The organism is Roseivirga sp. (assembly GCF_965216855.1).
GTDB lineage: Bacteria > Bacteroidota > Bacteroidia > Cytophagales > Cyclobacteriaceae > Roseivirga.
In genome coordinates this window covers 1153431-1384116 of record NZ_OZ244204.1, presented here as the reverse complement: position 1 = coordinate 1384116, position 230686 = coordinate 1153431, and the positions used below count along the sequence as shown (strand labels likewise).

Here is a 230686-nt window from a genome sequence, read left to right as displayed (position 1 = left end):
GAGTTTTTCCACCCAATTGAGAATCTCGCCCATATCTTTCAATAGTTGATCTTCTTCTTCCGGCTTGATGTTCAGTCGGGCCAGATGGGCTACTTTCTTTAGTTTTTCCTTATCTACTTCCATAAGTACTCAATGTGTCTTCAATTTTCTGACGAACCGCCTGCTTCAGTGCCACTACAGCTGCATCGTCAGTGCCTTGGGGATGTATTGGCTCGTGCACTATCATCTCTATCCGTCCGGGGTGCATCACCAAAGGCATCTTATCAGGCAAAAGTAAATAGTTGTAGGGAATGGTGACAGGTATGATGGGAATTTGTTCTTCAACGGCTATCCGGAAGCTACCTTCTTTGAATGCTGCCATTTGAGGAGGATTTTTGGTGAGTATTCCTCCTTCGGGGAAAAAGGCTACACTAAATCCTTTCCTGATTTCTTCCTGAGCTTTGAGCCAGCTCTTATGCCTGCTTTTTAAGCTTGCCCGATCTACCAGAATGTGCAGCCTGCTATACATAAAACCCCAGACTGGTACTTTCCGCAATGAAGCCTTGCCAATAAACTTGAACTTATGATGAATCAAACCTAAGGTAGGGATGTCGAGGAAGGAGTTATGGTTAGCACAGAAGATATATCGCTGCCCGCCTCCGGGCTTATATTCATAAGTGACCCTGGTTCGGTTCAGGAAGAGGAAGAAAAAGAAGAACCTTGACCAGAGATAGTTCAGGTGGTAGGCATACTTCTCAAATGGTCGGATAAAGATGACCAATAGGAAGAAGGGAAGCAGCACCAAAAAGATTAATGCAAAAACGATCAGGCCGTAGGCCGAATATACCTTTAGAAGTGCCCTTTTCATGAAAGGGCGAAGATAGGGAAAATGGTTTATGGATTCTTTTTAAGAATTGATCATATGCAAGGCAGCCTGGTAAACATAATCCCAAAAGGCACCTTTATCTTTTTCGTCAAAGGTGGCTTTTTCCAGAGCGGTATGCATATGCTTCAACCAGTGGGTAGCTTCCTGTTCTCCGATTTTCCATTGAAAGTGTCTTCTTCTGAGCATGGGATGCCCTCTTTCGTCAGTGTAGGTTTGTCTTCCTCCTAATGCCTGGATCAGAAAGAGTTTCAGTCTGTTTTTAGCAGGAAGCAGATCGTCAGGATACATGGGACGGATCAACTCGTCCTGCTCAATACCATCATAAAAGTCATCTACGAGTTGAAGAATGTTTTCTTCTCCAATGCGGTCGTACAGAGTTTGGGATTCAGACATATTTTGGAATGGCCTTTGATTTTGGGCTGTAAACTTACCTAGGAATAAACGTTTTTTGGAAGTCTAACCGGTAGATTCTGAAACAAGTTCGTTTCAAGGTTTATTAAATGGAATTAAGTGCCTGATCGAAGTCTTTGATCAGATCCTGTAAGTTCTCAATACCAACAGAAACCCGAATCAGTGCCGGAGTAATGCCGTTTTTCAATCGGTCGGCTTCATCCATATTGGAACTGCTCATGGTAAACGGATGCGATACCAATGTTTCAGTACTGCCCAGCGAGATTGCCAAATGAGCGAGGTTTAATGCATTGAGAAACCTAAAGGCTTCTTGTTGTCCTCCATCTACCTCAAAGGCAATCATGGCTCCACCAGAGGTGTTTTGTTTTTTGAATAGAGGATAAAGAGGATCTGAAGAATCTAAAAGGCCCAGATAGTGAGTAGCTCTTACTTTAGAATGTCCATTGAGAAACTCCGCCAACTGCTGTGCATTGGACGCCTGCTTCTCCATCCGAAGACCTATGGTTTCCATGCTTCTCGATAGTAACCAGGAAGTAAATGGCGAGGCAGTGTTACCGAGGATTGCCCTCTTTTTCTTCACTTCTCTAATTACCTTTTCTGATCCCGAAGCTGCTCCGGCAATGATATCGCTATGACCACCAATATATTTGGTTGCAGAGTAAAGGTTCAGGTCGGCACCATGGGCTAAGGGTTTCTGGAAAACTGGTCCCATATAGGTGTTATCCACCGCAATGATCGCCTCTGGAGCCAATTCATCTCTGAGGTCTTTGATCATTTCAATATCGGTCAATGACAGGGTTGGGTTAGCGGGTGTTTCCAGATAAATCATTTTCAACCTTCCAGCCTTAGGATGTGCTTTGATAAGCTGACGAATGTCTTCGGCACTGGCTCCTGGTTCAAATTCAGCCCATTCAATACCAAACTGGACAGCATGTTTTTTAATGAAAGTATCGGTACCTCCATATAGCGGAGAGGACATAAGAATCAAATCGCCTGCATGACAAAAGGTGAGAATACCGGTTGAAATGGCCGCCATTCCACTTTCAAAAAAGGCTGCATCTTCTGCCCCGTCTAACTGAGCTAACCGAAATTCGGCAGTAATGGCATTGGGGTGATTCAGCCGGGTGTAAATGAGGCTGGCATTTCTCTCTTCTAATGGAGCATCTCCCTTAGCTTTTTCGAAAAAAGCCTTTCCTTCCTCGGCCGTATTGAACTTAAAGGTAGAAGTCTGATAAATAGGTGGTTTAATAGAGTTGTTGGCGCTACCGGGGTCATGTCCACCGGAGATGGCCAGGCTTTCAGGGGAAAAATCTTTATGCTTCATTTTTCTTCGTTCTCACTTGTAATGAAGTTCCCTGCTGGCTGACCACCACAACCTGAGTGCCTTCTTCCACATATTCACCCCGGGTATATGCATCATAGATTTCATCGTTAATTTCGATGCGTCCGCTCGGTCTCAATATGGTTACTGCCTTGCCTTCTTTGCCAACGAGGTCTTCTTTGTAATAGGTGGCAATATAGCCATCATCTTTCTTCTGTGTTGTAACCAAGGCTACACGGTCGAACATTTTAGATTGGGTAATTCGATATCCAAAGACAATGAGCAATAGTATAGAGCCAAAGACACCAAGTCCTACAGCAGTAGCCGCTTTGGTAATCTCTTCTCCGGGCACATAGTCAAAGTTGAAAAGGTCATTACCCAACATCATAAAGATGAGCGACCCTACAGTACAAATGATTCCGGCAATACCTGCTACCCCGAAGCCGGGTATGACAAAAACTTCCAGAGCAATCAGCACAAGCCCGACAAAGAATACAGCGATCTCCCAGTTGGCTGCAAGGCCACTGAGATAGTGGGGTACCAGGTAAAGAATGAGGGCCACTCCGGCAGCAGCCAGCGGAAAGCCAACTCCTGGTGTCTGTAGTTCAAAGAATATTCCTCCGGTAATGACCAGAATCAGCAATCCACTAACGACAGGGTTGAGGAAGAAGGCAATGATTCTTTCTGTTGAGGATAACTCATATTCAATCAACTCAAAGTCTACAATTTCATTTTTCTCCAGGATATCGCGAATACTGGCGACCTCTGCTTCACAGTAGCCATTGGCAATGGCCTCGGAGGTGGTGAAGGTAATAACCTTGCCAGCAACCGTGACCCCTTCAATTTCCACCCGGTCATCAACCATGCCTTCAGCGATTAATGGATCGCGCCCATTCTTCTCTGCAGTGGAACGCATGATACTTCTCATGTAAGACTGATACTTATCTGGAGCAGCCATGCCATCGGTGCCGTTCACTACCGTGGCAGCTCCAATATTGGAGCCTGGAACCATGTAGATACTATCACAGGCAATAGAAATCAGAGCTCCTGCGCTGGCGGCATCATTATTAATATAAACCCAAACGGGTTTTTCATATTCCAGAATGCGGGTTCTAATGTCGTTGGCATCATTCACTGCACCACCATAAGTGTCCATTTCAATAATGACCAAATCGGCAGAGTCTTCAGTGGCTTGCTTGAAGGCCAAATCGACATAGCGATTCATGCGTGGGTCAATGTCACCAATGATTTCCATAACGAAAATACGCATGGTGCCTTCCTGATACTTTACCTGTTCACTGGCCCAGGCTGAGAATGCCAGCAAGGCTACACTTAGTGCAGTAATAATTCGTGTAAAATATTTGATGCCTTTGTTCGCCACTTTATTCACTTAATTTTGTTGAAAATACAAAGAAAGCCTGTGCCTTCGGTTTTAAAGCTCAAATTTTCATATCGTTTTGAAGATCCCGTTTGGGAAATCAAGAGTTCTTCACGCTCATTACTCGTTAATACCCGAAATAGTGAGACGCTCAATTCTCAGTTCTCATTGGTAGATATTTCTGAGCCGGTACTTCTCTGGGAAGGCCTGCAATTTGAAGATGAGTGGTGGGTTAGTGCTTATGCAGTACTGGGGGAATTGGCAGTGTTTCAAAAGTTTGAGGATACTCAGGATATTGAAGCGAGGTCTGTCTTTGTTTTTCACCTGAATGATCATGAAGTACTTTGGTCTGAAGAAGACCTGCAGATCTATGGTTTGACAGATGAAACCATCCAGATAAAGAAAGGGGATAGTGATGAACTGATTCATCTTAGTTTGTTGGATGGAACAGCATATGAACAAAAAGTAGCTTCTAAACGTGTGGATAGAGTAAACTATCCTCTGCATTATGAACCTGATAATGCTCACTTCGAAACGCTGGCCAGGTTTTTGAAAAGTCAGGTGGGAATTACATTGGATGGAAGTTGTGACTACCTGGAGTACGGATCTCTTATTTTTATAGCGGCCAATCATGTCATCAATAGTCAAAAGACGTTAACACTATATGTGTTTGATGAAAAGGGAGCACTTTTATTCGAGGAGTTGCTGGAAACTGGTGTAAAAGGCCTAGTTTCAGGTGCTTTTTTTATAGCAGAAGACGCGCTTATATTTGTTACAGAAAAGAAAGAGTTGAAGATTTACAGCATCAATGAGAAGGTTTAGCTATATCGTTATTTTACTGGTTGGAATTTTAGGAGCTGCTTTTGCCCAAACAGATTCATTGGGTATCGAACGACAAGGCGATAAGGTTTTTGTCATTCATAAGGTGAAGGCCCAGCAGACACTTTATTCTCTTTCCAGAAGATATAAGACCACTGTTTCAGAAATTAATGCCGCCAACCCAATCCTGGCCAATGGTCTTCAGATTGGACAAACACTGAAGATCCCTTACGGAGGAGAGGTGCTCTCTCCAGATGCTGAAATTACTTCTGAAACCAGAGAGCTTACTCATAAAGTGAAAGCAGGAGAGACCTTGTTTTCAATTGCCAGAAGATATGAAGTACAGGTTTCAGATATTAAGACCTGGAATAGCTTGTCATCGAATGCCATTGATCTGGGACAGAATCTTGTGATCAAACAGAAGGTAATGGTAGCTGTGGACAAGCCTCAGGAAGACCAAACCATAGCAACTACTGAAATAGATCGACCTAAGACTATTGAGGTTCCGGATTCCCTGAAAGTTTCCGATGTGCCATTCAATAATGGCTCTGATATTATGGCTGAAGGAGAAGAAGAGCTGGAAGAGGTGAGCTATCCGGGAACTCCATTTCAGCAGATTCAGGTAGAAGGAGTTGCCGAAGTAATTGAAGAAAAGCAGCCTTCAAGTAAGTTTTTTGCACTTCACAGAACGGCTAAGGAAGGAACCGTAATCAAAGTGAAAAATCTGATGAATGACCTGACAGTTTATGTGAGGGTTATTGGTACAATTCCTGAAACTTCTGAAAATGAGAATGTAATCATTAAGCTCAACCAAAGAGCTTATGACCACCTGAAGGCTATTGATAAAAGATTCAGAGTACAACTGAACTACTTCCAGTAGTATTTTTTAAGGCTTTATTTAAGCATGATTACTAATGACAAAAGTTAATTTGTCCTTAGATCTTTTCTTTGTTTCTTTATATACTCAATAAGTTTAGAAAATAATAACACACAATTACCATGGTCCGGACTAGGCTTTTTTCACTTGTTTTTTTGACACTATGTGCTGTTACATTACAAGCTTATCAGGCCCCTTCTAATGATGACTTGTCCAATGCACTAGAGTTGACCTTAGACGCTTCCGGTAATTATTGTAGTAATGGAACTGAGTTTAACAATAATACGGCTACAGCAGATGGAGTAAAGCCCTCGAATTGGCAAAGTGGACCTAATAAAAATTTGTGGTTTAAGTTCAAGCCCAGCAATACCGGAATAGCGAATATTGTAGTACAAAGAGGAAACTCGGGTTATTATATGGTAGCCCTTTACGATGATCAGGGAGTAGAAATTACCAGTGATGGCCATCATGGTGTCTATGGAAGCAGTAAAGTTGTAGCCACAGGGCTTGACTCTACAAAATACTATTACATCTCCATTGATAGTCATATTCAATACGGATATTATGGCGGTTCATTTTCCTTTTGTATCAGGAATGAGTGGACAAATGACTATAAGGATTATGCTCTGGAATTGACACTTGATGGTTCTGGTAATTATTGTAGTAATGGAGCGGAGTTTAATAACTATAGTGCTACTGCAGATGGGACAAAGCCTTCGAATTGGCAAAGTGGACCTAATAAAAATTTGTGGTTTAAGTTCAAGCCGAGCAATACCGGGATAGCTAACATCATAGTACAGAGAGGAAACTCAGGCTACTACATGGTAGCACTTTATGATGACCAGGGAGTAGAAATTGCCAGTGATGGCCATCATGGTGTCTATGGAAGCAGTAGAGTTGTAGCCACAGGGCTTGACTCTACCAAATACTATTACATTTCTATTGATAGTAATCTTCAACATGGATATTATGGCAGCTCATTTTCCTTTTGTATCAGGAATGAGTGGACAAATGACTATAAGGATTATGCTCTGGAATTGACACTTGATGGTTCTGGTAATTATTGTAGTAATGGAGCGGAGTTTAATAACTATAGTGCTACTGCAGATGGGACAAAGCCTTCGAATTGGCAAAGTGGACCTAATAAAAATTTGTGGTTTAAGTTCAAGCCGAGCAATACCGGGATAGCTAACATCATAGTACAGAGAGGAAACTCAGGCTACTACATGGTAGCACTTTATGATGACCAGGGAGTAGAAATTGCCAGTGATGGCCATCATGGTGTCTATGGAAGCAGTAGAGTTGTAGCCACAGGGCTTGACTCTACCAAATACTATTACATTTCTATTGATAGTAATCTTCAACATGGATATTATGGCAGCTCATTTTCCTTTTGTATCAGGAATGAATGGACAAATGACTATAAGGATTATGCTCAGGAATTGACACTTGATGGTTCTGGTAATTATTGTAGTAATGGAGCGGAGTTTAATAACTATAGTGCTACTGCAGATGGGACAAAGCCTTCAAATTGGCAAAGTGGACCGAATAAGAACTTATGGTTCAAATTTATGCCGAATAACACTGGAATAGCTAATATCCTAGTACAGAGAGGAAACTCAGGCTACTATATGGTAGCGCTCTATGATGACCAGGGTGTAGAGGTTGCCAGTGAAAGCCATCAGGGAGTTTATGGAAATAGTGGTATTGTTACCACGGGACTTGATCCTACGAAATACTATTATATTTCTATCGATAGTCACCTTCAACATGGTTATTATGGTGGTGCATTCTCCTTCTGTATTCGAAGTGAATGGACGAATGACTATAAGGATTATGCTCAGGAATTAACGCTTGATGTATCAGGTAATTATTGCAGCAGTACTTCTGAATTTAATAATTATACTGCTACTGCAGATGGATTAAGGCCGGAAAATTGGCAAACCGGACCAAATAAAAATCTTTGGTATAAGTTTCAAACTGATGAACTAGGTATAGCAAACATTACTGTAACCAGAAATAATGGAGGGGGGTATTATATGCTTGCCTTATATGACAGTCAAGGAAATGAAATGGAGAGTATAGGTTACCAGGGTCAGAATGATGTGGCAGAATTAACCTCCAACGCTTTGATGCCTAACAGCTATTATTACATAGCTGTTGATAGTAAGATTGCTTATTCAACTTATGGAGGAGAATTTACTATTTGTATATCAGTAAGCCCTATTTCTTGCTACAGCGGTCTATGGGCTATTAACAGTGGCTCTTGGGATGATCCTGACATTTGGTCTGATACAGAAGGAGGGTTACCAATTTCTTCAGTTCCATGTGCCACTACCAATGTTTATATCAAGGGATTCGGTATTACACTGAATTCTTTGCAACCTATGACAGCAAAATATATTGAATTGATAGGGTCAGGAGACGTAAATTCTGAGTCAGTTTTGGATGTTCAGAGTGGACAGCTGGTAGTGACGGAAAAGATTAAGGTGAGTGGAATAGGGACAAAACTAAAGAGTAGCTCATCATCAATAATTAATGTTTCAGGCTCCGGGAATTAGCATTGAGTTATATGCAAGGTTATCCCTAATATTTAGTTATTTAGAGACTGAATTTTGCAACACACAATGAGATGAAGAAATCATATTATCTGCCCTCCTTCCTATTGTTTTTTCTGTCTTTTAATAATCTTCGGGCATATCAGACACCTCCATCGAATGATGACAGAGTTAATGCTCAGGAGTTAGTCCTAGATTCTTTGGGTAATCTGGAAACGGCCAATAATGCTTATTCGCTGGTTGATGCAACTCCTGATGGTAATACACCACCCAATTGGAGTTATGGTCTTAGTCATAATGTATGGTTTAAGGTGAAGCCAACCAATCCGACCATGAATCTAATTATTAGGGGTGGGCTTTTTAATGATATGATTGCTGTATATGATGAGTCAGATAGCCTATTAGTTAGTAAGACGGGCCCATATAGTGGTCATTTAGGTCTTTTGCTGTTAGATATGGATACGACTCAATACTACACTTTGAATGTTGATGCCAGAAATGTGAGTACGTTTGGTTTTAAGATTACAAGCGAAGTAGGGTTTGATTATCGCGATTATGCAGAGGAGTTAGTCCTAGATTCTTTGGGTAATCTGGAAACGGCCAATAATGCTTATTCGCTGGTTGATGCAACTCCTGATGGTAATACACCACCCAATTGGAGTTATGGTCTTAGTCATAATGTATGGTTTAAGGTGAAGCCAACCAATCCGACCATGAATCTAATTATTAGGGGTGGGCTTTTTAATGATATGATTGCTGTATATGATGAGTCAGATAGCCTATTAGTTAGTAAGACGGGCCCATATAGTGGTCATTTAGGTCTTTTGCTGTTAGATATGGATACGACTCAATACTACACTTTGAATGTTGATGCCAGAAATGTGAGTACGTTTGGTTTTAAGATTACAAGCGAAGTAGGGTTTGATTATCGCGATTATGCTCAGGAGTTAGTCCTAGATTCTTTGGGTAATCTGGAAACGGCCAATAATGCTTATTCGCTGGTTGATGCAACTCCTGATGGTAATACACCACCCAATTGGAGTTACGGTCTTAATCATAACGTATGGTTTAAGGTAAAGCCAACCAATCCGACCATGAAAGTTGTCATGAAAGGCTCCATCTACAATAAAATGCTGTCAATTGAAGATTCTTTGGGGAACGTAGTAAGGAGTGATACAGGTCCTTACACAGGTGACCTAGTTGTTATTTTGGATAATTTGATCCAAGGTGCTTATTATTGGTTAAATGTAGATGGTAGGTTTGTCAACAATTTCGGCCTTGAAATATCACCCACTCCTGGTTGTGGAGCGACACTTTGGGCAATAGCTGATGGTGATTGGGATGACCCGAATACTTGGTCAGATACAGAAGGAGGAGGAACTGTTTTTGCTACACCATGCGAAACAACTAATGTCTATATTAAGGGATTTAATGTGGTTTTTAACTCGTCTGAACCTATGACTGCTAAGTACATTGAGTTAATAGGTATTGGAAATGAGAATGGTACTAGCCTGGATGTTCAAAGTGGAATTTTAAGAGCCATTGAGAAGGTTAAGTTGAGTGGTGTTGGTGTCGGCATCAAAACAACTACTTCTTCCAGTGTCCAGGTAGGTGCTACGGGAGGATAGATGAGATCAGCAAACCTTAAAGACTTTCTTGATGTCAAGGTTGAAGAATATAATCAGCCTGGCTTCATTGCTAATGATCCGGTTTCAATTCCACATGTCTACACCAAACTACAGGATATTGAGATTACTGGTTTCTGGGCCGCGATTTTGGCCTGGGGTCAAAGAGTAACTATCATTAATAAGTGTAAAGAGCTTTTTACTCTTATGGATAATGACCCTCACAACTTTGTGGTCCATCACTCTGAGAATGACCTGGCTTCTCTGCTTAAATTCAAGCATCGCACATTCAATGATGTTGATACCCTCTACTTCATTGAATTTTTCAAAAGGTTTTACACAGAGCATAACTCACTGGAAGATGCTTTTTTAAAGGGACTGAGAGAGACGGATGAAAATATTGAAAACAGTCTGATCAGGTTTCACGAGACCTTTTTTGATATTCCTGATGCGCCCCATAGAACAAGAAAGCATATTGCTACTCCGGCCAGAAAATCAGCTTGTAAGCGCATTAATATGTTTCTCCGATGGATGGTGAGAGATGACAATAAGGGAGTTGACTTTGGACTTTGGAAAGGAATCAATCCGGCCCAGTTAGTTTGCCCTTGTGATTTACATGTAGAAAGAGTTGCCCGTAAGCTTCATCTGATCACCCGAAAACAAACCGATTGGCAAATGGCGCTGGAGCTTACCAGTCACCTGAAGGAATTCGACCCGGCAGACCCTGTTAAGTACGACTTTGCGCTCTTCGGCCTGGGGATAGAGGAGAAGTTTTAGTTCGATTTACGATTTACGATTTACGATTTACGATTTACGATTTACGATTTACGATTTACGATTTACCTTCTTTCTAAAAGGGTGAATTTGAACGAGAACTCTCCTCACTAGAAAGACTTCATCATCTAATCAACCAATCATCAAATCAATCACTGTCTCCAAAGTGCCGGAGCTTTTCTCCATTCTTCCAGAGAGGCTAAATCATCAGCACCTACATAGCCCATTTCAATGGCTTTTTCCAGCATAATGCTGTAGTTACTTAAACAGTGTAAGGTAATGCCGGCTTTTTCGAAGTTTTCATCGGCCAGAGGAAAACCATAAGTGAAGATGGCTAGCATACCAAGAACTTCATATCCTGCTTCGCGAAGGGCCTGAGCAGCTTTAAGTGAACTTCCTCCAGTAGATACCAGGTCTTCTACTACTAAAACCTTCTTTCCGGGATCTACCTTACCTTCAATAAGGTTTTCCATGCCATGTCCTTTGGGTTTTGACCTGACATAGATAAAAGGTACGCCTAATACATCGGCCAATAGGGCTCCCTGTGGAATTCCGGCAGTGGCTACACCTGCTACTGCTTCATAACCCTGGAAGTGTTCTCTGGCCGCTTTAGCTAATTCCTGCTTAATGAATGTTCTGGTTTCAGGATAAGAGAGGGACATTCTGTTGTCACAATAAATTGGCGATTTCCAGCCTGAACTCCAGGTAAAGGGATTGTTGATGTTTAATTTTATGGCCTCGATTGATAGCAGATCGGAGGCTATTTTCAACGCAGTTGCTTTGTTGGCTTCATTCATTTGCATGTCGCGAAGTTACTAGATTTTTTTTCTGAAAATGGCATGAAGTTGATTCGCCTTGTTCAAGATTTTTTTTTGATATTGACCCCGAATACATTCCCTCAATGAGGATCTATATAAAAGACAAACCGCTTAGAATTAAACAACCTGAAAAGGTTAGTGATCTTTCCCAATTCGATCAAATTGTTGAAGAAGATGATCTGCTGATCAATGAGAAGAAATTCCAGGGCAGACTTCTTATTCGTAATGCTCATCACGGTACCATCAAATCCATTCTCTTTATTCTTCATAACAAGAAATTGAAGAATCTGGAATCCGTTACCGTTGAGACAGAAAACTACGATGAAACGGTTGACTACATTAAGAGTAAATTCAAAATATTAAAGGCTGCCGGTGGTGTGGTTGTCGATAAAGACAGGGTGTTAATGATTCATCGATTAGGTAAATGGGATTTGCCGAAAGGAAAGATCGAAAAGGGAGAATCCATGTCCGAAGGGGCTAAGCGTGAGGTTCAGGAAGAATGTAACGTGAAGGTAAAGGTGAAAGATAAGCTGTGTACAACCTGGCACACTTACACCAAAGGGGATAAAAGTATTCTAAAGAAAACAGCCTGGTATATGATGGAGTGTCTCGATGATTCCAAAATGGAACCTCAGGTTGAGGAAGATATTGATGAAGTAAGGTGGATGAACGAGAAAGAGCTCAATGTGGCTATGTATAATACCTACAAGTCCATTACTCACGTCTACCAGAAATACAAGAAGCTCAAGAAAACTCAGAGAGTATAAGGAAGATACTTCTGTACATCGCCACCATAGCGGTGAACTTCCCGAATGATACTGGAATTAACAGCAGCCAATTCAGGTGAGGTAATCAGGAAGATAGTTTCCAGTTTTTCATTCAAGTCGCGGTTGACTTGCGAAATACTATTTTCGTATTCGAAGTCAGTTGTATTTCTTAATCCCCTGAGTATGGCCGATGCACCGATTTTCGAAGCGAGCGATGCAGTAAGCTCATTGTAGACCATTACGGAAACTTCAGGCACGTCACGGAAAGTATCATTAATCTTTTCCTCCATATACTCAATCTCGAAATAACGATTGGCCTTTTGACTGTTGTAGCCCATTCCAATTACTATTTCATCGAAAATCTTTAGTCCCCGGAGTACAATGTCTTCATGACCTTTGGTGAACGGGTCAAATGAACCGGGGAAAATAGCAACTCGCTTCATGCCCTAAATCTAGTGAATAAGTTAGAGGTTGGCTAACACTTCCATATACTCCTGAGCCTCCAGTTCATTGAAGATAGGGTGCATAATAATGCCGTCAGGTCGTTTCCCCAGCTCGATATTTTTGAAGTACTTTTTGAGTACAGGGAGATATAAGTCTGCCTTTTCCTTAATGCCATGTAATACAAGAGGTGTGAGCTGTCCTTCTGTACTGAATTGTTGTAGTGTCAGAAGCATCAGTTTTACCAGTTGATTGACATCAGAAAACTTGAATTGATTATAAATAGCCAGCCTTTGCAGGTTATAGCCGGCAATTTGAACTTCGTTGTTGTTGATTGAAACGTAAAGGCTGGAAGGTGCTTTTGTCTTGATCTGTTCTTGAAGGCCTTTTAGGTAAGCCACTGCCTGATGATTAAAGTAGAGAGATAACTGAGGGTATTTTTCCCTGAACCATACTTTCAGTGATGATGGGTAGCCAAAGGCCACGGCAGCACCAATCTCATCCATTAGTTTGTAATGGAACTCATCTTTTTCAAAGTCTACGCGTTCATTCAGTCTTACGTACTCACTGGCCAGTGTTCTGTCGAAGACAGGAATAGGAACCAGGGCAAACTGGCGGTTCCGCATAAAGACCTGAATCTCTTTCCAGAAGCCCGCTGCAATCAGGATATGATCATTATAAATCTCCTCCAGATTTTTTTCGAGCGATTTAGAAGTGTTGAGCTCATAGTTTTCGAAAAGAAGTAACTGCTTCTTTTTTACATCAAAAACTACAATCTGACACTCTTCGGTAGAAACAAAAAACGAAAGGCGATATTGACTAATCTTGTCAATATCCAGCCTTTCGTCCTTTATAGATATTTTCTTATTAATATCAGCTATTTGCACGGCTTAATTCCAGTTACCAGCAGTGGTAATATCTGTTCTGGAACCAAATCTTAGAGGTCTTCTTTGTTCGATCTCTGCATCCTCAGTTCTTGTTTTATCGAACGGATAGGTATCAACTACTTCAATGTAATCAACACTTACACCACTTCTTACAGAGTCTTTGGCATAAAGAGAGAAATATTTGCCTGGAGCATGAGGCAGCTCAGGAAGTGTTCTCGGATCGAAGTTTCTTGAGAATAGAGAATCTTTCACAGAAACTTCACCAATGGTATCATAGATGAATTCTGATTTTTCAGCACCGTAATCTAACATGGTGATTTTCTCAGTTCTCTGAATGAGGTAGATTTTACCTGTGTCCACATAAGAAACAAGTTTCTCCCAGGTGTCTGCATAATCACCGTAAGTAGACAGATAAGCTTCTTCTGCTGCTCTGATCTTCTCAAGCTTGGCAATCACCCTTTTTTCTACTCTCTCAATCTCTTTGGCTTCTTCGATGGTAGAGTTAATGCCATCGTACAAAAGGTAACCAACGCCAATGGCGATGATAAAGAAGACCACAGTAAGTATTTTAGTTAGGTTCATTTTGGAGGTTGAATTTTCAGTAAAATTAACTAATTTTTTAGGTAATCCATAGTTATTCGAACCGCTATTTTATGGATAATTAATGAAATTTGAAATAACCTTTTAGATTAATCAGGTCACTAAGGCTTTCTGTTTTCTGCAAGACGTAGTGTAAACTCTCCATTTCCTGATCTTTCAGTATTTGAAGATCGAAAAATCCAATTTTTGTTAACAATTGATTTTCATCTGACATCTCCGGGTCGGTTCCTAATTTGGGTTTTCCGGAAACTATATCTACCTGGAAAAACAGTTCAATGCCATGTAACGGAGGGTCGAGGTATTCGTGTACAAAGAGAAATTCCTTCACTTCGATCGTGCAACCTGTCTCTTCAAGAAACTCCCGTTTCAATGCTTCTCTGGCATCTTCACCATATTGCATTCCTCCACCCGGAGGTGCCCAAAGCGATTCTGTCTTACCAAGAGACCTATGATGTACAAGCAAAATTTCGCCACGCTGAATGCAGATTCCACAAACTCTGATGCGTAGCTTTTCACCATATTGTTCTCTGATTTCTTCCTGAATTTGATCTGACATAAAAAAGCTCAATTGGGAACAATATATTTGTAACCGTTGATGTAAAGGTATTCATTCCCACTTAAACCAAAGAAAGCTCTGGCCAGGCCATCAGAAATATTACTCGATAAGTTTCCTTTTGAACCTACAGATGGACAGAAGTACCTGTTTAAGCTGTTTGACTCTTTTCTGCTGGATAAAGAGCTCAAGAAGCCTGTGTTGATCTTAAGAGGCTATGCAGGTACGGGTAAGACCACAGTGGTGAGTGCTATCGTGAAAATGCTGCCTTTTTTCAACTACAAATATGTATTGATGGCACCAACAGGCCGGGCAGCCAAAGTAATGTCAGGCTATAGTAAAAGAGCTGCATTTACTATTCATAAGAAAGTCTTCCAGCAGACTGCCGAGCCGGGGGGAGGCCTGGAGTTTAAAAGACAATCTAATTACCATCAGAATACTCTTTTCATTGTAGATGAGGCTTCCATGATTTCTGATTCGGCAGAATATGGACAGAATGGACTGTTGAGCGACCTGATGGAATATGTGTTTTCAAAAGAGGGGAACAGACTACTGCTAATTGGTGATACAGCTCAATTACCTCCGGTTGGAAATATGGAGAGCCCGGCATTAGAGAAAAACTATTTGCAACGCCATTTCAAGGCTGATGTACAATCAACAGAAATGACTGAGGTGATGAGACAGGATATTGATTCCGGTATCCTGTTTAATGCAACCAACCTTAGGAATGAACTGATGAAGGAAAACTTCAAGGTTTCCTTTGCCACCAGTCGATTCACTGATGTTTTTAAAATGACTGGTGAAAAACTGGAAGATGGTTTACGCTACGCCTATGACAAGTTTGGAGTGGAGAATACCGCGATTATTTGCAGGAGTAATAAGAACGCAGTTCAATATAACCAATACATCAGGAGGGCTATTCAGTACAGAGAAGACGAGATAGAAGCCGGAGACATTCTAATGATAGTCAGAAACAATTATCACTTTCTTCCTGAAAATGCACCGGCAGGCTTTTTGGCTAACGGAGATTTTGTGGAAGTATTAAAGATAAGTCGGTTTGAAGATTTGTACGACCTCCGGTTTGCTAATCTGACCTTGAGGTTACTCGATTATCCTGATCAGGAGCCCTTCGAAGCTAAAGTGATGCTTGACACTATCTATGCTTCAGAAGCTTCTCTAAATGATAAGGCTTACAAGAACTTGTATGATCAGGTAGTGGCCGATTATGCCGATCTGTCTACAAAAAAGGAGAGGATTAAAGCCATTAAGAGTGACCCATATCTCAATGCTTTACAGGTAAAATTTGCCTATGCGCTCACCTGTCATAAGTCTCAAGGGGGGCAATGGGAAGCTGTTTTTGTAGACCAGGGTTATCTAACCGATGAGATGGTGAATCATGAATACCTGCGATGGCTATATACGGCATTAACCCGTGCTACCAGGGAGCTCTATCTCGTTAACTTCAATCCCAAATTTTATTAAGCTGCCTTTGCAGCGCCTAAAGCCAGGAATATCCAGCCGAGAATAAAGGCCAGTCCGCCAATAGGAGTAATTGCTCCCAGCCAGGTAACATTGGTCAAACTGAGTATGTACAGCGAACCGCTAAAAATAAGAGTGCCGATAATAAAAGACCAGGCAGTCCAGAGAAAGTAGTCACTATTGAGGTTCAGCATGAGAATGCCTGTCAGTAACAATGCCAGGCTATGATAGAACTGATGCTTTACTGCCGTTTCATAAGTTTCCAGTCTGCCATTGGCGGTCAAAGTCGCTTCCAGTCCATGTGCGCCAAAGGCTCCAAGTCCAACGGCCAGTGCGCCCATAACAGCCGCAACGATTAATACAATTTTTGCTGTCATATTAGTGATAGTTTCTGCTGCCAAATATAGCACTGCCTACCCGGATCATAGTGCTTCCTTCTTCCAATGCGATCTGATAATCTCCGGTCATACCCATTGATAGTTCCTTCATTTCAACTTTATCAGACTGGTATTCTTGTTTGATTTGCTCGAAGAGGTCTTTTAGGTATTTAAATTCGTTTCTGATTACCTCTAGATTCTCAGTATTGGTGGCCATTCCCATTAAACCGATGATCTTAATGTTCTCCATGGCCTTTAATTCTGCAGAATTGAGCAGCTCATTCAGTTCGTCTTCATCGAGGCCAAACTTGCTTTCTTCTTTTGCAATGTAAACCTGGAGCAGACAGTTAATCACTCTTTCATTCTTCTTTCCCTGTTTATCTATTTCGGCCAAAAGTCTTTTACTGTCTACCGCATGAATGAGGTGAACAAAGGGAGCGATGTACTTAACCTTGTTCCGTTGAAGGTGCCCGATCATGTGCCAACGGATGTCTTTTGGCAGGTCTTCATACTTCTGAGTAAGCTCCTGAACTTTATTTTCACCTAAATCTCTCTGACCTGCTTCATAGGCCTGTAACAAATCGGGGTTTGGCTTAGTCTTACTCACGGCAATGAGTTGCGCATTGAAAGGAGCAGTTTCCTGATTGAATTTTGAGATGTTCTCTGCAATACTCATGTCACACTGTTAAGGTGTCGAATAGATTTCTATTATATTTGATTACCTGAATGGGCCGCAATTTAGCATAAAAGCGCTTGTTTATGCTAGCAGTTCAATAAACCGAAGATAGTATATGCCAATAATCGGATCGATTCTAAAGAAAGGTATAAAACTCCGGGAAACCCTGGAACAAGATTATACCTCTCCATATGATCTACAGAAGAAGGAACTTTCCAAACTCTTAATAAGTGCCCGAAACACTATGTTTGGGCGAGAATATGATTTCATGTCAGTGCTTGAGAAATTCAGAAGCCTGGGACACCATGATTTTTATGAGCAATTCAAAGCCAACGTACCCATTCATGATTACGATTCCATGAATGATCATTGGTGGCACAAAACCAGGGATGGGGAGCCTGATGTAACCTGGCCGGGTAAGACAAAGTATTTTGCTTTAAGTTCCGGTACTTCAGGAGCTTCTTCCAAGTTTATTCCGGTGACTAAAGACATGATCCGTCAGATCAGAAGAACAGGGACCCGGCATATGTATACGCTGGGAAAGTACGATTTGCCAGATAAGTTTTTTCAGTCAGGTATGCTCATGTTGGGAGGAAGTACCTCTCTTAATTTTTCCGGAAGCTTCTATTATGGCGACCTAAGTGGTATCACCACGGGACAATTACCATTATGGATTCAGGGCTTTTCACGCCCGAGTCCTAAAATCAAGAAGCAAAAGGACTGGGAAACCAAACTGGAAGAGATTGTTGAAAAGGGCCCGAAGTGGAATATTGGTATGATGGCAGGAGTGCCGGCCTGGATTACCATCCTGATGGAGCGGCTGATTGATAAGTACGGGGCAGATAATATTCACGACATCTGGCCAAATCTACATGCATATGTACATGGTGGTGTGGCTTTTGAACCCTACAGAAAGGGTTTCGATAAGCTATTGGGTCATCCCATTCACTTCATAGAAACCTATCTGGCTTCAGAGGGCTTTATTGCTTTTCAGGATTCTCCTGGTAAGAAGTCTATGAGGCTCATGCTGAATGGAGGTATCTTCCATGAGTTCGTTCCTTTCAACGAAGAGAATTTTGACGATGACGGTCATATTAAGCCCAATGCGCAGGCATATATGGTTGATCAGGTGGAAGAGAATAAGGAGTATGCCTTACTAATTTCTACTGTATCTGGTGCCTGGAGGTATATGATCGGAGATACTGTTAAGGTGGTGGATAAGCATAATTCTGAGATCATCATCACCGGCAGAACCAAGCATTTCCTGAGCTTATGCGGTGAGCACCTTTCGGTTGACAACATGAATAAGGCCGTTCAAATGGCTGCAACAGACATGGATGTGGTGGTGAAGGAGTTCACTGTGGCAGGAATTCCCGATGGAAGTTTGTTTTCGCACCATTGGTATGTTGGCATAGACGGGCAGGTGGATCAGGAAGTACTGAGAGATAAGATAGATAATTATCTAAAGGAGCTGAATGATGACTATGAGGTGGAGAGAAAACATGCACTAAAGAATGTTTACCTACAGGTACTTCCGAATGAGGTGTTTTATGGCTGGATGAAGTCAATTGGCAAGGAGGGGGGCCAAACCAAATTCCCAAGAGTATTGAAGAAAGAGAAATTAGATAGCTGGCTGACTTATCTGAAGCAAGAGGCCTTATAGTATAGGATGGATATAGTAATCAATGGCGTTTTATATGGCCTGCTACTTTGTGTATTAATTGGGCCTGTATTTTTTGCCTTAATTCAGAATTCAATCGAAAAAGGCTTCTGGTCTGGTTTTTTCATGGCCATAGGAATTGCCCTGAGTGACAGCTTCTACATAGTGGTTACTTACCTCGGAATTTCACAATTGGTTGAGAATCCCAGTTTCAATATGTGGCTTGGAGGTGTTGGAGGAGTTATTATGCTGGGGTTTGGTTTTGTCTATTTGTTGAAGCCTGTGCCTGCCAAAGGAATTAGGCAGAGACATCAGGAAGAAACCAAGTGGTTTCAGCAAATTGTTAAAGGATTCCTGCTCAATGGAATCAATCCCTTTGTGCTTTTCTTCTGGCTGGGGATTATCAGTAAAGTGACGCTCACTTATAAGTATTCAAACAATGAGGCTATTAGCTTCTTTATTGTATTGATTGCTACTGTCTTACTGTCTGATATTCTAAAGTCTTATTTCGCTACGAAGCTGAGTCAGATTGTTACCCCCAGATTCATGAAAATCATGAATAGGGTAGTGGGCATCGCCCTGATCGCTTTTAGTATTAAGCTTTTCAATTTTGTACTTGAAGAGTTCGATATGGCTTTGTTTTAGACTCTTTTATTAGTCTTTCAAACCCTTTGGAGCTTTTGTGGTTAGGTTCATGTCAATTCAAAAGCCATGAACAAGAAACTACTCTTCATCATTATTCTTTTTTGTTTTTTTAGTGTCGATGCTTTGGCCCAACAAAGCCTGGGTGATTTCAATCAGGATAGGCTTCAGCTAAACAAGGTTGGAATGATAGTGCTAAGTAGCTGGGCTGTCGGTAATATGGGGGTGAATGGGGTCTTGCTTCGAAATCCTTCCTCCAATGAACAAGGTCATTTTTATCGGATGAATATTTTCTGGAATGTGGTTAACCTGGGATTGGCCTTACCGGGTCTAAGGTACTCGCTCATTACAGATCCCGGTTCTTTGGGCCTTGCTGAAACAGTAGGTGAATATCATCAGATGGGGAAGGTTTTATTGATGAATGCCGGTCTGGATGTGGCTTATATTACCGGAGGTTTTCTAATGAAAGAAATGGCTAAGACCAGGGAGAAGAAGAGAGATATTCTCAATGGTTACGGTCGATCATTAATCTTGCAGGGAGGCTTCTTGCTGGCCTTCGATGTCATTATGTTCACGGCCTTACAATCTGAGAATAAGTCACTGATTAATATTCTCGAACATGTTCAGGTAAATGCTAACAGTATTGGATTGGTTTGGCGCTTTTAGTCTTCCAGTATATTACTGATGAAGGTAGTCTTGCTCAGCATAAATAACAGGAAGAAAAGAATACCCCACTTCAGGTAAATAGGATAGAAGTCTGTAGTGTTTTTATAGCGTGTTTCTTTGATTTCCGCTTTCTCATACTGATCGATCAGGTCGAATACATTTTGCAATGCCGCATTGTCCGAAACCCTGTAGAATTGTCCCGAACCAATTTTCGCAATCTCTCTCAGGTTCGATTCATCTACAGTGTTTTCCACATAATTGGTTCGGCCAAAGAAATCCTTTCCGTAGGGGACTTTACCCTCTTTACCCACGCAAATCGTATAGATTTTAATATCATAGGCAGCCGCCAGTTCAGCCGCAGTAATAGGGTCAATATTTCCGGCCGTGTTGTCACCATCGGTGAGTAGTATCATTACTTTACTGCTGGCCTCTGATTCTCTCATGCGGTTGGTGCCAACAGCTATGGCACTACCAATCGCAGTACCTCTGTTTTCGATCTTGTTGAAGTCAATTTCTTCATCAATAAACTTGTAGAGTAGTTCATAATCGGTGGTCAAAGGAGAAAGTGAATAAGCATCTCCTGAAAAAATGACCAGACCAATCCTGTCCTGATTTCTTCCCTTGATAAAGTCCCTGGCTGTAGCCTTGGCAGCCTGAAGTCGGTTGGGCTGGAAGTCTTCAATTTGCATGGACTCTGAAATATCAATTAAAAGAGCAATATCAATACCTTCAGACCATTCCTCTACCATTTCATTGGTACGTTGAGGTCTGGCCAGAGCCACAAGCAGCAGAAGCAGGGCCAGGGCCTTCAGAACGTTAGGAATGAGTCTTAAGTAACTCGTCCAGTGTTTTTGGATTTCCTTTTTAGGGAGAGCCACTGGCAGCTTTTGCTTGATTTTAGTGCCTATAAGCCACTTGAGCAGAAATATTAATAGAACAAGCGGTATAGCATAAAAGACGAAGAAGAACTCCCAGTCAAAAGATTTGAAAGCGGAAGGAGTGAACCACTCCAGCGAAAACCAATGGTAAACCGACTCGTCAAGCATTCTTTATCTCCTCTGTTACATGGTTATATCGATCGATTGAGTAATCCTTCAAAAACTCAAAGTCATTTTGCAAGGCGCTTACGGCCAATTTGCTGTAAATGTTTCTGTCAATAGACTTCAGTGTCTCCTCCAAAGAAGAGTTCTTCTGAATCTGCACAATCTCTTTGGTGGTCAGTTTGGTGTAAGGCATCTGTTCCAGTGACTCCATATATGACTTCCAGAATTTCAACAGCGATTCAATTTTTGGTTTCTCAGTATCTGAAGAAATACCTTCAATTTCTCTGTCAAACTCTTCTTTGAATTTCTCAAGTTTCTTCTGCAGTCTGTAAAGCCTGATACGCTTACTGATTTCCTTACCCCAAATAAGGCTAACCACTAAAGCAATGAAGCCCAGTAATACCAGTGCAATCACCCAATATGGATAGTTGAATTGCCTTGAAACAGGCTGGAATGCTCTTGTTTCTGCCAGGTTTACAGAATCCGGCATTTGGGTAACTACCTGATTCAAAACAATAGAGTCTTTAGCACTGTATAGCGGAATACTATCTTTTCCTGTGAAAACAAAAACCGGTAATGACAGACTCTGGACCGTATCAATCTCGAAAGTAGCCAGGTAGTAAACAGCACTGTCAATACTGTTAATGCTATCTGAACGAGTATCAAAATAGGCTTTATCCAATAGCTCGAAAGGGGCAAAATTGTAAAGCGAATCAGGGAATATGACAGGACGATTTTTCCTGTCCTTATAGCTTAAAGAGTAAGCCACAGACTCACCAATCTTTACACTATCTTTCAGGAAATAGCCAGTCGGTTTCAGGTCTTGTGCTAGGCTAAAAGACGTGATGCTTACCAATAAAATCAGAAATGTAGCTATCCTTCTAGTCACGTTTCATCGTTTTGTTTCTGATCTTAAATAATTTGATCAACTGAGGTACATAATTATCCTTGGTATTAATCTCAAGGTAGTTGATCTGGTTCTTACGACAGAACTTTTCCAGCTCCCCCTTATTCAACGTGTAGGTCTTTTCCAGTTTTTTACGGAAGTCTTTTGACGAGGTATTTACCCAAACTGTCTTTTTACTTTCCTGATCATAAACAGGCACAATTCCCAGGTTAGGTAGTTGTGTCTCACGATCATCTTTCAGGTGTAATACTACCAGGTCATGCCTGTTCGCTAAAAGTCTCAGACTTTGCTCATAACCCTCGTCAATGAAATCTGAGATGAGAATGACCACACTTTTTTTATGGATGATCTCCAATGCCTTCTTTATAGCCAGGTCTATGTTTGTTCTGGTCGACTTCGGCTGATGTTCATAGAGCTCATGGATAATGGCATATCCATGCTTAATGCCCTTGCCTGATTTGACAAATTTTTCCTTCTGATCTGAGAAAGTGAGGAGGCCAACCCGGTTTTGTTGCTTAACAGCTGAGAGCGTTAATACTCCGGTGATTTCTTTACCTACATCTACCTTTTGGGCTCCGGGGGTTCCTATTTCCTGGGAAGCACTCACATCCAGTAAGAAGAAAACGGTCTGTTCTTTCTCCTCTTTAAAGGTTTTGACAAAGGTGCCATGTCCTTTGGCAGACACGTTCCAGTCGATCGTTCTGGTATCATCTCCATACTGATATTCACGCACGCCATCGAACTCAAGGCCCGACCCTTTGAAGATAGAGTGAAAATCACCCTGCATTCTAGAGTTAATGGCTTTTCTGATCTGAATCTCGTACTTCCTAAGCTTGGAAATGATATGCTCCATAATGAAGGCCTAAAAATATGATTAATTTGATTTTTGACTGCTTTTCACCCTCTTAATTTTGGTTAATTACAAGCACTCTAATCACATAACCCTTACCTTTGCCAGTCGTTTGTTTAATGAAGCGAAAATAAGAGGCTAATAATATGGCAAAAAAGCTTTTTTTACTGACGGTCATTCTATCGTTGTTCTCTTGCGGGGGCGGTGATGAAGCCATCCCTGAAGGTATACTCAACCAGGAAGAAATGGTTGGTGTAATGATCGATATTCGTATGGCCGAGGGAATGATTAGCTCAGTTAATATGAGTCTTGATTCTTCCCGACAGGTCTACCGGGCTATGGAAAAACGAATATTCGAGAAACATGGTCTGGACTCTGCCGGTTATGTGAAGAGTTATAATTACTACATGTTGCATCCTCAGCTTTTTCTAGACATTACCGATATCGTAATCGACAGTCTTAAAGCGAGAAATTCTAAACAGTACAGCACGAACTATTAAATGCTATATCCTTCTAATCTTGAACTAAAGCTTGGTTTTGATAAAATAAGAGGGCTGCTACAAGAGGCCTGCGAGAGTAACCTCGGAAAAAGCTTTGTAGATAAAATTCGTTTTTCTTCAGATCAAGACAGTATAGATCGCTGGCTTAGCCAAACCGATGAGTTTGTGAGGATTATTACTTCTCAGGAGCTTTTCCCAAACTCTAACTACATAGACCTATCACCGCTTTTCGGTAAAATACGGGTCGATAATTCCTTTTTGAGTGAAGAGGAGTTATATGATGTCATCCTCAGCTTGAAAACACTGAACAAGTGCCTGGACTTTTTTCAGGAGAAAAGAGAAGAGTACCCTGTGCTTTCAGAGCTAACCTATCCGATTGTTTTTGACGAGGATTTACTTTGGTCTATTGCCAGAGTATTTGATGAAAGGGGAAAACTCAAGGACAATGCTTCAGATAGACTCTATGAAATTCGTAAAGGTATACTGGAAGAAAAACAAAGACTCAGAAGAGTTTTAGATAACATCATTTCCAGGACAAAGAAGGAAGGTTATACACCTGATGATGTATCTGTGACCATTAGAAACGGAAGGATGGTTATTCCGGTACTGGCAGAATATAAGAGAAGAGTTAAAGGCTTTATTCATGGGGAATCTGCTACCGGGCAGACGGTTTACCTGGAACCTACAGAAGTGTTTGCCATTAACAATGAAGTGCAGGAACTGGAGTATGCAGAACAACGTGAAGTGGTGCGCATACTCATGGAGCTGACAAGTTATCTGAGGCCCGAGATTGAGAACCTAAAGCAGTATATGCAGTTTCTTGGTCTGGTAGATTTTATCAGGGCCAAAGCACGTTTTGCGCTTAAAATTGATGCCTGTAAACCCCAGTGGTCAGCTAAAAAGGAGTTCAACTGGCAGGTAGCTAAGCATCCACTTTTATTGCTGAAGCATAAGGAAATAGGTAAGGATGTTGTGCCTCTCAATATTTATCTCGAGCCCAATCAACGCGTGTTGATTATTTCCGGTCCCAATGCCGGAGGTAAGAGTGTTTGCCTCAAGACGGTGGGACTGTTGCAGTACATGTTACAGAGTGGTTTGTTAGTCTCGGTGAACGAGTCGTCAACATTCACGCTGTTCAAAGATTTGTTTATCGATATTGGCGATGAACAGTCAATTGAAAACGATCTGAGTACTTATAGTTCACACCTCATCAACATGAAACACCTGTTGGGTCATGTAAACAAGAAGAGTTTATTCCTGATCGATGAATTTGGTACGGGTACTGAACCTCAGTATGGAGGAGCCATAGCCGAAGCCATTCTGATGGAACTGAAGGATAGCAAAGGAATGGGAGTTATCACCACTCACTATGGCAACCTGAAGGAATATGCAGATAAACATGATGGTTTGGTGAACGGAGCCATGCGCTATGACCTTAAGAAGTTACAGCCACTATATGAGTTGGAAATCGGTAAACCGGGGAGCTCATTTGCCTTGGAAATAGCAGGGAAAATAGGTCTGCCAAACCGAACCATAGAAAACGCCAAAAGGAAAATTGGTATTAAACAGGTTTCGTTTGACCAGATGCTTGGTCAATTACAGATTCAGCAAAATGAGTTGGAGGCTTCAGAAAAGAAAGTAAAGACTCGCGAGAGAGAACTGGATGAATTGACGGAACAATACGCTCAACTGAAATCTCACCTGCAGAAACAAGAGAAGAAAATACTCAATGAAGCCAAGCAAAGGGCTAACTCCATCGTGTCTGAAGCGAATAAGGAAGTTGAGCGTGTAATCCGGGAGATAAAAGAAAAGAAAGCTGAAAAGGAGGCCGTTAAGAAGCAACGAGCCCGACTTGAAAAGATCAAGAACGAGACAGAGGTCAAAGAGCAATTCGAGAAGAGCAGTGACAATTCTGATGAGATTAAAATTGGAGATTATGTGCAGTTGAAAGGACAAGACACGGTTGGTCAGGTAGTGAATATCAAAGGAAAGGATGCTGAGCTAAGTATTGGTGAACTGACTTCTTTCGTCCGTTTGAACAGGTTAGAAAAAGTTAATCGCAAGGCCTATAAAGATCAGGGTAAGACCAAAAGCTTCAGTGGTTATGACTATGTAAGCAAGCAATCAGACTTCAATAGCAGAATTGACCTCAGGGGAATGAGGGCTGAGGAGGTGATTCCTAAACTGGGTACCTGGCTGGATGAGGCAATTATGTTGGGTGTTAAGGAATTACAGATCGTCCATGGCAAAGGAAATGGCGTTCTGCGTCAGGTAACCAGAGACCATTTGAAGAACTATAGGGAGATTAGTTCGGTGAGAGACGAACATGCAGATAGAGGAGGGGCAGGAGTGACACTACTCACTATCTCATAACAAAAAGGAGCTTGTCTCGAGTTTGCCAGATCACGTCATTCTGAATTTATTTCAGAATCCATCAAGACCCTGAAATAAGTTCAGGGTGACGCTGAACAGGCTTTTGAGACAACCTCCTTTTTTGGGGAGTATATAAATTTCTTATTGTTGCTGCATATTGAAAACATAAGTTCCATTGGCTCCATTGATACCTGCGGCAACCCCTCCGCTTGCAGTGTAATTCACGGTCATGACCAAAGTGGCCGGAGTAGCATCTGCATTGACTGAGATTGAGTATACGTTACTGGCATCCCCATCGAAGATGAGTTCTCCAATGTTTGTTCCATTAAAATCCCAGGTACCGTTAGCTGAGAATAAAGGGGAACCGTTGCTACTGGCATAAGACTTACTCGTAGCATTTCCTCTGAAGGTTATAGTAAGGTCAGAGAAAAAATCAGAAGTAGCACCATCAAAAGACACTGAAGTAGTTGCCCATGTTACACCTTGAGCAGTTCCAGCTAGATCAACCAGTCTTTGTTCCTCTGGCGTAAGTTCAGGAGTGTCATCACCACCACCGCCACATGATGATAGTAGCGTAATGGTCAATAGGCAGAGGGCAAGAAAGTAGCTGTTAATTTTTTTCATGTTATGTTAGTTGTTATGTCAATTATAAGCAGTTTTTTATAAAAAGGCTTAAATCTTTTTCATTCTTGGCAGTTATTTGAAATCAGGTATATGAATACTTTCCGCGCAAAAGTCATATTCGTGCTTCTGATTCGAGCTAATGAGTACAAGCTTGTCATTCAGTATTTGCTCAACCGAATTTCTATACCATTTAATACCTTCTTGGTCAAGATTAGTGGTGGGCTCATCGAGTAAGCATACCTCGCTTTGAGAAAAGAAGCATAGTCCCAGCTTCAGTCTCTGCTTCATGCCAGAGGAGAAGTTTTTGATTTGTTTCTCCTTGTCATTGTTCAGATACACCAATTCTACAAAGTCACTGATGGTTAACCCTACTTTCAGTTTTTTAAATCTGAAGTGAAAGTTCAGGAATTCCTGCAGAGTAAATTCTTCAATAAGCTCCAGGTACGGAGTGGAAATATCGAAGTGCTTGTAGAAATTCTCTACCTCCAGCACCTTGCCGTTGAACTCATAGTTTAGAGAGCCTTCTGTCAAGGGCATAAAGCCACATAATACCTGAATAAAGGTAGATTTTCCACTACCATTACCTCCTGTTATCGCACAAGGGTTACCGGTTTCAAAGGCAGTCGAAAGATGTCGGAATATCCATTCACGGTTAAACTTCTTACCTAAATCGTTAACCGTAATTTTCATCTTACTTGGCGCTGTAACCTTTCATTACACCTCGGTCAGAATTTCTGAAAAAATTGATGATTTCATCTCTTTCCTTGGAAGGAGTCATTTCCAGTTCAACCAGGTCGAGTGCCTTGGAGTTGTTGAGACCTTTCAGGAAGATGTATCTGTAGATTTCCTGAATCTCAGCAATCTTGTCATTCGAATAACCTCTTCTTCTCAGGCCGATTGAATTAATGCCAGCATAGCTCAGAGGTTCGCGTCCTGCCTTGGTATAAGGAGGTACATCCTTTCTAACTAATGATCCACCCGACACCATGGTATGGGCACCAATATTCACGAATTGATGAACAGCCGCAGCACCTCCAATAATGGCCCAGTCATCGATAGTTACATGACCTGCCAGTTGTACTGCGTTTACAAGAATACAATTGTCCCCTATGATACAGTCGTGAGCTACGTGAGTGTAGGCCATAATCAGGCAGTTCTTGCCAATCACTGTTTTATTAGTAGCATCTGTACCTCTGTTGAGGGTAACACATTCTCTTACTACTGTGTTATCTCCAATTTCGAGGATAGTATCTTCACCCCCAAACTTTAAATCCTGAGGGATAGCCGAAACAACTGCACCTGGAAAGATTTTAACGTTCTTGCCAATGCGTGCACCTTCCATGATGGTGACGTTCGAGCCTATCCAGGTTCCTTCTTCTATTACCACATTTTTACTGATGGTTACAAAAGGTTCTATCACCACATTGCGTGCAATCTTGGCTTCGCGATGTATATAAGCTAAGGGTTGATTCATTGATTCTTTACTATTCTGGCGGTCATAGAGGCTTCACATACTAAAGTATTGCCCACATAGGCGTATCCATTCATTTGTGCAATTCCTCTCTTGATCGGAGAAGTCAGTTCACACTTGAATTTAATGGTATCACCCGGAATAACCATCTTTCTGAATTTACATTTATCAATCCCGAGGAAGTAAGGGGTGTAATTTTCGGGATCTGGTACAGTGTTCAAAACAAGTATACCACCAATTTGAGCCATGGCCTCAATTTGAAGCACCCCAGGCATAACCGGGTTGCCAGGGAAGTGGCCGGTAAAGAAAGGCTCGTTCATAGTTACGTTTTTGATACCCGCAACCATGGTCTCATCAAGGTGGATGATCTTATCTATCAGTAAAAATGGATATCTGTGAGGCAGAATTTGCATAATCTGATTGATATCCATTACCGGTTCTACGGTAGGGTCGTAGTATGGTGCCGAACTCTTGGTGTTCAGCATAGCTTTTTTCAATTTCTTGGCAAAGGCCACATTGGCCGCATGACCTGGTCTGGCTGCGAGGATTTGGGCCTTGATAGGACGTCCAACAAGTGCCAGGTCGCCTACGACATCAAGTAGTTTATGTCTTGCCGGCTCATTTCTATGCCTTAACTCAACATTGTTGAGAATGCCCTCTTTCTTAACTTCAACTTTTGGCTTGTTGAATAAGCCGGCCAGATAGTCGAGCTCTTCGTCTTTTACAACCCTGTCTACCACCACAATGGCATTGTTCAGGTCACCACCTCTAATCAGGTTGTTCTTGTACAGCATTTCCAGCTCATGCAGAAAGCAGAAAGTACGGCTCGATGAAATGTCTTTTTTGAAGTCCTGAATGTTATTCAGTGAAGCATGTTGACTACCCAGAACAGGCGAGTTATAATCAACCATGACAGTTACCCTGAAGTCATCGAGAGGCAAAGCTGCAATTTCTACATCTCTGTCAGGGTCGCGATACATTACACTCTCGGTTACTTCAAGGAAGTTTCTGAGCGCATTTTGCTCTACTGTTCCTACTTTTTCTAATGCCTCAATAAAGATCCGGGAGCTACCATCCAATATTGGAGGCTCCGGCCCGTCAATCTGAATGAGTACATTATCAATCTCAAGACCTACCAAAGCAGCTAAGGTATGCTCTACCGTATTTACACGTGCTCCGTTGTGTTCAATTGTAGTTCCTCTTGATAAATCCACTACGTAGTCTACATCAGCATCAACTATGGGTTGATCAGGAAGATCTATTCTTTGGAACTTAATACCATGATTGGGTCCGGCCGGAGTAAAGGTCATATTGGCTGTTACACCCGTATGTAATCCTACACCAGAAACGGTCACGGCTTCTTTAATTGTATGCTGCTTCGTCTTCATTCTTTCTGCGAAAATGCCGCAAATTTATAACTTTTTTTCCAGTTCCTTCACCCGTTCGATGAGATTGGGCAGGTTCCTTAATATGACACTTACGCGTAGAAAATCGCGATGCTCCATGATAGGTGTACCAAACCAGACCTTACCTTCTTGTGTAATGCTTTTTGGAACTCCGGCCTGAGGGCCGATAATTGTTCTATCCGCCATTTTGAGGTGCCCGGTGATTCCTGCCTGGCCACCAATCTGACAGTTTTCTCCAATCTTGGCACTTCCGGAAAGCCCGGCTTGTGAAGCAATGGCTGTGTTTTTACCCACTTCAACATTATGAGCGATCTGAACCAGATTGTCGATTTTAACACCACTTTTCACAATAGTTGACCCCATAGTGGCACAATCTATTGTGGTATTGGCACCGATATCTACATGGTCTTCAATAATTACGTTGCCAGTTTGCGGAATGGATTTATAGGTACCATCTTCCTGAGGTGCAAATCCAAAGCCATCACTGCCAATTACAACCCCTGAATGGATTACACAGTGGTTTCCGACTTTACAATTCGCGTAAATCTTAACTCCTGGGTGAAGTGTAGTGTTGTCACCAATTTCAACATTGTCACCAATGTATACATTGGGGTAAATCTTAGTGTTGTTTCCAATCTTTGCGTTTTCGCCCAGATAAGAGAAAGCTCCCAGGTATGTATTTTCACCATACTTTGCACTTTCATGCTGAAAGGAAGGCTGCTCAATTCCGGTCTTTACTTTTGCAGTAAGTTTTTGGTACTCTTCGAGCAACTTGGCAAAAGCAGAATAGGGGTCTTCTACTCTAATCAGACTAGAGTTGATTTCTTTTTCAGGCTGAAAATCATCCTTCACAATAACTGCTGTAGCCTGAGTGCTATATATGTGAGGTAGGTATTTTGGGTTCGCTAAAAAGGCAATGCTACCTTCTGTAGCTTCTTCAATTTTCTCCAGTCTGTTTACAGTGGCAGCTCCGTCACCTTCTACCTTGCCTCCAATGAGCATGGCCACTTGTTCAATAGATATTTCCATGTTAAGTAAATCTGGCTGTTACAAATTTATTTCTTTTGGCCAGCATCGATAGTACTTGCGGACTATTTTGCTCATGGCCTTGATGTTAGGCAGATCAGCAGCTTCTACTACATCTCTTACTTCGCCATTCTTAGAGACAATCATAATCTTCTTGTCGTTGGAAAGGTAGGCGTTGTTTTGTACCTGGCCTGTTGAAAAGAAGTATTTAACATCTTTTGGTTTCAGGCCGTAAGTATCGATCACTTTCTGCTGAATGCGTTCTTTTTCTTCCCTGGTGATAGGTTCTGAGCTGAATTGTATGCGGAACAACTCTCTTTTTAATAGCATGGTACATAGTCGCGAAAGAATTGGGTCTTCAGATTTAGCCCAGATTTTAATAGCCCCCCAGACATCATAATCATCCAGTTCCAGAAAATTTTCAAGAGTAGCAGTGTCTTCTGCAAAATGCTCAATGCCAATCTCCCGCTCGAAGAAGAACCTAAGTGCATCACTCATAAATAGATCAGCCTGATTTTTTCGCGTCAGTTTTTTGGCTCGGTTGATAATAGCCACCAACATCTTTTCGGCACTGACTCCTGCTTTGTGCAGGTACACTTGCCAATACATGAGTCTTCTGGCACTGAGAAAGTTTTCAATGCTATATATCCCCTTTTCTTCGACCACTAACTGGTTATCATGAACATCGAGCATTTTAATGATCCGATCTGCTCCGATTGTGCCTTCAGAAACTCCTGAAAAGAAACTATCACGCTTCAGGTAGTCTAACCTATCGATATCCAACTGACTGGAAACAAGTTGATGAAGAAAAGGCTTGGCACAATTTCCATTGAAAATGTCTAATGCCAGGCTCAGGGCTCCATCAAATTCCTGATTGAGTCTGGAAATAATCATCCGGCTGAGGTGTTCATGATGAACATCTTTCAACAGACTGAATTCCAATGCATGAGAAAAAGGCCCATGACCAATATCGTGCAGAAGAATAGCCACTAAAGCACCCTCGTATTCTTCATCAGTAATCTCGATGCCCTTGGTTCTTAGGTTGTCTAAAGTGATGGACATCAGGTGCATAGCACCAAGTGCATGATGGAACCTTGTATGGTGAGCTCCCGGATAAACCAGCTCAGCCAGTCCCATTTGTTTAATGCGCCTTAGTCGCTGAAAATAAGGGTGATTGATGATGTCGAAAATCAGCTCATTTCTGATGGTGATGAACCCATAGACAGGATCATTGATAATCTTCCGTTTGTTCAAGTTTTGTACTTTAATTCTCTTAAATTCGAGCTTCTTCTCAATTTCGATTCATGCAAAGATATAACATTTTATGGGCTGATGACGAGATCGATCTGCTGAAACCTCATATCCTTTTTTTGAATGACAGGGGTTATGATGTTACTCCTGTAACCAGTGGGGCAGATGCGATTGAAGCGGTGGAAAAAAAGCCCTTTGACATAGTGTTCCTCGATGAGAATATGCCTGGAATGACAGGTCTGGAGACACTGAGTTATATCAAAGGCAATAGACCCTCATTACCAGTGGTAATGATTACCAAGAATGAAGAAGAGCATATTATGGAAGAGGCGATCGGGTCTAAGATTGCCGATTACCTGATTAAACCTCTCAACCCCAATCAGATACTTATTTCAGTCAAGAAACTACTCGATAATAAGCGATTGGTGAGTGAGCGTACCAATCTTCAGTATCAACAAGATTTCAGAAATATCAGCATGAAAGTTAATGACCGCATTGACTTTTCAGAGTGGGCTGAGATTTATAAAAAACTAGTCTACTGGGAGTTGGAGATTGACGGTACGGAAAACAAGAGCATGGCGGAAGTCCTTGAAATGCAGAAGGTTGAGGCCAATGCTAACTTCGCCAGATTCATAGAGGATGAGTATAGCTCATGGCTTAATGACCCTGATGAAGAGCGTCCTGTGCTTTCTCATCAACTCATGAGCAAAAAGGTGTTCCCGCACCTTAATGATGAACCCGTTTTTTTCATTCTGATTGATAATCTGAGGTTTGATCAATGGAAGGTAATTGAGAGTGAGGTGCTCAACTATTTCAACATGGTTGAAGAGTCGGCCTATTACTCCATTTTGCCAACAACTACTGCTTATGCCCGGAATGCTATATTTTCCGGAGAACTCCCTCTTGAAATGTCAAGAAAGTATCCTCATCTCTGGGTGCCAGATGATGACAATGAGGAGGGAAAGAATAACCATGAAGAAGAATTCCTGCTGGAGAACCTGAAAAAACACAGGTTGGATATCAAATCCAGCTATCATAAGATCATTCATGCCAACCAAGGCAAGCAGCTCAACGACAACTTTAACAATCTGTTGAATAACCAGCTCAATGTAGTGGTGTACAACTTTGTCGATATGTTGAGCCATGCCCGAACCGATATAAGAATGATAAAGGAACTGGCCGCAGATGAGTCTGCCTACCGGTCTTTGACCAGGTCGTGGTTTTTGCATTCCCCACTTTTCGACCTTTTGAGACTCATTGCCGACAAGGGTTTGAAAGCCATGATCACTACAGATCATGGGACTTATAGAGTTAAAAAACCCTTTAAGATTGCGGGAGACAGAAATGTCAATACCAATCTAAGGTATAAACAAGGTAAGAATCTGGGCTATAAAAGTACTGACGGAATTATTGAAGTGAGAAAACCAGAAGAAATTCATCTACCTAAACCCAATGTGTCTACTTCCTATGTGTTTGCCACGGAAGACACCTTCTTTGCTTATCCCAATAATTTCAACCATTACGTCAAGTATTATCGCGATACTTTCCAGCATGGAGGCGTATCTTTGGAGGAAATGATTATTCCCTTTATTTCATTAAATTCGAAAAGGGCCTAAAGTGAAGTGTCATGGTGATTCAGGTGAATGGTTTAGGTGAGCTGAAGGCTGCTGCCAGGCAAATCATCGAGTTTGCAGGCGAGGAGAAAATTTGGGTATTAAATGGAGAAATGGGGGCAGGGAAAACCACACTTTCTAAAGCGATATGTGCTGAGTTAGAAGTGCTGGATACTGTTCAGAGTCCTACTTTTTCAATAGTTAATGAATACCTGACTTTAAATGATGAGGTGATTTATCACTTTGACTTTTATAGATTAGAGCATCCGGAAGAAGCTTTGGCAATTGGTGTAGAAGAATATTTTGATTCCGGTAACTTATGTTTGATAGAATGGCCGCAGAAGATTGGAAGCCTTCTTCCGGAAAAACATATGGCTATTCAGATCGGAGTTTTGGGAAATGATCAACGGGAACTGACTTTAGAACACCATGGGAAGTAAAGAGAAATCGGGTTTTGAAGCTTTGGCAAAGGAAGGAAGCTTATATCCTCAGGAGCAACTAGTGAAACTGAAGGCAGGTAAGAAGAGCCTGTTAATCTCAGTTCCAAAAGAGGTTTCCTTACAGGAGAACCGCTTGAGTCTTACTCCGGCAGCCGTGGGCATTTTGGTTGCTAATGGACACAGAGTAATGGTTGAGCAGGGTGCCGGGGAGCATGCTTTTTTTACCGATGCTGAGTTCTCTGAAAACGGAGCCGAAATAGTGTACTCAAAAAAGGAAGCTTTTGAGGCCAACCTGGTTGTAAAGGTAGAACCACCTACCACCAAGGAGATCGACATGATGAAGCCCGGTTCTACTGTCATGTCCGCAATTCAGTTAGCGAATACTTCCGAAGCTTACTATGAGGCATTAAACAAGAATAAAATCACTTCTGTCGGTTTTGAATTTCTTCAGGATAAGGCAGGGGGGCTACCGATAGTGAACGCCATGAGTGAACTGGCTGGAAGCCTGGTTATTCCTATGGCTGTAGAATACCTCAGTAGTTCCAGTGGAGGTAAGGGAATTATTCTTGGAGGAATTACAGGTGTTCCTCCTACAAGGGTGATCATATTAGGTGCTGGCACAGTGGCCGAATATGCCGCCAGGGCGGCTTTAGGTCTTGGTGCCGAAGTACGAATCTTCGACAATGAAATTTATAAGCTGAGAAGGATCAAACACAAATTGGCGAACCAAGCCTTTACAGCCGTAATTGATAGTGCCACGCTGGGTCAGTCACTGGTTTCTGCAGATGTGGTCATTGGAGCACTGAGAGCAGAAAAAGGAAGAGCACGTTGTGTGGTCACTGAAGAAATGGTATCAACCATGAAACCCGGTTCAGTTATTATTGATGTGTCAATTGACCAGGGGGGCTGTATCGAGACTTCTGAAATTACTTCACATGACAGACCCACTTTCAGGAAGTTTGATGTGATACATTATTGTGTGCCCAATATTGCTTCAAGAGCTGCGAGGACTGCCACAACAGCATTGAGTAATATTCTTACACCAGTCATTCTCAAGATGGCAGACACCGGAGGGATAGATGATATGATCTATACCTATAATTGGTTCAGTAAAGGGGTTTACACCTATAAAGGATTTGCAACTAATTTGGAGATAGCCAAGCGATTCAACTTGCCCTATAAAGATTTGGGATTGTTAATGGCGGCCCGATTCTAGTGGCTCACCATGTCCTGACTGATGGCCTGAAAAAGTTCCACAGAAATTGAGCTTTCCTCTTCTTCTGTTTCCAGTTCGGTAAATTCAGATACACCGGAATAGTCCCTTAACTCATTGTTGTTGAGTGTTTTAAAGGCCATTGTCCATCTGTCGTAGACTCTCTGGGGAGACTCTTTCATGTGAAGCAAGAGAAACTCGCGGTGTCTGGGGTCACGCTTTATTTTGTCATATAAATCCAGAAGTACCTGAAAATCACCTTCCAGCAATTGTAGAAACTGACCTTCATGGAAGAGGAGGCAGCCTGTAATATTATTTTCAGAATTGAATTGACGTGCTGTTGTAAGAATTGTCTTCAATTCTTCTTCAGTTAATCCGGGTTTAGCGGTGCTCCTGTATATCAGTTCGTATAGCATAGATTAGACACTGGTGTCTTCAAGATAGGAAAATTGCCCTTAGCGAAAAACTACTTCTTCTTTATGGGCTAAACATCTTGTCCTGATAGTTGATAAAAGTGAGGATTCAAGTTGAAAATCATTCGAAACTATTTCATTCCTTTGCAAAATGTTGGAATTGAAAAGGGATGTTTTTCAGATGTGTTCTGAAAAAGTCAATCAAAGAATTGTTGCCCTTGAGCTGGAGTTGCAGAAGTTGGCAGAGTCGGCAGCCAGTGATACAAAAAGCTCCATGGGCGATAAATATGAAACTGCCCGTGAGATGATCAATCTTGAAAAGGAGAAGTTCAGTACGCAGTTGGCTGATGCGCAGAGAATGAAGCAGGTACTCGATGGGTTGGAGATGGAAAATGCCTCAGTCAAAGTGGTTAGCGGTACCCTCGTGAAAACTTCTACCTGTCTTTTCTTTTTAGCCGTTTCGCTAGGGAAGCTTGTAGTCAATGGCAAAGAGATTTTTGTTATCTCTCCGGCATCACCTGTTGGTCAGGAGCTGATGGGTAAGCAGGTCAATAACAGCATTATCTTTGCCGGGAAGCAGGAGCGAATCATTGCGGTTTCATAGAAGATACTTCTGGTTAGTCTAGTCAATAAAGGGCTCATCATCTTCCTGCTCTTCTCTTAGTTCAGTTTTAATGAAGGTATCTTCCATGAATTTACTTTCCTGCTTAATACAATTCGCAATGCCAATCATCCAGGCGACAATCAAAACTTTCAGCAGACTGAAAGCCTTGATTAACAAAATCTTAAAGCGCGATTTAGGCATGACGGGCCTTTGTCAATAGTCATGCCTTTTGTCAAAAAGGCCTAAAGTGCTGACACTTTGCCCTCAAACAGCAGCCAGCAATTAGGATCCAGTACTATTTTGGCAGGTTTTGAGTTCAACTCAGGTGTCCACTTTTGATTTTTCTGTGATACCGGAATGGTCCTGATTTCTGAACTTCCATCAGCATAGACTATTTCCACTTCCAGGTTAAACCGGAAATTCTCAGCTTGCAGTTGGTTGATGTTCATGTTGAGCTTTCCATCATCAAATGACCATGAAGCGTCAATTTCTGGCTGACCTGCCTGCATAATCCATTGATTGAAAAACTGGTCTAATTCCTTACCACTTACCGATTCGAAAACGTTTTTGAGATCTTCAGTCAAAGCATTGCTTAATTGATACTGATCGTAATACTGTCTTATGGCTTCCCAGAATGCCTCGTCACCCACTTCTTTCCTTAGCATATGTAGTACCCAGCCCCCTTTCTGATAGGAGTTGGTATTGAGTAAGTTCATATAGTTTTCTATCGAAGTATTGACAACAGGTACCCTGTTTTCTTTGCTGTAAGCAATTACTTGTTCTCTTTGCTGTTTTTCTCTTTCCACAAAATTGTCTCTGCCATATTTATGCTCCATGTAAAGGTTAGTGAAGTAAGTGGCAAAGCCTTCGCTGAGCCATACATGATGCCAGTTGGCTTCTGAAGCAGAGTTGCCAAACCATTGGTGGGCAATTTCATGAGCGATAAGACCTTCGGCACTACGAGTTCCGTTAACAGAATTTTCAGAATAGAAGATATTAGAGGCATTCTCCATGCCTCCAAACTGAGTCTTCGATTGTACATTGGCTAGCTTGGCGTAAGGATAAGGCCCAACATGATTGATGAACCAGTCAGTTACAGGTAATGCCAGTGCATAGTCGTAAAAGCCCTTTTCTCTATCCTGAGGGTATACCCATGAAGATATTGGGATATCGTAGATTTCACCGGTTACCTGAATGGCAAAACGAGCAGCACCAAATACCATTACTTTGGTAGGGAGTACAACATCCGATTTCCAATGGGTGAGGGTTAGCGATTCATTAATGTTTGTTCTTTCTACAAGCCGGCCATTACCAACCACCTGATAGTGTGCCGGAGCGGTGATGACCCACTCTACAGTCGCTTTGTCAGAAGGATGGTCTACAATGGGGAGCCAGTGTTTACCTCGGTCAGGCCAGTTGTCTCCAAAAAAGGTTCTGTCACCATATTTATTCTTAGAAATAATAAGTCCTGTTTCAGGAATCCCTGAATAGGCGATGAGAAATGTTTTTACCTCATTTTTCAGGGCTGAGTAGTTAATCGTCAATTGATCATTCTGATGAGTGAAAGGGACGCGTTGGTTATTCAGCATAACCGCATTGACCTTCATTCCCTTTTCTGCTCCCTGATTTACCAGGTCTAGTTGAAACTTGTCCTGATTCTTCAAAAAGCGAATACTCACATGGGCAATGCCATTGATCATGTCATTGTCATCATTGAGCTGTAGTTCGAACCTGTAGTGCTGAATGTCTATAGATGCAAGGCGTTCCTGATGCTTTTGAGCTATAGCCTGAAACGAAACAAGACATAGTATGGTAAGGACAAAGTGCTTCATGCTACCAAGCTAAGTAAATTTAGCTGATGATTGAAGTGTGATTACTAGTGCCATTGAGCAACACAACTTTTTTGATCAACAGAGTTTACTAAGACTAGGTACAATAGTAGTTTGTCAAGTACGGTTCATTGAAGTCGCATTTATTTTGAGGGGATGTTTTATCAATGAGATTTTCAGTATGAGTATAATTTTATGTAGATGGTTTGTGCTTATAATTGAATGATGTTATTATTAGAATTCATTTTAAAAAAATAAACATGAAAAAAGTATTTAAAATTGGAATGTTGTGTGTAGGTGTTTTATCATTAATGCTTACCACTAATGTCAAACTCGAAGCACATACAGTAAAGGCTATGGAAGTGATTTTCTATGATGAAAATGGGGATCCGGAGTCCACAGAATGTATTCTCTGTCTAGAGACTGGTAGATGTACAGTACTAAGTTGTACGCCAATTATTGAGTAAATTATATTGAACTTAATAAGGCCTGGAAACAGGCCTTTTGCCTTTAAAATGAGTGTAAGAAATATTTTGATTGCCTTTGCAGGTTTGGTAATAGTTGGTTGTACCAACAGTGAGAAAGAATCAGACAAAAGTCAACTATTTGAGCTTCAGTTAAATATTGAAGGAATGGTGGAGCTTGAGCTGGGTAATAACTACCCATCTTCGTTTGAAATAGCTTTATGGGGTGAGAAAAAAGTTATAATCGGTCAGGATAGAAGAAGAAACGAGGTGTTAATTTTTGATTTGAATGGAAGCCTGCTTCACAGAGTTAGTATTCCTACAATCAATGATCCTCTGGGAATGAATAGGATTTCCGATGTAAAGGTAATTAATCCTGATTCTATTTTGGTTTATGACTCTCAGTTTCTTAGGCTCGGCTTGTTCAATCCGCAAAGTGTAATGATTGATTTCTGGAAGTTACCGGAATTTTGGAATGGTGGTGCGAGCAGTGCTAATGTTGGAATTGTTGATGCTTATGTTCAGGAAGGTGATTTACTTGTTGAGCTGACGGCATTTGAAAATATATACCCAATCTCACAAAAGGAGTTTTATGAAAGCTCTTCTTTACTACACTCCATAAATCTTAGTGAAAGAAAAGTGTTTTCCAGGCTTAAGTATCCGAAGGAGTCTCCCTATCGAGATGAGCTGTTTTATGCTGGCTTTTCACCATCTGTTGTCAAAACAGATAAATCATATGTGGTTTCCTTTCCATTTGATCACGACATTTATGTATATGGAGCAGATTTGGCTTCATATGACGTAATTGTTAGTAGACCTAATGCATTTCCTGATGCTTCCGGAGAGCCCTTCGGAGCACAGCAGAAGAATAATGACATACTCATTACAAGGAAGCTCAATGGGTTTGGGTTGAAAATGAAGAACTCTTTCCAGATGAAATCTGTAGGTGCTTGTGTGATAAGGGTCTACCGTGAAGCACTTGGTAATGATGATCGAATTCCGAATGACAGAGCTTCTTTTTCTTCTAAGGATTTTCCTCCGACTTTCAATCTTGAATTATTTCAGATTAATCAGAGTAACCCGAAAAAGATAGGAGAGATATTGGACATATCAGGTAAGAATTTAGGGAATTTTATTGGTCAGGATGATCAGGGTTATCTGTACTTTTTGGAGTACAATGACTTGGTCGAGGAGCCAAGAATAGTTAAGGTTAGTTTAACTATTCAAAACTAAGTTCGACTTTTTGATCAGGCCAAAAAGAATAAAAAGACAAGTGGGAAGATGGCTCCAACCAGTGCAAACCAGATTCCTCTTTTCTTAAAGCTGTTTTTGCCGCTGGCGATGAACATTCCGGTTACTGAGATAAATACCATGGCAACTCCAAAAATATCAGAGTACCAAACCCAGGCAGGATTCGTGGTTTGGTGAAGGTCAGCCATTTCGGCCAGCACATAGCGTCTCCCAAAAAAGTCTACTTTTCCTTCTCCGGTTTCCAGACTTACTTCGGCCAAAGCATCCTCAAAATAGATGCGCAAGTTGCCTTCCTGAATGCGGAACATTCTGTATTCATTACCCACATTGGTCTGAGGAATCAAAGACTTGACATAGTCATCATCTATGGCATCTGCTGCGCGGGTCAACTCAATCTTTAATGGTTCAGAGTCGAAAGTATACTGACGTGAGTTAAAAGTTCTTCTGTGGTTAAGAGCAATTCCTGAAATGGAGAAGGCAATGATTAACCCAACAAAGAGGTAAGCAATATCTCTGTGATAATTACGGCAGAAATTTTTGAACTTTCGCATCTATATTTATTTAGACTGATTTTAAATAGACTGCAAAAGTAGAACTGAATTTTAAATTTTCAAGGCTTGGTAGATTTATTTTTCCGGGAGAGATTTAATGCATCCCCACTTTCCCTTTCATGGACTCGAAGATCTTTTTAGAGTCGAAGCCGATACCATCTTTGAATACCGTTACAATTTTTCTGATGTTGCTAATGTCTGCCTCTAAATCTCCATCAATCAGTACCAGGTCTGCCTGCTTGCCCATCTCAACGGAACCGACTTTATCGGCTCTTTCGAGATAAGTTGCTCCATTAAGAGAGGAAATTTTAATGGCTTCTACGGTAGAAAAACCTGCTTCAATCAAGAGCTCAATCAACCTCATGTTACCATAGCCGGCAACGGTTCGTCCTGCTCCGGTGGGGTCAGTACCTGCCATGAGATGTCCACCCATGTCGTAGAATTTTCTTTCCCAGGCCATTTGTTTTTTGAAGGAAGCGATGGAGGCAGAATCTCTTCCCTGTCTTCTTTCATGACTTCTTTCCAGGCTTTCTCTGATCTCCGGACTCATAGCTTCTAAGCCACCACCTAAAACTACTTCCCTGTTGGTATAAGGCTCAAAAACAGGAAGAGTTGAGGTGACTGCCACATTCTTCTCTATTAGAAACTTCATAAGTGCCTCCATTTCAGGACTGTCTTCAGGAAGCTCCGATAAGGCCTGTCCTCTTTTAAAAGCAGGACAGAAATTATCCACTTTGTCATCCACGAAATCTGAGCTTTGAAAAAAGCCATGTTCTATGTTGTCGATGCCTATTTCGGCAGCTTCGCGATAAGTTACTGAGCAGATATGTCCGGTTACTTTTTTACCCTGCGCATGTGCAGCATTTACTACAGCCTGTAAGTCTTCTTTTGTTATATTCTGATAAACCTTGAAGGAATTAATTCCTCTCTTGCCCCAATACTCAACCATTTCGATTCCGTCTTCAGGACTTTCAATAATTCCTACCTCAGGTACAGGAGTGCCGGCTCGCTCAATAAAGGGGCCGGTGAGATCCATTTTTGGACCAAGCATTCTGCCTTCTTCGATCCACTTTCTGATGTTTAAATCGGTTTGCGGTTCAATGCTTCCTGCTGTACGAATGGTGGTTACTCCACCTGCCAGATAGAGCCGGGGAAAGGTAAAGGTCATTTGAGCTACGCTAAATACACCATCGAAAGGTTTAGGATAGAATATATGCTCGTGTAGCATGACCAGTCCCGGAATCAAGGTCTTTCCTGTTCCGTCTATGGTAGTGTAGTCAGCAGGGTAGGTGATCTGGCTGGTATTGCCAATTTGGGTGATGACTCCGTTTTCAAAAATGACTGTTTGATTTTCTTTTGCCGGAGCACCGGTACCATCTATTAATTTGACATTGGTGATCGCTATGGCTTTCTCCTGATGAGTCACATAAGGAGCGACAGTTCTGGAAAAATTCTGAGCTATAGCGGTAAGAGATAGGAAAAGTATAGCGAGGGTGAAAAGAGGCTTCTGTTTCATAATCGATTGAGAATAGACTGAAAGTTAAACAATTAGATTCAACCAATTTTTAGCCCTAATTGCAAATATGATGTGTGGCGAATAAATTGAAACATGGAAAGTCTTGTAAATTTCTTTAATAACATCCCCACGGAATTCAGAGCCGGAATTCTTATTGGTGGTATTGTCTTGTTTTGGGTGCTTGAGGGTACTTTGCCATTGTTTAGCTTTCAATACAAGAAAATCAGGCATGCGGGGATTAACCTGTTTTTTACGCTGACTACCATAATCATCGGGTTTGGGTTGGCCAGAGTGTTACTGTATGCCTCGGACCTGGTAGCTGATCATCGTTTCGGGTTACTTTATATCATCGACTTACCACTGTGGGCACAATTGGTGGTAGGTGTTCTTCTGCTCGACCTGATTGGTGCTTATTTCGTTCACTGGACTGAGCACAAAGTTCGCTGGATGTGGAAGTTTCATTTGGTACATCATACCGACACCGCTGTAGATGTTACGACAGGCTTAAGACACCACCCAGGCGAAACGGTCTTCAGAATAGGCTTTACCATTCTGGCGGTTATGATTGTGGGTGCTCCAATGTGGATCATTATGTTCTATCAGAGTATGTCGGTGCTGTTTGCTCACATTACCCATGCTAATATCAATATGCCGAGGTCAGTGGATAGGGCGCTTTCATGGGTATTCATTACACCGTTGATGCACAAGGTACATCACCACTACACTCAACCCTTAACCGATACCAACTACGGTAATATCTTCTCTTTCTGGGATCGTATTTTTGGTACGTTTGCTCAGGTAGATGACACAAGAGAACTGAAATATGGCATCGATACGCATATGGACCCCAAAGAAAATGATGAGATGGCTAACTTGCTCAAGATTCCTTTTCAGCCGTACAGACCTCCGGTAGGTACCAAATTTGGAGAACAAGAGGTTGCGGCCGATGCCAGGGCATTACCATAAGAACGAGCATGCTTTCCATTAATGAAATGAAATCCAGGCTGGCGAAGCCGGGTCGTATTGTTGCTATTACTGTACGACCTGCAAGAAGAATGACGCCCATTGAAATACCTTCTGTCAATGCCATAGCGAAGAGGGGTCTGGAAGGAGACCATTACTCTTCCAACGGGGGAAAGCGACAGGTCACTCTTATCATGTCTGAACATCTGGCAGCTGCTGCTTCCATTCTCGGCTTAGAACAGCTTGATCCACCTTTAGTTCGCAGAAATATTATTACTCAGGGTATCAACCTTCTTTCATTGAAAGATAAAAGGTTTCGAATTGGTGAAGTCTTACTCGAATATACAGGAGAGTGTCACCCGTGCTCACGGATGGAGGAGAACCTGGGAGAAGGAGGCTATAATGCTATGAGAGGACATGGTGGTATTACGGCCAGGATTCTGGAGAGTGGAATGATCCATCAGGGAGATGAGATCACTCTGGCTTAATCACCACCTACTAACCAGGGGCGTTTCCAGATGGATATACCAATTGGCCCAACCCCACCAGGGGAAGGAGACGCTGGTGAGATCAGTATTCGGATCAATGATGTACTGAGGTTCTCTTCCGTTCAACGAGGCCAGCGCTTCGGCATAAACAGCTACATCAACCCCCATGAGGGCAAACTCTTCTTTGAGGAACTGGGCAAAATGCCAGATCATGTAAGGTTTGCCATGCATATCATCAGCCTGCCATTCCTGAAGGTATCCAGCCAGGTCGGGTACTATGCGCTCTCCGTTAGCTTTGTTTTCTAAAAAGAAGGTGGTCTGACCCGATTTACTCCTGAGCTTCATATGCCATGCATATCTGTGTCCTCCTTCGGTCCAATGTACATTACCGGGAATCATCAGGTGTCGAAGTGGAAGGGTAATTTGAAGGAAGACAAAGATGAATAATGCCCAAAAGGTGACTTTTTGGATTAATGGACCCGGGACTTTAAACTGCTCAAACTGTGCCTGACTAATGTCTTTGACTCTATTGGTGATTAACTGCAATGCCTTTCTGGGCCAGTCAGGTGAAAAGAAAATGGTGGTGGCCCCAATCATAAACCAAGGAAAAATACCTATGCTGAAAAGCTGTGAATTCATCAGGTGGAAGGCAGTAATCAATATAAATGCCGGCCAACGTGTCTTTCTCCATAATAAAAGAGGGACGATGAAAAGATCCAGGGCCAGGCCGGCATAAGAGATCAGTAAAATCATCCATTGCTCATCGAAATACTGTCCGATCAGAGGGAAGCCCGGATTCAGCCAAATTGCCAAAGGGTATCCCTGAAGCCAATCCGGATTCAGTTTGGCAATGCCACCAAAGAAATAGGGGACGGCAACAATAAATCGTAGCAGCCAAAGCGACCATTGGGGTGCAAGAGGAGTTTTAATCCTTTTCCAGAGTTGGGCATCAATAGACCAGTTGTGATGTGCGGGAAGAAAAATCATCAGAAAACTCACGAGAACAACCAGGTAGAAGTGGTTCAGGTATCGTGCTTGTTCCAGTAAGAAAGTATAGCTGAAAAGTAGAAAGAAGATGCTGGTAGAAATTCTGTACAAGAAACCCAGTGTAATAAAGATGGCCAGCAAACCTAGCACTCCCCAAAGCCAGTACATATAATCACCCGGAAGAGGTTTCAGGTGGAAAGGGGCATAGCTGAAGTTGTAGTAAGGTTCTATCCAATAACGGTGTATCCACCCATACCGAAAGTATCGGGTCACTTCCCAAAACATGATGCCTCCGAATAGTATTCGAAAGAGTACCAGAAAGGCATTGTCAACCGGTTGAAAAAGCTGATGCTTTATATTCCAATACTTTGTCTCCCTTGTTTCTGATAATGGCATGCCCCTGATCTAAGCTCTTAAAACTATATATTAAAGCTACCAGATGGAAGTATTCCCTTTAGATTCAGGTGATTAATCGTTCAATTTTCTTCGAAAAACTGAACCTTAGTAATCATCTGACGTCACTAGGTCAAATTTTGAATAGAAGAATTAATGTCATCCCGATTATCTCAAGATGAAGAAAGACTAAAGGCACATTTCCTTGTCCTGAGAAGTCAATTGGGAGATAATGAGGCTTTTGCAGAACTCTACAAATCGTTTAGTCAACGTACTTTTCGATTATTGACAGGACTTTTGAAGAACGATTTGGCCAGGGACCTTAATCAGGAGGTGTGGCTTTCGGTTTACAAACGCATCTCTTCTTTGGATGACCCGGGACGTTTCAGGACATGGCTCTTTCAAATTACCCGGAATACGGCTATAGACCACTTCCGAAGTTCTAAAAGACAAGCCGAGCTCTACGATGCCTGGAGTGATGAGATGGCAGACCCTGTTACGGACTTAGATGATTTTGAGGTACCTCCTGGACCTGTGTTGGGCAAGGTACTGGAAGAACTTTCCGCTCGATTGAGAGAAGTGGTTGTACTCAACTTTTATGAGGGTATGGATTATGAAGAAATAGCTTTGATTTTGGGTGTTTCTCTGGGAACCGTAAAGTCGAGACTATTCAACGCCAAAGTGAAAATTAAAGAATTGATAAAACATAAAGTTTAATGCTATGAATAAGACAGACGAAATGAATGATCAGGTTTGGAACATGATCAATAAGGAGAAACAAAAGGATAAATTTTTAAAGACCGTTAGTGCCGTGGCATGGGGTGTTACGTTGCTGGTGCTGATAACCTTCGGTGTTTATACTTGGATGGACTTCAGCAGGACCCTGAGGTTATATAATAACGGAATGATGCGATTCGAGAACGTAATCAGTACTACTATACCCTTTCTGATTATTCTGGGTTCGATTAGTCTATTAATGGCTATTTTGGCTACAATAGGTAGGTTTTTGCGGCTAAGAACAACCAGTCTGCTAGAGTTACAGCAGAGGTTGGCTAACCTGGAAAAATTAATTGTGAATAAGGATTAGTTGCCCTGGCAGTCTGAGATGGCTTTTTCCAGAATATCGATAACCTTGTCAGTGTTCATGCCAATCATGCTGGCAGGAAAGCCCACTTCAAGGTTCTCGATAGTCAGAGTCTGGTTTTCCGGACTGAAAGCATAGTCCAGTGAAATACCGTTTTTACTAAGATACCCTGAATGGCCAGTCATTTCAATGCCCTGGCCTTTCAGTTTGGCGGCCAGGCAATCGAATACGGTCGGACTAATTTGATCAAACTGCTTCGTCATCTTCTTCTTGTTCTACTTCAGCCAAAGGTCTGAAATTTCCTTCCGGTAAGCGTTCTCCCTCTTTGTAGTGATGGAATACTTCGAGAATCGGAGATTCTTTTACTTCCGGCACTACAAAGGTGACCAGCATGTTGTTCAGGCTTTCATGAATACGTTCGAAAGCCATTTTTACATCCATGGCAGTAACCAGCATGATATTAGTTACTTTCTTTTCTTTGCCACTATCGGCATCAGCAACCATGTAGGTGACTTTAGCCTGGTAGAACTGGTCGGCATCTTTGTATTCAAATACATCTATGATTTTACTTTTGGCAATACTGGTTACGGCAAATTCCCCCATCACACGTTGTCCCATCTCTTCATAGATTCTTGCCTCTGCTTCGGTAAAAGAAAGCGCATCGGCCAGGTAAGCTTCAGTTACATTTTTGAGTCGGCCGTGTTCGTCTTCTTTTTGATATTTTACTTTACAGGTAAACCAGGTTTTCATTCGATGTATTTTAAATGGACTGCGAAGTTAAGAGGGAAAGCATGAAAATGAAACGTTTTCGTCAGCTGTAAAGCGAGTTTCTTTGTTATTCTGAAAAAGGTGGCTAGAAAGCGGATTTAACTTTGATAGAAATAGGTCTGGGTTTCGGCACTGCGAAGTACGAAGCAGCCTCCAAGCTTCAGAGATTGCTTCGTCCTACGTCCTCGCAAAGACGTAACCGAGACCTCTCTGCCAGACTCCCGGTTCAGGCGGATTCTTAGAATCACCAATACTGAATCGCATTAAAGAAAAGATCATCCCAATTAGGGTCGAGGTTTTAGATTAAATAGTGGTTTTGTTATCTCGAACCATTCCTTAGACTAGGTATCTCGAATTGCACCGAGTACTTTCCATAAAAGAAGTTTCGGTTTCGTCACTGCGAGGTACGAAGCAGCCTCCAAGGTTTTGAGATTGCTTCGTCCTGCGTCCTCGCAAGGACGTTACCGATACCTCTCTGCTAGACTTCTGGTCCAAGCGGGTTCCGACAACTACCAATACTGAATCGCATTAAAGAAGAGATCATCCCAATTAGGGTTGAGGTTTTAGATTAAATAGTGGTTTTATTATCTCGAACCTTCCCATAGACTAGATATCTCGAATTGCACCGAATATTTTCTACAAAGGAAGTTTCGGTTTCGTCACTGCGAGGCACGAAGCAGTCCCAAGGTTTTGAGATTGCTTCGTCCTACGTCCTCGCAAAGACGTTACCGATGCCTCTGTGCCAGGCTTCCGGGTCAAGCAGATTCTAAGAACTACCAATACTGAATTTCATTAAGGAAGAGGTCATCCCAATTAGGGTTAAGATTCTCGATCAAATCCAGTTTTTGTTGTCTCGAACCTCCTTTGAGTCTTTTCTCTTCTGCTATTGCCGACTCTATATGATTGAAGGAATTATAGTAAACCAATTTGGTACACTTGTACCTGGCTGTAAATGATTTTGGGAAATGATGTTCACGATGCTGAATGACTCTTGAGACCAAATCGGAGGTGACCCCAACGTATAGCGTTGTGTGATACTTATTGGTCATGATATAGACGAATCCTCCCTTTGGCATGGTCATATTAAATATATGGAATTGTACCAAGTATCGTTTACCGATGAGGTTTTGGTTCCGTCACTGCGAGGTACGAAGCAGCCTCCAAGGTTTTGAGATTGCTTCGTCCTGCGTCCTCGCAAAGACGTTACCGAGGCCTCTCTGCCAGACTTCCGGGTCAAGCAGACTCTAAGAACTACCAATACTGAATCTCATTAAGGAAGAGATCATCCCAATTAGGGTTGAGGTTTTAGATTAAATAGTGGTTTTATTATCTCGAACCTTCCCATAGTCTAGATATCTCGAATTGCACGGAGTATTTTCTATAAAGGAAGTTTCGGTTTCGTCACTGCGAGGCACGAAGCAGTCCCCAAGGTTTTGAGATTGCTTCGTCCTGCGTCCTCGCAAGGACGTTACCGATGCCTCTGTGCCAGGCTTCCGGGTCAAGCAGATTCTAAGAACTACCAATACTGAATCTCATTAAGGAAGAGGTCATCCCAATTAGGGTTAAGATTCTCGATCAAATCCAGTTTTTGTTGTCTCGAGCCTCCTTTGAGTCTTTTCTCTTCTGCTATTGCCGACTCTATATGATTGAAGGAATTATAGTAAACCAATTTGGTACACTTGTACCTGGCTGTAAATGATTTTGGGGAATGATGTTCACGATGCTGAATGACTCTTGAAACCAAATCGGAGGTGACCCCAACGTATAGCGTTGTGTGATACTTATTGGTCATGATATAGACGAATCCTCCCTTTGACATGGTTATATTAAATATATGGAATTGTATCAAGTATCGCTTACCGATGAGGTTTTGGTTCCGTCACTGCGAGGAACGAAGCAGTCTCCAAGCTTCAGAGATTGCTTCGTCCTACGTCCGCGCAAAGACGTTACCGAGGTCTCTCTGTCAGACTTCCGGGTCAGGCGGACTTTGGAAATTACCCATGTGGCACACTAGATGGTTCAATAACAGAAGTGTCACCTTCAAAATTTTTTAATCCATCATTTCTTCCGTATTTCGCTTCGATGAGTGCAGTCTTTCCCTATAAATCGGCCATTGTCGTTACCTGCTTTCCCCAACAAAGTCCCTGGGTAGCACAAGAGCTTGAAGCATTAGGCTTCGATATCAAGTCTTCCGCCATTTCAGAAGTAGAAACAGAGGGATACATGGATGATTGCCTACGCTTGAATATGCAGCTCCGTACTGCGAGCAGAGTCCTTTTCCAGATTCAGCGTTTCAAGGCCAATAATGCCGATGAACTCTACAAAAGAATCAAGGCCATTCCATGGGAGAACTACCTGGATAATGACGGCTATTTCAGCATTACCTCTTATGTGAAGAATGATACCATCAGAGATGACCGTTTTGCCAATGTGAGGGTAAAGGATGCGATTGCCGATCGCATGCTGGAGAAAACAGGAAGTCGCCCTAACTCAGGCCCTGACCGGGATAAGACGGTAATTCATATTTATTGGAAAGAAGAAAAGGTCAGGATCTATTTCGACACTTCAGGGGAGACTATTTCCAAGCACGGATACCGCAAAAAACCTTTTAAAGCACCGATGAATGAGGCCCTCGCAGCCTCTACGATTTTGGCTACTGAGTGGGATAAGCAAAGCCCATTTGTGAATCCTATGTGTGGAAGTGGAACACTGGCCATTGAAGCAGCTTTGTTGGCTATCAATAAAGCTCCGGGTTTATTGAGGGATAACTTCGGCTTTATGCATATCAAAGGTTATGACGCTGACTCATGGGCTAATTATGTTCGGCTGGCTGAGTTACAGGTGAAGCAGGCTTCGGCAGGAGTGAAGATCATTGCCTCTGACCTCAACCGAAACGCACTCGAAGCAGCCAGAGACAATGCCCGAAATGCGGGAGTGGAAGACCTAATTACTTTTGAACAGGGAGACTTCAGAGAAACTACAGTACCGGAAGAGGCAGGGACCATTATGCTCAATCCGGAGTATGGAGAAAGACTGGGTGAGGAGGAGCAATTGAAGGAAGTCTATCAGGCTATAGGAGACTTTTTCAAGAATAAATGCCAGGGATATACGGGCTTTATATTTACCGGTAATATGAACCTTGCCAAAACTATAGGTTTGAGGACCTCTGCCAGAATTCCCTTTTACAATGCTAAAATTGAGTGTAGATTACTGAAGTACGAATTGTATAGAGGAACTAAAAAAGCCAAAGCTTGAAAGTCCTGAATGCCTTTTTTAACAGTTTTCCCATCAAGTTACTCTTGGTGCATGTCAAGTATAACCAGTTTCTATTACTCTATTGGTTATTCCTGTTTTCCACTGTTGGAGGAAGTTTCGGTAAGGCACTAGGCATCCCATATCTGTTTCTTGATCCAATTTATCTCGATTCCGTAGGATTCTGGGGGTTTTTCATCGTTGGAATAACCATCGGTGGTTTTGCCATGGCCTTTAATATCACCTCCTATATTCTCGATGGCTTCCGCTTTCCTTTTCTGGGAACCTTACCTCGTCCATTTACTCACTTTTGTCTCAACAATGCGCTGATCCCACTGGCTTTTATGGCCTTCTATATGGTGAAAATTATTGAGTTTCAGCGTGATTATGGTCTTTATAGTACTGCTGAAATCACCGGGTCACTAGCCGGATTGCTGGCTGGCTTTATGGCTATGCTGGCACTTTTGTTTACCTACTTTACGCTGACGAATCGCGATATCAGAGTAGTGATGCAACGTAGAGCACGTAAGCAGATTAAAGCGGGAGTAAGCCAAAAAAGAAACGCATTCAGACAACTCAGAAAGTTGAGAAGGAGTAATGTGCGCTGTACCAGCTACATTTCCTTTAACCTTCGGGCATATTCAACCAAGAGATATGAGAAGTATTACGATAGAGTAGCCATTCTTGGCATCTTTCGGCAGAACCAGCGCAATGCCATTATAGCAGAGTCTTTCCTGTTGATTACCATTTTTGGGTTGGGGCTTTTTCAACAGTCTCCATTATTTCAAATACCCGCGGCAGCTTCCAGTGTTATTCTCCTTACTGTAGTCATATTGGCCTCCGGAGCACTCAGCTTCTGGCTCAGATCATGGGTAGTCTCTGCGGCTATTCTGATTCTCTTACTGGCCAATGTGATTTCTTCAGGTTTCAATATTGGATATGAATATCCGGCCTATGGCTTGGATTACTCGGTAGATGACACTCCCTATAACCTCAATAGTATTCATGCGCTCACAGATGATAATGCAGTAAATGTTTCCAAGGAATATTGGTTGCAAATGCTCGAAAATTGGAAAGCGCAGACGGGAGAGGAGAAACCTGTAATGAATCTGATTGCCGTGAGTGGAGGAGGGCAACGTTCTGCCCTCTGGACGACTAATGTGCTGCAACATATTGACTCCGTACAAAATGGAAGGTTGATGAATAATACCTTCCTGATTACAGGGGCCTCTGGCGGACTAATTGGTGCTGCCTTTTATCGTGAATTGTACTGGAAATCAGAAAACCCAAGGAGAAGCATCCACAGAACGGAGATTGGTAATGAGATTCTCAATCCGTTGATTTTCAAACTACTCATCAACGATATTCTCATCAAGGTTAAAAGCTTTGAATATGCAGGGCAGCGATACAAGGTAGAGCGAGGCTATACCTTCGAACAAAACCTGGCGCAAAACCTTAATGGAGCTTTGGATCATCCTTTGTCTGCCTATCGGGAACCTGAGTTTAGTGGTAGAATTCCAGCTTTGCTTGTTAGTCCTCTGATTACCAATGATGGGCGTAAGTTGTATATCTCTCCGCACCCGGTAAGTTTTCTGAATTATGGCATTGAAGACAATACGGTAGTTCAGGGAGTAGATTTCAGGTCATTGCTAAAGAACCACCAACCCGACAGTTTAAGATTTTTAACAGCGCTCAGAATGAGTGCTACATTCCCCTATGTAGTGCCTACTATAACCTTACCTACTGAACCGCCTATTCAAATTGCCGATGCAGGTATTTCAGATAACTATGGTATTGTCGATGCGCTTACTTTCTTAAATGTCTTTCAGGATTGGATTAAAGAGAATACCAGCAAGGTGACGTTCATTACCATTCGCGATTCGGCTAAGGAAGAGGAGCTTTCCGCCCCTGAGCCTCAAAACATCATGGAGCGGTTTTTCTCTCCTATACAGTCTGTTTACAAGAGTTGGGATAAAGTGCAGACGATTAAGAATGATCAATGGTATGAGTTGACCAAGGAGATCTTTCAGGATCACCTGGAAAGAGTCGAGTTCGAATATACCTATGGAGAAAATGATCGGGCATCACTCAGTTGGAGGCTTACCGAGTTCGAGAAACAGAATATTATTGAATCCATCCACTACCTCGATAACCAAAGAGCCCTTGGTAGGTTAAAGAAATAGGTGAAAAAGCCACTTGCCGGAAATCACTGAAAATCACCACCTAACAACCGTTAGGAAAAAGACGCATTTTGGCTAAATTTGCATCCCTAGAAATGGAAAGTTTATGCAAGAAGTAGCACCTTATAAACCGAAAAATAAAGTCAGAATAGTAACAGCCGCCTCATTGTTTGACGGGCATGATGCCGCCATCAATATTATGCGCAGAATTATTCAGGCTACCGGTTGTGAAGTAATTCACCTGGGTCATGACAGAAGTGTGGAAGAAGTAGTGAATACGGCTATTCAGGAGGATGCGCAGGCTATTGCCATGACCTCTTATCAGGGTGGACATAATGAATACTTCAAATACATGTATGACCTGCTGAATGAAAAAGGTGCAGGACATATCAGAATCTTTGGTGGAGGAGGTGGAGTAATTCTGCCGGAAGAAATCAAGGAACTGATGGATTACGGGATTGCCAGAATCTACTCTCCGGATGACGGTCGTTCAATGGGACTCCAGGGAATGATCAATGACATGGTTCAGCAGTGCGACTTTCCTACAGGTCAGAACCTGAATGGTGAAGTGAAGCATCTGAAAGAGAAGGATGTGAAGTCTATTGCCAGGCTTATTTCTGCTGCTGAAAATTATCCTGAAGAATCTAAGTCAGAACTGGAAAAGGTTCATCAGGAAGCAGACAAGGTAAAGACTCCGGTGCTTGGAATTACAGGAACTGGTGGAGCAGGTAAGTCTTCTTTGGTTGATGAATTGGTCAGAAGGTTCCTGATCGATTTCGAAGACAAGAAGATCGGTATTATTTCAGTAGACCCTTCCAAAAGAAAAACAGGTGGTGCATTGCTGGGGGATAGAATCCGCATGAATTCTATCAATAACCCAAGAGTCTATATGAGGTCTTTGGCCACACGTCAGTCTAACCTGGCACTTTCCAAGCATGTGAGAGAAGCCGTGCAGGTATTAAAAGCGGCACAGTATGACCTCATTATTCTGGAAACTTCTGGTATCGGTCAGTCTGATACGGAGATTCTGGATCATTCAGATGTTTCTCTTTATGTAATGACTCCGGAATATGGAGCTGCTACACAGCTGGAGAAAATTGATATGCTGGATTTCGCGGATATCATTGCCCTGAACAAATTTGATAAACGTGGTGCACTGGATGCTTTGCGTGACGTGAAGAAGCAGTATCAAAGAAACCATGGCTTGTGGGATGCGAAGATGGATGATATGCCTGTCTTTGGAACTATTGCCTCACAGTTCAATGATCCGGGTATGAATTCTCTCTACAAGACCATTATGGATAAGGTGGTAGAGAAAACATCGGCCGATCTTAAATCCACTTTTGAGATCACCAATGAAATGTCGGAGAAGATCTTTGTTATCCCTCCAAAACGAACCCGTTATCTCTCAGAGATTGCAGAGAACAACAGGTCTTATGACGAGAGTGCCTTGTCTCAGGCAGAAGTGGCTGATAAGCTTTACGGACTTCAGAAGTCAATCGACACCCTGAAGGATTCTTCTGTAGCTGACAGAGACCGACTGATTAAAGGTCTGCAAGAATCTTTTGAGCAGGTGAAAATGGACCTCGATCCTTACAACTGGCAGATTATTGAACAGTGGGAGGAGAAGAAAAAGAAATATGCTGATCCTGTCTACAGCTTTAAAGTAAGAGACAAGGAGATTAAAATAAAGACCCATACAGAATCACTTTCTCATACTCAGATTCCGAAAGTGGCTTTGCCGAAATTCAGGAGTTGGGGAGATGTGATCAGGTGGTCGCTGCAGGAAAATGTTCCCGGAGAATTCCCTTATACTGCTGGTATCTATCCATTCAAGAGAGAAGGCGAGGACCCAACCCGTATGTTTGCCGGAGAGGGTGGGCCTGAAAGAACCAACAGACGATTCCACTATGTGAGTTTGGGCATGCCGGCTGCCAGACTTTCTACCGCTTTCGATTCCGTAACTCTTTATGGTAATGACCCGGACTACCGACCCGATATCTATGGAAAGATTGGTAACTCCGGTGTAAGTATTTGCTGTCTTGATGATGCCAAGAAGCTCTATTCCGGATTCAACCTATGTGACCCCACCACTTCTGTGTCCATGACAATTAATGGTCCGGCCCCAATGCTGTTAGGCTTCTTTATGAATGCCGCCATCGATCAGCAATGTGAGGTTTATATCAAGGAGAATGGGCTGGAGAAAGAGGTCAATGCCAAGATTGAAAAGATATATAAGCAGAAAGGTGTAGCCAGACCTGAATATCAGGGTGACTTACCGGAAGGTAACAACGGACTGGGTCTGATGTTGCTCGGGGTAACGGGAGATCAGGTTTTACCGGCTGATGTATATCAGGAGATTAAAGCTAAGACTCTTTCGGTAGTTCGTGGAACGGTTCAGGCAGACATTCTCAAGGAGGATCAGGCACAAAATACCTGTATTTTCTCGACTGAATTTGCCCTTCGTCTGATGGGTGATGTGCAGGAATATTTCATCCAAAAAGCAGTTAGAAACTTCTATTCTGTTTCTATTTCCGGTTATCATATTGCAGAGGCAGGAGCCAATCCTATTACCCAACTGGCCTTTACCCTGGCCAATGGGTTTACCTATGTGGAATACTACCTCAGCAGGGGGATGGACATCAATGCTTTCGGACCGAACCTTTCATTCTTCTTCTCAAACGGCATTGATCCGGAATATGCAGTGATAGGCCGCGTGGCCAGAAGAATATGGGCCAAAGCATTGAAGCAGAAATATGGCGCCAACCCAAGGGCTCAGATGTTGAAGTATCACATTCAGACTTCGGGGCGTTCATTGCATGCTCAGGAGATTGACTTTAACGATATCAGAACCACCTTGCAGGCTCTATATGCTATCTATGATAACTGTAACTCTCTGCATACCAATGCTTATGATGAAGCCATCACAACGCCTACAGAAGAGTCAGTGCGTAGAGCTATGGCCATTCAATTAATCATCAATAAAGAACTTGGATTGGCTAAGAATGAAAACCCTATGCAGGGCTCATTTATCATTGAAGAGTTGACCGACCTGGTAGAAGAGGCTGTACTCACTGAGTTCGACAGAATCACAGAAAGAGGAGGAGTCCTCGGTGCGATGGAAACCATGTACCAGCGAAGCAAAATTCAGGAAGAGTCTCTCTATTACGAGACACTCAAGCATACGGGAGAATTTCCAATCATTGGGGTGAATACCTTCCTGAGTTCAAAAGGTTCTCCAACCGTACTGCCAAAAGAAGTAATCAGGGCAACAGAAACAGAAAAGGAATATCAGATCAATATGCTGGGTAATCTTCACAAGGGTAATGAAGATAAGGCGACTGAGATGTTGAAACGTGTTCAGCATGCTGCAGTTCAAAATGAGAATATGTTCGAAGAGCTGATGGAGGCCTGTAAGTATTGCTCATTAGGTCAGATTACCTCTGCCTTGTTTGAGGTAGGAGGTCAGTATCGTAGGAATATGTAGTATCCTCCGAAGCTTTAGCGAAGGAGGATAGTTATGGTTTCTAATATCGCCATTTCAGCTCAGGCGGGAATCTTTTGATTATCAGGAAGGAATAGGGTTGTTGATGATACGATTTGATACGAAAATATACGATAGTGATACGATTTGTTTGAAGTCATATGTCACTACAAGATTTTGTTATTGAGAAGGAGGCTGTTCACAACAGCCTCCTTATTTAATCAACCCATTCTATCCTGAATTTTACTAATCATTTGCCTGGCATTGCGATTATCAGGATCAAGCTCCAGAACTTTTCTATAATTTTTCAGAGCGCTTTGAAGATCATCAAGGTAAATAAAGGATTCACCGAGGCTATCGTAAGTATTGGCAGATTTGGAATATTTTTCTGCATTTAGCTTTAGCACACTATTGGCCAAGTGGTACTTTCTGTAGCCAATTAATACATAACCCAAACTGTTGAAGAAACCTTCCTTTCTGTCATTTGATAACTTTTGGCTGATCGATTCATAGAGTTTATCCATGGCTATTGGTTTTTCTTGTATCAGCTCCGAGACGGTTTCATCCATAAGAATCTGCTCTTCATTTTTCAACTCTTCATTGAAGAATCCAGCCACTCTGGTGACAATATCATTGTGCACTGAATTGTACTGGAATCCATTCGACATGACCAAAACGGTAAGATTCTGATTGGGGAATACCCGAATGGCGCTGACGCCACCTCCCGTGAAGCCTATAGAGGCGCCTTTGCCGCTGGTATAGATGTTCCATCCAGCTGCGAACCGGTAGTCAGGCATTTCCTCAAAGTGATAAGGTTTCCACATCAGTGCTTTGGTTGATTCGGAGAAGTAAATGTCCACACTCAGCTTTTTAGCCCATTCTATCAGTTTGGGCATATTGATGTTGATGCCATTGCCAGCTAATCCCCTCGATACATGAAGGTCCGTGAGCTTCAAGTAACCACCTGCCTGATGATCGTAGGTGTACTTTGAACTTCGGTTGGCAATGACATCTGCTGAGCCGGAAGAAAAGGCTATACCTCTGGGGTTACCATCAAAAAGCTGGTTGGTGATATAGTCACCCAATTCTTCACCAGAAATCTTTTCTATGATTTGAGCCAGCAGCCAGTAGTTTGTTTGATTGTAATCGTGATAGTGACCAGTAGGAAAAACCATTGGCATTTGGCTAAGGCTATCCAGTACCTGCTGATCAGACCATTCAGCTGGCAGACTGATGAAGTTGGGAATTCCGGAAGCATGCGCCAAAAGGTCAATTACTTTTACCGGTTGCCATTGCCTGGGAAGTTCGTCCAGGTATTGAGAAATAGGTTGGGAGATATCTAACCTGTTTTCATCAACCAGTTTGAAAACAGCCGTATTGATAATCATTTTAGTAGAGCTGTATAGCCTGAATAAAGTTGATTCATTAACGGGGACCTGATACTCCAGAGAGGCCAGACCAAAATAGCCTTCATAGATAACTTCGTCCTGGTCGAGAACTGCCACAGCCAGGCCGGGTACATTGTTCTCTTTAATGACCTGCTGCAGGTACTGATCTACCTCGTCAGTTGGTTTTTGAGCATTTAAAGGGTTGATAATTGAGATTAAGCATAGTATAGCCAGGGCTATAAAAGAATGTTTGTTATTCATGTTGTCTTTGTTTGAGTTGTTGGGGATACTCATGGAACAGACAACAGTTACAATTCAATGGAATATTTCTGAGTGAGAGATTTTGTCTAACAGATAATCTTATTCAGGACATGATTCGAGCAGGAGCTACTTCGTCAAGCCCATGACTAAAGCCTCAGCCAGAGGCTTTAGTCTGGAGATGTACTTAAGTATCCAACTCTTTAGTTTCATGGCTGCTTAACAGAATTGTTGGAAAACTTGAAATTGAGAGCAGACTGCGGTTCGGGTATACCTTCTTTGCAGTCGCTATTGGTGACTAATCTTCCGGGCTGTACATTCAATTCGAGAACACCGGCCCAAATGTCAAGTCCCTGATCAGCAACTTCATCGGCTGCCTCTACCTCTCTTACCTTGGCGGAGGCATCTTCAATATCGATGGCCATTACCAATGTGCTGTCCAGCTCCTTCTGGTTGGGTATCCTGGCTTCTTCCCAGCGATTAGCTATAACACTATCAGTAATGATTTTCAACGCCTCCATTTTCTCCCAATCGTCAGAGATGACCCTGGCCTTTCCGAAAACATTGACTGACCGATAATTTACCGAGTGATGAAAAATGGATCTGGCCAGCACTATACCATCAAGATGAGTGACATTAAGACTGACGGTCTCCTGCTCCAGAAGAGATAACATCATCCGGTTCTTTAATGAACCATGAATGAGTATGGAGTCTTCCTTTCTTCCATAGGCCGTGGGAATAACAATAGCTGTCCCCTCAAACAGATATGGCACGTGGCAGATGAAATGGGAATCCAGTATGCTGTAAATGAGTTCTTTGTCGTATTGGGCTCGCTTCGATCCTCTGACAACTTTGTTCAGTGGTTTTTTTATGAATTCTGACATGACCTGTAATTGTTAGACCAAATTTCTATTTTTGACGGACTACAATAGTCATCCAGTTTGTAATATTCAGATAGTCCGGTTATGATCCCTTTACAAAATCTCATTCCTATCAATCGCAGTCAGGAGCTGGCTGTCTATCTCCAGATCAGCAACGGTATTATACAATTGATTAAGAATGGTCAACTGGCAGGTGGCAGCCGTCTGCCGGGTACCAGAGCCCTGGGTGAACTTTTTGGTGTTCACCGAAAGACGGCAGTTGCAGCTTACGATGAGCTTTTGAGTCAGGGCTGGATTGAAGTTAGACCGTCTCAAGGTACTTATGTCAGTGAACAGCTGCCTACTGTAAGCCCGAGGGAAATAGGTGATGGGTTAGAAATTGGTCAATTAGACCAGGCCGGCTTTCGATTTCATCAGAAGTTACCACTTCATCGCATTTTGTCCCTTATACCGGATGGGCTGACCCTAGATGAAGGTATACCCGATGTGAGGATTGCTCCGGTAGATGATATTATCAGGCATTATAAAAGTATTGTGGCCAGGTCTTACAATCAGAAGCTATTGACCTATGGCTCAGTGTATGGTGATGATATGTTGAGAGAAACACTGGCCACTTACCTTCAGGAGACGAGAGGAATGAAGGTGGAAAAAGCCAATATTATGATCACCCGTGGAAGTCAGATGGGGATGTACCTCTCTTCTCAGTTACTCTTCAGGCAAGGGGAGTTAGCTGTAGTCGGAGAAACCAATTATATCGCTTCTAACCTTACCATGCAGGACGCAGGTGCTACTATCCGTACGATACCCGTAGATGAAAAAGGAATAGATACTTCTGCACTCACACAACTTTGTAAAAAAGAGCAGGTGAGGGCTGTTTTTGTCACCTCACACCATCACCATCCAACAACAGTGACCCTGAGTGCTGACAGAAGAATTGAGCTTTTACAGTTAGCTGAGAAGTACGGTTTTGCCATTCTGGAAGATGATTATGACTACGATTTTCATTATCGAAATGCACCTCTTCTTCCTTTAGCCAGTGCCGACCATACCGGCCAGGTGATTTATATGGGGGCCATCTGCAAAATAGTAGCTCCTGCTTATCGCGTAGGGTATTTGGTAGCTCCCAAAGACTTTATTGAAGAAGCCGGACACCTACGAAGAACAATCGATCGCCAGGGTGATGCTATTCTGGAAAGGGCCATCGCCTTAATGATTCGCCAGGGAGACTTTCAAAGACACACCAAAAAAGCGCTCAAAATTTATAGAGAGAGACGTGATCATTTCTGTGGGCTTCTAAGTAAAGAGTTAAGCTCATTCCTGAGCTTTGAAGTCCCTGAAGGTGGACTGGCTGTATGGGTAAAGCTGAAGCAAGGCCTGGACTGGCTCAAAGTGGCTAAAGAATGTTTGAATCATGGACTCCTTATGCCAAATTATAAGAACTATAACTACAACAACACAGCCGATAATGGAATTAGAATGGGCTTTGCTTCCAGCAGTCCGGAAGAACAAATAAAGATTATATCCATTCTTAAAGAAGTAATGAGTAAGTACTCCAATTGATCTACCGAAGTTTCTGTTAAGAGAGAATCTGAAGGATTAGAAATATTTTTTCTAGATTCTGTCCCGAAAGGTCAACGTATTCGTCAAACCACCGAATCGCGATTTTTAAAACGTATTTTAACTCATAATTTTTAAGCAATGCAAAAGTATTTATATCTGTTTAGAGGAGGCGATGCCCGAATGGCTACCATGTCTCCTGAAGAAGTTCAGGCTCACATGGCTGAGTGGGGAGTCTGGATGCAAGGGTTGGCTGAAAAAGGTCAGCTGATTGATGGTCTGCCCCTGAAAGCAGAAGGTAAGCAAGTCTCAAAAGGTGGTTCAGTGGTTACGGACGGGCCTTTTGCTGAGGGTGCTGAGATTGTTGGCGGTTATCTTATGGTCAATGCCTCTTCTCTGGAAGAAGCTACTGAAATGTCCAAAGGTTGTCCGATTCTCGATGCTGAAGACGGGCATATCGAGATCAGGGAAATTCAAAATATGTAGTTCTTTATTAGGAGGTGTTAGTGCCATCGTTATTCCTTCAGGCATTAGCACCTTCTTATACTTATGTCCTCCACAGTCAGTCAAAAGCTAGATCACCTTTTTAGACATGAATACGGAAAACTGGTTTCCCTATTCACTAACAAGTATTCGACCCATCTGATCGATACGATTGAAGACGCTGTGCAGGAGTCTCTTTACAAGGCAGCCAAACAATGGTCTTTTCAACCCATGCCGGATAATCCCTCGGCCTGGCTGTATAGAGTGGTGAATAATCAACTCATAGATTATTTGCGAAAGGAGAACCGATCGGTTTCTTACGAGCAACATGTACTTCATGACCCTGCCGCAGAAGATGATGTGGTTATGCCTGAAGAAAAGGTGGTTGTCGATGATCAGTTGCGTATGATTTTCGCCTGCTGTCATCCCACCATGAAACCAACAGAGCAATTAATGCTGAGTCTAAAGTTGCTATGCGGTTTGTCGGTCAAAGAAATTGCCAGGGCTCTACTCAAGCAGGAAGAAGCAACCAAAAGAGCGATCACCCGGGCCAAGGTCAAATTCAAGGAGCAAGTGGGAGAACTGAAGGTTCCGGAGGGTGTTGATTTGGAAGAAAGACTCGAAGCCGTTTTGCAGGTAATTTACCTTTTGTTCAATGAAGGCTACAAAGCGACCGAGGGAAGTCAACTCATGAAGCAGGACCTTTGTGAAGAAGCTCTGCGACTGGCCTTTCTGTTGACCAATGAACCCAACTGTGATAAAGGAGAATTAAAGGCGCTTATTTCTATGATGCTCTTCAAGGCTGCCCGTTTCCCTGCCAGAGTAGATAAGGACGGTAACCTACTGACTCTTGAGCATCAGGATCGATCTCAATATGATGAGGCGCATATTCAATGGGGATGGCAATTCCTGCAAGAGTCATCAAAGTTTGAAGGTACTTCTGTCTATCAGATAGAAGCTGCTATTTCATGCTATTACTCTACAGCAGCATCTTATGAAAAGATCAACTGGAAAGCTATCCTCGGACTCTACGATACGCTCATCAAACTGAAGCCAGTACCAGTAGTACAAATGAGTCGTATCTTGGTTTTAAGCAAGGTGAAAGGGGCGGAAATAGCTCTAAAGGAAATGGAGAAACTGGAGGATCAGATTCAGGGGAATCAATCTTTTCTGGCGCTAAAGGCCGATTTATTTGCTCAAACCGAAAATTGGTCAGCTGCACGACTTTATCTGCAGAAGGCTATTGGTCAGGCCTTGAACATCGCTGAAAGGAGATTCCTGGAGAAGAAACTTCAAAGCTGGATAGGGAAGTGATCTTCTGGTCTATTGTGAATCGGCTTCTCCCAGACCCTCACTGCAAATGAAGATGACGTCATTCCCGCGTAGGCGGGGATCTCTATGGATGTTAAACTAAATAAGATTAAGGGCTACTTCCTCACACTCTCCAGCATGGCATCCATTTCGGCCTTGGTATATACCTTCCCTTTCAATACCATCATTCCAATTTCTCTGGTATTACGAATGTCTTCTAAGGGGTTCCCGTTTAGAATAAGCAGATCTGCCATCTTTCCAGTTTTCAGACTACCATACTGGTCATCTACTTCCAGAAATTCAGCCCCATTAATGGTAGCGGCTTTGAGGGCTGCTATTGGGGGTAACCCTGCATCTACCATCGCTTGCAATTCACCATGCAAGGATGTGCCAGGATAAACATAGCTGTTAGAAGCACCACAATCAGAACCGGCCAGGAGTTTCACACCTGCCTTATGTAGCTTGGGCACCAAATTGACGAAGGTATTATTCAGGTTGATACGCATATTGGTGTAGTCTTCTGAGGCTCTCATGGCACTTCTTATTCTGCCTTGATAAGTATCAATAATGCCATCTCCCACATAGTTGAGATATTCATCATTACTATGATCTACCTGCTTTAGGTAAGTGAGTGTATTGCCGATAAAAAGGGTGGGGGTTACATAAGTGTCATTATCCTTTAAAAGGTTGAAGGTGGCTGTTTCGTTGGCTTCTGTAGTCGTGGCCATGAGCCGGTCCATTGAACCCCAGAAATTAGCCTGTCCACTGATAACATCGGCTGTTACAGCTTCTTCTTCCTCAGAAGTGCCTTTGAGTACATAATATAAATGCTCAACAGAACCTAAGCCTGCTTCAACTGCTTCATTCAGCATTACACTAAAGGGCATATGGCCCGAGGTCTTTATTCCTCTTCTTTTAGCTTCTTCCAATATCCATATGTATGCATCTCTTGAAATTCGGCTGTCATAAAGTTTGATGAAATCTACATTCATGTTGATCAATGAGTCGACAGCCTTAACTGCTTCTTCCTGCGTATTGACCGGGATTGAACCTGCCCAGGTGCCACCGGGTCCATCCAGTTTGGGTCCGGAGGTAAATATATGCGGGCCCACCATTTGACCTTGCTCTATTGTCTCTCTCCACTCAAATATGGTTGAAGTCATATCGCCTCCGGCTTCTCTAACACCGGTGATACCATTGGCGGTAAACAATGGAATGAGGTTCTTATTTTCTTCTATTAATTCTTCTCCACCTCTGAAATGAATATGCATATCCCAAAGTCCGGGAATTACATATTGACCATCTGCTTCTATCATTTCATCCGCCTTGTAGTTTCCTGAATAGTCATCGGTAATCAGCGCAACCTTGCCATCCTTAATCCCAATCATATGATCGGTGAGTATCTCTCCACTTTCTACATCAATAACCTCTGCATGTGTAATGAGTATGTCATATGATGACTTTGGGGTACACGAGTAAAGAAATAGGGCCAGTAGAAAAGTGGGGATGTATCGGGTTTTCATAAGGTCTTTTTCTTAAATGTAATTGAATTGTAATTGCTTGTCAGTCTGAATTTTTTGAGTGGTTTTGCTACTTTCAGGTTTCCATTCCGGTTCACAGCCATGCTGAAGATTGTTATTCGTTTCGGGTTAATTATTGCCGCTTTGCTCATTCTGTTTCAATTGAGTAAGGTGTCTCTGTTTATTCCCGACATGTCCCGGGATCTGATTCTCGGTTTAGTTGGAGCCGCCTTCATAGGTCTGGGCATATATCTCGGGCTAAAGTTCAGGAAGGTGGAAGTGGTTGAAGTGGGACCAGATTTTGAAATCGATCAGAAGCAAATAGAACACCTGGGCCTGACCGAGAGAGAAATGGAAGTGTTGCAACTTATTGCCGAGGGATACTCTAATGGAGAAATTGGTGACAGGCTCTTCTTGTCAGAAAATACCATCAAGACTCATGTCTCTAACCTGTTTGTAAAGCTCGATGTGAAACGAAGAACTCAGGCGGTAACACGGGCCAAAGAGTTGAGGATCATCTCTTAAAGCTCATCAGTTTTTCAACCTACCGATATTTGATTCTTATCCGCATGATGGAGATTTAGTAATTTCATACTAAAGTATGAGCGCTGATTGCATCTAAACAGGCTGTTTTGGAGGTATAAACTTTATGTCAATGAAAAAACTCATTATCAAATTCGGATTAATTGGTGCAGTGCTGATGGTAGGCTTGGGCTTCGTGTCTGTGTCATTGGTCGGGTCCGGACCCGATGGTTATTCCACCGGAGAAATTATCGGTTACACCTCAATACTGGTAGCCATGTCACTTATTGTAGTAGCTCAGATCAATTACAGAAAGGAGCAAGAGGGAGTACTTTCTTTCGGGGAAGCCTTCAAAATCGGGTTGGGCATTTCCAGCATTGGTGGCCTGGCCTTCGGACTGTACAATGCAATCTATGTCCTGTGGATTGATCCTGACTTTATGCGCAATTACTTTGCATACAGCGAACAGATTGCTGTCACTGATCCGGGTTTCGAAGCCCGTTTCCGGGCATATATGGATGAACATGGCATATTTGCAACCACATTTGGTCAGTCATTATTGATGTTTTTAACAGTCTTTTTGATCGGCTTTGTAATTACTATCGTTGGAGGTCTTATTTTGCATCGTAAAGGAACATTAAAAACAGCGTAGCCCTTGGGCCGAATTATTCTCATTATATCATGTCTTACCATCCTGAGTTCTTTCGGAATTCAGGACGGTAATTATTTACAAGAAATGAAAGCCTGGCAGGAAGAGCTCAATCATGAGTATCTGGACCCTGACAAGTCACCGCTTTCGGCTCAGGACAGGGCTGGTTTTACCGGCCATGAGTTTTATCCAGTACAGGAAAAGTACAGAGTAAAGGCCCGCTTCGAACCAACTCCTGATTCCAAACCTTTTTTACTTGAGACCAGTAAAGGCACGTCTAAAGTTTACAAGCGTATTGGCATTCTACATTTTCAGATAGATGGTAATGAACATACACTGGAAGCTTATGTGCAGCAAAAGCGATTCAGGTTGCCTGGTGAACCAACCTATGTATTCCTGCCTTTGGTAGACGAGACAACGGGTAATGAAACCTATGGTGCGGGAAGGTATATGCATTACGAAGGTATACCTGAAGGTACAGAGTGGATTGTCGATTTCAACAAACTCTATAATCCATACTGTGCCTATAGCGATAGGTATGAATGTCCGAAAGTTCCTGAGGCTAATTATCTTCCCATAAAAGTGGAGGCAGGAATAAAGGGGTATTAAGGTGATTTGCCTTCTAATGCCAGTGCGATTTTCCGAACGCTTTTTCTTTCAAATATTTTGATAAATCCAGCAATGACTCTCAGTAGCCAACCTGGTTTCATAATGTCTTTTCCAAGCCATGCTATGGAGTGATCACGATCGGCTATCAGCTTTACTCTTTCTGAAGTTGAAGCCTGATGATACGCTTTAGCAAATTCCCATGCGCCATCGCGGGCAATTTGAATGGAGAAGTCAACGAGGCGCTCATCTAATTTGCCTGCCAGGGTATCTAGTACGCCTACTATGGGTGAAATGCGTCCAATCTCCTGCTGCACGTCTTCTACCATGGAGGAAAGCAAAGCGTTGATCTGATTGAAATCATTCTTTAAGGTTTCTATCTCAGGGCCGGCTATCTCGGCAGCGGCTATACCTAAATCGAGGTTAATATGAGCATTGATGCCGCAGAGTAGATGCTGCAAAACGATAGGCCAAAAGGCATATGCTTCATCGAAGGCCTTGATCCAGGAATCAGTAGGTTTTGTGCCTGATTTGAATTGACTATATGCTTCCAGATAACGATTAGCGAAGACAACATCAAGATGTTCCATTCTGGCATTGTCTTCAAACTCTTTTTGCTCTATTCCCGACTTGACGGCTATTGTTACCTTTCGGTAAAGAATAGGGAAGAAGGCGAGTTTAGAATTTTCAGAGAGGCATTCAGCAATAATACCATCCAGGTGCTCAATGACTTCGTCTATATTTTGTGCATGCATCATTGAAAATAGGCAATCTTAAAATATTGTTTAATTAAACTTTCAGAAAATATTGAAAATTAAGAATATTCATTTACCTTAGCATCATGCAATACGACAAAGCCAAAGAACAGTTTATTCAAGCCTGGGGTACTCTTGGTTCAGCCTGGGGGATTAACAAGGCTATGGGGCAGATTCACGCTCTTTTACTAATCACGGAAGAGGCTTTGACCACGGAAGATATTATGGAAGAGCTGAAGATTTCCAGAGGAAATGCCAACATGAATATTCGGTCTTTAATCGATTGGGGTATTGTTCAGAAGGTGTTGAAGCCAGGGGAGAGGAAGGAGTATTTTACAACGGGAAAAGATATTCTTGAACTAGCGAGACAAGTGTCCAGGGAGAGGCGAAGGAGGGAAATTGAACCTGTTATGCGTGTGCTTAATGAAGTGCAGGAAATAGAGGGTAATACTCCGCAGGTAGAGCACTTCAAAAAAGTGACTGGTGATTTGTCCGGTTTTACCAAACAGGTTGATGGAGCACTTGATAAGTTTATTCGCTCAGATAAGAATTGGTTTTTCCAGGTTCTAATGAAAATGATGAGGTAAAAAATTTGATTTGAATTTTCACAAATTATTGAAAATAAAATAAGTATGGGAAATTATAAACTTTATAACACACTGATGCATATAGCTGCATTTTCTCTGGGGCTGTTAATCATATTTAGTCTCTGGGAAGAGGATTCAGGTATTTTGAAGTCCGTAGTCTTAATTCTGATGCCTTTGGGTTTAATACAACTGTTTGTAGGCCTGCATTTCCTCACCTCAATGAGGATAAGGAGTAATAGTATCAAGTCAGGTATTAGAGTCTACTGGTATCTCACTTTGGGGTATTTCCTTATTCTTTATGTGGCTACAAGGTTCGAGGAAATTCATGAGGATTTTTACTGGATTTACCTCCTGGTTGCCCCTTGGTCAATTGCCCTTTATCAGTACTGTCTGATTCAAAAATCCTACAGAGAAAGAAAAGGAGAGGTTTCTAAATACTCTGCACTATGAAAAGGACAGTAGTGATTTTCGGTGGCACCGGTTTTTTGGGACTTTCTCTTGCTGACTATTTATCAGACAGAGGTTTTGAGATAATCTTGGTTGCCCGTCATCATGTGAAAACTATACATCAACAGCTTTTATGGAATGGCTATAGTATTGGTGAGTGGAGACAGTATTTGGAGGGAGCCTATGCAATTGTCAATCTCGCTGGTCGAAGTGTTGATTGTCAGAAGACCCCTGAAAACCGCGATCTGATTTTGAGGTCGAGGGTTGAGTCTGTAAGGACAATATCCAGTGCCATCAATGGATTGAAAGTCGTTCCCAAAGTCTGGGTTCAAATGTCTACCGCTCATATTTATGGAGATCCTCCATTCAGGTTTTGTAATGAAGATTCACCTACAGGTTATGGATTAGCACCAGAAGTTGGTAAGGCTTGGGAAGAGTCGTTTGAAAAAGCAATCATTCCTGGTATCAGGCCGGTGGTTCTAAGAACGGGCTTTGTAATTGGTCGAGGTGGCGGAGCGCTTCAAAGCCTATCCAGGCTGGCGAAATTGGGATTGGGAGGTAAGGTAGGCCATGGACAACAGGGAATGAGTTGGATTCATCAGACCGACTTTAATGAGAGCGTTTTCAGGGCATTGACAGAGCCTCTATACAATGGTGTCTATAATTTGACAGCACCTCAACCAGTGTCAAATCAGGATTTCATGAAGGTACTGAGAAAGGGGTTAAGAATCCCCTTTGGATTGCCAGCTTCAGGTTGGATGACCAGGTTGGGAGCAAAGTATATTTTCAATACTGACCCGGAGTTAGCACTCTATGGTCGATATGTTATTCCCGACAGACTCCAAAAACAAGGCTATACTTTTCAATTTCCTGAGGTTGAAGGAGCCATCAAAGACTTAGTAATGAATTAGTAATTAATCGTCCATTTAAACATTACAATTATGACTTATGCAATCACATCTTATGTTCTGTACTTAGTACTGACTATTGGCCTGACTATTTGGGTGGCCTCTACTTTGTTCAAAAATGGAAAAGTATTTCTGGTTGATATTTTCTCAGGGAATCAGGAGTTCGCCAATAGCGTGAACAGGCTTTTAGTAGTGGGCTTTTACCTGATAAACCTTGGTTTTGCAGTTTCTTCCCTCGATGCCATCGGTTCAGTTGATACACTGGCCGATCTCTTCATCAGAGTTTCCAAGAGGGTAGGTATTATCACGCTGATCTTAGGAGGAATGCACTTTCTTAACCTTTATGTATTCTTTCAAATAAGAAAATCAGGAAGAGTAAATAGGTTCAACCATGCCTAAATTAAATGGCCACCTGGTCGAATCGACCTAGGTGGCCTGCTATAAGTAATCAGACTATGACTGCAAGGAGAAAAGAAAAGGATATGTGCTTTATAATCGGCAGAGGCCTTTCAATTGTCACTGCGGTCATTACTCTTAATCCCTATTTTTGGATTTTCGGCATTCTAATCTGGATAGTATTATCTATTCTGCTTTTTTGTTCTCATCAAAAATTGAAAGAAAAGGTGTTTTGGATTGCTCTTCCTTTTAGTACAAGCTTGGTGATAGTCCTGTTTTTTCAATTGATGAGATTATTCTACTGAAGACTACAACTGCCATTAAAGTCACTCGCATCGAAGAAGGTGTTGGCATTACCCTTCAATGCTCCTTTATTGGCCTCAATAGTCAATTGATTGCTACCACTCCTCTTTGGTGAGCAATACTCCAGTAAATAGTAACTATTAGCCCTGCCATTAATCAGGTCTCCGATTTCCTGGAAACGATCCAGCAACTCACCAATATTCACAGCAGAAACAAAACTTGTTTTTCCAATGGATCGAAGAACAGCTTCATCGATCTCCTGACCGAGGCCAATGGTATAAATGGACATATCTCGATCTGCGTTTTTCACGGCTTCCAGTGCCTGGCCCTTGGTGTTTCGGTTGGCCTGATCTGTACCATCGGTGAAGATCACTACTGCGCTACTGGCAATTTCATCGAGCTCACGAGTCTGTGAAATCTTTTGGGTGGCAATATTGATTCCCTGAATAACAGCTCCATAAAGGTTGGTAGAATTATCAGAGCTCATTTCCGGGGTAATATTGTCGATGGCTGTTTTTAGGGTATTGACATTCGTAGAGGTGCCCTGTAGTTGCTTGATGTTTTCGGAACCATCAAACCACCAGATTTCCATTTTCACAGCCTGAGCATTGACTTCCCCTTCAGCCGGAACTACTTCATCAATAAAACTTTTGGCAGCTGTTTTCAGTCCACTGAGGCTCTCTCCACCCAATACACTACCACTTAGATCGAGCAAGAGGGTAATGTGATAGTCGAATACCTGTTCGTTGGGTTGGATTTTTCTTGTTGCTTCGAATTCGGAAATCTTTGCTCCATTTTCGTAGATGGTGAAGTCACTTTCGGTTAGTCCGGCTACTCCATTGCCGGCTTCATCTTCTACTCTGAAAAAGACAGAAACGTTAGATGGTAGGTTGACAAACTGATCTTCGATGGTTACGGTTAGCCCTGTGTTTTCGGCATCATCGCCAGAACAGGAATAGAGCAGACACAATAGTGCCACTAAAAGTATTTTGAGGTTTGACGTTTTCATGGTTCTTAGGTTAAGCGTATAGGCCAAGAACAGGGAAACTTATTGCGGTATTGTGTGGTTAGGAGTGAAATTGAATTAATTTTGCATCCGCTTATAGATTCAGCAATATGAAGACAACTACCACGTTACTAGGAGATTACGAATTCGAATCCATCAACCCAAATGGCAACAAGGTGCACATAGATATGCGTCCTGCCGATGAGAAAAAGGGTCAATCTCCAACTGAGCTTTTATTGTCAGCACTTGCAGGTTGTGCTTCTGTAGATCTTGTGCAGATGTTGAAGAAGCGTAAGAAAACCGTGAATGGCCTGCGCATTGATGCGGATGGTACCAGACAAGATGATCCGCCTCGCTTCTTTACTCATATCAAACTACACTTCGTGCTTGAATCACCAGACGCTACGATGGAGGAGTTCGAGAAACTCGGTCATTTAGCAGCGACTAAATATTGCTCTGTGGCTGGTACACTGAAGAGTGAGATTGAGCATACTTTTGAGATTATCAGGTAAACGGGCGGCTCTTAAAGGTTTAGCCAGTAGGTTACTTTAATCACCAGCGCCCGATTCTTATTAGTGAAATCATCCGGGAAGTAGTTATCGGTGTAAGCGATAAATACATCAGAAACCGGTTTGAATCTCCATTGAATTCTGGAATTAATATTCAGGTTGTCTATCTGGCTGTTGTACTGTATAAAGGTGGTCCAGAAGAGCTTCTTGGTGAAGGTAATATCGAACCTCGGACCAATCAGAAATAGGTCAGCGTCACCATAAGGTTCAGGGAGTCTGATTCTGTTGTAGTTAAAGTCCATGGTAATCAGTCCGTAGGGTTGGATACGGTAATTCAGACTTCCTCCCAGTCGGGTTCTGGTTCCGTTAAAATATTGACCGGCATTAGCATTCAGATTAATGTAAAATGCATTACGTGTGTCGCCATTGTAACGAACCTGTAGGTTGGTGTAGTTATAATCAGAACCTTCAGGTAATTGTTGATTGCCATCTCTGGTAGGATCGAAGGCACTGAAGAGATAGATGTAGTTTTCGTTTAGAGTGAGGTTGATGCTACTGGTATTTAACATGGAGAATTCGAGTCCTGCTGAAACCTGATAATCCGTAGTGCCCAGATAAGTATTGGCGTACCCCTCATAGCTAAGGGACGGACTGATTCGCTGAATAGATGCCGATTCCGGATAGTAATTCTTCTGAATACTCAGGCTGGACCTGTCATAACTGTTTCTTCGGGCAAAGCCTACTTCAGGATTGTAGTTATCTCCAACAGATTGAATGAGTCCTTCAATCTGCCAGTTAATGGTAGAGTAGAGGATGTTGGCCGATGCGGCATAATTGTCATTCGAATTGACTTTATCAAAACTTTTGTGAAAGAAAAATTTACCATTCCATCTGTTGTTGGGAGAGGCCAGGTTGTAGTCCAGACCAAGCACCCGGTTATACTGATTGAAATTGTTGTTGCTGCCATTTGCTAAATCCTGCTTATTGACGAAAATGAAGCCCAGGTTGGAGCGCGCAAAAACCTTACGCTGCAGTGCCGTGACAGTGTAATTGATTTGCGGTAGGTTGATATCTTCGATTTCCGCAGCCTGCATGTTCAGGACGCCCAGGCGCCAGTTATTATTCAGCTTTCCGCTTAATCTTGCTCCGAATTTGATTTTGTTCTGAACGTTCACCCCTGTGTTTTCGTCACGGCTTACTCCAATTCTTCGGGAGAAGAAGGGACGTAGGCCATCTGATCCGAATTCGCCAAAGAGATCTGCATTTTCAAGGAAGAACTGTCTTCTTTCAGGGAAGAAGATTTCGAACCGGTCCAGATTGGTTACCTGTTGATCAACTTCTACCTGAGAAAAATCCGGGTTAACTGTAATATCAAGGTTCATCGAAGGGCCAACAGCTACTTTGGCATCAAAGCCTGCATCAAAGCTGGAGTTGCTGGTTCTTGGAATATCGGTATTGTCATCATTGTCAAAATAGCCGCCTTCAGCATCCATGCTGGTAGATATATATGGGATGACTGAGATATTGGCTCCCGGTTTCTTGGGTGGTTTATCCCAGATTAGTTGTCCGGTATGGGCTTGAGAGTATAAAGCAAAGTTTCTGGGTACCGGACTCCAAATGGATCTTTCACCGTTGTTAGAGTCGATACGATAGGAGTTAATATTCCAAACCTGATTTCCTTCTTTATAGCGAATACTCTTGAAAGGGATAGCCATTTCAACCATCCAGTATTCTTCAGTTCGTGTTACTTCACCAAACCACTTATTTTCCCAGTCGAGAGAAAGGTTGCCTCTTTGGGCTCCGCCATTGGTTACCAGTCCCTCACGCCTCACACCAAAAGGGTTGATACCAAATTGAAAGGCATTGGTTCTGTCATCAAAGGTGTCGAAAGAGATAGTGAACATATCATTACCGGCACCTCTGAAATCTCTCCTCAGAGAAGGAGTTACATATCCTGCATTTTCAACATTATACAATTTCGCACCGATGTAAATGAATTTATCATCATAGGTGAATTTCATTTCTGTTTGTGTGGAAGCCAGTAAGGTGTCGGTCGGGAAGTTGAGCCAGAAATCGGAGGTGGCCTCTGCACTTTGCCAGCTTTGCTCATTTAATTGGCCATCCAGCACAATCGGGTCGACCGCTTCTTTTATATGAACACTCTTTCTTTCCTGCGATAGACTCAGTACAGGAATGAGGAAGAGGAATACCAGGCTTAGTTGAAGTTTCAAGGCTGAAAAAGTAAACTTCAACTTTAAGATTTAATTACTATTTCTAAAAGTCAAAATGATCGTTTCTGATAAGCGGCATGTTTCTTAATTTCATTTTAGTTTACTTCAAGCCGGAAGATGAGAGTGGTTAAGGAATATTTTGACAAACCTTGTAAGGTGACAGTTTTCTCCTGGAACGGGAAATATATCATTAAGCTGGAACAGGGCCCTTTTGAGCAGACTTTTAAAGTAAGCGAATTCGATATACTAGAGTCAGAACTCGATGAGATCCTTAACCAGGATTTTTTAAATGACGCTTTGGAGAGGTTTCGTCAGATGGGAGACTCTTTAAAAAGTGCTTTGAATGACTAAATTGGCATTCAATTATTTTACCTGACCAAATTATGATCTACGCCCTTGTTGCTTCAGGTGCTATCACGGCCCTATTCGTAGTGCTTTACTTTCGCGAAAGGAAGAAGAGACACGAGGTAACAGAGGAACTCCGAATACTGGATAAACGCAAAAAGGCACTCCGTCAATCGCTGGAAATGCTGATGGATCATTCATCAGACTTCTACTTCCGCTATACCCGAGATGGTATTATTAATTATGCATCGAGCAACATCGAACGTTTATTAGGTTATTCAATTAGGCAGGGACCAATCAAAGCCAGAGATGTTCTTACCAGTAATCCTATCAATGATCATGTCAGTGACCATGTCAATGCCTTATTTCGACTCGATTTTGATGAGATCAGGCCTTATTTTCTGGAGGTAATAGATACCCAGGGTGAAACACATATGCTGGAGATTTTCGAAAGCCCTCACCTGGACACCATGGGCAATGTCGATTATGTGAATGCTATTGCCCGTGATCTCACCGGTGTTTACAAGGCTGAAATGGAGCTGAAGGAAAGTGAGCGCCAGCAACTGCTTATTCTGGAATCCATTCCAGACCCTATGTTCACCATTGATCGTGAATTTCGCTACACTGATTATCAGGTAATGAAAGAAGAACAATTGTGGTTTAAGCCCAGTGAGTTTATAGGTAAAAGGGTAAAGGATGTGGTGCCAGAGCATTTGGGTGAATTCTTCGAAGATTCGCTTGAAAAGGCTTTTGTTTCCGGTAAACTGCAGACATTGGAATACCACTTTGGAGAAGGTGAAGCAAAGGAGTTCTTCGAAGGCCGAATTATTAAACTTGATGAGAATAGGGTCCTGGTGATTGCCCGTGATATTACCGCCCGCAAAAAGCTGGAACAAGAGCTTAGAAAAGCTAAGGAAGCTGCCGAATCTGCTACCCAGGCTAAGAGTAACTTCCTGGCCACAATGAGTCATGAAATCAGAACCCCAATGAATGGGGTGGTGGGGATGATCAGTCTACTGGCAGAAACGGAATTAACCGAAGAGCAAAAGGAATATGTAGAAACCATACAAGCCAGTAGTGATACTCTGCTTCGTATTATTAATGATATACTCGATTACTCGAGAATTGAATCAGGTAAGCTGGCCTTTGAAGAAAGCCTGTTCTATCTCAAAAAGGTAATTGATGATTCTATTGCCCTAATCAAGTTTGAAGCTCAGAAAAAAGGCATTATCGTTAATGCGGTTATTGATGAAAAGGTACCCAACTTCATAAGAACTGACCGAGGTCGTTTGAGACAAATTCTGCTCAACCTGCTGTCCAATGCAGTTAAGTTTACAGAGCACGGTTCCATTATTGTGTCGGTAGATCTTGAAAAGGGAACTGATAAATATGTAACCCTGAACTTTAAGGTCAAGGATACCGGAATAGGTATTCCTAAGAGTAAGCTCAAAGGCCTTTTCAATGAATTTACACAGGTAGATTCTACACATTCCAGAAAATTTGGAGGTACTGGTCTCGGGCTGGCCATTGTGAAAAAGCTGGTCAAAATGCTGAATGGAAAGGTGAATGTTTCCAGTGAGATGGGAGTAGGTTCTACTTTTGCCTTTACAGTAAGAGCTAAAGTAGCCAGTCAGGTTTCCAGTGAGTTTCTGGGAGATGCTAAAGCTTCTGATGATAAGGATGAGTTCATTGGCGAAAAGTATCCGCTGAAGATTCTCATGGCAGAAGATAACTCCGTTAACCGAAAGCTGACTATGCTCTACCTGGAAAGGCTGGGGTATGTACCTGATGTGGCAGTAGATGGTTTCGAAGTCATTCAATCCATTAAGAACAATGACTACGATGTGATTCTCATGGATATTTCTATGCCTAAAATGGATGGTTATCAGGTGACTAAGATCGTTCAGGAGTTGCCACTCGATTTTCAGCCTCAGATTATAGGCGTCTCGGCTAATGCTTTTTTGGGAGATATTGAAAAAGCGAAAGAAGCAGGAATGCATGCTTACCTGGTTAAGCCGATTAAATTCAGCGACCTCAGGGAAAAACTCATAGAGTCTTACAAGGCTATTCAACAAGCAAAGCCTTAATTTGCAGCATGAACTATTTTGTGACAGCTATTGGCACAGATAGCGGGAAGACGCTCGTCTCAGCGATTCTTGCTGAAGCATTGAAGGCCGATTACTGGAAACCCATTCAGGCAGGGCAGCCTGCAGATACAGATGGGGTGAAGAGTCTGGTAAGCAACTCCATCACCAGATTTCACCCCGAAACTCATAGTTTGAAGTTACCGGCCTCGCCCCATGCTGCTGCGCGCTTTGAGCACCTGCAGATAGAACTGGATGACTTTGTGTTGCCGGAGACCAGCAATGAAATTATTGTGGAAGGAGCAGGAGGTATTCTGGTGCCAATTAATCAGGAAAATTTCGTGATTGAGATTGCGAAAAGCCTGAATATGGAAGTCATTTTGGTTGCTAATTTATACCTGGGTAGCATCAATCATACACTGCTCACGGTGGACTACCTCAAGAGAAATAACTATCCCGTGAAAGGAATTATTTTCAACGGTGATAGTAATCCGGAAAGCGAACAAATCATTGAAAAACATAGTGGGTACAGGGTGTTAATGCACCTGCCAAAATTAGGAAAAGTAAGCCCGGAAATAGTTCAGTATTGGGCAGATCAGTTGATGTTGACGTGGTATGAGTAATTGGTTAGAACGAGATCGTGCTGCCATTTGGCATCCCTTCACTCCATTGAAGGGAATGACCGAACCTGAGATGTTGGAAAGGGCAGAAGGAGTAAATTTATACACCAAAGAAGGGAAGAAAATTCTGGATGTAATTTCATCGTGGTGGGTCAACCTTCATGGTCATAGTCATCCATACCTGGCCAAGGCCTTGGCAGATCAGGCGAGGCAGTTAGAACATGTGATTTTTGCCGGGTTTACCCATGAACCTGCTATTCGGCTTGCAGAACGGTTATTAGAGATATTGCCCGATAATCAGTCCAGGATATTCTATTCCGACAATGGCAGTACAGCCGTTGAGGTAGGTATCAAAATGGCCTTTCAGTATTTTCATAATCAGGGAATTGAGCGAAAGAAAATCATCGCCATTGACGGTTCCTATCATGGCGATACTTTCGGAGCTATGTCTGTGGGCGACCGTGGGCCCTTTACTACTCCTTTCGATCCCTATCTCTTTGAAGTCGATTTTATTGATTTTCCTGAACCCGAAAAGGAAGAGGAGGTATGGTCCCACTTTCAGCAACTCATAGGAACCGGAGAGGTAGCTGCCTTTATTTTTGAACCTCTGGTGCAAGGAGCCTCGGGAATGAGGTTCTATTCTGCTGATTTATTGGATAAAATGATTGGTCTGGCGCAATCACAACACGTACTCTGTATTGCCGATGAGGTGATGACAGGTTTCGGAAGGTTGGGGACTCTTTTTGCGGCAGATCAACTGGAGAATAAGCCTGATATTATGTGTCTCTCCAAAGGGTTGACAGGAGGAAGTTTACCTATGGGAGTGACTAGCTGTACGGATGCTATTCAGGCAGCCTACAGAACCAATGACTTGATGAAGACCTTTTTCCATGGTCACTCATTCACCGGTAACCCTATGATCTGTGCAGTGGCCAATGCCTCTATGGACCTGCTGTTGACTGAAGAATGTACGGCCAACAGGGAAAGGATCAATCAAAGACATCAGGCCTTTCTAAAAGAAATCCAGGATCATCCAATGGTACGGAACTGTCGGCAAATTGGAACCATCATGGCTTTTGACCTGAATACCGAAAAGGATACGTCTTATTTCAATGAAGCCAGACACCACCTTTATCCCTATTTCATTGAAAAAGGTTTGCTGCTTCGTCCGCTGGGCAACGTTATTTATCTGATACCGCCCTACATTATTTCCGATGAGGAGCTGGATTATGTATATTCAACGATTTCAGATTTTCTGAATGAATATGACCAAATAGCCAGTCACTGATGATGAAGAGGTTTTTTCTGTTAACCCTTTTTCTGCTGAGCTTTAACCTTTCTGCCCAGCATGGAAATTACATTTATAAAACCGTGGCCATGCGTGCCGCACCCGGTAAGCTTTCCGAATTGATTGAGCTACTGAAAGCTGATATGAAAGATGGGAAAGCTTTCGGGGGAAAGAGAGCGCAACTCATGCGCCATTCTCAGGGAGATCAATGGGATTTACTAATGATTATTCCGGTAGGTCTAAGCATGGAAGAATACTATGCCAATGAACTGATAAAGGCTCGGGAAAAGTCCAATACCCAGGACCAATACTATCGAAGTGACTATTACAATCTGATTTCATGGCAGGAAGAGGGCTTCTATTATGGACCTGCTCTGAGACTTTTTAATAATCGTTTTGGAGCTATGGACTATTACCATGTAGAGATGTTTCAGGCACTGGCGGGGAAGCGTGCTGAGTTATTAGACCAGCGTGAAATGGAGAATGTATACCTTGACGGAATTGACAGAGAGCCCAACTTCATCTTCACAAAAATCATCGGCTCTGAAGTAGATATATTTACTATCGGCTTGTACAGAGATATCAAGCACTTTGCGGAAAGCGCTGATATTCCAATAGAGAAGGAAGATGAAGCAGCTAAAAAGGCTGGTTTTGAATCTGTTTATACCATAGGAACCTATCTCAGGTCTCTATTACTCGAGCACCACGATACTTTGGCTGTTGCGGTTCGGGCAAACTAGACCTACCTGCTGATGGCTCCCAATGGCCTTACCACCACAGTTTGCCATGACTGTCGCACTATAATCACTACCGCGATCAGCGTCATGGTGAGAATGGGTATGATTAAGAGTACAGGATGCAACTGAATTCTATAGGTATAATTTTCCAGCCAGTTTCTTGCGCCAAGCAATATCAGTGGAATTGATATGATACAGCCATAGAAGATCAGTTGTAAAAAGTCATAAATCAGTAAAAAGAGAATGTGACTTACGTTGGCTCCCAGAATTTTTCTCAAACCAATTTCCTTTGTCCTCTTCTGTGCGGTAAAGGCGGAAAGGCTATAAATGCCCATGCAGGCCACAAAGATGGCTATACCGGTAAACAGTATAAACAGCCGCAGCAGGCTTTGTTCAAGAGCAGACTGATTTTCAAAGTTTCTTGTGATGATATAGAAATTGTGAAACTGTGGGTCCCATTTTCTTCTTAGTCCATCGAGAGCAATATTGATTTTCTCTGCTGTATTACCCTCTATTTCTACTGTGATATAAAAATAGGTAGGAAAGCGAAGTCCTGTGACATAGACTTCAGGACCCTCATTGGCAGTTTTGTTTTTAATTACCCCTTTGACCACCAGTGGTCCATTGTATTTTCCGACTCTACTTCCTATGGCTTCTGAAGCACTTTCAAACTTCATGGCTTTTAATGCAGACTCGTTAATGATTACGCCATTGAAATCTTCTCCCACCAGCGAACTGAAATTTTCCCCGCTGATAAATATGGTACTGTCTTCAGCCCAGTAACTGTAGTCGATTAGTGATAGGAGAAATTGACCTTCGTAAGAAGAGCTATCCTTATCCAATTGCCTGAGAGGCTTAATGTATTGTCTTTTTTTGACTTGCCCGTTGAACAGGTTAGAGAGACTGACTGATTTGACCTGTTCATTTTCAAGGGCCTTGTTAATGAAGTTATAGGTGTAGTTTGTGTACACCTCATTCGCACCGGCAAAACCAGGGAATTTCCCTTTTACTTCCAGTTCGAACTGTCTGCTATCATGCTCCTTTACATACTTGAGTTGAGAATAAACCACATATGCCGCTGAGATGAAGATCATACTCATGGTAAGTTGAAAGATGAGTAGCGTCTTCATGGCTCTGGCACCTTTTGAAGATTGCTTAGACTGAAAAACGATGTTTTTACCCTTTAGGGCATCTGTTAGTTTCAGGGAGTTCAACAGGTGAGATGGATAGAAAGCTGTGAAGAAAGTACCGAGTAAGATCAACCCAATGGAGGTTAGGGAAAGAATGAGAATTCTGGTGCCATCTATTGAAGACGGATAACCTATCTCGAGAAACACTCTGGCCGATTTCTGTCCAATGAAAAAGAGTAAAAGGGCCAAAATTCCGGCCGTAAGGTTGGTAAGAAGGCACTCCAGAAAGATGTTCATTCTGAGCTGCCCTGGTGTAACACCCAACAGTTTTCTGATCCCCGTTTCTTTTGCTCTGTCAAGCGCTGTGATAATGGAGTTGTTGATGTAAGTTGTAGCCGAAAGTAATAATACAATGAACCCAATTACGCCAAGAAACAGCAATAAACTGGGGTCTGTCGTTGGTGCAGGAGGGTTTGAAACCTTGTGGCCGAGGTGAATGTCTACTAGAGGATATAGAGAGGTGTTGTGGTAATAGGCTTGATTGTCTGATTTATTGCTGGTTTCTTGCCAAAGGTCTTGATTGATTATGTCATGGTCAGCCCCATTGGTTAGTAGAACATAAGCATAAGTATTATGGTAGCCGGGCATGTCGAGGAGTAGCTCCTGATCGATGTTTGAAAAAAGCACATCGAACTGTATATGAGAATTTTCAGGAAGCGATTTGAAAATGGCCACAATCTCAAAGGCTGAATTGCTCAGGTCAGCCGAACGATTATGTACTATTTCTCCTATGACTGAGTTACCGTTGGATAATTTGTTGGGGAACATTTTGAAGGCCATTTCTTCTGAAATAGATATCTGATTGGGCCTTGTTAAAGGCTGCTCAATTTGTTCCGTTAATTCAATATTTAATATTTCGAAAATGGCCGCATCAGTGTAATAGGCCGCTTCTGTAAATGAGGTTCTTCTGTTATCAGAATCCTCACTGATTAAGAAGGCGGACTGATTCTCAGAAAATGGCGTTAGCCTGAAATAGTTTTCAATGCCCTTATGTTTAGCGGCCAGTTCGGGGGCAGCTCTATAAAGGCTGAAGGCATCTGTACCCGTCTTTTCCTGAATGTGGTAGCTTTCTGTTTCCAGTCTGAAAATACGATCAGACTTTTCATGGAACTTGTCAAAGCTCAGTTCATAGAAAATGAAATTCGAGATGAAGAGGCAGGAGGCAATTCCTAAAGCAAGACCAATCATGTTCAATAAAGTTGAACCGCCTTTACTCCATAAACTCCTCACGGAAATTAAGAGAAAGCTCTTTAGCATTGAGTGTAAGTTTTCTATCCGAAGATGCTAAGGCCAAGCATCGTGCCATGCACAGAAATACGTGATTGAGGCCCTTTTTGAACCTGAATGATGAGAGATTGGCTTGATTCCGAACGATTGACTGTCCAGAAATGCTACAGATTTCAATTGATAATCAGAGGGTTGTGGCCAGACCTGACACTAACTTTTTCTCTTCACTGCGAAAATAGGAACTGCTTCTTTCTTTCCACGCAAAGGAACTTCCCCCATAGGTTTGAACTCAAAATCGGAGGTGTTAATCATTTGTCTGAGACTTTCCGATATCAGCATTTCTTCATTGAACTCATTGCACTTGGCTAAAATTCTGGCGGCTGTATTCAAGGTGTCTCCATGATAGGCAATCTCCCGCTTGTATCTCCCGACTTCCGTGGCGGTAACTGTTCCGCAGTTTAAGGCAGCCTTGAAGAAAGGCAGGCTTCCGTATTTATTCTGATAATACTCCCGTTTAGATTCCAGCGTATCCATGAAGTCGTAGTAGGCTTTCAGGCAATTATCCCTATTAAGTCCTTCCTGTAAGGGCCAGGTCAATACAGCTTCATCTCCCACATATTGATAGATTTCTGCACGATAGGCATTGGTTACTCCCAGGTCGAAAAAGCAATCCTGAATCATCTGGCTGTATTTAATGTGACCAAGGGTTTCAGCCAATGTGGTAGAAGATTGCAAGTCCAAAAACATGAAGATTCTTTCTTCTTCATGTGGTGTATAGAGTTTTCCGGCCAGTAATTTGGTGAGATTGCCTTCACCTAACATGAGATTCACCTGTCGCAGGCGTGTCATGAAAATATCTACACTAATGATATACAGATAGACTGGTGCACTACCCTCGTCAAAAGCAAAAGTGATAAAATCAATATCATGGTGGAAGATTACCCGGGTCATGATGTAGGCGATAACAATCAGGGTAACCAGAAAGATGACAATGAATATCGCTTTAGCAAGTGCCAGTTTCCGGATAGAGGTGCGGCCATAAATCTTTTCTTCCAGCATAAACTGAAAGTAGCCCGATATTACCCCTCCGATAAAACCAAAGACAGCTGCCAGTAGAATGGAAGGTAGCAGTCCCGGATCAAATGATCCTACCTCAATTGTACCAACACTTCTAATGATGGTGAGAAAGACTAAGGCAGGCGGCCAGAAAAGTGCATACTGCCCAATGATCTTTTTCTTTCTTCTTTTAAGCTGGCTGGTCTTGTGAAATTTCATGTCGGCTGGTGGACAGGTTTAAATTAGGCCTTTTCCATTAAAAACCGACATGCTGTATGGTATTCAACCGATATTTTCAGTTTTAGGCTTTTTTCTCCTGGCAATTGAACATCCACTGAATGCCAAAGCGGTCAGTAAGACTTCCGTAATAGTCGCCCCAGAACATGTCCTGAAGCTCCATGGTTACAGTGCCTCCTTCGGCAAGAGCTGTGAAGAGTTGCTCTGTTTCCTTTCTTGTATCCGGTTGAAGGTTAATGTGCACATTATTACCTTGGGTTAATTGAAACCCCATGGATTCGGGAGCATCTGTGCCCATCAATAAATGACCTCCCAGAATGGGTAGAGTAACATGCATGATGAGCGTTTTATCTTCATCGCTCAGCTCAGGCATACCATCTGAAGGAGGGATGTCTCCCATGCGCATGACATCACCCATGAATTCAGTTCCGAATACTTGTTTGTAAAAGTTGAAGGCCTCCTCCGTGTTTCGCGAAAAGTTGATATAAGTACTAACAATCGACATAGTGGTTTTATGAATTGGTTCATAACAAAGGTGCAGAAGATCGCTTGAAGGAGTAGGGTGTGAATTCGACAGTTCAGGGGTTGTTTGCGACAAATGATGTGGAAATTGAATACCAGATTTTTTTGTAACTTCTTGGTTCTTAAACGATAACTATGGATAGAAGAGCCTGGCTAAAAAGAGGAGGAGCTTTGAGCGCACTGAGCCTCCTGGGTGCCCCGGCAATGGTGTCAGAATTGACTGCCAAAGAAATTGCCGAGTTTAACCCTCGTCCTTTGGCAGACCCGGTTGCCCTGAATTTTAATGAGAATCCTTTTGGTCCCTCTGCGAAGGTGAGGCAGGCCATGACCAAAGCATTTGATCTGGGCTGTCGCTATCCGGATGGGTTAATTGAAGAATTGGCGGAAAAACTGGCCAGAAAGGAAGGGGTTTCCAGAGATCATATTGTGATTGGAGGAGGTTCATCCGAATGCCTTAAAATCACCGGGGCTACCTTTACCAAAGGAGGAGGAGAGATCATAGCTGCCCGGCCTACCTTCCTGGCTATGATGACCTTTGCCCGTCAATGGGGTGCCAATATTAAGTGGGTAGACCTGAATGAGCAAAAGGCTCATGACCTGGATGCTATGGAGAGGAATATTTCAGATCAGACCAGGCTAATCTTCCTTTGTAACCCCAATAACCCTACTTCTACTATAGTTGATAAGGATAGGCTGGTAGATTTTTGTGAAACAGCTTCAAGAAGAACGATTGTTTTCAGCGATGAGGCGTATTATGATTTTATCGAAGAGCCTGACTATCCCTCAATGGTAAGTCTGGTCAGAGAAGGAAGAGATGTTATTGTTTCGAGAACCTTTTCAAAGGTATATGGCCTTGCAGGACTTCGGGTAGGTTATGTGATAGCCAGGCCTGAGCTGGCGAATCAGATCAGAAGAAACATACCTGCTAATACCAATGTGTTGGCATTGAAGGCAGCTATGGCTGCCTTGGACGATCAGGAATTCTACAATTTCAGTTTAAATAAGGTTAAGGAAGGCAAGCGTCTGATGTATAAGGCAATGGATGAACTTAAGCTGGAGTATGTGCCTTCCCATACTAATTTCATTTTCTTCAAAACAGGTAGAGATATTCTTCAATTCAATCGACAAATGTTGGCTGAAGGTGTAAGAGTAGGCAGGCCATTTCCTCCTTATCAGGATTGGTGCAGGATCAGTATGGGCACTATTGAAGAAGTGAGAATCTTTAATGAGGCCTTGCAGAAAGTAATGTCTTAAGCAGTAAGCCTGTTTCTTTCCCCTGTTCTGAGCTTGACTTGTTTTTGCTTAAACAAATCTTAGTGTTGCTGCCTTTATTTATACAAGACTTTACCTCATTAACCAGTCTGATATGATATAGATTATATAAATATGATTCGCATGTTTATTGTCATTTTATATCGGATATTTAGATACTGTTGAATTCAAAAACAAACTATCAATATGGAAAATAACAACCCACACGGAGCAGGTGGCGACATTAGCAACTGCCCCTTTTTTGGTGGAACAGCACCTAAGGAAGGCGCTGGAGGAGGAACCCAGAACAAAGACTGGTGGCCGAATCAGCTAAAAGTCAACATCCTCAGACAAAACTCATCACTCTCCAATCCTCTCGGAGAAGACTTCGACTACAAAGAAGCATTTCAGAAGCTCGACTACGATGCATTGAAAAAAGACCTTAACGATCTTATGACAGATTCTCAGGACTGGTGGCCGGCAGATTTTGGTCACTATGGAGGTCTGTTCATTAGAATGGCATGGCATGCTGCCGGAACTTACCGTATTGGTGACGGACGCGGTGGAGCAGGAGCCGGACAACAACGTTTTGCCCCCCTGAATAGCTGGCCGGATAATGCCAATCTGGACAAAGCCAGAAGACTGCTTTGGCCAATCAAGCAAAAGTATGGTAATAAGATCTCATGGGCCGACCTGATGGTATTGGCCGGTAACGTGGCTCTGGAATCAATGGGCTTTAAGACCTTTGGTTTCGGTGGTGGCCGCGCAGATGTCTGGGAGCCTGAGCAAGATGTATATTGGGGTTCAGAGACTTCCTGGTTGGATGATAAAAGGTATTCAGGAGAAAGAGACCTGGAAGATCCTTTGGCAGCAGTTGTGATGGGATTGATTTATGTCGATCCGGAAGGGCCGAATGGAAATGGAGATCCTGTATCAGCAGCAAAAGATATTCGAGAGACCTTCAAGCGTATGGCCATGAATGATGAGGAAACAGTGGCTTTGATTGCCGGTGGACACTCATTTGGTAAAACACACGGTATGGCTGATCCAAGCAAATATGTAGGTCCGGAGCCGGAAGGAGCCCCAATTGAAAACCAGGGTTTTGGATGGATGAGCTCTTACAATAGTGGTTCAGGACCTGATGCCATTACAGGCGGGCCTGAAGTAACCTGGACGCAAACGCCAACGCAGTGGAGTAATAAGTTCTTTGAAAACCTGTTCGCCTACGAGTGGGAAATGACCAAAAGTCCTGCCGGTGCAAAACAATGGGTGGCTAAGGATGCTGAAGCAACTATTCCGGATGCTTTCGATCCGAACAAGAAGCATAAGCCAACCATGCTCACCACTGACCTTTCTTTGAGATTCGATCCTGAATACGAGAAAATATCAAGGAGATTCTTGGAGAATCCTGACCAGTTTGCAGATGCTTTTGCCCGTGCCTGGTATAAGTTGACTCACAGAGATATGGGACCAACTTCAAGATACCTTGGACCAGAAGTGCCGGGTGAAGAATTGATCTGGCAAGACCCGATTCCAGCAGTAAACCATGATTTGATTGATGCAAAGGATATTGAAGGGTTGAAGGCTAATATTTTAGCTTCAGGTCTTCAAGTATCAGAGTTAGTGTCAGCAGCATGGGCTTCGGCCTCTACCTTCAGAGGTTCTGACAAAAGAGGTGGTGCCAATGGTGCAAGGGTGAGACTTGCTCCTCAAAAGGATTGGGAAGTTAATAACCCGAGTCAACTGGCCAGAGTATTAGATACTCTTGAAAGTATTCGGAATGAATTCAACGATACACAGTCTGGTAATAAGAAAGTGTCTCTGGCTGATTTGATTGTACTGGGAGGATGTGCTGCTATAGAAGAAGCTGCTAAGGATGCAGGGCATGATATCAAAGTTCCTTTCACTCCGGGTAGAATGGATGCTTCTGCCGATCAAACTGATGCAGAGTCATTCGCTTACCTTGAGCCATATGCCGATGGCTTCAGAAATTACAGAAAGACCAAGTTTGATGTATCAACAGAAGAGCTGTTGGTAGATAAGGCTCAACTACTTACTTTGACCGCACCGGAAATGACAGTACTGGTAGGTGGTATGAGAATGTTAGGTACTAATTATGATGGCTCTAAGCATGGAGTGTTTACAGATAAGCCAGGTAGATTGACCAACGATTTCTTTGTGAATTTACTGGACATGTCTACTGAGTGGAAGCCTGTTTCTGATGATGCTGAAGTATTCGAAGGCAGAGACAGAAAATCAGGTGCTGTTAAATGGACAGGAACCCGTGCTGATCTCGTCTTCGGTTCCAACTCTGAGTTAAGAGCAGTAGCGGAAGTTTATGCCCAAAGCGATAATCAGGCAAAATTTGTCAATGACTTTGTTGCTGCATGGAACAAAGTAATGAATGCAGATAGATTCGACCTGGACTAGGTCAGTGTATGATCAGAATAAAAAAGAGCAACTCATTCGGGTTGCTCTTTTTATTTAGCCAAAGTGAAGTTTCATGCCTTCGTGACTGGCAACGAAACCAAGCTTTTCATAGAACTTAAGGGCTTCAGGCCTCTGCTTATCTGTGGTGAGTTGAAGCACATGTGCTCCCATAGTGCTGGCCCTTTCTATCGCCCATTCAAACATTTCTCTACCAAGCCCGGAACCTCTAAAATCTTTATGAATGCGGACTGCCTCAATCTGTGCCCTAACACCACCCTGATAAGTCAGGTATGGTATAAAACTCAATTGCATGGTGCCAATCATCTGACCCTGGTCGCTTTCAACGACCATTAACTCCTGGTTCTTGTCGGAGTCAATTCGCTTGAATGCTTCCAGATATGAAGCGGGTAAAGGTTGCCGATAGTTCTCCCTTAGTTTGCCCAACTCATCATCAGCCAGCATGGCCACAATTTGATCGAGGTCTTTGCTTTCCGCCTTTCTGATTTTCATATACCAAATGTACTCAATTGCATATGCAAAATGGGGTAGGGTTTGCCGAGAGAGTCCAGGGCTGATCTTTTATAAACCTCAAACCCTTCATGCTGATAGAAGCCCACGGCCCATGCGTTTTGCTCGTTCACATCTACATATTTTATCTCCATCTGCTCTTTGGCATAGTCCAGCATCAGCTTGCCCAGACCTTGTCCGTGATAGTCAGGGTGAAGAAAGAGCATTTCCAGGTTATTAGATGCGACACCCAGAAACCCAATGATTTTACCTGGTTGAGTACGCATGCATCTCAATTCAACCGCGCCAAGGTATTCGTTCAGAATCAATGGCTTGAAAAAGGCAATATCTTCCTCTTTGAGAAAATGATGAGTCGCTCTTACAGAAGTCTCCCAAACATCTAAAACTGCCGGGTATTCTTCTTTAGCTATCAGGTCGATGCAATAGTTCATAAGTGGGTTGGTTATGGTTAATCAATTAGTTGACAGCCTGCTTCTGTAAGCGCATGTATCTGCGAATAACCCAATAAATGGTAACGACAAAGATATACTCTAAGCCAATTAACCAGAAACCAGGGTCACCGAAGAAGCTGAGGTGATCGCCACCAAGAGGGGCAATCAGTACAGGAACCGTAATTAAAGCATCCAGTATCATAGCTATCAGGAACATAAACGCTCCCAATAGAAATCCATTGGTTTCATGACCTTTGGAGTAGTAGATATGTGCTGCAAAGGCGATAATTGGAATAAGTGCCAGTGATAAAACCAGATTGGCCTGGGCATCGGCATCTTCCCAAATGACAACGTAGTAGGAAGAAACAAAAGCAGTGACACCAAGGGTCCAAACGATAATAGCCGATAGAGCAGCCCTTTTCATATTCAAACGCTTCATGCTTATGAGATTAAATGGAGCTTACCATCTGATTCCAGATACCGGTGTCAGCCGTTCTCTCAATATATTCCCTGAAGCTTGTGGCGTTACGGCCCAGTACTTCTTTGACATCATAAGATATCTCCTGGTTATCGGCATTTCCTAAAACTTCCCTGAACAGGTAGGAGAATAACCATACATAGTCATCAGGTACACCTGCACTTTTCATCATCTCTCCATAGGCTTCAACAGATACAGACTGAAACTGGATTGATCTGTCGGTCACCGAAGCAATCTCTTCCACTACCTGCTTAAATGTTAGCTTCTCGGGACCGGTAACAGTTAGTGTTCTTCCGTTCCACTGGTCTTCGGTCAAGGCCTTAACGGCCACTTCGGCAATATCGTTAGCATCTACAAATGGTATTTGAGCCTCTGCCATGGGCAGAGCCACCTGGCCAGCCTGAATCGGTTCCAGTAAAAAGCTTTCACTGAAGTTCTGGTTGAACCAGGAAGCGCGAACTAAAACATAGTCCAGGCCGGAACGAACCACTATTCTTTCACAGGCCTCGGCTTCTTTTTCGCCTTTTCCTGATAGTAGAACCAGTTTCTTTAGACCGGCCGACTTAGCCGCCAGGGTAAGACGTGTAATGGCTTCTTTGGCTCCGGGAACAGCCAGGTCTGGATAGTAGGTAACATACGCGGCTTCCATGCCTTCCAATGCAGAGCCATAACTTTCAGGTTTGCTCCAGTCGAATGAAGGAGATTCATTTCTGCCTCCAATTCTAACCTGATGACCTTCAGTCTTTAGAATTTGTGCTACGCGGCTTCCGGTTTTACCGGTGCCTCCAATTACTAGAATTTGCTTTTTCATGATGTTGTTTGATTTTGAGTGAACCTTCAGGCTCATGGTTTATGATTTATTTCTTGTATTCAGTGAGTAGTGCGAGTAGGGTAGCACTAAAGGCCAGCACTGAAAATATGGTTCTGATCAGGTGCAGGCGGTTCCACTTGGGTTCGTAATGTGCCCTGGTTTCAACCATCTTTAAACTACTCAGCTCATTGAGGTTAATGGCTTCGAGCCAGTTATTCAGGGGTACATTCCCTGCAGCGGTGACACCAAAAGTGCCTCCTGCATAACATAGCGTGGCTATAAGCATGAGAATGAATGTCGTTCGATCGGCCGTCTGATAACTGAACCAGGTGCTCCAGGCCAGAAATAACAGCGCACCCATAAAGATGAACATGAACCAGGGGTTGATGATAGCCCTGTTGATTTGCTGCATACTTTCCAGGTAACTCTGGTCAGTAACTCTCCTGGTGCCGGGAATGACCGATACCTGCCAGGCATAGAAAAGGCCGGACGAAAGTCCTGTGGTAAGCAGGGTCAGAAAGAATACGATAGTTTTAATAGATATTTCCATTTCGCTTAATTGAGGACTGTGTTAATCCATTTTTTGAGTGTGTCAGTTTCAGCCTGACTCAGTTTGATTTCGGTGCCTTTAGGCATTCTTTTTTTGATGAAAACCTGAGTCTTAATCTTGGTGGCCCGCTTCTCCATATTCCTGAGAGAAAAGACCATGAACGGATTCTTTTTCCGATGGCAGACATTGCACTTGGTATCCAGTATCTCGAAGGCCCTGGCTTTGAGTTCTTCAGACTCCACAATTTGAAGCTCAGCTTCCTTTGACTGATCAAAATATGGAATCAGTGTAGAGCTTAGCAGACCAGCGAGATAGGTTGAGATAAGGATTGATTTCATACTCCTGTTATTTTCAGGAGTAAAATTGGCAGATGCGCTAATTTTAAATTTGATCGGTCGCGCCAAGCTTTTGACACTTTGTGCCAAAAGCAGTTTGTTTAGTGTACTTTACGGAATTCAACGGGCGAAAAGCCGGTCCATCGCTTGAAGGCTCTGTTGAAAGCGCTTTGCTCGGAGAAGCCGGTTCTGAAGGCAATCTCACCTACAGAGTTGGTTGAATTCTTCAGTAGTTCTTCCGAAATCTCTCGCTGAGTTTGATTCACCAGACTTCTAAAGCTATGTCCTGTTTCTGATAGCCTTCTGTGTAGCGACCTTTTGCTTAAGCCCAAATGCTCACAGACCTGTTCAATATTAGGAATACCACTGGGGAGCGCATTTTGAATCAGGCTTTGGACATCGACAATCAGTTTATAGGCACTGATTTCTATGCCTTCAGCCTCTTCATCCATACGCTGCCTTAGAAAACGATTTATGCTTTCATCCGCTTTGGCAGTCCGGGTGTTCAGGTCTTTCGTTCTGTAGGCAATGTAATTATGGGGCTGATTGAAGAGTACGGGGCACTGAAAAGTATCTTCATAGAGTTGGAGGTTTTCATGTGGGGCATGTTGAAAAGACACCTCTACGGGATAAAGAGGTAGGCCGGTAATGGTTTGTAACACGGTAACTGTTGCAGAAAAGGTAGCCTCATTGGACCAGGCTACCCCTGTTCTATAGGGCTCCCGATGAAGGTAAATTGAGGAGATGCCTTCAACATCTTTTACTTCAAATACATAAGTGTTAGTTAACAGATTGAAGTACCTGACACTTCGATCGAATAGGTCGCGTGCAATAGAGCAGGTTTTCCAGGAAAGACCGAGTACGCCATAATCATCCATTTCCATACTGGAGCCAACTCTCAGCCCACATCCTGCCGGTAAATCTCTACCCGCTATTTCATGGAGCTCAAAAAACAAATCTGCTGGTACGGCCTCCGGCCTTTCTGTACTTCCGGCTATCAAAGGAATTGTCGGAATAGATTCCTCTTTCAGGCCTTCTTTCAGAACATGCCTCGCCATTTTATCAAACAGTTTGATAGAAGTGAACTTCATTATGGCGAAAATACAAAATAATGTGTGGTTAGGAGCTCTGTGACCAGACCACAAGGAGTGGCTACTTGCCTTTAATTCCCAACTCTTCCATTCTGAACCTGACCATTTCTTTGATGAGCTCCTTCGGTAGAGGTTCAGTCAGTTTAAATTGAACGGTGCCCTTACTGGTTTCATATGGTTGCAACTGTTTCTGGAAGGCTTCGATCACAGACGGGGTGGGATAGAAGGAGATGTGCTTTTTATAGGCGGCTATCATGACCTGTTGATTGCGTTTCCCTCCCTGAATTAGCGCATAGGCAGGAATGCCATAATTAATCTTTTCTTCAGCCTGGGGAGAGGCATCCAGAATACACTGTCTTAACTCCAATAATCTGGTCAGGATTTCTTCCGGCTGATCATCGAAATAGTCATCAACTGATTGATATGCTCTCATCTTACCCATGAAGTAATTTAAGCAAATAAGATGATTTGATAGTTTTGATAAAAACTAATTACAGTTGGTATTCAATTGCTGGTCACCGGAAAGGGAAACGGTGGGTATCGATTGGTCTTCTGCAATCTTTATACAGCCTAAGGTTGTATTGCCATGCACCCGCAAGTCTACCAATGCCGGGTTCTGACTTACATCAAGACTGTTGAGCAAATTGGATGAAATGTATAAGTGAGACAGTGCCAAATTATGCTGTAAGTCGATCTGCTGAATTTCGTTAGCCGATAAAACTACCGTTTCCAGCGATCTGTTATTTCTAATGTCAATGCTGGTGAGCTTATTGATATTGGCGATAAGGCTCTTGAGTCCGGTGGCCTTGGAGACATCCAGCGAGCTTAACTCATTATAGCTGACAAAGAGTACTTCAACGGATGAGTTGTCGATGGAAATATTTTCGAATTGATTCCAGGAGAGATCTAGCTGTTTCAAACCTGAAATATTTGAAAGTCCGCTGATTGAACTCAACTCGTTGAAATGTATGTCTGCATAGATGAGGTTTACATTTTCACTGAGGTCAATGTGGGTAAGAAGATTGTTAGACAGCTGAAGCGTATCCAGTTGAGTCAGTGATGCTAAACTAATCTCTGCTATTTTCTGATTCGAAGCCCTGAGGAAAGTAAGTTCAGTAAAACCTTCAATACCCGTGAGGTCTTCAATTTCTTCGGTCTGGGTTGAAGTGTTCAGGTCGAGGTGGGTTACCTTCTTAGCATCTGACCTGAGCATTTGTTGATTCACCTGGCCGTCCGTGTCAATTCCCAGTTCAATCAGCTTTGCTTCGAATTGAGGATCGGGAATCTCTAAATAAATATTCGTTGGCTCCTCAACTGTATCATCACCGGAGCATGAAGACAAGAAGGGAAGAAGTACGAAGGCTATGCTTAGAGAGATGTGTTTTAATGAATAGTAATGCTTTTTCTGGTTGTTTTTTGTCATGTGATTTCAATACGGGTTGGGATGTCAAAATTATAGATCAGCCGTTGTTTACTGTTGACCTGTTGTGCCATTGTTTTGACATCTTACGCCATTCTGCTCATTGAGTTTGAGGATATCCCAATAAAGATTGTGACTTCCGGATTGGATCAATTAAAGGACTGCCTGAATTCAGAAGGAGAGAGTTTCACCTTCTTCCTGAACAAGCGACTGAAGGATTGGCTGTGTTCAAAACCCAGTTCATAGGCTATTTCGCTGACAGACAGTTCCGTTGTAGAAAGTCTTTCCTTGGCCTTTTCAATAAGCTTGTTCTGAATAAGCTGTTGGGCACTTTGTCCTGTTTGTACCTTGAGCAGACTGCTTAAGTAATTGGCTGACATATTGAGGTCAGTGGCCATTTCCTGAACGGAAGGCAGTCCTTCCTTCACCAGGTCGCTTTTACCGAAGTAATTGCTAAGCCAGTCTTCTACCTTCGTCAGCACTGCGTGATTGCTGATTTTCCGGGTAATAAACTGCCGTTGGTAGAACCGGTCGGCATAGTTTAATAGCACTTCTACCTGAGAGATAATGATATTTTGACTGAACTGATCGATGTTGGAGTGATATTCTTCCTCAATGCTTTTCATGATTCGGATCATCGATTGTTCTTCTTTGTCGGACAAGAAGAGTGCCTCATTGACCTGATAGCCAAAGAACTGGTACTGTCGGATTTTTCTGGCTAACGGTGTATTCCATAAAAAGTCGGGATGGATAAACAGTAGCCATCCGGTTGGTCTTGTACCCGGTTCATATTTAGATTTTACGCTAATGACCTGTCCTGGAGAAACGAAAGACATCAGCCCTTCATCAAAGTCGTAAGGCTGATGTCCATAGCGCATCTTACCCTGTACTCCATGCTTCATGGCAATGGAGTAGTAGGGAGAAACCATGGTGACTTCTTCTCCTTCAGTCTGATAGTTGACCTGGCTGTAATCTACCAGGCTGATCAGTGGATGTTCGGGCTTGGGAAGTCCGGCCAGTCGGTGATAGTCACTAATGGATTTGATCTGATGCATAAGTTTTTAAATCAAGGTGCCACCAGAAGCTTCAATACGCTGAGCGGTGATCCAGTGAGCCTCTTCGGTACATAGAAAAGCGACTATACTTCCTATATCTTCTGCTTCACCCACCCGGCCTAACGCAGTAAGGCTGGATATGATTCCTCTTCTTTGCTCATCGTCCCGATTTTTACCACCACCAAAGTCGGTAGCTATGGCTCCAGGAGCAACCACATTGGCCCTGATACCTTTGCTTCCCAGTTCTTTGGCCAGGTACCGTGTAAATACTTCTATTCCGCCTTTCATAGAAGCATAGGCAGAGGACCCGGGCAATGTGAATCGGGCCAAACCTGAGGAGATGTTAATGATTCCGCCACCATTATTGAGTAGAGGAAGGGCCTTTTGCGTCAGAAAATAGACTCCTTTGAAGTGGACGTTCATCATTTCATCAAAGTCTTCTTCTGTGGTTTCTGCAAAGGGTTTGTAAATTCCGGTTCCTGCATTATTTACCAGGTAGTCGAAATGTTTACTTCCATATTCAGATTCAAGTAAACTGCTCACCTCGGTATAAAAGGCATCAAAGGAATTCACATTTCTGGTATCGAGTTGAAAGGAGTAACCCTTACTACCTGTCCTGGTAATCTCATTTACCACCTCATCTGCGGCTGACTGATTACTGTGATAAGTAATGATTACATCCAGTCCCTTTTTAGCAATATTGATGGCCATATCACGTCCAAGGCCTCTGCTGCCTCCGGTAACTAAAGTTATTTTTCTCTTTGTCATGCTTCTTGTTTTTGTTGATTACAAAGGTGGTGAATAGGAGTTCTCTTATTGTAACCAAATCTACGCTTGTTGTAACCGGATTGGTGAATTGAATGCTTACTCGATAAACTTCACTAGTTCAGGCCTGATAAGAACTTTCAATTCTTTTCTAGGAAACCTACTATGTTCAATAGTCAGTATAACCCCATTTGGAGTATCGGATAGTGATTTGATAACGGCATTAAAAAGTCTTGATACGCGAAACAGATTGCTTTCATAGCCTAATTCAGTAGGCATAACCAGGATATAGATATTGCTGGTACAGTTCTCTACTTCTATTGGTAAGCCTTCTTCTTCACACAGGACAATTGTTTTTACATGGTAACTTGCTTGCGAAACAGAAGGCCCATAGCCTCTAGAATTATGAGATATCTCCTCAAACTGACGAAAATTCGTAATCATGGAGGCGGCACGATTATCTCTTAATTGTGTTATTGTGGCTTCATGTCTGAAGGTATAAACAACATCAACAGAATCGACCAGTTCTACAGCGTCTATTATCTCAGAATTGCCCGAACCAAGTCTTACAATGTTATACTCAGTGTTCGGCTCGAAGGCATACCAGATATCAGTCTGATGAGGTTCCCGACTTTTGATTTGATCCTTTAGTCGAGCAATTTCCTTGTCTTTGGCAGTAACCTGACTCTCTAAATCGGCAACTCTTTGAATGGATTCCTTTTGGTTGGAGCAACTCATTATCAGACATACCAGTAAACTAATAATAGGAATTTTGTTCATCGTTTTTAATCCAGTTTTACACTGGTCTTCACCAATAACGGTCAGAAAGGATACTACTTATTCGTAACAGTGATTTTACTGGTTAAGGTCATTGGAATCTCCATTCCACCGGGAACATTTGGATTGTCTTTGATTTCGACCTTCCCAGAAATGTCTTGAGTGATTTTGGCTTCTATGGTCCAGTTTGTCTCAGGATCTATTTTATAACTGGATATTACGTCTCCTTTCAAAAGATACTTTGTTGGCATTCCTTGAACATCTACATAAGCCTCTTTGTCTTCAGTAGAGAATTTGGAAGAGCCTTCTATGAGAATATAGTCGGCTTCTATTTGTGAGAGGGTATAGGTATTATCCAGGGTGCCAGACATACCTGATTCTAGTTTGACTTTGGTGTTCCATTTGTCTCCTTTTTCAACCTCGTTTTCAGGGAAAATGGCGGTAACCATTTCAAGATTTCCCTTAAAAGCAGCTTCACCATACGCCTGTTTCATTTGGGATACAATTTGTTCTTTCTGCTCTTCTGAAATTGGTGGGAGTGAATTGAATATGTCTGAATAAAGGTTGTCCAGATCAATAATTTCCTGAATTCTACCATTCTTCTGTAGCATTACGGTAAACACCTTTCCGCGCATGTTTCTTAGAACTGTAGACATAATGTCATCATAACCTTCCTCTGAAGAGGATAATGTTTCTCCAAAAGGCGTTGTCGTTTTTAGACTTAGGTAATCATATTGAACATCAGTGGTATAGACACCATTCTTTTCGGACTTTACCTCAAAGCTAAATTTGCCTGAAATTTCCATCACCATCGTTTGGCTTGTGCCCATAATGTCCTGATCAATATTAGCTTCACTAACCATAGTTTGCGAATAGGTTTCTCCAATTTTCAGCTTGAGACCTAGGTCATGCTTGGCAAAATGAATATTGAGTGAAATAAGGACAATAGAAAGGAAGTATTTCATTGAAGGAAAGTTTTAGTTTAAAGTAGGAAAGATAGGAGATTACTTGATTTCATTTCCCGGCAACTCCAAAAAATCAATAATGGCTTTGGTGCCATCGTGGATTCCCTCGTAATACATTTCTTCTCTGAATTTAGGAATCATGAGGCTATCAATTATTGATTTGGCCTTTTCATCAGTCAGTACTTTTTCAGTGCCATAACCTGTAGTAATACGGGTTTGTCTTTGGGCTTTGCTAAAGATAATAACCACACCATTGTCTTTTTCTTTCTGTCCCACCCCAAGTGTATTCCCTATTCGAATGGAGAAGTCTACAATATTGTCACTTTCACCCCAGTCAGGTGTAGTCATTATGAGGATTTGGTTGGTGGTTTTATCCTCGTGACTGAGTACCATCTGGTTGAGCGTTGCTTCCTCCTTTTCTGAAAGTATATTCTCTTTATCCCAGACGAAGTTCTTTCCCTGTTGTGGTGTGGGGTCTGATAGGAAGGTGAGTATAACCAGTAATGAAATCAGAAGGGCTCTCATGTGTTTGGGGTTTAGTCAATCTAACACAAGGTAAAGCTTTCCTGAATATAAGCTAAATCAGCTCCTTTTATACAGTAGCCAGCTCAGGTTTAGTACCTGTTTTGAATGAAGGGATTGAATGGCAGTATCTTAGACTATTAAAGAACTTGTAGTACATCTGACGCATAAATTCTCTTTTTTCAATCCCTCCGGCCTTAAAGGCTTTTTTGTGTCCAAACCATACTGCATGAATGGTACCGAAGAAAAGCACACCATACCATCCCACGCTCATGGCTTTATTATAGAAGTGTTTCTTGTTGAATATCTGATGAAGCCTTTCATTCTGAAACTTGATGTGATGTGCCTCATCAATCAAAATGTCCTGACATATGGCTTTTAATAATTGACACCGGGTGGCATCATGCAGGGCCTGGTAAAAGATTTGAGCTGCGCTTTCAACGATAATGACCGTGATAGTCCATAACTCCATACTCGTATTGAAGTAGCGTATTTTTCTAAAGAGGGAATCTCCCCAGTCTTTCTTTGTTCGCTCTTCTCCAATCAGGTCGATGTACCTTCCCAGGTTGTTTCCATGTTTTTGCTCTTCTTTGATGAAGAGCTTGACAGCATCAATATAAAGTAGGTCGTTTTCCTTTTTGGCGTGTTTTGTGGCCGCGGCCAGAAGGTGTGAGCCATCGCTGGTTTCTCCTAATTGCCAGGCTTTTAAAGAATAGAGTATAGCCTGTTTTTCGCTATCAGCAATGGTTGGCTTAGTGTTCCAGTCAATACGTTGCTTTTTGAGATTTTCTTGAAAGTGATTTTTCCAGAAGCTTGAAGTGTGCATAGGGCCGATGTTTTAAACAACAACGACTACCATTGGTCCTGGATGTGTTTTTAACATTTATTGTGAGGTGTCGGCTAATAAAACCAGGAGCCGGACCCGATTATTAAGCCAGAGTTCTGCTGATTTCTATTTTCTCAATTTGGTATCGAAAGTTTGCAAAGTCCTTTGTCTTGGATTATAGCTTAATTCAAGGCTTTATGATTTTTCAATACTTCAATCCCGTAGCCATTGGAAGTTGAAATTCGAAGGTTGTTCCAAAATTGGGTTTGCTTACCACTTTTATGGCGGAATCATGAAGCTCGATAATTTTTTTAGCAATGGCCAAACCCAAACCAGCTCCTTCTTTTGCCTTTTTGGGTTCGGATTTCGCTTGTTTATACCTTTCAAATATTTCCTCAATTTCGTTTTCACCAATTCCTGTTCCAGTGTCTTTTATAGCAATGGATACTGATTTTTCGAAGGCCCTCATGTTGATGGAAATGTTACCCTCATCTGGTGTAAACTTCAATGCATTATCGATCAGGTTTTGCAATACCCGCTCTACCAGACTGATGTCTCCAAATACCTGAGGCAGATTGGGTTCAATATTGAGGTGCAGCTTTATTTTCTTCTGTTCTGCCAGTTGTTGATACTTTTCAAAAACATCATGTGCGAGGTCGGATAGCGAGAAGGGTTCTTTTTGAGGTTCAATCTGTTTGGCTTCCAATTTAGAATATTCAAAAAGCTGATCGATTAGCTTCTGTAATTTCCCAATACTGTTATTGACGATGTTCAGGTACTTTTCTACTTCTTCTTCAGAGAGCTGAGATTTTTTGATTTGAAGTGTTTCAATGTACCCTTTGGTGATGGCCAGGGGAGTCCTTAAATCATGCGAAACATTAGCAATTAGTTCTCTGCGAAGCATCTCCACCGATTTGAGATCATTGATATTGGCCACCAGGGTATTGGCCATATCATTGAAAGTCTCGGTTAAAATGGACAGGTCTTTTGTATCTGCATTCTGGATTCGAGCTTCCATGTCGCCTTCCTTGAATCGCCTGACCGTGTCTATTATTTCGCGTAAATTTTTGGTCAAATACCAGATCACAATGACTCCGATAAGGCCTGCAAAGAATAAGGTGGCAATAGAGGCTCCAATGCCAAGTTGCAGGAAATAGCTGCCAACTAATGTATTGGTTGCTTCTTCGAACTTTTGGCCGGCCAGAATCACATAGATAAAGCCTTCCCTGCCATTGATCTCGAATCTATCAGCAGAAAATATTTTTTTCTGCTCGGGATTTCTCGGGTCCTGACCAAGAATATATTTGTTTCCTTTACTGGCAATGAACTCTTCGAGTGGAGCAATATCTACAGTAGCAGAGGTTTTTTTATCACCAGAATGATCAAGTACAACGGAATAAAGCACATCTCCATTTGCTGACAATAAATAAACCTCGATCCCCCGATTGACGGCCATCATATCATTCATGAGATCTCCGAATAAATCCTTATTTACACTTCCATCCGCTAGAAATGGAGATTCATTGATAAACTTTTCATTGATGACATGGGAGGCGACTTCAGCATTAAGCTTTTGAGATGTTTCTTCGAAAAACTTATGGGTGAAATAGTAGGTGATGAATATATAGCTGATGCCTATCAACAGAATCAGTAACAAGAAGGCACCTGTGATTTTCTTGATCAGGCGAATGGAAACAGTGCTGGTTTTCATGCTACTCTAATTCTTCATTGAACTTATAACCAATTCCCCACATGGTGAGAATGTATTTTGGGTTGTCCATGTTTGGTTCAATTTTGGCCCTGAGCCTATTAATATGGCTATTTACTGTATGTTCGTAACCCTCAAAGTCATAACCCCAGATGAGGGAAAGCAGGCTCGATCGATTATAGCTTTTTCCGGGATTTGACGCCAGCAGGACTAAAAGCTCAAATTCCTTTGGAGACAAATCGATTTTCTTCGCTTCCACAGTTACTCTTCTGCGTTCTATATCGATGCGCAAACCTCCATACTCCAGTAATTGGGGATTTTGCTCTTTGAGTATTTTCTCTTCGATGATTTTAGTTCTCCTGAAAACTGCCTTTACCCTTGCCAGGAACTCCCGAATGCTGAAGGGTTTAGTCATATAATCATCAGCGCCTACTTCCAGACCAAGTACACGGTCTATTTCTTCCGATCTGGCAGTAAGCATAATGATAGGAGTCGTTATCTGCAGAGCCCTTACTTTCTGACAGATCTCAATTCCATCCATTCCGGGGAGTTTGATGTCAAGAATGATCAAGTCGGCCTGTTCTTTCAATATGTCATTATATCCTGAGCTACCATCCTGATGTATTATGACGTCACAGTCAAGGTCTTTCAGGTGAATATTCAAGAGTTCACAAATCTCAGGATCATCCTCGATAACGATTACTTTTTGCTGTTCTGCCACGGGCATTAATTCATGGTGAAAGCAAGTCCTAAGCTAAAAACGGGGGCGCTGTATAAATTTTTTCGACTCACTAGAAAATCAGAATAAAAGGAGGTATTACCAATGATTAGATAATTCTTGGCAATAGCATATGATCCTCCTAATTCAAATAATGAGAATTCAGTTCCTTCACCTCTTAAAATGTCGGTTGAAGCCGGTTCATCTCCGAATGTTATCTGTATCCGGGATTTGGCCTGAAGCCATAGCTTTTCGGTTGGTGAATAGCCAATCTCTAAGCCCGACCTTAGCTGATTGCTGAAGTCGTTCCCCTGGTATTCTGTTCTTAAGTTGAACGTTGTAAAGAGAGAGAAATAGATATTATCGATTGAGTGAGAAGCAGCTATGGTGTTGAGAATATTCCATTCCCCATCACCTGTAGGGAGAAACAGAAAGGTGGATGGATCATCTAAATTTCTGGACACCAGATCCGAATTTCCGATAGGAATTTCAGGGCCAACTGTAATTGAAACCGGGAAATTCCCTTTGTTTAAAGCATATTTCAATCCTATAAATACATCTCCGAAGCCCGAAACAGTTTCTGTGGTATTGAATCCATTCGAACGATAGAGTACCTGATTATATTCTAATGCCAGTCTGTTACCCAGGCCATATTCTGCATAAATTCCTACAGACCTCTGTTTGAAAGAGGCTACATCGAGTAATTCACCATCTAAGGAATAGTAGTCTTCAGACTTAAAAGAGGTGTAGCTCACTTGAGCATAAAGTTGATTCTTGTCTTTTACCCAGCCACTTTGTGCCAGAAGTAAATGAGAACTCAAAAGGAGAATTGAAATGATTGAAACCTTCATAGTACAAAGAGGATACCTCAAAAATGATTGACCTGATATTTTGAGATATCCTCAGTTAGCTTGTTGAACATTAGTTTATGGCTGCATTGCCGAATTGTACAGATACTGAAGTACACCAGGCGATCACGTGAGTGAACTTGGAGTCGTATTCCGGGTCGAGTTCAAAGAAATGCTCACCATTGGTTGTAATATTGCCTACCAATTGAAGATCCGGGTTTCCGTTAGCGGGATCCGGAGTAAAAGTGTCGCTGGTGGATAAATAAATGGCAACGGTACCGGTGGCCACATTGGTAGCGAAATCATCGGCCAATCTCAGAAATTGAGTCCCTTCTGAGTCAGTACCAATTTGTACTCCTCCACTGGTTGGTGCATTGTCCATCACAAAAGTACCGTTCAGCATGGCGGTGAAAGTTCCTTGTGGTAAACTGCTGTCAACAATAACTGGTGCTGTGTCATCATTGCTGCAAGAAGCAATGGCTAAAATCAAAATTGCGAGTGCGAATAATCTTAATGTATTTTTCATGTCCTATTTTTTTTACAAAGTAGAGACTGAAGTATCACAGAAAGATCACGGAAAAATATACTCTTAGTAAACCTTGCTGGCAGCCGTTCAACCGCCATAAGCTATATCCGTTGTTGGGGTAAGTTATTTCTTTGAAAAAGCAGATATTATTTCATCGAGTGATTCTATATCTTTCTTCTTATTCAAATACTGATCAATGTTTGCATCTCCCATAGTTTGAACACTGTATTCCGGCAATTTTTCCTGGAACATTAGATATACAAAAGTATCTACAATTCTTTCTTTTAAACCGTGAGAAAGGTTGTACTTGCCTACAATCGAATATTCCATTCCTATATGAGTGATTTCGTGAATTATGGTGTTGGCAGGGTTTTTATAATTCATAAATCCGCCTTGTTGATTTGTGAGTAGAGTTATTATTCCTTCATCAGGGTCATAACTTCCTCCGGTTCCATACAACGTGAATACAACTCTGTATTTTTTGAACATCTTAAAATCCCAATCCCAATCAGCTTTCTTATCATTAATTTCATCGAGAAGATTGTTCAATAGGTTAATCTCATTTCCAACTTTCCGTATTGCCTGCTCATAATTCTTTTGCTCAAACACTTTGGTTTCGACAAGTGTATAGATTGCAGCAAAGTCTTCATTTCCGAAATTCCCACTTTTAGATTTTTTCACTAATGAATCAATCAAAGAGTCTTTAGGTAGGTTAATGTGATACCCTTGTTCTTCCAGAAAATTTATGTCATTGATTGTTCTCCAAATAGAGGTAGCCTCTTGTTCTATAGTTGGTTGAACTATTTCAATCCAAGACTCCTGTGCCTGTGAATTACAACTCAAGCTGAATATCAAAAAATGAAGAAGCAGTAATTTGGTTGGTTTCATTCTATTCTAAAGTACCACAACGCCCAACTATCATCCGTAAGCTGGAATTTGTTAAATAATCACAAAAGTATCAGATTGTAGTAGTCTTTGCCAGTAGCTCCATAATCTTATGGAAGATAGTGTTTGTTGTACCTCATTTGCTACTATCAGGTTTGATGCGATTATTGCTTCAACATTTCTATGACGGGGGAAGAACTTCAAAGTCTTTGTCATCAAATTGTTTGAATACATCGAGTGGCCCTTTTTCAGGTTGCCAACCAAGTGTTTTTTGACAATACGTAGAATCATAGACTCTATCAATTGAACCTGGAAATTTCCATCCCCTAAGATCAAATTCCCTAGCTATTTGAGGATACCTTTCACGAATGATCGTTTCTGGATCCTCAAGTAGCTGGACACAATCGGATTTAAGAAATGGTGTGGTTCCAGAAACAATATAGATGTCGAAATCTTTCTTTTTTCGAAGTTGACTTGCCAAAATATGCGCTTTAGCAACATCGCGATAATCTACCCCTCTATGTAGTCTATACACTGCCATTGTTTGTGCAGGTTCTGGAAAGCATCTGGACATTCTAATCACATTTATTGATAGGTTTTCACTCGAATAGTTCTTAAGGACATTCTCTGCTTCCAATTTGGTCTTATGATATATGGTTTTTGGTTTAGGAATTGTTTGTTCGTTGACCCAAGCAGCTTTATCCTTCTCCTGATTGGCATATCCATACAATGCTGTTGTGCTCGTAAACACAATATGTGAGACACCACATTCTATTGCTGCTTTACAGATTTTTTCTGTTGCGTTAACGTTGATATCATAGAATTCCTTTTCTGAGAATAAATCAACATGAGGAGCATGTAAAGCAGCTGAATGAAAAATAGTATCGGCTCCTTCAAATATCCTTGGCAGGCTTTCATAATCTCTAATATCATTGATTATGTTGGTTGATGAAGAAGCAGAAATGTCTACACCCTTAACCCGATATTCTTGAGATAACTGCCAATACAAGGCTCGACCAATTCTTCCACTACTTCCAGTAATTACTATCTTTTTCATGAGTTAGATTTTCGGGAGTCAATGAGCTGCAACGTAAGCTATCGGCCACTTTTATGGCCGATATAAATCATGTTTTTTTAAGTTATACCCAATAGCCTTAAGATACACATGGCTATCAAGAGTTTTTCAATTTAATCTGTTAAAGCTTGCTTTTTGGGTGCCACCTTTCTTTGAGCTTTTTGGCTTTTGCAATAAAGTCTGTATCAAAGGGGATAGCTATGCCAAAAAATGACTTTCCGTCAATACGAATGGTCTCCAGCCTGATCGCGTGCTTTGCTCAGTTTAGTAAAAAACCCCGGCCTGATTTCTCAAGCCGGGGTTTGTCTGATATCTATTATCTAATGTCTATTATCTAAAATCTATTGTCTAGATCAAAAACCTCTGTTCAAATCGAACTTCTCTAAATAGTCAGCCACTCTTCTCACAAACATTCCTCCCAGTGAACCATCTACTACTCTGTGGTCATAAGAGTGAGAAAGGAACATCTTATGTCTGATGGCGATTGCATCTCCCGCAGGAGTTTCAACCACCGCTGGTTTTTTCTGAACCGCGCCAAGCGCCAGGATACCTACCTGCGGCTGCATGATAATTGGAGTACCCATCACGTTGCCAAAAGAACCTACATTGGATACGGTATAAGTACCGCCTTGCAGGTCGTCTGGTGTCAGTTTGTTCTCTCTGGCTTTTCTGGCCAATGCGTTTACCTTTTTGGTTAAACCTACCAGGCTTAACTGATCGGCATTATGAATAACTGGTACAATCAGGTTGCCTGATGGCAGCGCCACTGCCATGCCCACATTGATATTTTTCTTTTTGATGATTCTGGTGCCATCTACCTGCACGTTAATCATCGGATAGTCTTTGATAGCACGAACAACCGCTTCAATAAAGATTGGAGTGAATGTGATTGGCTCGCCTTCTCTCTCTTTGAATTGGTTTTTAACCCTGTTTCTCCAGTATACAATATTGGTGACATCGGCTTCAACGAATGAAGTCACATGCGGAGAAATGCGCTTACTGTCAACCATGCGCTCAGCAATCATTTTGCGCATGCGGTCCATTTCAATGATTTCGTCTTCACCTGAAATAGAAACAGGCATAGGTTGAGGAGCTCTTTCCTGGCTAGGGGCGGCTGCAGGTGCCGGAGCAGCAGGTTGTATGGTTTGTCCACCAGCTGGTCTTTCCTTGACATAGGAGAGAATGTCTTTCTTGGTTACTCTTCCCTCTCTACCTGTACCGGGTATAGATTCCAGTTCGGCCATAGGAATGTTCTCCTGACGGGCAATGCTCATGACCAAAGGAGAGTAGAAACGATCTGAGCTTACCGCTGCAGCATGTCCATTGCTTGAAGCCTGTGCAACAGCCGGCTCAGGTTTTGGTTCGGCCTTGGCCTGGCCATTGGCAGCAGCAGGAGCGGATTGTACCGGGGCAGCACTGGTTTCTTCAGCGGCCTCTGTTTCAATCTTGGCAATGGGAGCACCAACGGCTACTACATCGCCTTCCTTCACTAAAATTTCTTTCAATACACCGCCATGAGTGGCTGGTACTTCTGTATCAACTTTATCGGTAGCCACTTCCAGCACAGACTCATCTGCTTCAATTGTGTCACCTTCTTGTTTAAGCCAAGACAGTACTGTACCCTCCATGATACTTTCTCCCATCTTCGGCATTACCATTTCTACTATAGCCATTTCTTAGTTTTTAGTGAATTAAAACGTTTGCACTAATTCGCAAAAGTAAATGAATTACCAAATATTATCAAAGTTTTAGCGTGTCAAACTTTTTCTTACCAAATTTAATACTGCTATCTGTGTTAATTCAATATTTAATAATCTATTCTGTGTCAGTTGCAGCTTTTTAGTGATGGTTTCTTTTCCATCGGCAAAAGCAATCCAGACCGTACCTACTGGTTTCTCGTCAGTTCCCCCTCCAGGGCCGGCAATACCACTTGATGAGGCTCCAATATCGGCCTTGAAAAGTTTTCGAACACCTTCAGCCATTTCCTGTACACAAGGCTCACTTACCGCTCCATGCTCTTCCAGCGTCTCAGGTTTTACTCCCAGTATATTGATTTTATGCCGGTTGTGGTAAGGTACAACTCCTCCCTGAAAATACTCTGAAGAACCGGCAATGGTTGTGATTTTATGTTGAACATACCCACCTGAACAACTCTCAGCCAGAGCGATAGTTTTGTTCTGTGCCTTTAATAACTGTCCTACGGCCTCTTCCAGTGTGGTGCTGTCATATCCATAGATATATTTACCTGCCAGTGGAATCAGAGCATCAATTAAGTCCTGTACATCTTTTTTGAGTTCTTCGCGATTCTCGCCAACAGCGGTTAGTCTCAGTTTTACCTGCCCCACACTGGGGAGGTAAGCCAGTGAAATGTGATCGGGTAAATTGTCTTCCCAGTCTTTGATTTTATCGGCCAGAAAAGATTCACCTATACCGACAGTCTTAATGAGCTTGTGATAAATAACCGGGGTCTGGAAGAAATTAGCCAGCTTGGGAAGAACCAGTGTTTTCATCAGGTTCTTCATCTCATGCGGAACACCGGGCATTGAAACGAATACTTTGCCATCTCTTTCATACCAGGTTCCGGGGGCTGTGCCCATTTCATTGTGCAGCACTTCAGCAATAGCAGGAACCAGGGCCTGTCTGCGGTTGAGTTCAGTAAATGTTCTGCCCCTTCGTTCAAAAAAGTCTTTCACATGGGCCAGTACGTCATCATTCATGATAATCTCACTGTTGAAGTGCCTGGCGAGCATGGGCATAGTGAGGTCGTCATTGGTGGGCCCCAAACCACCCGTGATCAGTACCATGTCTGCTCTGGCTTCGGCTTCGGTAAAGGCATTGAGAATGGCTTCCTCCGTATCTCCGACAGTTGTTTTTCTCACTACTCTGATACCGAGCTGGTCTAACTCTGAACTGATCCACTGAGAATTGGTGTCTGTAATTTGTCCGTAGAGTATTTCGTCACCTATGGTGAGTATTTCGGCCAGTATTTGCTTCATTTTGTAGTCCAGTATAAATGGAGTTAAATATTATTGCCGTTTCTTTTAAACTCTGTAATTAGGTCTTTCAGTATTCCAGTTCCAATCATAGTAGAGTGATGATTTAAAATTAAGATCCACTCGTATTTTTTTGAAACAATTAAGACCTCATAAGTCCAAAAGGATTCACGAAATAACTGGTCGAAAGCCCTTACAGTTCCTTCATAAATCCAAAATTTCGTTTTCTCATGAGTGGCTTCGTCAAGTAAAATCCAGACCTTTTCTGATGGGCTTATAAATTCCTCTAGTTCCAGATTATTGTGACTAAATGGAGCTGTTTCATAAGAATTAGCCAAAGTTTCCCAAATCCATCTGGAGTTCTTCTTCGAAGAAAAATTTGTCCAAATATTTGATTCGATCTCCCTCCACTCGTTGATATTTACTTCTGAAAAGTCATCGTTAGAAATGTTTAAAGCTATACAGAGTTTTTGAATTTCGACACGTAAATCTGTCCAAGTTCTCTTGATCTTCGATTTGACGAGTCTTTCTTTACTTGTTTTAGTCATGGGTGACTCTATTCTAGCGCCTGTTGAATGTCTGAAATGATATCGTCACTATGCTCTAAACCTACCGAAATCCGAATGAGTTCGGGGGTAATGCCAACTTTCTGACGTTCTTCTTCCGAAAGTTTGGCATGGGTGGTAGAAGAGGGGTGTGTGGCTATTGTTCTGCTGTCGCCCAGATTGGCGGTAAGTGAACACATCTTCAGTGCATTCAGGAAGTTTTTTCCTTGCTCAAGTCCTCCGTTGATACCAAAGGCTACTACAGCACCCCCTGCTTTCATTTGTTTTTGAGCAATGGCATATTGCGGGTGACTTGGTAAGCGAGGGTACTTTACCCATGATACTTTCGGATGGCTTGAAAGGAACTCTGCCAACCGAAGTGCATTGTCGCAGTGACGATCCATTCTCACTGCCAGCGTTTCAAGACTTTTAGAGAGTATCCAGGCATTGAAAGGGGACAGGGCCGGACCTGTACTTCGACTGAAAGCATAAATTTCTTCTATCAATTCCTTCTTACCCAATGTAGCTCCACCCATCACGCGCCCTTGCCCATCGATAAACTTGGTAGCTGAGTGGATGACCAGATCAGCTCCGAATTGAATAGGCTGTTGCAGGTAGGGGGTAGCGAAGCAATTGTCGACAATGAGAATGAGTTGGTGTTTTTTGCAGAAATCAGAAGCGGCCTGCAGGTCGACCAGGTCCACTCCGGGATTGGTTGGAGTTTCCAGGTAAAACAGTTTGGAATTAGGTCTTACAGCCTCGCCCCAGCTTTCTACATCATTCACCTCTACGTAGGTAGTCTCAATATTCCACTTGGGGAGAATTTTGGTAAAGACCGTGTGCGTAGAGCCAAAAATGGAACGACAGCTAATGATATGATCACCCGTTTTTGACAGTGCCGCAAAAGTTGAAAATACAGCGGCCATACCTGTGGCAAACACATAGCCATCTTCAGCGCCTTCCATTTGGCAGAGCTTGTCTATGAGCTCCTGAAAGTTAGGATTGCTGAAGCGACTGTAAATATTATTGTCGTTTTCTCCGGCAAAGGTTGCTCTCATTTCCTCAGCATCGGCATAAGTGAAGCTTGAGGTCAGATACAAAGGAGTAGAGTGCTCCTGTGCATGAGTGGGCTCTATTTGGGTGCGGATAGCCTGTGTTTCGAATTGTTGCTTTTTGTCCATGCTTCTGAGTATGAACTCAAAGGTAAAGCACTTTCACAGGATATGGAAAGGAAATCAGCCCAGCTCTTCTTTCATTTTGGCCAATGCGATATCTGCCAATAATGGCCATTTCTCAAAATCTGTAGTAAATACAAACCAGTCTTTCAATGGTGGTTTGCTCTTAAAGGGATTGAGCAGACTGTATTGATGGAGACCTTCTGAAGCCGGATCGAAAGATCGTCCCAGGCGGAAACACATCTTATCGTCCCAGTTGAAGAGGAAGTTTTTGCCTTTGTATTGCAGTCCTCTGCTCGACATCATTTTTCCTTCTGTAATTTCTGGTTGATTTTTGAAGTGTTCAATCAGTGCTTCAAATTGTTGTTCTGCCTTATGCATAATGAGAATTGGTTTAATGAAATGCTTTCTTAAAATTCTACTCTGTCGGAGAAGAATACATTGCTCTAATGTTTTCAGCCTGACAGAAATTTAAAGAGAGATAAGTCAACTTTGTAAAAAATATCAGGCATGAAGAAAATATTATCACTTGCCATCATGACGCTTGTCATGGCATGTGGCGGGACAAAACAAGAACAAAATATTCCGGTTGAGTCGAAGCCCGACTATACCAGTCATCATATACCGGCCATTACCAAGGTTTTTGAGGCTCACGGAGGCTATGATAATTGGTCAAACCTTAAATCTCTTTCCTATGAAATGGGAGGAAGCAAGACTTTAGTTGAATTACAAAACCGTTATACCCGCATTGAGTCCGAGAATCAGACTGTGGGTTTCGATGGGGAAAACGTATGGGTATATCCTGCTTCTGAAAATGCGGACAGACAGCGCATGCGTTATAACCTGATGTTCTATTTCTATGCTTTTCCTTTTGTGATAGGAGATCCGGGCGTGAATTATGAGGCGATGGAGCCGGTGGAACTTGATGGTAAAACCTACAATGCGGTTAAAGTAACCTACGATAATGGAGTGGGAGACTCTCCAAACGACTCTTATATAGTGTGTTCTGATCCGCAGACCAATCAAATGCAATGGTTAATGTATACTGCCACTTTCGGTGGTCAGGCCAGCCAGCGTTACAATCTGATTAAGTACGATGGATGGAAAAGTATGGGTGGAGTAATGCTTCCGTCTTCATTGCAATGGTATACTTATGCCGATGGTGAAGTCGGTGACCCGAGAGGAAATGCCACTGCCTTTGAAAACATTCAGGTGTCGAATGACTACCCTGCTATGACAAACTTCGAAATGCCGGAGGGAGCTTCAATAGCCAAAATGCCGGAGGGCAGATAAACAACTTCTTTTTGTTAAGCCTCGGTTGAAGGCTTAAACCTGTAAGATTATTCTCACAGCCAGACAGAGTATTGCGGAGTTATGTTCCTGTATTGCAGGAATGGGCTTCGCATCTCTGCATTTTGGGGCCTTTGGTCTTAGTCAGGCCTGATGTCAATTTCAGCTTACACCTTTATTGTTCCGTCAGCAGTAAAATCCTTGCCAATTTGAGAGGCTTTTTCTCAATTCAGAAATATTTTTGAATTCCATAACCGTGTTAAACACCTTTTACGTTTAAAGCACGGGTTGGAACATGTTTTGTTCCTTCGCTATCCAAAAATGAAAAAGAGCAACATAAAACAATTTAAATCCAGATGAACAAGTCAATTAAATCATTCGCTCTATTCGCTGTTTTAGTTCTATTTCTGGCTTCATGTAAAAGCCAGAAGGCTGTAGTTGACACGCAGCCGGAACCAGAGGTGGAAGAGCCAACACCAACACCTGAACCTGAGCCGGAACCAGAAGTAGAAGAACCGAAAGATGTTCGAAGCGCTCCGGAACCAACTCTCGACACAAGAATCAATAACTATTTTGCGGCAATTGCCAATGCTTCATCTACCGATGTGGCCAATAGAAATATTCGTGAAGCCTTAGGGTTGTTCAACAACGGAAATGCTCCGGTATTAATTATCATCTATTCAGCCAACGGAACTGAAGACTATGATGAGCCAACTGATATTACCAAGTATCTCAATTATATAAAAGACACAGGTAATAACGTTCACCGTGTTATGGAAGTGGTGCGCGATCCGAATGGAAAAATCAAAGAGTTGGTATTAGTGAAAAAATAAGAAGAAGATGAACAAACGATATATTCAAATATTAGCAGTGGCCTTCATAGCAGTTTTCACAAGTACTGCCATGATGGCCCAGAATGCAGTAGATCCTAATAGAGAAAAGGCCATTGATTCACTGGCTTTAGAGAAGGTAAAAGACCTTGGGAAATACATTAAAATCATTGGTAATAAGAATACGCCATATACCGAAGCAACCCGTGTCATGGACAGAGCTGAAGAGCTTTTTGCCCCTGGCTCAGAAATGGGAGTTTCTTCATTAGCTAAAGAGGAAATCGAATACTATAAGGTAAGAGAGTACTTCAGAAGATTAATGGCGCTGAACTATGATAAGGTCACCATTGAATGGTACGATGTACATTACATCTCTGACCTGGAAAGACAGCCTGATGGCAGATATGTAGGAGTAGTTACTATTTATCAGAAGTTTGAAGGTACCAATGGAGATCAGTTAGCCTATAAGGATACTACCAAAAAGGATATTACCATCTACGTTGAAAAGAAAGAAACCCAGATTGCCGGTAGAACCATTGAGTTCTGGGATGTAATTTTGGGTGATATTCGAGTTTCTGAAACATCAATATGATCAAGAGATTATTGCTGATAAGCGGTTTCGCTTTTTTCCTTCTTCCTGGTATGGTCACTGCACAAACCATCACAGAAGATGATGAGGTAGAACAGCAGTTACTGGCCAGTACCAAGCAGTTAAATCAGTTTTTTAGCCGATTTAATGGTGAAGAAGATACAAAAGGAAGAGAGTTTGAACCCGAAGACAGGCAATACAGAAATGCAAGATTAAGGAAAAGATACCTGAGCATTCTCTTCGATGAGGAGAATGCCGGGTTTTCCGAATCTCTGTTCGAAGAGTTTGTCGAAAGAGTAACCAGTGATGATCAACCGGTTTTTCTTGACCTTCATTCTGCAGACTGGTTCGCGACAGTTAATACTACCTTCAGATATAAAGGACGTTCCTGGCCACTCGTATTGTACATGAAGATACAACAGGAAGGCCTCGGCTATGAATGGGTCATCGATGATCTTTCATTCGAACCTTATAAAACCTTATTCGATAAGCAGAGAGGAGAAACCAAAGAGTTTCTTCACCCAATGAGCCATGAGCTGGACTTTATGAATCTAAGAAAAGCAATGGTAAAGGATGGTAGTCCTGAGTCTTATACCATGGCCGATTTTGAGCCGGATTTCCTAACCATATTTCTATATGAAGTGAAAATGGGTTATCTCACTTTCGAAACAGTGAACCGGGTTAACTTCAACTTCTTTACAGTGGATGGCTGGTACTTCTCATTGAATAATTTTAATCGCCCCGGATATAACACCGGATGGCTTATCTCTGATCTGGCTAAAATCAACAGTCAACAGAAAGAAGACCTGTTAAAAATTCTTTATGATAAGAAGTAAGCTATTGCTGGTAGTCTTTGTGTTCGGTCTATGCGGAACCATGAAGGCGCAGGAGTTCGATTCTTTGGCAGATCCCAGAATCGAGCAAGCCAAGGGCATGGTGCAAACCATGGCCTATTATTTCAACTTACTCGGAGGGAAGAGAGCATCAATCGGAGAAAAGGAAACTATTATCAATGAAAGTTATCTGAAGCTGTTTGCCAATGAAAAGGTACAGGTAGAAGATGACTTGCAGGAAGACCGTTCTACAGTCATTTACAAAGACATTCAGGCTTACTTAAAGGATATCGATTTCTTCTTTGAGGAGGCCTATTTTGAATTTCAGATAGACACTGTTCAAAAGCTTTTCAAAGATGATAACACACCTTATTACCGTGTCGACCTTCTGCGAAATCTGGAAGCCGTAAGCCTGGGTGGTGATTCAGTAAATACGACTAAAAGAAGATACGTGGAGCTCAATATGGATGGTGCTAATGAGCTTAAGATAGCGAGTATATACACCACCAAGATCAGCAAAGAAAAACAGCTGAGAGAGTGGTGGTCTTCACTTACACTGGAATGGAAAAAGGTGTTCCAAACCAAATTGGGACTGTTTTATGATAGTCTTTCGACCGATGAACTTTTCAATCTGGTTACTATTGACTCATTGAATATTAGTGGGAATGACCTGATTCTCGACCTGGAGCCGATTTATCAATTGACAGGACTGAAACATCTGAAAATAAGTAATACATGGGTGAATGATCTTCGTCCATTGCTGTCCATTAATAAGCTCCAGTCATTAGATGTGTCTAACACATCGGTTTATGATTTACAATATCTCAAATACCATAAGGACATCAGGAAGCTCAATCTGAGCAACAGTCATGTTGAGGATTTTTCATTGCTCAAGAATTTCGACAAGCTAAAAGAGCTAAATCTCAATGGTATAGCAGGAACGGGACTGAATTTCATTACTGAATTAACAAGTCTTGAGGTGTTGAGGCTGGAAGATGCCAAAGGGTTAAACAGTCTGGACTTCAGTACACTCAGACAATTGAAACAGCTCTACCTTAAGAATAGTGATCTTCTTGCTTTTAGAGGGACAGGCCTAAATCAGCTGAGCATGCTGGATATTTCCGGAACAGAGTTGACCGACCTAACCGACCTGCAGACTTTGACAGGGCTTGAAACCTTGAGAATAGAAAATACAGGAATCACTGAACTGGAGCCAATCATGAGCCTGCCAAGACTCAAGGTAGTTTATGCCAATGGTACATCACTTAGTGAGGCTTCTGTAGAGAACTTCAATGCCCAAAGCAAGGCTTTGCTCATTACGAATTCAGATCAATTGATGGCCTGGTGGAATGGCCTGCCGAGTCCTTTGAAAACCAGATTGAGTGATCGAATGGGTACTTATCAGCCTGCTGTGGAACAACTCTCCGCTTTAGCCCGAATAGATTCACTTGATGCAAGCAATGCCGGACTGAAAAGCCTGGAACCACTGTCGAGGTTTCAGTCATTGAAATATTTGAGCCTTAATGGTAATCGCCTTAGTAAGCTTGATGGCTCCATGCTTTCGTCAAAATTGATTGCCTTGTCGTTGAATGATACAGACCTTAATCAAGTGAGCAATCTGGAGCGCCTCAGTAACCTTGAGATCATCGAAGCCAGAAATACGGGTTTAACTGATCTCACTTCTTTTGGAAACCTTCCACGTTTACAGGTGCTTGATCTTGATGGAAGCAGTATTTCCCGGGAGGAAGTGGCTGACTTAATTAAGAAAAGGCCATCACTGAAAATCAGGTTTATATCTGCTGAGCTTACCAGGTGGTGGGATGAATTGGCTCCGTCTTTAAAAAGAGAATTTGCAGAAAATGCTAAAATATCAAACAGGCCAGATGCTGATGACTTACATACCCTGATTGCCCGTGAGGAGTTGAAGTTTCAGTCCATTAATTTGACGGAATCATTTAATGCTTCACTTGAGCTATTCTACAGGTTGAAGAGTATAGAGTTTCAGCGTGTGAAACTGAATTCCATTAATGACTTACCAGACTTACCTCACCTGGAAGGGTTAGCACTACTCCAGATGCCGGTGAGCGATCTTACCGGTTTAGCGTTGAAGTATCCTGAACTCAAGCAATTGAATATCAGTAATACAGCGGTGGAAGACCTTCGACCATTGTCTGGCTTAACTACGCTGGAATTGTTGAATTGCTCTGGAACCAATGTTAAGCGATTCAGGGGTTTGGAAGGTCTTCAGAATCTGAGGGAAATAGATTGCTCCAATACTAAAGTCTTTAGGTTAGATCGGTTGACAGAATTGAAAAGTCTTCAGAAAATCACTTGCTTCAATACCGGCCTTCGTCAAAATGACATCGACAAACTACTGGAGAGTTTGCCTGATGTTGAGATTATATTCTATTGAATGGTTTAGAAACCTCGCGCCTCCTGCGATTTAAGATTCACCGCAAAAGACGCGAAGTTTCAAAGGAGGCTACTCGAACCTCTTGAAAATGGCTGTGGCAATATGGCCACCAAAGCCAAAGGTATTACTCATGGCATAGCGTATGTCATGCTTTTGAGCTTTACCGAGTGTAAGATCAAACTTGCCGGCCCATTCCTCATCTACCTCTTTAGTGTTAATGGTAGGGGGAATGATACCCTCTTCAATAGCCTTAATGGAAGCAATGGCCTCAATCGCCCCTGCCGCTCCTAAGAGATGGCCTGTCATGGATTTTGTAGCTGATGCTTTTACTCGGGGCGTATCGCCAAACACCCTTTGCATAGCAACCAGCTCACTCTGGTCACCAACCGGAGTTGAAGTAGCATGCAGATTAATGTAGTCAATATCTTCCGCTTTGATTTCAGCATCCTCCAGGGCTTCGTGCATACCTAATACAGCTCCTTCTCCTTCAGGGTGAGTCCCTGTCAGATGGTAAGCATCGGCTGCCATGCCACCTCCGGCAACTTCAGCGATGATATTCGCCCCTCTGGCCATGGCATGTTCATAAGACTCCAGTACAAGGGCGCCAGCGCCTTCACCCATGACAAATCCATCGCGGGTTTTGTCGAAAGGACGTGAGGCCGTAGCAGCTTCTTCATTGTTGGTACTCAAAGCCCTTGACGCATTGAAGCCTCCCAGTCCGGCCGCGGTAATTGGCGCCTCAGAACCACCGGTGATGATCATATTGGCTTTACCCCATCGGATGTAATTGAATGCATCGATAATGGCAGTGGTGCCTGTAGCACAAGCGGAAATACAAGTGAAGTTGATGCCGCGAAGGCCGTATTTCATGGAAATTACCCCGGAAGCAATGTCTGCTATGATTTTCGGAATGAAAAAAGGATTGAACCGGGGATTCTCATCCCTCTTGGCATAGTCAATCATTTCCTCGGTGAATGTTTCAATACCTCCATTACCTGAGCCCCAGATCACACCGATTTTGTTTCTGTTCAACTCTTCGAAGTTGATCCCGGCATGTTTAACAGCTTCTTCAACAGCTACGAGTGCGTAGGAGGTAAAGCGGTCATACTTCCTTGATTCACTTCTGGGAATATGATCTTCAAGATTGAAGTCTTTTAGTTCACAGGCAAAGTGAGTTTTGAATTTGCTTGTGTCAAAACGAGTGATCTCCCCGGCTCCACTTACACCAGCTTTCAGGTTGGTCCAGTAGTCGTTGAGATTATTACCGATGGGAGTTAGTGCTCCCATGCCTGTTATTACAACTCTTTTCATTGTTTTAATTCCTTTTCTATAATCTTTTTTAAGTGATTCAGCAGGGATGTAAAGCTTGTCATATCCTGCATACCTTTAGAGATCAGAATAGTGCCTTCAATACCTGCTATAATCAGACTAGCCATTTCACTGGCATGGACTTCTCCATTAAACTCTCCGGTTGTCTGACCTTCGAGTATCACTCCTTCCAGTTCTGTTCTCCAATTAAGGAAGGTTTGTTTAACCCTTTCCTGCAATAGAGGATATCCATCATCAGCTTCAATAGAACTGTTCATCAAGGCGCATCCACCGCTTTTATAAACATGAGGAAAGCTTTCCTCATAGAATAGAAAGAGCTTGTCCAGCTTTGTCCAGGCATTACCCGTAGAGGCCAGTGCTTTGAAAAGTCCTTTCTGGAAGAATTTGAGATTGTGTTCATAACAGGCTAGTGCCAGCGCATCTTTATCCTGGAAGTTTCCATAGATCGCACCTTTGGTGAGTCCGGTCGCCTCTGTTATGTCATGTAATGAAGTACCATACACTCCCTTTTTGTTGAATATGGGAGCTACCTTTTCAATAATGAACTTTTTGGTACGTTCTGACTTAGTCATTACTACAAAAATATACCAATTGGTATAAAAATCAAAACGAGCTCATTTTTAAGTTGACCAGAATGTTTGCGTGCTGACCAGAAGTTCGTTCATGTAAAATATCATATGAATCTGTTCAAACTCGTTTACATTGAAGGTTTAAACCATATATCTATGAAACTCAGAATTTTAACAGCGCTTGCTTTTTTTACCTTGGTCGGTCACCAATTATCAGCTCAGGACAGGGAGTTTGTCAATCCAATCATTAAGAATTACGGAGGCATACTCGACTTGCCAGACGTGGATGTTAAACCAGATCCGGATATGGAATACAAAATCCTGATTGAAGAAATCTTCAAAATGGATCGTCCCGACAGAGTTAATTTCTCTGCCATGAATGTCGCCAGGCTGATTAATCTACATGCCGTTGGTGGAGTAAAGAAGGAAAACCTTAAGGTTACGTTGGTGATTCATGGAATGGCCACTAACACAGTAGTTAACAGTGAAGCTTACCAAGGCAAATATTCAGAAGTAGAAGAGAACCCATACATAAAGCTGTACAAAGAACTGGCAGAGAGTGGGGTAGAGCTGATTGTCTGTGGTCAGTCATTGACCCTGCAAGGACATACAAAGGCCGATGTTATCCCTGAAGTGAAGATCGCTACTTCTGCCTTAACAGCTGTTACTACCTATCAGCTAAAGGGCTATGCTTACTTTAAGTGGGATTAGAAGTTTAATTTCTCGTTGACTATTAGCAAGGAATTGTTTCAATTGGGCCTACATTAGAAAAGCTCATGAAAAACTTTCGAAATATATTCCTTGCTACCTGCTGTTTCTTCCTTTCAATCGCTGCCCATGGTCAGGAAATGATCAATCCGGTTATTAAAGGATATGGTGGTATCATGGATGCTCCGCATGCCATGGAAAAGCCTGATCCCAACATGGAGTATAAGATTATTATCGATGTAGCCACTGGTGATTCCAACCCGGATCAGGTGATGTATTCCTTAGTGAATGTTGCCCGGTTACTGAATTTACATGCCATGGGAGGAGTACCAAAAGAAAAAATGCATGTGGTCTTAGCCATTCATGCCAGTGCCGTTTGGTCAGTATTAGACAATGAGACCTATAAAGCTAAATATGATGTGGATAATCCCCACCTGCCATTGTTTAAGGAACTGAAGGATGCCGGGGTTCAGATTTTTGTATGTTCACAATCATTGATGGGAAGAAACATTGATCACACGAAGCTTGCCCCTGAGGTAGTGGTTGCCACCTCTATGCTTACCACCCTTACCACCTACCAGTTGAAAGGGTATGCTGCTTTGAAGTTTTAGAAAGGAAAGGATAGGCTTGTCGTTTAGGGGAGTGTCACCACACTGACCCCCACCTGGTTGCTGTTGCCCATATTGGGTAATATGTGGCAAACATCTTCTAGTGATACCCTTTTCTGAATCAGTTGCTCAGGTTGAAGTCTACCGCTTTCAATCATTGCGAGCATTTCCGGGTAGGCATGTGCCTGCATACCATGACTGCCAAGAATCTCCAGTTCATTGGCTACTACCAGTTGCATGGGCAGATGAGGTTCAAAATCATCGCCAGCCAGTAGTCCCACCTGAATATGCCTGCCACGCTTCCGTAAATTAGCAATGGAATTATAGGCGGTCTGTTTATTTCCCAACGCATCCAGTGAGAGATGGGCCCCTCCTTGAGTAATGTCTTTCACAGCTTCGACTGGGGACGTTTTTGTTGCCTCAATGCATGTGTCAGCTCCCAACTGCTTAGCTAGTTGCAAGGCTGATTCGTTAATGTCTATGGCAATTACCTGAGCTCCATGTGCTTTGGCAATCATAATAGCCGAGAGTCCAACACCACCACAGCCATGAACAGCAACCCATTGTCCACTTTGAACTTTACCCTGATGAACAACTGCCCGATAGGAGGTGATGAACCGACAGCCTAAACTGGCGGCTGTATCAAATGAAATGTTGTCTGGAAGCTTGACCAGATTAGTATCCGCATAATGGATGCACACATGTTCGGCAAAACTGCCCCAATGAGTAAAGCCTGGCTGAAACTGATAATCGCAAACCTGATGATTGCCGGAAGCGCATTGCTCGCAGTTGCCACAGCCCCCTACAAAAGGAACAGTTACTCTGTCTCCGACATTGAATCGTTTGATGCCCTTGCCTATGGCAGCCACCGTACCTGCCAGCTCGTGACCGGGCACATGGGGTAGTCGTATATCCGCATCATGCCCCATCCATCCGTGCCAGTCAGACCTGCAGAGTCCGGTGGCTTCTACTTTAAGTACAACGCTATTGGCGATGGCTTCAGGATCAGGTAACTGTTCAATGGTAATGGGGCCACCGAAGGTCTCGTAAAGAGCAGCTTTCATAATTAATCGACATCAGATTTTCTCCGACAAGTAAAGCAAAAGCCGAATAAAACGATACACTTTTAGGTAACTCATTGATTTCTGTACTTTCTTTGTACCAAACAAACCCAAGCTTATGTATAAAGGACTAGTTCACGCTCACTCAGGATTAAGATGGATCATTCTCATCCTTCTCTTAGCCGCAATCTTCAATGCCTTCTCTAAAAAGAAGAATGGTATCTGGACTGCCAAAGACAAAAAGATCAGCCTATTTGCCATGGTTTTTACACATGTTCAATTGATTCTGGGCCTTGTACTTTACTTCATGAGCGACTACGTTCAGTTCTCTGATGGATTTATGAAAAACCCAATCTACCGATTCTACTCAATAGAGCATATTACGCTTATGATTCTGGCCATTATTGCCATCACGGTAGGTTACAGTAAATCGAAGAGAGCAGCTTCTGATATTCAGAAATTCAAAGCTGTATTTACCTGGTATGTGATCGGACTACTACTGATCCTGGCCGGTATTCCATGGCCCATGAGAATTGAAACAGCCGGTTGGTTTTAAACCTCAAAAGCATTCAATACAAACGAAACCCTTGGTTAATGCCAGGGGTTTTTTATTGGGCGTGCCCCTGCGGGTCGGGCTATCCGCTTTTACTCCTCGCCAGGTTCACCACCTGTCTGTGGGGTAGTCGCTTCTATCCCTCACGCCACGTCCGTTACTGTTGGCTGTTTAAAATTAACTGACGGTAGAATCTGATGGCATTCTCATAGTCCTCTACCAGTATGTGTTCATCAATACCGTGGAAAGTACTGATGTTTTCCTCATTAATATGATAGGGAACAAAGCGGTAAATGTTATCACTCAAAGGGCTATAGTGTCGTGAGTCGGTAGCGGCAATAACCAGGTTAGGGGCAGTGAGGGTCTTTTCAAAGATCTCATTAATACTTCGGTTGATTATTTCATAACCCCATGAGTCAATGGGTGAGACAGGTGAGGGCTCACTATTGAATCCATAAAAGCGAGCCTTTACACGTTCATCGTCAATCACCTCAATCGCATGTGCCAGTACATCTTCAGCTGTTTGCCCCGGAATTATTCTGAAGTTGACCAGGGCCCTGGCCGATGTTGGAATCACATTCTCTTTGATCCCCGCTTCAAAGATAGTCGGAGCGGTAGTAGTTCTGACCAGTGCATTCCCTGCATTGCTGGCATTCTCATAAGTCGAGATAATCAGTGGCTTGAATAGCCCTTTGTTAGCGAAGGCCATTTTATTCACAAAACCCATTTCCGGACCCAACTGGTCTATAAAGCCCGCCATGGCTTCTGAAATAGTCGCTTCCATGGGTTTTTCCTTTAATCGGGCTATGGCACCCGCAAGCACGTCAATAGCTGTAGCCGATGCCGGTTGAGACGAATGTCCTCCTTCCATGTCTACCGTAAACTCAATGGTCGTAGAACCTTTTTCAGCAATACCAATCATCGCGACATCAGGATCAATACCGGGAATCAGTTTTTGGGTAATGGCATAACCCTCATCCAAAACATACTCGGCTTGAATACCCTGAGATTGTAAGGCATTCACTATGCTAACAGCTCCCAGGTCGCCACCAACTTCCTCATCATGGCCAAAGGCCAGGTAAATACTTCTTTCAGGTTGAAAGCCTTCATGTAGTAGCATTTCGACTGCTTCGAGGATACCTATGACAGAGAACTTGTCGTCAATGGTACCACGTCCCCAGATTTTGCCATCACGAATTTCAGCCGCAAAGGGGTCAACGGACCATTTATCAGGAGAGGCTATGGGCACCACATCCAAATGACCCATGAGTATAATGGGCTTTAGAGAACTGTTACTTCCCTTCCATTCATAAAGATGGCTGTACGCATTGAAGGTTTGGTGGTTTAACAGACTATCTGTGAGTGGATAGGTGTTCCTGAGAAAGCTGTTAAACAGCTCGAACTGGGTAGAATCGAAATCTTCAGCCTTTTCATGAGAAATGGTCTTTAACTGAATGGCTGTCTGGAGATGTTCAATGGCCTGTTCGGCTATAGCTACCTGAGCCACAGGTTCAATCTCCATTTGTTTAGACTTAAATGTAAAAGTATTGAAGAGTAGATAGGCTACCAACAAGACCAACATGGTGAACAGTCCCAATAACAGCTTCTTCATAGGCCAAATGCTTTGTTCTACAAGTTATATAATTAAGCCATGGAGCTGCTTTCAGTATGCCTTAAAATCAGGTAAAAGTTGAACACTCAGGAATTTCCCGACATCAACTGAGCAATTATTCTGGTACTCTTGTACTGCTCAAAAAGCACTTTCAAAAACACGGTGATTGGAATTGACATGACCAGTCCCGGTACTCCCCAGACAAAGCCCCATAGCATCAAGGCGATGAGAATGGTAATGACATTGATTGAAAATGATTTTCCCATAAAAATAGGTTCCAGCACACCACCTATCAGCACCTGTACTCCCGTTGCACTTAAGGCAAAGAAGAGTAGCATTGAGGCCGATTCAATTTCTACAAAAGCAAAGATACTCACGGTGATGACGCAAATGACTGAACCTACCATTTGAACAAAGTTGATGAGGAAGGCGAAAAGTCCCCAGAAGATGGGAAAGCTTACTCCAAACATCCAGCAAACCAGTCCAGTACCCAGTCCTGTGAGAAAGCTCACAAAGAACTTCACCTTGATAAAGGTGAGCAGGTCTTTCTCAATTTTCCTGAAGGTTTTCACTGAAGTAAATTGCTGCTTAATCAGTGTAGAACGCATAATCTTCTGGACATCAAAAGATTCTGCCAGGAGTAGCAAGACAAAGAAAACGGTAGTGAGGGTCATTGAAACAGTTCCGCTGACAAAGTCTACCGTAGGGACGAAGTTTTTCATCAATGCTTCTTTGCTAATGAAGTCTTTCATAGTTTCCTCGCCATTCAGGAAGTCTACTCCAAAAAAGCCTTCCAGTTGAATAACCAGAAGCGATAGCTTGCTCTTTGCCTGCTCAAAGAATTGATTGTCTGTGGCAAGAATCTCTTTGCTCGAAAGCTGTACTAACTCACCAAATAGCTTAAAGAATGCCGCAATGATCAGCACTACCAGAAAGATATTGACATACTTAGGAATGCCTCGTCTTTTCAGCCAACGCATCATGGGCAGAAAGATGAGTGCAATGAACATTGAAGAAATCAGCGGAATGAATATGAATGACAAGGTTTTCAGAATATAGAAAACCAAAGGCACTGCAATAATCAAGAGAAGTAAATTGGTGGTTTTGCGGTCGTTCATGGCTTCATACTGATGTAACAAAGGTAAGCTACAAATTGACGCAAAACCTCAAAACCGACCGAAATCAGTAAGTTTTCGTCATGTCTTTATCTACGCAAATAATGAAGTCAGCCTCATTGAGAAATTCTTCATTCAGTTTCGTAATATCTGCCTGTTCAACCGTAGTAATGGTAAGCATGTTCAGGCCGGGACGATACTGATTCAGGTACCATAGAATGCCTTCATGATATCCCGAATGGTAAGAGCCATTGTAGTGAATGAATAGTTTGCCCTCTTCATAATTACTGGCTATAAAATGGCCCATGGTTGCATCTTTGGATGCCTGTGCTTTAACCAGGTTGGGAGTGCCATGTCCACCCATCATATCAAGAATGTTTACATACCTCGGTAGATTGGCATCGTAAGGAATAGGCTGAGGGGCAATCCAGCTTTTCTCCTCATTACTTAATGTTTCCAGGGCTTCAAAACCATCTTTGTTGACGAGACTGGCATATCTTTTGGGAATATTGGTAGCAATAAACCTAAGGTCATTTGCCTTGGCATAGTCGATCAGAGGGGCGTAGTCTGTAGGATAGTTTTTCCAAAGTCTGGCTAAAGTATCCAATGCTTTCTGATTGATTTTTCCAGCCAGGTAATCGTCCAGTTCATCCTGATTGTCAGCCTCCATCATTTCAGCTCCTAGTATCAGTCCACGTGACTGGCCCAGCTCTGCGGTCACTTCATACTGAAGCCAGTGTGCTATGGGGTTGTTATGAAGCTCTCCAAAGAAAACGACATCCTGCTTAGCTAAAGCTTTCATCATTTTCTTATAGCTGACTTTTTTACCCTTGGCATTGTAGATCACATAAGGCCCGTTGTTTTGGGCGAAGCTAAAAAGGGCGAATACTGATAAGATCAGGCTGAATAAAAACTTTCTCATAGGTTTAATTAGAAACTCTGAAATATAACTGATCTACACCTGTATTCTTAGAGTCAGGGTGATAGGCGGTAATGATCACTTCATGACTGCCTGTTTTTTCCAATTTCAGCGGAGCTGTAAAAGTGTTGTCAGTGGGGTTACTCATACTAATGGTTTTCCAGTAGGTGCCGTTTACATAGATGGCAGCTTCTACTTCCATTGGGTCAGAATCCCAGGTGCCGCCTGAAGAAATAGTACAGCCACACATCATTACAATGTTCGCCTTCAATTCGATTTCAATATCTTTTTCTATAGAAAAGCCCTGATGTGCCTGAGGATAAAGGCCGTCAACAACAAATCCCGGAATTTCCAGAATAATGCCCTGGTCGTCCATATGCTTGCCAGGGATCAGCCATACCTGGGTTTGACTTACTACACTTGATTCGTGATTTACAGACCCTATGGCTTCAATATCCACCAGCACCGGTTTGGTCAAGCGGAGGGTCGTTTCGAAACGGGCTGCTCCCTCAGTGATATCCATATACCGCTCTCTGGGAGTGTTCATAATGATGCCTGTGTTACCTGTTCCACCCTCGGTTAATCCTTTAGCCAGGACTTCGTGAGTTTGCGCATCACGAATAATGATGAGAGAGCCACCCATGCTGGTGCCTATGAATTTGGCATCTTTTGCCTGTGTTCTGACAATAACCTGGGTGTCTTTGGCTTCCTGAGAGTAAGCTGTAAAACAGAGGAGCAATAAAAAGGTGATCAGTAAATTTCGCATGGTTGAATTTAGCTTAGCATGTGTTAAAAACCTTGTGGCTTTACATTTTTAGTAAATAGGATATTAATGTATGTATCTTAAGTGACCGAATGCATAACTAGACTGAAAATATAAGATGAGTCTTGTATAACTTGATTCGGCAGAATATCTTGAACTCCTTATTATATATTATTTGATGGAAGTACAATACCCCCGCACAATTTTAAGGATCAAGGCTATGTTTATAGATGCAGTTCTCATCCTCATTTTATTCATTGCTCTGTCCTATCTTTTCGACACAATTGGGCCAATTCAAGACTGGGTAAAAATTCTGATTTATGTGTGGGTGTTTTACTTTTATGAGCCTTATTGGGTTGGCTTCAATGGAGGAACCATTGGACATAAACTGATGGGGATTGAAGTAAGAATGGAGGATGACAGGTCTCGGAAAATTGGTTTTTTGAATTCCTTACTTCGTTTTGTTATTAAGGCCTCACTTGGATGGATTTCTTTTATTGTTTCTTATACAAGGGAAGACAGCCGATGTATTCATGATTTGGTTTGCAATACGGCAGTGTACTATAAAAAGGACGTTACGGATTAACTTTACCTCACTTTTGCTTTCTTGATCATTTTGGCGAACAGTCCGGGAAGAAAGCGTTTCACATAAGCACCATAGGATTCGCGGCCGATATAGACTTCTCTTTTCTCTTTTGACATAGCACTGATAATCACTTTAGCGCATGCTTCGGGAGTCAGTCCATGGGCTTGTGCATCATCCATACTGCCTAGCGAAGAACCATCACCGGTAAAAGCATTGACGCTGACGTTAGTTTTGACAAAGCCTGGTGCGGCTATGGTTACTTTGATTCCACTGTCTTCTAATTCTGCTCTCAGGCTATCGAAGAAGCCATGCAGAGCGTGCTTACTGGCTGCATAACCTGAACGATATGGAGTGCCGAAAATTCCGGTCAGGCTGGTGACAACCACAAAATGCCCTGAACCTCGGCTTAGCATATGAGGGAGGATGGCTTTGGTCAGTCCGACAGAACCAAAGTAGTTCACTTCCATCAGGTCTCTGTCAACTTGCAACTTGGTGTCTTTGACCAAAGATCGCTGACTGCGACCTCCATTGTTAATCAGTATATCAACCTGTCCAAAAGCTTCCAGGGCCAGCTTAACTTTAGCGTCAAACTCATCAGACTTCATTAGGTCGAGGGGGAGAATAGCAATGCGTTCCTGATGCTGGCAGGTAGATTTTACCCTCTCTAATTCCTCTTTTCTCCTTGAAGACAGAATAAGATTGACTCCAAGAGTGGAAAGTTGTTTAGCCAGTGCTTCTCCAATCCCGGATGATGCTCCGGTAAGCCAAATGGTTTTGTTTTGTAGGTTCATACCCCTTGCCCTCCGTCCACCTCCTAAAAAGGGGAGGTGTCAGACCAGGACTATTTTTTTGTATAAGTTACAAAGTCGAACGCATATTGGTGCTTTTCATCGATAGGGTGATGCACTCTTCTTTCTTCGTCCCAGTCTCTGTGGTCGAAGTCAGGGAAGAAAGTATCAGCTCCTTCAATAATGGCATTTACCTCGGTGATATGCATTTTATCTACCAGGCCTTTATCGAGTGAGTCTTTATAAATGATTCCTCCTCCGATAACGAATACTTCTTGAACCCCAAGTGTTTGTTCAGCCAGATCAAAGGCCGCTTCCAGGCTATTGACAGCATAATGACCTTCGGGAGCGGTATAGTCTTCTTGCCTGGTGACAATAATGAATGTGCGCTTTGGAAGTAAGCCTGGCAGAGAATCGAAAGTCTTTCGTCCTAAAATAACAGCATGATTCAGTGTAACCTGTTTGAAAAATCGAAAGTCATCGGGGAGATGCCAAAGGAGGTCGTTATTCTTTCCAATGGCATTGTTCCTTGCTTTAGCTGCTACTATGGTTTTGATCATAAGCTGTTTCCTCTTAGAAAGTCTTCGATAGACATACGTTTCTTACCCTGCATTTGCAGTTCTTCAATGGCGAGGGCTTTGCCTCCGGTTTGAATATGAAGATAGGTTTTGTTATCGGTACTGAAATCACCAGGTTGTTCACCTGCTACAGTAAAGTCCAGTTTCTGAGCTTTATAAATTTTAAACTGGGTGCCATTTAAAGTGGTCCAGGCAGCAGGGTAGGGTGAAAGACCACGAATGAAGTTATAGACTTCTTCGGATGATTTACTCCAGTCAATTTCGCAGGTTTCTTTAAAGATTTTTGGTGCGTGTTTGATTTCCTGTGCTTCGTTTTGGGGTAATTGCGGATAGTCACCTGCCTGAATTGCTTCCACGGTTTTGAGTACAAGTTTAGCACCTCGGTCCATTAGACGCAGGTATAAATCGCCAACATTGTCGTCTTCTTCGATAGGTTCTTTTTCCTGGAAAATGATATTTCCTGTATCAATCTCATGTTTGAGGAAGAAGGTCGTTACCCCGGTTTCCTTTTCCCCATTGATAATAGCCCAGTTAATAGGCGCTGCTCCCCTGTACTGCGGTAGGAGGGAAGCGTGCAGGTTGAATGTTCCAATTTCAGGCATATCCCATACTACCTCCGGCAGCATACGGAAGGCGACCACAATTTGGAGGTTGGCCTGATAGCTTTGAAGCTCCTCAATAAACTCAGGCGACTTAAGGTTGGTTGGTTGAAGTACCGGAATGTTCTGTTCAACAGCATAATCTTTCACCGGAGAGGTAGCCACCTTTTGTCCCCGACCTTTGGGTTTGTCTGGAGCTGTGATGACAGCTACCACATTGAATCCGTTTTCAACCAGTATTTGTAAGCTTGGCACTGCAAATTCAGGAGTGCCCATGTATATAATTCGGAGATCAGTCATTCAGTATTTTTCTGAGTCTCAAAAATAGGGAATGTATTGGAAGGTTCATTGCCTTTGAAACTTCAAGTATCCACCCCTAACCCCGCCAGCGGGGACACTAAGACCGCTATAGCATCGGCTTGTACGAATATCCTCCGCTGGCGGAGCTGTCCGTAGGACGGAGGTGGATTTTAATACAACCTAAAAGCTGATTAGGAAAACTGATTTAATATGTCCAAAATTTAGGAGGCAGAATTAGTACTATTGTACCTTCCTTTATAGACTTTTATGATATGCCTCAATTGGGCGACTGAGGTGGAGTACGCAGTAATGTCAATATTCAGCGTTTTATTGGAAGACCTTTTCTCTTAGCTGAAACAGCTTTTGTTTCTCAAGTTCTTGAATTAGGTGATTCTGTCTAGAAGTTCTAATTTCCGTTTTTTCAAAAAAAAAACTTCCTTCTGGCTCAATTAGCCCGACAGTATCAGTTTCAAGTCTTAATTCAAAAGGGTCTTCAGTTTTAGATAGTGCCCAAATTCTCCATTGAGTTATTGCAAAACTCCAATACAACCATGCAAATAGGAATTCTATTAGAAAACCCAACAGAACATATTGACTTTCCAGAATTTCAAATGAAACTAAATATAGACACAGTCCAGAGGTGCCTAATATTATTATCAAGACTGGAACATTGATTAGAAGCTGTACTCTTCTGATGACTTTTTTAGTAGTTATCACTCAAAATCCTGATACAACAAATACTTCTTCCGCATGGCTTTATAGCTATTGAGCCTGGGTTGCCAGGTGGCCCTGATCTCATCTTCTGATAATCCGGCTTCTACCTGCTTGCGAAATTCTTTAGTGCCGGCCAGCAGGTCAATGTAATCTCTAAAGAAGGTGGTATCATTTTTCAAAGCTTTGTGATACTCAAGCAGGTAGGTCAATTTGAATTCATGAGGGGCATAGGTTCCCACGAAGCTTTGTCCAAAACACTGCTTGCCTTCCAAGGGAGGGTACTTTGATCCGGCATTGGGTTGTGGAGTAAAGGTATAAGTTCCCTGCCCGAAATCAGGATGGCCAATCACTTCAAATGGATGGTCGGTTCCTCTTCCAACACTGACCACTGTGCCCTCGAAGAGCGCCAGACTGGGGTAAAGGGTGATGGAGTTATCTGTAGGTAGATTGGGAGATGGGCTAATAGGCAAAGAATAAGTTTGTGAATGATCCCATCCCTCCATTGGAACTACGGTGAGGTCAGCCTTCGCCTGATCGGCTAACCAGCCCTCACCATTAATCATTCGTGCCAGTTCACCTACCGTCAGGCCATGAACAACCGGAATGGAGTGCATGGCCACAAAGCTGTTAATGTCACTGTCTTTTACAGGGCCGTCTACGTACATCCCATTGGGGTTAGGACGATCGAGCACAATGACTTCTTTGTTGTTTTCAGCAGCAGCCTCCATTACATAGTGCATGGTGCTGATAAAAGTGTAGAACCTGACGCCAACATCCTGAATATCGAAAATAAGTACATCCACATCGGCCAGCATTTCTGCTGTTGGCTTTTTGGTCTTACCATAGATGGAGATAATTGGCAGGCCTGTTTTCGCGTCTTTACTATTGTCAATGGTCTCACCATCAGCTGCCTCACCCCGGAAACCATGCTCGGGAGCCATTACTTTTACCACTTCTACACCCCGACTCATTAGTGTGTCCACCAGGTGAGTTTTGCCCAGGGTTGAGGTTTGATTAACGACCAAGGCGACACGTTTGCCCTCCAAAAGAGGTAAATAAGTTTCCATTCTCTCAGCACCGAGTCTGAGTTCCTGGGCTTCAGAACAGGCAAAACATGAAAAAATGAGAAGGCATAGGAATAGGCGAATCATCTGCTTCGTTTATCTTTGAGAACTGAGGCTAAAAATAACCATAATCTTGAACCTCCCTTATTTCGTTTCCAAAAGAATCAACAGTACTGAAAAAGGTAGTTTCTCAGGGACTATCCATAAAATAGCCATAGCCAGTGTTGCTTTGGGGATTGCCATTATGCTGGTGTCATTTATGATTCTGGGAGGGTTTCAAAGCAGCATCAAAGACAAAATCTTCAGCTTCTCAGGTCATATTCAGATCAGAAAGTTCACATTAACCAACTCTTACGAAGAAGCACCTATTGTGCTCGATGAGGAACGAAAGGAAAATATTCTGAATGATAGTCGCATCAGGCATATTCAGCAGTTTGCACATAAGCCGGGACTGATATCTATGAATGATGAGGTTTTTGGTCTCCTGTTCAAAGGTATGGGACCGGACTTCGATACCACGGCATTCAAACCGTATCTTGTTGAGGGCAGCTTTCCCGTTTTGTCCGATACAGGAAGGTTTAGCAATGAAGTACTTATCAGTGAGAAACAGGCTCGTCAAATGCAGGTAGGTGTAGGAGACAGGATAGTAACCTATTTTGTAATGGATCCTCCCAGAACCAGAGGACTTACAGTTAAAGGTATATTCAACTCGGGACTCGAAGATTTTGACAACCAGATTGTGATTGGAGATATCAAACTGATCAGAGGGCTGAATGGATGGGAGGACAATCAGGTAGGAGGTTACGAAGTCTTTATCAACGATATCAATCAAATTGAAGCAACAGATGATCAATTGGTTCAGTACCTGAGTGTTGAGCAATATACCGAGCGAATGGATGTGAAATTCTCTAATGTATTCGAATGGCTTAACCTGTTGGCTCAGAATGTCCATATATTGATCGGCCTGATATTATTTGTGGCCTGCTTCAATATGGTTTCGGTCTTGTTTATCCTCATCATGGAGCGAACCTCAATGATTGGTTCATTCAAGGCTTTTGGCGCTACCAACAAACTCATCCGGAGAATTTTCACCTACAATGGTATTCGCCTGGTTTTAAAAGGGCTGCTGGTGGGGAATGGCATTGCCTTACTCTTCGGTTGGCTGCAATACAGCTATCATATTATTCCACTTGAAGCTTCTACTTATTATATGGATCATGTGCCTATTGAGTGGAGCTGGCTAAAGTTTGCCGGGCTCAATATATTGACACTTTTGCTGGTGGGAGTAACACTGGTCTTACCCACTGCGATTATCTCAAGAGTCAGTCCCGTTAAGGCTATTCGATTCGACTAACCTGGGTTGTAAGTCCATTTCCTTTCTGAAATTTCGGAAAAGGCTATTGAGCTTAATTTGCATTACACCCAGGACAGCTTCCTTAATAATTCCCCCGCTCATTTTAGATTCGCCACGGGTTCTATCAGTAAAAATGATGGGTACTTCAGTAATGTTGAAGCCATATTTCCAGGTCAGGAATTTCATTTCAATCTGGAAGGCATAACCCATAAAGCGCACTTTGTCCAGCTCAATGGTTTCAAGCACTGAACGGTGGTAGCATTTAAAACCCGCTGTGGTATCATTGATCGGCATACCTGTAATGAGCCTCACATAGTGGCTGGCAAAGTAGCTGAGCATCACCCTGCTCATAGGCCAGTTCACTACATTTACTCCTGTGACATAACGGGAGCCAATGGACATGTCATTTCCCACTTCAGCACAAGCCTTATAGAGTCTGACCAGATCAACCGGGTTATGAGAAAAATCGGCATCCATTTCAAAGATGTACTCATAGTCCCTTTTCAGCGCCCAACGAAAGCCATGAATATACGCTGTGCCTAAGCCCAGTTTTCCAGCACGCTCTTCAATGAACAAGCGACCTTTGTATTCATCCATCTTGCTTTTCACAATATCGGCAGTGCCATCGGGAGAGTTATCATCAATAATGAGCAGGTGAAAGTCTTTCGACAACTTCATTACTGCATCGATCATTTGAGCAATGTTTTCTTTCTCCTTATAGGTTGGTATGATGACTATGCTATCACTCATAGGAAGCGACAAAACTAAACGATTTAGAATAATGAGCGATTCTGAGTGGAAAATAATCTTTCCTTATTTTAGCTCATTGATTGAATATAAAGGAAAACGGCTGCAGTGTGAAGCTTGTTCGGTAGCTTTCTGTAAAAGATGTTAAGATGATGGAATCAAGGCCTTGTGTGTTCTTAGACCGCGATGGAGTATTGAACGAAGAGCTGGGGTATCAGGTAACCAGGCTTGAAGAGTTTAAAGTGATTGAAGATATCGCTGCCCCATTGCAGAAGCTCAAAGCTGCCGGTTATCTGTTGATTGTGATAACTAACCAAAGCGGAATTGCCAAGGGGAATTACGATGAAAACTTTGTGCTCGAATGCCACGAACGGATTCAGCAGGCTTGTGATGGAGTATTGGATGACTTGTATTTTGCGCCCGGTCATGAATCGGTCAGCAAAAGCCTGAGTAGAAAACCTGGATCACTCATGTTTGAAAGAGCCATTGCCAGACATGGGGTAAATGTAAGTGAAAGCTGGATGATCGGTGATAAGGAAAGAGATTTGATTCCGGCCAAGAAATTAGGGATGCAAACCATTCATCTGACAGATAAGCAGGCTTCTGAATACGCTGATTTTAAAGTGGGTCATTTGGCAGAAGCAGTAGAAGTCATACGGAGTGCCCAATGAGGAATAAAGGATGAGCACGGGACTGTGGGTTATTAATCTCTATTTCAAGACTCAATAGGAGAGTCAGCCTTGTTCATCCCGAAAATGATAGTGTTCACCGATAAAATTTGAGTAGGTCTTTCCGTGCTGCCACATTTGAAGCATGAAAACGAACAACAATCAAAAACTCAAAATCATGAAAAAGCTAAAAGTATTCGTTGCCTTTGGAGCACTGATATTCCTGATGAGCTCCTGTGTTTATTCTCTCTTTCCTATTTATACTGAAGACAGCAAACTGTATCTGCCGGAACTGGAAGGTAAATGGAGTCTGGACGAAGACTCAGATTCTTATCTGGTTTTTCGTGGAGGTATTGAGCTCGATGGTCAGGTCTCGTATACCAAAGGAACTCCCCTTGAAAAGAAGGGTGACGAAAAGGAGAAACCAAAAGTAGAAACCAGTTTTTCCATTGAATTTGATGATGATGAATTTATAGTCGTGGAAGGAGATACCATCAGAGACCGAGAGAAGATTCAGGCCTATTACGATAAGGAGTTGGCGAGTATCAGCTCTGAATTTGCCGATAGAATGGGTGAAGCTCTGGTCAATATCAGCAATGCCCTGAACGGTGTTGGTAGAAACGGTGCGTTTGATTTTGGAACTTCCAAAGACTCCTATTTACTCACCTGGGTAGATGGTAAACAAAGACAAACCTACGAAGCCATTTTAACGGATATCGGAGGTGATTTATTTCTGGATTTGTATGCTGCTGATGGCGAAATGGCAGAAAGAAATGTAGCCAGTGAAGTTTGGTTCCCGGTTCATACTTTTATGAAGGTAGACTTGCAAGGTGATAAGTTAAGGTTGATTCAATTTGACCATGAAAAAATGAAGCGTCTTTTTGAGAGCAACCTCGTGAGACTAAGGCATGAGAATGTTGATGGTTCTATTCTTTTGACCGCACAAACTAATGAGTTGCGTAAATTCATTGACAAATATTCAGATGACGAAACGGTCTTTGAAGAAGCAATACTCTATAGCAGAATTGAAGAATGATAAAGATTCAGAAGGTCATTAACTCAAAATGGATTCAACACCCGGTGTTCTGGGTGTTGTCCATTTATGCCATTGGGAACTACTTCGCTATTTCCAGCCTGCTAAAGTTTATTGACTTTTTCTATGCGCTGCTTTTTCATATTCCATTGGTATTCCTGGTTTATGTGAATCTTCTCTTGTTGGTGCCCTATCTGCTAAAGAAAGGTAAGTACTACCTGTACATTCCTGCCGCTGCATTGTTGTTGCTGGCAACCTATGGAATACACGAACTTACCTTTGAACTGCTTTTACCGGCACTTCCTACAGAGTATTATATGGTCAGCTTTACTGACTGGGAAGTGCTTGTGTCAATTTTCACTATTTATCTTGTGCTCAGTACTTTACTTACGCTCTCCAAGTCATGGTACAAGCTTCAGCAGGTAGAAAAGGAGAAGCTCTCTATTGAACTGAATTCATTGAAGAGTCAGGTGAATCCACATTTCCTTTTCAATAGTCTCAATAGCATTTATTCGCTCGCTTTATCCAGGAGTGAGCAAACAGCAGATACGGTACTGGAACTTTCCAATTTACTTCGGTATATGCTCTATGAGGTTTCGGAAGAAAAGGTAGAATTGGCCAAAGAGGTAGAAATGTTGGAGAACTACATTGAGCTGCAGAAGCTGAGAGCAGATGATTCTACGCAGGTCACATTTGAAGTAAAGGGAGCCTTAGATGAAGTGAAAATTGCGCCCTTGTTATTCTTCCCTTTAATCGAAAATGCTTTCAAGCATGGCGTCAAAGGTGTATCAGACTCTGGTTTTATCAAGATCAGTTTGGAAGTTGATCGACATATCTCCTTTAGTATCAGCAATAACAAGGGAATTATTGATGATATGGAACAAGGGAAATATGGAGGAATTGGACTTGAAAATGTCAGAAGAAGACTGGAGCTGATTTATCCGGCTAAGCATGAACTGGATATTCATGATTCCGAACAGATTTTTGAAGTTAAATTGACTCTGAAATGATTAAGTGCCTTGTAGTAGATGATGAGCCGTTGAGCAGACAGGTTCTCAAAGGATTTATAGCTGATCATCCGGATTTAGAATTGGCCGGAGAATGTAAGGATGCCCTGGAGGCATTGAGCTTTCTGGAGAAAACCCGGGTCGATCTGCTCTTTCTCGATATCAACATGCCTAAGCTTTCGGGAGTGAATTTTTATAAGTCATTACAGAATAAACCTGAGGTCATCTTTACCACAGCCTATGCGGAATTTGCCGTTGAAGGTTTTGAGTTGAACGCCATCGATTACCTGATGAAGCCCATTGCCTTCGAACGCTTTTTCCAGGCAGTACAGCGGGTAAAAGATAAACTGGGTCAGCCCTCAGCCAATCAGCCCATACAACAATATATTATGCTTAAGGCGGATAAGAAGGTGTACAGAACTCCCTATGAGGATATTCTTTTTTGTGAGGCTTTGGGAGATTATGTGAAGGTTCATCTGAAGGATAAGGTGCTTATTGTAACCACTACTATGAAAAAGCTTCTGGCCGAACTTCCTGACCATTTCTTCTTAAGAACTCACAAATCTTATATTATCAATAAAACCAAGGTAGAGTATATTGAAGGTAACCAAATCAAGATTGGTAATCAGCTCGTAGCTATTGGCCAGAGCTATCGCGAAGAAGTGATGAAAGCTCTGGGTTGAGGTTAGCGGCTTAGGCAAACTACCTCATTCTACTGCTCTTTCCATTCCTCACCATATTGTTCCTTATAGTGCTCAGCAAACCACTCAGGGGTTTCAATAGGGTTGTCGTAGATAAAGGAAACCAGGGCTTCAATATCTTCCTTTTTGGAAAGTGGAGGCTTAGGCATTAATCCGAATCGGTTAATCGGACCTTTCATAAGCGCTTTTTCCTCAGTGGGCATGGAGATGAAGTCAGACATGGCTGCAATAAACTCTTCACGGGATGTGTGGGCGTTCTTATACCTGTTTTTAATACCAGCCAGGGGAGGGGCCAGCATTTCGTCATGAGAAGTAGTATTGGGGTTATGACAGGCGTAGCAATTGGTTTGTAACATTTCCAGACCTGCCTTTACTGTCAGTTCTTCAACGGTGTTGGAGGGTGCGGTAATCTGAGCTTCGTCTATTTTGTTATTCTTTCCAGAATCAGAGCAGCCGTAAAAGATCAAAAATGCGGCTAAAATAATGGCTGATTTTTTCATCGGTGTAGTGTAAAAAGTTGGATTTCATTCACGAAATGAAATTAGTACACCAGACCGTAGGCTTTTGTAACTAAAGTAGCTCAGGAATTAGACTACCTCATACTTCTCTGGATTCATCGGGAATTTGTTTTTATAACCATCGGCCCATTCCAGACAAAACATAGCCCACTCTGGTACATAAACAACCTGGCAGACTACCGATTTGCCTTTATAGTAAAACTGAACAGAATCCCCTTCGTGAATAGGCTTTCCATTCATGTCATTCATTCCGATAAACTGTCCCTTAAACAGACCTTGAGTGTTTTCTTTACTCATTGCGTGAAATGTGTTGAAATCACCGCAAAGTTGAGAACTGAGGTCAATTCTCAACTTCACTGTGCTTTATAGAGATTTATGAAATAATGCTCAAAGCCTTGGTTTCTTTCCAACTACCACGTGTAAAATCAGGGAAGGCCTGAGGCATTCCGCCCTCTGCTACCGACTTTTCACTGAGTGGCCCAACCGCACTCCAGAAACAACCTTCATAAAGATTTTGGTCTAACGGAGTTCCTGTGCGAAGTGATTCTACAATTCTGTAGCGCATAATTCCATCCATACCACCATGGCCTGAGTTTTTGGTGCTTTCATTCAGTTTCCTGTACAATGGGTGGTCATACTTTTCCCTTAACGCTGCCAATGCTTCCTGACCTTGTGCCCAGGAGTGATGGCTGTCCGTAAAGCCTTCCACTCCACCTTCAAGCGCCACACGGGTGGGGAAACCGGCCAATGTGCCCAGTGTTCCCTGGATCAGGTTGAGGCGTGAGTAAGGTCTTGGGCTGGTTTCATCCCACTGAACCATGACTGTTCTACCCAACTGTGTCTTGATGATGGAGGTGTTCAGGTCTCCACCCTTGTAATTCAGCTGGTTCCATTTATGGTCGGCCGGATAGTTTTCTTTGGCATATTTGGCCCTGCCCATGGCAGGGGTTGAATAAGAAACCAGCGTACCAAAGGTATCGTCTGTTCTGGCCAGGTTCATATACTGTGCCACCGGACCTAATCCGTGAGTAGGATAGAGGTTTCCGTTTCTGTTGGCATAATGATAGGTTCTCCATGAGCCGGTACCGCGTTCCTGTTCTTCCATTTGGAATCTTAGCTCGTGGATGTAAGAAGCTTCTCCGTGCAGTATATCGCCAATCAAGCCTTGACGGCACATGTTCAGGAACATCAGCTCATCTCGGCCATAGTTCACATTCTCCATCATCATGCAGTGCTTGCCGGTCGACTCAGATGTGTCTACAATGGCCCACATTTCGTCTATAGTCGTAGCCATAGGCACTTCTACAAAAGCGTGTGCTCCCTGTTTCATGGCTTCAATGGCCATGGGTGCATGATTCTTCCAATTCGTAGCAATGATTACTGCATCAGGTTTCACTTCGGTTAGCATCTGCTTCCAGAGATCCTCTTCGCCATGATAGAGTTTGATGTCCTGATGTCTTTGTCCATTACCCAGTTCCTTGCATCGATCGGCAGAGCGCTGGGCCCAATCCTCATAGAGGTCACTTATAGCTACTATCTCAGTACCTTCCAGAGAGGCAAAGTCGCTGGCATGCCCGCTACCTCTGGCACCTACACCAATGAGCGCGATACGGACGGTATCTAACTTAGGAGCTGCAAAATCTCCCATATACTGGGAGCCTGTGGGTCTTTCCTGCTCTTCTGCAGCACAACTATCGAAGGCTGTAGCGGTTGCCAGTGCTGCTGCTGTAAGTGAGGTTTTCTTTAAAAAATTCCGTCTGTCAATTCTGCTCATCTCTATTTGTTAAGGTTGAAATAGCATATTCCTACCTTTTTTTCTGAAAATCAAATAGAAGATTACTTTTGACAATGTATAAACCTGATTCGATGAAAGTGACTCTGAAAATCCTTGTTCTCTCGTTAAGTTGTTTTCTTTTTTCCTGTGAATCAGAAAAAGCTAAAACCTTAGATGCTTTTGAAGTCTACTGTGAAATGGTTAGTAATACGGCCAAGCCAATGGCCCTAAGCCCTATTTTTGAACCGGCTGAGGCGGATGCTTTTGAGGCGGATTTCTTGAACATCGCAGAGTCTATGGGCCTTAGCATTTTTAGAGAAGACAATTTCCCGGTCACGCCTTTGTACGATGGGGCGTTGACAGAGCGTAAATCCATTTTTGGTATTTATAAAGATGAATTAAGGAAGACTCAATATGATCAGCTGAAGGCAGATGTTAAGGCGGGTGAGAGTAGTCCAATCGAATTAGGTAGAAGGATGGGCCGGCTTTTAGGCTACAGCCCACAGGGAATCAGTGAATTGCTAATGGCTAACTCTGATTTCAGAACCTATTCTTCACTGAGTATACAGGAGCAAATCACTCATTTGTATTATGAGAATGTCGATCAGGCATTGGCCTTTTATGGTGAAACTTTGGGCTTAACCAGAGTTGGTGCCAATCGCTTTCAGATTGGGGTAGATGCTTATATTCAGGTAAACCCGGTATCGGAGGAATTTCCGGCAGGTTTACCCAAGTCTACCGCAATTGCTCTGCTTACTGATCAGCTACCGGAATGGTATACCTATGTTCAGCAGAAAGGCGTAAAAATCAAATATACCTACAAACCGAAAGAGGGCGGTCCACACGATGGTTTTGTGGCTATTGATCCGGAAGGTTACCTGTTAGAATTTGAGCAATTCAAACAGCATCCGGAAAATGAACTATTCATGGCTGCGCTTGCTGATCTTCCCAGAATACAGACTAAAATTAATGACTTGTATTTCTATGGTTCTATCACCTGGACCTATCACCGTGATTTATTGGCCCAGCAAAACTATTACAATGAAGTGTTTGGTTACCAAATGGTAGCTGACCAGGGCTGGACGAAGATCTATCAAACGACAACATCGGGCTTTATTGGTCTGGTGGACGAACGAAGAGGTATGGAGGATTATGCTGATGATAAGGCCATCAGCATAGAGTGGAAGTTTAAGGACGATATTAGCGATACCAATCTTCCGTCAAATGTGCTGGGGCCGGAAAGGTATGTATACCGGTTCAATCAATAGATTCAGGCTAGTTCTCAATCATACCCGGCTGCCTTGTTTCTGAACCCTCTACCTGAGTAAGCGCATCTCCCAGACGTTGACGCATGTTAGCTGCCAATGCCTTGATTTCTTCCACTACCTCGGGATATTCACTGGCCACATCGGTAGTTTCACTGATGTCTTGGCTGAGATCATAGAGGGCAATCTCTTCAAACTTCAGGTATTCATAGGGAACCGGTAGGCCGTCTTTTCCACCCTCACGTCCATTCAGACTTCGATAAGAGTGGGGGAAGTACATTTTCCAGTTCTTATATCGCACTCCTTGCAATTCATTCACATGATAGTAGAAGTAATAGGCCTCCTGTGGACTGTCACTTGTTTCACCTGTCCATACCTTCCATACACTCTTGCCGTCAATGGTTTGTTGGGGTAACTGACTTCCGGTTATTTCTGCAATGGTGGGTAATACATCAATGTTCATCATGGGAGTGGAAATGGTTTTACCGGCTTCCAGTTTACCAGGCCAACGGGCAATGGCCGGCTCTCGCTGACCACCTTCCAGTGCGGTGCCTTTACCTTCCCTTAAAGGCAAGGCGCTGCCTGAATGCTCTCCATAGTTCAGCCAGGGACCATTGTCAGAAGTGAAAATCACCAATGTATTTTCGTCAATGCCCTGAGCTTTTAGTTCTTTTAGTATTTCGCCTACTGACCAGTCTATCTCCATAATCACATCGCCATAAAGCCCCCTTTCTGATTTGCCTTTGAATTTATCAGAAACGAAAAGAGGGACATGGGGCTGAGGATGTGCTACATAAAGAAAGAAGGGCTGGTCTTTATGGCGCCTGATAAAGTCTACACTTCTCTCAGTAATCTGAGTAGTGAGAGATGACTGATCGGTTAGTGTGTCTATGATCTCTTCATTTTCATATAGGGGTAATGGTCCGAAATTGAAGACAGGGCCTTGTTGTGGGTGGTAGGGCCACATGTCATTAGAATAGGGAATGCCAAAATACTCATCAAAACCCTGTCGGGTAGGCAGGAACTCCTGCGCATCACCCAGGTGCCATTTGCCATATATAGCGGTTTGGTATCCATTGTCTTTCAGCATTTCGGCAATGGTGACCTCGTTCGGGTTTAGTCCTTTTTTGGCGTTGGGCATGAAAGCGCCATGAATGCCCAGCCGGTTGGGGTAGCAACCAGTTAGCAGTCCGGCTCTGGATGCTGAACAAACGGCCTGAGCCGCATAGAAGTCAGTGAAACGGATGCCTTCTGCAGCCATGCGATCCAGGTTGGGTGTTTCGAAACCCACAGCTCCGTTGGTGCCAATGTCCTGATAACCCTGGTCATCAGTGAACACAATAATGATGTTAGGGGTTGAAGTGCTTTCAGATGTATCTTTTTCACAGCTCCAAAGGAGAGGAATCAACAAAAGAGGAAATAGAAGTCGCTTCATAAGCCTGGATTAAGACTTAAACATAGCGACTATCTCCGAGATATACACTCAGGTCAAACCCAACAGAAAGTGACTTGTTTTATGCTTTACCCTTACCTAGGGTTTTTAGCAGAAGAATATGGGATAGTAAGACAATAAGCACTACGATCCCTGGCAATAACACATAAGGAAAGTAAAGCACCGCCTCATTTGGCTGATCAAAGTTGAGTTGCTGGAAGCGTGTAGGTAAAGAGAGAATCGCAGTGATGACTACAATGGCCAGTAAAGCCAGTCCAAGGAAATTCCAGTAGTAAATGAGCTTTCGGTATTTCTCAACACCCTGGCTTTGCACGAGAAGGAAAAGCACCAAAGCTGAAATACCTGAAATAATATCGAAGTTGAAACCCTCATAGGTCATGTCGACCGGAATGTCTCCTTTGATGTATATCTGGTGTAAGACTAATTCTACAAATATTCTGAGTATATGGATTGCCAACAGGGCTTTCACAGCTCCTATACCGGGCTTTAAGGTTCTGCTTAAAAATATGACCAGCAGAATGATAGAGACAAATAGAAAAATAGGTCTGGGAGGAATAGCATCAAGGTCTGCATAAAAGCCATTGAGACTCAGTACTGTCAAAATTATGGCCCATACTGAAAGAATGATTAAGGTTCGCTTGTCTTGCGTAGCCCGGTAAATTAAAAATAAGGAGGCCAGAGTTATGGCTATAAATGATAGGGGAAGGAAGGAAAAGACGTTTTCCATGACACGGTTTTTTTTGATTAACAGTGCCCAAAATTACCCCGGCCTGGTTTTCATTTTCTTCGCATATGACAAGAAAGAAATCAGTTACCTCGATTGAGACTCATTTCTTTTCTGATTCTACTGAGCGATGTATCTGTGATGCCCAGATATGAGGCAATGTGTTTGAGTGAAACTTCCTGCACAATGTCCGGCCTGGTTTGAAGCAGCTTCTGATACCTTTCCAGGGCTGAGTCAGCCACAAAGGATAAATGATACTTCTTGAGTTTGAAATGCGAGGTAACCAGAATGGCCCGGCACAGTTCCCTGTAGGAATCAACACTATCGAATAAGCGTTGGAAGTCGTCTTGTTGAATTTCCCATAGCACCATATCACTGAGGCACTCAATAGATTCGAGAGTGGCAGACCTCATAAAGAATGATTCCCAGTCAATGACAATGTCACCTTTGCCGAAGAAGCCTGTGGTTATTTCTTCTCCCTCACTATTGATAATGTAGGAACGGGCAAAGCCGCTTTCAACAAACCAGAACTGCTTATTGATGTCTCCGCTATTGATAATGTGCTGCTTCTTCTGAAAATCCTTTTTACTATGATTGGAGAGAATTTCTTCGAATTCAGAAGAGCTTACTTTCTCTGGAGGGAAAATGGTTCTCAATAATTCAGACATAAATTTCGACTGATCTGCTTATGCTTAAATTGATTTTGGCTTAAAGTTAAGTTGTAAATCCCTATCTTAAAATCCATGATCCAAAACCCACTGTATATTCTCACAGTGCTTTGCGGGCTGATCTTCGTCAGTGAGTGGCTAACCAGGAATACCATACTCAAACATATCAGTGGTCCGCTGCTGGTGATTATTCTCGGTGCCATATTAGCCAATCTTGGGTTGATTCCTTCCGCCTCCAATGCCAGTCCGGTCTATGATTCTATCTTTAAATATGTAGCTCCTGCCAGTATCTTTTATTTGTTGCTGGGAGTAAATCTAAAGGAGTTAAAGAAAGCCGGCCTGCCTATGCTGCTGGCTTTTGTGATGGGAGCTATGGGTACGACTCTGGGAGTGATTGTGGCTCTTAACCTGATCGACTATCAGGAGGTTTTCGGTCAGAACTATGCAGCTATTGCCGGAATGATGACGGGCACCTATACTGGAGGAAGTGCCAATTTCAATGCCGTAGCCCTGCATTATGATATCGTGAGAGAAGGTGCTATTTATACCGGAATCGTAGTGGCAGACAATATTGTAACGGCTGTCTGGATGTTGGTTACGCTGAGCTTGCCGGCTATAATGATGAAGCTCAGGCCCCATAAAGAACTGATTGTGGCAGGATCTGAAAAGGTAGAAAACTATACGGAGCGAGAACATGTAGGACCACTCAGGCTAGGGCTTATGTTGTTCATCGGCTTAGCTGCCATGCTGGTTTCAGATGCTTTGGCAGAGTCAACAGCCATTCCTTCTGTTCTCATATTAACCACCATTGCACTGGTTTTAGCACAGTTGAAAGTGATTCAGAACATTCCCGGAGCCAAGTTGCTGGGTATGTTTGCGGTCTACCTCTTTTTGGTTGTAGTGGGAGCATTTTGTGAGCTTACGGCCTTGGTTGAGGTGGGTGAACATGCGGTAAGCATTCTGCTTTTTACGGTCATGATTGTTTTGGTTCATGGTGCTTTTCTGATACTTATGGGCTTACTGTTAAAATCAGACTGGTCCATTATAGCCATAGCTTCACAAGCCAATATTGGTGGTGCCAGTACAGCTTTAGCCTTGGCCAAGAGCTTCAAAAGAAATGATTTACTACTTCCGGCCATTCTCGCGGGCTCCCTGGGTACAGGTTTGGGTACCTATATGGGTTTTGTGGTGGCCGGCTTAGTCTAAGTGCATGACAAAGTTTTATCTATTCTCTTCGAAAAGTGAGCGTAAGCTGGTTGTCGGGCCAGATGGTATTTATCTCAAGACCGGAGTGGTTCCCATGAATCAGTTGAAGTTATTCCGCTTATACAATGCTCAACTGGAGGGCTATATACTGAAGTCGGATAGTTTCTTTTATCATTTTGCAAAGACAGAAGAGCTGAATCAAATCCTTGCTGAAGCAGGGGTGGAGCAGATTGATGTCGAACTGGAAGAACAAGTTGATTATACCATGGACAAGTCCTCCTTTAAAGCCAGAATATCTGAACTGAATTTTAAACAGGGAGGACAACTAAAGATCAGTCTGGGAGATAGCCTTTGTCTGGGCCTGAGCTTTATTGATGAAAGCAGTGACAATTCCTTTCGCTCGTCTATCTACTGTGGAAAGCTCAAAGTGGGGCAGAAGATTTATGAATACGGAGACGAAAAGACTTATTACTTCTTCCATGAGCTTTTAGCAGAACCTGTTGAAAGGAAAATCGAGAGTGAAGGGAAGGGAGGGAAACCACCGGTTTGGTTAGAGGCCATGAGGAATGCGCAGGCTTCTGAAGAGGCTATCTACTCAGGTGTCTGGAAACTCATTGTACTGGCCTTTGTTGTGGTGGCCATTATCCTCATGTTTATTCTATAATCTCGAAAATCATTCTTAAACCAACTGCCGCAGAAGCACCATCATAAGTAAAGGGCTGGGTGAAGACCTTGCCGGAATTGGGGTTTTGCCAACTGCCGCCCATCGCTACTCCTTTAGTGGAGGTCATTTCGGCAACATTGCCAAAAACATTATAGAAGCCAATGTCTTCGGCAGCCTCAAAGTAAACTGGCTTTATTTTCTGACTGGAAGACATCAGGTCACTTTTAGAGAGCTTGAAAGATGACTCATTCGATTTGGCAATTTTCTCTAATTGCTTGAGCATTTTTTTATCCTGGATCAAAAATCGGATTCTCGCCCATTCATTTTCGCTGGGCAGTCTGAATCTGAATTTCTTGGGGAATGCTGCCCGCTCATTTTTACCCATCTCATTGAGTAAGGCTTCCATGGTTTTAGTTCTCCATGCGGCAAAATTATTCGCCTGTTCAAAGCTGATACCCATGATTGGCATCAGGGCCAACTCATCAGTAGAGATAAACTTTTCTTTGAGTGCATTGGCTGATACTCCCTCAAAAACCTGAGCCCATAGACCATAGTTGGGCTCTGCCTGTGAAAACTCATCGCTTTCCCGTCCGAACTCAGCCGCTAAAGAAGCCAGATAATCTTTATAGACATGAGCCGGGACTTCGGTAATATCTATACAGAGTCTGTTATTAATGGGCAATGTGTTCGAAGCACAGAGGTACTGACTATCCTGCTTATTACAGGTCATACAGTCTTTGTCGGCAGAGAAAAAAATGGCAATAAGTGAAAAGAACCAAACAGTAACAGTCTTCATATTTTGGTTTTAGGTAATATGAATTTAGAAGATTTGGCCTACATACGAAAATTAGTCAGCCATTGGTTCGAAGAGAGTACAGGTGGCTCCGGCCGGATCTTCAATAAGGCAAAATCTGCCATAACCTTTCATCTCTTGTATCTCTGTGAGTAATTTGCCGCCCAGCTTTTTAACTGCTTCACAACTAGCGTCCATATCAGCCACATTAATGTAGAGCATCCACTGAGAAGGAATGTGTGAATTCGGTCCTTTCTTGTGACAAATGCCGGCCTTGGGCTCACCATCAGTACACATGTTATAGTCGTTATAGTCTCCCATAGAGACAGGTTCCGGTTTCCAGCCAACCACTTCAGCATAAAAGTCCTTCACATCCTCGGCCTGGTTAACGGTGAGGTCGATCCAACCGATAGCTCCTACTGATTTATCCATGATTTTTTGTTTTAAAGTTGAGTGAATGCCCGCTCTAAGCATTCATACTAAAGTATGAAATACCTGAGAAGCCCCTTTTACCAGCCTTTTCTTTCTTTGAGTTGAAGTATATGCTGAAGGTGATGTTCCCCATGCCAGGCGTACATACCTATGACTGTTTTTAATTGTAAAACAGCCTTGCTTTCAGGGTGAATGAAGGCCTTTTCAAGATCAGCTTCTGTCATCTGCCTCAATAAGATGACCCATCTGGCGTGTATAGACTCCAGCAAACCGAGTGATACCCGGACGGGGACTTCCTGTTGGTAGCTCAACTCAGCCCAGGCCTTTTCATCATAAGCTTTAATGGTAGGCTGGTCTTCAGTCAATGCCCAATGGAAGCGGATATATGAGTTCAGGTGACTATCAGGTACATGATGAATTACCTGTCTCACTGTCCAGCCATCAGGTCGGTAGGGAGTATCCAGTTGCTCGTCAGTCAAGGATTGAACGGCTTGCCGGTATCGGTAGGGCACCTCATCAATTTCCTGTATCCACCCGGCCAGTACTTCCTGGCTTATTACTTCAGGGGCTTTAAATGGCCCGATGGGGAAACTCAAGTTATGCTGGCTCATAGGTCGTTATAGTAGTTATGTTAGATCGTGAATGCTGATGAGGTGTTCTGCCGGCCTAAGGTACGCTTTCACCTCTTGAAGCTACCCATATTTCGAACCACTCCTGTCTTGAAAGCTGAATGTCCAGGGCCGAATAGGCCGCCTTGATTCTTTCTATTTTCCCGGTTCCAATCACCGGGATAATGCCTGCAGGATGCGCCAGTAGCCAGGCATACATGATCACATCAATGGTGGTACTGTATTGGTCCGAAATCTTGTGAAGTACATTTTTCAAGGTCATCATACGATGCGTTTGCGCATTGAAGATGGCTCCTCCAGCCAATGGCGACCAGGCCATCGGCTGAATATTCAGCTCCTGGCATAAGTCTAAGCTGCCATTGTCGAACTCCTTGAGTGAGACACATGAGATTTCAATCTGATTGGTCACCAGAGGGAAATCGAGCGCAGCCTGCAATGCTTTAAACTGGTGAGGCAGAAAGTTACTTACTCCAAAGGCCTTTACCTTTCCTTCTTCCTTGAGTTTGCTAAATGCCTTGGCCACCTCATGCGTATCGATGAAAGGATCAGGTCTGTGGATCAGCAGTACATCAATAACATCAACTCCCAGCATCTTGAGTGAATTCTCTGCCGACCATGTAATATGTTCATAGCTGGTATCGTAATGCTTGATTCTGTGCTCAGGTCTTTTTTCAGAGATCAGTTTGATGCCACACTTGGTCACGATCTTCATTTGCTCTTTCAGGTCGCTCCGGTTCTTCAGGGCTTCACCAAAAAGGGTCTCACATGAATAATCGCCATAAATGTCGGCATGATCGAAGGTATTTATGCCCAGTTCCAGGCATCCTTCAACCAGTTCTTCTATCTCTTTATTCGAGTAGTTCCAGTCGGCCAGACGCCAGACTCCATGAACCATTTTTGATATATTTAAGTCTTGATTTAATGAAGTTTTCATTTTATCATGAATTAATTTTTATTTTCTTCAACTTATTATGGGGCGTAATTCCAAAACACACAAGATTGATAATCTTGAGGCAAGGTATATTATTTCGAAAAGAAAATGGTCGCTGAAAGAGGGAAACAAGGAAATGTATTTCAACAATGTGATCGAAATGGTGAAGGCTTATCCAAAGCTGGAAGAGATCAAATACATTACCTACCTGTTAAGGGCTAAGAAGTACGAAAAGGAGAGTTCAGCCAAGGCCTGGCAGCCTAAACTGAAACTTCCGGGAGAGATACTTGAAAAAGAGGTAGACTGCTATTATTGCTCCGGTAGGGGTAAAGATGATTTTGGCATCAAATGCAAGAATTGTAATGGCAGCGGAAAGATTATTCTGACAGCGAGAAAGTATTGATATGTTAAAGATTTTACACAACCCGAGGTGTACAAAGAGCAGGGAAACACTTCAGTTAATTGAAGAGAGTGGCGAAATGGTTCAGGTGGTAGAATACCTGAAAACCGTTCCTTCGGAAGAAGAGTTGGCCGATATCATTAACATGCTGGGGATTAAACCTGAACAACTGCTGCGCAAAGGAGAAGCCATCTACAAGGAACAATACAAGGGCAAGAACCTTTCTGACGAAGAATGGATCAAAGCCATGGTAGAGCATCCCAAGCTTATTGAAAGACCGATAGTCATCAAGGGAAAAGAGGCCGTGATCGGCCGACCGCCAGAGAATGTAAAGAAACTGATTGGGTAGTCAGGTCTGCGATCTTAAGGGATAGATACCTATACTTCATTTTCAATTTGATACATCCATGAGTTCAGTAAGTCTTCACCGACTTTCTGAAACTTGTTTTTCATTAAGGGGTAAATGAGCCAGGTCTGGAATTTCTTTCTGAACTGGAATTCGAAAGTCATTTCAATCCGGGTCTTCTTGGGTGATGTGGAATGCAATTCCCATGTTCCTTTCAGGTAACTAAAGGGAAAGGGATAATCTGAAGCAGCAGTATCGACAAGAAAGGAGTATTCATGCTCTTCAATCCAGGAGGTACAGGTTTCTGTCCAATGGTCTTTTCCGTGACTGCATTGTCTAACCATTCCTTTTCCTTCACCCGAAAGAATTTGTACTCCATCTATATTTGAAGCCACCTTATGATAGTTGGCGATATCTGATATCACTTTCCAGGCCTTTGGTCTTGAGCTGTTCACCTCTTTGTTAAAGGAGATGGATTTGACCTGACCGTTAATATTGTCCAGTAAGGAGAGAGCCTTTATTTGATTGATGGCCATTAGGAGCACCATCACTCCAATGGCTATTATGATATACTGACCCAATGGAGAGACAGAGAAGGGGTTGAGAATCAATACATAAATACTGGCAATAACCCACATCAAATCCATGACAATGATCAGAAGAGCACTAACAGGATTCTGGGTTTTAGTAGTGCTGAGTATAAACAGAGCGAAAAGCAGCAGACCTGAACCTACCATCATAAAAGCAGGCTGACTGCCGGTTTCAAATAGTTTATTGAGTTCTCCGCTCAGCAGTAGAATCATTAATCCTGATATACCAGAGAAGAGGGCATTGGAAGTAAGTGCTTTTTGGATGCGGTTCATAATGGTTTTGTTTCTCACAAAACTCTGCATCGGCATCCTAAATGCTCTTGATATTTGTTAAGAAACCAAAGTCAGCGATGTTTTCTTAGTCTGCTCAGTGACTCGGGAGTAATACCAATCATTGAGGCAATATACTGAAGAGGTACATTCAGGAATAGTTCCGGTTCTTCTTCCAACAGATTGTCTAGCCTTTGTTTGGCAGTAGTATGAAGTTGAGCAAACATGCTCTTTTCCAAAAGGGCATATGCATTTGCGAGAAGTTTATTGTCAAATTCCAACCACTTTGGTTCTTGCTGGCAGAGTTCGAAATGTGACTCTCTGTCTATGACCAGTAGCTGGCAATCTGTAATAGCTTGAATGTTCCAGAAGTTAGGAGTGAGGAAGGTAAAGCTGGCCAGAGAAGTAATAAACTTACCCTGGCTTCCAATCCATAGCGTAATATCTTTTCCGTCTGCCATATTGAACATGCGCATATAGCCTGAGTCGATAAATGCCATCTTTCTGCAAACAGATCCGGGCTTCAGGAAATAGTCACCACGCTTCAGTGCTATCCTTTCAAACCTGGAAAGGATAGATTCTACAGTGGAGGTGTTTACATCGACCTGCTCTCGAATGCAGTTTTCCAGGTTTTTCATATGCTTGTATATTCTTCCGGATGTTTGAACCTATGATTCATAGACAACGACAGCAGGTCTATAGAGTTCAACTATTCAGGCTTAGGTACTCCTGCCTGGTAAGTCTATACTGTACCAGACTCAAATACACATCATTTTTAAGGATGTGCTCCTTAAGCTCTCCTTCCTTGATCATGCCGTTTTTAATCATGACCCGACCTGAGGCAGGATTTTCCACCAGATGTGTTGCCAATATTTTGTTGAGCTTCAACTCAAGGAAGCCAAACTTCAAGGCAGCAGCCAAAGCTTCAGTAGCATAGCCTTTGTTCCAGTAGCCTTCTCCAATCCAGTAACCTAATTCAGCCCGATTGAACCTGGGCTCTATTCTCAGGCCAATGGCTCCAATCAGGCTTTGGTCAGTATTGAGCCTGATGCCAAAGGTGGTAATGGTTCCTTTTTCAAAACCTTCGTCAATCATGTTTAGCCAGGCCCTGGCGTGTTCCGGCTCATAAGGATGGGGAATGTTCAGCGTATTCTTTGAGACATTCTTATTCCCGGCCATCTCCACAATGGCGTTAATATCGGCTGACTGTAGTTTGTTCAGGCAAAGCCGATCGGTCAGCAGGTGTGGGAATTCCTTACTCATGAATCTGGAATAAAAGGTCTTTCCGGCTATTAGTAACCCAAAGTCTTCAGCATGGTCTCTTCTACCTGCTCTTCGGCAAATACGCGATTCACCAGATTACCATTTTCATCATGGTCAATGAGCACGTGCTTTGGTGCCGGAATCAGACAATGCTGAATACCACCATAGCCACCCAGTGATTCCTGATAAGCCCCGGTATGGAAGAAGCCCACATACAGATTTTCATCTTCTTCAATCAGCGGAAGGAACACCTCTGAAGTATGGGCTTCTGAGTTGTAGTAGTCCATACTATCGCAGGTTAAACCACCCATGTTCACCTTATGGAATGGATGATCCCATTTGCTGATGGCCAATAGAATGTATTTCTGATTCAGGCCCCAGGCATCAGGTAAATGAGTAATGAAAGATCCATCGATCATATACCAAAGCTCCTTGTCGTTTTGAAGCTTCTGATCCAGAATTGAGTAAATGTGAGCACCGCTTTCACCTACCGTGAAGCTGCCAAACTCAGTGACAATGTTTGGAGTCGGTACATTGTTCTTGTTACAGATCCATTGAATGTTTTCAACGATTTGTTCCACCATGTACTCATAGTCGTACTCGAAAGTGAGTGAGGTTTTGATAGGGAATCCACCACCAATATCTACAGTGTCGAGAGAAGGGCAAATCTTCTTCAGCTCGCAATACTTGTACATAAAGCGGCTCAACTCACTCCAGTAGTAGGCGGTGTCTTTAATGCCGGTATTAATAAAGAAGTGCAGCATTTTGAGCGTGGCCTTACTGCCTTCAATCTGTTCTTTGTAGTAATCCTTAATGTCTCCGTATCGGATTCCCAGCCTTGAAGTATAGAACTCAAAGTTTGGTTCTTCATCAGCAGCTACTCTGATGCCTACCTTAAAGTCATCTTTGATATGCTCTTTGTAGTAGTCCAGCTCATTCAGGTTGTCCAGAATAGGAACGCAGTTGTTGAAACCGTCATTAATGAGCTCGCTAATGTATTGCGTGTAAAGCGGTCTTTTGAATCCGTTACAGATCACCAGGGTGTTTTTGTCGATCTTGCCTTTCTTGTGCAGGCTGCGAATAATCGGAATATCGAAAGCAGAAGAGGTTTCAATCTGACAACCATTTTCAATAACCTTATCTAAAACAAAGCTGAAGTGATTCGACTTGGTGCAATAACAATAGGTATAGGTTCCCTCATACTTATGCTTCTTCATGGCTTTTTCAAACCAGGATTTTGCACTCTGAATGTTCTGAGAAATCTTGGGTAAGTAGGTGATTCTTAAAGGGGTACCATGTTCCTTGATGATTTCTTTAAGTGGTATATCATGAAACTCCAGGTACTTACCATTCACTTTAAATTCTTTGGTGGGAAATTCAAATGTCTGGTCAATCAGGTCGTAGTAGCTCTTCATTTATATGCCTTGTCTATAGATAATTCGCAAAGATTAAAACAAATTGTGAATTGCAAATCAGCTCTAAATTAAAAAACATAATAGAATTTACAGCAGTTGAATTTGCGAGTCGAATATTAAGCGAAATGATGAGAAATTAGCATTTTTGCAAACAACTGATAAAGATCGTTTTATGTCGAATACACCCATAACCTCATTCATAGAAAAACACTATCGCCATTTTAATGCAGCAGCCCTGGTCGATGCGGCCAAAGGTTACAAGCTTCACCTGTCAGAAGGTGGAAAAATGATGGTCACTCTGGCCGGTGCCATGAGTACCGCTGAGCTGGGAATGAGTCTGGCTGAAATGATTCGTCAGGATAAAATCGATATTATTTCATGTACCGGGGCTAACCTGGAAGAAGATATCATGAACCTGGTGGCACACTCTCACTACGAAAGAGTGCCTAACTACCGCGACCTGACTCCAAAAGAGGAGTGGGCATTACTCGAAAGAGGATTGAACCGGGTGACTGATACCTGTATTCCTGAGGAAGAGGCTTTCCGAAGGTTGCAGAAGCATATCCATTTCCAATGGAAGAAGGCTGAAGATGCCGGTGAAAGATATTTCCCGCATGAGTATATGTACAAAATGTTGCTTTCAGGAGATCTGGAGCAATACTACGAGATAGACCCTAAGAATAGCTGGATGTTGGCTGCTGCCGAAAAGAACCTGCCTATCGTGGTACCCGGATGGGAAGACTCTACCATGGGTAACATCTTTGCCTCTTACTGCATTAAAGGAGAATTGAAGGCTTCAACCATGAAGTCAGGTATTGAATACATGACCTGGTTGGCAGACTGGTACAAAAATAATTCAAGTGGAAAGGGTGTTGGTTTCTTCCAGATTGGTGGAGGTATTGCCGGTGACTTCCCGATTTGTGTTGTACCCATGATGTATCAGGATTTGGAAATGCATGACATTCCGTTCTGGAGCTATTTCTGCCAGATCTCTGATTCTACCACCAGTTATGGGTCTTATTCAGGGGCAGTGCCGAACGAAAAGATCACTTGGGGTAAACTCGATATCGATACACCAAAATATATTGTGGAGTCCGATGCCACTATTGTGGCTCCATTAATGTTCGCCTACATATTGGGCTGGTAACAAAATTTGAAATATGAGGAAGATAAGGCTAGTCGAGGTCCGTTCAGAAATTGCAGCGGGCACGAGAGGCGCTAGCATGGGGATTGATGCGATGAAAATCGCCAGCATTAAAAGGCATTCCAATTTTTTCATGCGCTTTGAACCTGTGAGTATACAGGACGAGAACAGATTACTTTTTGGCGATCCGCAATTCCAGTTTGCCAAGTATGCCGAAGGTGTTTATACCATGGTAGACAGGGTATGCAACACCATTGCCGATTTGCGTGAAAACGGACTGTTTCCCATTGTACTGGCAGGAGATCACTCTACTGCAGCCGGAACAATTTGCGGCATTAAAAAGGCTGATCCCGATAAGCGGCTGGGTGTAATCTGGATAGACGCTCATGCCGATTTTCATTCGCCTTACACCACTCCATCCGGAAATATGCATGGTATGCCACTGGCTATGGTGACCGGAATGGATAATGAGGAATGTGAGGAGAATGATGTGGAAGAAGAAACCGAGGCCATTTGGGAGAAGATTAAACAAATTGGTGGAAACGGACCAAAGATCGACCCTAAAGACATTGTGTTCATTGGGGTAAGAGATACCGAAAAGCCTGAAGACCATCTCATCGATAAATATGAAATCAGGAATTTTTCAACCGAAGAAGTCAATCACAAGGGAGTGAAGAAAGTGGCTAAAGAAGCCCTGAAACTTCTGAAGGAATGTGATCAGATTTACATCTCTTTTGATGTGGATAGCCTGGACACTTCCGTCTCAACCGGTACAGGTACCCCTGTTCCTAACGGACTTAAAAAAGAGCAGGCCTTCGAACTAAATCGCGAACTGATCAAAGATAAAAGGGTTTGTTGTTGGGAAATTGTAGAGGTGAACCCAACTTTGGACACTGAAAACAAGATGGCAGAACACGCCTTCGAAATATTAGAGGCTACAACCGATTCATTGATCGAGAATTTCTAAAAATGGAACAAAAAATTAAACAGGGCATTTCCGAAGCACTTAAGTCATTGTATGCACATGACCTGGCGGCTGACGACATAGCACTACAACCTACCCGAAAAGATTTTGAGGGAACCTATACCTACGTCACCTTTCCATTGGCCAGAATTTCGAGGAAGAGCCCTGAGCAAACCGGAGAGGAGATTGGCCGGTTTTTGGTTGATCATACTTCGGTAGTTAGCGCATTCAATACAGTGAAGGGCTTTTTGAACCTGTCTATTTCCGAAACTTCACAGGTACAGCAGTTTGCCGACTTGTTCAATGGGACAGAGATTAGTCAGTCTCCTGTTTTCGATATCCCGTCTACCGGAAAGACAGTGGTGGTAGAGTATTCTTCTCCCAACACCAACAAACCATTGCACCTCGGACACCTGAGAAATAACTTCCTGGGTAATTCTGTGGCCCGCATTCTGGAAGCAGCCGGTAATACAGTAAAGAAAGTACAGATCATTAATGATCGCGGAATTCACATCTGTAAGTCCATGCTGGCCTGGCAGAAATTCGGAGAAGGTGAAACGCCTGAATCATCCGGAATCAAAGGAGACCACCTGGTAGGTAAATATTATGTGGCTTTTGATAAAGCCTACAAGGCAGAAATTGCTGAGATGGTGAGTCAGGGAGTAGCACAGGAAAAGGCCGAAAAGGAAGCTCCAATCTTATTGGAAGCTCAGGAAATGCTTAGAAAGTGGGAAGAGAAAGACCCTGAAGTTTATGCCCTTTGGGAGAAAATGAACGGCTGGGTGTATGATGGGTTCAATGCCACTTATGAGCGAATGGGAGTCGATTTCGATAAGCTATATTACGAGAGTGATACCTACCTGATCGGAAGAGATCGTGTGCTGGAAGGGCTTGAGAAGGGCGTATTCTTTAAGAAGGAAGATGGCTCTGTCTGGGTAGACCTGACTGATGAAGGCTTAGACGAGAAACTACTCCTGAGAAAGGATGGTACCTCAGTCTATATGACTCAGGATATCGGAACCGCACTCATGCGTTTCGATGATTTCCCGGGACTCAGTCAATTGATCTACACGGTAGGGAATGAGCAGGAATACCATTTCAAAGTCTTGTTCCTGATCCTTAAGAAATTGGGTTATGAGTGGGCAGATGCCTGCTATCACCTTTCATACGGTATGGTAGACCTGCCAACCGGAAAAATGAAATCCAGAGAAGGGACCGTAGTTGATGCCGATGATCTGATTCAGGAAATGGTAGATACTGCCAAGGCCAGAACAGAAGAGTTGGGCAAAATTGATGGATTCACACCAGAGCAGGCATCGGATCTTTATGAGAAACTGGCGCTGGGAGCTGTTAAGTATTACCTGATGAAGGTAGATCCGCGCAGAAGAATGCTCTTCAATCCGGAAGAATCTATTGAATTCCAGGGAAATACCGGTCCATTTATTCAATACACTTATGCCCGAATCAGCTCTATTCAGAGAAAAGCAGAGCAACTGGGACTGTCGATTGAAGGAATTAATTTCGATGGTGTTAAGGAAATTCATCAGACGGAAAAAGACCTGATTTTCTCAATCGGTCAGTACAGAGATAAACTACAAACAGCTGCAGAATCATATTCACCGGCTGTTATTGCTCAGTACGTTTACGATCTGGCCAAGGAATATAACCGCTTCTATGCTGAACTCTCCATTTTCAATGAAGACGATCAGACATTGATGCAGTTCAGAATTGCTCTCTCTGCCCTTACTGCAGAAACAATACGCAAATGCATGCAGTTATTGGGAATTGAAGTACCAGACAGAATGTAAAATGAAATACCTGAGCCTGATTCTCTTATTATTCATCCCCCTAAAATCTAACGACATGAGTTTTTATGACTTCGAATTGAAAGGAATAGATGGTAAAGCAGTAGACCTGAATATGTATAAAGGTAAGAAGGTGCTCATTGTGAATGTAGCTTCCAAATGCGGTTACACACCACAATATGAAGACCTTCAAAACCTGCATGAGCAGTTCGGCAAAGATGTCGCAGTATTAGGTTTTCCTGCCAATAATTTTGGAGGGCAGGAGCCAGGAAGCAATGAAGATATTGTCGCCTTTTGTGAGGCCAACTATGGGGTAACTTTCCAGATGTTTGAGAAAATATCGGTAGTGGGTAGCGACAGGCATCCGCTTTATACCTGGCTTGAAGAGCAAAGCGGAGAAAAACCAAACTGGAACTTTTGCAAATACCTTTTGAATGAAAAGGGTGAAGTCATTGGTTTCTACCCATCATCAGTTAATCCTCTGGACGAGCAAATCACCGGTCAGCTATAGCATGAAAAAGTGGCTTGAAGCTTTTCGATTACGCACCCTTCCGCTGGCATTAGCATCCATTGGTATGGGAGCTTTTTTAGCTGCTGCTTCAGGTCATTTCGACTGGGCTGTTTTTGGCCTTTGTGCCTTAACCACCATTTTCTTACAGGTATTATCTAATCTGGCCAACGACTATGGTGACTCTATTCACGGAGCTGATAGCGCGGAGCGCACTGGTCCGCAGAGAGCAGTGCAAAGCGGAGCCATTAGTCAGTCAGCTATGCTAAGGGCAATTATCATCTGCTCCATTCTATCTCTGGCCAGCGGTATTGGTCTGATCCTTCAGGCTTTTGGAGGTTTTGGTGAAGTGTTCTGGTATTTCCTGGGTTTGGGAGGGTTGAGCATATTGGCTGCTATTACCTACACAGCAGGGAAAAAGCCTTATGGCTATGCTGGTCTGGGCGATATCAGCGTCATGATATTTTTTGGCCTTGTGGCCGTAATGGGCAGTGCCTATCTCTATGAACAAAGTATCAACTGGCTATATATACTTCCATCTGTCAGTGTAGGACTATTTTCGGTAGCTGTTCTGAACGTTAACAATATCAGAGACATTGAATCAGATAAGAAGGCGGGTAAGAAATCTGTACCGGTAAGAATAGGGAGGAAGTCAGCTGTTATCTACCATTGGACCCTTTTGATTATCGGACTGCTGTGCTCGGTAGTCTTTATTGTTTTGAACTTTGAAAGACCCCAGCAACTCTTGTTCTTGTTGGTTTGTCCTTTATTTTTCATCAATGCCAGAGCTGTTAAGATCTATACCCGATCTGAGGAGTTAGATCCGTTCCTCAAACAGATGGCATTAAGTACTTTACTATTTGTTGTACTATTCGGAGTCGGCCAACTTATTTGACCAACTATTGTTTCAGAACTTGGCAATTTTCTTTTCGCTTAGTATTTTTAAATATCTCAAGACAAAGTATGAGTTCTCGGAAATCTACCCACATAGACCTGCAATGCCAATTTTGCCAATCAAGAGGTGAAAGTCATTTTTCAGAATTGCCCCAAGATGATTTAGAAGTACTTTCTTCTCATAAGTCTTGTGTTGCCTACAAGAAAGGACAAACCCTGTTCTATGAAGGTACGCGTCCGATGGGTGTATTCTGTATCAACCATGGTAAGGTAAAGGTGTATAAAATGGGATCTAATGGTAAGGAGCAGATTCTGTTCATTGCTAAGCCTGGCGATTTCCTGGGTTACAGGTCACTGTTGAGCGAGGAATTCTATGGTGCCAGTGGTACCGTTCTGGAACAAGCCGCCATCTGCTTTATCCCTAAGAGTGACTTTATTACTATCCTGAACAGAAACCCTGCCTTTTTCCAGAAGTTGATGAAAGCGGTATGTCAGGAACTGGGCATTATGGAAGAAAAGCTGGCCCAGCTGGCTCAAAAATCAGTGAGAGAGAGACTGGCTGCCACCATCATTATGCTGAAAGAAACCTACGGTATGGAAGGAGAAGGTAGTGATGTAATCGATATAGCCCTCTCCAGAGAAGATCTGGCCAACATTGTAGGAACCGCCACAGAAACTGTAATCAGGCTGCTTTCTGAGTTTAAATCTGATGGTCTTATCGGGCTGAAGGGCAAGAAGATTCAGGTGCTTGATCCTCAGCGTTTAATACACGAAGCTGACTTCTATGCCTAAACATGATTTTAATCATGTTTTAATCTGATAGCCATCAATCGAGTCATTTGTACTCCAACATACCTTTGATTACCAATTAAAGTCAAAGGTCGTGAAACATATCATTCTCTTAGCTACAGCCAATCAGACCGGTTTGATGCCCTTTCTCGAAAGGAGTGAAAAGCTGTTGCATACATCCTATCAAAAGTATTTCAAGGCTTTTTCCCTGGAAGAGGTATTTGGACTGAAGCCTGTTTCGGTTGTTGCTGGTCAGGAAGGTAGCTTCGATCAGTTAGTCTCAAAGGTTGAAAACGAAATCAAGTTAGAGCAATACGGTAAAGAGCATGGTTACACCATCGACTTATTGAGAGGTTTAGAGAATGAGACCACTTTAATGAGTCAGACCAGTGTGGCAGACCTGATGATTATTGAGATGGGCAACCTTAAGAAAGGCCATTCTCTGGAATCACTGAAGAACCTGATCGATCAAAGTGCCTGCCCCGTGTTATTGCTGCCGCAGAACTTTAAGGTTGAGTGTATGGTAGTGACGTTAGAGGGCAATCAGCAAACGGTTAGAATGGTAAAGAGTCTGCTCAAGCTTTTCGCTGAAGAGTTTAGAGACCTTCCACTTTCGTTACTCATGATTGAACCAGAAGATGAATTGGAAATTCAAAAAGAGAGGGTGCTGGTCAACTACCTCAAACTTCATTTTAAAAATATGGGTGCTCAACATATGTATGATGAACCACTGACCAGCCTTTTCAAGTATGTTCAAAATGAGTGTCAAAACCCTTTGGTTATAGTCGACCCGGAACTGGGTAATGAACTGCTCGATTGTACCGAGTTATTCGAAACTCAATTGTTCAATCATCCTATATTTATCTACAAAGATTAGGCATGTCGCAGATCCTGTTGAAAGAAGAAACGAAGTGCTATCACTGCGGAGATGACTGTTACAAAGGGCGGATCACCTCTAATGATAAAGACTTCTGCTGTACAGGCTGTAAAACAGTCTATGAGATTCTTTCAGAGAATGAACTGTGCGACTACTATACCCTGGAATCTAACCCGGGTGTGACCCAAAAGAATAAATCGGCACTTTTCGACTTTCTCGACAATGAGGAAATCGTGAGGTCTGTACTGGAGTTCAGTGACGGAAAGCATGAGCGAGTAACCCTTGCCATTCCGAATATTCACTGTAGCAGCTGTATCTGGCTTCTGGAGCATCTGGAAAGAATGAACCCCGGGGTGATTGATTCTAAAGTAGACTTTAGCCAGAGGAGGCTGACAGTTCATTACAACCGGGAACAAATCAGTCTGAGAACACTGGCTGAACTCCTCGACAGTATTGGTTATACCCCTGTTTTTAACCTGGAAAAGAAAGAGGAGGCTGATTCAGTTTATCAGAAATTCGATAAGCAACTCCTCATTAAGATGGGAATTGCCGGATTCTGTTTTGGTAACGTTATGTTGCTCAGCTTTCCCCATTACCTGGGAATTACCGAGCTGGAGTATAACTATCAGACCTTCTTCCGATGGTTGAATGCCGTACTCGCTTTACCAGTGATGTTCTACAGCGGTTGGGACTACTTTGTGTCGGCTTTCAAATCACTTAAGCAGAAATACGCTAATATAGATGTGCCGATCGCATTGGGGCTGAGTGTTCTTTTCATCAGAAGTTTTTACGAGGTAGCCAGCGATACGGGTTCAGGATACTTCGATTCGCTGGTGGGGCTGGTTTTCTTTTTGCTCATTGGCAAATGGTTTCAGAACAGAACCTATCAGGCCCTCTCTTTCGACAGAGATTATAAGAGCTACTTCCCCCTGGCAGTGCTAAAGCTGATCGGCAAAGACTACAAGCCTATTATTGTGAATGATCTGGATAAGGGGGATGAAATATTGATTCGAAATGCTGAATTGATTCCGGCAGATTCCATCCTGATTGATGACCAGGCCTTCATAGATTACAGTTTTGTGACCGGAGAAGCTGAGCCTGTAGAGAAACACAAGGGACAGTATATCTATGCCGGAGGAAGAATAGCAGGAAAACAGGCCAGGTTTATCATACAGAAACCGGTATCTCAAAGCTATCTGACCTCACTATGGAATGAAGAAGGCTATCAGGGTAAGGAAAAAGGTCTGAAACTCATCGATAAAGTCAGCCAGTATTTTACAATTGCCATTGTGCTCATTGCAGTGGGTGCGGCTATTTTCTGGCAGTTGGCCGATGCTTCGAAAGTATGGCTGGTCTTTACCTCAGTGCTGATCATTGCCTGTCCCTGTGCACTGGCACTTTCAACCCCTTTCACTCATGGAAGTATTCTCAGGGTTCTAGGAAAGCATCACCTCTTCCTTAAAAATGCCGATGTTATTGAAGAGCTTCAGAAGATTGATACCATCATCTTCGACAAGACCGGAACCATTACCGATCCCAACGCTAAGCACATTGAATTCGAAGGAGAACCATTGACGGATGCTGAGGCTTCTTTGGTCACAGCAGCTGTGTCGAGCAGTACCCACCCGCTGAGTCGCTATGTCAAAGACTATTTAATGGCAGTGCCTGATGTCTATCAGATAGAGTCATTCGAGGAGATTACGGGTAAAGGTATTGTGGCTCGCGTAAGTGGGGTAGAGGTGAAGTTGGGTTCAGCGGCATTTCTTGGACTTCCGCCTGAGTCTGAAGTTAAGTCCGGCGCAGTTTACCTGAAAATAGGCGGGGAAGTAAGAGGAGTCTTCAGAGTGAGCAATACCTATAGAATCGGTTTGCAGAAGGTAATCGCTGAGCTCTCAGAAGATCACCAGTTACAGTTGCTTTCAGGAGACAATGATCAGGAGAAAGCAGCATTGAAAGAGATATTCCCGGCAGGAACAGCCATGCACTTCGAACAAAAGCCTGATGACAAGCGACAGTGGGTGCAGACTCTTCAAAAGGAGGGCAAACATGTGATGATGTTTGGCGATGGCCTTAACGATGCGGGAGCTCTTAAGCAGAGTAATGTGGGGATTGCCATTACAGAAGATATTTCGGCATTCAGTCCGGCATGTGATGCCATTATGGATGCCAATGCTTTTAAGAAATTGGGGCAGTTATTGGCACTGAATACAGATGGAAAGCGCATTGTGGTAGCCAGTATGGTGATTTCCCTATTGTATAACCTGGGCGGAATCACCTTTGCGATAATGGGCATACTCACCCCATTGGTAGCAGCGATATTGATGCCACTCAGTAGTATTTCGGTAGTAGCGTTTACTACCACCATGGTCAGAATCAGGGCAAAAAGAAAAGGATTGTAAGATGTCAGTAATACTCATTCTAATCATAACCAGTATAGTTGTAGCCATCGTTTTTCTCGGTGCTTTCTACTGGGCTGTAAAATCAGGGCAATATGACGATACCTATTCCCCTTCGGTGAGGATGTTGTTTGAAGACAAGAAAAAGGAGAAGAAGCATGAGACCAAGTGAGCAGCAATTACTGAAGAAGTATGATGTGCCGGTGCCCAGATATACCAGTTACCCCACCGTACCAGACTGGCAAACCGATTCTTTTGATTTAGATAATTATCTAAACCTGGTGAAGGAATCATTTATCAGACATGGTCAGGAGGGGATCAGCCTCTACATACATTTACCCTATTGCGAAAGCCTTTGTACCTACTGTGGATGCAATACGCGCATTACGGTCAATCATGCCGTAGAGAAACCCTATATAGAAGCAGTCCTAAAAGAATGGTATCAATACATCAGCCTCTTCCAGGAAAGACCCATCATCAAAGAAATTCACCTGGGTGGAGGAACACCCACATTTTTTTCACCTGAATACCTGAGGTTGTTGATTGCAGGTTTGCTGGAATATGCAGACCTGTATCACAATTATGAATTCAGCTTTGAAGGCCATCCCGGTAACACCACTTATGAGCATTTGAAAGTATTGCATGAAGTAGGGTTCAGTCGGGTGAGCTTTGGTATACAGGATTTTGACGAGAAGGTGCAGGTGGCCATTAACCGAAGGCAGTCTTTCGAACAGGTAGAACAGGTCACCCGATGGGCCCGGGAAATTGGCTATAACTCTGTTAACTACGACCTGATCTATGGTTTGCCTTTTCAAACCCTCGACAGTATTCATAATACCATTGATTATGTGGCAGAGTTGATGCCCGATAGAATTGCCTATTATTCCTACGCCCATGTGCCATGGAAAAGGCCCGGACAAAGGGCTTATTCAGAAAAGGACCTGCCCAGTCAGGAAGAAAAGAGGGTATTGAACCAGTTCGGACAGGAACGACTCGTTCAACTGGGCTATCAACTAGTCGGCATGGACCATTTTGCCCTGCCTGACGACTCATTGATTGAGGCCATGCACAATGGAGAATTGCACCGAAACTTTATGGGGTATACTACAAACCCCGGCAAGCTACTCATTGGTCTTGGCGTATCATCTATTTCAGATATTCACATAGCCTATGCACAGAATGTAAAGAGTGTTGAAGGTTATATGGAGAAAGTGAATGCCGGTGTACTTCCGGTTTTCAAAGGACATCAGATGACTGAGGAGGATATCCAAACTAAGGCACAAATTCTTAATGTGGCCTGTCAGAAATACTTCGATCTGGAGAGTGTAAGTGAAACCGCTTTACCAGCTATTGAGGAATTAATAGCTGATGGCCTTTTAGATATACAAGGCGGCTATTGTGTTGTAACGGAAACAGGTAATCAGTACCTGCGCAATGTTTGTTCCATCTTCGACCCAAACTTTGCCAAAGTGAGAGAAGGGAAAGTCTTTAGCCAGGCGGTGTAGACTTTCCCTCTCAATTCCTTACTTAATATAGTAGCTCATACCCAAACCGAAAGAAGACAGATTGAGGTTGAGGTTGAAAGTGTTAGCCACTTGTTCCGTGTTACCTATGTCAGTCTTGTTCCGTTGATATCCCAGATTACCCAGGTTCATTTCCAGCGCAAAACGATCTGATAAGAAATAGGTCATTCCAGGAGCTAACTGCAATGACATGATAGAACTATCGCCTGTTTCAACACCGTTTAGTTCAGACTTCGCTGAACCAAAAGAGAGGGAGGGTTGCAGATACAGATAGAGATTCTCAACAACATTCTTATGGAATCTGGCATAAGCCCCTATTTGAAAGCCATTGGATTTCTGCTCAACAATGCTGGCCAGGTTGGGGTCAAATACATCGTTGTTTACAGAAGTAATGGTGCTGATCAGACCAATGGCGGTGTTGTCACTGACAAACCAACCTGCTCTGGGGGCAAAGTTGAAAATGTTTCTGTTGTTGCCATCAACTTCAGTGGTATTGAAACCAAGTGTTCCACCCAGCTGGATATTACCTTTTTGAATTTGAGCATTCGCTACCGTAGCGAAGAAGAGCATCATGAGGATTACTGTTATTTTTTTCATGTTTTTGAGTTTTGTTTGGCGCTTTTCGCCCAAATACAGTGCCATAGAGGGTGTGGGAAGTCTATTTATTTGGATCTCAGTGAGTTGTAAAAAAGTCTTGTCTTAGATCTTTATCCATGTTGTTTTAAAAGCGAACATAGACTGTTTAGTTTAGGAGCAATTTGAAAAGTACAACTCTGAAGATGGTAAGGAGGAACTGTGTGCTATGGAATTGATTCTATTAAAAAAAGTAGGGGAAGCCATTAAGCTTTTTCAATAGACTTCCCCCATTAAATTTAAAGTATAAAGCTTACGCCTAAACTCATTGTTGCCGGATTAATACTAAATGAAGTAGTAGACCTTTCTAGATTACCTTCCTCACTTTTGTCGTAAATAAAACCCAGAGTAGTTAAATCCATTGAGATTTTATCTGATACGAAATAAGAAAAGCCGGGCCTTACCCCAATAGAGAATGAAGAAGTGTCTACTCCTGCAGCAGTCTCACCCGTACCCAGCACAAATTGTGGTTGAGCAAAGAAGTAAAACCGATCGGCAATAGACTTATAGAATCTGCCGAACACACCATAATTGAAATTGGTACTTCTCGCATTTGAGTTGCCAAAAGACTGATAGCCAAGTATTACACCTAAGCTGGTTTTGTCTGATAGAAACAGCCCTGCCTGTGGTACAATAGTGAAGACATTGGTTTCATTACCTCCGGTTTCGTTGCGCGTATAGCCAAAGTTTCCGGTAAGTTGAATCTTCCCTTTCTCAATTTGTGCATTAGCGGTTGCTGCTACTAAAGTAAGTAGCATGATTAGAGTGATTTTTTTCATGATTTTGAGTTTAATGTTTATATGCTTTATAGACAGGTTACATCTACGAAAGGTTTAGTTCATCAGGTTATTATGATGTTAATGGTTGTATGAGGGTGTCGATGGTACGGTATTTCAACTATTCTACCGCCTGCGAAAGGAAATGATGGTGGCTGTTTGTTGACTTTAAGCCTGTAAACAGACACTTTTTATATGCCATCCTCAGAACATGATTTAAATCAGTTTTTTACCTGTTTGCCATCAGGTCACAGTCTTGGTCACTCCGCTACCTTCGAAACTAATTATTGATTAACCCAAGCTGTGACTATGGAACTGGAACAATTCAAGTATGACAACAAGATTGTGAAGTACTTTGCGATAGCTACCGTTGTATTCGGAGTTGTCGGAATGTTAGTGGGTTTATTAATAGCTACTCAGCTATTTCTACCCCAACTCAACCTCGGTATTCAATACACCACATTTGGCCGTTTGAGACCACTGCATACCAATGCAGTGATTTTTGCTTTTGTGGGGAATGCCATGTTTGCCGGAGTTTATTACTCTATGCAACGCCTGCTCAAAACCAGAATGTTCAGCGATATGCTGAGTTGGATTCATTTCTGGGGATGGCAATTAATTATTGTAGCTGCGGCTATTACACTTCCTCTGGGGCTCACTACTTCTAAAGAGTATGCCGAGCTGGAGTGGCCAATCGATATTGCCATTACCCTCATTTGGGTGGTGTTCGGTATCAATATGATTGGTACTATTCTCAAGAGGAGAGAGCGGCACATGTATGTGGCCATTTGGTTCTACATTGCCACTTTCGTTACGGTAGCAGTACTGCACGTAGTGAACTCGTTCGAGATTCCTGTTACATTATTTAAGAGTTACTCCTGGTATGCCGGGGTACAGGATGCACTGGTGCAATGGTGGTATGGACACAATGCAGTGGCATTCTTCCTGACGACACCGTTCCTGGGGCTCATGTATTACTATTTGCCTAAGGCAGCCAACAGACCGGTTTACTCTTATAAACTGTCAATTATTCACTTCTGGTCGCTCATATTTATCTATATCTGGGCTGGCCCTCACCACTTACTCTATACTTCATTACCAGACTGGGCACAATCGCTCGGAACAGTATTCTCCATTATGCTGATTGCTCCTTCCTGGGGTGGTATGCTCAACGGACTGCTGACACTTCGCGGTGCCTGGGACAGGGTACGTGAAGATCCGGTATTGAAGTTTATGGTGGTGGCAGTTACCGCTTATGGTATGTCTACCCTGGAAGGACCGCTCCTTTCAATCAAAAGTATTAACGCCATAGCCCACTATACTGACTGGATTATTGCTCACGTTCACGTAGGTGGTTTGGGATGGAATGGATTCCTCACCTTTGGTATGCTCTACTGGTTGGTGCCTAAGATGTGGGGAACCAAGCTCTTCTCTACCAAAATGGCAAACACCCACTTCTGGTTAGGTACACTCGGTATCATTGTCTATGTATTACCCATGTATACCTCAGGTGTAGTGCAGAGTTTGATGTGGAAAAACTTCAACGCTGAAGGATTCCTTGAGTACCCTAACTTCCTTGAAACAGTAACTCAGATTGTGCCTATGTACATGATGAGGGCCATTGGTGGTTTGCTATACTTCTCAGGAGTCATTATTATGGTGGTGAACCTGGTGAAAACAGCAAAACAGGGAAAATTCATTGCCGAAGAAGCTGCAGAAGCTCCGGCTCTGGAGAAAAAGAAGAAGGTTGTTGGAGGACACTGGCACAGTGTACTCGAAAGAAAACCGGTATTCTTTACCGTGTTGACCTTGGTAGCGATTCTGATTGGTGGAGTTGTTGAGATGGTACCAACCTTCCTCATCAAGTCTAACATACCAACCATTGCCAGTGTACAACCTTATACACCGCTTGAATTACATGGTCGTGATATTTACATTAGAGAAGGCTGTAACAACTGTCACTCTCAAATGGTGAGACCATTCCGTTCAGAGACGGTCCGTTACAAAGGAGAATATTCCAAAGCGGGTGAGTTTGTATATGATCACCCATTCCTATGGGGATCCAAACGTACCGGTCCGGATTTACATCGAGTAGGGGGCTTGTATAATGACGGATGGCACCTGGGCCACATGTTTGACCCTACCTCTACCTCTCCGGGCTCCATTATGCCACCTTACCCCTGGTTGTATAAGCAGCAGATTGATCCTGGCAAGACAGCCGGCAAGATCAAAGCACTGAGAACGGTTGGGGTACCTTATGAAGAAGGTTATGAAGAAACCGCCAATGCGGATCTTAAGACTCAGGCCGAAGCCATTCTGAACAATCTGAAAACAGATGTCAGTAGTAAGCAGGTAATGGAATCTATTGAGTATGAGACAGAAACACGAATTACGGAGACCTCTGAGATCATAGCATTGATTGCTTACCTGCAACGATTGGGTACAGATATTAAAGCAGAAACCACAGCAAATAAGTAAGCCATGTTTAAGTATTATTTCGAACAAGTACATAATGTAGAAGTCTGGCCGATTATTTCGCTGATCATCTTCTTTGTCTTCTTTGTGGGATTGATAGGTTATGTGTGGATGATGCGAAAAGACTATGTGGAGCACATGGAAGAGCTGCCTTTGTCAGACGATGAACTCAGTGAATTTAAGTCTCAAGATTAAAAATCATACCCATGAATATTATTAGAAAATTCAAACATAAAACTTCTGCCCTTATGGTAGCCATTTTAATGCTTTTGGGTACGAAGACTTACGCACAAAGTGCCAATGGGGCAGGTATTGGTCAGGATACGATGTTATACATCACTTTCGGGCTGGTATTCCTGGTGTCTGTTTTGGTGCTGATTGTAGCCATCTATGTGTTGCAACTGCTGAAAGCCTTCATCAGAAAGGAAATGACAGCCGAACAACTGGCCAGATATGAAGCTGAACCAAGCTGGTATGCTAAACTCTGGGCACGCTGGAATGACTTCAAGCCTATGGAGGAAGAGGAGGAATTGCTACTCGATCATGATTATGATGGTATTAAAGAGTTAGACAATCATTTGCCACCCTGGTGGAAGGGTTTGTTCTACGTAACCATTGTGTATGCGGTAGTTTACCTGCTTATATTCCACGTTTTCAAAACAGCACCACTTCAGGAAGAGCGCTATGAAAGAGAGATTGCTGCAGCTGAGGCATTAAAAGCCAATCAGGCAGCAGATATAGTGGTCGATTTCGATGAGAATACAGTCACGGCAACCACTGAGTCTGTAGAGCTGGCCGATGGTCAGAAGTTCTTCGAGTCGCAATGTGCGGTTTGCCACAAACAAGATGGTGGTGGCTTGGCCGGTCCTAACCTGACTGATAAATACTGGAAGCATGGAGGAAGCATCTCTGATATTTACAAGACCATTAAAAACGGTGTTCCAAACACTGCAATGATGTCCTGGGAAAATCAGCTGAATCCGATCAGGATCAGAAATGTAGCCTCATACGTGCTTAGTCTGCAGGGAACCAATCCTCCTGGCGCATTGCCTCCTGATGGAGAGCTATACGAACCGGAGAATTAATATGAGAACTGAGTCCCGGTGAAATTCATCGGGACTTTAACTAAGCCTTGATATGGATCAGGAAAAAATCAAAGAACTCTATAACTACGATGAGCAGTATCGGGATACGATTGCTACAGTAGATGAGAAGGGAAAGCGAGTATGGCTCTTCCCAAAAAAGCCGAAAGGTCGATATCATAACAAAAGGATTGTGGTCTCCATCATTCTTTTGTCTATACTTTTTGCTGGACCATTCATTAAAATTGGTGGCGAGCCGTTTCTGTTGCTGAATATTTTCGAGCGGAAATTTTCCATCCTCGGAGCTGTATTCTGGCCACAGGACTTTTTTATTCTGGCGCTGATCGCCATCAGCTTTTTCGTTTTTATCATTTTGTTTACGGTCGTCTTTGGCCGTATTTGGTGTGGCTGGGCTTGTCCCCAGACATTGTTTATGGAGATGGTATTCCGCAAGATCGAATACTGGATTGATGGTGATGCAGGTCAGCAGCGCAAGCTGAAAAACATGCCCTGGAATGCTGAGAAGATCCGTAAGCGATTGCTGAAACACGGTATCTTCATGCTCATCGCAATATTGATCGGACATACCATGATGGCCTACCTCATCGGTATTGAGCAGGTAAAGGAGATTGTCTCACAACCTCCCTCGGAACACCTGGCCGGATTTCTGGGACTCATTGCTTTCAGTGGTATTTTCTATGCTGTTTTTGCCTACCTCAGGGAACAGGCTTGTGTAACTATATGTCCTTACGGAAGACTTCAGGGAGTCCTTTTGGTGAAAGATTCCATTGCGGTCATGTACGATTGGTTGCGAGGTGAGCCCCGGGGCCGAATGAAGAAAAATGAAGACCGTGGCGTTAAAGGAGATTGCATAGACTGTAAACTTTGTGTGCATGTCTGCCCAACCGGAATAGACATCAGAAACGGAACTCAGTTGGAATGCGTGAACTGTACAGCCTGTATAGATGCCTGTGATGATGTGATGACCAAGATCGGTAAACCGACAGGACTGATCAGGCCTACTTCTTACAGTGCCATAGCTGAGGGGCGCAAGAAAATCTTTACCCCTCGTGTAGCAGGTTATACCGGTGTACTCATTGTGTTAATGACCTTGCTGACTGTATTTGTAAGCGGCAGATCCGAGGTAGAAGCTACCATTTTACGCATGCCGGGCATGATGTATCAGAAACTGGACAATGGTATGATTCAGAACATCTACAATATTCAGTTTGTGAATAAAACTTCTGAAAGCATTCAGTTAGATGTTTTGCTAAAGGACTGGGCCAACGGTACCATAGAAACGGTAGGCGATTCTTTGACCATTCTACCCGCCAAAGCAAAGCTGGATAAGGTGTTTATTGTCAAGCTTCCGGAAAGTGAGTTGAAGGAACGTAAGACAGAGATTCACCTGGAATTGAAGTCAGGAGAAATTCTGATTGATGATATTAAGACAAACTTTCTTGGACCTGCAAACTTTAAGAACGAATGAATTGGGGTAACAGAATCATATTAGCCTTTGTACTCTTTTTTGGAGTGGTATTTACCATGGTTTACATCAGTATGAATACTGAGTTTAGCCTGGTGGCTGATAATTACTACGAGCAGGAACTGGCCTATGAAGACCAGATCAATAGAATCAGAAATGTGAACAACCTGGCTGAAAAGCCTGAGTTCTCTATCGATAGAAGTGCGTTGAAGGTGTCCTTAAAGTTTCCTGAGGCTATTGCAGAAGGAATCAAAGAAGGAAAGGTGAAGTTTTACAGGTCAAGCAGTTCAAGACATGATCAGGAAACTGAGCTCCAACTCAATGAAGATATGGAGTATGTAAAGGATATTTCGCAGATGGTTACCGGAGCCTGGAAGATTCAACTTTTCTGGACCGATGGGGAAAAGGAGTACTATCAGGAAATTGAATTTGTAATCTGATGCTGTTGCTGTGGACTGGTTTTTTGTTCGGACTATTCGGCAGTATGCACTGCCTGGGTATGTGCGCGCCATTAATCTGGGCCTTGCCACAGCAAAAGGAAAAAAGGCTGGCCTGGTGGAGCAACAGGCTGGCCTATAATTTTGGAAGGGCCATTACCTATGCCTTTTTAGGTGTAATTATTGGCCTGATAGGAGAGACCATCTCTCTGGCTGGTTTTCAACAGTACCTTTCTATTGCCACTGGTGTGCTGATGATTGTTTTTCTGGTCACTACTAGAGGTAGAATTCCTCAGTCATTTGCCTTCAAACCCCTGAATCAATTGATTTTGAAAGTCAAGAAGAGCCTCGGTAAGCTCATTCAGGGCAATACATTCAGATCAAATGCCATGCTTGGTCTGTACAATGGTCTCCTTCCTTGTGGGTTGGTCTACATGGCCCTGATTGCTTCATTATCCATGTCTTCTTTAGGAGGTAGTGCTCTCTACATGGTCTTCTTTGGCTTAGGAACTTTTCCCATGATGCTGGCAGCTGCCTTGTTTGGGCATAGAATAAGAAACTGGAATCAGAAGGTTTTCACTCAATGGGTACCCCGTTTCATTTTTTTAGTAGCGATTCTTTTGATTTTCAGAGGGCTTAACCTGGGTATCCCTTACCTCAGTCCTCGTTTAGTCAGTAATAATGATATTGTTTTGTGCGAGACTCCTTAAATGGTGATCCGGTTTATGACCGAAATCATTATATTCCACAAATATTTTTTCTTACTTCATATTGACTGAAACAAAAGACTATCAACCATGAAAACCATACTTGTACCAACTGATTTTTCGGAACAGGCTAACAATGCCGTAGTACTTGCTGCGGAAATAGCTAATCAGGCCAAGGCCAAAGTTGTGTTGGTGAATGTTATAGAAGGAGCCAGAGATTTCTCATTCAATACGATGGGCGAAGGCGCAGAACCTGTGGGTGAAGAAGCCTTCTTTATCAATAAACTCATTGAAGTACAAAAAGAACACCTGCAGAATGCGGCTAAAAACAAGGCACTGAAAGGGTTAAAAGTGGAGACTATCCTGAAAATGGGGAATCCTTATCAGGGAATATCTCATGTGATTGCAGAACAGAAGGCTGATTTAGTGATAATGGGCACCAAAGGTGCCAGCGGACTGGATGAAATACTCATTGGTTCCAATACTGAAAAAGTGGTGCGCTATGCCAAGTGCCCGGTGATTACCGTGAAGGAAAGCGTAAAACTGAAGGACATCAAAAACATAGTGTATGCTACCGATTTGTCTACCGATCAGACTGACTTCATTAAGCATATTAAGAGTATACAGAAAGTAACCGGAGCTCAGCTTCACCTGTTGAAAGTGAATACACCGAATCACTTCTTTACACAAAGACAGGTGAATGAGGAGTTTGCCAAGTTTACCAAGAAACATAGCCTTAGAAATGCTACAACCAATGTTTACAATGAGGCTACTGAAGAAGATGGTATCCTGTATTTTGCCGAAGACCTGGGCGCATGCATGATTGCCATTGCCACCCATGGCAGAACAGGTTTGTTGCATTTACTGACAGGTAGTATTGCCGAAGATTTGGTAAATCACGCCACCATACCGGTGATGACACTGTCAATGAAGAAGTAAGAAATGAGGCAATAGCCTATGAAGAGTCGGAAATCGGATTTGCTTTTTAGTAACCCGATTTCCGATTTCTGTTTTATAAATACTCCTCCAATAACTAATTTTGAATTATGTCGAGAAAGAACAAGCGAGATAAAGGCCGCTCAGGAGTAGTCTATTCAACCAATCAGGATTTTGAGTATGAATACGAAGGTGAATCAGAAGAGGAGACCCTCGACCCGGGGGATCAGAACCTGAAAGTTATGCTCGATAAGAAGAGCAGGGCTGGTAAGCAGGTAACTTTGGTTGAAGGATTTGTGGGAACCGAAGAAGATCTCAAAGACCTGGGCAAAATGCTGAAATCTAAGTGTGGAGTTGGAGGTTCTGCCAAGGATGGAGAGATATTGATTCAGGGCGACTTTCGTGATAAGGTGCTGGAACTCTTGCATCAACAGGGATATAAAGCCAAAAGAGTGGGCGGATAAAATGACCAGGATCAGATCATATGCACTGTTAGTATTGCTGTCATGGGCGTTCGTTTCATGTCAGGAGAAGCCTATACCTGTGAAGGAAGGCACTATGGTCATTAATGGTTCAGAAGTCTACTACAAGACGATGGGAGAAGGGGAGCCCCTACTTGTGATTCATGGTGGTCCGGTGTTAGACCATTCGTACTTCCTGCCTCATCTGGAAAGTCTGGCGGAGGACTATCAACTGATCTTTTATGATCAGCGGGCCTGTGGCAGATCATCAGTAGCCATTGATTCAGCTACCATGAACCTCGCAGGTTTTGTGGATGATATTGAACAGATCAGGCAAAACCTGAAGCTGGAGAAACTCAATGTAATGGGGCATTCCTGGGGTGGATTGATCGCCATGAAGTATGCCATCGCTCATGACGATAGAGTCGATCACCTGATCCTTTCCAACTCAATGGCCCCCAGTGCGGCAGACTGGCAGGCAGAGAATATAGCTTCAGCTAATAAGATTAATCCCGATGACAAGCGAAGGCTTGACAATATTGTAAGCACCGGTTTGCTAAGGTCACCCAATGCAGTGCCCTATATCAAGGAGATGATGCTTTTGTCATTCAAATCTCAGATGTATGACAGAGAGAATATCAATCAGCTCAATCTTTTTATTCCTCAGGATTTTCAAAAGAGAAGTGCAGTTTTCGGTCTCTTAGGACCAGACTTGGGTACTTATGATCTTTATTCAGATCTGAATAAAGTTAAGTCTCCTACTTTGGTTCTTTTTGGCGAATCAGAGGAAGCGGTCCATCTTCATGCTTCAAAAATGACCGATGCCCTGGCCAATGCTGAACTAAAAGTCATAGACCATTCCGGTCACTTTCCATTTATAGAAAACCCTACTGATTTCAGTAGGGCTGTGAAAGGTCTTTTGAACCAGTAAGGTTCCTGTGTCTTACATCAAATGCTTCTTAAAAAAGTCAATGGTTCTGTCCCAGGCTAGCGTAGCAGCAGCTTCATCGTAACGTGGAGTGGTATTGTTATGGAATCCGTGATTTACTTCTGGATAAACAAATGCCTGATGTTCTACACCATTGGCTTTCAAAGCTTCTTCATAAGCCGGCCAGCCAGCGTTGACCCGGGTATCTAGACCGGCATATTGTAGCATCAATGGAGCCTTAATTTTAGCGGCATCTTCGGCAGATGGCTGACTGCCATAGAATGGCACAGCAGCTCCCAGGTCAGGCAACCTTACGGCCATCATGTTGGAAATCCAGCCACCAAAACAGAATCCAACTACCCCCACTTTGCCATTGCATTCAGGTCTGGCTTTGATCCATTCGTAGGCTGCAATAAAGTCTTCCAGCATTTCATCCCTGTCTCTTTGTCTTTGTAGGGTCCTGCCTTCGTCATCGTTTCCAGGATAGCCGCCCAGTGGGGTTAAGGCATCTGGTGCAATACTCATAAAGCCGGCCACTGCACATCTTCTTCCAACATCTTCGATATAAGGATTGAGGCCTCTGTTTTCATGAACTACCACGATACCGGGTAGTTTTCCGGTAGCTCCGTCAGGCTTTGAGAACAGGCCTTTTATTTCTCCACCACCTTTAGGTGAATTGTAGGTCACGTACTCAGAACTTAGTCTTTCATCGTCAGGATTTACAGTGGCTGTAGTCTCATAGTCTGGCATAATGAAGCTGAGAAGGGACGCTACGGTAAGGCCACCTACTGCATAGATGGATAGTTTTTCAATAAATTCTCTGCGGTCGATTTTGTTGTGAGCATATTCATCATAAAGGTCGAACACCTCCTGATTAATATCGTTTTTTGTAAGCTTTTTCATGGTTGGAAATGGTTATGGAGAAATAAGATAACCAATCTTTCCACTGAATGTTAGCTAGTTTTCACTAGCGGTAAATTGGTTCGTGATACAGGTATCAATTTTTATGTTGTCAAAGGAGGTTTTAAAATTTTATCATTAGTTCTAGCTCGCCATCAAGACCTAATTCAACAATCTTTTTGAGGGTGGACAGTCTGACCTCCTTAATGTTATTCTCAATTTTAGAGATATAGGACTTAGTAGTCCCGGCCCTACTGGCTAATTCCTCCTGAGTGAGTCCTTTTTTCAACCTTGCCTCCTGTAATAGTACACCAATCTTAAAGTCGCTATAACCCTGTTCCAGCTCATCACGCTTATCTGACCCAATGGGGCCGTAGTGCTTTTCTTTAAGCTGATCGAGGGTAATGATATTACTTCCTTTCTTGCTCATACTCTTTCTTTATAGTCAGTGCTCTCTGTATTTCAGTTTTAGGGACGTGTTGAACTTCTTCAATTAGCTGTAATGTCCAGATAATCTTTTTCTTGACCCTATCTTCCTGCTCTTTAAAAAAGGATTCGAAGTAACTCTTATAAAAAACAATTGTGCGCCATTTGTTCACGTACTTAAAATAACAAAAGTTTCACTTTAGTGAAACTTTTGTTATTAAAGAGATTTCCTGTGAAATCTCTACTCTGCCCTAAGACTCTTGACAGGGTTGGCAACAGCAGCTCTGATGGCCTGGAAACTAACGGTAATGAGAGTAACCACCAGGCCTCCAGCACCAGCCAGGGCAAATACCCACCAGTAGAGCTCGGTTCTTACTTCATATCCGTCTAACCAATTTTGCATGACCTGGTAAGCTACAGGTATGGCAATGAAGCATGAGATCAGAACCAGAAGAGCGAACTCTTTAGAAAGCAGCTGCCAAAGATTGATTACACTGGCACCAAGTACCTTTCTGATACCAATCTCTTTTGTTCTCTGCTCGGCCACAAATGAGGATAGACCAAAGAGTCCGAGAGAACTGATCATAATGGCTAATAGGGTAAAGAACTGTGCCAGGTGGCCTATCCTTTGTTCAGCCTTGAATTTTTTATCGTAGTCGTCATCGGCAAAGTGGTAGTCGAAAGGAGCTTCAGGCAGAATCTCATTATAAACTTCACCAATAGTAGCCAGAGACTTGTTTGGACTTACATTGGGATTGAGCCTGACGTACATCCACGAAGTAAATTCCTCTTCAAGAAACATAATGGATTGGTCGGTTTGCTGAAATGGTGAGCCTTTGATCATATCTTTCACCACACCGATGATCGTGTAGTTCTTAGGTTCTCTCCAGTTTGGATCATACCTGACGATGGTGCCAATGGGGTTTTTCAGCTTCATGGTTTCCACTGCCGATTCATTGATGATGATGGCATTCTTGTCTGTCTCGCGAGACGGGTCAAAGTCTCTTCCGGCAACGAATTCCATACCTACAGCATCGGCATAACCATTGGAAATAGAAATGGTGTTGAAAGACTCATCGAACGAAGGGTCCATTCCATCCCAGGTGAATCCTCCATTCCAACCCAGGGTACTAATGACCTGGTAATTGGAAAAGCCCACGGCATCAGCCATTCCGGTATTTAGAATCTCCTGTTTGAGTAGGTCTTTTCTTTTTCCATAGTTAGGAGAAGCTGGTCTAAGAGAAATCATGCCTTCAGGAGAATATCCTGCAGGTCTGTTCTTAGCTTCCTGAATCTGATTATTCACAGTAATGGTACCGATAATCAACGCAATGGAAATAGTGAACTGAAAGACAACCAGGATTTTACGCGGAATAGATGCTCCTTTGCCAAACTTCAACCCTCCTTTAAGGGCTTTAATTGGCTTGAAACTGGAAAGGTATGTTGCAGGGTATGAGCCGGAAATAAAGGCTGTGAATACAATGAATCCAATGCCAGCCAGCCAGAATTCACTCATACCCCATGGCGCTGCAATACTTTTTCCGGAGGTTTCATTGAACCAGGGAAGTAGTGCCCAAAGCAGTACCAGTGAAAGCACAAAAGCAGACAGTGCATAAAGAAAGGATTCCATATAGAATTGAGAAATGAGCTGTTTTCTCATCGATCCCAGTGTCTTTCTGATCCCTACTTCTTTTGCCCTTTTTTCTGATCGGGCTGTACTGAGGTTCATGAAGTTAATACAGGCCAGGAGCAATACGAAGGCTCCTATGAAAGCATATAGCCAAATGAATCGGTAAGTTTGCCCTTTAACCAGTTGACCGTTGTCGAATTCAGTGGTATGCCATTGGCTCATGGGATAGACAATAAAAGCTGTTTCTCTTTCTTCTTCCCGTTGTCCCAGCCTCGAAAGGAGTGTTTCATTCACTAAGCCTTCTAGTTGTTCCAAATCTGTTTCGGGGTGTACCTTGGCATAGATGTAGATATTGTAGTTATTCCAGACATTCATGGCTTCTTCGCTGCCACCAAATAGCCTGATCAAAGGAGAGAGGAACCCCGAGTCTGCAAAAGAAGAGTTTTTTGGGATATCTTCATAAACGCCTACTACCATTAGGTCAAGGGTAGCATCCATTTTTACCATTTTGCCAACCGGGTCGGAAGTGCCAAACAGGTTATTGGCTACTGACTCAGAAAGCATGATGGTATTGAGGTCTTTCAAGCCATTTGAGTTACCATATTTCATTTTGAGTCCCAGAATATCCGGAGCTGCGCTTTCAACAAAGTGACCGGTGTAGGTGAACTTGCTTTCATCAACAGCCAGTACTCTGTCTTGTGAGCGGGATCGGAACATAGCTAACTGTTCTATCTGGTCTGGAAAGGACTCTCTCAGTAGTGTACCCATTCCGGTAGTGAGAAATTCACTGGTATATCGCTCTGTGGCATTGTTTTCCTGCCTGAGAATCTGAACCGTAGTATCATAGTTTTTGTGATACTTATTGAAATTCAGTTCATCGCGAACCCATAGGCCGATAAGCATGGCAACGACCATGCCCATGGCAAGCCCGCCAATGTTGATGAATGAATAGCCTTTGTTTTTGAGCATCTGTCGATAGCTCACTTTAAAGTTGTGATTGATCATAGTATTTGAGTTTTTGATAGTGAAGAACCGAAAAGCAAAAGGGCGGAGGTAATTAATGACCTGATACCAATAGTTGCGCTTTGCTCTTCGGATTGAATACTTTTCTGCGGTGGAATAGAACTTCTCGTCCAGATCACCCAATACCTCCTCAGCCAGTTCGTCTTTCAGGAACCAGTGAAGCAGTCTTTCGGCCCACTTGGGAGGGGCGATATGGTTTTTTTGCCTACTCAGACCTTAGTTTTTGTGCTGGGTTAGCCAGAGCCGCTTTAATCGACTCTAGACTAATGGTGACCATGGCAATAATGAAGGCGATGATAGCCGCTGCTAAGAATAGTGGCCATGCCAGGTTGATTCTATTGGCCATGCCTTGCAGCATATTGTCAGATACATACCAGCCCAGTGGAATCGCCAGCACGATAGCGATGGCTACCAGTTTGATGAAATCCGTAGCCAGGATGCGGAAGATTTGAGTAACACTGGCACCAAGTACCTTGCGGACACTCACTTCTTTCCCTCTTTGCTCAATGATGAAAGCCGATAGAGCAAAAAGTCCCATACAGGCAACAATGACTGATAATACGGAGAAAATGATGAATATGGTCTTGGCTCTTAGCAGGCTGTCATACATCTTTTCAAAACGATCACTCATAAAGGTATATCTGATGGGTTGGTTGGGTTTCATTTCTTCCCAAACACGCGTTATGCCTGAGATGACCTGTTCCATATCCTGACTTTGCACTTTGATAGAAAGAGTGGAATTTCCTTTACCTCTTACCATAGCGAGCGGATTGATGGTGCCAGCCAGGGATTCAAAGTAAAAGTCGTTGACTACACCAATGATGGTGTACTTCTCATCGAACATGTCGATTAGTTGAGCTCCGACAGGATTTTCCAGGCCCAGGCGCTTCATCATCCTTTCGTTAATGATGATGCCTGAAGCATCAGAAGTTTCATCAGTGAAGTTTCTACCATGAATCAATTCAATGCCCATGGTTTGTAAATAGTCCTTATCAACTCTCCAGGTAGCTGCTTCAAAGCCAGGGTCAATGTTCTTTCGTCCTTCATTCCAATACCCTGCATTGGTGGTTCTGCCTCCGGCTACCGGCAGGTAATCTCCCAGGGTAGCATTTTGAACCTGGGACAGTCTCAGTAACTCGTCTTTGAGTAAATCCCTTTCTTTAGGTGCCATAGAGCTTAAACCAAGGATGTTAATTACCTGGTCTTTCTCATAACCTAAGGATTGATTCATATAATGGTTGAATTGACGGTTTAGAACCAATGCCGTGATAATGAGAATGACCGTAGCCGTGAACTGAAAAACAACCATTCCATTTCTGATGATAGAGCTTTTAGACCTGGTTTTTGTTCTTCCTTTGAGGGCTTCAATGGGGCTGAAACGCGAGAGATAGAAGGCAGGATAGATACCCGAGATCAGTCCCACAACAATGGCAGCCAGTAGAAGTGATGGTATGAACCAATAACTCAGCCAGGGTAATGTCAGGGATTTTTCTGCTACCTGGTTGAAAATGGGTAATGCCAGCCAGGCAATTCCGGCAGCCATCAACACGGCCAGGATACTGTAAAAAACAGATTCAGATAAGAATTGCCTGATCAACCCGGAGCGATAAGAACCTACTACCTTTCTAAGACCAATCTCCTTCGCTCTCTGAATAGATTTGGCGGTGGACAGGTTAATGAAGTTCAGGCAGGCCAATACCAGAACTACCACGGCAATGGCTCCAAAAACCCAAATCAGGTCCATGTTGCCATGTTGCTGATAGTCGCCAATTTCTTCGGGGTTGAGGTATACATTCTCAATAGGCTGTAGGTAATACGACTGATACTTCTGGATTTCTTCCAGGTCTGTTACATTGGCTTCTCTGAGCTTGTCCATTACATAGGTGTCTCGGGTGTTCACCAGTTTTTGTTCCAGTGCTTCTTTATTGGCACCTTCAATGGTTCTGATATAGAAAGTATAGTTCGAACAGCACCATCCGGAAGTACCGGGGCCAGACTGTCTTCCGGCCAGCGTCATAATGAAATCACCCTGGATATGGGTGGTTTTAGGCAGGTCTTCTATAACGCCACCAATGATATAGGGAGACTCTGTGTTATCGTTCAAGATCATCTGCTGACCTACGGGGTTGATGCCTGGAAAGAATTTATCGGCCTTGCTTTTGGTAATCACCAGACTATTGGGCTCTGTCAGAGCTGTCTTCTGATCACCATAAACCATTGGTATTTCCAGAATCTGAAGAATCTCCGGGTCGGCATAGAAGAAACCGTCCTCATAAATATTGTTCTGAGATCTGGTACTGCGGATGTGATTTTCACCTACGTTGGCCCATTTCCAGAAGACCGTTCTGGCAGCCAATTCAATCTCAGGTATATACTCCTCGAGAATGGGTTTGAATGGGCCTTGCATGTTGGTCCACCTTCCAAAATCACCGGCATTAGAGTATTGGTTAGCTATTCTGAAAATCTGATTCTGATGAGCGTAGTGCTTGTCGTAACTCAGTTCATGTCGAATGAAGAGGGAGATGAGAATACAGGCGGCAATGCCTATGGCAAAACCGACAATTTTAATGGAAGAGAATACCTTATTACGGAGCAGGTTTCTCCACGAAATCTTTAAGAAATGACCAATCATAAGATTTGATGTTATGTTGTTGAGTTTTGTTGACCTCAATGCAAAAGGTCTTATGTAATTGAATGTTTGGTACCAGTAATTTCGTCTGGCTATTTTGATCGAATGTCTAGCTGCCGTTGAACTGAATTTTTCATCCAGATCACCCAACACCTCTTCTGCCAGTTCGTCTTTCAGGAACCATGACAATAGCTTTTCAGCTAAGCGAGGAGGGGCAATTGGTTTGTTTCTGTTCATACCTGGGCTATTCTTTCAATCACCTGTTACTCATGTCTGAGTGCTTTGATCGGATTCTGACTGGCTGCTGAATAGGACTGACCTATAACAGTAAGCATGGCCAGAATTATGGCTAACAAGCCTGCTCCTGCAAAAACCCACCAGCTTAGTGTTGTCTGGTTAGCAAAGTTGTCGAGCCACTTATCCATAAAGTACCATGAGATGGGAGAAGCGATAACGAATGCCAGAAGTACCCATTTCATAAAGTTGCTGCTCAGCAGGGTGATCACTTGCTGCACGCTGGCACCTACCACCTTTCTGATACCAATTTCCTTGATGCGTTTTTGGGTTTCATAGAGGGCCATGGTAAACAGGCCTATCGATGAAAGGATGACTGCTATTAAGGTGAAGACCATAAAGGTTTGTGTAAGTTTCTTTTCGCGTTCGTATTGCGTTCTGAGTTGGTCTTCCAACACGGTGTAAGAGAAGGTCTGGTTCGGGTTGAAGGTTCTGAATAATTCAGCAACTGATTCAATGGTGGCCTGAAAGCGTTCTTCCCGAACCCTCAGAGTGAAGTCACTGTCAATATCCTCAAAATTAACGATGATAAGGGGAGCTATTTTTCTGGATAGGTGTTCATAGTGAAAATCTTCTACGACACCAATTACCTGCCATGGTTCGCCTTCTCCACCCCAGTAGCTATTCGCCAGCTTTGCATCGTCCAGATCTTCAATTCCCCAGAACTCCATAGCAGCTTTGTTGATGACGATTTTGTTCTGTCTTTGAACATCCAGTGAATCTGAGAAAAAGCGTCCCTTCAGGATTTTCAGTCCTATGGTTTGAGCATAGTTAGGATCAACGGTTAGTAACTTAGTATCAGAGTATTCGAAGTTGCTATTAACCAGCTTCCAGGGCATTCCCGAATTAACCGTGCTGAATGGTAAATCTCCCTGAGAGAATTGCTCAACCCCGGGAAGCTTGGATAATTCGTTCTTTACAAAGTCGTAGTTCTTCTTTTGCTCGCTACTCTTCTTGCTGAAATCTTCCTGGTCTCCTGCATATTCTATACGGTCGAAAAAGCTGAAGCTGACCAGGTTCTCCTTATTGAACCCAAGGTCTTTGTTCTGCATATATTGGAATTGTTTGAAAACAACACCAGTGGCAATGATCAGGGCAATAGCAAACACATACTGAACTGTGGTCAAAACCTTTCCGGCATTGAAACTCCTGGTGTTATTTAATTGTCCGGATAAAGCCCTTAAAGAAGATACTTTAACTGTTTGAAGCAGAGCCGCCAGGGTGGTAAGAAAAATGAATAGGCAAGTACCGGCACTTATCAAGGTAATCACCTCCAGTTCAGTCATATCAATGGTCAGGTTCAGGAAGCTGAGGTAGGCCGGCTTAAAGATGAGAAAGAGAACATAAATCAGAATGATGCTAAAGGTCAGGTAAATCAACCTGGAGGCAATCAGTTCTGATATAAAGTCTTTCTTTCCTGCTCCATGTATCTGCTTAATGCTTTTGGCCTTTAGCAGGGAAAAGGAAAGGGTAGATTGCATATTGGTGAAGTTCAGTATGCTCACCAGTAGAATAACCATGGCTACCAGGCGCATGGTGTTGACTTCGTACATCTGACCATGTTTACTGAGAAGCTCAGTATCCAGGGGCTCATTAAAGTAAGTCTCACTGAATGGCACAGTTGATACCGTACTCTCCTTAAATTGTGAGTGACTATGGCCCATTTTGGCTATTTTTTCATCGAACTCGCTTTTGTTGAAGGAATTATTGACCAGTAAGAATTCCATTCCCCCTACACCCCAGAAACTCTGCGCATGTATGGGTAATATGAAGTCGAATGTCATAGAGCTATTGGATGGAATATCTTCCAGTATTCCTGCTACCTGAAAGGAGCCTCTTTGACTTATTTCAATTACTTCTCCCATGGGGTCAGTATCTCCAAAGACCCTTTGTGCCATTGATTCGGTTAAAATAATGTTCGAGGGGTCAGTGAGTATTTTACTGGGGTTACCATTGATCAGTTCGAAGTCGAAGTAATCGAAGAAGGTGCTGTCTGTTACCAGGGCACCACCTCTGTAAACCTGATTGTTATAAACCAGTTTAAGCCTGTTCGGTCCCAGGAAGATGGTTTGAATAGATCCTTCCACTTCTGAAAACTCGCTGTAATCAGCCTTAAAGAACAGACTTGTATTGATGGGTTGAAACTCGTCAACAGCGCTTTGTTGCACTACAGGAATATAAAGGTTGGCATAGTTGGAGTGGAATTGATCTGTTGTCAGTTCAGAATTGACCCATAGATAAATCAGAAATGTACTGAATACACCAACGACTATGCTCGTCAGGCTTGCAAAGCTGATCAGTGTATTCTTTTTAAAAAGTCTAAAGGCTAGCTTAAAGTGAAGTTTCATAGGACTAATTGATGAGTTTTTGACTTTTGTTCTTTTTAGGGCAAATGGACGAATGTAATTAAAGGCTTGATACCAATAGTTTCGCCTTGCTTTGCCCTTTGAGTGTTTATTGGCCGTTGTATAAAATTTCTCCTCTAAATCCCCCATTACTTCCTCAGCCAGTTCTTCTTTCAAAAACCAGTTGAGGAGTTTCTCAGCATAGGAGGGAGGAGTTAAAGGCTTCGACACAATCTGGAGAGGCTAAACGTTGAATTTGAGATTGCCTGCAAAGGCAGGGAACTGATCCCAGAGTGACATTTTAAACTCTCTGGATTCTCTTAACACTTTTTCACCGGTAGCGGTGATGGTGTAGATTCTTTTTCTGCGACCACCTCTTTCTGCTGTTGCTGCACCCATTTCTGATTTGAGAAATCCCTTTTCAGATAGTCTGTTCAAGGTGGAGTGCACTGCTCCAATAGATACTTGTCGTTGTGTTTGACTTTCAAACTCTTCAGCGATTTTGAAAGCGTAGGCTTCTTGGTTAAGGATACCGACCAGGAGAAGTATCACCTCTTCGAAGTCGCCAAGTTTAGTTTCTTTCATAACATACTAAATTGTAGAACAAATATACGGGGCAATTTTTGATATGTTCTACTTTTTAGTAAGAAATTGATTTGGGCTGGCTCTCAGAAATCATTACCTGCCCCTGGAAATGGCTTCTGCTTTCTCGTAGTGTGATCAAAGCGAGTATCCGTTGGAACCATAGCTGAACGATGTTTCTCTAAAGCTTCAATACTGTGTTTACCATTCAGAAGAAACCATTTCATAGAACAAGGCAGAGTAGCTTAACTTTAGCCAAACTATCTTCCCGATTATGAAATATTTCAAAGCACTTTTTATTCTGTTTGCCACCGTTGTATTTATCAACTCCCAGGCCCAAACCGACCTTTCTTTGTTTGAAACAATGGAGCCAAGGTCAATTGGTCCGGCTGGTATGTCTGGTCGGGTTACATCCATTGATGTAGTTCGGCACAATAAAAACATTATCTATGCAGGTACTGCATCCGGTGGACTTTGGAAGTCTACCAGTGGAGGTACGAGCTGGGAGCCCATTTTTGATGATCAGGATGTTGCTTCAATAGGAGCAGTGAAAATTGCTCCCTCTAATCCAAGTATCCTTTGGGTGGGTACCGGAGAGGGTAATCCGAGAAATTCTCTCAACTCAGGCTATGGTGTTTACCGCAGCTTGGATGCCGGAAGAACCTGGCAACATATGGGTCTGGAGAAAACCAGGAACATTCATCGCATTATCGTTCATCCAAACGACCCAAACACCGTTTGGGTAGGAGCCATAGGTTCACCCTGGGCAGAACACCCTGAACGCGGTGTATTCAAAACTACTGATGGTGGCAAAACCTGGAGAAAAGTGCTTTATGATGTTCCGGGTGCGGGTATTGCCGATATGGTGATTGATCCTTCTAACCCCAATAAGCTTATCGCTGCTATGTGGGAGCACAGAAGGTGGCCCTGGTTTTTCAATTCAGGAGGGCCGGCCTCAGGAATTTACATTTCTCATGATGGTGGAGAAACCTGGGATAGAAAAACCTCTGAAGATGGTTTGCCGAAAGGTGATTTGGGAAGAATTGGTTTGGCCATTGCGCCTTCCGTGCCCGATAGAATTTATGCTTATGTAGAGTCTAAAGAGAATGCCATTTACCGCTCGGATAACGGAGGGGTAGATTGGTACAGAATATCCAACAAAGGCGAAAGAGGTATTGGGAATCGTCCGTTTTATTATGGTGAGATTTATGTTGACCCAAAGAATGAGAACAGGGTTTACTCACTTCATACAACCGTTACTTACAGTGAAGATGGAGGTAAAAGCTTCGATACATTTGTTAATCCCGGCTATGTACATGTAGATAATCACGCCTACTATATTCACCCCGATGATCCAGGCTTCATTGTATTGGGAAATGACGGTGGTTTGGTTTTAAGTACCGACAGAGGAGGTAGTTGGCAGTATTCAGAAAATCTTCCTATCGGGCAGTTCTATCATGTGAACTACGATATGGAAACCCCATACAATGTGATGGGAGGCATGCAGGATAATGGTGCCTGGTTAGGTCCAAGTCAGCTTTTAAAGCAAGGTGGAATCAGAAACAGCTACTGGGAAAGAATAGTTGGAGGAGATGGTTTCGATGTGGTGCCTGATCGGCTGGATTCAAGATATGGATACTCTCTGAGTCAGGGTGCCAATATTCAAAGATATGACAGAGAGACCGGAGATATGCGGGGTATTCAGCCCGAGCATCCCGATGGTGTGGCATTAAGATGGAATTGGAATGCAGGTGTGAATGTAGATCCGATTGATAAAAAGACAGTCTACCTCGGAGCGCAGTTTTTATTCAAGTCTACCGATCATGGCCTGAACTGGGAGATTATCTCTCCAGACCTCACCACGAATAATCCCGAAAAGCAGGATCAATTAAACACAGGTGGTTTGAACTATGACAACACCGGAGCAGAAATGCATACCACCATTACGGTCATTGAGCCAAGTGCTAAAACACAGGGCTTAATCTGGGTGGGTACGGATGATGGTAATGTGCAGCTGACCAGAGATGGTGGGAAAAACTGGACCAACAGTGCCGGTAAATTTCCGGGTCTTCCCGAAGCCACCTGGGTTCAGCAGATCAAAGCGAGCACCTATGACGAAGGAACAGCCTTCGTGGTTTTCGATGACCACAGAAGAGACAACTGGTCGCCTTACGTTTACCAAACCACGAACTATGGAAAGTCATGGAAGCGCATTGTGAATGAAGACGATGTATTTGGCTTTGCCTTGTCATTTGTTCAAGACCCGATTGAGCCCAATCTGATGTTTTTGGGCACGGAATCAGGCTTATATGTGAGTATGGATGGAAGCGAAACCTGGGCCAAATGGACTCATGGTTATCCAACTGTACCCACTATGGACCTGGCTATTCACCCAAGAGAGCACGATCTGATCATTGGAACCTTCGGAAGAGCCATCTGGATTCTGGATGACATCAGGCCCATTCGCGAAGCCACTACTTTGGGTATGTCTCAACTCAAGAATGAAACCATTCATTTATTCGAAATTCCGGATGCTACTCATGCCATTATTGGTCCTTATTGGGGCTACAGAAGTACAGGGAATGGCATGTTCTTCGGAGAAAATAAGCCATTTAGTGCGGCCATCAACTTCTATGTGAAGGAGAAGAAAGGCAAAGTGAAAATGGAAATCGCTGATGAGTCGGGTAAGGTGGTCAGAACTCGTTTTCTGACTCCGGATAAAGGCTTAAACAGAACCTATTGGGGTTTTGAAACAGATGGGGTAAGAAGCCCCGGTTCCAGAATTCAGACCGGAAAAGAGGTGACGCCTCCTGGTGGATATGATGCCCTGCCGGGTACTTATACTGTTAAATTAACCTACAACGGTGAGACCTCTTCTCAACCCATTAGAGTATTGAGAGATGAGCGGGTTGAAGAATGGGACATGGCCGCTCTTCAGGAAAAGCAGGCTTTTATTGCCAAATATTATGAGCTTAACAACGAGGTGGTTGAGGCAGTGGATAAACTGACTGAAGCTCAGGAGATAGTGGGTAAGGTTCAACAACTGGATGAAGACAATGAGGAGCTTCAAAAGAAGTCTAAGGAAATAAAAGACCAGCTTTCAACCCTCAGAGAGCTTTTCTATGCAAAGCCGGTCCAGGGCAACAGGGGTGATGACAGTCCTATTACAAGTCAGCTCAGAAACGTAAGAGGTAAGATGGGAGGTAGCTATGAGCCCGTTTCTCAGGCTGCTGAATATGCCTATGCAAATTTCGTTAGAAACTGGACTCCCGTGAAGGAGAAACTCAATGGCTTTTTCAGTAATGAATGGAATGCTTACAAGAGCTTTGTTGAAGGGCTAAACCTGGAATTAGTAAAGGGTTTGGATAATTAAACAAAGCCATCAGAGTTTACTCTTTTGGTAGAGTGGATCATTCATTCCAAATACTCAGGGCAAGTCCCTTGAGTATTTGGAATGATTAGATGTTCACTTTTATTCCTTGTGAATTCTAAGTAACTCTTCTGCCAGTTGACCATTCTCCTTCACCTGAATTTTTTCAAATGTGCCTTCTTTGTCTTTCAGGAAGCTGAAGGTGATGTTCCGCTCTTTCATAAAGAAGGTGTCTTCACTTTTTGGATACAGGTTCGCTTCAAAGCCATTGGCCTTCAGTGTCAATCCCTCTGAATGACTGATGATTTCAACTTTGCCTGTTTGTTGACCCTGATAATGACCCGTGAATGACTGAAGCTGTTCTTGAGAAAGTATTATGGCCTGAGTTTCGGAAGAAAAGGGTTTATGATCATAACTCAGCAAGCGTGACATTTTTAACATTCCGTTTTCATATACCCACAGGTGATTGAAACGCGCGACTTCAACAGGTTGTCCGTTCACCAGGAAATAGTGTTCACCACTGATGATTCCACCAATCCCTTTCAATTCAAATATTTGCATGGTTCCATCTTTGGGTTCACGCTTTAATTTGGAGCCATTGGCACATAAGCCCTGCTCCAGTGACTTTTTCAGAGCTTCAAGGCCCGATGTTTTTCCATTCTTGTCGTGGTAGAATTCAACATCTTTAGTGAAGAGGTTTGACATGCTTTCAAGGTCACATGTGTTATAGGCATCCCAGAACTGCTTGTCTCTTTCTCTGATAGTTTCGACAATGTTCCTTGTAGCAGTCGATTGGGCCTGGCTAAAAGCAAGTTGATATGAAATGATTAAGAACAGGGTGATCATAAGCCTGTTTAAGTGGGGCGTTGAGTTGATTTTTTGTGTTTTTGACATTTGAGTTAATGGTTTAGTCAAAGAGAGACCGAACCATTAAAAGTTGCATTGGATTGAATTCATTTCAGTCCAATGCAACCTGGTCATAGCGGTTGTAAGCTTTACTCATTTCTGAGATTAGAGGCAGGGTTAACCTTTGCCGCTCTTAATGTTTGTCCTACTACAGTGAGCCAGGCAACAACCAGTGTCAGCAATCCGGCAAGCCCAAAGAACCACCATTGTACATCGATTTTGAAGGCGAAGTCACTGAGCCATTTACCTGTTGCCCAATAGCTTACAGGTAAGGCTATGAGTATGCCAATACCTACCAGGATAGAAAATTGTCTGGTAAGCAGGAATACGATTCTCCAAATGCCGGAACCTAGTACTTTTCTGATACTAATCTCTTTGATTCTCTTTTCTGTTGTATAGGCAGTAAGGCCAAACAGACCCAGGCAGGAGATGATGATGGCCAGTACGGCAGCATATTTAGAAAGTGTTGCTATGCGTTGTTCTGAGGCATACAGTGCCTGATAGTCCTGATCGACAAATATGGGCTTGAATGGAAATTCGGGATTGAAAGTGGTGTAGAGCTTTTCGATACTTTGCATGGTGGCAGGGATCTGACTTCCCTGAATTCTGGCCATGATAAAGTGAGTCGACTTCGGTCTGTATAGAAACAGAGCCGGTTCAACCTGTTTGTGTATTGAACCAATGGAAAAGTCCTTTACCACACCAATGATTTGCTTGCTGCCGGTGTAGTGTCGAATGGTTTTGCCTATTGGGTCTTCCAGCCCCATTGCCTTAATAGCCGTCTCGTTAAATACCACAGCATTGTCATTGTTGGCAAACTCATCGGAAAAGCCTCTGCCTTCAACGATTTCAACCCCGAGTAAGTCAATTGAATTAATGCCTGCATTGTATTCCCAGAATTGGATCTGATCTTTTTCTGTTTTACCGTCCCAGGCAACACCACCCGTAGAGTTCATGCCGCCAACCATAAAGCCTGAGAGAGCTGCCTTTTCAACACCGGGGATATTATTAAGCTCGGCCAGGAAGGCATCGTATTGATCGGTGAGTGTTCCCTCTCTTTCAAAATAAATAAGGTTGTCTCTGTCGTATCCCAGATTTTTGGTTTGTATGAATTCCATCTGTCTGAAGATGACCAATACACTAACAATGAGGATGGTGGATAGGCTAAACTGGAAAATAACCAATGCTTTTCTTCCCAGACCGCCTGATGTATTGGCTAGCTTAAAACCTTTTAGTATGGATAGTGCTTCCATTTTGGCCAGGTAAAGTGCGGGGTAGCTTCCTGCTACAAGTCCAACAAAGGAGAGAATGCCCAAAGTCATATAGATCAGTTGAGCATCGAAGATCAGGCTCATTTCTTTGTCGGTAATCCGATTGAATTCTGGAAGAGTCAGAGCTACTATTCCCAAAGAGATGAATAAGGCAATCAGGCAAAGCAACATGGATTCAGTCAGAAACTGATAGGCAATGGATTTCTTAGTTGCCCCCAAAGACTTTTTAACCCCGATTTCCTTCATGCGCTGGGAGGCTTTGGCTGTAGCCAGGTTAATGAAGTTGATGCAGGCAATGGAGAGAATCAACAGGGCAATGAATGAGATTAGCCTGACGGATTCTATTCTTCCTCCGGCCTGCTGACCATTTTCAAATTTGCCATAAAGGTAAAGATCAGCATAATTGGTTAGGAACAAGTCAACATTAGTGTCCTCCAGGTTTTGTTTGAATATGGCATCTATCTTATTGGTGGCTTCATCAACATTGGCACCCTGCTGGGTCACTACACTAATTCGTGCATAGTAATTTCCCCATTGTTTGTAGGTAATGAGTTCATCATGAAAGAAATTCCAGGGCAATACCAATTCGAACTGCTCCGAGCCCTGTGCTGGTATGTTTTCCAGAATGCCGCTGATAAGGAAGTCTTTCTTTTCACCCCTGAAATGCCACTGTATCCTTTTGCCCAGAGGGTCTTCATTAGGAAACATTCTTTCTGCCAGTGACTGGGTAATCAGTGCCTCGTCATTAGTGTTGAATAGACTTTGTTTATTGCCTTGCTTTAAGGGGTAAGTAAATACTGAGAAGAAATCTTTACTGGCGAATCTTCCCTGAACCTTCATAGATCGTTGACCATCTTCTGACGAGATAGTGTATTCGTGAGGGTCGGTATAGGCTGTGGCGATTTCAATTTCGGGTACCTGCTTTTGTATTTCTTCCAGTAGCAGACCGGGAGTGCCTTCAATGGTGAATATGCCGCTGGCATCGCTATGGTTGGACATAATGTGATAAAGGCGTTTTTCATTTTCATGAAAGCGGTCTACCATCAATTCATCATTGACCCACAAGTAGATAAGAAGTACACAGCTTAGGCCTGTGGTGAGACCTATCAGATTAATTGTAAAGGAACTTTTGTGTCTTAAGAAGTTCCTGAGTGTAATAATGAGATTATGTTTAAACATGTCGTAATAATTGAGTTTTTGACTTCCTTTTAATGATCGGATAATGCCTGGCCTGAAGAGCATCAGCACATCTTTGATAAATAACCTTCGGGCTTGAGACTGACCTTTTTTCTCAACCCTTTTATCGAACCTCTCCAATAAATCACCCTCAATATCTTCGACCATCCGAGGGTCGCAAAACCAACGGAAGAAGATGAGGATTAAAGTAGGAGGAGTAGGTTGTTTCATATGGTTTAAACAAAATCGGGAATAGCGTTCCAAAGACCCATACGTTGCTCTTTGGTTGCTTTGAGTATCTCTTTTCCAAGATTGGTGACGGTAAAATATCGCTTTCGCTTTCCACCTCTAACGCTGGTAGCTCCACCCAGCTCAGACTTGAGGTAGCCTTTTTCTTCCAATCGTTTCAATACGGTTTGCAGAGCACCCATACTGACAGATCTTTCCAAACGGCTTTCGATCTCTTCAATGATTGAAACACCATAGGCCTCACCATGTAAAATGGCCACCGTTAGCATGACTATTTCCTCGAATTCACCAAGGTGATGTTTTCCCATAATTCTGTTTTTGCCTTAAATGTAGTTTTTATAAACGGAGCCTGAAAGCTTTGGTTAGATATTTTTACCTTAATTGTAGTTATTAGTGATTCTGACCTTTGATTAGGGTCTCTTTGATAACCCTGGAGCTGGTTTTTATTTTCAGGTAATAAATGCCCGGGTTTAATTGATCGAGGTTATACCTGCCTTCTGAGTTGGTCATTAATGTGTAACTATGGCCGGTATTACTAAAGGCCTGAACTTGGAGAACCTCTTCTTCACAAGTGATTTCAATTTCCTTGTCTGCAGGGTTAGGGAACACCTTCAGCTCTACTTCCTTTTCATACAGAATGCTGACTACTTCAAAGGTTTCTGTTACACCTGAGAAGTCGTGCTGGATTAATCGGTAGAAGGAGCGACCATAAAGAGGGTTTGCATCGATAAAACGATAGGTATTTGATTCAGTTGAGTTCCCATGGCCTTCAACTGCTCCAATGGTTTGCCAGTTAATTGCATTAGCTGACCTCTCCATCTCGAAATGACTGTTGTTTATTTCCTCCGAAGTGACCCATTCCAGATGCACTTGTTGATCATTGAGGCAGGCCTTAAACGAGATGAGTGTAACCGGAAGAGACTGTGTGTCTGAGGGGTTACAGCTGGAGTAGTTGGCATAGACAAAAGGAGAACCACCTCCATCATTCCAGGCCACATAATTACCATCCGCATTGGAGGCCCAGAGATTCGCATAGCTCATATTGGTTGTATTTCCATTAACAATGGAAGTAAAGAACCTTGAGCCGGTGGGAGCGTTGGCGAAAAGCCCGGCTGTTGGCCAGGAGGTATCTGTAGAGATCAGTACATATACATCGCCCAGATTGGTACCACACCAGGCACTGAAATCGATAGTCGTGATATCTACATCATTAAAAATAAGGATATGGCTGCCTGCAGGTATACTGGTCCCTGAAGAGCCACCTACAAAATTAATATCAGAACATCCGGAGACAGGTAATAAAGCATTTAAGGCCGCGGCCAGGGCATTGGCTGTGGCTAAAGCGGCATAAGTATCTGTAAAAGTAGTAGTTGCAGGAGATGTGGTTCCATATCGAAGGTCGAGGTTAGCTGCTGAGACGTTGAAGCTGGAACCACCACTATAAACCAAAACATATTCACCATTTCCATCATTGGCACCACAACCATTAATGACTGCGCTTACAAGCTGAGCACCTTGGGACATGGCTACATTTTGGAGCAAAATAATTCCCAGAGTTACATACTGTAACTTCGATTTCATAATTGATTTGGTTAAGGGTTGCCGGTGTCAAATGGCAGTGAAAGATAGGCGCTTAACTACATTTTGCGAAAGGATTACATAGAAAAAATCATACAAATTATAGGAATAGTTATTAATTACATATTTGTATATGTAAACGGCAACTAAAAAATGACGATTGAATTGTGTACAAAAACTGGAACGCTATATTTGCAGCGCAATGAAGATGATTTCAGCACCATTCCATGCTCATCACTTCCATCATCTCTCTTGAGAGAGATAATGCATAACCCCTATGTGGCCTACGCGGTCACTTTTCTTACAACAATTCTTAATCAATTTTCTTAATTCACTGTTGAATACTTCACATGGAGAATACATTACGCATTGCAATACAAAAAAAGGGACGTCTGAGTGATGACTCTTTAAAGCTCATCAAAGAATGTGGCATCAAGGTTAATAATGGTACAGGTAAGCTGAAAGCTTCAGCGACAAACTTTCCAATGGAATTCTTATTTCTGAGAGATGACGATATCCCTGGTTATGTTCAGGATGGAATTGCTGATATTGGAATAGTTGGTGCAAACGAAGCACAGGAAAAAGGTAAAGATGTCGATTGGGTAAAACACCTTGGCTTTTCTAAATGCCGGCTTTCTCTGGCCATCGACAAAAACGAAGAATACAATGGAGTGGAAGACTTCCAAGGAAAGAGACTGGCCACTTCTTATCCGGTGATTCTTGATGAATTTCTGAAATCTAAAGGCGTGGAAGCGGAAATTCACGAGATCAGCGGCTCAGTGGAAATAGCCCCGAGTATCGGCCTGGCCTATGGTATTTGTGATATTGTCAGTTCAGGCTCTACTCTCATGAGTAATGGCTTGAAAGAAGTAGAGGTGATCTATAAATCAGAGGCTGTCTTACTGGCTACACCTGGCCTTCCTAAAGAGAAGCAAGCTATACTCGATAAGCTTATTTTCAGAATTAATGCGGTTCAGGCTGCCAAAAACAACAAGTATATTCTGCTGAACGCTCCTAATGACCAAATTCAGGAAATCATACGCATCTTACCGGGAATGAAGAGCCCGACTGTTTTGCCTTTGGCATTGGAAGGCTGGAGTTCGGTTCATACCGTTATTCAGGAAGATGACTTCTGGCAAATCATCGAAGATCTAAAATCGGCCGGAGCAGAAGGCATTCTGGTAGTACCTATTGAAAAGATGATACAATGAGGGTGTTTGTAAATCCGGATAAAAATGAATGGTCTTCCATACTGAAGAGGCCGACAATGGATATGGAGACCATAGAGGCCCGTGTGCGGCCCGTAATGGATGAAGTTTCCGCTAATGGAGATGCTGCTCTGAGCAAGTTCACAGAACAGTTCGATGGTGTTTCGGTTTCCGACTTTCTTGTGACTGATGAAGAGCTTGACAAGGCTGAGCAGGAACTGGATGCTGAGTTGAAGACCGCCATTCTCACAGCTAAGTCTAATATTGAAGCTTTTCATAAAGCACAGGAGCAAGATATACTGGCAGTAGAAACCATGCCTGGAGTGAAGTGCTTCAGAAAGTCGGTCCCCATCCAAAAAGTTGGATTGTATATTCCGGGAGGTACGGCTCCTCTGTTTTCTACGGTTTTAATGCTTGGCGTTCCTGCGAAGATTGCAGGCTGTAAAGAGATTGTACTTTGTAGCCCACCGAATAAGGAGGGCAGAATTCACCCGGCCATCCTTTATACGGCCAAGGCTATAGGGGTTACCAAAGTCTATAAAGTTGGAGGAGCTCAGGCCATTGCCGCACTTACCTATGGCACTGAAAGCATACCAGCAGTAAGCAAAATCTTTGGCCCCGGGAATCAATACGTGACGGCAGCGAAGCAGTTAGCTACTCGTCATGGACTAGCCATTGATATGCCAGCTGGTCCTTCAGAAGTAGCTGTTTATGCTGATGAAACGGCCAATCCGGGGTTTGTTGCTGCAGATCTGCTTTCTCAGGCAGAGCATGGAGCAGACTCTCAGGTAGTGCTTGTAGCAACCGATGAAGCCATAGTGAATGATGTTCAGGTGGAGATTGAAAAACAGTTGCAAGACTTACCAAGGGCTCAATTTGCCAGTCAGGCATTAGAAAATAGCGTTGCGGTTGTACTACCTCAACAGGCTGCTGTTAATTTACTCAATGAATATGGAGCAGAACACCTCATTTTAAGTGTCAATAAACCCTGGGAAATTGCTGACCAAATTGTCAATGCAGGTTCGGTGTTTATCGGGCACCTGACTCCGGAGTCGGCAGGAGATTACGCTTCAGGCACCAATCACACACTGCCAACCAATGGTTATGCTAAAATGTATAGCGGTGTGTCCTTAGATAGTTTTGTGAAGAAGATCACCTATCAGGAAATAAGTCCTGAAGGGCTTAAAGTGTTGGGGCCAATTGTAGAGAAAATGGCTGAAGCTGAAGAACTTCAGGCGCATAAGAATGCAGTTTCTATCAGACTTAAATCTTTGAACAATGTTTAGGCCTGCAGATTTACTCAGACCCCATTTGAAGCAATTGGTGCCTTACTCTTCGGCAAGAGATGACTATAAGGGAAGTGAAGGTGTTTTCCTGGATGCTAATGAGAACCCTTTAGGCTCTATCACTCAGGATAACTGGAACAGATATCCCGATCCATATCAGAAACAGTTAAAAGAAAGACTGTCTCAGATAAAAGGAGTAAGGCCAGAGCAGATTTTTCTGGGAAATGGTAGTGATGAGCCTATAGATCTGCTGTTCAGGGCTTTCTGTGAACCAGGGAAGGATGAGGTTATTATTAACCCTCCAACTTATGGTATGTACAAGGTAAGTGCAGACATTAATAATATAAAAGCAACAGAAGTTCTACTAACCTGGGATTATGATCTCGATATCGATGGTATACTAAATGGCATTCAACCTAATACTAAAATCATTTGGATCTGTTCGCCTAATAACCCGACAGGTAATGATGTGGACCAGGTGAGGATTGAGCAGGTTCTTAAATCATTTCAGGGTATTGTTGTGGTAGATGAGGCCTATATCGATTTCTCAGAAAGAAAATCGTGGATCGAAAGATTGAATGAGTATCCTAATCTGGTGGTTTTACAAACCATGAGTAAGGCCTGGGGATTAGCGGCTTTGAGATTAGGGATGGCTTTCTGTTCACCGGAGATTATTGCCATACTAAATAGCATCAAGCCGCCTTATAACCTGAGTGGACTTACACAGGAGACCGTTTATAGAGCACTGGATCAATTAGAAAAGAAGGATCAAATGGTTTCAGAGATACTAGAGAATAGAGCAAAGCTGAAGTCAGAGCTTGAAGAACTGGACTTGGTTGAGAGGGTTTACCCAACAGATGCTAACTTCTTTTTAGTCAGGGTAAAAAATGCCAGAGACATCTATGTTCAACTGATCGACAGAAAGATTATTCTCAGAGATCGGTCTAAGGTGGTGTTGTGTGAAGATGGTATTAGAATAACAATTGGTACAAAAGAGGAAAATGCACGGCTCATCCAGGAGCTGAAGGAGCTTTCAGAACTCATTAAGCAATAGAAGAATAATGAAAAAAGTACTTTTTATAGATAGGGATGGGACGATCATTGTTGAACCACCCACCGATTATCAGGTCGATTCACTCGAAAAGCTGGAGTTTTTGCCAGGTGCTATTTCCAACCTGAGAAAGATAGCCGAACAACTGGACTTTGAGCTGGTGATGGTGACCAATCAGGATGGGCTGGGGACAGATTCTTTTCCCGAAGACACCTTCTGGCCTGCACATAATAAGATGCTCAAAACATTGGAGAATGAAGGTGTTGGCTTCACAGAGATATGTATTGACCGGACTTTTGAACATGAGAATGCTTCAACGAGAAAACCAGGCACCGGACTGTTGACACAATACATGCAAGGTGACTATGATTTGGCTAACTCATTTGTTCTGGGTGATCGTAAAACGGATATTCAGTTGGCCGAAAATCTGGGTGCAAAGGCCATCTTTATTTCTGATGAAAAGGATGATAGAGCAGCACTTTGTACTACGAGTTGGGATGAGATTTATTCATTTTTAAGATTGCCGGCAAGAAAGGCGGTTGTTCAAAGAACTACCAATGAGACCGATATTCTTATTGACTTGAATCTGGACGGTGAAGGACAGTGTGATAATCAGACAGGCTTAGGCTTTTTCGATCATATGCTTGATCAGTTAGGTAAACATTCTGGTTCCAACTTAAAGGTCCATGTTAAAGGAGACCTTCATATTGATGAACATCATACTATTGAAGATACCGCCCTGGCTTTGGGAGAGGCCTTTCTAAAAGCCTTAGGTGATAAGCGGGGAATTAACCGATATGGTTTTCTGCTTCCCATGGATGAAGCTTTGGCTCAGGTAGCGATTGACTTCAGCGGAAGACCCTGGCTGGTTTGGGACGCAGAATTCACACGTGAGAAAGTAGGGGATATGCCGACAGAAATGTTCATGCATTTCTTTAAATCCTTTTCAGATACTGCCAAATGTAACCTGAACATTAAGGTGGAGGGTGATAATGAGCACCATAAGATAGAAGCTATATTCAAGGCATTCGCTAAAGCCATTAAAATGGCTGTTCAGAGAAATGCTGGTGAAATGGACAAACTTCCCAGTACTAAAGGAGTACTGTAAAGTCTTACTATCAGGTCCCTTTGTAGGCAATGCTTTGAAGGGACCTGAATAAACCTGAGGCTAGTTATCTGACTTTTTTGATTCAACACGGGTGGCGGTATAGCTGTTACCATCCATTGTGCTGAATGTGACGGCCTCAAACTTTCCGTCTTTCTCTTTCTTGAATTCCATATCCATGTTAAAAGCCTCAACAAAGAACTTGTGATCACCCGATGAGATCATGTCGAGTGGAGGATAATTGGGGCCTTCCAGTTTCAATTGACCCTCTTCCACATAAACTTTCAAAATGGCTTTGGTAGTTTTGTACTCACCCACATATTTCTCTGACAGTTTAGCTTTTTGATCATCTTGTTGTGCGTGAGTCGAAATGGCCAGACAGCATAGCAATCCGACAATTGTGAATAGTTTCAGGCTTGTTTTTAATAAGGTTTTCATCTTCTCTTTTTTAGTGAAGATGCTTCTGATAGAGGTTGGGTTAACTCAGAGATAGATGGTTTTCTACCAAAAACTGAAGTTTATCTGTCAATACCAGAACTTTATAGATGTCTATTCGGGTTGAACATGTTATCAAATTAAATTTGTTTGGTTTATTTCGCACATGAGAAGTTTTAGTCTGGTCATACTTTTCTTTTTCATTGTCAATGCTGCATCAGGACAAAGTCTGGATTGGTGGGATGCACTTCATAATTATCCACAGGCAGCTGGTACAGATAGAGATCGATATATCAATCTTTCGCCAGGATATTTAGGTCCTAACGCCATGATTATGCCGTCACTGCCGAATATGATAATAGACAATGAGTTTTGGGTTCAGGCATTGGGACAAAGGCATTCGGGTAATGGGGATGTGACCAAGAATTTCTTTCTCAAAGGAAACTTTCCGTTGGCCAGGGGTAAGGTTGGATTATACATAACCAGTGTTCCGTATGAGTCATGGCAGGTGACACCTAAAGTAAGGGATGAAAGACGAATGATGGAAATATCGGGCAAGGGATCCAATACCGGAGATGTTGCCTATGGGTTTATTTTTAAGATTTTCGAAGAAAACAAGGTGCTCCCGTTCAACTTTGGGTTTAGGGCACATGTTAAAACAACCACAGGTTCACAACTGGAGAATGCCCGTTCTACGGATAACAGTTTGTATCAATGGGAAGGTAACTTCTCCAAGACGCTGATTAATCAGGAAGCTGAGAAATTACTGATTAAGATGTCTTTGGGTTTTGTTACCTGGCAAACTAATAAGAACGGCTTGCCTGGAGGAGCTGACTACAGGCAGAATGATGCTCCCTTTTACGGTTTAGGTGTTGAATACCTGAAGGGCAAGTGGTTTTATGGAGCTGATATTAGTGGTTACACAGGGTACATTGGCAATCGCGATTACCCTCACTTTGTAAGAACACAGGTGCAGTACAGGCCCGGAAGTATTGCGGTAAGAGCTGAGTATAATTATGGTCTCCAAAGCTGGGACTGGAACACCTTATCTGTGGGAGTTCGCTACTACATTCAGGAGCTATTGGATTAAGAAACTCTACAATTCACTACAAATTTTAATTGTTTCGGTAACCTTCATTGGGTTAGGTCGGTAATATATAGGAAATTTGAATATATAATTTTCTCATATATGTTGACTTCCAGTGAATTACTAAGAGGTACACTCCGTACCATTGTTTTGAAATTACTTTTTGAGTATGGTCGAATGTATGGTTATGAGATAACTCAGAAAGTGAAGAAGCTGTCTGGCGATGAGATTCAACTCACTTTTGGAGCCCTTTATCCCACCTTACACAAACTTGAAAAGGAGGGAGTGCTGACTACCACTTCTGAGGTAGTAGATCATAGATCGAGGAAATATTACCAACTCACCGAGTCAGGTCAGGCTACCGCTTCAGCCAAAATTGAAGAGTATTTCGCTTTTATGGTCAACATGAATAAGATTATGTCTGCTCAATCTAAACTCATCTGACGTGGATAGAGAGCAGGTAGTCACAATCAGACGTGAAGTCCGGAAACGTGGTCTCAACTTCACTTATGTTGAAGAAGAAGCGGTGGATTTCATTAGTTGTCAGATCGAAGCACTTCTGAAAACAGGTTTGTCCTTCGATGAGGCGTATGATCACGCATTTCGTCAGGCTGCTGATGAAGGCATGTTCAATCTCAAGTCAAAACTCATAACACCCAAACCACTTTACACTATCGATATGCTTAAGAACTATTTTAAAATAGCGGCCAGGAATATGGCCAAGTACAAAGCAAATACGGCCATTAATTTACTTGGTCTGGTCCTTTCTTTAACGGCATCTATAATCATTGGTCTTTATCTTAAGAATGAGTATTCATATGATAAGGAATTTCCTGAACTGGACAGGCTATACCGGGTCAATTCCATTTCGAACCTGGGGCAGAATACCTCTTATCTAAAAGCCGTATCGAGAAAGCTGGTTCCTGAAATTAAATCCAATATTCCGGAAGTAGAGCTGGTTTCTGATTTATATGGAGCAATTGTTAATCAGCCTCTCAAAGTAAACAATAGTACATACTTTGATTATCGCTTGTCGGCTTCGAATGAAGATTTCATTGAGCTTTTTAACCTTAAAACGCTTCAGGGAGATATGCAGGCTCCGTTTGAAACGCCTTATGGCACAGCAATTTCTGAGAGTCAGGCGCAGCGATTCTTTGGAGATCAGGATCCAATTGGACAGGATTTACTTATCATGACGAATGGACAAGAGTATAACTTCCAGGTTCAGGCGGTATTTGAAGATATGCCCGAGAATACACACTTCTCTGAAGATCGATGGAGTGGCTTCGATATGCTTATCTCTATGGAAACGTTGGATCTCTTTACTCAGAATAGAGCCTCATGGACATCGATTAATAACCCCGCCTATTTAAGGCTGGCACCAGGGGCTTCAGAAGAAGTGGTGAATGAGAAACTCAATGAGTTAGTTGTAAAGAATCATGGCAAGGAGATTTGGTATGAGCATTATCTTCAGCCAGTTTCTGATATTCATTTGAATACCAGACAAAGTGGTATTGATTCAGCCGGAGACATTCAGCAATTGCGTCTCTTTTCATTGATTGGAATTATAATTCTGATTATTGCCTGTATCAATTATGTTAACCTTACCACTGCTCAGGCCACGGTAAGACTAAAAGAGGTTGGGGTTAGGAAAGTAATCGGGGCCAGGAGAAGACAATTTGTTATTCAGTTTCTGGTTGAAGCTGCGCTGATGAGTGTAGTAAGTATCGTTTTGTCAGCGGTATTTGTAACCGCATTGGTTCCTGTACTCAACAATAGTTTTGACCTAAACCTGAGTCTTGACCTTACCAATGACGGGCTCACTTTGTCAGGTTTCTTTATGTTGATGCTTTTGGTAAGCCTCCTTTGCGGTGGTTATCCCGGTTGGTACTTGTCTAGAATCAGGGCTAATGAATTGCTGAGATCAAGTGGTGCAATGAAAGCCGGAGGGGGTCTGTTCCGAAAAATATTGGTTGTACTTCAGTATGCAACCTCCATAACTCTGATCGTTGCCACGCTAATCATATCCAGTCAAATGAAATATGTCAGCCAGAAGGACCTGGGCTTTGATAAGGAGCAGGTGGTTTATTTGAAAATGGGATGGAGGGTGAGTCAGCAATATGGCAATGTTCTTTTTGATGAAATTTCGAAAGAAAGTGGTGTGCTGGCTGCTTCCTTAACAACCAATACGCTGGCGGATGGCAGCATGTCGGGTAATGGAGTAACCGTTGGTCAAAAAGAAAATGATGATGACTGGGAAATGCATAAAGTGCTGGCGGTAGACGATGGATTCCTCGATGTACTGGGCTTGGAATTACAAAATGGACGATGGTTCTCCGAAGACTTTGCTTCTGATAGAGAAAAGGGTTTTGTAGTCAACGAAGCCTTTGTTGACCATTTTAAGTTGGATGAACCTATTGGGGAGACTCTTGAGCGAAATGATCAGGTAGGAAAGATCATAGGGGTAGTTAAAGACTTTCACTATATGTCAATGCATACAGCAATTGAGCCTTTGGTTATGCATGAAATGCCAAGGAAAGGTTATGGTTACTGGAATATGGCTTTAAGACTTTCTCCACAAGACATGGGAGGAACACTTGATAGAATTGAATCTATCTGGTCTGAAGTAGTAACTGATTTCCCATTCGAGTATGAATTTCTGGATGAGCAGTTAGATCAATATTATAAGTCAGATAAAGATTTTGCTCTTGTTTTTCAGGTCTTTGCAGGATTGGCCATTGTAGTGTCATGTCTGGGATTGATCGGCTTAGTTGCATTTACGACAAAGAGAAGGGCAAAGGAGATAGGAGTAAGAAAAGTCTTAGGGGCTTCAGTAAGCACCATCCTGCAAATCCTTTCCCTGGGTTATATCAAGTTAATCCTGCTTGGTGCATTAGTGGCTATTCCAATTACATATTATGCCATGAGTCAATGGTTGGAGAATTTCGAATATAGAATCGATATTAAAGCCGGTGTCTTCATTATTGGACTGATGATGACAATAGTGCTTTCCTGGTTGTCTGTTAGTTACTTATCTATCAAAGCGGCCAGGTCAAACCCGGCTGATGCTTTGAGAACTGAATAAGAAAAAAGCGAGCCTGAGCTCGCTTTTTTTATTTGCCGCCAGAAGTAAGTTGCTTCGTCATGGCAGCACCGATGAGTGCTTCCAGTGGTGTGCCGCCACCTTTTTCACCACCACTCATAATCATGGTGGTAGGGAATTTGATTTTTGCCAATTCCTTGGCAACTCCAATGGCGATTTCTTTTTCCAGTTCAGCCCTCTGTTGAGGAGTCAGACCGGCAGAAACCAACTTGGCGTTTTGATAGGCTTCAGCATCTGCTTTAACTTTTTGAGCACTTGCTTTTAACCTTTCTGTTTCCAGGGCAATAGCCGCCAGCTTTTTATTGGTTTCTTCCTGCTTCAATTTCGTCTCGATGGAGATCAGGGCTTTCACTTGCTCTTTCTCCTGAGTTACCCTTTCAGCAGCTTTGTCACGCTCACCTTCTGCGATAATTCTGGCTTGGGCATCTTTTGCAGTTTTAATTTTCTGCTGCTCAAGTTGCCTTTTGGCAGACTCATCTCTTTGGGCTTCAAGTCTTTGCTTAAAGACTTGCTCCAGTATAACATCATCGACAATTACCTGAGCTACGATGATGTTGTTTTCATTGATGTCGTGTGGTATACGAATAAACTTTCCGTTGACGTCTACTCGTTTTTTTACTTCGTATCTGGTTTGAACCTCTTTGATCTCCCTGTTTTCTTGTTCGATAGCTGTAACTACGGTATCTCTATATTCGGTTTTTTCCACACTATAAGCCCCGTCTTTTAACTGCTCTTCTATTGCTACCCGGAAGTCTGAAGCGGAACCGGAAATGTAATCCTGCGCTGCAAACATATACCCGGTATTAGAAACAACTTCTCGTACAGTGGGTATTAGGGTGTTTTGTGCGAGATTTTGTAGGCTACGGAACTCGATAGCCAACTCGATGAAAGACTCCTTGTCTGCAGGTAGCTGAAAACGAGTAGATAGCTTTGTTGTAGCTGTGACCTGGTCGATGAACCGGATGGGAATGGGGTCCATTTCTCCTTCGATTTCATCGGTGTCTTCTCCATCACTGACAACTTTAACATCGATGAATTTTTGCCAGGGAGTGATTTTCGCAAATCCACGAAATTTAATCCCTTCAGTCATTACAGCGTCTTTCTTACCGTTGGGATATACCACAAAGTATTGGTACCCGGGCTCAGCCCAGAAAAACAGGTAAGGGATCATAATCAAGAAGGCTCCAATACTGACTACTACCAGCGATATTCTTCTACTAAAAGCTAGTAGCCATGGAGAAGCTTTTGATCGGATTTTAATCATTTGACCATCTTTGTTCTCTTTGAAGCTGTCTTCTTCAGCAAGAAATGGTCTGACAATGAGCATAACGAGTCCGAGTAGGACGATAATAATTCCTATAAAAGTCATGGTAAAATGGTTAAAGGTTAAACATAGTTCTGCCATTCAGCCCTAAAGCTGTCTGGTATAAATCAGGAAATGTTGTGGATTGGCTTAGCGGTCTGTTACCCGGAACACAAACTTGAGTCCGGACCAGACTTCGTCAACAGCACATACTTTAACGTCAACAAGTCCAGCTTCCAAACCTGTTTCGCGAACAACCATGTCGCTCAGGTCTGTCGGTACCTTTGAAGATTTCTTTGGCCAAGAAATCCATAAAAGCCCGGTTTTCTTGAGTAAAGATTTGAGTTGTAGAATTTCCGCCCTCAGCGTATCGGCCGATTTGCAGAAGTAGTGGATAAAGTCTACCTCACCTGGCTCATTCAGAGAACTCACCTGAACGTTATCAGGTAGTGTCCCAAGGTCATCCCAGTAATTGCCCGGTTCATGATGAACTTGTATGATAAAGTTCTCTTTGATACCGAGTTTTTTTAATAAGGGTGTTCCTGAATATCCTGCCATCTTTATTTGAGATATACTTAGTTTTACGAATTATATTCCGAATAGGTTGCATAAATCGGTATATAATTCTGTATTTTGATATATACAGAATATTATACTGATTTAAAGGATTTCGTATTTTGCTGATTATCAGGTGAATCCATTAAGGTAATATCTTTAAGCCATTGAGAGAAATAGTCCTTTTTATTTAGTGAATCATTGGGCTTTGTTATTTTTGCGCATGGCAGAACAGATCCTCATCCTTGATTTTGGATCGCAGTACACGCAACTGATTGCAAGAAGAGTAAGAGAGCTCAATGTTTACTGCGAAATTCATCCTTATAATCACATTCCTGAAATAACCGAAGACATCAAAGGTGTTATTCTTTCAGGTAGTCCATGCTCAGTAAGAGAAGATGGATCGCCAGATGTTGACATTGATGCCTTCCGAGGGAAAGTTCCGGTATTGGGTGTCTGCTACGGAGCTCAACTAATGGCACAGAAATACGGTGGTAGTGTACTGCCATCTGAAATCCGCGAGTATGGAAGGGCAAGATTAAGTCGGGTGGATTCTCACTTCGATTTAATGAAGGAAATAAACCTTGATTCGCAAGTTTGGATGTCTCATTCAGATACAATCAAGCAACTTCCAGAAGGCTTCGAGATTATAGCTAGTACTCCAAGCGTGGCAGTGGCAGCTTTTAAAGCTAATGATGAAGCTACTTATGGAATTCAGTTTCACCCTGAAGTAACCCATTCTGAGCAGGGCAAGATTCTCCTAAGGAACTTTGTAGTGCATATATGTGGCTGTTCCCAGGACTGGACTCCGGATATATTTGTTGAAGCGACCGTTGAAGAGCTAAGGCAAAAACTCGGTAATGATAAAGTGGTTCTTGGGCTTTCTGGTGGAGTCGATTCATCTGTTGCCGCAGTACTGATTCATAAGGCCATTGGTCCTAATCTGCATTGTATATTTGTAGACAATGGCCTTTTAAGAAAGAATGAATTTGAATCTGTTCTTGAATCTTATCAAGGTATGGGCCTTAACGTAAAAGGTGTTGATGCCAGGCAACAGTTTTACGATGCATTAGAGGGAATTACTGACCCGGAGGGAAAGAGAAAGGCTATTGGTCGTGTGTTTATTGAGGTGTTCGACCAGGAAGCTCACAAAATTCAGGACGTTAAGTGGCTTGGTCAGGGAACTATATATCCAGATGTGATTGAGTCTGTATCGGTTAAAGGACCTTCGGCAACAATAAAATCTCATCACAACGTTGGAGGGTTGCCTGAAAAGATGAACCTGAAAGTTGTTGAGCCGCTCAATACGCTATTTAAAGATGAAGTAAGAAATGTAGGTCGAAGCCTTGAGATTGATCCTAATATTCTGGGGCGTCATCCATTCCCGGGGCCTGGACTTGGTATCAGGATACTCGGAGACATTACTCCTGAAAAAGTGGCTATCTTGCAGGAAGTGGATTACATTTTTATTAATGGTCTGAAGGAAAGTGGGTTGTATGATCAGGTCTGGCAGGCAGGTGCTATGCTGCTTCCCATTCAATCAGTTGGTGTTATGGGTGATGAAAGAACCTATGAGCAGGTTGTGGCACTGAGAGCAGTAACTAGCGTGGATGGAATGACAGCCGATTGGGTTGACTTGCCTTATAATTTCCTGCAGGATGTTTCAAATGATATTATCAATAAAGTAAAAGGAGTAAACAGAGTGGTTTATGATATTAGCTCCAAACCACCAGCTACCATAGAATGGGAATAATGCAGAGAATTTCACTGATTATTTTACTTGTAGTTTGTAGCCTATCTGCTGCAGTTGGTCAGAATATCAAACAGCTGTTTGATGAAGGGAAAGCCCTTTTCGATGAGGAAAAATATGCTTTAGCTTACAGCAAATTTGAGCCTTTGACCGCATTGAACCAAGAGAATGATATGGTGCGATATGCGGCATTCTATTATGCCATTTCAGCCTATCATTCCGGTGATAAAGTGGTCGCTAAAAATGCTTTTAAGCAAGTCCTTTCAAAATATCCTAATTGGGGTGTTGAGAATGAGGTGAACTATTGGATTGGTCTGATTGCTGTAGAGCAAGGTCAGGCAGATGAAGCCTTTGATTACCTGAATGCAGTATCTGATACGACTTTGAAAGGATCTATCAAGGTGCTCAAAGAGGGAGTGTTGGACTCAATTAGTAACCTCAATGAACTTAAGATGCTTTTGTCTGACCATCCGGAGAATATCATTGCCTCCAGATTGGCCTCAGAAATTTTGAAACTCGATGTAGAGAATCAGGACCTTGATTTAATTGAAGAACTTCAGGAAAACTACGATCTCGAGATTTCACTAACGCTCGATGATATTGCATTCTCGCCTAAAAAAGAAGTCTACAATGTCGGACTCTTTTTGCCCTTTGCCTATAGGAATGATTCAGCCAGAATTGCTCAGCTTCAGTCTAACTGGACTACCAGAATGTATTACGGTGCTCTGATAGGGGTTGAAAAATTGGCTGAAGAGGGAATAAACATCAATCTGGTCACGATAGATACAAGAGACGGCCAAAGTCGACTTGAAGAGATGGTGGCCTCTGGTGAATTGGATAGTCTGGATTTTATAATAGGGCCAGTTACCCAGGGAGCGGTTGAATTGATGACACAATTCTCCAAGGAGAAAAAGATCAATATGATTAACCCGCTATCCTCTAATAGCGAGATTCTGGTGGAGAATCCATATGCTTTTCTCTATTACCCTGGTAATGAATCTTTGGCAATACGTTCGGCAGAGTATGTTACTCAGAACTTTACCCGTAATAAGAATGCCGCTGTCTTCTATTCAGGAGCAGCTGATTATGAAAGAGCACTTCTTTACAAAGAGTTGATCGAAAAGGACTCTTTCAATGTGCCAATTATGATGAGGGTGGCACCAGACCAATCTGTGATGATTCAGCAACTTTTTGTTGAAGAGGAAGAGGTTGATAAGGATTCACTAGTGGTAGCAGAAATGTTGGCCGAGATGGATTCCTTGAGAGAGTCAGGCGAAGCTGAATGGGAATTATATTCTGAAAGAGACTTTGTTAAGGATACTTTGAAAATTCTTCCAGATAGTATAGGCCATGTGTTCATAGCTTCAGACTTTTCGGCACTTTCTACCAGTGCTTTGAGTGGAATAGCTGCTCGTCCTGATACCATTGAATTTATTTCCTCATCGAGATTCCTGGCGGCAGAACAGTCTCTTTCTTTCGATCAGCTTGAGCAATTAAATGCTGTCTTTGTTGGGAGTAATTTTATTGATTACTCGTCCCCCGAAGTTGCAGAATTCAGGCAGAAATATGTGAACAGATTTATGATTGGACCGGTTAAAGAAGAGAGACTGGGAGACGCCTATATCTCTTATGATATTGTGGTAAGTTTCGGTCGCCTTTTAGACCAGTATGGAAAGTATTTTCAGGTTGGCTTGAGAAGAAAAGAGGAGGTTGAAGGTGAATTAACTGAGAAGCTGCGCTACAAACTTTCCAACGATAATCGTTTTATGCCATTTCTGCGTGTGAGAAATGCGCAGATCATCAAAGTCGAAGATCAATAATATGCATCAGATTACTAAAAGCAATAACCTCTTTGAAGAGGCTCAGAAATATATTCCAGGTGGTGTTAATTCTCCTGTTCGTGCATTCAAAGCAGTAGGAGGGAATCCGATTTTTATCAAAAAGGCTGAAGGCGCTTTTATCTATGATGAAGATGACAATGAATATATTGAGCTGATTAATTCATGGGGCCCAATGCTTTTAGGACACGCCAATCCGGTGATAGAGGAGGCAGTGTTGAAGGCTATTAAAGGCTCTCTGTCTTTCGGTGCTCCTACGGCCATGGAAATTGAGATGGCTAAAACCATTTGTGAGATGGTGCCGAGCATTGAAAAGGTGAGAATGGTGAATTCGGGAACAGAAGCTACAATGTCTGCGGTGCGTCTCGCCAGAGGGTATACCGGAAAATCGAAGATTCTAAAATTCGAAGGCTGTTATCATGGCCATGGAGATTCCTTTTTGATCGCTGCTGGTAGTGGTGCCATTACTCTGGGCGAACCCAATAGCCCTGGTGTAACAAAAGGTACAGCCAGAGATACGGTCACTGTGCCTTTCAATGATATCAATAAGGTACACGAAGTGGTCATGGCCAATAAAGACAACCTGGCCGCCATTATTGTCGAGCCGGTAGCCGGAAATATGGGTTGTGTACTGCCGAAGGAAGGGTTTCTGGAGTCATTGAGGAGAATCTGTGATGCTGAAAATATTGTATTGATTTTCGATGAAGTCATGACCGGGTTCAGGCTTTCTCAGGCAGGTGCTCAGGGCGTCTTTAATGTTCAGCCTGATTTAACCACTATGGGTAAAATAATCGGTGGAGGCATGCCTGTAGGAGCTTATGGTGGGAAAAGGGAAATTATGGATTGTGTGGCTCCGGTCGGTCCTGTATACCAGGCAGGTACTTTGAGTGGTAATCCGGTTGCGATGGCTGCAGGACATGCCATGTTGAACGAGATTCAAAAGGATGAGACGCTTTATAGTGACCTGGCCTTGATAACAGCTAAACTTGAAAATGGCCTAAGAGATGCCTTGGATGATTTGGGACTTCCTTATACCATCAATCGAATTGGTTCTATGATTTCATTGTTCTTTACTTCTGAAAAGGTGACAGACTTTGAAACGGCAAAGAAATCTGACTTGAAGCTTTTTGGACAATTCTTTAGAGAAATGCTGAAAAGAGGAGTCTACTTACCACCATCACAATTTGAGTCCTGGTTCATATCGAAATCTATTACACCTGCATTGGCCGGTAGAATAGTGGAAGCCAGCCACGAATCGCTCAAGGCAATTCATTAGTAGTACCAAAAGCTAATGAATACTTCCAGATAGAAGAAAACCTGAAGGAAGAATACGTAGATGAAGCCTACAATATTAAACTTGACCAAGGTTTTGAACCACCCCTGTTTATATACTTTAAGAAAAGAAATGTACGCGTAGGTGCTCGTTATTACGAAGAAAACGAAACCTATCAATGCCCTGTATTCTTCCACATCTATGTTAGGAAATACACTGTTAGTAAATAGCTTAAACATGATGAGTAAAGACAGCCCATACAGTAAATAAGCAAAGGAATGGATGTGTAAGGCATGTACCACATGCTTAATATAAAGGTGTTTTCTTCTCACATAGATGAGTTTTAAAACTCCCGCAAAAAGTGGGATAAGGATGAACATCATTAGAGGCAGGTTGCCGAGGACAAAGCCTTTAAAACCTTCATCATTGGCAAATATCTTTCTAACCTGATGTTTAATGTGTTCCTGTCCCGTATCGCCAAAGAGATTGATGTTGAGGTTGTTTTCTCTTTTGAGGGAATCCCAGAAAACGGAATCCGGCATCCGGCTGTCACGAGCAAACCGGTGCATTTTCTCTATAAATCTTTCTCCTTCCCTTACAGGCATTGGAACGGTGGCGAGCGAAACGGACAAACCATCCAGAAAATCCTCGCCATAATCGGCATTGAGGGAATCTACAAACTGATCGAAGGATCTGACTTGATACTTGCTGGTTAATGAGTCCTCTAAAAGAGAAAACCTCACACTATCTGAGAGCTGCTTTAAGCGATCATCCTCTTTGAGTGCAGAAACGGTTGCTGACGTCATTTCTGCCTCATCTCCGAAATTTTGAAGATTGAAATCAGACAGTAAGTAACTTATCGTGAAAAAGTAGAAAAGGCTCATGACAAGATAAAGCCTTACCGGGTGGATGAAGTGCTTTACTTTTCCTTCATGAAATCTGTTGGTTAATGCCCCAGGTCTAAAAAGGAAAGGAAGAGTACTGTGGGCCAATTTAGAATCAACCCCGAGATAATTATCTACAAACTCCTTAATCAGTGTAGAAAAGGTGACATTGTTATCTGTGTTAGATTGGCCACACTTTGGACAGAAGTTGTAGCTTTCGTCTAAATGGGAGCCGCAATTATTGCAGGTTGAACTTCTTCTTTTCTTTTCAGGCATTCCGGTATTCTACTTCCAGCCTAAATATAGTGGATGATTATTTGTTGGAAAAGCAGTAACAAAAAAGCCAACCCAGAAGATTGGCTTTTTTTGTTAGCGTGTTTAGGTGTAAGGGTACTCTAACTCCATCGTAGAGCAATTTTTTCTATTTGATACTGACTGTATTCACTGTTGAGTGCTTTTTCCTTAAATTCACTGTTGATATCATTCCAAATACGCGAGTCTGAACTGAAAAAGCTGGCTTTTGGTACTATGTCATCTTTCAACATAATACGCGCTCCTCTATGGTCTTTAATGATTTGATTCCATCCCAATGACTCAATTTTGTACTTCAGTTTAAAGAGCTCGAGGAAAACGCCTCTTATTTCGGTATTGGCATCTCTTAACTGAATTTGAGCAAAGAACATCTGATTGTTGTAAAGGTGCATTTGAAGAATACACTTGATGCCTTTTATGTTCAACTTGTAAAATAAGGTGAGTTGCTTCTCGAGTGGTAGTCCACTTTTCTGCCTGAAATTTGGTTTACCGAAAACTCTTTTTATTTCCTTCTCGGATTTTCCAAAATTGAGTCCATAGAATTTAATCTCCTTTTCAGTGGCGTTGGTCTGCGAACTATAGTCTTTATGGAAATTGAAGGCTGAGGAAACATTGAGAGCGTTACGGGATTGATAGAAATCTTCCTTGCCGAGGTAGTATAACTTCCGCCTTCTTCTACTTTGAAATAGTGACAAGAAAGACCAATTCGTAGCCCGCATAGTGTCTCTGTGTTTAGGTGTTTTATGTCCCGGAGGACATTGTGAAGTTAGGAAAACTTGCGGTGAAAAAGCAATAGGTTGAAAACCAAAAATCGGCCTCTATTTTATTTAAAGGCCGATTTCAAGAGTGATCATTTTTTTAAAATATGTGAACGACAAAAAAATGTATTTGAAAAAAATCAAAACATTTTGAGCTTTTTTTGGCTATCTGGCAATATTAAAATTCACAAAGTAAATAGTCCTATCCCAAAGTAGTTCGATCCTACCTCCCTGTTCAGTTTCTACTACCTGAATGGTAAACCCTTCCACTTCATCCGTATTCTCCTCTCTCATCATGGGAACTCGTACAAGGTCCATCTCTTCATTGTAAGCCTGACCATTCTGACCGGTCTGCTTGTTAATGATTAGAGTTCCGCCTTGTTCTTCCGGGATAGTAAACAATGTGTATTCGCCTGCCGGTACGGTATTACCAGCGACTGAAATATCTTTGGTAGTAGAAAAGTGGCTTGCAGCGTTTGCCCCGGTTCTCCAAAGTTCACCATAAGGAACAATGCCTCCGAATATATGTCTGCCTCTTTTTTGAGGTGATCCATAGGTTACTTTAAATTCGGTACCACCGAAACTTGAGAGACCCTCTTCAGCTGGAGAAAGCGTTCCGAACGGAGCTCCCTGCTCGTCAATAGACAGGTATCGGCCGGTTAGCTCATCAAATTTTAATTCATTGACTCTTTCAACAATTAGTTTTCTCGTTGTGGCTTTTGCATCTAGCCATGTGAGCTCTCCTTCATTGTTGGTTTGTACGTACATGACACCTCTTGAGGGATGTCTCAGTGTATATTCATTGTTTCCGGTTCTGTGAATAATGAAGTCTGAAGCTCTTCTTCCGGTTAGTAAGTATTGGTGAGTTGAATCGTCAGCCGATTGATGAGCACTTTGAAACGCAATATTATAAGGCCAATGTACCATGTCTATAAAGGGTAAATAGCCATTGCCATTCTTTATTGCATTTCTGATGGTCCCGTTTCTCCCTTCAGCCATGATAATCAAGCTATCTCCTTCTGACTCTATGGATTGAATGATTTTGCCATCCTCGTCAAAGCCGTTTTCAAATCGGGTAGCCTTCATACTAGTTACGCCATTGTATTGGTCAAGGATTAGTTTGTACCTGGTCAGGCTTATTCTTGGGCTTCGGAGTACCACGTCAGCGGTTAGGCTTTGGTCATTATAGTTCACTCTTTCAATAGCTAGAGTGTCATTGCCTAGTCTGGTGACAAAGAAGAAGGTGTTATCTCCAGTCTTTTCTGTGGTATTGCAGCCCAAAATAGCAAGACTAAAAAGGCAGGTGGTTAACAGTAATTTTTTCATGGGTTTAAGGTCAATTGGAAATGAATTTATCATTTACCCATTTCAATCCTAAGCCCTTTTATTTCAGTGGCTTTACAGTTTTGTCTTCACCTTAGACCAGTCTTTGATTTGCCAATAGATTCGTCCTGTAGATAGGTGATTGCCGTCATTGTCATAAGCCTTGGGCTCACTACAAATCACAACTGACTCAGAAGATTCCAGTGGGGTTAGTACCTCTCTCTTTAGCCAGTCCTCCGATATTTCATAGTGAACAGTTGTATCCATTTTGGCTTGATAATGATACTCCATTTCCATTTTTTGCATGATAATCCGATACTTCTTAGGATTCAGATTATTGAGTAAGACCAATCCGGTAGAATACTCAGAAGCAGTAGCGAGGGCGCAGGCATGAATTCCTTTAATATGGTTAAAATTGGCCTTCTTGTAGGGGATGACGATTTCAACCGAAAAGTCTCCCAGCTTTTTGATTTTGAATCCATGTGGCTTGTTAAAAGGGATCATTCGGGCCAATCCGAAATTGAGTAAGGCCAGGTGTCTTTTGGAGGTTTTGGCCTTTTGCATCAAGGTAGAAGTATCTAACATCTCTTATCGCTTTGTTTGAATTTATAGATTCTTCACTAATTTCCCGACATGCTGAGTTTCTGGGAGAAGGATTTTTTTATTGAATACGATCATATTGTGGTGGGAAGCGGCATAGTCGGGCTGTCTACGGCTATAGCACTAAAGGAAAAGGAACCACAAAGTAGAGTTCTGGTATTAGAAAGGGGAGTTTTCCCAACTGGTGCCAGTACAAAAAATGCAGGATTTGCCTGTTTTGGAAGTCTTTCAGAGATCGCAGCTGATCTTCAAAAACTACCCGATGAGGAAGTGTTTAATCTGGTGAAGTTGAGATGGGAAGGTTTACAACTTTTGAGAAATAGACTGGGAGACGACCAAATCGACTATAAAAATTTCGGTGGATATGAATTGCTCAGAGAACTTGAGCTGGTTGCGTTGGATGAATTGGATAGAATCAACCATTTGTTATACCCTCTTTTTGAAAAGACAGTCTATTCAATCGCTAATCATAAGATTCATGAATTTGGCTTTCCGGCCAAGGCGGTCAATACATTAGTCTTTAATCCATTTGAATCGCAGATTCATTCAGGAAGAATGATGAAAAGTCTGCTAAGTCTCGCAAGCTCAAAAGGAGTCGAAGTACTTACGGGAGCACAAGTGGTGGCTTTTGAAGAGCATGAACAATGGGTCGAAATTGCTATTTCAGATGGCCCTACATTCAAATGCAGACAACTGGCATTTTGTACCAATGCCTTCAGTAAATGGTTCTTTCCGAAGATTGATATTGAACCGGGTCGGGGAGTGGTATTGGTTACCAAGCCTGTTCCGGGACTTAAACTGAAGGGTACTTTTCATTATGACGAAGGCTATTACTACTTCCGAAACTACGAAGACCGGATCATCTTCGGTGGAGGCAGAAACCTTGATCTTGAGACAGAGAAGACCACTAATTTCGATATCAATGAAGTGATCCTTAAGAAATTAAAGGCCGATCTGAGAGAGCTAATATTACCCGGGCAAACCTTTGAAATAGATCATGTTTGGTCTGGTATTATGGCCTTTGGACCAAACAAGAAACCTATTCTTCAGAAGCAGACCCCAAGGGTTTCTGCAGGTGTCAGACTAGGAGGAATGGGAGTTGCCATAGGCAGTAAAATTGGTTCTGAACTGGCCGGATTGATGCTGCAATAAGCAAATAATTGCTATCTTCAACGCTTACCATAATAACTTATGAGTTATAAATATCAGAAGCCCTCTCTTTTTCAGGCATTTATACCCATTATTTTTCTCATTGTTGCTCTATTCATTAATGTTAGGATATTTGGTGATGCCGCATTAGATGGATCCAATCAGATTATCCTCATATTATCTGCCGGAGTGGCTACTTTGGTGGCATTCAGGTTGGGGATGAAATGGGATGCTATTCAGAATGGAATTGTGAAGAGTATTAGCTCGGCCATGGCTTCAATAATTATTCTACTTTTAATAGGTGCTTTAGCAGGTACATGGTTGCTTTCGGGTATCGTTCCCGCCATGATCTATTATGGGTTACAAATCCTGAACCCCACCATATTTCTGGTTGCGGCCTGTATAGTTTGTTCTATTGTTTCAATAGCCACCGGGAGTTCATGGACGACTGCAGCCACCGTAGGTATAGCGCTGATTGGTATTGGCAAGGCTTTGGGTTTGCATGAAGGAATGATTGCAGGAGCTGTACTGTCAGGAGCATATTTCGGAGATAAAATGTCGCCACTTTCAGACACTACTAATCTGGCCCCGGCTATGGCAGGTACTGATTTGTTTACTCACATCAGGTACATGTTTTACACGACTGTCCCTTCTATTTCGATTGCGCTAATCCTGTTTTTGATCCTTGGGTTTACTAATGGAGGAACGGGAGATTTGGTACAAAAGCGAGAGATATTGGCCGCGATTAGCAGTAGTTTTAATATAAGCGGATGGTTATTTATTGTACCAGTTGTTGTAATAATCTTGATTGTCAAAAAGGTTCCTGCAATTCCTTCGATTCTAATTGGAGCTCTTCTTGGGGCTGTTTTTGCAATTATTTTTCAACCTGATAAGGTTAGAATGATTGGAGAAGAAACTCACATAGGAATACATTGGAAGCTTAATGAAGAAGAATATAAGACTCAGAAAGCCAATACTTCTAATACCGAATTCCAATTCATAGGAGTTATGAAATCATTGTTTGGGGAGGTAGTCTTCACTACAGGTGTAGAACAGTTTGATCAGGAGGGAGATGAATTATTGAAGTCTAAAGGTATGGCTGGAATGCTTGGTACTGTGTGGCTTATACTTTCAGCTATGATTTTTGGTGGAGTAATGGAGTCTAGCGGACTCTTAAAGAGAATTGCCGAAGCCGTGATTTCAAAGGTAAGATCTACCGGTTCATTAGTAGCTGCCACTGCCGGAACCACCATCTTTTTTAATGGTACTGCATCTGATCAATACCTTGCCATCGTAGTTCCTGGTAGAATGTATGCAGATATCTATAAGAAGAAAGGACTGGCCCCTGAAAACCTAAGTCGAACCTTGGAGGATTCAGGTACGGTAACCTCTGTACTGTTCCCCTGGAATACCTGTGGTGCTTATCATGCAGGAGTGTTAGGAGTAGCCACCGGAGCATATATTCCTTACGCTTTCTTTAACCTGATAAGCCCTATCATGACAGTGGTATTTGCTTATTTTAATATTAAAATCAGAAAACTGAATTCTGCCTCCGAGCCTGAATCGGAAGTCGCTTAGTTATGATGTTTCCCCTCTCAATTAGCAAGAAAGAAGTAATGGAGCGCCCTCTCAGGCACTATGAGGGAAAGATCGTTATTGCCGCTACAGATGATCAGATTGAGAATGCGGTAACTGAGATTAACCAGTCCAGAGTAGTAGGTTTTGATACCGAGGCCAAGCCAACTTTTATTAAAGGGCAGATCAGGAATATAGGATTAATTCAGGTGGCTACTGAAAGAAAGGTGTTCTTACTCAGGGTGCACAAAACAGGCGTTACAGACTGTCTGCATCGACTTTTGGAAAATGACGATATTCTGAAGGTAGGTATAGGCCTGAAAGATGATTACAACCTGCTTGACCGATTAAGATCATTCGAACCACAAGGTTTTTTAGATCTAAATGATACAATGGCAGAGTTGGGTGCAGAAAGCATTGGAGCACGTAACCTGGCTGCTATGATCCTGGAAATCAGAATATCCAAATCGGCTCAAACCTCTAACTGGGAACTGGAAGAGTTAAGCCAGAAGCAACTCAATTATGCGGCTACCGATGCCTGGATTTGCCTGGAAATCTATAATAAGCTGATTGACTGGGGCTATATTTAATAGATAGCTGCCCTGTTATTTTTAATGTCTTTGGTATCTTCGTTGCAAACCCTACCTCATGAAATCAAAGCTAGTACTTCTCATCACTTTGCTGATGTCTCATTCAGCAGTGGCTTTTCAATTCGATAATTTTCAGCAGCCTTATCTCGACATGGTTGAGGAGACTTTTGATAAAGAGAAAGCATATAATACTGTTGCTTTTGTAGAACAATATTTTAGGGTTGTTGGTAATGAGGGCTTTAATAAGAGTATTTATTACGTAGCAGATAAACTGGAGAAGGCAGGTTTTGTCAACGAAGAGCAAGCTACTTCCGGTGACCGTCTGGTTTACCGGATTGAAAAAAGAAGCCTTTCCAGAAAAACCTGGGAACCGGTAGCCGGGAGTTTGAAATTGGCTTCAGGGGTAGAGATACTCAACTTTGCTTCCAATCGGAATATGATCGCTATTAATTCGTTTAGTACCAAGGGGAGTCAGGATTTTGAAATGGTCTTTGTTGGAGACTCTAAGCCGGCAGACTTCGATGATTATGACATGGAGGGCAAAGTAGTAGTGGGGTCCGGGTCCGTTCGCATGTTCTTCCAGGAGGCTGTAGAAAAACGTGGTGCATTGGGGGTGATGGTTTACGATATACCGGACTTTAATCAACCAACCAAACACATTAATTCTATATCGTTTAAAGGTATCCCTCTCAATGAAGAAAAGAAGTCATTCGCCATATTGCTTTCCACGAGGGCCTATGAGCAGTTAATGGATGCTCTGTTTGTCGATCAGTATGGTATTCAGGTCAACCTGGAGACCAGGATATATGAAGCTGAAGAATTGACTTTGGTAGCAGAGCTAAGAGGAAGCCAAAAGCCCGATGAACGCTTTGTGTTCAGTGCTCATGTACAGGAACCAGGGGCTAATGATAATGCCAGTGGAGTGGGCGTACTGTCTGAAGTAGCGGCTTCTTCTGCCAGACTATTGAAGGCCGGAAGGATTGACCCTGAAAGAACCATTACTTACCTTTTTGGAGATGAGATTGTTTCCACCAGAAGATATGTTCAGGAAGACCCGGAGAGGGCCAAAGGGATTAAATGGGGCATGAGCCTCGATATGGTAGGAGAAGATACCGAGAAGACAGGAGGAACATTTCTGATTGAAAAAATGCCCGACCCGGGTGCCGTTTGGGTTCGTGGAATAGAAAAACATACTGAGTGGGGAGGTCAGCCTTTGAGTAAGGACAGAATTAAACCTCATTACTTTAATGATCTGGTTATTTCAGTTTTTGAAAAAATCGGAGATGATAGAGACTGGGAAGTGAGGTTTAATCCGTTTGAAGGAGGAAGTGACCACGTCCCTTTTTTACAAGGGAATATACCAGGTCTGCTGCTTTGGCACTTTACCGATCAGTTTTATCATACAGATGGAGACAGGATTGACAAAGTATCCAAAGAAACGCTCCACAATGTAGGACTTGGTGCCCTTACCATAGCCTTAATGCTCACAGAGCATCAGGATCATCTTGCTGACATGGTATTACTTAATACATCAACTGCAGCTACCATCAGGCTTCAGCAGGAAATGAACCTGAGTAAAAGCAATATTGAAAATGGAGCCGACAAGGATGAAGAGCTGGAAATATTGAACACCTGGATCGATTATTATTCAAAGGCTTTTGAAACAGTGATGGATATAGAGCCTAAAGATCAGAGAGCCTTCAAAAAGAACCTTGAAGAGACCAGATCGGCTATGATTACCTTTAGCAATTTGCTAAGAAGCCAGCTTCATTAATTTCACCAACGTCCTGCGTACTCAAGGTCCTGCCCTCCGAATTGGTTCAGATAGGCTCGTTTCAATTGGGTGATTTGCCTGATGTGAATATAGTCATGCGCTAACCAATTGTTGAGGTAAAAGCTGGCAGATACTTTCCCCCGTTGTGGGTGCTCAAAGTAGCTATTCCAGTCAGGGTTGTTTAATGATCGCAACCACTCTACAGATGCCTTCCTTTCCGAAACCCAGGTAGCAATCTTAGTTTCATAATCCTGCTCCATATATCGCTTAGAAGTTACCCAGCCCTCAGGGTCAATCGCTTCCAGTTTATACTGATCAGGGAATAAAGCCAGCCGCACTCTTTTTCGGAAATCATGCATTTCTTCATCCACCAAATGACAAATGATTTCAAGCAGGCACCACTTTTCTGCCTGAGGTCTCCAGGTAATTAATTCATGATCGGCATCATGGTTCAACAGGCTTGCCATTACAGGAATATGTGATTCCAACTGATTGATGATTGACAGATTTTTCATAATTGTTGGTGCGCATGCATCCTTTGAGGTTGAATGCTGTCTTTGAGAAAAACCTTAATATGATGCAAAAAATCAAGATATCACTAACAGTACTCTGCTTTCTTTTAGCTTTGGGTACAGTTCAGGCGCAGGAGAAAATAGAAAAAACCTTCACGGGAATTAAGAACATCAGGCTGACTACTGCCTCAGGTAACGGAACCATAAAAAAGAGTAGTTCTAATGAAGTGAGAGTCACAGTAGAGTATACTTATGATGAAGAAGACTACAAACCCACCTTCGAACAAAGTGGCGATCAGCTGTTCATAGAAGAAGACTTTAGTAGAAGCAGATGGACCAGAGGATATTCTGAATGGACATTGGAGATTCCTGATGGATTGGAGATGGATTTCAAAACAGGTTCGGGTAACATTGAAGTAATGGGAGTTCGTGTAGAATTAAGATCCAATACTGGTTCAGGGAATATCGAACTGGATAAAGTTGAGGGTGACGTAAGAGCTAATACAGGTTCGGGGAATATCACATTGAGAGATGTTGATGGTCGTATGGATGCTAATACCGGCTCAGGTTCAATCAGGTTGGATAATGTAAAAGGAGATGCTGATTTCAATACCGGAAGTGGGAATATCAGGGCCAATGGTATCGAAGGATCACTTACCCTGAACACTGGTAGTGGTAATATCGATGTGCAAGAGGCTCGAATTACCGGAGCGTCCTCATTCAACACGGGTTCAGGAAATGCTCAGTTGGAGCTTGCTACAGCATTAAACTTTGATGTCTCAATTAGCACAGGATCAGGGAACGCCACTCTCGATTTCAATGGTCAGGAAATTGCCGGGGAGTTCTATATGAGAGCAAATGATGAAGATGATATTCGTGCTCCTTTCCGCTTCGATAAAGAGTATAAGGACGATAGAGGAGGAAACTGGAGAGGTCGCAGTAATGGATATGTCAAAGAAGCGAAGGTTGGAAATAAGAATATCCAGATTCGTATATCAACCGGTTCGGGTCGTGCCGAGGTTAGAAAATAAAATGAGCAGGGCCGTGTAACGATTTCACGGCCTTTCAGTCTTTACTACACTCAATAATCTAAAGGTCAAATGCTCAAAAACTTCATTGTGGTTGCCTTACGCAGCCTTCGAAAAAACTCATTATACTCTGTAATCAATATTTCAGGTCTGTCGGTTGGGATAGCCTGTAGTGTCCTGATCCTGCTCTGGGTGAAAGATGAAACCTCGTTCGATCAGTTTATTCCTAAAGTAGATAAGCTCCATCAGGTATGGGTGAATGCTTCCTTCGATGGGAGCGTACAGTCATGGAATTCCGTTCCGCTTCCTACCTATATGGAAATGAAGTCAGCTCATGCCAAGATTGTCAATTCGGCTGTTTCAGGCTGGGGTGGAAATCGTTTGGTGGCTAATGGAGACAAGCGAATCAACATACAAGGATACTATGTAAGTGAAGAATTCCTCGATATGTTCGAGTTCCCCATGATTAAAGGGGAACGTAGCAAGGTTTTAGACGACCCCTCGTCAATAGTCATTTCAGAACATCTGGCAGCTACTTTATTTGAAGAAGGTGAAGACCCCATCGGTAAGTTTCTCAAAGTAGAGGACTTGTCTACTCTTCAGGTGACGGGAATTGTAAAAGATGTTCCGGAGAATTCCTCCTTTCAATTCGATTACCTCATTCCATGGAAGCATAGAGCATCTATTCAGCAGTGGGTGAGAGACAATCAGGATAACTGGGGTAACTACTCTTTCCAGGTTTATGTAGAGTTAGCGAATAAAACAGATGAAGCAGAAGTAGAAGCAGGTATTGCTAATATTTTAACCGAAAAGGGGCAAACAGATGTGCCCAGAGAATTCTTTTTGCACCCGATGTCTCGTTGGAGATTACACACCAGCTTCGAAAATGGAGAAGAGGCAGGAGGACAGCATGAGTATGTGACGCTGTTCTCTGTAATTGCCATGTTCATCCTGATTATTGCCTGCATCAATTTTATGAACCTGGCAACAGCCCGATCAGAGCGAAGAGCAAAGGAAGTGGGAATAAGAAAGACTTTAGGCTCTAGGAGAGGGCAATTGATTATGCAGTTTTATGGTGAATCAATTCTGATTTCACTGATCTCCTATGTGCTGGCTATGCTGCTGGTTTTGGTGGCATTACCTTCCTATAATAACCTGGTAGATAAGCATCTGTTTATAGACCTCAGCTCATCTGAATTCTGGATATTCTCTTTTCTGATCATACTCGTTACCGGAGTATTCTCAGGTAGTTATCCATCATTATACCTCTCCTCTTTTAACCCTGTTAAAACGCTTAAGGGTAAGATATCCATAGGTAAGAATGCCAATCTGCCAAGGAAGATTCTGGTAATGTTACAGTTTGGTTTTGCTATTGTTTTGATCATTAGTACAGTGGTTATTCTTAAGCAAATAGACCTGGCTAAGAGCAGAGACATAGGGTATGAACAGGAAGGGCTAATTTCCATGACCTTAACCGAAGCTATTAAGGACAATTATGATGTGATCAAGAATGAGTTGAAAAGAAAGAATCTGATCGTTAACATGACCCGTTCCAACAGCCGGATAACAAGTATTAACTCCAATAACTTTTTGGGGTGGCCAGGTAAACCTGAATCACAACGTGTCATGTTTGTCACAGTGGTGAGGGGTTATGATTATGCGGAGACAATGGGAGCGAAGATGCTTTATGGACGGGATTTGAGCAAAGAGTTTGCTACAGACTCATCCGGGATTGTAATTAATAAGGCGGCTCTGGATCTGATGAGTATTGAAGGAGATCCGATCGGCACGCAGCTTGATTTATGGGGTGAAAAGAGACCTTTGGTGGGTGTTATTGATAACATTATGATGGGGTCTCCTTATGAAGAGGTTCGACCGATGTTTATGGTCATCGATGACTGGGGAGGTTCTGTAACACTAAGGTTGAGATCTACAGACAATATGCAGGAAACAATGGCAGGCATTCAGGAAGTGTTTGAGCAATACAATCCGGCCTACCCATTTGAGTATGAGTTTGCCGATGAAGCTTTTGAGCGTAAGTATACCACCATTAATTTGACTCGTAAGCTGTCAACCATTTTTGCCTTGCTCACCATCTTTATTACTGGTCTGGGATTATTTGGTCTGGCCTCTTATATGGCACAGCAGCGTATTAAAGAGATTGGAATCAGGAAGGTATTGGGTGCCTCTGTTACTAATCTGGTAGGGCTTATGTCTATTGGCTTTGCCAAATTAGTGCTAATCTCCTTCGTGATCTTTGCTCCACTGGCATATTTCATGCTTAAGAGCTACCTGCAACGATACACCATTAGGACCTCTTTAGACTGGTGGATATTTGCTCTCACGGGCGTAATTGCTTTAGCTTTTGCCATTGTGGTGGTAGTCAATCAGGCCAGAAGGGCAGCACTTGCCAACCCTGCATCTTCTCTAAGGACGGAGTAGGCTAGAAATGATATTCGTATAAGTAACAGGGTGAGTCGAGAAACTCAAATTGAGGGCCTCGGCTCATTCCGTTTTTTTCAGCCACTTTCTGCGATCCAATGTTGTCGACATGAATAATGGATATAACGCTGCTGTCTATTTGGTGCTCTTGAAAATATTCCTTGAGTCGAATGGCCATTTCAGAGGCAAATCCCTGATTCCAATACTGAGGAGTAACAGAGTATCCTATTTCGTATCGCTCTTTGCCTAAGATATCATCGCGCCAAATAATACCAGCATTCCCTATAAGTTCTCCGGTCTCTTTGAGACAGGCAGCCAGGATGCCAACACCTGTTTCACCATAGCGCTTCATTTGCCTTTCTACCCAAATCTGAGATTCTTCTTCAGGTGATTTGGGATTGGTAACACCGACAAAGTGTAGATGAGGGTTGTCGGTAAAAAAGGCTTTCCAGGCCTCTTTATCAGATGGTGTTAATAATCGAAAGCTTATTCTTTCACTCTCAATTGGGAATTGGTACTGATGTCTGGTCATTGATTTTTGGTTAGGTCGTACATGGCAATGTTCAGATTTACCGACTCCAGGTATCTGGCTCGTTTGTAAAGCCTGAAGGTTACATATACTTCAAGTGTATCGGGTAGGTTGAGGTTGCTTAGCGAAATTTGATCTTTAATTTCAGTCAGCGTAGAAGTTGATTTCCTTTCTATATTTTTTCTGGAAGAGGATATGGGGTCTCCAAACTGATCCGAAAATGAAAAGAGTACTGAGTCTACCCTTTTTTTGCTCAGGTATTGCTCATCGAACCTGACTACTGTCTGAAGGTGACTGTCACTGATTTCTGTAGAAACTTCTATGCTCTTCGCCATTTTGTAGGCCAGGTTATGACAGGTCATGGCGAGAAAGAGCGGGGAGGTCAATACCAGATATCTTAATTTTTTCATGGCATTAAATGTTGAACTGAATGTTTCTTCCAAGGTCGTGAAGCAGTTGACATTTGCTGGTCAGCTCTTCTGCTTTTGAAACGATAACTTCCGCCTTTAATTCGCATTCCATTTGAAAATCCTGGCTAATGATTTCCAGTTCAAAGTCGCTCACCAGTTTCATTACCTCATTCATTTCTTCATAAGGAAAGACAAACCGCACTGGTTGAGTAATTAATTTCTCTACTACATTGCTTTGGTCCAGTGCATCGGAAGCAGCTGTTTTATAAGCATTAATGAGTCCGCTGACGCCTAACTTGGTGCCTCCAAAATACCGTACCACCACTACCAGGGTATTTGTAAGTTCTCTGGAACGAATTTGTCCGAGAATAGGGTCACCCGCTGAATGATTAGGTTCGCCATCATCATTGGCTCTGTATTGTGTACTGTCGGCACCCAATATGTAAGCATAACAGTGGTGTCGGGCATCATAATAGGTTTTCTTAATCTCTTCCAGTTGTTCCTTAACCTGCTCTTCTGTTTTGGCGGGCATGGCCAGGCCAATGAACTTACTGCCTTTCTCCTTGTAGAAGCCCTCAGAGGTTTTGGAAATGGTGAGGTATGAATCCTGCATGTTACAAAGCTTTTAAAATCTCCTGATAGCTCAAAAGGAAGATCACCACTAATGCTAAAGCTACCCCGATATAGTTGAGTTTAGAGAGCTTTTCCCTGAAAAGCAGTATAGCCAATAAGGTGGACCCGATGATAATTCCAATGTTTAGTGCCGGGTAGACAATCGCACCATTGTTTTCAAAAGCTGATAAGGCTTTAAGCTGAAAGTAGATGGAGAAATAATTGGGTACTCCCAGATAGAGTCCGCCAAGGAATTCCTTAGGGCCAAACTTTACCTTTTTGATCAGGCAAATAATGAGACCTAGAGCAAAAGCTGCCAGGAAAATGAAGATGGGAAAAACAGGTTCGATTTCCTCATCTATGAAATGATGATTCACATAATTAAGAGAAGTATCAATTAATCCTCCCAGAAGGAACACAGCCATGGGAAGTAGTAAAAACCGAAAGGTGATCGGGCTGGCCCCTTCTTTATTGGCTTTACGGCTTACAAGTGCAATGGCTATAAAGGAAAGTACAATGCCCAGGTAATTCCACCCATCTAATGTATTTACGGCATACTTGAAGATGAATAAACTAAATATGACTGGTATGGCAAGACTCATTTTACTGGCAACCGTAGCGACCGATACACCTCTCACTTGTGTAGTATGAGCCATAAGGAAGAAAGTGGAGATGAATATCAGACCCAGCATGGAAGCAGAAATAAACCAGGGTGAAACCGGATCGAAGCTGGAAATGACTTCCGGACTGCCTACATATAGTGTTCCGGTAATGACACATACTCCGTAGTTGACTACAATGGCTGGTAATGTCTTAATGTCAAATCTGCTAAAGGAGCGAAACGACATGAATATGGCCACATTGGCCAATATGGTAAGGAGCAGATAAAACATAGCCTGCGAAATTACACAAAAGACATTTCTTGAGCCGCTTTATAGGAGTCACTATTAAACTTACATATTGTAACTTACAAGTTGTAAATTACATAATGTAAGTTACAGATTGTAAATCTATTATACACTCGTTACCTTTGTATGAGTTGTATTTGATATGAATCCGTTTCTTTTAAAAGGTTATATAAGTTCCGAATTTTTCTGTGATAGAGAAGAGGAAACGGATAAAATTGTTAATTCTATCAGGAATCAACAGGATATAACTGTCCATTCTATTCGCAGAATGGGTAAGTCATCACTCTTAAAACACGTTGAACAAGCCCTGGGTGATGACTGCTATTTTATTTATGTAGATATATGGGGAAGTAGTTCAGTTTCAGAGTTGCTCAAAGAACTATCTAATGGAGTCATTAGAAGCAGTATTTTTTCGAGCAGAGGCTTTGGAAAGAAACTGCAGGATTTCGTTAAGTCTTTAGGTACCTCTTTTACATTAGGTCTGGACGGCAGGCCTTCGGTAGATATAGTTTACAACGACCGGATAAGCACTTTTAAAAGCCTTGAAGAGATCATAGCATTCCTGAATAACCAGGATAAGCGCGTAGTTCTGGCTATCGATGAATTTCAGGAGGTAAAGAAATATGGCCCTGATTCTACTCCCATAGAGGCTACCTTCAGAAAACTTACACAGCAAAGCCACAATATTACATTCATTTATAGTGGTAGTGAGCAGCACCTCATCAATGAGATATTCAATACTTACGACAGGCCCTTTTTTCAAAGTACCCGCATGATTCATCTCGGGGCTATCGATAAGGAGAAGTATCAGGCATTTATTCTCGAGAAATTTAATTCCGGTAAGAAGCAGATTTCAGATGAATTAGTAAGCAAAATTCTTGATGCCACCTATCGGCATACCTACTATGTTCAGGCTACTTTCAATTACCTCTACAGCCTGCGTAAGGTGCCTAAGACCTGGAATGAGTTTGAACAGGTTTACTATCCTTATATCGATGAGAAGGGAGTTTTCTATGCTGAGCTGCCCGATCGTATTACACCGCAGCAGTTTGTGGTTACCAAAGCTTTTGCCAGGTTTGGTAGGGTATATGCTCCTACAGGGAATGAGTTTTTGCAGTTTGCTGGATTTACTAATTCCAGCAGCATGCTAAGAGTCATTAATGCACTGCTTTCCAAGCAGATTATCATTAAGGAAGAAGATAGCTACAGATTATACGATGTGTTTCTGGAGCATTATTTAAAATACAATGCCTGATATGAAACAGAAAAGGCCTGAATTATATGAGTTTAACTGTCGATTGGAGACAAGAGGTAACCTAAGCTTTCTAGAAGAGCTAAAGGATATTCCCTTTGAGGTCAAAAGAGTCTACTGGCTTACTCAGGTGCCTGAGCTACAGGTTAGGGGAGATCATGCCCATAAGACTGGTCAGCAGGTCATTGTTTGTTTACAGGGAGTCATTGAGGTAGTGTTGGAAGACCAGACAGGTACGGTAATGAGTTACACCCTGGATAATCCAAAACTCGGTCTCTATATACCGCCCTTATGGTGGGGCAAAATGCTCTTTAAAGGAAAAGCACTGTTATTGGGCTTAGCATCCGATGAGTTTTCGGAGGAGGATTATATCAGGGATAAATCAGCGTTCAATGGAAACCTTTGAGTTACATGAATCACCGATTGAGTCAAAGTCAATAGCCTGTAAGTCATGGCTGTATAACAGTCATTCATTTCTGAAGACTAATAATGATCTTCCTCAGAAACACTTATACCTATTCAATAAAGCTAAAGATCAGTATGAGGCACACCTTGTGGTAAGCGTAGAAGGCGAGGCAGCCATGAGTCCCGTAAAAGCCCCTTTCGGTGGAATTGAATTGAATGAAAATATCTCCTCTTCGGCCTTAAAGTGGTTTTTGAATAGTGTAGAAAATACCTTGAGAAGTGAAGATGTAGAAGAGCTAAGAATACATCAGCCTCCGGAAAACTATCAGGGGCAGGATTTAGTGAATGAGCTGTTCTCAGAGTCAGGGTATGATCTGATTCAGGAAAGAGTTTATCAGGGAATTGACATTACAGATACCCCACTGTCAGAGCAAATGGCTGATATGCAGAAGCGGAGAATCAAAAAGTGTCAAAAGGCAGGGTTCATTTTTAAGAAGTATGCTAAAAGTGAGCTGTCCGGGGCCTTTAAACAGATAGATCGATGGAGGAATGCCGCAAATAAGGGACTGTCAATGACATGGGCAGATTTGCATAATTCAAGCAAGCGAAATCCAAAAGCTTATATGGCCTTTGGAGTGCTAAATGGAGAATTGATGATAGCAGGGAGTATAGTGGTTGATGTGGGAGATGGAGTACTGTATAACTTCTTTCCAGCCAGCTATGATGCCTATAATTCCTATAGTCCCATGGTTATGCTGGTCGATGGTATTTATGATTGGGGCAGATTCAATGGTTATCGTCACCTCGATTTAGGGACATCGTATGTCCATAAAAATGTGAATACCAGTTTGAGGCTTTTCAAAGAAAGGTTAGGTGCAAAGATTTATCATTCATGGAGTTGGAGGAAAAAACTAAATTAGAAGTAAAGACACGACTATTGAAATCTAATTTCCTGAAGAGTTCTTCCTGGTCATTTACAGCTGTGGCCTTTAGAGCCTTAGGTGGTCTAACCATCAATAAGCTCTTTGCTGTATTATTGGGCCCTGCTGGTATTACTTTATTGTCGCATTTCCAGAACCTGACCTCGCTCTTTACTCTTTTGCCTAGTGAAGGGGTGAATCGCAGTATCATGAAATACTGGTCAGATGCTACACTGAAAGAGGAAGAGAAACGCAGAATCTTCAGAACGGGCTTCTGGGTGACGCTATGTATCTATATGGCCACTTTAGGGGCACTTTATTTTTGGCAAAAGGAATACTTCTTCGACCGGTTCATTCAGGAATTATCAGCCAGAGAGTTTCTGATGATCTTTATTCCGGCAGTTTTTCTCATGCTCATGTCAGGCTACCTCAACTCGGTAATTCTGGCCCTCAGGAAAGTGAAGGTATATGCGATCATCAATATTAGCGGCCTTGTCATATTAGTCGCTGTAGTTTATCTGGGGGTTAAATATGGTACGATTGATCAGGCACTGCTCAGCTTTGCTCTGGGTTATGGCCTGATGTCCTTTGTGGCGCTAGGGTACCTCATCTGGAGAAGGAAGTCGATTCGACTAAGCTTTGGTAAACCCGACTGGAAGTCACTGAAGCGTATTGCCAGGTTCATCGCCATGGCGATCAGTGCCATCGTTTTTGGAAGGCTTCTCGATTTCGGTGTAAGAGATTATATCATTGATCTCTATGGGTTGGACCGAACCGGGCTCTGGCAATCAGTGGCTAAAATGTCTACCAGTTATCTACTGGTTTTTACCGGCACGGTAGGAGTGGTTTATTATCCTAAAATGGCTTCTCTGATACATGATAGAGCGGCACTTAAATATTATGTGGCCAGGGTCATGGGATTTGTGGCCTTCGTTTCCGTCATGTGTTTGGGCGTCTACTACCTCAACAAAGAATTTGTGCTCAAACTCTTCTTCGATAATGGATTTGAGAAGGCGGCTTATCTGGTCAGATATCAGGTGATAGGTGATTTGTTTTGTATACTCTCTTACCTGCTTGCCTATCTGTTAAGTGCCAGGGTAGAGACCATGAAATATATTGGGGCTCAGTTGATTTCTGCTGCTATTTATTTGGGTTGTATCTCCCTCTTATTGCAGCACTATCAGCTCGAAGCATTGACATTGGCTTATATGTGGAGGTACATCGGCTTTTTCTTCATTTTGGTCATTTTTAACCGTAAGCTCCTGTTCAGATGAAGCCATTGGTATCCGTGATTTGTATTGCTTATAATCACGCCCCCTTTATTAAGGAAGCCCTTCAATCCGTTTTCAGTCAGACTTATGAAAACCTCCAGCTTATTATTCTTGACGATGGGAGTAAGGACGATAGTGTGAAGCAGATTAAAGAGACGATTGGAGAAAGGGAAGTGCAAACCATCTTTCATAAGACCAATCAGGGATATACCAAGACCTTTAATGAAGGACTAAAGCTTTGTAAAGGTGAATATGTGATCGACTTTGCATTAGATGATGTAATGAAGCCAGATTTTATTGCCGGGTCCCTTCAGAAGTTTGAGGAATCTGATCCCGAAACAGGAGTGGTTTTTTCCAATGCAGATTATATAGATCAACAAGGGCAGGTTATTGGAAACCATAATGACATTCTCTTTCAGAAAGGCATGATTAAGTCCGTGCCATCTGGTGATATCTTCTCATGGATTTTAAAAAGATATTTTATCTGTACACCAACTATGGTGATTAGGAAGGAAGTGTTTGATAGGCTGGGAGGCTATGATGAACAGTTGGCCTATGAAGATTTTGACTTCTGGGTACGCTCCAGCAGATACTGGAAGTATGCCTATCTCGATGAAGTCCATCTTCAAAAAAGGAAGCTGGCAGGTAGTATGTCAGACCAGCGCTATCGCTTTCATTTCAACGAGCAAATGACATCCATTTTCAAGGTATGCCAAAAGGCATTTCAGCTATGTAAGACCAGGGCTGAAATAAAGGCATTGAGAGAAAGAATTAATTACGAATACAGGCAATGCATGCGTTCCGGAAATTATCAACTGGCAAAGAATTATGAGCAGCTAATGATGGATACGGGAGGACGGATAAATCTGGTTTCTAGGTTGGGTTATCGTTTCAGAAGGGTTGATTCGAAGCACTAAGGAGTCAGGGACTGTAGAATTTCAGTTTCATAATCTTCTTCCATTATTCTCTTTCCTATTGCTATAGCGTTGTTTTTATATTTCTCATCTGACCAAAGAGCGCTCATGATTTCTACGAGTTTATTCTCATTTAACCTGGCTATGGAAGTTCCTTTCGGTCCGATTTGCAATTCACTCATTACATTATTCCAAAAGTATTGATCGATGATGTGGGGGATGATAGTGCTTGCACAACCATATTTGACCACCAAGTGAGTAGTTCCCGATCCTCCATGGTGGATCGCTGCATAAGCCTTAGGTAAAATCCAGTCATAAGGTATGCTCTTTACAAAATGGATCATGTCCTGATCGTATACCTCCGGTTCTTTCAGACCACCTCCGGCTGTATTAATTATGGCCGGGATTCCCAGTTGAGTCAGTGCGTTCATTACGATTTGAGTTTTGACTTCAGGCTCAGGATTGCTCATACTACCGAAGGTGATAAACATAAACCGCTTGTTTCGATCAATGAACTGCTGTAGTTCTGATGATGGAGTCCAGTGTTTTGTTTTGTTTCTTTCCTGATAACCCAGAAAATGAACATGGTCGGGCTGACCTTTTAGGTTGAAGAAACTTGGCGACACGGTGTAAACAGCGGTTTCATTCATCATGGCTTCGCTTAAGGCTTTTTGACCCGGGTCGGGTTCATTCAGCTTTTTTAAATAGACCCTGAGGTTTTTAATAGTGGCGTATCGGGTGAAGTTATAAGTCCATCTGTTTACTATCCGGCCAAAATCCCGACCTCGAAAGGCCATGGAAGATTTATCTTTTACCGCGTGTGTAACGCAGGGGATTGGGCTGAGCATAATGCTGGGTTTGCCGGTCTTCATGCCCCAGTATATAGGGACTGTGGCCTTAATGCTGTGAATGATAACATCAGGTTTTTCAGCTTCGAGAAACTCTATTTGCTCTCTGAATATGTTGTTGTTCACGACTTTCGAGGTTTTATAGAGTCGATAGTAAGCCTTGATTCTCCCCCAGAAGCTCTTGGTTCCTCCCAATGCCTGCTGACCAACCTCACCCTCAATCATATCAATAAAGCCGGCATCGAAGGGAAGGAATCTGATATTGCTTTCCATAGCCAATGGCCCATATTGAGCAGGGAAGAGGCCAGCTACTTCATGACCATTTTTGAGGAGTAGTTCTCCCACCGCCAGAAATGGCTCAATATCTCCTCTGGTTCCAATAGCTATGAGTAAATATTTCATGAGCACTTTTTTTAAAGGTCTTTCAATAAAGCAGAAAGTTCAATCTCACTAAAAAATCTGAAGACTATGCAACGTTATAAGTCTTTCACGGTCATTGGAGAAACCTTGAAACAATACTATGCTCACCAACCATGTCAAAACCTCAATTCGTTCGCTAATTAAAAGTAAGGCTTATGTTTTACAGAATGTAATTGGCCTTTCCAGCAGTCTGATTGTCTTTATGTTGATAGCCCTTTATGTTGGCTATGAGCTGGGCTACGATAGCTACCATAAGAATAGTGATAGAATTTACCGGGTCTATAAAGAAGATGTAGGAAATGTATACCAGGGGAGTAATCAATATGCGGTGGTTCCGGCTCCATTGGCTCCAACCCTGGAAGCTGATTATCCTGAAGTACTAAGTGCAACCCGGGTGAGAAGAGCACCCAATACCCTGATGAAAGTAGGGGATAAGATATATATCGAAGAGAATACTTACTCTGTGGATCCTCAGATTTTTGAAATATTCAGCCTTGAGGTAATTGCCGGAGATCCCAAGGCGCCTTTATTGAACAGGCAATCTACCGTATTGGCCAGAAGTGTTGCCGAAAAATACTTTGGCTCAGTTCAGGAAGCTTTAGGTAAAACTATCCGCTATCAGGATGAATTGCCGGTGCAGGTATCTGCGGTGATTGAAGACATGCCTGAAAATTCTCATTTCACTCTTCCTGTAATGGTGCACTTTGAGGGCTTAATGGCCCACAATCATGAACGTCTTGATAATTGGGACAATAGTTCTTATCAGACCTTTATGCTTTTGCAGGAGGGAACAGATGCCACTGCTTTGGAAGCCCGATTGCCTGAGATAAGGGCTAAATATGCTGATGATCCGATAGACGAAGATGGACAACAATCTATCTATCACCTGCAGCCTCTTAAGGATTTACATTTTACCTCCGGTGTTAATTTTGATATTGCCCCATCTGTAGATAAGAAAACCCTGCTGACCTACTTTGGAATTGCCGTCATGGTACTGGTGATTGCAGGAGTGAATTATGTAAATCTGGCTACTGCCAGGGTGATGAACAAAACTAGAGAAATTGGAATCAGAAAAGTAATTGGCGCTCAGAAACAGAGCCTCATGGTACAGTTTTTAATTGAATCAGGATTACTGGTCTTTGTGTCCTTGCTCCTGGCTGTGGCCTGTATGTTTTTCGCTATTCCGGCTTTTTCTTCTTTTGTTGGAAAAGATATCAGCTATGCCCTTCAAGTGTCAGATGCCTTGATCCAGCTACTCATTCTGGGAGTGGCTGTTACATTGGTATCTGGTATTTATCCGGCCGTTCTTTTGGCTCGTTTTAAGCCGTTGCAGGCTTTGAAAGGAAAAGGTAGTAACTGGCAAAAGAATGTCCTGTTTAGGAATGTGCTGGTCATATTTCAGTTTACAGTTTCATGTGCTCTGATCCTCAGCGCAACAGTCATCTGGAAGCAGCTCAACTACATTCAAACCATGGATGTAGGTTACGAAAAAGATCAGATTGTCGTACTGAGTGTTCGTGATGAAGGCATAAGAGATCAACTGCCAGTATTTAAAGCTGAGTTGAGAAAAATACCAGGAGTAAGTGCTGTAGCTTCATCTAACTCGCTGCCCAACAATATCAGCTCAAATACTACGGCTAAATGGCCGGGCAGAAAGCCGGATGAAGACATTAGAATTTATACTAACACTGCTGATTATGATTATGTGAGTCTCTATGGTCTGGAAGTGGTTGAAGGGCGAAATTTTGATCCTGAGATTGACTCTGATAAAAAGGCGATTCTACTCAATGAAACAGCTGTGAAGGCTTTGGGTTGGGAAAACCCAATCGGAAGAGAGATGTTCAACTGGTATGGCGATACGGGTAAAGTAATTGGTGTTTTGAAAGATTATTATCAGCACTCACTCTACCTGGACATGGAGCCCAGCCAGATATTTTTTAGTGAGGATCATAGGAGCGTATCTGTTAAGCTGGAAGGAGCTTCTTCCGACCAGGTGATCCGTCAAATTGAAGAGGTTTTTGCCAGTTTCAACCCGAGCTATCCATTTGAATACACCTTCTTTGATGAAATCTTTAGTAGTGCCTATGAAAGTGAAATGAAGACAGCAGAACTGGTGAACTGGTTCTCCATATTTTTCATTGTCATAGCTTGTCTCGGACTATACGGTTTGGCAGCCCATAAAGTGCAGCATAAGATTAAGGAAGTAGGGGTTAGAAAGGTCCTTGGTGCTTCTATCTCCAGGATATTAATTCTTCTTTCTAAAGATTTTGCCTTGCTTTTGGTAATCGCTTTTGCCCTGGCCGCACCGCTGGCTTTTTACTTTATGAACAAATGGCTGAATGACTTTGCTTACCATGTATCCATCAACCTCTTCAATTTTGTGTTGGCTTTGGTTTTAATGTTGCTGGTAGCAGGTTTAACTGTGGGGTATAGAACTTACAGAGCCGCAGTGAGAAACCCAGTAGAGTCACTGAGGGAAGAGTAAGAGAAGAGCCTGATGAGTTGAAAATGAAAAGGAGGAAATGGCTTCCTCCCTTTCATTATGTTATTTACCATAGTATCCGTCAACCAGGCTTTTGGCATAATCCCAGAGAGTTTCGGAACCATCCTTAATTCTCTTTTTCTTTTCAATGACGGTGTCATAAGGGACATTGTGTTGAGACCATGTGCCACCATTGTTTGTCGCATTCTGCATCATGGGAGCCAGTCGGTCAATTGCCTTGGCAAACTTAGCTTCGGCAGTTTCGGCAGATTCAAATTCTTCCCAGATAGCAATAAGCTCTTTGGCCTGATCATCAGGAAGCATTCCGAAGATACGTTGAGCGGCTTTTAATTCTTCTTCCGTATTGGTGTGGTTTTTTGTGGTGTCAAAGAGGAAGGTGTCGCCAGCATCTATTTCTACCACATCGTGAATGAGCAACATCTTAAGCACTTTCAGCATATCCAGCTTCTCATTGCTTTGAGGGGCCAAAACCAGAGCCATCATGCAAAGATGCCAGCTATGTTCGGCATCGTTTTCATTACGCTCACTATTGAAAAGGCAGGTCATGCGCTGAATGTACTTCAGCTTATCTATTTCGTGTACAAAGTCTATTTGCTTTTGAAGGTCCTCAGTAATCATGAGGCAAGCTTACCCAATGACATTGAAATTGCCTAAGAAAAAATAATAAGACTACTTCTCTTCCACGATATATTCACTTAATCGATAGTCGGCAGTGACCAGGGTTATTTCTCCCAATACATCAAACTCAGCTCTGATTTCACCATAAACTTCTACTTCGATCAGGTCTATTAATTTGCCGTCAATTTCTCCTTCATCGCGACTGATTTCATTTACAGCAGTGATCCGATTGTGGAATAACTCGCTGCTCATATTGTCGAGAGGATAAAACTCCCTGCCACAGGAATTGTAGACCTGCAACCCAATGTGGATAGTTGGGTGAGTCATATGCATAAGACTGTCTCTGTCTAAGAGAGGGGTAGAGATACCAATAGAGTTCACCAGGTCATTGAGCTTTTCTGGTCGTCTGAAGTCCAGAGTAAATAGTTTATCATAATTATGGATGGAGATTATGTTCAGGCAGGTGTCTCTATCAGTAGGACAGGTTACTGAACCTGTATTTTCCATTCTTCTCTGTAGAATGATATGTCTGGCCTCTGGTCCGATACTGATTTCCATGTGTGGACTTTGCTCTACTTCAAAGCCATAGGGGACTTCCAGGGGTTCGGTAATGATATAACAATTGGGCGGGTCGAATTCATAGTTTTCGCAAGCCCAGATCAGCAGAAGTATTGTTGCCAGAGTACCGTTTTTGAGTATGTGTTTCATGACCGAATTTTGAATAAACTACAAAGGAAATGCTTGAAAAGCAACTATTTGATTATGAGTACCTTGTTATTCAGAACCCTCGTTCAGCTCCCTGATTTTGATGTTCCTGAAAGCTACTTTTCCACCATGTTCCTGTAGAGCAATGTATCCGGTCTGAGAAGCACCAAATCCTTCCCAGTTCCCAAACGGTGACTTTTCGATCAAAGCTCTCCAGTCAGGACCTTTTACTGGAAAATCGAGTACCCTCTCTCCATTGAATATGAGAAAGCCTTCATTGTTTTTCTGATCAATGTGGAGGAGGTAGCTATTCCATTCACCATCGCCTTTACTGACTACTTTGGAAGGTGGCATTAGGTTATAAAGTGATCCGGCTCTGTTAATATCTCCTCTTTCAGTCACATATTCAGTCCAGCCATCATCCAGAATCTGTATTTCAGCTCCCGTTTGATATGGGTGCTCGTAGGCCTCGCTTTCCACTACGCCCCACATAAGTCCTGAATTGCCGTGTTCTGAAATCATCCAGTCCAGAGAAAGTTCAAAGTTAGTGTATTGTTGATCGGTCATCAGGTTGGCACTTTTGGCTTCTGTTCTTTCTGCAGGATCAAAGACCAAGACCCCATTATCTACATACCAGCCATTATAGTTTTTTCCATCACCAAAGACATGCCAGCCGTCCAGGTTTTCTCCATTGAATAGAGTGGTCCAGTCATTTTCTTGCTGGCAACTGCATACCAGTGTTATTAAAGTCAGAAGAATTAGCGCGTTTCGTTTCATGTTTTGCTGTTTAAGGCATTCACTAGATAATGATTTTTTTTCAAACCTAATTCTTGTTACTTGTGAGCGGAAAATCCGGAATTACTATATCATGAAACGCGCTTCATTTTTACTTTCTCTTTTATCTGCTTTGTTGATTTTTAACTGCTCAGGAAAGAAGGATCAGACCGATAGCTTCGATATCACTAAGTCTAAACCCGGTACTGAGACAGCAGTGAAAGCATCAGAAAGAGTTGACCTGGAGAACAAAGGGGTGGGGCCGATCACTGAGTTGGTATTGCCGGAAGAGATTGATCAGGAAATGGCCAAAACGGGTGAAGGAATCTTCAAACAAAGTTGTGCGATATGCCATAGACCAACAGATAAATTTATCGGCCCGGCACCAAAGGGAGTGTTGGATAGAAGGAGTCCTGAATGGGTCATGAATATGATTTTGAACCCAGGACGAATGTTGCGTGATGATCCTTTGGCTAAAGACCTGTTTATGGAGTTTAATGGCTCACCCATGTCTGACATGGGCCTTTCTGAAGAACAGGCGAGGGCAGTACTGGAGTATTTCAGAACAATTTGATCGACTAATCCCAGACCCCGTTCCCGGAGGTCAATATGATCGGCTGACCATCTGAAATCATGATAGTATGTTCATGCTGAGCCATAAAACCACCCTTGTTGCCAACCATGGTCCAGCCATCTTCGAGGGTTTCAGCATATGTAGAGTCTGTAGCAATGAAAGTCTCGATAGCCACAACAGAGTTTTTCCTAAACCTGGTCTGATTGAAGCGATCTCTGTAATTGGCAATCTCACCCGGTTCTTCATGAAGGCTTCGGCCAACCCCATGACCTGTTAGATTTCTGATGACCTTATACCCGCGTTTTTTGGCTTCTGTTTCTATTAAATGACCTAAATCTGAGATTTTAACCCCTCCCTTGATATTTGAAATAGCTTTGTGCAGAATCTCTTTCGAAGCATTGACCAATGGTTGATGTTGATGTATGTCCTGACCCAATACAAAGGAATTACCATTGTCTGACCAAAAGCCATTCAACTCAGCAGAGACATCAATATTCACTAAATCGCCTTCTTTTAAAATGGTTTTTTCCGAAGGTATGCCATGGCAAAATTCGTTGTTGACACTGATGCAGGTCCAGCCCGGAAAACCATAAATTTCATATGGAGCTGACTTAGCTCCAAAATCCGCTAGTATCTGACCTCCGAATTCATCCAGCGTTTTGGTGGACATGCCCGGCTGAGCATAATCCTTCATCGCTTTCAAAGTATGAGCAACGGCTTCACTGGCTTTCTGCATTCCGATCAAATCGGCTTCATTTTTTATTGACATCTGCTATACTTTTAGGTGGTGTGCAAATATAACAGATATGAGTTTGGGGTTAGGTGTGAAAAATGAGACCGTATTGAAAATACCTGCGATATGCTGAAGCAGTTTCTGGGTCTTAAACGTTCAGCCAGGATACTGAAGTAAATCAGAATGATGGGTACAGGTACCTCAATACGGTCTTTGGAAGCTCTTCTCTAGATTTGTTTGTTCACATCCCAGTAAGCGCAAACCTGGCCGTATTGGAAGTGAATAGGGTTATGTGATGGATCTTTTCTCCAGAGGTATAGATCAGGGTTCTTTTGAAAGAGGAGAATGATGTCGGAGCCACCGAACATAAACTTCCCGAATTCATCTCCTTTGCTTACCTGTTTCCTTCCAGCTTCTTGGTATACATATCCACTCCTGAAACCTGAGCCATACCAATAGGAATAGCAGCAATCATACCCATAGGCCCTTTGGTATCTACTACAAATACGCCTCTGGCTTGTTGGAACTCATATCCACCCTCTGAGCTGTCGGGGGCATCAAATTCGCCATCTGAAGTGAGGTTGACATCCAGAAAAACCTTGCCACGAACTTTTCGGCACTCCATAACTTTGCCATCGGCTGGAGAGTGGAACCGGTGATAATCGAAAGGACTCAGGAAGTAATGGACAAAGGTTCCTCCATGAAAGTGTTTGGCTAATTCCTTGTCATCCAGTAATTCCGCTACTGTGTAAACTGAATGCGTCTGTTTGAGTTTTACGCTGGTAGGTTGGCCATTAATACCCATTACTTCACCCCGTTCATTGATGGGGTACTCCATTTTATAAGTACAGTCGGCAGGGGAGGTAATGGCATTGTTGTTTCCCGGTTCCGCAATGGGTCTTAGTGGAGAATGTCCTGTTTTCTTATTGGCTCCATTGAACTCACGGTAGAAGAATTCATTGAATGTTTTCCAATGTTTGGCACCATCGATATACCAGGGCATATTGTACATCGGGTCGGCAATAAATGAAGCCAGAGTTCGCGTAGATAGCGATTCCTCCGTGTTAAGGAAGTCTCCCCAGTTAATAGCAAACTGATCGAGCCAGTCGGCAAAGGAGAACTTACCATCCTTGTAATCCTGCAAGGTGCCATCTAATGTAGGAACAGGCTGATCTACCAGAAAGTAGAACTGACAAAGCAAGTCATATACTTTTTGATTATAACCATTTTGCTCGTCTGTGCTGGTCCAGGCTTCGGGATAGTCTGGATCATCTTCTTCATTCGGAATCAGGACCAGATACTTTTCAATGTAGTCGAGATACGCTTCCGGAGAATCCGGCCAGCCCTGACCATTTCCTCCGAATACATCGTCCAGAGCATGATAAAGGTCTGGATTCAACTGCCCCCAGGCCTTTTGCTGGGCAATTAGTAATGAGGTTTCCAACGCCAGATAAAAGCGGGAATCTGTCTCGATCTGTTTTTTGAGTTCTTTGTAGGCCTTGGTCGTTTTAGGCCATTTTGGATTTGAAGGTCTCATGATATGCTGTGTTTATTTGAAATTTTAGCCCTAAATAGTTTCAGAGCATGACCAAGGTAGAGAAAATAAAAACCGGCTGCATGAGTATTTATACCCGGTTTTTAAAAGGAAGTAGACCTCTCTCCCTATGCGGATGGAAAGATTTTGGAGAACTTTTTCGGCAGTGGACTATTGAAGACTAACTTCTGTTTTGAATGAGGGTGGACCAACTGAATGGATGCTGCATGGAGGTAGATGCCTTTGCCTATTAATATTTCACCCTTTACACCGTAGTCCTGATCTCCTAAAATGGGATGCCCTATACCAGCCAAATGCTTTCTCAGTTGATGTCTTCGACCTGTAGAGGGATGCAATCGAACCAGATTAAGTTGTTGAAAGCGCACAGAGGGGACTGCCTGTTCAACCTGATAGGAGGTGAAAGCCTCTTTGTTGTCAATGCTCGTTTCAATCTGCTGTTGTTCAGGCATAAGG

General features: G+C 42.6%; 229 protein-coding genes and 1 pseudogene (2 of these 230 only partly in view). 105 read left to right on the top strand and 125 right to left on the bottom strand.

From position 1 onward, the window contains the following. From gatC to ACOOEY_RS06150, 5 genes are all read right to left on the bottom strand, one after another. On the bottom strand, positions 1-123 hold the beginning of the coding sequence (gatC, locus tag ACOOEY_RS06170) for an Asp-tRNA(Asn)/Glu-tRNA(Gln) amidotransferase subunit GatC (RefSeq protein ID WP_420387804.1). The gene continues 174 nt to the left of window position 1, outside the view; only the first 123 of its 297 coding nucleotides appear in the window; the start codon lies at positions 121-123; its stop codon lies off the left edge, out of view. Continuing rightward, complete coding sequence (locus tag ACOOEY_RS06165; RefSeq protein ID WP_420387803.1) at positions 110-847, bottom strand: lysophospholipid acyltransferase family protein; 738 nt, start codon at positions 845-847, stop codon at positions 110-112. Before ACOOEY_RS06165 ends, gatC begins: the two co-directional genes overlap by 14 nt. Positions 848-886: 39 nt before the next feature. Further along, positions 887-1258, bottom strand: a complete 372-nt coding sequence (locus ACOOEY_RS06160) for a cyanoglobin (RefSeq protein WP_420387802.1) — start codon at positions 1256-1258, stop codon at positions 887-889. Positions 1259-1361: 103 nt separating this feature from the next. Next, positions 1362-2600 (bottom strand): aminotransferase class I/II-fold pyridoxal phosphate-dependent enzyme, encoded by a 1239-nt coding sequence (locus ACOOEY_RS06155; RefSeq protein WP_420387801.1) that lies wholly within the window; start codon positions 2598-2600, stop codon positions 1362-1364. After that, positions 2590-3987, bottom strand: coding sequence for an NfeD family protein (locus ACOOEY_RS06150; protein WP_420387800.1), 1398 nt, complete (start codon positions 3985-3987; stop codon positions 2590-2592). Before ACOOEY_RS06150 ends, ACOOEY_RS06155 begins: the two co-directional genes overlap by 11 nt. 9 nt (positions 3988-3996) lie before the next feature. Between ACOOEY_RS06150 and ACOOEY_RS06145 the strand changes: the two genes are divergently transcribed. The 5 genes from ACOOEY_RS06145 (at position 3997) to ACOOEY_RS06125 (ending at position 10631) form a co-directional block, all read left to right on the top strand. After that, complete coding sequence (locus ACOOEY_RS06145) at positions 3997-4797, top strand: DUF4905 domain-containing protein (protein WP_420387799.1); 801 nt, start codon at positions 3997-3999, stop codon at positions 4795-4797. Further along, positions 4784-5674 (top strand): LysM peptidoglycan-binding domain-containing protein, encoded by an 891-nt coding sequence (locus tag ACOOEY_RS06140; RefSeq protein ID WP_420387798.1) that lies wholly within the window; start codon positions 4784-4786, stop codon positions 5672-5674. Before ACOOEY_RS06145 ends, ACOOEY_RS06140 begins: the two co-directional genes overlap by 14 nt. Positions 5675-5880: 206 nt before the next feature. Next, a complete protein-coding gene (locus ACOOEY_RS06135) occupies positions 5881-8232 on the top strand; it encodes a hypothetical protein (RefSeq protein WP_420387797.1) in 2352 nt (783 codons plus the stop codon). 71 nt (positions 8233-8303) lie between these two features. Continuing rightward, positions 8304-9857, top strand: a complete 1554-nt coding sequence (locus ACOOEY_RS06130; protein ID WP_420387796.1) for a hypothetical protein — start codon at positions 8304-8306, stop codon at positions 9855-9857. Continuing rightward, positions 9858-10631: a TIGR02757 family protein gene (locus tag ACOOEY_RS06125; RefSeq protein WP_420387795.1), complete on the top strand. Its 774-nt coding sequence runs from the start codon at positions 9858-9860 to the stop codon at positions 10629-10631. It abuts the gene before it with no gap. A 149-nt stretch (positions 10632-10780) separates the two neighbouring features. Here ACOOEY_RS06125 and pyrE read toward each other — a convergent pair whose 3' ends face one another. Beyond that, entirely contained in the window at positions 10781-11425 is a 645-nt protein-coding gene (pyrE, locus tag ACOOEY_RS06120; protein WP_420388638.1) for an orotate phosphoribosyltransferase, read from the bottom strand. 104 nt (positions 11426-11529) lie between these two features. Between pyrE and ACOOEY_RS06115 the strand changes: the two genes are divergently transcribed. Next, complete coding sequence (locus ACOOEY_RS06115; protein WP_420387794.1) at positions 11530-12213, top strand: NUDIX hydrolase; 684 nt, start codon at positions 11530-11532, stop codon at positions 12211-12213. Here ACOOEY_RS06115 and coaD read toward each other — a convergent pair. The 4 genes from coaD to ACOOEY_RS06095 all read right to left on the bottom strand — a co-directional run bounded on the left by coaD (position 12201) and on the right by ACOOEY_RS06095 (position 14697). Beyond that, entirely contained in the window at positions 12201-12656 is a 456-nt protein-coding gene (gene coaD / locus ACOOEY_RS06110; protein WP_420387793.1) for a pantetheine-phosphate adenylyltransferase, read from the bottom strand. The two genes, ACOOEY_RS06115 and coaD, sit on opposite strands and share 13 nt — an antisense overlap. Positions 12657-12677: 21 nt before the next feature. After that, on the bottom strand, positions 12678-13541 hold the full coding sequence (locus ACOOEY_RS06105) for a DUF3822 family protein (protein WP_420387792.1): 864 nt from the start codon (positions 13539-13541) through the stop codon (positions 12678-12680). Positions 13542-13544: 3 nt separating this feature from the next. Continuing rightward, positions 13545-14123 (bottom strand): hypothetical protein, encoded by a 579-nt coding sequence (locus ACOOEY_RS06100; protein WP_420387791.1) that lies wholly within the window; start codon positions 14121-14123, stop codon positions 13545-13547. 79 nt (positions 14124-14202) lie between these two features. Next, positions 14203-14697 carry an NUDIX domain-containing protein gene (locus ACOOEY_RS06095; RefSeq protein WP_420387790.1) on the bottom strand — a complete coding sequence of 165 codons (495 nt, stop codon included), beginning with the start codon at positions 14695-14697 and terminating at the stop codon, positions 14203-14205. Positions 14698-14775: 78 nt separating this feature from the next. Between ACOOEY_RS06095 and ACOOEY_RS06090 the strand changes: the two genes are divergently transcribed. Then, entirely contained in the window at positions 14776-16176 is a 1401-nt protein-coding gene (locus tag ACOOEY_RS06090; RefSeq protein ID WP_420388637.1) for an ATP-dependent DNA helicase, read from the top strand. Here ACOOEY_RS06090 and ACOOEY_RS06085 read toward each other — a convergent pair. Both ACOOEY_RS06085 and ACOOEY_RS06080 read right to left on the bottom strand, forming a co-directional pair. Continuing rightward, positions 16173-16550, bottom strand: a complete 378-nt coding sequence (locus ACOOEY_RS06085; protein ID WP_420387789.1) for a DUF423 domain-containing protein — start codon at positions 16548-16550, stop codon at positions 16173-16175. The genes ACOOEY_RS06090 and ACOOEY_RS06085 overlap by 4 nt on opposite strands. Position 16551: 1 nt before the next feature. Next, positions 16552-17226, bottom strand: coding sequence for a YggS family pyridoxal phosphate-dependent enzyme (locus ACOOEY_RS06080; protein WP_420387788.1), 675 nt, complete (start codon positions 17224-17226; stop codon positions 16552-16554). 115 nt (positions 17227-17341) lie between these two features. Here ACOOEY_RS06080 and ACOOEY_RS06075 point away from each other — a divergent pair, with 115 nt between their 5' ends. From ACOOEY_RS06075 to ACOOEY_RS06065, 3 genes are all read left to right on the top strand, one after another. Beyond that, on the top strand, positions 17342-18889 hold the full coding sequence (locus ACOOEY_RS06075; RefSeq protein ID WP_420387787.1) for a GH3 family domain-containing protein: 1548 nt from the start codon (positions 17342-17344) through the stop codon (positions 18887-18889). A gap of 6 nt (positions 18890-18895) precedes the next feature. Further along, entirely contained in the window at positions 18896-19531 is a 636-nt protein-coding gene (locus tag ACOOEY_RS06070; RefSeq protein ID WP_420387786.1) for a LysE family translocator, read from the top strand. Between the two features lie 66 nt (positions 19532-19597). Further along, positions 19598-20194: a DUF6992 family protein gene (locus ACOOEY_RS06065; protein WP_420387785.1), complete on the top strand. Its 597-nt coding sequence runs from the start codon at positions 19598-19600 to the stop codon at positions 20192-20194. On the opposite strand, the gene ACOOEY_RS06060 is transcribed toward ACOOEY_RS06065, so the two are convergent. The 3 genes from ACOOEY_RS06060 to ACOOEY_RS06050 are packed head-to-tail and all read right to left on the bottom strand — an operon-like array spanning position 20191 to position 22997. Further along, positions 20191-21240: a vWA domain-containing protein gene (locus ACOOEY_RS06060; RefSeq protein ID WP_420387784.1), complete on the bottom strand. Its 1050-nt coding sequence runs from the start codon at positions 21238-21240 to the stop codon at positions 20191-20193. The two genes, ACOOEY_RS06065 and ACOOEY_RS06060, sit on opposite strands and share 4 nt — an antisense overlap. Next, entirely contained in the window at positions 21233-22126 is an 894-nt protein-coding gene (locus ACOOEY_RS06055) for a hypothetical protein (protein WP_420387783.1), read from the bottom strand. Before ACOOEY_RS06055 ends, ACOOEY_RS06060 begins: the two co-directional genes overlap by 8 nt. Then, entirely contained in the window at positions 22119-22997 is an 879-nt protein-coding gene (locus tag ACOOEY_RS06050; protein ID WP_420387782.1) for a DUF58 domain-containing protein, read from the bottom strand. The genes ACOOEY_RS06055 and ACOOEY_RS06050 overlap by 8 nt, the downstream gene beginning before the upstream one ends. A 143-nt stretch (positions 22998-23140) precedes the next feature. Between ACOOEY_RS06050 and ACOOEY_RS06045 the strand changes: the two genes are divergently transcribed. Next, a complete protein-coding gene (locus tag ACOOEY_RS06045) occupies positions 23141-23494 on the top strand; it encodes a DUF4296 domain-containing protein (RefSeq protein ID WP_420387781.1) in 354 nt (117 codons plus the stop codon). Beyond that, on the top strand, positions 23495-25867 hold the full coding sequence (locus ACOOEY_RS06040; RefSeq protein ID WP_420387780.1) for an endonuclease MutS2: 2373 nt from the start codon (positions 23495-23497) through the stop codon (positions 25865-25867). 141 nt (positions 25868-26008) lie between these two features. Here ACOOEY_RS06040 and ACOOEY_RS06035 read toward each other — a convergent pair whose 3' ends face one another. The 6 genes from ACOOEY_RS06035 to ACOOEY_RS06010 form a co-directional block, all read right to left on the bottom strand. Then, positions 26009-26491 (bottom strand): hypothetical protein, encoded by a 483-nt coding sequence (locus ACOOEY_RS06035; protein ID WP_420387779.1) that lies wholly within the window; start codon positions 26489-26491, stop codon positions 26009-26011. 72 nt (positions 26492-26563) lie between these two features. After that, complete coding sequence (locus tag ACOOEY_RS06030) at positions 26564-27181, bottom strand: ABC transporter ATP-binding protein (RefSeq protein ID WP_420387778.1); 618 nt, start codon at positions 27179-27181, stop codon at positions 26564-26566. Between the two features lies 1 nt (position 27182). Beyond that, positions 27183-27965: an acyl-ACP--UDP-N-acetylglucosamine O-acyltransferase gene (gene lpxA, locus ACOOEY_RS06025; RefSeq protein ID WP_420387777.1), complete on the bottom strand. Its 783-nt coding sequence runs from the start codon at positions 27963-27965 to the stop codon at positions 27183-27185. Then, positions 27962-29350, bottom strand: coding sequence for a bifunctional UDP-3-O-[3-hydroxymyristoyl] N-acetylglucosamine deacetylase/3-hydroxyacyl-ACP dehydratase (locus tag ACOOEY_RS06020; protein ID WP_420387776.1), 1389 nt, complete (start codon positions 29348-29350; stop codon positions 27962-27964). The genes lpxA and ACOOEY_RS06020 overlap by 4 nt, the downstream gene beginning before the upstream one ends. Positions 29351-29374: 24 nt before the next feature. Then, the gene (lpxD, locus tag ACOOEY_RS06015) at positions 29375-30397 is read right to left on the bottom strand and encodes a UDP-3-O-(3-hydroxymyristoyl)glucosamine N-acyltransferase (protein ID WP_420387775.1); all 1023 of its coding nucleotides are present in this window, start codon (positions 30395-30397) and stop codon (positions 29375-29377) included. A gap of 18 nt (positions 30398-30415) precedes the next feature. Continuing rightward, complete coding sequence (locus tag ACOOEY_RS06010; protein ID WP_420387774.1) at positions 30416-31648, bottom strand: HD domain-containing protein; 1233 nt, start codon at positions 31646-31648, stop codon at positions 30416-30418. Positions 31649-31698: 50 nt separating this feature from the next. On the opposite strand from ACOOEY_RS06010, the gene ACOOEY_RS06005 reads away from it, so the two are divergent. Genes ACOOEY_RS06005 through ACOOEY_RS05995 form a run of 3 tightly spaced genes read left to right on the top strand, consistent with a single transcriptional unit; the run spans position 31699 to position 34914 of the window. Then, a complete protein-coding gene (locus ACOOEY_RS06005; RefSeq protein ID WP_420387773.1) occupies positions 31699-33261 on the top strand; it encodes a PglZ domain-containing protein in 1563 nt (520 codons plus the stop codon). Positions 33262-33272: 11 nt separating this feature from the next. Further along, positions 33273-33698 (top strand): tRNA (adenosine(37)-N6)-threonylcarbamoyltransferase complex ATPase subunit type 1 TsaE, encoded by a 426-nt coding sequence (tsaE, locus tag ACOOEY_RS06000; protein WP_420387772.1) that lies wholly within the window; start codon positions 33273-33275, stop codon positions 33696-33698. After that, entirely contained in the window at positions 33688-34914 is a 1227-nt protein-coding gene (locus ACOOEY_RS05995) for an alanine dehydrogenase (protein ID WP_420387771.1), read from the top strand. The genes tsaE and ACOOEY_RS05995 overlap by 11 nt, the downstream gene beginning before the upstream one ends. Here ACOOEY_RS05995 and ACOOEY_RS05990 read toward each other — a convergent pair. After that, entirely contained in the window at positions 34911-35327 is a 417-nt protein-coding gene (locus tag ACOOEY_RS05990) for a BLUF domain-containing protein (protein WP_420387770.1), read from the bottom strand. The two genes, ACOOEY_RS05995 and ACOOEY_RS05990, sit on opposite strands and share 4 nt — an antisense overlap. Positions 35328-35484: 157 nt before the next feature. Between ACOOEY_RS05990 and ACOOEY_RS05985 the strand changes: the two genes are divergently transcribed. After that, positions 35485-35928 carry a 3-oxoacyl-ACP synthase gene (locus tag ACOOEY_RS05985; protein ID WP_420387769.1) on the top strand — a complete coding sequence of 148 codons (444 nt, stop codon included), beginning with the start codon at positions 35485-35487 and terminating at the stop codon, positions 35926-35928. 18 nt (positions 35929-35946) lie between these two features. Here the strand turns inward: ACOOEY_RS05985 and ACOOEY_RS05980 are convergent, their stop codons facing one another. After that, complete coding sequence (locus ACOOEY_RS05980) at positions 35947-36129, bottom strand: hypothetical protein (RefSeq protein WP_420387768.1); 183 nt, start codon at positions 36127-36129, stop codon at positions 35947-35949. 41 nt (positions 36130-36170) lie between these two features. After that, positions 36171-37760, bottom strand: a complete 1590-nt coding sequence (locus tag ACOOEY_RS05975; RefSeq protein WP_420387767.1) for a M1 family metallopeptidase — start codon at positions 37758-37760, stop codon at positions 36171-36173. A 257-nt stretch (positions 37761-38017) separates the two neighbouring features. On the opposite strand from ACOOEY_RS05975, the gene ACOOEY_RS05970 reads away from it, so the two are divergent. Both ACOOEY_RS05970 and ACOOEY_RS05965 read left to right on the top strand, forming a co-directional pair. After that, positions 38018-38224, top strand: coding sequence for a hypothetical protein (locus ACOOEY_RS05970; RefSeq protein ID WP_420387766.1), 207 nt, complete (start codon positions 38018-38020; stop codon positions 38222-38224). Positions 38225-38272: 48 nt separating this feature from the next. After that, positions 38273-39454 carry a hypothetical protein gene (locus tag ACOOEY_RS05965; RefSeq protein WP_420387765.1) on the top strand — a complete coding sequence of 394 codons (1182 nt, stop codon included), beginning with the start codon at positions 38273-38275 and terminating at the stop codon, positions 39452-39454. A gap of 14 nt (positions 39455-39468) precedes the next feature. Here the strand turns inward: ACOOEY_RS05965 and ACOOEY_RS05960 are convergent, their stop codons facing one another. After that, positions 39469-40023 (bottom strand): PepSY-associated TM helix domain-containing protein, encoded by a 555-nt coding sequence (locus ACOOEY_RS05960; RefSeq protein WP_420387764.1) that lies wholly within the window; start codon positions 40021-40023, stop codon positions 39469-39471. Positions 40024-40117: 94 nt separating this feature from the next. Next, entirely contained in the window at positions 40118-41539 is a 1422-nt protein-coding gene (locus ACOOEY_RS05955) for an amidohydrolase family protein (RefSeq protein WP_420387763.1), read from the bottom strand. A 93-nt stretch (positions 41540-41632) separates the two neighbouring features. Between ACOOEY_RS05955 and ACOOEY_RS05950 the strand changes: the two genes are divergently transcribed. Both ACOOEY_RS05950 and ACOOEY_RS05945 read left to right on the top strand, forming a co-directional pair. Then, positions 41633-42505, top strand: coding sequence for a sterol desaturase family protein (locus ACOOEY_RS05950; protein ID WP_420387762.1), 873 nt, complete (start codon positions 41633-41635; stop codon positions 42503-42505). A gap of 8 nt (positions 42506-42513) precedes the next feature. After that, the gene (locus tag ACOOEY_RS05945; RefSeq protein ID WP_420387761.1) at positions 42514-42990 is read left to right on the top strand and encodes an MOSC domain-containing protein; all 477 of its coding nucleotides are present in this window, start codon (positions 42514-42516) and stop codon (positions 42988-42990) included. On the opposite strand, the gene ACOOEY_RS05940 is transcribed toward ACOOEY_RS05945, so the two are convergent. After that, entirely contained in the window at positions 42991-44373 is a 1383-nt protein-coding gene (locus ACOOEY_RS05940; protein ID WP_420387760.1) for an HTTM domain-containing protein, read from the bottom strand. Positions 44374-44526: 153 nt separating this feature from the next. Here ACOOEY_RS05940 and ACOOEY_RS05935 point away from each other — a divergent pair, with 153 nt between their 5' ends. Both ACOOEY_RS05935 and ACOOEY_RS05930 read left to right on the top strand, forming a co-directional pair. Beyond that, the gene (locus ACOOEY_RS05935) at positions 44527-45087 is read left to right on the top strand and encodes an RNA polymerase sigma factor (protein WP_420387759.1); all 561 of its coding nucleotides are present in this window, start codon (positions 44527-44529) and stop codon (positions 45085-45087) included. A gap of 4 nt (positions 45088-45091) precedes the next feature. Then, a complete protein-coding gene (locus ACOOEY_RS05930; protein ID WP_420387758.1) occupies positions 45092-45457 on the top strand; it encodes a hypothetical protein in 366 nt (121 codons plus the stop codon). Here ACOOEY_RS05930 and ACOOEY_RS05925 read toward each other — a convergent pair. The 4 genes from ACOOEY_RS05925 to ACOOEY_RS05910 all read right to left on the bottom strand — a co-directional run bounded on the left by ACOOEY_RS05925 (position 45454) and on the right by ACOOEY_RS05910 (position 48041). Then, positions 45454-45717 (bottom strand): hypothetical protein, encoded by a 264-nt coding sequence (locus ACOOEY_RS05925; protein WP_420387757.1) that lies wholly within the window; start codon positions 45715-45717, stop codon positions 45454-45456. The genes ACOOEY_RS05930 and ACOOEY_RS05925 overlap by 4 nt on opposite strands. Beyond that, entirely contained in the window at positions 45701-46204 is a 504-nt protein-coding gene (locus tag ACOOEY_RS05920) for a DUF4494 domain-containing protein (protein ID WP_420387756.1), read from the bottom strand. The genes ACOOEY_RS05925 and ACOOEY_RS05920 overlap by 17 nt, the downstream gene beginning before the upstream one ends. A 791-nt stretch (positions 46205-46995) precedes the next feature. Beyond that, the gene (locus tag ACOOEY_RS05915; RefSeq protein ID WP_420387755.1) at positions 46996-47304 is read right to left on the bottom strand and encodes a GIY-YIG nuclease family protein; all 309 of its coding nucleotides are present in this window, start codon (positions 47302-47304) and stop codon (positions 46996-46998) included. 434 nt (positions 47305-47738) lie between these two features. Beyond that, the gene (locus tag ACOOEY_RS05910) at positions 47739-48041 is read right to left on the bottom strand and encodes a GIY-YIG nuclease family protein (protein ID WP_420387754.1); all 303 of its coding nucleotides are present in this window, start codon (positions 48039-48041) and stop codon (positions 47739-47741) included. 263 nt (positions 48042-48304) lie between these two features. Here ACOOEY_RS05910 and ACOOEY_RS05905 point away from each other — a divergent pair, with 263 nt between their 5' ends. The 3 genes from ACOOEY_RS05905 (at position 48305) to ACOOEY_RS05895 (ending at position 55141) form a co-directional block, all read left to right on the top strand. Further along, complete coding sequence (locus ACOOEY_RS05905; protein WP_420387753.1) at positions 48305-49477, top strand: THUMP domain-containing class I SAM-dependent RNA methyltransferase; 1173 nt, start codon at positions 48305-48307, stop codon at positions 49475-49477. Further along, positions 49474-51657, top strand: a complete 2184-nt coding sequence (locus ACOOEY_RS05900; protein WP_420387752.1) for a patatin-like phospholipase family protein — start codon at positions 49474-49476, stop codon at positions 51655-51657. The genes ACOOEY_RS05905 and ACOOEY_RS05900 overlap by 4 nt, the downstream gene beginning before the upstream one ends. A gap of 103 nt (positions 51658-51760) precedes the next feature. Then, positions 51761-55141: a methylmalonyl-CoA mutase family protein gene (locus ACOOEY_RS05895; protein ID WP_420387751.1), complete on the top strand. Its 3381-nt coding sequence runs from the start codon at positions 51761-51763 to the stop codon at positions 55139-55141. Positions 55142-55359: 218 nt separating this feature from the next. Here ACOOEY_RS05895 and ACOOEY_RS05890 read toward each other — a convergent pair whose 3' ends face one another. Beyond that, positions 55360-56787, bottom strand: a complete 1428-nt coding sequence (locus ACOOEY_RS05890; protein WP_420387750.1) for a serine hydrolase — start codon at positions 56785-56787, stop codon at positions 55360-55362. A gap of 206 nt (positions 56788-56993) precedes the next feature. Continuing rightward, positions 56994-57668 (bottom strand): pyridoxamine 5'-phosphate oxidase family protein, encoded by a 675-nt coding sequence (locus tag ACOOEY_RS05885; protein ID WP_420387749.1) that lies wholly within the window; start codon positions 57666-57668, stop codon positions 56994-56996. An 81-nt stretch (positions 57669-57749) separates the two neighbouring features. On the opposite strand from ACOOEY_RS05885, the gene ACOOEY_RS05880 reads away from it, so the two are divergent. From ACOOEY_RS05880 to ACOOEY_RS05870, 3 genes are all read left to right on the top strand, one after another. After that, complete coding sequence (locus ACOOEY_RS05880; RefSeq protein WP_420387748.1) at positions 57750-59225, top strand: PLP-dependent aminotransferase family protein; 1476 nt, start codon at positions 57750-57752, stop codon at positions 59223-59225. 138 nt (positions 59226-59363) lie between these two features. Next, complete coding sequence (locus ACOOEY_RS05875) at positions 59364-59708, top strand: YciI family protein (RefSeq protein WP_420387747.1); 345 nt, start codon at positions 59364-59366, stop codon at positions 59706-59708. A gap of 63 nt (positions 59709-59771) precedes the next feature. Then, positions 59772-61019, top strand: coding sequence for an RNA polymerase sigma factor (locus ACOOEY_RS05870; protein WP_420387746.1), 1248 nt, complete (start codon positions 59772-59774; stop codon positions 61017-61019). Positions 61020-61132: 113 nt separating this feature from the next. Here the strand turns inward: ACOOEY_RS05870 and ACOOEY_RS05865 are convergent, their stop codons facing one another. Then, positions 61133-62539, bottom strand: coding sequence for an amidohydrolase family protein (locus ACOOEY_RS05865; protein ID WP_420387745.1), 1407 nt, complete (start codon positions 62537-62539; stop codon positions 61133-61135). Positions 62540-62638: 99 nt separating this feature from the next. Here ACOOEY_RS05865 and ACOOEY_RS05860 point away from each other — a divergent pair, with 99 nt between their 5' ends. From ACOOEY_RS05860 to ACOOEY_RS05850, 3 genes are all read left to right on the top strand, one after another. After that, the gene (locus tag ACOOEY_RS05860) at positions 62639-63061 is read left to right on the top strand and encodes a response regulator transcription factor (protein ID WP_420387744.1); all 423 of its coding nucleotides are present in this window, start codon (positions 62639-62641) and stop codon (positions 63059-63061) included. 130 nt (positions 63062-63191) lie between these two features. Further along, the gene (locus tag ACOOEY_RS05855; protein ID WP_420387743.1) at positions 63192-63710 is read left to right on the top strand and encodes a DUF4199 domain-containing protein; all 519 of its coding nucleotides are present in this window, start codon (positions 63192-63194) and stop codon (positions 63708-63710) included. A gap of 84 nt (positions 63711-63794) precedes the next feature. Then, entirely contained in the window at positions 63795-64316 is a 522-nt protein-coding gene (locus ACOOEY_RS05850; protein WP_420387742.1) for a DUF1684 domain-containing protein, read from the top strand. On the opposite strand, the gene ACOOEY_RS05845 is transcribed toward ACOOEY_RS05850, so the two are convergent. Further along, positions 64313-65071, bottom strand: a complete 759-nt coding sequence (locus ACOOEY_RS05845) for a DUF5995 family protein (RefSeq protein WP_420387741.1) — start codon at positions 65069-65071, stop codon at positions 64313-64315. The two genes, ACOOEY_RS05850 and ACOOEY_RS05845, sit on opposite strands and share 4 nt — an antisense overlap. Before the next feature lie 83 nt (positions 65072-65154). Here ACOOEY_RS05845 and ACOOEY_RS05840 point away from each other — a divergent pair, with 83 nt between their 5' ends. From ACOOEY_RS05840 to ACOOEY_RS05825, 4 genes are read left to right on the top strand one after another with little or no spacing between them, the layout of a single operon-like run. After that, positions 65155-65655 (top strand): GbsR/MarR family transcriptional regulator, encoded by a 501-nt coding sequence (locus ACOOEY_RS05840; RefSeq protein WP_420387740.1) that lies wholly within the window; start codon positions 65155-65157, stop codon positions 65653-65655. Between the two features lie 45 nt (positions 65656-65700). Next, positions 65701-66105: a hypothetical protein gene (locus tag ACOOEY_RS05835; protein ID WP_420387739.1), complete on the top strand. Its 405-nt coding sequence runs from the start codon at positions 65701-65703 to the stop codon at positions 66103-66105. After that, entirely contained in the window at positions 66102-67013 is a 912-nt protein-coding gene (locus ACOOEY_RS05830) for a TIGR01777 family oxidoreductase (protein WP_420387738.1), read from the top strand. Before ACOOEY_RS05835 ends, ACOOEY_RS05830 begins: the two co-directional genes overlap by 4 nt. A 30-nt stretch (positions 67014-67043) precedes the next feature. Then, entirely contained in the window at positions 67044-67409 is a 366-nt protein-coding gene (locus ACOOEY_RS05825; protein ID WP_420387737.1) for a hypothetical protein, read from the top strand. Between the two features lie 295 nt (positions 67410-67704). Here ACOOEY_RS05825 and ACOOEY_RS05820 read toward each other — a convergent pair whose 3' ends face one another. Beyond that, entirely contained in the window at positions 67705-68718 is a 1014-nt protein-coding gene (locus ACOOEY_RS05820; RefSeq protein WP_420387736.1) for a hypothetical protein, read from the bottom strand. 107 nt (positions 68719-68825) lie between these two features. On the opposite strand from ACOOEY_RS05820, the gene ACOOEY_RS05815 reads away from it, so the two are divergent. After that, the gene (locus tag ACOOEY_RS05815; protein ID WP_420387735.1) at positions 68826-69227 is read left to right on the top strand and encodes an OsmC family protein; all 402 of its coding nucleotides are present in this window, start codon (positions 68826-68828) and stop codon (positions 69225-69227) included. 11 nt (positions 69228-69238) lie between these two features. On the opposite strand, the gene ACOOEY_RS05810 is transcribed toward ACOOEY_RS05815, so the two are convergent. Next, positions 69239-71455, bottom strand: coding sequence for a DUF5916 domain-containing protein (locus ACOOEY_RS05810; RefSeq protein WP_420387734.1), 2217 nt, complete (start codon positions 71453-71455; stop codon positions 69239-69241). 117 nt (positions 71456-71572) lie between these two features. Between ACOOEY_RS05810 and ACOOEY_RS05805 the strand changes: the two genes are divergently transcribed. The 5 genes from ACOOEY_RS05805 to ACOOEY_RS05785 are packed head-to-tail and all read left to right on the top strand — an operon-like array spanning position 71573 to position 76532. Beyond that, complete coding sequence (locus ACOOEY_RS05805) at positions 71573-71806, top strand: hypothetical protein (RefSeq protein WP_420387733.1); 234 nt, start codon at positions 71573-71575, stop codon at positions 71804-71806. Between the two features lie 32 nt (positions 71807-71838). After that, positions 71839-73887, top strand: coding sequence for an ATP-binding protein (locus ACOOEY_RS05800; RefSeq protein WP_420387732.1), 2049 nt, complete (start codon positions 71839-71841; stop codon positions 73885-73887). Between the two features lie 8 nt (positions 73888-73895). Further along, on the top strand, positions 73896-74507 hold the full coding sequence (gene bioD / locus ACOOEY_RS05795) for a dethiobiotin synthase (protein WP_420387731.1): 612 nt from the start codon (positions 73896-73898) through the stop codon (positions 74505-74507). Further along, positions 74500-75792, top strand: a complete 1293-nt coding sequence (gene bioA / locus ACOOEY_RS05790; RefSeq protein WP_420387730.1) for an adenosylmethionine--8-amino-7-oxononanoate transaminase — start codon at positions 74500-74502, stop codon at positions 75790-75792. Before bioD ends, bioA begins: the two co-directional genes overlap by 8 nt. Further along, on the top strand, positions 75792-76532 hold the full coding sequence (locus ACOOEY_RS05785) for a hypothetical protein (protein WP_420387729.1): 741 nt from the start codon (positions 75792-75794) through the stop codon (positions 76530-76532). The genes bioA and ACOOEY_RS05785 overlap by 1 nt, the downstream gene beginning before the upstream one ends. A gap of 2 nt (positions 76533-76534) precedes the next feature. On the opposite strand, the gene ACOOEY_RS05780 is transcribed toward ACOOEY_RS05785, so the two are convergent. From ACOOEY_RS05780 to ACOOEY_RS05770, 3 genes are all read right to left on the bottom strand, one after another. Beyond that, a complete protein-coding gene (locus ACOOEY_RS05780; RefSeq protein ID WP_420387728.1) occupies positions 76535-78976 on the bottom strand; it encodes an ABC transporter permease in 2442 nt (813 codons plus the stop codon). A gap of 180 nt (positions 78977-79156) precedes the next feature. Next, positions 79157-80221: an adenylate/guanylate cyclase domain-containing protein gene (locus tag ACOOEY_RS05775; RefSeq protein ID WP_420387727.1), complete on the bottom strand. Its 1065-nt coding sequence runs from the start codon at positions 80219-80221 to the stop codon at positions 79157-79159. Between the two features lie 82 nt (positions 80222-80303). Continuing rightward, complete coding sequence (locus tag ACOOEY_RS05770; protein ID WP_420387726.1) at positions 80304-80744, bottom strand: VOC family protein; 441 nt, start codon at positions 80742-80744, stop codon at positions 80304-80306. Between the two features lie 152 nt (positions 80745-80896). On the opposite strand from ACOOEY_RS05770, the gene ACOOEY_RS05765 reads away from it, so the two are divergent. Both ACOOEY_RS05765 and katG read left to right on the top strand, forming a co-directional pair. Continuing rightward, entirely contained in the window at positions 80897-82015 is a 1119-nt protein-coding gene (locus ACOOEY_RS05765) for a pyridoxal phosphate-dependent aminotransferase (RefSeq protein WP_420387725.1), read from the top strand. 204 nt (positions 82016-82219) lie between these two features. Further along, positions 82220-84442, top strand: a complete 2223-nt coding sequence (gene katG / locus ACOOEY_RS05760; RefSeq protein WP_420387724.1) for a catalase/peroxidase HPI — start codon at positions 82220-82222, stop codon at positions 84440-84442. A gap of 54 nt (positions 84443-84496) precedes the next feature. On the opposite strand, the gene ACOOEY_RS05755 is transcribed toward katG, so the two are convergent. From ACOOEY_RS05755 to ACOOEY_RS05630, 26 genes are all read right to left on the bottom strand, one after another. After that, positions 84497-84952 (bottom strand): GNAT family N-acetyltransferase, encoded by a 456-nt coding sequence (locus ACOOEY_RS05755; RefSeq protein ID WP_420387723.1) that lies wholly within the window; start codon positions 84950-84952, stop codon positions 84497-84499. After that, on the bottom strand, positions 84949-85401 hold the full coding sequence (locus ACOOEY_RS05750) for a GNAT family N-acetyltransferase (protein WP_420387722.1): 453 nt from the start codon (positions 85399-85401) through the stop codon (positions 84949-84951). Before ACOOEY_RS05750 ends, ACOOEY_RS05755 begins: the two co-directional genes overlap by 4 nt. A gap of 25 nt (positions 85402-85426) precedes the next feature. After that, entirely contained in the window at positions 85427-85840 is a 414-nt protein-coding gene (locus tag ACOOEY_RS05745) for a DUF5367 family protein (protein WP_420387721.1), read from the bottom strand. A gap of 10 nt (positions 85841-85850) precedes the next feature. Beyond that, positions 85851-86690, bottom strand: coding sequence for an NmrA family NAD(P)-binding protein (locus ACOOEY_RS05740; protein ID WP_420387720.1), 840 nt, complete (start codon positions 86688-86690; stop codon positions 85851-85853). A gap of 46 nt (positions 86691-86736) precedes the next feature. Next, positions 86737-87240, bottom strand: coding sequence for a DUF1772 domain-containing protein (locus ACOOEY_RS05735; RefSeq protein ID WP_420387719.1), 504 nt, complete (start codon positions 87238-87240; stop codon positions 86737-86739). A gap of 5 nt (positions 87241-87245) precedes the next feature. After that, positions 87246-87578 carry a hypothetical protein gene (locus tag ACOOEY_RS05730; protein WP_420387718.1) on the bottom strand — a complete coding sequence of 111 codons (333 nt, stop codon included), beginning with the start codon at positions 87576-87578 and terminating at the stop codon, positions 87246-87248. A 98-nt stretch (positions 87579-87676) separates the two neighbouring features. After that, entirely contained in the window at positions 87677-88633 is a 957-nt protein-coding gene (locus ACOOEY_RS05725; protein WP_420387717.1) for an AraC family transcriptional regulator ligand-binding domain-containing protein, read from the bottom strand. Positions 88634-88727: 94 nt separating this feature from the next. Continuing rightward, positions 88728-89108: an iron chaperone gene (locus ACOOEY_RS05720; protein ID WP_420387716.1), complete on the bottom strand. Its 381-nt coding sequence runs from the start codon at positions 89106-89108 to the stop codon at positions 88728-88730. A gap of 45 nt (positions 89109-89153) precedes the next feature. After that, positions 89154-90089 carry a hypothetical protein gene (locus ACOOEY_RS05715; RefSeq protein ID WP_420387715.1) on the bottom strand — a complete coding sequence of 312 codons (936 nt, stop codon included), beginning with the start codon at positions 90087-90089 and terminating at the stop codon, positions 89154-89156. Positions 90090-90235: 146 nt separating this feature from the next. Then, the gene (locus tag ACOOEY_RS05710; protein ID WP_420387714.1) at positions 90236-91141 is read right to left on the bottom strand and encodes a helix-turn-helix domain-containing protein; all 906 of its coding nucleotides are present in this window, start codon (positions 91139-91141) and stop codon (positions 90236-90238) included. Positions 91142-91147: 6 nt separating this feature from the next. Further along, positions 91148-91909, bottom strand: a complete 762-nt coding sequence (locus tag ACOOEY_RS05705; protein ID WP_420387713.1) for an SDR family NAD(P)-dependent oxidoreductase — start codon at positions 91907-91909, stop codon at positions 91148-91150. Positions 91910-92005: 96 nt separating this feature from the next. Further along, on the bottom strand, positions 92006-92686 hold the full coding sequence (locus ACOOEY_RS05700) for a hypothetical protein (protein WP_420387712.1): 681 nt from the start codon (positions 92684-92686) through the stop codon (positions 92006-92008). A 53-nt stretch (positions 92687-92739) separates the two neighbouring features. Next, the gene (locus tag ACOOEY_RS05695) at positions 92740-93648 is read right to left on the bottom strand and encodes a DUF6263 family protein (protein WP_420387711.1); all 909 of its coding nucleotides are present in this window, start codon (positions 93646-93648) and stop codon (positions 92740-92742) included. Between the two features lie 39 nt (positions 93649-93687). Beyond that, the gene (locus ACOOEY_RS05690; RefSeq protein ID WP_420387710.1) at positions 93688-94173 is read right to left on the bottom strand and encodes a TPM domain-containing protein; all 486 of its coding nucleotides are present in this window, start codon (positions 94171-94173) and stop codon (positions 93688-93690) included. A gap of 67 nt (positions 94174-94240) precedes the next feature. Then, complete coding sequence (locus ACOOEY_RS05685) at positions 94241-94996, bottom strand: ferritin-like domain-containing protein (RefSeq protein ID WP_420387709.1); 756 nt, start codon at positions 94994-94996, stop codon at positions 94241-94243. 205 nt (positions 94997-95201) lie between these two features. Next, positions 95202-96707, bottom strand: a complete 1506-nt coding sequence (locus tag ACOOEY_RS05680) for a sensor histidine kinase (protein WP_420387708.1) — start codon at positions 96705-96707, stop codon at positions 95202-95204. Between the two features lies 1 nt (position 96708). After that, a complete protein-coding gene (locus ACOOEY_RS05675) occupies positions 96709-97425 on the bottom strand; it encodes a response regulator (protein ID WP_420387707.1) in 717 nt (238 codons plus the stop codon). A 5-nt stretch (positions 97426-97430) separates the two neighbouring features. Then, positions 97431-98273 carry a hypothetical protein gene (locus ACOOEY_RS05670; RefSeq protein WP_420387706.1) on the bottom strand — a complete coding sequence of 281 codons (843 nt, stop codon included), beginning with the start codon at positions 98271-98273 and terminating at the stop codon, positions 97431-97433. 70 nt (positions 98274-98343) lie between these two features. Beyond that, entirely contained in the window at positions 98344-98796 is a 453-nt protein-coding gene (locus tag ACOOEY_RS05665) for a DM13 domain-containing protein (protein ID WP_420387705.1), read from the bottom strand. Between the two features lie 123 nt (positions 98797-98919). After that, on the bottom strand, positions 98920-99684 hold the full coding sequence (locus ACOOEY_RS05660; protein ID WP_420387704.1) for a hypothetical protein: 765 nt from the start codon (positions 99682-99684) through the stop codon (positions 98920-98922). Positions 99685-99862: 178 nt separating this feature from the next. Continuing rightward, entirely contained in the window at positions 99863-100738 is an 876-nt protein-coding gene (locus tag ACOOEY_RS05655; protein WP_420387703.1) for an NAD-dependent epimerase/dehydratase family protein, read from the bottom strand. Between the two features lie 371 nt (positions 100739-101109). Continuing rightward, the gene (locus ACOOEY_RS05650) at positions 101110-102429 is read right to left on the bottom strand and encodes a dihydrolipoamide acetyltransferase family protein (RefSeq protein ID WP_420387702.1); all 1320 of its coding nucleotides are present in this window, start codon (positions 102427-102429) and stop codon (positions 101110-101112) included. A 75-nt stretch (positions 102430-102504) separates the two neighbouring features. Continuing rightward, positions 102505-103752 carry a competence/damage-inducible protein A gene (locus ACOOEY_RS05645; protein ID WP_420387701.1) on the bottom strand — a complete coding sequence of 416 codons (1248 nt, stop codon included), beginning with the start codon at positions 103750-103752 and terminating at the stop codon, positions 102505-102507. 23 nt (positions 103753-103775) lie between these two features. Beyond that, positions 103776-104297: a DUF6756 family protein gene (locus tag ACOOEY_RS05640; RefSeq protein WP_420387700.1), complete on the bottom strand. Its 522-nt coding sequence runs from the start codon at positions 104295-104297 to the stop codon at positions 103776-103778. A gap of 8 nt (positions 104298-104305) precedes the next feature. Further along, positions 104306-105475, bottom strand: a complete 1170-nt coding sequence (locus tag ACOOEY_RS05635) for a trans-sulfuration enzyme family protein (RefSeq protein ID WP_420387699.1) — start codon at positions 105473-105475, stop codon at positions 104306-104308. 54 nt (positions 105476-105529) lie between these two features. Continuing rightward, on the bottom strand, positions 105530-105850 hold the full coding sequence (locus ACOOEY_RS05630) for a hypothetical protein (RefSeq protein ID WP_420387698.1): 321 nt from the start codon (positions 105848-105850) through the stop codon (positions 105530-105532). 129 nt (positions 105851-105979) lie between these two features. Between ACOOEY_RS05630 and ACOOEY_RS05625 the strand changes: the two genes are divergently transcribed. The 5 genes from ACOOEY_RS05625 (at position 105980) to ACOOEY_RS05605 (ending at position 111424) form a co-directional block, all read left to right on the top strand. Further along, positions 105980-106762: a DUF6503 family protein gene (locus ACOOEY_RS05625; RefSeq protein ID WP_420387697.1), complete on the top strand. Its 783-nt coding sequence runs from the start codon at positions 105980-105982 to the stop codon at positions 106760-106762. 353 nt (positions 106763-107115) lie between these two features. Next, positions 107116-107592 (top strand): nucleoid-structuring protein H-NS, encoded by a 477-nt coding sequence (locus ACOOEY_RS05620; protein WP_420387696.1) that lies wholly within the window; start codon positions 107116-107118, stop codon positions 107590-107592. Positions 107593-107599: 7 nt separating this feature from the next. Beyond that, positions 107600-108181, top strand: a complete 582-nt coding sequence (locus ACOOEY_RS05615) for a hypothetical protein (RefSeq protein ID WP_420387695.1) — start codon at positions 107600-107602, stop codon at positions 108179-108181. Beyond that, complete coding sequence (locus ACOOEY_RS05610; RefSeq protein WP_420387694.1) at positions 108178-109014, top strand: hypothetical protein; 837 nt, start codon at positions 108178-108180, stop codon at positions 109012-109014. Before ACOOEY_RS05615 ends, ACOOEY_RS05610 begins: the two co-directional genes overlap by 4 nt. Continuing rightward, a complete protein-coding gene (locus tag ACOOEY_RS05605) occupies positions 109001-111424 on the top strand; it encodes a hypothetical protein (RefSeq protein WP_420387693.1) in 2424 nt (807 codons plus the stop codon). Before ACOOEY_RS05610 ends, ACOOEY_RS05605 begins: the two co-directional genes overlap by 14 nt. Positions 111425-111493: 69 nt before the next feature. Here ACOOEY_RS05605 and fabF read toward each other — a convergent pair whose 3' ends face one another. Both fabF and ACOOEY_RS05595 read right to left on the bottom strand, forming a co-directional pair. Continuing rightward, positions 111494-112735 carry a beta-ketoacyl-ACP synthase II gene (gene fabF, locus ACOOEY_RS05600; protein WP_420387692.1) on the bottom strand — a complete coding sequence of 414 codons (1242 nt, stop codon included), beginning with the start codon at positions 112733-112735 and terminating at the stop codon, positions 111494-111496. Then, positions 112732-113325 (bottom strand): TetR/AcrR family transcriptional regulator, encoded by a 594-nt coding sequence (locus ACOOEY_RS05595; protein ID WP_420387691.1) that lies wholly within the window; start codon positions 113323-113325, stop codon positions 112732-112734. Before ACOOEY_RS05595 ends, fabF begins: the two co-directional genes overlap by 4 nt. Before the next feature lie 153 nt (positions 113326-113478). Here ACOOEY_RS05595 and ACOOEY_RS05590 point away from each other — a divergent pair, with 153 nt between their 5' ends. Together ACOOEY_RS05590 and ACOOEY_RS05585 are read left to right on the top strand one after the other, a co-directional pair. Further along, positions 113479-114033: a DsrE family protein gene (locus tag ACOOEY_RS05590; RefSeq protein ID WP_420387690.1), complete on the top strand. Its 555-nt coding sequence runs from the start codon at positions 113479-113481 to the stop codon at positions 114031-114033. A gap of 65 nt (positions 114034-114098) precedes the next feature. After that, positions 114099-114641, top strand: a complete 543-nt coding sequence (locus tag ACOOEY_RS05585) for a DsrE family protein (RefSeq protein ID WP_420387689.1) — start codon at positions 114099-114101, stop codon at positions 114639-114641. A 23-nt stretch (positions 114642-114664) separates the two neighbouring features. Here ACOOEY_RS05585 and ACOOEY_RS05580 read toward each other — a convergent pair whose 3' ends face one another. Continuing rightward, positions 114665-115702 (bottom strand): zinc-dependent alcohol dehydrogenase family protein, encoded by a 1038-nt coding sequence (locus ACOOEY_RS05580; protein ID WP_420387688.1) that lies wholly within the window; start codon positions 115700-115702, stop codon positions 114665-114667. Positions 115703-115817: 115 nt separating this feature from the next. Here ACOOEY_RS05580 and ACOOEY_RS05575 point away from each other — a divergent pair, with 115 nt between their 5' ends. Beyond that, complete coding sequence (locus ACOOEY_RS05575; protein WP_420387687.1) at positions 115818-116255, top strand: cytochrome B; 438 nt, start codon at positions 115818-115820, stop codon at positions 116253-116255. Between the two features lie 154 nt (positions 116256-116409). On the opposite strand, the gene ACOOEY_RS05570 is transcribed toward ACOOEY_RS05575, so the two are convergent. The 4 genes from ACOOEY_RS05570 to ACOOEY_RS05555 form a co-directional block, all read right to left on the bottom strand. Further along, a complete protein-coding gene (locus ACOOEY_RS05570; RefSeq protein WP_420387686.1) occupies positions 116410-117864 on the bottom strand; it encodes a M20 family peptidase in 1455 nt (484 codons plus the stop codon). 86 nt (positions 117865-117950) lie between these two features. Next, a complete protein-coding gene (locus ACOOEY_RS05565; RefSeq protein ID WP_420387685.1) occupies positions 117951-118982 on the bottom strand; it encodes an AI-2E family transporter in 1032 nt (343 codons plus the stop codon). A gap of 64 nt (positions 118983-119046) precedes the next feature. Then, positions 119047-119901: a ChaN family lipoprotein gene (locus tag ACOOEY_RS05560; RefSeq protein WP_420387684.1), complete on the bottom strand. Its 855-nt coding sequence runs from the start codon at positions 119899-119901 to the stop codon at positions 119047-119049. A gap of 4 nt (positions 119902-119905) precedes the next feature. Then, the gene (locus ACOOEY_RS05555) at positions 119906-120664 is read right to left on the bottom strand and encodes a hypothetical protein (protein WP_420387683.1); all 759 of its coding nucleotides are present in this window, start codon (positions 120662-120664) and stop codon (positions 119906-119908) included. Positions 120665-120839: 175 nt separating this feature from the next. On the opposite strand from ACOOEY_RS05555, the gene ACOOEY_RS05550 reads away from it, so the two are divergent. Continuing rightward, on the top strand, positions 120840-121247 hold the full coding sequence (locus ACOOEY_RS05550; RefSeq protein WP_420387682.1) for an RDD family protein: 408 nt from the start codon (positions 120840-120842) through the stop codon (positions 121245-121247). 2 nt (positions 121248-121249) lie between these two features. On the opposite strand, the gene ACOOEY_RS05545 is transcribed toward ACOOEY_RS05550, so the two are convergent. From ACOOEY_RS05545 to ACOOEY_RS05530, 4 genes are all read right to left on the bottom strand, one after another. Next, complete coding sequence (locus ACOOEY_RS05545; RefSeq protein ID WP_420387681.1) at positions 121250-122038, bottom strand: SDR family oxidoreductase; 789 nt, start codon at positions 122036-122038, stop codon at positions 121250-121252. 50 nt (positions 122039-122088) lie between these two features. After that, a complete protein-coding gene (locus ACOOEY_RS05540) occupies positions 122089-122595 on the bottom strand; it encodes a dihydrofolate reductase (RefSeq protein ID WP_420387680.1) in 507 nt (168 codons plus the stop codon). Then, complete coding sequence (fmt, locus tag ACOOEY_RS05535) at positions 122592-123512, bottom strand: methionyl-tRNA formyltransferase (protein ID WP_420387679.1); 921 nt, start codon at positions 123510-123512, stop codon at positions 122592-122594. The genes ACOOEY_RS05540 and fmt overlap by 4 nt, the downstream gene beginning before the upstream one ends. Positions 123513-124225: 713 nt before the next feature. Then, entirely contained in the window at positions 124226-125293 is a 1068-nt protein-coding gene (locus tag ACOOEY_RS05530) for an exo-beta-N-acetylmuramidase NamZ domain-containing protein (RefSeq protein WP_420387678.1), read from the bottom strand. 130 nt (positions 125294-125423) lie between these two features. On the opposite strand from ACOOEY_RS05530, the gene ACOOEY_RS05525 reads away from it, so the two are divergent. Then, positions 125424-126644: an ABC transporter permease gene (locus ACOOEY_RS05525; protein ID WP_420387677.1), complete on the top strand. Its 1221-nt coding sequence runs from the start codon at positions 125424-125426 to the stop codon at positions 126642-126644. Here the strand turns inward: ACOOEY_RS05525 and ACOOEY_RS05520 are convergent. After that, positions 126606-127394: a polyprenol monophosphomannose synthase gene (locus tag ACOOEY_RS05520; RefSeq protein ID WP_420387676.1), complete on the bottom strand. Its 789-nt coding sequence runs from the start codon at positions 127392-127394 to the stop codon at positions 126606-126608. The genes ACOOEY_RS05525 and ACOOEY_RS05520 overlap by 39 nt on opposite strands. Before the next feature lie 146 nt (positions 127395-127540). On the opposite strand from ACOOEY_RS05520, the gene ACOOEY_RS05515 reads away from it, so the two are divergent. The 4 genes from ACOOEY_RS05515 to ACOOEY_RS05500 all read left to right on the top strand — a co-directional run bounded on the left by ACOOEY_RS05515 (position 127541) and on the right by ACOOEY_RS05500 (position 130782). Continuing rightward, positions 127541-128062: a D-glycero-alpha-D-manno-heptose-1,7-bisphosphate 7-phosphatase gene (locus ACOOEY_RS05515; RefSeq protein ID WP_420387675.1), complete on the top strand. Its 522-nt coding sequence runs from the start codon at positions 127541-127543 to the stop codon at positions 128060-128062. A 175-nt stretch (positions 128063-128237) separates the two neighbouring features. Continuing rightward, a complete protein-coding gene (locus ACOOEY_RS05510) occupies positions 128238-129095 on the top strand; it encodes a hypothetical protein (RefSeq protein ID WP_420387674.1) in 858 nt (285 codons plus the stop codon). Next, complete coding sequence (locus ACOOEY_RS05505; RefSeq protein WP_420387673.1) at positions 129092-130102, top strand: sensor histidine kinase; 1011 nt, start codon at positions 129092-129094, stop codon at positions 130100-130102. The genes ACOOEY_RS05510 and ACOOEY_RS05505 overlap by 4 nt, the downstream gene beginning before the upstream one ends. Then, entirely contained in the window at positions 130099-130782 is a 684-nt protein-coding gene (locus ACOOEY_RS05500; protein ID WP_420387672.1) for a LytR/AlgR family response regulator transcription factor, read from the top strand. The genes ACOOEY_RS05505 and ACOOEY_RS05500 overlap by 4 nt, the downstream gene beginning before the upstream one ends. A 29-nt stretch (positions 130783-130811) precedes the next feature. On the opposite strand, the gene ACOOEY_RS05495 is transcribed toward ACOOEY_RS05500, so the two are convergent. From ACOOEY_RS05495 to ACOOEY_RS05485, 3 genes are all read right to left on the bottom strand, one after another. After that, a complete protein-coding gene (locus ACOOEY_RS05495) occupies positions 130812-131300 on the bottom strand; it encodes a c-type cytochrome (RefSeq protein WP_420387671.1) in 489 nt (162 codons plus the stop codon). Positions 131301-131387: 87 nt separating this feature from the next. Continuing rightward, entirely contained in the window at positions 131388-131615 is a 228-nt protein-coding gene (locus ACOOEY_RS05490; protein ID WP_420387670.1) for a hypothetical protein, read from the bottom strand. Positions 131616-131691: 76 nt separating this feature from the next. After that, entirely contained in the window at positions 131692-133092 is a 1401-nt protein-coding gene (locus tag ACOOEY_RS05485; protein WP_420387669.1) for a Gfo/Idh/MocA family protein, read from the bottom strand. A gap of 197 nt (positions 133093-133289) precedes the next feature. Here ACOOEY_RS05485 and ACOOEY_RS05480 point away from each other — a divergent pair, with 197 nt between their 5' ends. After that, the gene (locus ACOOEY_RS05480) at positions 133290-134360 is read left to right on the top strand and encodes a VOC family protein (RefSeq protein WP_420387668.1); all 1071 of its coding nucleotides are present in this window, start codon (positions 133290-133292) and stop codon (positions 134358-134360) included. Between the two features lie 7 nt (positions 134361-134367). On the opposite strand, the gene ACOOEY_RS05475 is transcribed toward ACOOEY_RS05480, so the two are convergent. The 3 genes from ACOOEY_RS05475 to ACOOEY_RS05465 form a co-directional block, all read right to left on the bottom strand. After that, positions 134368-135792, bottom strand: a complete 1425-nt coding sequence (locus ACOOEY_RS05475) for a sulfatase (RefSeq protein WP_420387667.1) — start codon at positions 135790-135792, stop codon at positions 134368-134370. A gap of 79 nt (positions 135793-135871) precedes the next feature. Continuing rightward, positions 135872-136537, bottom strand: coding sequence for a hypothetical protein (locus tag ACOOEY_RS05470; protein WP_420387666.1), 666 nt, complete (start codon positions 136535-136537; stop codon positions 135872-135874). Positions 136538-136617: 80 nt separating this feature from the next. Beyond that, the gene (locus tag ACOOEY_RS05465) at positions 136618-137202 is read right to left on the bottom strand and encodes a Crp/Fnr family transcriptional regulator (RefSeq protein ID WP_420387665.1); all 585 of its coding nucleotides are present in this window, start codon (positions 137200-137202) and stop codon (positions 136618-136620) included. Between the two features lie 75 nt (positions 137203-137277). Here ACOOEY_RS05465 and ACOOEY_RS05460 point away from each other — a divergent pair, with 75 nt between their 5' ends. Both ACOOEY_RS05460 and ACOOEY_RS05455 read left to right on the top strand, forming a co-directional pair. After that, positions 137278-138408, top strand: a complete 1131-nt coding sequence (locus tag ACOOEY_RS05460) for a DUF819 domain-containing protein (protein WP_420387664.1) — start codon at positions 137278-137280, stop codon at positions 138406-138408. 4 nt (positions 138409-138412) lie between these two features. Continuing rightward, positions 138413-139072 carry a hypothetical protein gene (locus ACOOEY_RS05455; protein ID WP_420387663.1) on the top strand — a complete coding sequence of 220 codons (660 nt, stop codon included), beginning with the start codon at positions 138413-138415 and terminating at the stop codon, positions 139070-139072. On the opposite strand, the gene ACOOEY_RS05450 is transcribed toward ACOOEY_RS05455, so the two are convergent. The 4 genes from ACOOEY_RS05450 to ACOOEY_RS05435 form a co-directional block, all read right to left on the bottom strand. Continuing rightward, positions 139062-139868: an SUMF1/EgtB/PvdO family nonheme iron enzyme gene (locus tag ACOOEY_RS05450; RefSeq protein ID WP_420387662.1), complete on the bottom strand. Its 807-nt coding sequence runs from the start codon at positions 139866-139868 to the stop codon at positions 139062-139064. The genes ACOOEY_RS05455 and ACOOEY_RS05450 overlap by 11 nt on opposite strands. 51 nt (positions 139869-139919) lie before the next feature. Beyond that, the gene (locus ACOOEY_RS05445) at positions 139920-140297 is read right to left on the bottom strand and encodes a VOC family protein (RefSeq protein WP_420387661.1); all 378 of its coding nucleotides are present in this window, start codon (positions 140295-140297) and stop codon (positions 139920-139922) included. A gap of 77 nt (positions 140298-140374) precedes the next feature. Next, positions 140375-140908, bottom strand: a complete 534-nt coding sequence (locus tag ACOOEY_RS05440) for a YfiT family bacillithiol transferase (RefSeq protein WP_420387660.1) — start codon at positions 140906-140908, stop codon at positions 140375-140377. Positions 140909-140963: 55 nt separating this feature from the next. Next, entirely contained in the window at positions 140964-141860 is an 897-nt protein-coding gene (locus tag ACOOEY_RS05435; RefSeq protein WP_420387659.1) for an aldo/keto reductase, read from the bottom strand. 37 nt (positions 141861-141897) lie between these two features. Between ACOOEY_RS05435 and ACOOEY_RS05430 the strand changes: the two genes are divergently transcribed. Together ACOOEY_RS05430 and arsC are read left to right on the top strand one after the other, a co-directional pair. Next, a complete protein-coding gene (locus ACOOEY_RS05430; RefSeq protein WP_420387658.1) occupies positions 141898-142260 on the top strand; it encodes a hypothetical protein in 363 nt (120 codons plus the stop codon). Further along, complete coding sequence (gene arsC / locus ACOOEY_RS05425) at positions 142256-142606, top strand: arsenate reductase (glutaredoxin) (RefSeq protein WP_420388636.1); 351 nt, start codon at positions 142256-142258, stop codon at positions 142604-142606. Before ACOOEY_RS05430 ends, arsC begins: the two co-directional genes overlap by 5 nt. A 29-nt stretch (positions 142607-142635) precedes the next feature. Here the strand turns inward: arsC and ACOOEY_RS05420 are convergent, their stop codons facing one another. The 4 genes from ACOOEY_RS05420 to ACOOEY_RS05405 form a co-directional block, all read right to left on the bottom strand. Then, positions 142636-143466: an SRPBCC family protein gene (locus ACOOEY_RS05420; protein WP_420387657.1), complete on the bottom strand. Its 831-nt coding sequence runs from the start codon at positions 143464-143466 to the stop codon at positions 142636-142638. 71 nt (positions 143467-143537) lie between these two features. Further along, a complete protein-coding gene (locus ACOOEY_RS05415; RefSeq protein WP_420387656.1) occupies positions 143538-144101 on the bottom strand; it encodes a Crp/Fnr family transcriptional regulator in 564 nt (187 codons plus the stop codon). 67 nt (positions 144102-144168) lie between these two features. Beyond that, positions 144169-144726 carry a GNAT family N-acetyltransferase gene (locus tag ACOOEY_RS05410; RefSeq protein ID WP_420387655.1) on the bottom strand — a complete coding sequence of 186 codons (558 nt, stop codon included), beginning with the start codon at positions 144724-144726 and terminating at the stop codon, positions 144169-144171. 29 nt (positions 144727-144755) lie between these two features. Then, positions 144756-146141 carry an arginine decarboxylase gene (locus ACOOEY_RS05405; protein WP_420387654.1) on the bottom strand — a complete coding sequence of 462 codons (1386 nt, stop codon included), beginning with the start codon at positions 146139-146141 and terminating at the stop codon, positions 144756-144758. Positions 146142-146313: 172 nt separating this feature from the next. Between ACOOEY_RS05405 and ACOOEY_RS05400 the strand changes: the two genes are divergently transcribed. The 10 genes from ACOOEY_RS05400 (at position 146314) to hemN (ending at position 157023) form a co-directional block, all read left to right on the top strand. Further along, positions 146314-147288, top strand: a complete 975-nt coding sequence (locus tag ACOOEY_RS05400; RefSeq protein ID WP_420387653.1) for a deoxyhypusine synthase family protein — start codon at positions 146314-146316, stop codon at positions 147286-147288. A 13-nt stretch (positions 147289-147301) separates the two neighbouring features. Continuing rightward, a complete protein-coding gene (rocF, locus tag ACOOEY_RS05395) occupies positions 147302-148252 on the top strand; it encodes an arginase (RefSeq protein ID WP_420387652.1) in 951 nt (316 codons plus the stop codon). Between the two features lie 2 nt (positions 148253-148254). Next, positions 148255-150057: an arginine--tRNA ligase gene (gene argS, locus ACOOEY_RS05390; protein ID WP_420387651.1), complete on the top strand. Its 1803-nt coding sequence runs from the start codon at positions 148255-148257 to the stop codon at positions 150055-150057. 1 nt (position 150058) lies between these two features. Further along, entirely contained in the window at positions 150059-150565 is a 507-nt protein-coding gene (locus tag ACOOEY_RS05385) for a glutathione peroxidase (RefSeq protein WP_420387650.1), read from the top strand. A 1-nt stretch (position 150566) separates the two neighbouring features. Beyond that, positions 150567-151457 (top strand): 1,4-dihydroxy-2-naphthoate polyprenyltransferase, encoded by an 891-nt coding sequence (locus tag ACOOEY_RS05380; RefSeq protein ID WP_420387649.1) that lies wholly within the window; start codon positions 150567-150569, stop codon positions 151455-151457. Between the two features lie 146 nt (positions 151458-151603). Further along, on the top strand, positions 151604-152248 hold the full coding sequence (locus ACOOEY_RS05375; RefSeq protein WP_420387648.1) for a Crp/Fnr family transcriptional regulator: 645 nt from the start codon (positions 151604-151606) through the stop codon (positions 152246-152248). Positions 152249-152339: 91 nt separating this feature from the next. Continuing rightward, a complete protein-coding gene (locus ACOOEY_RS05370; protein WP_420387647.1) occupies positions 152340-153122 on the top strand; it encodes a hypothetical protein in 783 nt (260 codons plus the stop codon). A gap of 2 nt (positions 153123-153124) precedes the next feature. Continuing rightward, positions 153125-155521 carry a heavy metal translocating P-type ATPase gene (locus ACOOEY_RS05365; protein ID WP_420387646.1) on the top strand — a complete coding sequence of 799 codons (2397 nt, stop codon included), beginning with the start codon at positions 153125-153127 and terminating at the stop codon, positions 155519-155521. 1 nt (position 155522) lies between these two features. Further along, positions 155523-155690 (top strand): cbb3-type cytochrome oxidase assembly protein CcoS, encoded by a 168-nt coding sequence (ccoS, locus tag ACOOEY_RS05360; RefSeq protein WP_420387645.1) that lies wholly within the window; start codon positions 155523-155525, stop codon positions 155688-155690. Further along, positions 155677-157023, top strand: coding sequence for an oxygen-independent coproporphyrinogen III oxidase (gene hemN / locus ACOOEY_RS05355; protein WP_420387644.1), 1347 nt, complete (start codon positions 155677-155679; stop codon positions 157021-157023). The genes ccoS and hemN overlap by 14 nt, the downstream gene beginning before the upstream one ends. Before the next feature lie 18 nt (positions 157024-157041). Here hemN and ACOOEY_RS05350 read toward each other — a convergent pair whose 3' ends face one another. Together ACOOEY_RS05350 and ACOOEY_RS05345 are read right to left on the bottom strand one after the other, a co-directional pair. After that, positions 157042-157638, bottom strand: coding sequence for an outer membrane beta-barrel protein (locus ACOOEY_RS05350; protein WP_420387643.1), 597 nt, complete (start codon positions 157636-157638; stop codon positions 157042-157044). 275 nt (positions 157639-157913) lie between these two features. Then, complete coding sequence (locus tag ACOOEY_RS05345; RefSeq protein ID WP_420387642.1) at positions 157914-158453, bottom strand: hypothetical protein; 540 nt, start codon at positions 158451-158453, stop codon at positions 157914-157916. A 306-nt stretch (positions 158454-158759) separates the two neighbouring features. Between ACOOEY_RS05345 and ccoN the strand changes: the two genes are divergently transcribed. From ccoN to ACOOEY_RS05300, 9 genes are all read left to right on the top strand, one after another. Beyond that, positions 158760-160928 carry a cytochrome-c oxidase, cbb3-type subunit I gene (ccoN, locus tag ACOOEY_RS05340; RefSeq protein ID WP_420387641.1) on the top strand — a complete coding sequence of 723 codons (2169 nt, stop codon included), beginning with the start codon at positions 158760-158762 and terminating at the stop codon, positions 160926-160928. A 3-nt stretch (positions 160929-160931) separates the two neighbouring features. Then, the gene (locus ACOOEY_RS05335; RefSeq protein WP_420387640.1) at positions 160932-161120 is read left to right on the top strand and encodes a hypothetical protein; all 189 of its coding nucleotides are present in this window, start codon (positions 160932-160934) and stop codon (positions 161118-161120) included. 11 nt (positions 161121-161131) lie between these two features. Next, positions 161132-162010 carry a cbb3-type cytochrome c oxidase N-terminal domain-containing protein gene (locus tag ACOOEY_RS05330; protein WP_420387639.1) on the top strand — a complete coding sequence of 293 codons (879 nt, stop codon included), beginning with the start codon at positions 161132-161134 and terminating at the stop codon, positions 162008-162010. Between the two features lie 52 nt (positions 162011-162062). Beyond that, positions 162063-163496, top strand: coding sequence for a cytochrome c oxidase accessory protein CcoG (ccoG, locus tag ACOOEY_RS05325; protein WP_420387638.1), 1434 nt, complete (start codon positions 162063-162065; stop codon positions 163494-163496). Then, a complete protein-coding gene (locus tag ACOOEY_RS05320) occupies positions 163493-163933 on the top strand; it encodes a FixH family protein (protein ID WP_420387637.1) in 441 nt (146 codons plus the stop codon). Before ccoG ends, ACOOEY_RS05320 begins: the two co-directional genes overlap by 4 nt. Continuing rightward, the gene (locus ACOOEY_RS05315) at positions 163933-164640 is read left to right on the top strand and encodes a sulfite exporter TauE/SafE family protein (protein WP_420387636.1); all 708 of its coding nucleotides are present in this window, start codon (positions 163933-163935) and stop codon (positions 164638-164640) included. The genes ACOOEY_RS05320 and ACOOEY_RS05315 overlap by 1 nt, the downstream gene beginning before the upstream one ends. 87 nt (positions 164641-164727) lie before the next feature. Then, positions 164728-165576 carry a universal stress protein gene (locus ACOOEY_RS05310; protein WP_420387635.1) on the top strand — a complete coding sequence of 283 codons (849 nt, stop codon included), beginning with the start codon at positions 164728-164730 and terminating at the stop codon, positions 165574-165576. Positions 165577-165683: 107 nt separating this feature from the next. Further along, positions 165684-166037, top strand: coding sequence for a translation initiation factor (locus ACOOEY_RS05305; protein WP_420387634.1), 354 nt, complete (start codon positions 165684-165686; stop codon positions 166035-166037). Between the two features lies 1 nt (position 166038). Then, on the top strand, positions 166039-166965 hold the full coding sequence (locus ACOOEY_RS05300; protein WP_420387633.1) for an alpha/beta fold hydrolase: 927 nt from the start codon (positions 166039-166041) through the stop codon (positions 166963-166965). Positions 166966-166977: 12 nt separating this feature from the next. Here the strand turns inward: ACOOEY_RS05300 and ACOOEY_RS05295 are convergent, their stop codons facing one another. From ACOOEY_RS05295 to ACOOEY_RS05265, 7 genes and pseudogenes are all read right to left on the bottom strand, one after another. Beyond that, complete coding sequence (locus ACOOEY_RS05295; protein ID WP_420387632.1) at positions 166978-167865, bottom strand: dienelactone hydrolase family protein; 888 nt, start codon at positions 167863-167865, stop codon at positions 166978-166980. A gap of 121 nt (positions 167866-167986) precedes the next feature. Next, the gene (locus tag ACOOEY_RS05290; protein WP_420387631.1) at positions 167987-168292 is read right to left on the bottom strand and encodes a helix-turn-helix domain-containing protein; all 306 of its coding nucleotides are present in this window, start codon (positions 168290-168292) and stop codon (positions 167987-167989) included. 237 nt (positions 168293-168529) lie between these two features. Beyond that, the gene (locus tag ACOOEY_RS05285; protein ID WP_420387630.1) at positions 168530-170923 is read right to left on the bottom strand and encodes an ABC transporter permease; all 2394 of its coding nucleotides are present in this window, start codon (positions 170921-170923) and stop codon (positions 168530-168532) included. Between the two features lie 39 nt (positions 170924-170962). Beyond that, positions 170963-171133: pseudogene (locus tag ACOOEY_RS05280) on the bottom strand (permease prefix domain 2-containing transporter); the annotation flags it as partial. A 13-nt stretch (positions 171134-171146) separates the two neighbouring features. Beyond that, positions 171147-173807 carry an ABC transporter permease gene (locus tag ACOOEY_RS05275; RefSeq protein WP_420387629.1) on the bottom strand — a complete coding sequence of 887 codons (2661 nt, stop codon included), beginning with the start codon at positions 173805-173807 and terminating at the stop codon, positions 171147-171149. Positions 173808-173833: 26 nt separating this feature from the next. After that, a complete protein-coding gene (locus ACOOEY_RS05270; protein WP_420387628.1) occupies positions 173834-176440 on the bottom strand; it encodes an ABC transporter permease in 2607 nt (868 codons plus the stop codon). A 12-nt stretch (positions 176441-176452) separates the two neighbouring features. After that, complete coding sequence (locus ACOOEY_RS05265; protein ID WP_420387627.1) at positions 176453-176794, bottom strand: PadR family transcriptional regulator; 342 nt, start codon at positions 176792-176794, stop codon at positions 176453-176455. A 271-nt stretch (positions 176795-177065) separates the two neighbouring features. Here ACOOEY_RS05265 and ACOOEY_RS05260 point away from each other — a divergent pair, with 271 nt between their 5' ends. After that, positions 177066-180164: a VPS10 domain-containing protein gene (locus tag ACOOEY_RS05260; protein WP_420387626.1), complete on the top strand. Its 3099-nt coding sequence runs from the start codon at positions 177066-177068 to the stop codon at positions 180162-180164. A gap of 99 nt (positions 180165-180263) precedes the next feature. Here ACOOEY_RS05260 and ACOOEY_RS05255 read toward each other — a convergent pair whose 3' ends face one another. The 4 genes from ACOOEY_RS05255 to ACOOEY_RS05240 all read right to left on the bottom strand — a co-directional run bounded on the left by ACOOEY_RS05255 (position 180264) and on the right by ACOOEY_RS05240 (position 185344). Continuing rightward, the gene (locus tag ACOOEY_RS05255; RefSeq protein ID WP_420387625.1) at positions 180264-181055 is read right to left on the bottom strand and encodes a nuclear transport factor 2 family protein; all 792 of its coding nucleotides are present in this window, start codon (positions 181053-181055) and stop codon (positions 180264-180266) included. Between the two features lie 101 nt (positions 181056-181156). Continuing rightward, positions 181157-183745, bottom strand: a complete 2589-nt coding sequence (locus tag ACOOEY_RS05250) for an ABC transporter permease (protein ID WP_420387624.1) — start codon at positions 183743-183745, stop codon at positions 181157-181159. 5 nt (positions 183746-183750) lie between these two features. After that, on the bottom strand, positions 183751-184071 hold the full coding sequence (locus ACOOEY_RS05245) for a PadR family transcriptional regulator (protein ID WP_420387623.1): 321 nt from the start codon (positions 184069-184071) through the stop codon (positions 183751-183753). An 82-nt stretch (positions 184072-184153) separates the two neighbouring features. Next, complete coding sequence (locus tag ACOOEY_RS05240) at positions 184154-185344, bottom strand: T9SS type A sorting domain-containing protein (protein ID WP_420387622.1); 1191 nt, start codon at positions 185342-185344, stop codon at positions 184154-184156. A gap of 347 nt (positions 185345-185691) precedes the next feature. On the opposite strand from ACOOEY_RS05240, the gene hisG reads away from it, so the two are divergent. Genes hisG through hisB form a run of 4 tightly spaced genes read left to right on the top strand, consistent with a single transcriptional unit; the run spans position 185692 to position 189994 of the window. Then, a complete protein-coding gene (gene hisG, locus ACOOEY_RS05235) occupies positions 185692-186552 on the top strand; it encodes an ATP phosphoribosyltransferase (protein ID WP_420387621.1) in 861 nt (286 codons plus the stop codon). Further along, a complete protein-coding gene (gene hisD, locus ACOOEY_RS05230; RefSeq protein ID WP_420387620.1) occupies positions 186549-187835 on the top strand; it encodes a histidinol dehydrogenase in 1287 nt (428 codons plus the stop codon). The genes hisG and hisD overlap by 4 nt, the downstream gene beginning before the upstream one ends. Beyond that, positions 187828-188889, top strand: a complete 1062-nt coding sequence (hisC, locus tag ACOOEY_RS05225; RefSeq protein ID WP_420387619.1) for a histidinol-phosphate transaminase — start codon at positions 187828-187830, stop codon at positions 188887-188889. The genes hisD and hisC overlap by 8 nt, the downstream gene beginning before the upstream one ends. Before the next feature lie 7 nt (positions 188890-188896). Then, the gene (gene hisB / locus ACOOEY_RS05220) at positions 188897-189994 is read left to right on the top strand and encodes a bifunctional histidinol-phosphatase/imidazoleglycerol-phosphate dehydratase HisB (RefSeq protein ID WP_420387618.1); all 1098 of its coding nucleotides are present in this window, start codon (positions 188897-188899) and stop codon (positions 189992-189994) included. A 60-nt stretch (positions 189995-190054) separates the two neighbouring features. On the opposite strand, the gene ACOOEY_RS05215 is transcribed toward hisB, so the two are convergent. Then, positions 190055-190429: a hypothetical protein gene (locus ACOOEY_RS05215; protein WP_420387617.1), complete on the bottom strand. Its 375-nt coding sequence runs from the start codon at positions 190427-190429 to the stop codon at positions 190055-190057. Between the two features lie 163 nt (positions 190430-190592). Here ACOOEY_RS05215 and ACOOEY_RS05210 point away from each other — a divergent pair, with 163 nt between their 5' ends. The 3 genes from ACOOEY_RS05210 (at position 190593) to ACOOEY_RS05200 (ending at position 194598) form a co-directional block, all read left to right on the top strand. Next, complete coding sequence (locus ACOOEY_RS05210; RefSeq protein ID WP_420387616.1) at positions 190593-191516, top strand: hypothetical protein; 924 nt, start codon at positions 190593-190595, stop codon at positions 191514-191516. Positions 191517-191615: 99 nt separating this feature from the next. Next, on the top strand, positions 191616-191957 hold the full coding sequence (locus tag ACOOEY_RS05205) for a PadR family transcriptional regulator (protein ID WP_420387615.1): 342 nt from the start codon (positions 191616-191618) through the stop codon (positions 191955-191957). 1 nt (position 191958) lies between these two features. Next, positions 191959-194598: an ABC transporter permease gene (locus ACOOEY_RS05200; RefSeq protein ID WP_420387614.1), complete on the top strand. Its 2640-nt coding sequence runs from the start codon at positions 191959-191961 to the stop codon at positions 194596-194598. A 28-nt stretch (positions 194599-194626) separates the two neighbouring features. Here the strand turns inward: ACOOEY_RS05200 and ACOOEY_RS05195 are convergent, their stop codons facing one another. Together ACOOEY_RS05195 and ACOOEY_RS05190 are read right to left on the bottom strand one after the other, a co-directional pair. Continuing rightward, on the bottom strand, positions 194627-195985 hold the full coding sequence (locus ACOOEY_RS05195) for an SPFH domain-containing protein (protein WP_420387613.1): 1359 nt from the start codon (positions 195983-195985) through the stop codon (positions 194627-194629). Between the two features lie 84 nt (positions 195986-196069). Next, positions 196070-196477 carry a DUF3052 domain-containing protein gene (locus ACOOEY_RS05190; RefSeq protein ID WP_420387612.1) on the bottom strand — a complete coding sequence of 136 codons (408 nt, stop codon included), beginning with the start codon at positions 196475-196477 and terminating at the stop codon, positions 196070-196072. Positions 196478-196697: 220 nt separating this feature from the next. On the opposite strand from ACOOEY_RS05190, the gene guaA reads away from it, so the two are divergent. The 3 genes from guaA to hemL are packed head-to-tail and all read left to right on the top strand — an operon-like array spanning position 196698 to position 201338. After that, positions 196698-198227 (top strand): glutamine-hydrolyzing GMP synthase, encoded by a 1530-nt coding sequence (guaA, locus tag ACOOEY_RS05185; RefSeq protein ID WP_420387611.1) that lies wholly within the window; start codon positions 196698-196700, stop codon positions 198225-198227. Then, on the top strand, positions 198227-200044 hold the full coding sequence (locus tag ACOOEY_RS05180) for a tetratricopeptide repeat protein (RefSeq protein ID WP_420387610.1): 1818 nt from the start codon (positions 198227-198229) through the stop codon (positions 200042-200044). The genes guaA and ACOOEY_RS05180 overlap by 1 nt, the downstream gene beginning before the upstream one ends. Beyond that, positions 200013-201338, top strand: a complete 1326-nt coding sequence (gene hemL / locus ACOOEY_RS05175) for a glutamate-1-semialdehyde 2,1-aminomutase (RefSeq protein WP_420387609.1) — start codon at positions 200013-200015, stop codon at positions 201336-201338. Before ACOOEY_RS05180 ends, hemL begins: the two co-directional genes overlap by 32 nt. On the opposite strand, the gene ACOOEY_RS05170 is transcribed toward hemL, so the two are convergent. The 4 genes from ACOOEY_RS05170 to ACOOEY_RS05155 all read right to left on the bottom strand — a co-directional run bounded on the left by ACOOEY_RS05170 (position 201335) and on the right by ACOOEY_RS05155 (position 205197). Next, complete coding sequence (locus tag ACOOEY_RS05170) at positions 201335-202495, bottom strand: DUF3667 domain-containing protein (RefSeq protein ID WP_420387608.1); 1161 nt, start codon at positions 202493-202495, stop codon at positions 201335-201337. The two genes, hemL and ACOOEY_RS05170, sit on opposite strands and share 4 nt — an antisense overlap. 119 nt (positions 202496-202614) lie before the next feature. Beyond that, positions 202615-203226: a hypothetical protein gene (locus ACOOEY_RS05165; protein WP_420387607.1), complete on the bottom strand. Its 612-nt coding sequence runs from the start codon at positions 203224-203226 to the stop codon at positions 202615-202617. Positions 203227-203454: 228 nt separating this feature from the next. Beyond that, on the bottom strand, positions 203455-204615 hold the full coding sequence (locus ACOOEY_RS05160; RefSeq protein ID WP_420387606.1) for a DUF2911 domain-containing protein: 1161 nt from the start codon (positions 204613-204615) through the stop codon (positions 203455-203457). A 72-nt stretch (positions 204616-204687) separates the two neighbouring features. Beyond that, entirely contained in the window at positions 204688-205197 is a 510-nt protein-coding gene (locus tag ACOOEY_RS05155; protein WP_420387605.1) for a DUF4442 domain-containing protein, read from the bottom strand. A 48-nt stretch (positions 205198-205245) separates the two neighbouring features. On the opposite strand from ACOOEY_RS05155, the gene ACOOEY_RS05150 reads away from it, so the two are divergent. Genes ACOOEY_RS05150 through ACOOEY_RS05135 form a run of 4 tightly spaced genes read left to right on the top strand, consistent with a single transcriptional unit; the run spans position 205246 to position 210300 of the window. Further along, the gene (locus ACOOEY_RS05150) at positions 205246-206364 is read left to right on the top strand and encodes an NAD(P)/FAD-dependent oxidoreductase (protein WP_420387604.1); all 1119 of its coding nucleotides are present in this window, start codon (positions 205246-205248) and stop codon (positions 206362-206364) included. A gap of 39 nt (positions 206365-206403) precedes the next feature. Next, complete coding sequence (gene nhaC / locus ACOOEY_RS05145) at positions 206404-207939, top strand: Na+/H+ antiporter NhaC (protein WP_420387603.1); 1536 nt, start codon at positions 206404-206406, stop codon at positions 207937-207939. 38 nt (positions 207940-207977) lie between these two features. Further along, the gene (locus tag ACOOEY_RS05140) at positions 207978-208526 is read left to right on the top strand and encodes a 3'-5' exonuclease (protein WP_420387602.1); all 549 of its coding nucleotides are present in this window, start codon (positions 207978-207980) and stop codon (positions 208524-208526) included. A 58-nt stretch (positions 208527-208584) separates the two neighbouring features. After that, entirely contained in the window at positions 208585-210300 is a 1716-nt protein-coding gene (locus ACOOEY_RS05135; protein ID WP_420387601.1) for a M28 family peptidase, read from the top strand. A 2-nt stretch (positions 210301-210302) separates the two neighbouring features. On the opposite strand, the gene ACOOEY_RS05130 is transcribed toward ACOOEY_RS05135, so the two are convergent. Beyond that, a complete protein-coding gene (locus ACOOEY_RS05130; protein ID WP_420387600.1) occupies positions 210303-210815 on the bottom strand; it encodes a DinB family protein in 513 nt (170 codons plus the stop codon). A 59-nt stretch (positions 210816-210874) separates the two neighbouring features. On the opposite strand from ACOOEY_RS05130, the gene ACOOEY_RS05125 reads away from it, so the two are divergent. Both ACOOEY_RS05125 and ACOOEY_RS05120 read left to right on the top strand, forming a co-directional pair. After that, entirely contained in the window at positions 210875-211843 is a 969-nt protein-coding gene (locus ACOOEY_RS05125) for a DUF4097 family beta strand repeat-containing protein (protein WP_420387599.1), read from the top strand. Between the two features lie 69 nt (positions 211844-211912). Beyond that, the gene (locus ACOOEY_RS05120; protein WP_420387598.1) at positions 211913-214282 is read left to right on the top strand and encodes an ABC transporter permease; all 2370 of its coding nucleotides are present in this window, start codon (positions 211913-211915) and stop codon (positions 214280-214282) included. A 1-nt stretch (position 214283) separates the two neighbouring features. Here ACOOEY_RS05120 and ACOOEY_RS05115 read toward each other — a convergent pair whose 3' ends face one another. From ACOOEY_RS05115 to ACOOEY_RS05100, 4 genes are read right to left on the bottom strand one after another with little or no spacing between them, the layout of a single operon-like run. Next, positions 214284-214814, bottom strand: a complete 531-nt coding sequence (locus ACOOEY_RS05115) for a GNAT family N-acetyltransferase (RefSeq protein WP_420387597.1) — start codon at positions 214812-214814, stop codon at positions 214284-214286. Next, positions 214811-215221, bottom strand: coding sequence for a hypothetical protein (locus ACOOEY_RS05110; protein ID WP_420387596.1), 411 nt, complete (start codon positions 215219-215221; stop codon positions 214811-214813). The genes ACOOEY_RS05115 and ACOOEY_RS05110 overlap by 4 nt, the downstream gene beginning before the upstream one ends. Positions 215222-215225: 4 nt before the next feature. Next, complete coding sequence (locus ACOOEY_RS05105) at positions 215226-215834, bottom strand: IMPACT family protein (protein WP_420387595.1); 609 nt, start codon at positions 215832-215834, stop codon at positions 215226-215228. A gap of 1 nt (position 215835) precedes the next feature. Continuing rightward, complete coding sequence (locus ACOOEY_RS05100; protein ID WP_420387594.1) at positions 215836-216726, bottom strand: hypothetical protein; 891 nt, start codon at positions 216724-216726, stop codon at positions 215836-215838. 157 nt (positions 216727-216883) lie between these two features. Between ACOOEY_RS05100 and ACOOEY_RS05095 the strand changes: the two genes are divergently transcribed. From ACOOEY_RS05095 to ACOOEY_RS05075, 5 genes are read left to right on the top strand one after another with little or no spacing between them, the layout of a single operon-like run. Then, on the top strand, positions 216884-217996 hold the full coding sequence (locus ACOOEY_RS05095; protein WP_420387593.1) for an AAA family ATPase: 1113 nt from the start codon (positions 216884-216886) through the stop codon (positions 217994-217996). A gap of 1 nt (position 217997) precedes the next feature. Beyond that, positions 217998-218399, top strand: coding sequence for a sugar 3,4-ketoisomerase (locus ACOOEY_RS05090; RefSeq protein ID WP_420387592.1), 402 nt, complete (start codon positions 217998-218000; stop codon positions 218397-218399). Then, the gene (locus tag ACOOEY_RS05085; protein WP_420387591.1) at positions 218386-219318 is read left to right on the top strand and encodes a hypothetical protein; all 933 of its coding nucleotides are present in this window, start codon (positions 218386-218388) and stop codon (positions 219316-219318) included. Before ACOOEY_RS05090 ends, ACOOEY_RS05085 begins: the two co-directional genes overlap by 14 nt. Beyond that, complete coding sequence (locus ACOOEY_RS05080) at positions 219291-220592, top strand: hypothetical protein (RefSeq protein ID WP_420387590.1); 1302 nt, start codon at positions 219291-219293, stop codon at positions 220590-220592. Before ACOOEY_RS05085 ends, ACOOEY_RS05080 begins: the two co-directional genes overlap by 28 nt. Beyond that, positions 220589-221506 carry a glycosyltransferase family 2 protein gene (locus ACOOEY_RS05075; RefSeq protein ID WP_420387589.1) on the top strand — a complete coding sequence of 306 codons (918 nt, stop codon included), beginning with the start codon at positions 220589-220591 and terminating at the stop codon, positions 221504-221506. Before ACOOEY_RS05080 ends, ACOOEY_RS05075 begins: the two co-directional genes overlap by 4 nt. Here the strand turns inward: ACOOEY_RS05075 and ACOOEY_RS05070 are convergent. Continuing rightward, on the bottom strand, positions 221503-222753 hold the full coding sequence (locus ACOOEY_RS05070) for a glycosyltransferase (RefSeq protein WP_420387588.1): 1251 nt from the start codon (positions 222751-222753) through the stop codon (positions 221503-221505). The genes ACOOEY_RS05075 and ACOOEY_RS05070 overlap by 4 nt on opposite strands. Before the next feature lie 118 nt (positions 222754-222871). On the opposite strand from ACOOEY_RS05070, the gene ACOOEY_RS05065 reads away from it, so the two are divergent. Beyond that, on the top strand, positions 222872-225256 hold the full coding sequence (locus ACOOEY_RS05065; protein WP_420387587.1) for an ABC transporter permease: 2385 nt from the start codon (positions 222872-222874) through the stop codon (positions 225254-225256). 60 nt (positions 225257-225316) lie between these two features. Here ACOOEY_RS05065 and ACOOEY_RS05060 read toward each other — a convergent pair whose 3' ends face one another. From ACOOEY_RS05060 to ACOOEY_RS05050, 3 genes are all read right to left on the bottom strand, one after another. After that, a complete protein-coding gene (locus ACOOEY_RS05060) occupies positions 225317-225892 on the bottom strand; it encodes an HD domain-containing protein (RefSeq protein WP_420387586.1) in 576 nt (191 codons plus the stop codon). A 51-nt stretch (positions 225893-225943) separates the two neighbouring features. Beyond that, entirely contained in the window at positions 225944-226600 is a 657-nt protein-coding gene (locus ACOOEY_RS05055) for a hypothetical protein (protein ID WP_420387585.1), read from the bottom strand. A gap of 66 nt (positions 226601-226666) precedes the next feature. Continuing rightward, the gene (locus ACOOEY_RS05050; protein WP_420387584.1) at positions 226667-227374 is read right to left on the bottom strand and encodes a 3-keto-disaccharide hydrolase; all 708 of its coding nucleotides are present in this window, start codon (positions 227372-227374) and stop codon (positions 226667-226669) included. 91 nt (positions 227375-227465) lie between these two features. On the opposite strand from ACOOEY_RS05050, the gene ACOOEY_RS05045 reads away from it, so the two are divergent. Further along, positions 227466-227945, top strand: a complete 480-nt coding sequence (locus tag ACOOEY_RS05045; RefSeq protein WP_420387583.1) for a c-type cytochrome — start codon at positions 227466-227468, stop codon at positions 227943-227945. A 4-nt stretch (positions 227946-227949) separates the two neighbouring features. On the opposite strand, the gene map is transcribed toward ACOOEY_RS05045, so the two are convergent. The 4 genes from map to ACOOEY_RS05025 all read right to left on the bottom strand — a co-directional run. Further along, positions 227950-228714 carry a type I methionyl aminopeptidase gene (map, locus tag ACOOEY_RS05040; RefSeq protein ID WP_420387582.1) on the bottom strand — a complete coding sequence of 255 codons (765 nt, stop codon included), beginning with the start codon at positions 228712-228714 and terminating at the stop codon, positions 227950-227952. Positions 228715-228905: 191 nt separating this feature from the next. Then, positions 228906-229184, bottom strand: coding sequence for a phosphatidylserine decarboxylase (locus ACOOEY_RS05035; protein ID WP_420388635.1), 279 nt, complete (start codon positions 229182-229184; stop codon positions 228906-228908). After that, the gene (locus ACOOEY_RS05030) at positions 229073-230215 is read right to left on the bottom strand and encodes a phosphatidylserine decarboxylase (RefSeq protein ID WP_420387581.1); all 1143 of its coding nucleotides are present in this window, start codon (positions 230213-230215) and stop codon (positions 229073-229075) included. The genes ACOOEY_RS05035 and ACOOEY_RS05030 overlap by 112 nt, the downstream gene beginning before the upstream one ends. A 125-nt stretch (positions 230216-230340) precedes the next feature. After that, positions 230341-230686 carry the end of an RluA family pseudouridine synthase gene (locus tag ACOOEY_RS05025; protein ID WP_420387580.1) on the bottom strand. Its footprint extends 542 nt past the window's final position, so 346 of the gene's 888 nt are visible here — the last part of the coding sequence; its start codon lies off the right edge, out of view; it ends in the stop codon at positions 230341-230343.

Coding starts and splice junctions, on each gene's coding strand:
- ACOOEY_RS06165 (WP_420387803.1), bottom strand. CDS start 847: ATGAAAAGGGCACTTCTAAAGGTATATTCGGCCTACGGCCTGATCGTT.
- ACOOEY_RS06160 (WP_420387802.1), bottom strand. CDS start 1,258: ATGTCTGAATCCCAAACTCTGTACGACCGCATTGGAGAAGAAAACATT.
- ACOOEY_RS06155 (WP_420387801.1), bottom strand. CDS start 2,600: ATGAAGCATAAAGATTTTTCCCCTGAAAGCCTGGCCATCTCCGGTGGA.
- ACOOEY_RS06140 (WP_420387798.1), top strand. CDS start 4,784: ATGAGAAGGTTTAGCTATATCGTTATTTTACTGGTTGGAATTTTAGGA.
- ACOOEY_RS06130 (WP_420387796.1), top strand. CDS start 8,304: ATGAAGAAATCATATTATCTGCCCTCCTTCCTATTGTTTTTTCTGTCT.
- ACOOEY_RS06125 (WP_420387795.1), top strand. CDS start 9,858: ATGAGATCAGCAAACCTTAAAGACTTTCTTGATGTCAAGGTTGAAGAA.
- pyrE (WP_420388638.1), bottom strand. CDS start 11,425: ATGAATGAAGCCAACAAAGCAACTGCGTTGAAAATAGCCTCCGATCTG.
- ACOOEY_RS06115 (WP_420387794.1), top strand. CDS start 11,530: ATGAGGATCTATATAAAAGACAAACCGCTTAGAATTAAACAACCTGAA.
- coaD (WP_420387793.1), bottom strand. CDS start 12,656: ATGAAGCGAGTTGCTATTTTCCCCGGTTCATTTGACCCGTTCACCAAA.
- ACOOEY_RS06100 (WP_420387791.1), bottom strand. CDS start 14,123: ATGAACCTAACTAAAATACTTACTGTGGTCTTCTTTATCATCGCCATT.
- ACOOEY_RS06095 (WP_420387790.1), bottom strand. CDS start 14,697: ATGTCAGATCAAATTCAGGAAGAAATCAGAGAACAATATGGTGAAAAG.
- ACOOEY_RS06085 (WP_420387789.1), bottom strand. CDS start 16,550: ATGACAGCAAAAATTGTATTAATCGTTGCGGCTGTTATGGGCGCACTG.
- ACOOEY_RS06080 (WP_420387788.1), bottom strand. CDS start 17,226: ATGAGTATTGCAGAGAACATCTCAAAATTCAATCAGGAAACTGCTCCT.
- ACOOEY_RS06075 (WP_420387787.1), top strand. CDS start 17,342: ATGCCAATAATCGGATCGATTCTAAAGAAAGGTATAAAACTCCGGGAA.
- ACOOEY_RS06070 (WP_420387786.1), top strand. CDS start 18,896: ATGGATATAGTAATCAATGGCGTTTTATATGGCCTGCTACTTTGTGTA.
- ACOOEY_RS06065 (WP_420387785.1), top strand. CDS start 19,598: ATGAACAAGAAACTACTCTTCATCATTATTCTTTTTTGTTTTTTTAGT.
- ACOOEY_RS06060 (WP_420387784.1), bottom strand. CDS start 21,240: ATGCTTGACGAGTCGGTTTACCATTGGTTTTCGCTGGAGTGGTTCACT.
- ACOOEY_RS06050 (WP_420387782.1), bottom strand. CDS start 22,997: ATGGAGCATATCATTTCCAAGCTTAGGAAGTACGAGATTCAGATCAGA.
- ACOOEY_RS06045 (WP_420387781.1), top strand. CDS start 23,141: ATGGCAAAAAAGCTTTTTTTACTGACGGTCATTCTATCGTTGTTCTCT.
- ACOOEY_RS06040 (WP_420387780.1), top strand. CDS start 23,495: ATGCTATATCCTTCTAATCTTGAACTAAAGCTTGGTTTTGATAAAATA.
- ACOOEY_RS06035 (WP_420387779.1), bottom strand. CDS start 26,491: ATGAAAAAAATTAACAGCTACTTTCTTGCCCTCTGCCTATTGACCATT.
- ACOOEY_RS06030 (WP_420387778.1), bottom strand. CDS start 27,181: ATGAAAATTACGGTTAACGATTTAGGTAAGAAGTTTAACCGTGAATGG.
- lpxA (WP_420387777.1), bottom strand. CDS start 27,965: ATGAATCAACCCTTAGCTTATATACATCGCGAAGCCAAGATTGCACGC.
- ACOOEY_RS06020 (WP_420387776.1), bottom strand. CDS start 29,350: ATGAAGACGAAGCAGCATACAATTAAAGAAGCCGTGACCGTTTCTGGT.
- lpxD (WP_420387775.1), bottom strand. CDS start 30,397: ATGGAAATATCTATTGAACAAGTGGCCATGCTCATTGGAGGCAAGGTA.
- ACOOEY_RS06005 (WP_420387773.1), top strand. CDS start 31,699: ATGCAAAGATATAACATTTTATGGGCTGATGACGAGATCGATCTGCTG.
- tsaE (WP_420387772.1), top strand. CDS start 33,273: ATGGTGATTCAGGTGAATGGTTTAGGTGAGCTGAAGGCTGCTGCCAGG.
- ACOOEY_RS05995 (WP_420387771.1), top strand. CDS start 33,688: ATGGGAAGTAAAGAGAAATCGGGTTTTGAAGCTTTGGCAAAGGAAGGA.
- ACOOEY_RS05990 (WP_420387770.1), bottom strand. CDS start 35,327: ATGCTATACGAACTGATATACAGGAGCACCGCTAAACCCGGATTAACT.
- ACOOEY_RS05980 (WP_420387768.1), bottom strand. CDS start 36,129: ATGCCTAAATCGCGCTTTAAGATTTTGTTAATCAAGGCTTTCAGTCTG.
- ACOOEY_RS05975 (WP_420387767.1), bottom strand. CDS start 37,760: ATGAAGCACTTTGTCCTTACCATACTATGTCTTGTTTCGTTTCAGGCT.
- ACOOEY_RS05970 (WP_420387766.1), top strand. CDS start 38,018: ATGAAAAAAGTATTTAAAATTGGAATGTTGTGTGTAGGTGTTTTATCA.
- ACOOEY_RS05965 (WP_420387765.1), top strand. CDS start 38,273: ATGAGTGTAAGAAATATTTTGATTGCCTTTGCAGGTTTGGTAATAGTT.
- ACOOEY_RS05960 (WP_420387764.1), bottom strand. CDS start 40,023: ATGCGAAAGTTCAAAAATTTCTGCCGTAATTATCACAGAGATATTGCT.
- ACOOEY_RS05955 (WP_420387763.1), bottom strand. CDS start 41,539: ATGAAACAGAAGCCTCTTTTCACCCTCGCTATACTTTTCCTATCTCTT.
- ACOOEY_RS05950 (WP_420387762.1), top strand. CDS start 41,633: ATGGAAAGTCTTGTAAATTTCTTTAATAACATCCCCACGGAATTCAGA.
- ACOOEY_RS05945 (WP_420387761.1), top strand. CDS start 42,514: ATGCTTTCCATTAATGAAATGAAATCCAGGCTGGCGAAGCCGGGTCGT.
- ACOOEY_RS05940 (WP_420387760.1), bottom strand. CDS start 44,373: ATGCCATTATCAGAAACAAGGGAGACAAAGTATTGGAATATAAAGCAT.
- ACOOEY_RS05935 (WP_420387759.1), top strand. CDS start 44,527: ATGTCATCCCGATTATCTCAAGATGAAGAAAGACTAAAGGCACATTTC.
- ACOOEY_RS05930 (WP_420387758.1), top strand. CDS start 45,092: ATGAATAAGACAGACGAAATGAATGATCAGGTTTGGAACATGATCAAT.
- ACOOEY_RS05925 (WP_420387757.1), bottom strand. CDS start 45,717: ATGACGAAGCAGTTTGATCAAATTAGTCCGACCGTATTCGATTGCCTG.
- ACOOEY_RS05920 (WP_420387756.1), bottom strand. CDS start 46,204: ATGAAAACCTGGTTTACCTGTAAAGTAAAATATCAAAAAGAAGACGAA.
- ACOOEY_RS05915 (WP_420387755.1), bottom strand. CDS start 47,304: ATGACCATGCCAAAGGGAGGATTCGTCTATATCATGACCAATAAGTAT.
- ACOOEY_RS05910 (WP_420387754.1), bottom strand. CDS start 48,041: ATGTCAAAGGGAGGATTCGTCTATATCATGACCAATAAGTATCACACA.
- ACOOEY_RS05905 (WP_420387753.1), top strand. CDS start 48,305: ATGAGTGCAGTCTTTCCCTATAAATCGGCCATTGTCGTTACCTGCTTT.
- ACOOEY_RS05895 (WP_420387751.1), top strand. CDS start 51,761: ATGCAAGAAGTAGCACCTTATAAACCGAAAAATAAAGTCAGAATAGTA.
- ACOOEY_RS05890 (WP_420387750.1), bottom strand. CDS start 56,787: ATGAATAACAAACATTCTTTTATAGCCCTGGCTATACTATGCTTAATC.
- ACOOEY_RS05885 (WP_420387749.1), bottom strand. CDS start 57,668: ATGTCAGAATTCATAAAAAAACCACTGAACAAAGTTGTCAGAGGATCG.
- ACOOEY_RS05880 (WP_420387748.1), top strand. CDS start 57,750: ATGATCCCTTTACAAAATCTCATTCCTATCAATCGCAGTCAGGAGCTG.
- ACOOEY_RS05875 (WP_420387747.1), top strand. CDS start 59,364: ATGCAAAAGTATTTATATCTGTTTAGAGGAGGCGATGCCCGAATGGCT.
- ACOOEY_RS05870 (WP_420387746.1), top strand. CDS start 59,772: ATGTCCTCCACAGTCAGTCAAAAGCTAGATCACCTTTTTAGACATGAA.
- ACOOEY_RS05865 (WP_420387745.1), bottom strand. CDS start 62,539: ATGAAAACCCGATACATCCCCACTTTTCTACTGGCCCTATTTCTTTAC.
- ACOOEY_RS05860 (WP_420387744.1), top strand. CDS start 62,639: ATGCTGAAGATTGTTATTCGTTTCGGGTTAATTATTGCCGCTTTGCTC.
- ACOOEY_RS05855 (WP_420387743.1), top strand. CDS start 63,192: ATGAAAAAACTCATTATCAAATTCGGATTAATTGGTGCAGTGCTGATG.
- ACOOEY_RS05850 (WP_420387742.1), top strand. CDS start 63,795: ATGAAAGCCTGGCAGGAAGAGCTCAATCATGAGTATCTGGACCCTGAC.
- ACOOEY_RS05845 (WP_420387741.1), bottom strand. CDS start 65,071: ATGATGCATGCACAAAATATAGACGAAGTCATTGAGCACCTGGATGGT.
- ACOOEY_RS05840 (WP_420387740.1), top strand. CDS start 65,155: ATGCAATACGACAAAGCCAAAGAACAGTTTATTCAAGCCTGGGGTACT.
- ACOOEY_RS05835 (WP_420387739.1), top strand. CDS start 65,701: ATGGGAAATTATAAACTTTATAACACACTGATGCATATAGCTGCATTT.
- ACOOEY_RS05830 (WP_420387738.1), top strand. CDS start 66,102: ATGAAAAGGACAGTAGTGATTTTCGGTGGCACCGGTTTTTTGGGACTT.
- ACOOEY_RS05825 (WP_420387737.1), top strand. CDS start 67,044: ATGACTTATGCAATCACATCTTATGTTCTGTACTTAGTACTGACTATT.
- ACOOEY_RS05820 (WP_420387736.1), bottom strand. CDS start 68,718: ATGAAAACGTCAAACCTCAAAATACTTTTAGTGGCACTATTGTGTCTG.
- ACOOEY_RS05815 (WP_420387735.1), top strand. CDS start 68,826: ATGAAGACAACTACCACGTTACTAGGAGATTACGAATTCGAATCCATC.
- ACOOEY_RS05805 (WP_420387733.1), top strand. CDS start 71,573: ATGAGAGTGGTTAAGGAATATTTTGACAAACCTTGTAAGGTGACAGTT.
- ACOOEY_RS05800 (WP_420387732.1), top strand. CDS start 71,839: ATGATCTACGCCCTTGTTGCTTCAGGTGCTATCACGGCCCTATTCGTA.
- bioD (WP_420387731.1), top strand. CDS start 73,896: ATGAACTATTTTGTGACAGCTATTGGCACAGATAGCGGGAAGACGCTC.
- bioA (WP_420387730.1), top strand. CDS start 74,500: ATGAGTAATTGGTTAGAACGAGATCGTGCTGCCATTTGGCATCCCTTC.
- ACOOEY_RS05785 (WP_420387729.1), top strand. CDS start 75,792: ATGATGAAGAGGTTTTTTCTGTTAACCCTTTTTCTGCTGAGCTTTAAC.
- ACOOEY_RS05780 (WP_420387728.1), bottom strand. CDS start 78,976: ATGCTAAAGAGCTTTCTCTTAATTTCCGTGAGGAGTTTATGGAGTAAA.
- ACOOEY_RS05775 (WP_420387727.1), bottom strand. CDS start 80,221: ATGAAATTTCACAAGACCAGCCAGCTTAAAAGAAGAAAGAAAAAGATC.
- ACOOEY_RS05770 (WP_420387726.1), bottom strand. CDS start 80,744: ATGTCGATTGTTAGTACTTATATCAACTTTTCGCGAAACACGGAGGAG.
- ACOOEY_RS05765 (WP_420387725.1), top strand. CDS start 80,897: ATGGATAGAAGAGCCTGGCTAAAAAGAGGAGGAGCTTTGAGCGCACTG.
- katG (WP_420387724.1), top strand. CDS start 82,220: ATGGAAAATAACAACCCACACGGAGCAGGTGGCGACATTAGCAACTGC.
- ACOOEY_RS05755 (WP_420387723.1), bottom strand. CDS start 84,952: ATGAAAATCAGAAAGGCGGAAAGCAAAGACCTCGATCAAATTGTGGCC.
- ACOOEY_RS05750 (WP_420387722.1), bottom strand. CDS start 85,401: ATGAACTATTGCATCGACCTGATAGCTAAAGAAGAATACCCGGCAGTT.
- ACOOEY_RS05745 (WP_420387721.1), bottom strand. CDS start 85,840: ATGAAGCGTTTGAATATGAAAAGGGCTGCTCTATCGGCTATTATCGTT.
- ACOOEY_RS05740 (WP_420387720.1), bottom strand. CDS start 86,690: ATGAAAAAGCAAATTCTAGTAATTGGAGGCACCGGTAAAACCGGAAGC.
- ACOOEY_RS05735 (WP_420387719.1), bottom strand. CDS start 87,240: ATGGAAATATCTATTAAAACTATCGTATTCTTTCTGACCCTGCTTACC.
- ACOOEY_RS05730 (WP_420387718.1), bottom strand. CDS start 87,578: ATGAAATCAATCCTTATCTCAACCTATCTCGCTGGTCTGCTAAGCTCT.
- ACOOEY_RS05725 (WP_420387717.1), bottom strand. CDS start 88,633: ATGGCGAGGCATGTTCTGAAAGAAGGCCTGAAAGAGGAATCTATTCCG.
- ACOOEY_RS05720 (WP_420387716.1), bottom strand. CDS start 89,108: ATGGGTAAGATGAGAGCATATCAATCAGTTGATGACTATTTCGATGAT.
- ACOOEY_RS05715 (WP_420387715.1), bottom strand. CDS start 90,089: ATGACAAAAAACAACCAGAAAAAGCATTACTATTCATTAAAACACATC.
- ACOOEY_RS05710 (WP_420387714.1), bottom strand. CDS start 91,141: ATGCATCAGATCAAATCCATTAGTGACTATCACCGACTGGCCGGACTT.
- ACOOEY_RS05705 (WP_420387713.1), bottom strand. CDS start 91,909: ATGACAAAGAGAAAAATAACTTTAGTTACCGGAGGCAGCAGAGGCCTT.
- ACOOEY_RS05700 (WP_420387712.1), bottom strand. CDS start 92,686: ATGAACAAAATTCCTATTATTAGTTTACTGGTATGTCTGATAATGAGT.
- ACOOEY_RS05695 (WP_420387711.1), bottom strand. CDS start 93,648: ATGAAATACTTCCTTTCTATTGTCCTTATTTCACTCAATATTCATTTT.
- ACOOEY_RS05690 (WP_420387710.1), bottom strand. CDS start 94,173: ATGAGAGCCCTTCTGATTTCATTACTGGTTATACTCACCTTCCTATCA.
- ACOOEY_RS05685 (WP_420387709.1), bottom strand. CDS start 94,996: ATGCACACTTCAAGCTTCTGGAAAAATCACTTTCAAGAAAATCTCAAA.
- ACOOEY_RS05680 (WP_420387708.1), bottom strand. CDS start 96,707: ATGAAAACCAGCACTGTTTCCATTCGCCTGATCAAGAAAATCACAGGT.
- ACOOEY_RS05670 (WP_420387706.1), bottom strand. CDS start 98,273: ATGAAGGTTTCAATCATTTCAATTCTCCTTTTGAGTTCTCATTTACTT.
- ACOOEY_RS05665 (WP_420387705.1), bottom strand. CDS start 98,796: ATGAAAAATACATTAAGATTATTCGCACTCGCAATTTTGATTTTAGCC.
- ACOOEY_RS05660 (WP_420387704.1), bottom strand. CDS start 99,684: ATGAAACCAACCAAATTACTGCTTCTTCATTTTTTGATATTCAGCTTG.
- ACOOEY_RS05655 (WP_420387703.1), bottom strand. CDS start 100,738: ATGAAAAAGATAGTAATTACTGGAAGTAGTGGAAGAATTGGTCGAGCC.
- ACOOEY_RS05650 (WP_420387702.1), bottom strand. CDS start 102,429: ATGGCTATAGTAGAAATGGTAATGCCGAAGATGGGAGAAAGTATCATG.
- ACOOEY_RS05645 (WP_420387701.1), bottom strand. CDS start 103,752: ATGAAGCAAATACTGGCCGAAATACTCACCATAGGTGACGAAATACTC.
- ACOOEY_RS05640 (WP_420387700.1), bottom strand. CDS start 104,297: ATGACTAAAACAAGTAAAGAAAGACTCGTCAAATCGAAGATCAAGAGA.
- ACOOEY_RS05635 (WP_420387699.1), bottom strand. CDS start 105,475: ATGGACAAAAAGCAACAATTCGAAACACAGGCTATCCGCACCCAAATA.
- ACOOEY_RS05630 (WP_420387698.1), bottom strand. CDS start 105,850: ATGCATAAGGCAGAACAACAATTTGAAGCACTGATTGAACACTTCAAA.
- ACOOEY_RS05625 (WP_420387697.1), top strand. CDS start 105,980: ATGAAGAAAATATTATCACTTGCCATCATGACGCTTGTCATGGCATGT.
- ACOOEY_RS05620 (WP_420387696.1), top strand. CDS start 107,116: ATGAACAAGTCAATTAAATCATTCGCTCTATTCGCTGTTTTAGTTCTA.
- ACOOEY_RS05615 (WP_420387695.1), top strand. CDS start 107,600: ATGAACAAACGATATATTCAAATATTAGCAGTGGCCTTCATAGCAGTT.
- ACOOEY_RS05610 (WP_420387694.1), top strand. CDS start 108,178: ATGATCAAGAGATTATTGCTGATAAGCGGTTTCGCTTTTTTCCTTCTT.
- ACOOEY_RS05605 (WP_420387693.1), top strand. CDS start 109,001: ATGATAAGAAGTAAGCTATTGCTGGTAGTCTTTGTGTTCGGTCTATGC.
- fabF (WP_420387692.1), bottom strand. CDS start 112,735: ATGAAAAGAGTTGTAATAACAGGCATGGGAGCACTAACTCCCATCGGT.
- ACOOEY_RS05595 (WP_420387691.1), bottom strand. CDS start 113,325: ATGACTAAGTCAGAACGTACCAAAAAGTTCATTATTGAAAAGGTAGCT.
- ACOOEY_RS05590 (WP_420387690.1), top strand. CDS start 113,479: ATGAAACTCAGAATTTTAACAGCGCTTGCTTTTTTTACCTTGGTCGGT.
- ACOOEY_RS05585 (WP_420387689.1), top strand. CDS start 114,099: ATGAAAAACTTTCGAAATATATTCCTTGCTACCTGCTGTTTCTTCCTT.
- ACOOEY_RS05580 (WP_420387688.1), bottom strand. CDS start 115,702: ATGAAAGCTGCTCTTTACGAGACCTTCGGTGGCCCCATTACCATTGAA.
- ACOOEY_RS05575 (WP_420387687.1), top strand. CDS start 115,818: ATGTATAAAGGACTAGTTCACGCTCACTCAGGATTAAGATGGATCATT.
- ACOOEY_RS05570 (WP_420387686.1), bottom strand. CDS start 117,864: ATGAAGAAGCTGTTATTGGGACTGTTCACCATGTTGGTCTTGTTGGTA.
- ACOOEY_RS05565 (WP_420387685.1), bottom strand. CDS start 118,982: ATGAACGACCGCAAAACCACCAATTTACTTCTCTTGATTATTGCAGTG.
- ACOOEY_RS05560 (WP_420387684.1), bottom strand. CDS start 119,901: ATGAGAAAGTTTTTATTCAGCCTGATCTTATCAGTATTCGCCCTTTTT.
- ACOOEY_RS05555 (WP_420387683.1), bottom strand. CDS start 120,664: ATGCGAAATTTACTGATCACCTTTTTATTGCTCCTCTGTTTTACAGCT.
- ACOOEY_RS05550 (WP_420387682.1), top strand. CDS start 120,840: ATGGAAGTACAATACCCCCGCACAATTTTAAGGATCAAGGCTATGTTT.
- ACOOEY_RS05545 (WP_420387681.1), bottom strand. CDS start 122,038: ATGAACCTACAAAACAAAACCATTTGGCTTACCGGAGCATCATCCGGG.
- ACOOEY_RS05540 (WP_420387680.1), bottom strand. CDS start 122,595: ATGATCAAAACCATAGTAGCAGCTAAAGCAAGGAACAATGCCATTGGA.
- fmt (WP_420387679.1), bottom strand. CDS start 123,512: ATGACTGATCTCCGAATTATATACATGGGCACTCCTGAATTTGCAGTG.
- ACOOEY_RS05530 (WP_420387678.1), bottom strand. CDS start 125,293: ATGGAAACTTATTTACCTCTTTTGGAGGGCAAACGTGTCGCCTTGGTC.
- ACOOEY_RS05520 (WP_420387676.1), bottom strand. CDS start 127,394: ATGAGTGATAGCATAGTCATCATACCAACCTATAAGGAGAAAGAAAAC.
- ACOOEY_RS05515 (WP_420387675.1), top strand. CDS start 127,541: ATGATGGAATCAAGGCCTTGTGTGTTCTTAGACCGCGATGGAGTATTG.
- ACOOEY_RS05510 (WP_420387674.1), top strand. CDS start 128,238: ATGAAAAAGCTAAAAGTATTCGTTGCCTTTGGAGCACTGATATTCCTG.
- ACOOEY_RS05505 (WP_420387673.1), top strand. CDS start 129,092: ATGATAAAGATTCAGAAGGTCATTAACTCAAAATGGATTCAACACCCG.
- ACOOEY_RS05500 (WP_420387672.1), top strand. CDS start 130,099: ATGATTAAGTGCCTTGTAGTAGATGATGAGCCGTTGAGCAGACAGGTT.
- ACOOEY_RS05495 (WP_420387671.1), bottom strand. CDS start 131,300: ATGAAAAAATCAGCCATTATTTTAGCCGCATTTTTGATCTTTTACGGC.
- ACOOEY_RS05490 (WP_420387670.1), bottom strand. CDS start 131,615: ATGAGTAAAGAAAACACTCAAGGTCTGTTTAAGGGACAGTTTATCGGA.
- ACOOEY_RS05485 (WP_420387669.1), bottom strand. CDS start 133,092: ATGAGCAGAATTGACAGACGGAATTTTTTAAAGAAAACCTCACTTACA.
- ACOOEY_RS05480 (WP_420387668.1), top strand. CDS start 133,290: ATGGTTAGTAATACGGCCAAGCCAATGGCCCTAAGCCCTATTTTTGAA.
- ACOOEY_RS05475 (WP_420387667.1), bottom strand. CDS start 135,792: ATGAAGCGACTTCTATTTCCTCTTTTGTTGATTCCTCTCCTTTGGAGC.
- ACOOEY_RS05470 (WP_420387666.1), bottom strand. CDS start 136,537: ATGGAAAACGTCTTTTCCTTCCTTCCCCTATCATTTATAGCCATAACT.
- ACOOEY_RS05465 (WP_420387665.1), bottom strand. CDS start 137,202: ATGTCTGAATTATTGAGAACCATTTTCCCTCCAGAGAAAGTAAGCTCT.
- ACOOEY_RS05460 (WP_420387664.1), top strand. CDS start 137,278: ATGATCCAAAACCCACTGTATATTCTCACAGTGCTTTGCGGGCTGATC.
- ACOOEY_RS05455 (WP_420387663.1), top strand. CDS start 138,413: ATGACAAAGTTTTATCTATTCTCTTCGAAAAGTGAGCGTAAGCTGGTT.
- ACOOEY_RS05450 (WP_420387662.1), bottom strand. CDS start 139,868: ATGAAGACTGTTACTGTTTGGTTCTTTTCACTTATTGCCATTTTTTTC.
- ACOOEY_RS05445 (WP_420387661.1), bottom strand. CDS start 140,297: ATGGATAAATCAGTAGGAGCTATCGGTTGGATCGACCTCACCGTTAAC.
- ACOOEY_RS05440 (WP_420387660.1), bottom strand. CDS start 140,908: ATGAGCCAGCATAACTTGAGTTTCCCCATCGGGCCATTTAAAGCCCCT.
- ACOOEY_RS05435 (WP_420387659.1), bottom strand. CDS start 141,860: ATGAAAACTTCATTAAATCAAGACTTAAATATATCAAAAATGGTTCAT.
- ACOOEY_RS05430 (WP_420387658.1), top strand. CDS start 141,898: ATGGGGCGTAATTCCAAAACACACAAGATTGATAATCTTGAGGCAAGG.
- ACOOEY_RS05420 (WP_420387657.1), bottom strand. CDS start 143,466: ATGAACCGCATCCAAAAAGCACTTACTTCCAATGCCCTCTTCTCTGGT.
- ACOOEY_RS05415 (WP_420387656.1), bottom strand. CDS start 144,101: ATGAAAAACCTGGAAAACTGCATTCGAGAGCAGGTCGATGTAAACACC.
- ACOOEY_RS05410 (WP_420387655.1), bottom strand. CDS start 144,726: ATGAGTAAGGAATTCCCACACCTGCTGACCGATCGGCTTTGCCTGAAC.
- ACOOEY_RS05405 (WP_420387654.1), bottom strand. CDS start 146,141: ATGAAGAGCTACTACGACCTGATTGACCAGACATTTGAATTTCCCACC.
- ACOOEY_RS05400 (WP_420387653.1), top strand. CDS start 146,314: ATGTCGAATACACCCATAACCTCATTCATAGAAAAACACTATCGCCAT.
- rocF (WP_420387652.1), top strand. CDS start 147,302: ATGAGGAAGATAAGGCTAGTCGAGGTCCGTTCAGAAATTGCAGCGGGC.
- argS (WP_420387651.1), top strand. CDS start 148,255: ATGGAACAAAAAATTAAACAGGGCATTTCCGAAGCACTTAAGTCATTG.
- ACOOEY_RS05385 (WP_420387650.1), top strand. CDS start 150,059: ATGAAATACCTGAGCCTGATTCTCTTATTATTCATCCCCCTAAAATCT.
- ACOOEY_RS05380 (WP_420387649.1), top strand. CDS start 150,567: ATGAAAAAGTGGCTTGAAGCTTTTCGATTACGCACCCTTCCGCTGGCA.
- ACOOEY_RS05365 (WP_420387646.1), top strand. CDS start 153,125: ATGTCGCAGATCCTGTTGAAAGAAGAAACGAAGTGCTATCACTGCGGA.
- ccoS (WP_420387645.1), top strand. CDS start 155,523: ATGTCAGTAATACTCATTCTAATCATAACCAGTATAGTTGTAGCCATC.
- hemN (WP_420387644.1), top strand. CDS start 155,677: ATGAGACCAAGTGAGCAGCAATTACTGAAGAAGTATGATGTGCCGGTG.
- ACOOEY_RS05350 (WP_420387643.1), bottom strand. CDS start 157,638: ATGAAAAAAATAACAGTAATCCTCATGATGCTCTTCTTCGCTACGGTA.
- ACOOEY_RS05345 (WP_420387642.1), bottom strand. CDS start 158,453: ATGAAAAAAATCACTCTAATCATGCTACTTACTTTAGTAGCAGCAACC.
- ccoN (WP_420387641.1), top strand. CDS start 158,760: ATGGAACTGGAACAATTCAAGTATGACAACAAGATTGTGAAGTACTTT.
- ACOOEY_RS05335 (WP_420387640.1), top strand. CDS start 160,932: ATGTTTAAGTATTATTTCGAACAAGTACATAATGTAGAAGTCTGGCCG.
- ACOOEY_RS05330 (WP_420387639.1), top strand. CDS start 161,132: ATGAATATTATTAGAAAATTCAAACATAAAACTTCTGCCCTTATGGTA.
- ccoG (WP_420387638.1), top strand. CDS start 162,063: ATGGATCAGGAAAAAATCAAAGAACTCTATAACTACGATGAGCAGTAT.
- ACOOEY_RS05320 (WP_420387637.1), top strand. CDS start 163,493: ATGAATTGGGGTAACAGAATCATATTAGCCTTTGTACTCTTTTTTGGA.
- ACOOEY_RS05315 (WP_420387636.1), top strand. CDS start 163,933: ATGCTGTTGCTGTGGACTGGTTTTTTGTTCGGACTATTCGGCAGTATG.
- ACOOEY_RS05310 (WP_420387635.1), top strand. CDS start 164,728: ATGAAAACCATACTTGTACCAACTGATTTTTCGGAACAGGCTAACAAT.
- ACOOEY_RS05305 (WP_420387634.1), top strand. CDS start 165,684: ATGTCGAGAAAGAACAAGCGAGATAAAGGCCGCTCAGGAGTAGTCTAT.
- ACOOEY_RS05300 (WP_420387633.1), top strand. CDS start 166,039: ATGACCAGGATCAGATCATATGCACTGTTAGTATTGCTGTCATGGGCG.
- ACOOEY_RS05295 (WP_420387632.1), bottom strand. CDS start 167,865: ATGAAAAAGCTTACAAAAAACGATATTAATCAGGAGGTGTTCGACCTT.
- ACOOEY_RS05290 (WP_420387631.1), bottom strand. CDS start 168,292: ATGAGCAAGAAAGGAAGTAATATCATTACCCTCGATCAGCTTAAAGAA.
- ACOOEY_RS05285 (WP_420387630.1), bottom strand. CDS start 170,923: ATGATCAATCACAACTTTAAAGTGAGCTATCGACAGATGCTCAAAAAC.
- ACOOEY_RS05275 (WP_420387629.1), bottom strand. CDS start 173,807: ATGAACAGAAACAAACCAATTGCCCCTCCTCGCTTAGCTGAAAAGCTA.
- ACOOEY_RS05265 (WP_420387627.1), bottom strand. CDS start 176,794: ATGAAAGAAACTAAACTTGGCGACTTCGAAGAGGTGATACTTCTCCTG.
- ACOOEY_RS05260 (WP_420387626.1), top strand. CDS start 177,066: ATGAAATATTTCAAAGCACTTTTTATTCTGTTTGCCACCGTTGTATTT.
- ACOOEY_RS05255 (WP_420387625.1), bottom strand. CDS start 181,055: ATGTCAAAAACACAAAAAATCAACTCAACGCCCCACTTAAACAGGCTT.
- ACOOEY_RS05250 (WP_420387624.1), bottom strand. CDS start 183,745: ATGAAACAACCTACTCCTCCTACTTTAATCCTCATCTTCTTCCGTTGG.
- ACOOEY_RS05245 (WP_420387623.1), bottom strand. CDS start 184,071: ATGGGAAAACATCACCTTGGTGAATTCGAGGAAATAGTCATGCTAACG.
- ACOOEY_RS05240 (WP_420387622.1), bottom strand. CDS start 185,344: ATGAAATCGAAGTTACAGTATGTAACTCTGGGAATTATTTTGCTCCAA.
- hisG (WP_420387621.1), top strand. CDS start 185,692: ATGGAGAATACATTACGCATTGCAATACAAAAAAAGGGACGTCTGAGT.
- hisD (WP_420387620.1), top strand. CDS start 186,549: ATGAGGGTGTTTGTAAATCCGGATAAAAATGAATGGTCTTCCATACTG.
- hisC (WP_420387619.1), top strand. CDS start 187,828: ATGTTTAGGCCTGCAGATTTACTCAGACCCCATTTGAAGCAATTGGTG.
- hisB (WP_420387618.1), top strand. CDS start 188,897: ATGAAAAAAGTACTTTTTATAGATAGGGATGGGACGATCATTGTTGAA.
- ACOOEY_RS05215 (WP_420387617.1), bottom strand. CDS start 190,429: ATGAAAACCTTATTAAAAACAAGCCTGAAACTATTCACAATTGTCGGA.
- ACOOEY_RS05210 (WP_420387616.1), top strand. CDS start 190,593: ATGAGAAGTTTTAGTCTGGTCATACTTTTCTTTTTCATTGTCAATGCT.
- ACOOEY_RS05205 (WP_420387615.1), top strand. CDS start 191,616: ATGTTGACTTCCAGTGAATTACTAAGAGGTACACTCCGTACCATTGTT.
- ACOOEY_RS05195 (WP_420387613.1), bottom strand. CDS start 195,985: ATGACTTTTATAGGAATTATTATCGTCCTACTCGGACTCGTTATGCTC.
- ACOOEY_RS05190 (WP_420387612.1), bottom strand. CDS start 196,477: ATGGCAGGATATTCAGGAACACCCTTATTAAAAAAACTCGGTATCAAA.
- guaA (WP_420387611.1), top strand. CDS start 196,698: ATGGCAGAACAGATCCTCATCCTTGATTTTGGATCGCAGTACACGCAA.
- ACOOEY_RS05180 (WP_420387610.1), top strand. CDS start 198,227: ATGCAGAGAATTTCACTGATTATTTTACTTGTAGTTTGTAGCCTATCT.
- hemL (WP_420387609.1), top strand. CDS start 200,013: ATGCGCAGATCATCAAAGTCGAAGATCAATAATATGCATCAGATTACT.
- ACOOEY_RS05170 (WP_420387608.1), bottom strand. CDS start 202,495: ATGCCTGAAAAGAAAAGAAGAAGTTCAACCTGCAATAATTGCGGCTCC.
- ACOOEY_RS05160 (WP_420387606.1), bottom strand. CDS start 204,615: ATGAAAAAATTACTGTTAACCACCTGCCTTTTTAGTCTTGCTATTTTG.
- ACOOEY_RS05155 (WP_420387605.1), bottom strand. CDS start 205,197: ATGTTAGATACTTCTACCTTGATGCAAAAGGCCAAAACCTCCAAAAGA.
- ACOOEY_RS05150 (WP_420387604.1), top strand. CDS start 205,246: ATGCTGAGTTTCTGGGAGAAGGATTTTTTTATTGAATACGATCATATT.
- nhaC (WP_420387603.1), top strand. CDS start 206,404: ATGAGTTATAAATATCAGAAGCCCTCTCTTTTTCAGGCATTTATACCC.
- ACOOEY_RS05140 (WP_420387602.1), top strand. CDS start 207,978: ATGGAGCGCCCTCTCAGGCACTATGAGGGAAAGATCGTTATTGCCGCT.
- ACOOEY_RS05135 (WP_420387601.1), top strand. CDS start 208,585: ATGAAATCAAAGCTAGTACTTCTCATCACTTTGCTGATGTCTCATTCA.
- ACOOEY_RS05130 (WP_420387600.1), bottom strand. CDS start 210,815: ATGAAAAATCTGTCAATCATCAATCAGTTGGAATCACATATTCCTGTA.
- ACOOEY_RS05125 (WP_420387599.1), top strand. CDS start 210,875: ATGATGCAAAAAATCAAGATATCACTAACAGTACTCTGCTTTCTTTTA.
- ACOOEY_RS05120 (WP_420387598.1), top strand. CDS start 211,913: ATGCTCAAAAACTTCATTGTGGTTGCCTTACGCAGCCTTCGAAAAAAC.
- ACOOEY_RS05115 (WP_420387597.1), bottom strand. CDS start 214,814: ATGACCAGACATCAGTACCAATTCCCAATTGAGAGTGAAAGAATAAGC.
- ACOOEY_RS05110 (WP_420387596.1), bottom strand. CDS start 215,221: ATGAAAAAATTAAGATATCTGGTATTGACCTCCCCGCTCTTTCTCGCC.
- ACOOEY_RS05105 (WP_420387595.1), bottom strand. CDS start 215,834: ATGCAGGATTCATACCTCACCATTTCCAAAACCTCTGAGGGCTTCTAC.
- ACOOEY_RS05100 (WP_420387594.1), bottom strand. CDS start 216,726: ATGTTTTATCTGCTCCTTACCATATTGGCCAATGTGGCCATATTCATG.
- ACOOEY_RS05095 (WP_420387593.1), top strand. CDS start 216,884: ATGAATCCGTTTCTTTTAAAAGGTTATATAAGTTCCGAATTTTTCTGT.
- ACOOEY_RS05090 (WP_420387592.1), top strand. CDS start 217,998: ATGAAACAGAAAAGGCCTGAATTATATGAGTTTAACTGTCGATTGGAG.
- ACOOEY_RS05085 (WP_420387591.1), top strand. CDS start 218,386: ATGGAAACCTTTGAGTTACATGAATCACCGATTGAGTCAAAGTCAATA.
- ACOOEY_RS05080 (WP_420387590.1), top strand. CDS start 219,291: ATGGAGTTGGAGGAAAAAACTAAATTAGAAGTAAAGACACGACTATTG.
- ACOOEY_RS05075 (WP_420387589.1), top strand. CDS start 220,589: ATGAAGCCATTGGTATCCGTGATTTGTATTGCTTATAATCACGCCCCC.
- ACOOEY_RS05070 (WP_420387588.1), bottom strand. CDS start 222,753: ATGAAATATTTACTCATAGCTATTGGAACCAGAGGAGATATTGAGCCA.
- ACOOEY_RS05065 (WP_420387587.1), top strand. CDS start 222,872: ATGCTCACCAACCATGTCAAAACCTCAATTCGTTCGCTAATTAAAAGT.
- ACOOEY_RS05060 (WP_420387586.1), bottom strand. CDS start 225,892: ATGATTACTGAGGACCTTCAAAAGCAAATAGACTTTGTACACGAAATA.
- ACOOEY_RS05055 (WP_420387585.1), bottom strand. CDS start 226,600: ATGAAACACATACTCAAAAACGGTACTCTGGCAACAATACTTCTGCTG.
- ACOOEY_RS05050 (WP_420387584.1), bottom strand. CDS start 227,374: ATGAAACGAAACGCGCTAATTCTTCTGACTTTAATAACACTGGTATGC.
- ACOOEY_RS05045 (WP_420387583.1), top strand. CDS start 227,466: ATGAAACGCGCTTCATTTTTACTTTCTCTTTTATCTGCTTTGTTGATT.
- map (WP_420387582.1), bottom strand. CDS start 228,714: ATGTCAATAAAAAATGAAGCCGATTTGATCGGAATGCAGAAAGCCAGT.
- ACOOEY_RS05030 (WP_420387581.1), bottom strand. CDS start 230,215: ATGAGACCTTCAAATCCAAAATGGCCTAAAACGACCAAGGCCTACAAA.